This is a genomic window from Agrococcus sp. ARC_14, assembly GCF_022436485.1.
In the GTDB taxonomy this organism is placed as follows: Bacteria; Actinomycetota; Actinomycetes; order Actinomycetales; family Microbacteriaceae; genus Agrococcus.
Genome location: NZ_JAKUDO010000001.1, coordinates 2,070,359 through 2,294,614, shown reverse-complemented (window position 1 = coordinate 2,294,614; position 224,256 = coordinate 2,070,359). Strand labels below are relative to the sequence as shown.

Here is a 224,256-nt window from a genome sequence, read left to right as displayed (position 1 = left end):
GTCGCAGGTGCCGCACCGATCGTGGGTCCCGCCATCGCCGTCATCTGGGGCTGGCTGCCCGCGCTCCTGTGGGTGACGATCGGCACGGTGTTCTTCGCCGGCATGCACGACCTCGGCGCGCTGTGGGCCTCGCTGCGCAACAAGGGCAAGTCGATCGGAGCCCTCTCGGGTCGCTACATCGGCAAGCGCGGCGCGAACCTGTTCCTGGTCGTCATCTTCCTGCTGCTGCTGATGGTCATCGCCGCGTTCGCCGTCGTGATCAAGAACCTGCTCATCAGCACCCCGACGGCGGTCATCCCGACGTGGGGCGCGATCATCGTCGCCCTCCTCGTCGGCGTCGCCGTCTACCGGATGCGGTGGCCGCTGATCCCGGTGACGGTCGTCGGCGTCGTGGCGCTGTACGCGCTGATCGTCCTGGGCGACAGCATGCCCGTCGTCCTGCCCGAGTCCTTCCTCGGCATGAGCCCCGCGACGGTCTGGATCCTCGCGCTGTTCATCTACGGTGCGATCGCCTCGCTGCTGCCGGTCTGGGTGCTGCTGCAGCCTCGCGACTACATCAACGGCGTGCAGCTCTTCGTCGGGCTCATCCTGCTCTTCGGAGCGGTGCTGATCGGTGCGCTCTTCTCGGCGAACCCGCCCGACATCGTCGCCCCGATGTTCAACACCAACCTGCCAGAGGGCACACCGAGCATGATCCCGCTGCTGTTCGTGACCATCGCCTGCGGTGCCATCTCCGGCTTCCACGGCATGGTCTCCTCCGGCACGACCTCGAAGCAGATCGACAAGGAGACGGATGCTCGATTCGTCGGCTACTTCGGAGCGGTCGGCGAGGGCATGCTCTCGCTGGGCACGATCCTGGCCGTGATCGGCGGCTTCCAGTCGGTCGCCGAGTGGGAGTCGATCTACAGCGAGTTCGGCGCCGGCGGTGTCACCGCGTTCGTGCAAGGCGGCGGCGCGCTGATGGAGAACGGGCTCGGTCTGCCAGCCTCCTTGAGCGCCACGGTGCTCGCCACGATGGCGGTGCTCTTCGCCGCAACGACGATGGATACCGGCATGCGACTGCTCCGCTTCATCGTCCAGGAGATCGGGGATGCGTTCAAGGTCAAGATCACGAAGTTCCCGGCCACCGCGGTCGTCGTGATCGTCGGCCTGGGGCTGACGTTCTCGCAGGGACTCGGCGGCGAGGGAGGCCTGCGCATCTGGCCGCTGTTCGGAACGACGAACCAGCTCATGGCCTCGCTCACGCTCTCGATCATCGCGGTGATGCTGATCCGCAAGCGGCGCAACCCGCTGCCGGCGCTGATCCCGCTCGTGCTCGTGTTCGTGCTGTCCTTCTGGGCAGCGATCGAGCAGCTGTTCAGCTTCACCGCCGCCGGCAACGAGGACTGGCTGCTGTTCGCCCTCGATGTGATCATCATCATCGCGAGCGTCTGGGTCGCGGTCGAAGCGGTGATGGCGATGCGCCGCGCAGCAAAGGCCCCGCCAGAGGACGAGCACGACGATGTCGCGCTCGTCGCCACGAGAGAGAACGTCTGACGCGGTGACCGCAGGCACTCGCGCCCAGCGCCGGGAGGATCGCTCCCGGCGCTGGGCCGCGTTCCGCGACGGCCTGCACGAGTTCTACGTCGGGCCCTACCGCCAGACCCTGCTGCGGGAGCAGCGCGACGAGGACGACCTCTTCATGATCGTCGTGCTGGGCGAGGCGCTCGGCGTGCCCGACCCGGCGGCCTACTACTCTGCGGGGCTGCTGCCTGCCGTCTGGGCGGATTTCCACTCCTGGCACAAGCGGATCGGGATCCCGGCCTCACCCTTGGATCACATCGCATGCTGCTAGCGCTTGCGTGCTCGCGCCGCCTCCTCTTCGTCGGAGGCAAGGGCGGTGTCGGCAAGACCTCGATCTCGGCGGCGCTCGCCGTCGCTCGTGCTCGGGCCGGCGGGCGCGTGCTGCTGGTCTCGACCGACCCGGCGCACAATCTCGGGCACGTCTGGGATCGCTCGCTCTCCGATGAGCCTGCACGTGTCCTCACGAGCGGCGAGGGGTTCGTGGATGCCGTCGAGATCGACCCGACGTCGACGATCGATCGCCACTTCGCGACGGTCGCGGCGACCATGACGCGGCTGCTGCCCGATCGGCTCCACGCGTCGGCGCTGCAGCACCTCGATCAGGCTCGGACGGCGCCGGGCAGCCACGAGGCAGCGGTGCTCGAGCGCATCGCAGAGCTGATCGAGAGCAGTCGCGACACGCACGACCTGGTGATCTTCGACACGGCGCCGTCCGGTCACACGCTGCGCCTGCTCGCGCTCCCCGAGCAGCTCACGGGCTGGACCGAGACGCTGCTCGCCAGTCGGGATCGATCGGATCGGTTCGCCGCGGCCGCCCGCAGCGTCGTCGGCTCGAAGGATGCGGAGCCGACGGCAGACGCCGAGCTGCGGCGCACGCTGATCTCCCGCCGAGATCGCTTCGCGCAGATGCGAGGCAGCATCACCGATCCCGATGCAACCTCGTTCATCGTCGTCAGCATCGCGGAGCGCCTCCCCGTCGCCGAGTCGATCGATGTCGTGCGGCAGCTGGCCGGCCTCGGCATCGACCCGGCGGCGATCGTCGTCAATCGCCGATCCCCGGCGGATGCCGGTGCCCTCCTCGCGCAGCGGCGCGAGCAGGAGGAGCAGCACCTCGCAACGCTGCGCAGTGCCGTCGGCGACATCCCGATCTCGCAGATCCCGCTGCTTCCCGGCGACCTGGCTGGCAGCGAGGCGCTGAGCGTGCTCGCGGATCACCTCGTGGCGACGTCGACCGCCTGAGCCGCGCGGAGTCGCGCTAGCGGCGCCGTGCGGTGGCAGCGACGCGGGCAGTGCGCACCGTCGCCGCGATGGCGCGCCAGCCGACGAGCAGCAGCAGCGTCAGCGTCGCCACGACGATGAACGGCACCGCCGTGCCCTGACCGCTCACCGCGCGCAGCAGCATCCCGCCCACCACCGTCACGAGCCAGAGCGGCACACCGGTGCGCAGCGGCGCCGTCGGCGCGCGCCAGCCCCGGCTCGTCAGCCAGCCGGCCGCGAGCGCTGCCAGGAACGGCCACGCCGTCGTCGCGAGCCCGAGGCCCGACTCGCCCAGCACGCCGTCGTGGTGGGTCGCGCGCCCGATGGCCGCGAATGCGACGACCAGCACGACGTCGATGGCGACCGCGCTCCAGAGCGTAGCGGCGGATGTGGGGTGCCGGCCCGCTGCGTGCGGTCGCGTGGATGCCATGGCTCGACCGTATCGATCCGGGCGGGCCGGGCTGTGCCGTGCGCCCCGAGCGACACTTCGCGATATTGTTGTACTCGGCGCAACAATTGATGGGTGCGCGCGAGAGGGGCAGCAGTGCAGGACAACGACCCCGTCGTCGTGCTCGAGCACGTCTCGGTGCAGTACGGCGACGTCGCAGCGCTCGACGACGTCACTCTCGAGATCCAGCAGGGCGAGATCATCGGCATCGTGGGGGAGTCCGGTGCCGGCAAGTCGACGCTCCTGAACCTGCTGGACGCCGCGACGCATCCGACCGGCGGCCGCGTGACGCTCCACGGCACCGACCCGACGCAGCTCAGCGGCCGCGAGATCCGTCTCCTGCGCCGCCGCATCGGCATGATCTTCCAGGGCTTCAACCTGCTCGCCAACCGCACCGCCCGGCAGAACGTGGCGCTGCCGCTCAGGCTGCAGCGCACGCAGGATCCCGCGCTCGTCGCCGAGCTGCTCGACTACGTCGGCCTGGCAGATCGCGCCGACCACTACCCCGCGCAGCTCTCCGGCGGTCAGAAGCAGCGCGTCGCCATCGCCCGCGCGCTCGTCACCCGACCCGGCCTGCTGCTCGCCGATGAGCCGACGAGCTCGCTCGACACCAGGGCCACCGAGGATGTGCTTGAGCTGCTCGCGAGCACGCGCCGCGACTTCGACGCCACCATCGTGCTCGTCACGCACGAGCTCGAGTCGGTCGCCGCGATCGCCGACCGTGCCGCCGTGCTCGAGCGCGGCGCGCTGCGCAGCGTCTTCCCCGTCGTGCGCTCCGCCGTCCACGAGCGACGCGACAGCTATCTCGCGCACGCGCAGCGGGTGCTCGGCGCGTGAACGACTTCCTCGCGTCCCTCGCCGCGAACGCCGACCAGATCGGCATCGCGATGGCCGAGACCGGCTACATGCTGGCCTTCTCGCTCGCTGCCGCAGTCATCTTCGGCCTGCCGCTCGGCGTGCTCATCTTCCTCACCCGCCCGGGCGGCGTGCAGGAGCGTCGGCCGCTCTGGATGGTCGGCAACCTCTACGTCACGGTCGTGCGCTCGTTCCCGTTCCTGCTGTTCGTGGTCTTCCTCATCCCGCTCACGCGGCTGCTCTACGGCACCACCTTCGGCACTGCCGCGGCGACCTTCCCGCTCTGCTTCGTCGGCGTCGCCATCTACGCGCGGCTGGTCGAGCAGATCCTGCTCGAGGTGCCGTCGGGCGTGCTGCACGCCGCGCGCTCGATGGGGGCGGATGTGTTCCAGACGGTCGTGCACTTCCTGCTGGTCGAGGGGCGCTCGGGCCTCGTCTACGCACTCACCTCCGCCTCGATCAGCCTCATCTCCTACTCCACCGTGCTCGGCATCGTCGGCGGCGGCGGTCTGGGCGACTTCGCCCTGCGCTTCGGCTACCAGGAGTACGACTACCCCCTCATGTACACGACGATCGCCATCGTGATCGTCTGCGTGCTGCTGCTGCAGACCGCGGGCGAGAAGGTGTCGGCAGTGCTCGACAAGCGCTGATCGACAAGCGCTGATGATCACGCCCGCCCGCACCACCACCAGCTCCGAAAGGCACCCATGACCGCCCGATCCCGCCACGCCCTGCTCGCGCTCACCGCAGCGGGCCTCGCCCTCTCGCTCGCCGCATGCGCCGCACCCGCCGATGACGCCGCATCCGACACCGTCACCATCCGGGTCGCTGCGACGGTCACCCCGATGACGGATGCGGTCGAGGCCGCCGCCGAGGTGATCGAGGAGGGCTACGAGGTCGAGCTCGTGCCGGTGAACGACTACGTGCAGCCGAACGTGCTGCTGCAGCACAGCGAGATCGACGCGAACGTGGTGCAGTTCGAGGGCTTCATGGAGGACTTCAACGCGGCCAACGACGCCGACCTGGTGGTGGTGCAGCCGGTCTATGCCACGGTCGTCGCGTTCTACTCGCAGTCGCTCACCGACCTGCAGGAGCTGCCGCAGGGCGGCTCGATCGCCATTCCCAACGACCGCTCGAACGCCGGCCGCGCGCTGCAGCTGCTCGCCGAGGAGGGCATCATCGAGCTCGACCCCGCCGTGGAGCCCTTCCAGGCAGGCGTCGCCGACATCACCGCCAACCCGCGCGAGCTCGAGATCACGCAGATCGACCTGCTGCAGCTCAACACGGCGTACGACGAGATGGATGCGGTGTTCAACCTGCCGTCGTTCGCGCGCCAGCTGGGGCTGACGCCCGCGGAGGACGGCCTGGCCGTCGAGCAGGACCCCGCCTTCGAGGTGTCGCTCGTGACGCGCGCCGACAACGCCGATGCGCCCGAGATCGCCGCGCTCACGCGCGCCCTGACGAGCGACCACGTGCGCGAGGTGCTCGAGGAATTGGGCGTGCCGGCGGCGTTCTAGACGCAGCCCGCGGGCCGCAGCCCACGGTCATCGAGCCCAGCCGCATCGAGGCGGGTTGTTGCAGTGCTGGGGCGCGCATTCTGCAACGACCCGCCTCGATCTCGGCGGGCAATAGGCCAGCCGGGTAGGGACGGTCAGACCGTGCGCAGCACGATGGCGGCGTTGTGACCGCCGAAGCCGAACGAGTTCGAGAGCACCGTGCGCAGTCGAGCCGGGCGCGCCTCGTGCGCGACGACGTCGAGCTGCGGGAACTCGGGATCGTCGAGGTTGATCGTCGGCGGGATGACCTGCTCGCGCAGCGCCATGAGCGACAAGGCGGCCTCGAGCGTGCCCGCGGCGCCCAGCAGATGGCCGGTGGTCGACTTCGTCGAGGTCACGGGCGCACCCGGCAGCGCCGCGCCGAAGACGGTGGCGAGCGCCTGCGCCTCCATCGCGTCGTTGAGCGGCGTGCCCGTGCCGTGCGCGTTCACGTGGTCGACGTCGGCGGGGGAGAGCCGTGCGTCATCGAGCGCTGCCTGCATCGCGGCGGCCGCGCCGCTGCCATCGGGGCGGGGCGCGGTCGCGTGGAAGGCGTCGGAGGTGACGCCGTAGCCGGCGAGCTCGCCGAGCACAGCAGCCCCGCGCTGCCGGGCGTGCTCCTCCGACTCGACGAGCACCGCGACGGCGCCCGCCGACATGACGAAGCCGCTCCGTGCGCGATCGAAGGGCCGGGATGCGCGCCACGGCTCGTCGGCGAAGCCTGCGGCGAGCGAGCCGAGCGTCGCATTCACGCCCAGGTTGACGCGGTTGAGGCAGTCGTCCCCGCCCACGACCAGCACCGCATCCGCATACCCGTGCCGGATCGCGCGGAGGGCATCGCCGAGGCCGACGGTGCCGCTCGCGCAGGTCGCCGAGACGCCTGCGCTCGGCCCGCGCGCGCCGTGGCGTTGGCTGAGGTAGGCCGCTGCGCCATCGGGCCCGCCGTAGATCACGACGCCCGGTGGCACGCGGCGCGGACCGTGCGCGTCGAGCGCGCGCACGGCGTCATGCGTGAGCGAGACCGCGCCAGAGCCGGTCGCGACGGTGATGCCGAAGCGCGAGGGGTCGGCGGCGGCGAAGCCCTCCAGCGCCTCAGCGGCGGCGGCCACCGCGTAGAGCGCGTGACGGTCGAGCCGGCGGGCATCCGTCTTCGACACGTGCGCGAGCGGGTCGAAGCCCCGCACCTCGCCGCCGACCTTGACCGTGATGTCGGAGACGTCGACGCTCTCGAGCGTGCGGATGCCGCTGCGGCCGGCGAGCACGGAGGCCCAGGTGGTTGCCAGGTCGAGCCCGTTCGGCGTGACGGCCCCGAGGCCGGTGATGACGGCGCGCGCTCCGGCGCTCAAGGCGGTGGTGCTCGTGGTGCTCACAGCCGCTCCGCTCCGCCGCTCTCGACGAGCTCCACGACCGCCACGCGGCGGATCTTGCCGCCCGCCGTGCGCGGCAGCTCGTCGGCGCGGTAGTAGCGTCGTGGCACGAACTGCTCGGCGAGCAGCCGGTGCAACGCCGCCTGCATGACCGCCTTGGGCGGCACGTCGGCGCCCTCGACGACCACCGCGACGATCGAGCCGAGCGTCGCATCCGGCAGGGCGATCGCGCAGCAGTGCTCGCAGCCGGGCACGGTTGCGAGCGCGCGCTCCACCTGCGGCAGCGACACCTTGTGCCCGCCGCTCACCGCCATGTCGCCCGCGCGGCCCGCGAGCACGATCTCGCCGTCGACGACCGCGGCCAGATCGTCGACGCTCGAGAACCCGTCCGCCGCCGTGATCAGCTCGTCGCTCGTCGACGAGAGGTAGCGCTCGACGGCGGAGGCGACGCGGATGTGCAGCGTGCCGATCTCGCCGTCGGCCACGGGGGATCCGGCATCGTCGCGCACCGCCATCTCTAGGCCGCTGAATGGCGTGAGGCGCGTGCCGTCGCCGGCGTCGCTGTAGCCGATGAAGCCGATCTCGCTGGCGCCGTAGTAGCTGCGCAGGTGCGCCTGTGGTGCGGCGGCGAGGAAGCGGTCGCGGATGCGCTGGCTCTGGTTGGCGCCGCCGGTGATCACCCAGCGCAGCGAGCCGAGCGCTCCGCCGCCGCGCGCCGCCGCGGCGAGCGCCAGCAGCATCGACGGCACGCCCACGAAGCGCTCGATGCCCTCACCCTCGATCGTGCGCACCGCATCCCGCGCATCGAAGCGCGACTGCAGGTGCAGCGAGCCGCCGGTCGCGAGCACCTCGACGAGCGCGTAGAGCGTGAGGCTGTAGGAGACGGGCCCCGGCGCGAGCGTCTGGATGCCCTCGCCGGCGAAGAGCGGGCCGCGGCTGACCTGCACGTTGTAGTCCCAGCTGCCGCGCGTGCGCAGGAAGCCCTTCGGCAGGTCGGTCGTGCCGGAGGTGAACAGCAGCAGGTAGGGCTCGTCGCGTGGGCGCACCTCTGGCCCGGCCGAGGCCGGTGCTGCGGCGGCGAGCGCGTCGAACCGCGCGAGCGAGACGGCGCTCCCGTGCCAGGGCTGCGCGTCGGAGGACCCCGCCTCGAGGCCGGCGAGCGCCTGCTCGAGCTCGGTGTCGTCGGTGATGACGAGCGCAGGGTCGACGCGGCGGATGGTCTCGAGCCGGTGCGACAGCGGCCACAGGGGGTCGAGCACCGCGACGATGGCGCGGAACGAGGCGATCCCGGCGATGAAGCGGCCCACGTCGATGGCGCGAGCGAGCGAGACCGCGACGATCGGCACGCCGCCGGTCTCGTCATCGGATGTGCTCGCGATGCGACCCTCCAGCAGCTGCTCGATGCCGGAGCGGATGCGCGTGCTGGTCTCGCGCAGGTCGCCGTACGTCAGGCGCTCTCCGTCTCCGGCGAGCGCGAGCCTGCCGGGATCGCTCGCGGCGAGCTCGATCATCGTGCGGGTGAACGTCACCCCTCGATCCTACGGAGCGCCGGTAGCGTGGGATGTGACGGGGAGGCCTGAGCATGGACGAGCACGCGATGACGAGCACACGTGTGCAGACGGATGCGTTCGCGCGCGACTGGCAGGCATGGCACGCACGGCGCTGGAACGATGTCGCAGCCCCGCACGGCATCGCGGCGCTCGCGGCCACGCACTGGCTCTCGGCAGTGCCGCGGCAGCTCGAAGGCGTGCCCGGCAGCTGGCACGCCGAGGGCGCGGCGACGGTGGGCACGGGCCTGGCGGACTCCGGCTTGGCGCGGCTCGACGGCAGGCCGGTCGAGGATGCGGTGCTGCTGATCGAGGGCGACGAGCTGCGCGACGGTGAGACGGTGCTGCGCGCGTTCGCACGCGAGGGCGTGCCGGCGCTGCGCGTGATCGACCCGGCCGCCGAGCGCCGCAGGAACCTCGAGGGCATCCTCGCCTTCGACCCCGACCCGGCATGGGTGGTGCCGGCGCGATGGACGGCGGGTGGGCCGCCCCTCGACGTCGAGCAGGTCGACGGCCACCGCACGCGGCGCAGCGACGTCGGCTCGCTCGCGTTCGAGCTCGACGGGCGGCAGCTGCGCCTGACCACCACCGGTGGTGTGGACGCCGATGGCGACCCGGCGCTCGCGGTCGTCTTCGGCGACACGACGAACGGCGACACCACCTACCGCTTCCGCTTCCTGCGCCTGCCGCTGCCGGATGCATCCGGCACGACGACGATCGACTTCAACCGCGCGTTCCTGCCGCCGTGCGCGTTCAGCGACCACTACGTCTGCCCGATGCCGTCACCCGCGAACCGGCTCGATCTCGCCGTTCCGGTCGGCGAGCGCCGTCCGGTCTCTGGCGAGCCGCACGGCTCGGCTCGCGTCGGCTGATCGCGGCTCGGCTCTGCCGCGCTCGTGGCCGTCACCGCTGACATCCAGCGGCTGGCGTGCCACCCGGCGCCGACCGCGCCCTTGTGGGCGCTCGTCCGCAGCCGTACCGTTCGTCGCGGGAGGCGACGCATGAGCGAACGCGAGCGGTCGGGCCCGGCGGAATCGACGCAGCCGGCCATGGTGATGGCCTTCCGCCGCCTGCACGAGGCCGGCACCTTCGTGATGCCGAACCCGTGGGACGTCGGCAGCGCGGTCGTGCTGGCGCAGCTCGGCTTCCCCGCCCTGGCGTCGACGAGCGCGGGAGCGGCATGGACGGCGGGCAGGCCCGACAACGGCAGCACGCTGGCCGCGACGCTCTCGCACCTGCGAGCGCTGGCGCATGCGGTCGCGGTGCCCGTCAACGCCGACTTCGAGGGCGGCTTCGCCGTCGAGCCCGAGCTCCTGCGCGCCACGGTGCTCGCGGCGACCGGCACGGGCATCGCAGGCCTCTCCATCGAGGACTCCACCGGCGACATCGACCGGCCGATGCACCCGTTCGCGCTGGCCGTCGACCGCATCGCCGCGGCGCGGGCCGCCATCGACGACAGCGGCACGGGCGTGCTGCTGACCGCCAGGAGCGAGGGCTACGTCGTCGGACGCCCCGATCTCGACGAGACGATTCGGCGGCTGGTGGCGTTCGCCGAAGCAGGCGCCGACTGCCTGTACGCGCCGCGCATCACCACCGTCGCCGAGATCACCGCCATCGTCGCGGCGGTCGCCCCCAAGCCGGTCAACCTGCTCATCAACGCGCCCTTCATCACCGTCGCCGAGGCCGCAGACCTCGGGGTCCGCAGGATCAGCGTCGGCGGCACGCTCGCCCGCGCGGCATGGGGCGGATGGCTCGAGGCAGCCAGAGAGATCGCCGCAGCGGGGACGTTCGGCGGCTTCCGGGGTCTGCCGGACGTCGACGGGATGCTGCGCGAGCCGGCCCCGATCGAGTGAGGCCCGTTGCCACAGCCGTGCTGGTCGAGGGCGAGAGCGACCGGATCGCCCTGGGCACGCTGGCGGCTCGACTCGGCCGAGGACGAGCTCATCCGCGCGCTCGGCGCCGACGGCGTCGAAGCGGTGATCGCCGTCGCGGGGGAGTCGCGCTCGCTCGCAGATGCCCGCGCAGCGCGACCGGACGCGCGAGGCGGTGCTGCTGCGCTTCTTCAGCTCGCAATCTGGCCGGAAGGCGAGGTACGCCCGACTTCTCGTCGAGGCACTCGATCTCGGCAGCGCCCCGCGACCGCTCATGGCGCTGCTCGCGCACCTGCAACCCGCCGCGTAGCGTCGCACGTGCACGACTACCCGAGTGGAGGGCAAGCACATGACCGAACCGACCATCCCCACCACGACTGCTCACGGCGGCCTCACCCTGCCGGTGCTCGGCTTCGGCACCTACAAGCTGAAAGGGCAGGCGGGCACAGCGGCCATCGAGGGCGCCATCAGGAATGGCTACACGCTGCTCGACTCGGCCTTCAACTATGAGAACGAGGGCACGGTCGGTGCTGCGGTGCGCGCATCCGCTCGCCACCATGCCGCGCGCGACGAGCTCATCGTCACGTCGAAGCTGCCGGGTCGCCACCACCAGCACGACGCTGCGAGCGCGACGATCGAGGAGAGCGTCGCGCGCACCGGGCTCGAGTGCATCGATCTCTATCTGATCCATTGGCCGAACCCGAACGTCGGGAAGTACGTCGAGGCCTGGCGCGCGCTCATCGAGGCGAAGGAGCGCGGCCTCGTCAGCGCGATCGGCGTCTGCAACTTCCTGCCTGAGCACCTCGACCGGCTGCAGACGGAGACGGGCGTGCTGCCGGAGGTCAACCAGATCGAGCTCCACCCGCACTTCCCGCAGGAGGAGCAGCTCGCCTACGACCGCGAGCACGGCATCATCACGCAGGCGTGGAGCCCGCTCGGGCGCGGCGGCGACGTGCTCGCCGAGCCCGAGGTGCTGAAGGTGGCGGCGACGCACGGCGCGACGCCGGGCCAGGTGATCCTCGCCTGGGGCATCGCCCGCGGGGTCGTGCCAGTGCCGAAGGCATCCTCCGAGGCTCGCCAGCGCGAGAACCTCGGCGCGCTCGACCTGCGGTTGCGCGACGACGAGGTGGCTGCGATCACCGCGCTCGGCCGCCCCGACGGCCGGCTCAGTGATCAGGATCCGGCGATCTACGAGGAGTTCTAGCCGCCCCGGCAGCGGTTCCGGTACCGATGTGCTGTCCAGCACGACGGAAGGCCACACATCCGTACCGGAGATCGGATGGCTGCGGTCACGGCGCGAAGGTCAGGATGCGGTCGCCGCCCTCCGCAGGTGAGCCGCGGCCGTCCGTCGTGTTCGTGAGCGCCCAGAGCGCGCCATCCGGCCCGACCGTCACATCGCGCATCCGCCCGAATCGGCCCTGCCAGTGGACGACCGACTCGCTCGGGTCGTCGAGCGCGACCTGGCGCAGCGACTCGCCGCGCAGGTTGGCGATCCAGAGGCTGCCCCCTGCTGCCGCCATGCCGCTCGGGCTCGCCTCGCCCGGCTGCCACTGCTGCAGCGGGTCGACGAAGGCCGGCACGCCAGCGATGCCCTCGACCGCAGGCCAGCCGTAGTTCGCTCCCGCCTCGATGCGGTTGAGCTCATCCCAGGTGTCCTGCCCGAACTCGGTCGCGTACATCGTGCCGTCCTCGGCCCACGCGATGCCCTGCGGGTTGCGGTGGCCGAGCGAGTAGACGGGGGAGCCGGGGAACGGATTGTCGGCGGGGATCGAGCCGTCGGGCTCGAGGCGCAGGATCTTGCCTGCCAGGCTCTCGGGATCCTGCGCGATGCCGGGCGCGCCCGCATCGCCGGTCGTCACGTAGAGCATCCCGTCGGGCCCGAATGCGATGCGTCCGCCATTGTGGTTGCCGGAGACGGGGATGCCCGTGATGACCTCCTCCGGCTGACCGAGCTCGAGGCTGCCGGGTTCGCCGCTGAGCGGGGCGCGCATCACCCGGTTGTCGTCGGGCGTCGAGCCGTAGGCATAGAGGTGCCCGTCGCCGATCGCGAGCCCGAGCAGCCCGCCCTCGCCGGCGGGCGAGAGGCCGGCGATCTGGCCGATCTCGCGCGTCTCGCCGCTCGTCGACACCTCGAGGATGCGGGCGCTGTCTCGCTCGCTCACCAGCGCTGTCTGCTCGTCGACGACCGCGATCGACCACGGCGCCTGCAGCCCGGTGGCGAGCACCGCTGGCTCCTCGAGCGTGCCCGGCTCGATGCCCTGCACGGTCGGAGGGGCGGATGCGTCCGTCGCAGGCGGGCCGGTCACTGCGAGGCTCGGCGAGGGGTTCGGCTCTGTGGTGCCGCAGCCGGCGAGCAGCAGTGCACCCACTGCGATGGCGGCGATCGCCGCTCTGGGACAGCGGTGACGGGGCTGCAGCATGGGGCACCTCGCGATGGTCGGTGACGCGGTCGGTCGACGGTGGCCACAGGGTACGCGGGCCGACTGGACGCGCACCTGAGCCGCCGGCCGAGAGCGGGGGATAGCCCCCTGTGCCACGCGCGACCGCGAGCCTACGATCGCAGCAACAGACGAGAAGTGGACCCAGCCATGAGCGAGACCGTCAGCACGCCGCCCAGCGTGCCACCCCGGTGGTTCATCCGCACCGCATGGGTCGTCCACCGCGGGCTGTACGCGATCACCGGTGGCCGCTTCGGCCTCGCCCGCCCTCGCCCCGGGAAGTACGGGATGTTGCGGCTGCACACCGTCGGGCGCACGACAGCGGCGCCCCGCGTCGCGATCCTCGCGTACTACGAGGACGGTCAGGACCTCGTGCTGATGGCGATGAACGGCTGGGCCGATGCGCACCCCGCCTGGTGGCTGAACCTGCGGGCGCACCCTGACGCATCCGTCGATCTGCCGGACGGCTCGATGCGCGTGCGCGCTCGCGAGGCGCAGGGCCTCGAGCGCGAGCGGCTCCTGGCTGGCTGGGAGCCTTACAGCGACGGCCCTTCGATCACCGAGTACGAGCAGCTGCGCACGCGCCGCGTGCCGATGATCGTGCTGGAGCCGACCGCGGGCTGAGGCCGCACGGCAGCGCCCGACCGCACTGCTGTGCAGAACGGGTGCGGATGCGTACGGTGTGACCCGTGAGCACTGCTGCCGACGGCGCACTGCCGTACGCGGACCGCGACGGCGGCCCGCGGTCCGCGCTGCCACTCTGGGCTTGGGCGGTCGCGGCGGCCGCCATCTTCGCCACCGCGATCTTCGGCGTGCTCTTCGCCCCGCTTGGCACGACCGTCGCCGTCTGGTGGCCCGCGGCGGGCATCTCGGTGCTCTTCGCGCTGCTGCAGCCGAGCTCGCGCATCGTGGCCGCGCTCGCGCTCGTGCTGCTCGTCACCGCAGCCGCGAACGCGGTCGCGGGCAGGCCGCTGCTCGTCGCCCTCGCGTTCGGCGTCGCCAACGCGGTCGAGGTGGCCGTGGTCATGGGCGTGCTCGGCGCGCAGAGCCGCAGGTTCGAGCTCTCCTCGTTGCGTGCCGGCGTGCGCTTCGCGCTCGCGGTCGTGCTGGGATCCCTCGCCGCGGGCGTCCTCGCCGCGGCGGCGGTGGCGCTCAGCGAAGGTGCCGACTTCTGGCCGACCGTGGGCTTCGTCGCCGCCTCGCACGCCGCGGCGGTCGTCATGATCGCGCCGCTGGGCGCACTGCCGCGGCCGGTGCCGGTGCCGGCCGGCCGCATCGAGATGGTGGTGCAGGCCGTGCTGCTGGCCGCCGTGATCGCGATCGTGTTCCACCCCTCGTCGTCGCTCTCGCTCGCCTTCGCACCGTTCCCGCTGCTGGCATGGGCCGCGCTGCGGTTCCCGATCAGGATCGTCATGGGCCAGACGATCGTGGCGGCGATCGCGATGCTGGTGCTGACGCTCGACGGCGGCGGGCCGTTTCGCCGCGAGGGCCTCGACCTGCTGGTCGGCGCGGCGATCTTCGAGGCCATGCTCGTGACCTTCGGCGGCTTCGCCGTGGTGCTCTCGGCTGCGCAGCACGAGCTGCGGTCGCTCGCGCGCCAGGTCGACGCCACCAACCGGCTGCTGAGCGGCAGCGTCATCGACGCGCGCATCGGGCTCGTGGTGGCAGAGCGTGGCGCAGAGGCGACTCGGATCACCTGGTCGAACCGCGCCGCCCGCCGTCTGCTCGCGGCCGAGCTCGAGGGCGACGCATGGTCGGGGCCGCTCAGGACGGCGGCGGGGGCAGCGCTCCGCTCGGGCGAGCAGATCACGCTGAACACCGACGAGGGCCGCACCATCACGGTCGCGGCCAATCCGATCGGCGGCGCAGACCACCGCATCGCGGTGCAGCTGCTCGACGTCACCGCGATCCTGCTCGCGAGGCGCGCGCAGGTGGAGGCGGAGTTCGAGCTCGACGCCGCCAGGACCATCCGCGCAGAGCTCGAGCGGCAGCGCGACGACTTCCTCGTCACCACGAGCCACGAGCTGCGCACGCCCATCACGAGCATCGTCGGCTACGCAGAGCTGCTGGCCGACGGCAGCGCCCTCGGCGCCTCGGAGCGCGGCTGGGTCGGCGTCATCGCGCGCAACGCCCAGCGGCTCTCAGAGCTCGTGGAGGATCTGCTGACCCTCGGCCGTGGCTCGGATGTCCCCGAGGCGCAGCTGCGTCAGGAACGAGTGCGCTGCGACGAGCTGTTCGACGAGGTCGCGGGCAACCTGCGCCCGGTGAGCGAGCGCAAGGGGCTCGTGATCGAGCTGCAGCCCGGCGCGCACGTGCTCTTCGTCGCCCGCCACGACGCCAGCAGGATGCTCTCCAACCTGCTCACGAACGCATGCAAGTTCACACCGGCAGGCGGACGCATCCGCCTCAGTGCGCACGCAGCGGGCGACGCCGTGCTGATCCTCGTCGCCGACACCGGTCCCGGCATGTCGCAAGACGAGATCGGGCACGCCTTCGAGCGGTTCTACCGCACGCCCAGCGCAGAGCGCGAGAACGTCGAGGGCACGGGCCTCGGGCTGGCGATCGTCGCAGAGCTCGCTCGGCGCAACGACGGCGAGGTGCTGCTGCGGCGCGCCGAGCACGGCGGCCTCGAGGCCGAGCTGCGGCTGCCGGCGGCGCGCGCGCCGCAGCCCCTCGCGCCCTAGGCGCGCCGGGCGATCGCCCGGATGCCCCAGGCGATCAGCCCGCTGACCGCCCCGACCAGCAGTCCCGTCACCAGGCTCGATGCAGCGGCGAAGGTGCGCACGATCGCCGACTCCAGCCCAGAGTCCAGGTCTGCCAGCGCGCCACCGAGCTGGGGAGGAGCACCGTCGAAGGCGACGTCCCAGAGCAGTTGGTGGCCGATCGCGAGCAGGACGCCGTACCAGGCACCCACCACGAGTAGCGTCAGCAGCGGCTTGGGCACGCGAGCGAGCAGCGCGACCGCGATCCAGATCGCTGCGGGCGCGATCACGAGCAGCAGGTTGGCGAGGCTGCCCTCGCTGATCAGGTGCAGGTCATGCAGGATCGCCCGCGACACCGCGAGCAGCGCGAGGCCGATGATCGCGAGCTGCGAGAGGCCGAGCACGGGATACCGGGGCTGGGGTGGCTGCGGTCGCTGGGGGATGGGCGCGGCGGACATCGAGGGCTCCTCCTGATCGGGCGACGGGCGCGGCTCGCCCGCAGTCCCAGCCTCCCGGGCGCGATCGATGCAGACCATGCGGATGCCCTCCGAAGGTCCCGGGGGGAGTCCCGACCGTGCGCCCTGGCGCGGCGCCTCAGGCGGCGGCGATCGCCTGCTCGAGGTCGGCGATGAGGTCGGCCGGATCCTCCAGCCCGATCGAGATGCGCAGCACGCTCGCGTGCGGCCTGGCCTCCGCCGCGACGGGTCGGTGCGTGAGGGAGGCCGGGTGCTGGATGAGCGAGTCGACGCTGCCGAGGGAGACAGCGTGCGTGAGCAGCCGCACCCCCTCAGCGATCGCCGCGGCGCGCGCGGCGGTGCCGACGTCGATCGCGATCATGGAGCCAGGGCCCGCCATCTGTCGGCCTGCCCCGACGAGGCCTGCGGGGTCGCACTCCGCGAGGCCCGGGTAGCGCACCGAGCGCACCCCCTCCATGGCGGCGAGCGCCGCGACCACCTGCTGTGCGCCGGCCTGCTGGGCACGCACGCGCAAGGGCAGCGTCTGCAGGCCGCGATGCATGAGGTAGGCGCTGAAGGGATGCGCGATGGCACCCGTGATCGCGCGCACGGGGCGGAGCGCCTGCGCCCACGACTCGTCGCACGCGACGACGCCGCCGAGCACGTCGCCGTGCCCACCGATGTACTTCGTCGCCGAGTGCAGCGACAGCGCGACGCCGTGGTCGAGCGGCCGCTGCAGCACGGGCGTCGCGAAGGTGTTGTCGACGAGCACGGGAGCGTCGCCCGCCGCGGTGACGAGCGCCGCGAGGTCGACGAGCTCGAGCGTGGGATTGCCGGGTGTCTCTGCGATGACCAGCCCGGTGTCGGGTCGCACGGCGCGCTCGACGTGCTCCTGCCGATCCACGAACGTCGTCTCGGTGCCGAGCAGCCCTGTCGCCAGCAGATGATCGGTGCCGCCGTAGAGGGGCCGCAGGGCGACGACGTGGCTGCCGCGGCGCTGCCGGGCCGCCATCATCACAGCCGTGACGGTGGCCATCCCGGAGGCGAAGGCGACGGCGGCCTCGGCGCCTTCGAGGGCTGCGAACGCCTGCTCGAAGCGTGCGACGGTCGGGTTCCAGAGCCGTTGGTAGACCGCGGAGCCATCGCCGATGTCACCGCCGGTCGCCATGCGTTCGTAGGCGTCACCGCCGGCATCCACGCCCGGCAGCGGATTGGTGGAGGAGAGGTCGATAGGGCTCGCGTGCACACCGAGCGACGGGAAGTCCTCGCGGCCGGCATGCACCGCGAGCGAGTCGAGTCGGAGGCGAGCGTCATTGCTCGTCGTCATGCCCTCGATCATGCCGCATACCTCGCCTGATGGGGCGACGCGCGGCCAGGGAACGCCGAAGCGGTCAGACCAGTGAGAGCTCCTGGAGCTTTGCCTCGACCTCGGCGTTCGACGGCTCGACCTGGTGGGTGCCGTCGGGGAAGACGACGACCGGGATGCTCATGCGGCCGGAGATGCGCTTGGCATCCTCGGCAGCCGCCTCGTCCTGCTCGACGTCGATGTACTCGTAGTCGACCGCGAGGCCGTCGAGCTGCGCCTTCGTGCGGCGGCAGTCGCGGCACCAGTCGGCGCCATACATCTGGATGGTGGTTGCGCTCATCAGACGATCCTACGGCGAGCACCTGCGCGCGAGGGGGCCGTTCGCGCGTGGCGTGACGGACCGCCGCGGGTCATGGACCGGTGCCCTCGCCGATTTGCGATGGCGGCGGCGACGGGCCGACCGGCGGCACGAGGGCGGCGTCGGATTCCTCGGGCAGGGGAGGCTCCACGGGCTCGTGGCTCGGGTCGGGGCCCGGCGGCGGATCCGAGGGGGCTGGGTCGGGGGTCGGGGCCGGCGTGGTCGGCGACGGGGTCGTCGGCGGCGGCGTCGGTGCGGTGGGCCGCGGCGTCGACGGCCCTGGAGTCGACGGCACGGGCGCCGGCGACTCCTCGCGCGGCGGCACCGTGGGCGTCGGCCGCGTCGTGCCCTGGTCCGTCACCGGTCGAGGAGCGGCGTTCGCGATCGCGTCGCGCGTCTGCTGGGCCGCGGCGGCTCTGGCCGCGGCGGCATCCTGATCGCCAAGGGCCTCCAGCTGCCACGCCTCGGCCATCCAGACGGAGGCGACATGCAGCGTGATGCCCTCGACGAGGTCGAGCACATCGGATGCGGTGTGGTCGCCTCCGAGCACGCCGAGCACAGCCGCGAGGTGCGCATCCGACTGCTGCAGGCTCGCGAGCGCCCCCTCGGGTGCGAGCTCGAGTTCCGCGCGCAGGTCGTCGAAGCCGGTGCGGCCCGCTGCGAGCTCTGCGGCGGATGCCTTGAGGTGGGCGACGGCCGCTTCGAGCCGGTCGATGCGCGCGTCGTCGAAGTCACGCGGGTCGCCGAGGGCTCGCAGCTCGCGCGCCAGGGCGTCGGCGCGCTCGGCGGTGACGCCCTCGATGGGCTCGCGCTCCGCGGCCGCCGCGGTGAGGCACTCCTGCAGCACGTCGTACGAGACGGGGTCTGCCGAGGCGGCGGCGCGCGACTCCCACGAATCGGCGAGCTCGCGATCCTCGTCGGTGACGAAGCCGCCGTCGGCGATCGTGCGGAGGATGGCGTCGCGGTCCTGTGCGAAGGCGGTGCGGCCGTGCTCGGGCAGCACCCAGTCGGCGCCGCCGACGTGCGATGCGGCGTCGAGCACATCCTGCGCGCGCCGTTCGAGCCCGACGGCGCTCACGACGCGCACGGCCAGCTCGCAGCTGGCGAGGTCGTGCTCCTCGTGCCAAGCCTCGATCTGCCCGGCGAGGTCGCCGGCGCGCGCCTGCGAGCTCCATGCGATGACGGATCCGGATGCGATCAGCGCCGTGGCAGCGACGCTCGAGAGCCCGACGGTCCAGCGACGGCGGCTGCGGCGTCGCCGCAGCTCGGCGAGCACCACCTTGCGGCGGCGCGCCTCAGCGTCCGCGGAGCTGGTCGGCTCGCGCTCCGGCTGCTCGTTCACTGGGGATGTCCTCGCAATCGTGCGTGAAGTGCATGTTCATGGTAAGGGACATCCCGGCCTCCGCCTAGACCGACGGGCCGAGATCCCCCGCACGAGGGCGAGCGACGTCCTGCCAGGATCGTCGTGTGAGCCTCCTCGCCCAGCCGCTGCGCATCGGCACCTTCGAGTCGCCCAACCGCATCATGCAGGCAGCGCACTCCAAGCAGTACTCGGATCGCGTCGAGTCCGACCGCGAGACCGCCTACTTCGTGCGCAGGGCGCGGGGCTCCGGTGTCCGGGGTGCGGAGCCTGCTGGCGGCTGCGGGCTCTTCGTGGCAGGCAACCACCTCGTGCATCCGAGCGCCTCGACTCGCGGCTTCGAGGATGCCTGGCGCCCCGAGGCCGTGGATGCCAACCGCCGCATGACCGACGCGATCCACGAAGCCGGCTCCCGCGTGCTCGTGCAGCTCAACCATCACGGTGCGCAGGCCTCGCCGGAGGGGCCAGACGGACCGCGCCCCGTCTTCGCGCCCAGCCGCATCCTCTCGCCCTCCACCGGCGTCGCGACCCGCGAGGCGAGCGAGCGCGACATCGCGGGCTTCGTCGAGGCGTGGGCCGACGCGGCCGAGCGCTCGAGGCTCGGCGGCTTCGACGGCGTCGAGATCCACATGGCGCACGGCTACCTGCTGCACCAGTTCCTCAGCCCGCTCTACAACCGGCGGGCGGATGCCTACGGTGGCGACCTCGAGGGCAGGACGCGGTTTCCGCGCGAGGTGCTGCGCGCCGTGCGCGAGCGGGTCGGCGACGACTTCACCGTCGGCATCCGCATCGTGGTGAACGAGCACAACGATGCGGGTCTCGACGCGGCGGCCTGTCGCGAGATCGTGGCGGCGCTGCGCGAGGAGGCCCGTGTCGACTTCCTCGACACGGCGGCGGGCGGCTATCACGACGTGCACTGGGTGTTCCCATCGTCGGCGATGCCGGTCGCGTGGCTGCGCGAGGACGTCGCAGCGCTCAAGAGCGCGCATCCCGACATCCCGGTGTTCGGCGTCGGTGCCGCGACGAGCGTCGAGGCGGCCGAGGAGGTGCTCACGAGCGGCATCGCCGACATGGTGGCGCTGACGCGCGGGCAGCTCGCGGACCCCGACCTGGCCGCCAAGCTCCTGACCGGCGCGACCGACGGCATCCGGCACTGCATCCGTCTGAACCAGGGCTGCCTCGGGCGCGGCAGCCAGGGGCTCGCCGTCTCCTGCACGGTGAACCCGGAGGCTGGTCGCGAGCTCGAGCCCGCCCCGCGGCGCGCAGCGCTGCCAGGGCGATGGACGGTGGTGGGCGGGGGACCGGCGGGCCTGCGCGCGGCGCTCGACCTCGCGCTGCTCGGGCACGCGGTGACGCTCCTCGAGCGCGAGGAGCGGCTCGGCGGGCAGCTGCTGCGTGCCGCGTCGGTGCCGGGGCGCGACTCGGTCGCGCTGCTGCTCGCCGACCTCGAGCGCGATGCGCGTGCTGCGGGGGTCGAGCTCCGGCTCGGCGAACCGGCCACGCTCGCGGCGATCAGGGCGACCGAGCCAGACGGCGTCGTGCTGGCCACGGGGGCCATCGCGCCGGGGGCGACCGGGCTGGCGATCGACGGCGCGTTCGACGGCGAGCGGCCGACGATGGTCGACGCCTGGACGGCCATGGACGACCCCACGAGCCTGGGCCCACGCATCCTGGTGGTCGACGATGATGGCACCGCCTACGCTTCCGGCGTGCTGCTGCGCCTCGCCGCTGCCGGAGTGCGCCTGCGGGTCGTGACGCCCTTCGAGCAGCTGCTGCCGCACGTCGGCACCGGCTACGAGCGCCAGCTGGTGCTGCGCACGCTCGCGCGCGGCGACTTCTCCCGCATCACGAGCGCGCGCCTGCGGGTGCGCGGCGACGCGGTCGTGGCGGTCGATGCGCTGACGGGGGAGGAGGCCCTGCTCGAGACGCCCTCGGCGATCGTCGCGCTCACGCCCAGAGAGTCGGTGCGGCTCGAGGGGCGCACCGCCGAGGCGCTCGAGGGCGTGCTGGGCATCCCCGTCACTGCCATCGGCGATGCGCTCTCACCCAGGGGCATCGATGCGGCGATCGCCGAGGCCTGGCAGCTCGCACGCAGCACAGCGGAGTGATCGCCGGGTGCCCTCTGGCGAGCGCGCCGCCGCTGCGCCATGCTGGCCCCGAGCGGTCGGGCGGCCGCCGAGAGGAGCCGACCATGGCAACGGTGCTGAACCCCTACCTGGCCTTCGAGCGCGAGGCGCGCGAGGCGATGAACTTCTACCACGGCGTCTTCGGCGGCGATCTCGTGCTCAGCACCTTCAGCGAGGGCGGCATGCAACACGAGCCGGGCGACGCCGACCTCGTCATGCACGCGCAGCTGACGACGGCCGACGGCCACACCCTCATGGCGAGCGACACCCCGCCATCGATGGATGCCCCGAAGCGCGGCCAGCAGGTCTCGGTCTCCGGCGACGACGCGCAGCTGCTGACGCGCTATTGGGAGGGCCTCGGCGACGGCGCGCAGATCATCGAGCCGCTCGCGCGGGCGCCGTGGGGCGATGAGTTCGGCATGCTCGTCGACCGCTGGGGCGTCACCTGGATGGTGAGCATCTCGGCGCAGACCGGTCCGGCGGCGTCGTAGCACCGAGCGCGCCCCGCGTCGATCGACGCGGGGCGCGGGGGCTCAGCACCTGACGGGCTCAGCGACCGTCGTCGGGAGGATCGGCGGGGCCGCCGGAGGCAGTGTCCTCCTCGGTCTCCGGATCGTGCATCGACGACGCCTTCGACGGCATCTCCGTGGCCTCGGGCTGCTCGTGGTCCTGCTCGCGCTCATCCATCGGACATCTCCTCACTCTCTGGGCTTCCGTTGTACCCCGATCGCGCTCGAAGCGCGACCCGCGGCATCGCGGTCAGCGCACCGCAGCGATGTCGAGCGAGGTGAGGAGCCCGCGGATGCGCTGCTCGATGTCGTCACGGATCGGCCGCACGGCGTCGATGCCCTGACCGGCAGGATCCTCGAGCTCCCAATCCTCATAGCGCTTGCCGGGGAAGACCGGGCAGGCATCCCCGCAGCCCATCGTGATGACGACGTCGGACTCCCGCACCGCATCCGTCGTCAGCACCTTCGGCACCTCTGCCGTGATGTCGATGCCGACCTCGCGCATGGCCTCGACGGCGGTGGGGTTGATCTGCTCGGCAGGCATCGAGCCCGCGGAGCGCACCTCGACGGCGCCGCCGGAGAGCTCGCGCAGGAAGCCCGCGGCCATCTGCGATCGGCCCGCGTTGTGCACGCACACGAACAGGGCGCTGGGGGTCTGGGTGTCGGTCATGGTCGTCCTCACTGTCGGGGCGGATGCGGTCAGGCTGTGGGGGAGAGCTCGGCGAGCAGGTGCTCCACCCGTCGCGCGAGGTCGTCGCGGATCGCGCGCACGCCTGCGGGGGAGGCGAGCGCGGGATCGCCGACCTGCCAATCCTCGTAGCGGACGCCGGGGATGATCGGGCAGACGTCGCCGCAGCCCATCGTGATCACGACGTCGGCGGCGCGCACGGCGTCGTCGGTGAGCGGCTTGGGGAAGGGGTCGCCGTCGACACCGAGCTCGTCGATGAGCGCCCGCACCTCGGGGTGGACGTCGGCGGCGGGCATCGAGCCGGCGGAGCGGGCGACCACGCGACCACCGGAGCGCTGCTCGACGAGCGCGGCGGCGAGCTGCGAGCGGCCGGCATTCTGCACGCACACGAAGAGCACGTGCGGCACGCCTGCGGTGCGATCGTGCAGCACGTCTGCGATGCGCTGCTGCGCGAAGCGCTCGGCGAGGACGAGCAGGTGCGAGTGCACGGTCGAGGCTCTGGCGAGGCCGGCGTGCGACTCCCGCACGATCCGCAGCACGGCGTCGCCGGAGAGGTCGGGGGTCGCCTCGGCGAGGCGCGCGGCGAGGCGCGAGAGCTTGGCGTCGACCTCGACTGGCTGGCGGTCGCCCTGCCCCGGATGCCAGGACGGCCGCTCGTCGGCGTGCAGCGCTGCCCGGAGCCCATCGACGAGCGCGGTCGCGACGGGGCGCATGGCCGGCTCGAGTCGGTAGTACACCCAGGTGCCGCGGCGCTCGGAGGTGAGCACGCCCGCGTCGCGCAGCACCTTGAGGTGGTGCGAGACGGTCGGCTGCGAGACGTCGGCGAGCGCGGCGAGGTCGCACGCGCAGGCCTCGCCTGCTGCCGAGCTCGCGATGAGCGAGAGCATGCGCAGTCGCAGCGGGTCGGCGAGCGCCTTGACCGCGACGGCCATCGACTCGGCGGACGCCTGGTCGATCGCGCTCGCGGCGTCGACGCGGTCGCAAGGTGTGCTGGTCTGGGTGATCGTCATGGGTGTCTCGCCTTTGTATCGATTGCTCACTATATTGATGGATCTCGATGCAACATGCAAGTGATGTCGCTGCGCGAGGCACGGCAGGAGTGCACTGCCTGTTCTCCACAGGTGGCGGCAGCGAGCGACGGCGTGTTGGCGCCTTCCCCTACGCTGTCGAACACACATTCGATCGAACGTGGGTGGGCTCACCTGGCTTGGTCGAAGCCGAGGGAGTCGACGGTGACGAGGATCGAGCAGGCAGCAGCAGCGGTGCTGGCCGCGCGCGCCATGTTCGCCGACGCCGACGCGCTCGCTCGTGCTCCGCGCGATGAGATCGTCGAGCTGCTGGCGCGCACGGCCGAGCTGGCTCGCATCGTGGATGCGCAGCGGGTGCGGCTGGCTGGTGCGATCGCCGAGCGATCATCGGGGCCGGCCGAAGAGGCGCTGTGCCGGCGGCTCGGGCAGCGCAGCGCGAAGGAGACGGTCGCGAGCGCCTTCGGCCTCCGTGCTGGCGAGGCGCAGGCGCTGCTGGCGCTTGCCGCTGCCACGAGCGCGGCGATCGGTCTCACGGGCGGTGACATCGCCGTGAAGTATCCGCGGGTCGCCGCGGCGCTCGATGACGGCGACATCTCGCTCGGGCAGGCCCGCGCGATCGTGCAGCACCTCGAGCCGGCGGCGCCGCGCGCCGATCTCGACCAGCTCGGCTGGGCCGAAGACCAGCTGGTGACCGCGGCGACCGACCCTGACTGGCCGCTCGGGCCCGAGCTGTTGATCACGCAGGCACGCGCCTACGTGGCTGTGCTGGATCCCGATGGGGTGCTGCCGAACGCCGAGCGGCAGCGGGCGATGCGGTCGCTGCGACTGCGGCGGCGTGCAGACGGGATGTGGCTGCTCGAGATGCTCTGCACGCCCGAATCGGGCTCCGCGATCAAGACCCTGCTGGATGCGTACACCTCGCCGCGCGTGACGGTCGCGTTCCGCGACGACGGCGTCGATGACACCGGTGGCGATGCCGGTGACGGCCGCCACCCGGATGCGAACGGCCAGCCTGAGGCCGAGGATCTCGGCATCGTCGACGACCGCACACCCGAGCAGAAGCGGCACGACGTGCTCCTCGCCCTCGTGCAGGCGCACGCCGCCTCCGGCGAGGCACCCGTCGCAGGCGGCGAGCCGCCCACGCTCCTGTTCACCGGCACGATCGAGGCGTACGACGCCTACCTGCACGGCCTCGAGCATCCCGACCGGTCCCTCACCGTCCAGCACACCGGCAGCCTGGTGCCGGTCGAGACGATCGACCGACTGCTGTGCCACGCGTTCGTGCAGAAGGTGGTGCTCGACGAGCACGGCCACCCGCTGCAGCTGGGCCGTGCCGAACGGCTCTTCAGCCGTGCTCAGAAGCGCGCCCTCGCCGCCCGCGACGGCGGCTGTGCCACGCCCGACTGCGGCATGCCGGTCGCCTGGACCGAGGCGCACCACGTGCAGCCGTGGGAGCACGGCGGCCGCACCGACGTCGACAACGGCATCCTGCTCTGCAGCCACTGCCACCACGAGGTCCACGCCGGACGCCTGCGCATCCTCCACGCCAGCGACAGGCCCGGCCACTGGCGCGTGGTGCCAGAGCTGCGACCCGCCGACCGCTACGCGAGGGCAGGCCGCACCGGTCCGAGTCTCGCGTCCGCCACGGTGTCGTCCAGGGTCGGCGGGCCGACCGGCACCCTCGCCGCGGCCGCGGGCACGACGCTCGCCGTCACGCTGCCCGATCGGCATCCCTCGCTGCCCGATCCGTACCACAGGCTGTCCGATCCGCACCACAGGCTGTCCGATCCGCGTCCCACACCGGCAGTGCGGCCACCGCGCCGACGCGCTCGCGGCGTCGAAGCGCGGCTGCAGCACCGGGTTCGCGCACGACGCGAGCCCGCACGACGGATGGCGTCCATCGACCTGCTGCCGATGCCGCGCATCGTGCTGCGCAGATGATCGGCAGCGGCATGCATCGAGCGTCGGGCCACCGCGTCGCGCTCGGCTGCGCGAGTACCCTGGTGGCTGACCTCAACTGCGAAGGAGCAGCACCATGCCCGAGACGATCATCGCCGGCTACGCCCGCACGCCGTTCGCCAAGTTCCTCGGCCAGCTGGCGCAGACGCCCTCGACCGAGCTCGGCGCGCACGCCGCGAAGCACGCGCTCGAGAAGGCCGGGGTCGCGCCAGCAGAGGTCGACGCCGTGGTCGTCGGCCAGGTGCTGCAGGCCACGGTCGGCCAGAACCCGCCGCGACAGACCGCGGTCGGCGCAGGCATCCCGATGACGGTGCCGGCGCTGGGCGTCAACGCCGTCTGCCTCTCCGGCACCGAGGCGATCGTCGCCGGCCACCGCATGATCCAGCTCGGCGAGGCCGACGTGGTCGTGGCGGTCGGCCAGGAGTCCATGACGCTCGCGCCGCACGCCGCGCCCATGCGCGCCGGCAGCAAGTTCGGCGACCTGGGACTGACCGACACGATGCAGTTCGACGGGCTGACGGATGCGTTCGACCGTGTCGCGATGGGCGAGTCGACCGACGGCTACAACGCGACGTACGAGGTGACGCGCGAGCAGCAGGACCAGCTCGCCGCCGCGTCGCACGCGCGCCTCGTGCGCGCCCAGGGTGACGGCACCCTCGACGGCGAGATCGTGCCGATCGAGGCCAAGGCCGGCCGCAAGACCGTGACGGTCGCGGCCGACGACGGCGTGCGCGCCGAGACGACGGCGGAGTCGCTCGCGGGCCTCCGCCCCGCGTTCACGAAGGACGGCACGGTCACCGCAGGCAACGCATCCCAGATTACCGACGGCGCCGCCGCTGTCGTGCTCGTCTCGGACGCCTATGCCGCCGAGCACGGCATCGTCGGCCTCGCGAAGATCCTGGCGACCGGCTTCGTCGCGGGCGAGGACGTCTCGTTGCACTCGCAGCCGGCGGACGCCATCGAGCAGGCGCTCGAGCGCGCAGGCCTCGCGACGAGCGAGCTGCAGGCTGTCGAGATCAACGAGGCCTTCGCCGCCGTCGGCGTGGCCTCGACGCGCCAGCTGGGCGTCGACCCCGAGATCGTGAACGCGAACGGCGGCGCGATCGCCATGGGCCACCCGATCGGTGCCTCCGGCCTGCGCATCGTCGGCCACCTCGCGCGCCGCCTGCAGCAGCTGGGGTCCGGCTCGATCGGCGCCAGCGGCATCTGCGGCGGCGGTGGCCAGGGCTCGGCGATCGTGCTCGAGGCGATCTGACCCATTCGCAGCGGGGCATTTCGCCGAAAGCGGACCGCCCGGCGACACGCACCCGCCCGGCCTAGGCTGGACGGGTGCGTCTCTCTGTGCTGGATCTTGCCCCTATCAATCCCGGAGAGACGGCGGGCCAGAGCCTCGCGGGCTCCGTCGACCTGGCGCAGGCCGCAGAGCGGCTCGGCTTCGCTCGCGTCTGGTACGCCGAGCATCACAACATGGCGACCATCGCCTCCAGCGCCACGAGCGTGCTCATCGCACACGTCGCCGCGCACACGAAGACCATTCGGCTCGGTGCCGGCGGCGTCATGCTGCCCAACCACTCGCCGCTCGTGATCGCCGAGCAGTTCGGCACGCTCGCCGAGCTGCACCCGGGCCGCATCGATCTCGGGCTCGGCCGCGCCCCCGGCACCGACCAGCGCACCTGGGCGGCCCTGCGCCGCGACATCCGCGCCTCGGAGCAGTTCCCGCAGGACGTGGTGGAGCTGCGCGGCTACCTGGCCGGCGAGTCGGTCGTGCCGGGCATCAAGGCGGTGCCGGGGCACGGCACGAAGGTGCCGCTGACGATCCTGGGCTCCTCGCTCTTCGGCGCGCAGCTCGCCGCCGCGCTCGGCCTGCCCTACGCCTTCGCCTCGCACTTCGCGCCCGACGCCCTGCATCAGGCGGTCGCGGTCTACCGCGAGCGGTTCGAGCCGAGCGAGCAGCTCGCAGAGCCCTTCGTGATCGCAGGCATCAACGCCGTCGTCGCCGAGACCCGCGAGCAGGCGATGACGATGCAGCGCGCCGTCATCCGCTCCCGAGTGCGCGGCATCCTGCTGCGCGACAGCCCGATCGCGCAGAACGTCGGCGACGACGAGCTCGACGCGCTCGCCAACAGCCCGCAGGCCGCACCCGTCATGAAGATGGTGCAGAACACGGCGCTCGGCACCGGCGAGGAGGCCGTTGCGACGCTGCGCCGCTTCCAGATCGAGGCCGATGCCGACGAGCTCATCATGGCCGTGCACGGCGAGACGGCCGAGCGCGTGCGCGCGCTCGAGCTGCTCGAGGGTGCTGGCGCGCTGGCCGTCAGCGCGTGAGGCCGTAGCGCTCGGCGAACCGGGCGAGGACGGTCTGCGGATGCGTGACGTGCGCCGCGCGTCCGGCTGCCACGAGGTCGTCGACCTCCTCGGGCGAGAAGTAGCCGTGATCGCGGTAGACGCGGATGCGCTGCTCGAGGCCGTCGGCGTCGAGCTCCGGATGGAACTGGGTGCCGACGACGTGCTCGCCGACGCGCATCATGTGCACGCAGGTGGCCGAGACGGCGAGCGTCGTCGCACCCTCCGGAGCCTCGGCGATGCCCTCCTTGTGGCCGCCGAACGCGGTGAATGCGCGGGGGAGTCCGTCGGTGAGCCAGTCGTGGCCGACCAGGCTGAGCTCGACGGGCGCGACCGACTCGGCGATCCCGCGCACCATGCGGCCGCCGAGCGCGTGCACGAGCGCACCGAGCCCCAGGCACGCACCCAGATAGGGCACGTCGTCACGGATGACGTCGCGCGCCAGCGCGGTGAGCCAGGCGACGGTCGCGGCGTGCGTCGGCGGGCGGCCATGCTCGTCGCTGAAGTTCGCGGGACCGCCACCCACGAGGATGCCGTCGACGTCGCGCAGGTCGACGGAGGGCTGCTCGCGGTCGAGGCGCACGCGGCGGATGCGGGCGGCATCGAGGGCGCCGAAGCGCAGCATCGCCTCGAGCTCGGCGTCGGCGACCTCGTCCTCAGGCCGTGACTGCACGATCAGGATCTGCCTCGTCATCCGCTCACTCCTCCTGCATCGGCCACCCTGCTGCCGTCGGCAGCCCACACGCCGCTCGAGCCGCGACGATGCGAGCCCAGCAGGTGCGTGTCGACGATGCCGACCGCCTCCATGAGCGCGAACATCGTCGTCGGCCCGACGTGCGCGAAGCCGCGGCGCTTCAGCTCCTTCGAGAGCGCGATCGACTCCCGCGACTGCGTCGGCACGTCGGCATGGCTCGCAGGCAGCGGCGTGACATCGGGCTGGAACGACCAGATGAGCGCCGGCAGTCCCTCTGCCTCACGCAGCGCGACGGTGGCGCGGGCGTTCTGGATGGTGGCGTCGATCTTGCGCCGGTTGCGCACGATGCCCGCGTCGGCCATCAGCCTGGCCTTGTCGTCCTCGTCGAGGCGAGCCACCGCATCCGCCTCGAACCCCGCGAAGGCCTCGCGGAACGCCGGGCGCTTGCGCAGGATCGTGGCCCACGACAGCCCCGACTGGAATGCCTCGAGCGAGAGCCGCTCGAACAGCCCCGTCTCGTCCCGCACGGGCATGCCCCACTCGCGGTCGTAGTAGTCGCGCAGCATCGGGTCGCTCGCGGCCCATGCGGGGCGTGCGAGGCCGTCGTCGCCGACTGAGAGCTGCATGCGCTCCAGGCTAGCCGCGTGGGCGCCGCCGCCGGGCCGCGCATAGTCTGGATCGGTGCAGAGGGATGCGGTGGGTCGCGCCTGGCGGGAGGGCATCTCCGTCGCCGTGGCGACGAGCGCGTACGGGCTCTCCTTCGGCGCGCTCTCGATCGCGAGCGGCCTCGACCTCTGGCAGACGATGGTGCTGAGCGCGCTGATGTTCTCCGGCGGCTCGCAGTTCGCGTTCATCGGGGTCATCGCCTCCGGCGGCGGCTTCGCCGGCGTCGCGAGCGCTGCGATGCTCGGCCTGCGCAACGGCCTCTACGGCATGAGCATGCGCCGCGTGCTGCAGCCCAGGCTCGCGATGGTGCCGCTCACCGCGCACGTGACGATCGACGAGTCGACAGCGGTCGCGCTCGCGCAGACGGAGCCCAGGGCGCAGCGCGTCGGCTTCTGGGTCACGGGCGTCGGCATCTACCTGGGCTGGAACCTCGCGACCTTCGCCGGTGCGATGCTCGGCGACCTGCTGGGGGATCCGAAGCAGTGGGGGCTGGATGCGGCTGCCGCGGCAGCGTTCGTCGGCCTGCTGTGGCCGCGGCTCAAGGCCCGCCAGGCGATCGCCGTCGCGGCGGCGAGCGCGGTGCTCGCCGCCGCGCTGCTGCCGGTGCTGGCCGCGGGCATGCCCGTCATCGTCGCCGCGGTCGTCGGCATCGTCGTGGGCCTCACCAACTGGTTCGGCCCGCGCCATGAGTCGCGCCTGCCTGACCCCGGCGGCCCCGCTCACCGGGAAGGACAGCACTCGTGACCCTCTGGCACCTCGTCCTGCTGGCATCCATCGCGGTGCTCGCCATCAAGCTCGTCGGCTACGCCGTGCCGCAGCGGCTGTTCGAGCGCCCGCGCCCGCGGCGCGTGCTCGAGCTGCTCACCGTCTCGCTGCTCGCGGGGCTCGTCGCCGTGCAGACGCTCGGGGGCGGCGAGGGGCTCCTGCTCGACGCGCGCATCCCTGCGGTGCTCGTCGCAGCCGGCCTGTTCGCGGTCCGCGCTCCCTTCATCGTGGCGGTGATCGCGGCCGCTGCGGTGGCCGCGCTGCTGCGTCAGTTCGCCGGCTTCGCGTGAACGTCGCACGGGGCTCGCGCATTCGCTAGGGTGGGCGTCTCAGGCGGCGTCAGCCTGCCGCTCGGTCCAGGCTCGAGCACAGGCTCCGTCGCTATGCTGATCGTTCTGCCGGCACCTGCCGGCACCATTCGCGTGGAGGATGCGCATGACCGAGCACGACGCCGTCGGCGACAGCACGCAGTCGTGGGGTGACGACTACCGCGCGCAGCTCGCCGCGATGATCGAGGGCACCTCGGCCGAAGACCGCGATGCGGTCGCCTCGCTGCCGTCGGGCTCTGCCATCCTCGTCGTCCGGCGCGGTCCGAACGTGGGCGCGCGCTTCCTGCTCGACCAGGACTCCACGATCGCCGGCCGCCACCCCGACGCCGACATCTTCCTCGATGACGTCACCGTCTCCCGCCGGCACGCGGAGTTCGCGCGCAGCGGCACCGCGTTCGAGCTGCGCGACCTCGGCTCGCTCAACGGCACGTACCACAACGGTGAGCGCGTGGACTCGGTTGCGCTGCGCGACGGCGCAGAGGTGCAGGTGGGCAAGTTCCGCCTCACCTTCTACCGCTCCCGTCTCGACCTCGAGCCCCGGGCGTGAGCGCGCAAGCCGCGAGGAAGCCGGCAGGGCTCCTCTCGATCGGCCAGGTGCTGGCGAAGCTCGGACCAGAGTTCCCGGACCTGTCGCCGTCGAAGCTGCGCTTCCTCGAGGATCAGGGCCTCATCTCACCGCAGCGCACCGCGAGCGGCTACCGCAAGTTCGACACCGCTGACCTTGAGCGGCTCCGCTACATCCTCACGCTGCAGCGTGACCACTACCTGCCGCTCAAGGTCATCCTCGGCCATCTCGACGACATCGACGCGGGCCGCACGCCGCAGATCCCCGGCGCCAACGTGCGCGTCGAGGCGCCGTCGATCCTCGGCGCAGAGCGCAGGCTCTCGCGCGCAGAGCTGCAGGCCGAGACCGGCGCCTCCAAGCAGCTGCTCGCCGATGCGATCTCCGCGCAGCTCGTGCCCGGCAGCGAGCCGTTCGGCGAGTCGGCCGTGCAGTCGCTCAAGGCGCTTGTAGAGCTGCAGCGCTTCGGCATCGAGCCGCGTCACCTGCGCGGCATGCGCCAGTCCGCGCAGCGTGAGGCGGCGCTCATCGAGTCGGCGCTCAAGCCCATGCGCGGCCGCCGTGAGACCGGGAGCCAGGCGAAGGCGGCAGAGGCCGCACGCGATCTCGCGAGCCAGATCCAGTCGGTTCGCGAGCTGCTCACGCGCGACGCGCTCGGCGCCTGAGGCCTGGCGCGTCCCTGTCCCTCGTCGGCGGCAGGGCGTAGACTCACCTCGACACGCCGCGCCGATCGCGAGATGCGCGGAGTCAGGGCTTCGGGTCGCTACGGTGGGGCCAACACTCAACCCGAACTTGAAGGTTGAGCGCAGCACAGCGGAAGGGACGGCCATGCGCGACGGCACTGGAGAACTGGGCGGCACGAGCGGCCGCGATTCCGGTCTCCTGTTCACCGACGGCCTCCCGCAGGAGGACGACTCGGTCGGCTACAAGGGCGCCATCGCCGCCGACGCCGCAGGCATCACCTACCGCCAGCTCGACTACTGGGCGCGCACCGGGCTCGTCGAGCCGACGGTCCGCCCCGCGAAGGGCTCCGGCAGCCAGCGCCTCTACTCGTTCCGAGACATCCTCGTGCTGAAGCTCGTCAAGCGCCTGCTCGACACCGGCATCTCGCTGCAGCAGATCCGCATCGCGATCGTGCAGCTGCACGAGGCCGGCATCCGCGATCTCACCCAGACCACGCTGATGTCCGACGGCGCCAGCGTCTACCTCTGCACCTCGAACGACGAGGTCATCGACCTGCTCGGCCGCGGCCAGGGCGTGTTCGGCATCGCGGTCGGCAAGGTGCTGCGCGAGGTCGAGACCCAGCTGATCGAGCTCGAGGTCACGCCCGTCGACCAGCAGCCCGTCGACGAGCTCGCCGCTCGCCGTGCGCGCAGGAGCCGCACCGCCTGAGTGGTCGTGCGACCGCTGCGGCTCTCGCTCCCGTTCACCGGTGCGTGGCGCACCGAGCTGAGCCCGGCGAGCCGCGTGCCGAGCCACGGCACGCACACGTTCGGCCTCACGTACGCCGTCGACTTCGTCGGCATCGACGCTCGCGGCCGCTCTGCGCCCCGCACCCTGCGCTCGTTCGTCGCCGTCGAGCCGCCGGAGCGCTTCCAGGGCTTCGGCAGACCCATCCTCGCTCCGGTCTCCGGCGTCGTCGTCGAGGTGCATGATGGCGAAGCGGATGTGGGCGGTCGCCGCTCGCCGGTGACGCTCGTGCCGTTCGCGCTCACGCAGGCGAGCAGGCTGCGGCGAGGCATCGACGCAGTCGCCGGCAATCGCGTCGTGATCGCGATGGAGGCGTCCGGCCCGGCGTCCGGCCCGTTCGTGTCGCTGCTGCACCTGCGGCGCGGATCGCTGCGCGTCCGGTCGGGCGACCGAGTCGAGGTGGGGGAGCAGCTCGCTGAGTGCGGTGGCTCCGGCAACTCCACGGAGCCGCACCTGCACCTGCATGCCACCGACTCGCTCGACTGGCCGAACGCATCCGGTCTGCCGATCGAGCTCAGCGGCTACCGGCAGCTCGCCGACGGCGCCCTCGTGGATCGCGGCATGCCGCGCTCGGGCGAGCGCATCGCCTCGCTCTGACCGCCCGACTGCTCACGCGATCTCCGATCGAGTGGCGCTTCCCGTGATCGAGTGGCGCCTCCCGCGATCGAGCCGTCCGCGCGATCCCTTGGAGCACGACGTGCCATTCGTTGCTGGGGCCCGCCACTCGTTGCTGGGGGCCGCCACCGGATGCTGGGAGGCGCCACTCGATGCTGGGAGGCGCCACTCGCGCGTGAGAGCCACGGTGCGAATGTCGCGGCGCGAGCGGCGCGAATGCCGCGACGCCATCGCGACTAGGACTTGCTGGAGTCGCCCTCGTCGCCCGCCTCAGCCTCGGCCTCGGCGGCTGCGGCCTCCTCGAGCTCAGCGGCGGCCGTCGCGTCGACCGCTGCGGTCGGCGCAGGCACCTTGCGGCCGGATGCGGCCTCGTCGCCGGCGCGTCCTGCAGAGGTCAGCACGGTCTGCAGCAGCTCGTCGAACTGCAGCGCCATCTCCTGCGCGCCCTCGCCGGGCCACACGTGCAGCGGCCGGGCAGCGCCCTGCGCCTGCTGCATCGAGGTGCGCTCCGGCAGCACCGTGTCGAGCACGAGCGGGCCGAACATGTCCTTGAGCTCCTGGATGCGGTACTGGTGCTCGAGCGACTGCGGCCGGGCCCGGTTCACCACGATGCCGAGCGGCTGCAGGCGGGGGCTGAGTCCGCGGCGGATCTCCTCGATCGCGCGCAGCGCGCGGTCGGCGGCCGCGACCGAGAACAGCCCCGGCTCCGTCACGACCATCACGCGGTCGGATGCCGCCCACGCCGTGCGCGTCAGCGCGTTGAGCGAGGGCGCGCAGTCGACCAGCACCAGGTCGTAGTCGTTCTCGACGGTCGTGAGCGCCGTCTCGAGCTTCCAGATGTCCTTGATGGTCGGATGCGGACCGTCGAAGTTGATCGCGGAGGGGCTGCCGATGAGCACGTCGATCGTGCCGCCGTGGCCCTGCGTCCAACCGGACGGGGAGATCGCCTGCTGGACGATCTTGTCCTTCGGGTTCGCGAGCACATCGGCGATGTTGAGCCGGCCCTCGATCTCGATGTCCATGCCGGTGGAGGCGTCGGACTGCGGGTCGAGGTCGACGACGAGGGTACGGAGGCCCTTCGCGAACGCGGCGGAGGCCAGACCGAGCGTCACTGTGGTCTTGCCGACGCCGCCCTTGAGTGAGCTGATCGAGAGTACGTGCACGGCGGCCAAGCCTAGCGGCACTAGATTGGATCGGAAGCGCCGCCACACCTCGGAGGGTTCCTGCATGTTCAAGAAGCTGCTCGTAGCCAACCGCGGCGAGATCGCGATCCGCGCATTCAGAGCCGCCAACGAGCTGGGTGTGAAGACGGTCGCCGTCTATGCCCACGAGGATCGCAACTCGCTGCACTGCCAGAAGGCGGATGAGGCCTACCAGATCGGCGAACCAGGCCGTCCCGTGCGCGCCTACCTGACGGTGAGCGAGATCATCCGGGTCGCGAAGGACGCGGGCGCCGACGCGATCTACCCCGGCTACGGCTTCCTGAGCGAGAACCCAGAGCTCTCGACCGCTGCAGCCGCCGCGGGCATCACCTTCGTCGGCCCAGGGCCCTCCGTGCTGGCCATGGCAGGCAACAAGGTGACCGCCAAGGAGCACGCGATCGCCGCGGGCGTGCCGGTGCTGGCATCGACCCCCGCCACCACCGATCTCGAGGTGCTCATCGCCGGCGCCGACGAGATCGGCTTCCCGGTCTTCTGCAAGGCCGTCGCGGGTGGTGGCGGTCGGGGGATGCGCCTGGTCGCGAAGCGCGAGGACCTGCGGGATGCGCTCGAGGCCGCCATGCGCGAGGCCGACAGCGCCTTCGGCGACGCCACCATGTTCATCGAGCAGGCCGTCGTGCGCCCGCGCCACATCGAGGTGCAGATCCTCGCCGACGCCACCGGTGAGACCGTGCACCTGTTCGAGCGCGACTGCTCGGTGCAGCGGCGCCACCAGAAGGTCGTCGAGATCGCGCCGGCTCCGAACCTGAGCGATGAGAAGCGCGCAGAGCTCTATCGCGATGCGATCGCCTTCGCGAAGTCGATCGGCTACGTCAACGCCGGCACGGTCGAGTTCCTGCTCGACACCGCCGGCGAGCGCGCCGGGGAGCACGTGTTCATCGAGATGAACCCGCGCATCCAGGTGGAGCACACCGTGACGGAGGAGATCACCGACGTCGACCTCGTCGGCAGCCAGATCCGCATCGCCGCGGGGGAGACGCTCGCAGAGATGGGGCTGCTGCAGGAGAACATCGAGATGCACGGCGCCGCGCTGCAGTGCCGCGTGACGACCGAGAACCCGGCAGACGGCTTCCGCCCCGACACGGGCCGCATCACCGCCTACCGCTCGCCCGGCGGCGCAGGCGTGCGCCTCGACGGCGGCACGATCAACCCCGGCACCGAGGTGAGCCCGCACTTCGACTCGATGCTGGCGAAGGTCACCTGCCGCGGCCGCGATCTCGACACCGCCATCCGCCGCGCTCACCGCGCGGTGAGCGAGTTCCGCATCCGCGGTGTCGCCTCGAACATCCCGTTCCTGCTCAACCTGCTCGAGAACCAGGAGTTCCGCGACGGCGACGTCTCGACGCACTTCATCGAGGAGCATCCAGAGCTCACACGCATCAACCCTCCGAAGGACCGCGCATCGAAGGTGCTCGCGTGGCTCGCCGACGTCACCGTCAACAAGCCGCACGGCTCGGCCGACGGCGCCATCAACCCGGCGATCAAGCTGCCGCAGCTCGACCTCGACGCGCCGGCACCCGACGGCGAGCGTCAGCGGCTGCTGGAGCTCGGCCCCGTCGGCTGGGCGACGGCCCTGCGCGAGCGCACCTCGCTCGCGGTCACCGAGACGACGTTCCGCGACGCCCACCAGTCGCTCCTCGCCACCCGCGTGCGCACGGCCGACCTCGTCGCCGTCGCCCCGCACGTCGCGCGCATGACGCCGCAGCTGCTCTCGATGGAGGCCTGGGGCGGCGCCACCTACGACGTCGCGCTGCGCTTCCTCGGCGAGGACCCGTGGGAGCGGCTCGCTCGCCTGCGCGAGGCCATGCCGAACATCCCGCTGCAGATGCTGCTGCGCGGCCGCAACACGGTCGGCTACACGCCCTACCCCACAGAGGTCACGACGGCCTTCGTGCACGAGGCCGCAGAGACCGGCATCGATGTGTTCCGCATCTTCGACGCGCTCAACGACGTCGACCAGATGCGCCCGGCTATCGATGCGGTGCTCGAGACCGGCTCGACGGTCGCCGAGGTGGCGCTGTGCTACTCGGGCGACCTGCTCGACCCGGCTGAGGACCTCTACACCCTCGACTACTACCTGCGCCTGGCGGAGCGCATCGTCGACGCGGGCGCGCACGTGCTGGCGATCAAGGACATGGCGGGCCTGCTGCGCGCCGGCGCCGCCTCGACGCTCGTGGCCGCGCTGCGCGAGCGCTTCGACCTGCCGGTGCACCTGCACACGCACGACACCGCCGGCGGCCAGCTCGCGACGCTGCTCGCAGCCTCCGGCGCGGGCGTCGACGCAGTCGACGTGGCGAGCGCGGCGATGGCGGGCACCACCAGCCAGCCCTCGTTCTCGGCGCTCGTCGCCGCCGTGGCCCACACCGAGCGCGACACCGGCATCTCGCTCGCCTCGGTGAGCGACCTCGAGCCCTACTGGGAGGCCGTGCGCCGCCTCTACAAGCCGTTCGAGTCCGGACTGCCGGGTCCGACCGGCCGCGTGTACCACCACGAGATCCCGGGCGGCCAGCTCTCCAACCTGCGCCAGCAGGCGATCGCGCTGGGCCTCGCCGATGACTTCGAGAAGATCGAGGACTGGTACGCGGCGGCTTCCCGCATCCTCGGCCGCCCGACGAAGGTCACACCCTCGTCGAAGGTGGTCGGAGACCTCGCGCTGCAGCTCGTCGCCCAGGGTGTCGACCCGGACGACTTCGAGCGCGATCCGCGCAAGTACGACATCCCCGACTCCGTCATCGGCTTCATGGCCGGCGAGCTCGGCGACCTGCCGGGCGGCTGGCCGGAGCCCTTCCGCTCGAAGGTGCTCGCGGGCCGCGACGTCGACATCTCGGTCACACCGCTCGCGCCCGAGCAGGCGGAGCGCCTGGCGACGTCCGGCGCTGACCGGCAGCACGCGCTCAACGAGCTGCTGTTCGCGGGGCCCACGAAGGCCTTCGACGAGAGCCGCAGGCTCTACGGCGACCTCTCGGTGGTCGACACGATCGACTACCTCTACGGCATGCAGGAGGGCGAGGAGCACCAGGTCGGCATCGGCCGCGGCGTGACCCTCAACGTCGAGCTCGAGGCGGTTGGCAAGCCCGACGACGACGGGATCGTCACCGTCATGACCGTGCTCAACGGCCAGCTGCGCCCCGTCTACGTGCGCGATCGATCCGTCACGGTCGACAAGCCGCAGGTGGAGAAGGCGGATGCGTCGGTGCCCGGCCAGGTTGCGGCTCCCTTCGCCGGAGCGGTCACCGTCAAGGTCGCGGAGGGCGACAGCCTCGCTGCCGGCGACGCGGTTGCGACGATCGAGGCCATGAAGATGGAGGCGTCGATCACGACACCCGTCGCAGGCACGGTGCAGCGCCTCGCGCTCTCGGGCACGATGCCCGTTGAGTCCGGCGACCTGATCGTGGTGGTCCAGCCGGCATGAGCGTGCGCGAGATCCGTGTCTTCGGCGACCCGGTGCTGCGAGAGCGGGCGACGCCCGTCGACGCGACGTCGCCGACGACGGCCGCGCTCGTGCAGGACCTGCTCGACACCGTGCGGCTGCCCGGCAGGGCCGGCGTCGCCGCCTGCCAGATCGGCGTCGCGAAGGCGGCGTTCTCCTACAACGTCGACGGCGAGATCGGCTATGTGCTCAACCCGCGCATCGACGAGGTGCGCGGCGAGCCGGAGCTCGTCGACGAGGGCTGCCTCTCGGTGCCGGAGCTCGGCTTCCCGACACCGCGCCACCCGTTCTGCCGCGTGATCGGCGTGGACACCGCTGGCGAGGAGCTGGTGCTCGAGGGCGAGGGCCTCATGGCGCAGATGCTGCAGCACGAGATGGCGCATCTCGACGGCAGGCTCTACCTGCAGGCGCTCGACAAGGAGATGCGCTCGATCGCGATGGCAGAGGTGCGCAAGGCCGCCTGGTACTGACGCCCAGACGGCGACCGAGCCCCGCGCCAGCGGAGGCGCGTCGTGCGGTGCGAACACGGATCGAAGAGCACAACGACGCCGATGGTCGACACCGATCGATATAAGCCGCGCTACAGCGCATCAGTGTTACTGATTATGACGCCGGAGATTGGCCCGCCCTAGGCACCCTGCCACGCTGAATCTGGTTGCCGGCACACCGGTGTCGGCGGAGGCCACGCGAAGCACCTCTTCGCCTCTGGTCGCGAGGCCGAGTTGCGAGGCCCTTCCGCCGGATTCGAACGACGAGGTACATGGCTGTGAGCACCACCGAGGAACTTGCCGCCACGCAGACGCCCGGCCGGAGGCACGCGGATCGACAGGCGAGAGCACGGCGAGAGAGCTCGGCCCCTGGCAAGCGGCCCCGACGTTCCCGCAGGCTTCGATCACAGATCATCCCGTGGCTGATTCCCGTGATTGCCCTGCTGGTCTGGCAGCTGTCGCCGGGTGAGTTCCTCCCGAGCCCCGTCGAGGTGATTGACGCGGCCGTCAGGCTGACCGCAAACGGTGAGCTGCAGGAGCACGTGTGGATCAGCACGCGGCGGGCGCTCATCGGGTTTGCGATCGGCGGCATCATCGGGTTCGCCCTCGGGCTCCTCAACGGGGTCTCGAAGAGACTGTCGGAGTTGCTCGATACGTCGATTCAGATGATCCGCACCGTTCCCCATCTGGCTCTCATCCCGCTGGTCATCGTGTGGTTCGGACTCGGCGAGGACGGCAAGATCTTCTTGGTTGCCCTCGGCGTCGCGTTCCCGATCTACCTCAATGCCTACAACGGGATCCGAAACATCGACCCTCGTCTGATCGAGATGGCACGCGTCTATCGGCTCAGCAAGACCGCTCTGTTCAAGGAAGTCATCATTCCCGGTGCCATGCCGAGCATCCTCGTCGGGGTCCGCTATGCCCTGGGCATCATGTGGATGTCGCTGATCGTTGCTGAGACCATCGGCTCCAATGGCGGTATCGGCCACCTTGCCACGCAGGCCCGACAGTTCGTGCAGATGGACGTCGTCGTACTCACGATCGTCATCTACGCACTACTCGGCAAGTTCTCCGACGTGATCGCCGCCTTCTTGGAACGTCGCTGGCTGCGATGGAACCCAGCCTTCAACGCGAATCCCACCGGCGCCTAGTCGGCGGGCGGAGAGACGATCGTGAGCATGCAGATCACAGTGGACCACTACTCCAAGAGCTTCGGCGAGCACAGCGTTCTTCGGGATTTGCATCTCGATATCCCCGCTGGGCAGTTCGTCGCTCTCGTCGGCAAGAGCGGCTGCGGCAAGAGCACCCTCCTTCGCTCCGTAGCCGGCCTGGAGGAGGCCAGTGGAGGCCAGATCCTCCTTGACGGTGAGCAGGTCACGCGACCGCACGAGCACCTGCGCATCATGTTTCAGGACGATCGGCTCCTGCCCTGGAGGTCGGTCGTGCAGAACGTCACGATCACCGCGACCGATCAGGAATCAGCCGTGGAGAGCCTCGCCGCGGTCGGCCTCTCTGGAAAGCTCGACCAATGGCCCGCCAGCCTCTCCGGCGGTCAGCGTCAACGTGTGGCGCTCGCTCGGGCTCTTGCAACGTCGCCCGACGTCATCCTCTTCGACGAGCCGCTCGGAGCGCTGGATGCCCTCACCCGCATGGAGATGCAGAACCTCATCGAGGACCTGTGGCAGCAGCGCGGGTTCACCTCGCTGCTGGTGACTCACGACGTGGGCGAGGCCGTCTCGTTCGCTGACCGTGTCATCGTCCTGGCAGATGGCGGGATCACGCTCGACCTTGCGATCGACCTTCCGCGGCCCCGGCGACGCGACACCGGCTTCCTGAGGTACGAGAACACGCTGCTGAACGCCATCTTGAACGAACCCGAAAGGACCCACCCATGAATCGCTTCAGGAAGACCTTCGCGGCGGCCGCTGCCGCAGCAGTCCTCACGCTTGCCGGCTGCGGCGCCCCGGGCGAGGCAGCGGAAGGCGATGCCGAAGGCGGCGAGGTCGTCATCGGTTACCAGCCTGGAAACACTGTCGCGCTGCTCATGGCACAGGGGACCCTCGATGAACGTCTCGAAGCCGAAGGGTACGACGTGGTCTGGGAGGAGCTGGCGATCGGCACCCTCGTGCTCGAAGCGCTGAACACGGGAAACATCGATTTCGGACACTCCTCGGATGCCAACGCAATCTTCTCAGCGGCGAACGGCAGGCCGATCGAGTACGCCGCTTCTGAAAACCCCTATCCGAACGGTGTGGCACTTGTCTCGCAGGTTGACTCAGGAATCGAAGAGGTCACGGACCTCGAAGGCACGACGGTGGGCGTCGTCGAAGGCGGCAACATGCATTACTTGTTGCTCCGTGCGCTTGAGCAGGCTGGGCTGAGCGCCGCTGACCTCGAGATCGTCTACTACGCGAACGCAGCCGACGGCATGGCAGCGTTCCAGCAGGGAGAGTTCGACGTCTTCGGAACCTGGGACCCCTTCCTTGCGATCATTCAGGAGCAGATGGAGACGACGACCGTGCTCGACGCGGAGGGTCTGACTGACAATCGCACCTTCTACTTCGCGACCGAAGCATTCATGGAGACGAAGCCGGAGGTGCTGTCGATCATCTTGGAGGAGCTGCAGGAGTCCAACCAATGGGCCAATGAGAACCCCGACGAGGCGGCTGCGATCCTCGCCGACGCGTTGGGGCTTGATCCTGCTCCGCTCGAGACCGCCAACGCGCGTCGCGAATATGGCGTGCTGGCCATGGACGATGCTGCCGTTCAGGCGCAGCAAGACCTTGCCGACACGTTCTTCGATGCTGGTCTCATCCAGAACGAGATCACCATCGCTGACTACGTCAACCCCGACCCCACCTGGATCCCCGAGAACGTTCATTGACCCCCTGCAGCGGAGAGAGGACGACCATGGCACGACTGCCCTACATCAGCTACGACGAGGCGACCGATGAGGTTCGCGCGATCTACGACGAGTTCCACGAAGCGGGCCTTGACAAGTTCATCCACCAGGCCGAGACACTCGCACACCACCCGCCCCTGCTGCGGGCCGTGACAGATCTGCTGCTGGCCTACTACCACCACAGCGTGGTGCCGAAGCGGTATCTCGAGCTTGCGGTGCTCACGGTCAGTTCACGCAACGCCTGCGAGTACTGCGTCGTGCACCACACGCCTCAGGCCGTGGACTCAGGCCTCACGATCGAACAGGTCGATGCCGTCAGCGACGGAACGTGGCGCGAGCTCGGCACCTTCGACGAGATCGACCGCACCGTGATCGCCTACTCCGAGCAGGTGACGCGCGATGCAAATCGAGTCGATGACGAGCTGTTCGCCCAACTGGGCGCGCAGTTCGACCACAAGCAGGTGCTCGAGCTCACCATGCGCATCACCACCTGCACGTTCTTCAACAAGTTCAACGACGTGCTGCGCCTCGATGTGGAGCCGATCGCTGCCAGCCTGTTCGAGACAGCGACACGGTAGCGGCATGCACGAGCGCGGCAACGTGGGTCATAGTCGACCCAGGGTAATCATCATCCACGACAATCCGGAGTGGATTCCGCCGCTTGCCGCCGCGTTCGAGGCGGAGGGTGTGGAGTTCGAGGAGTGGCTGCTTCCCGATCGAGTTCTCGACCTCTCGGCCGCCCCTCCAGAAGGCATCTTCTGGTCGCGGCTCTCAGCCTCGTCGCACACGCGCACCGATCCTCATGTCAAAGAGTACGGGCGCGCGGTGCTCGTGTGGCTGGAGTCTGCCGGACGCACGGTCGTCAACGGCTCAGCCGTCTATGAGGTGGAGGTCTCGAAGGTTCGCCAGCATCGCGAGCTGGAGCGCCGCGGCTTTGACGTACCGCGCACGGTCGCGGTCTTCGGCGGTCGCGCGCTCGTCGATGCGGCCTCGGATTTCTCGCCGCCGTTCATCACGAAGCACAACCAGGGCGGCAAAGGTCTGGGAGTGCGTCGCTTCGACTCGCACGCTGCCTTCGAAGCGGCGGCAGCGGAGTTCGCACCGGGCGGCGTCAATGAGCCGATCGACGGCATCACCCTGATTCAGGAGCACGTACAGCCAGCGGAGCCATGGATCACGCGAGCGGAGTTCATCGGAGGCGTGTTCCACTACGCGGTGAAGGTCGATGTCTCCGATGGCTCCTTCGAGCTCTGCCCTGCCCAGGGCTGTGCAGTGCTTCCCCGTGGCATCGCGGCGGCAGTCTGCGACGTGCCCGGCGATGACGATGCCGAGCTGCGGGGCGCTTCGCCGCAGTTCCAGCGTCGGGAAGACATCACCGCGGAGTCCCCAATCGTGGTCGAACTGGCTGCACTCCTCTCCGCTCTTGGCGTGCCGCTTGCCGGAATCGAGTTCATAGAGTCTGTGGATGGCCGCCAGGTCGTCTACGACATCAACACGAACACCAACTACAACGCGGATGTCGAGCACTTGGAGCAGGCTGCTGGCCGACTCCCTGCCGCCCGACGGATCGCCCAGTACCTGGGATCGCTGTCAACTGACGGTCTCGACGCGAAGGAGTCGCCTTCGGTTCCGGCCCACTCCTCCACAGCAGCGGCAGGCCGCTCGTGACGTGCTAGCGGGTCACTCGCCGACGTCGTGGGCCGTCGAGTTCGAGGCGTAGATGTCCTCGATCTGCGACGCGAAGTCGTGCAGGATGTTGTGGCGCTTGATCGACATCTTGGGCGTCAGGTGACCGTTCGCCTCGATGAACTCCAGCGGCAGGATCGCGAACTTGCGCACCGACTCGGCGCGCGAGACCTGCTTGTTGGCGCGCTGGATGGCCGAGCGCACCTCGTCGATCACCGGCGGGTATGCCGCGGCCTGCTCGAGCGACATCGAGGCGTCGTGCCCGTTGTTCTTCAGCCAGGTCGCGAGCATCTCGGCATCGAGCGTGATGAGCGCGGCGATGAACTTGCGCTGGTCGCCGACCACCACCGGCTGACCGATGATGGTGTTGGAACGGATGGGGTCCTCGAGCGTGTTGGGCGCGACGTTCTTGCCGCCGGCGGTGACGATGAGCTCCTTCTTGCGGCCGGTGATGGTCAGGTAGCCGTCCGCGTCGAGCTGGCCGATGTCGCCGGTGCGGAACCAGCCGTCCTCGGTGAACGCCTCCTTGGTGGCCTGCTCGTTGTTCCAGTAGCCGGCGAACACGGCGACGCCCTTGCCGAGCACCTCGCCGTCCTCAGCGATCTTCACGCCGTTGCCAGGCATCGCGGGCCCGACCGTGCCGATCTTGAACTTGTCGGGCAACCCCACCGTCAGCGGTGCCGTCGTCTCGGTGAGGCCGTAGCCCTCCAGGATGCGGATGCCGAGCGAGCGGTAGAAGTGCGCCAGGAACGTCGAGAGCGGGGCCGAGCCCGAGACGGCGTACGCGACGTTGCCGCCGAGCGCCACGCGCAGCTTCTTCAGCACCAGCGCGTCGAGAGCAGCGAAGCGCAGCTTCAGGCCCAGCGGCACGTGCCCGGCGTCGAGCGCCTTCGAGTGCGCGACAGCCGCCTGTGCGGCCATGCGGAAGATCTTGCCCTTGCCGCCGGCCTCTGCCTTCTGCTCGCTGGCGTTGTAGACCTTCTCGAACACCCGCGGCACGGCGAGGAAGAAGGTGGGCTTGAACGAGCCCATCGACGGCAGCAGCTGCTTCGTGTCGGACTGGTGGCCGACACGCACGGCGGCCGCGACGGCGAGCACCGAGATGAAGCGGGCGAACACGTGCGCCTGCGTGACGAACAGCAGGGTCGAGGCGCCCGGCGCCACGACCTCGGCCATCGCGACCTTGGCGTTGCGGCACAGCTCGACGAAGTTCGAGTGCGTCAGCATCGTCCCCTTGGGGCGGCCGGTCGAGCCTGAGGTGTAGATGAGGGTGGCCAGGTCCTTGCCCTGTGCCAGCGAACGACGGCGCGCGATCTCCTCGTCCTGCACGTCGGTGCCCTGCTCGACGAGCTTCTGGAGGTCGCCGCGGTCGATGCGCCACACGTCGGTGATCGCGGGCAGGTCGCCGTGGGCCTCGTCGAAGCGGGAGACCAGGTCGGCATCTTCGAGGATCACGCGGGTGGCACCGCCGTCGGAGAGGATCCACTGGATCTGCGATGGAGCGGAGGTCTCGTAGACCGGCACCATGTGCGCGCCCGCGTAGAAGAGCGCGAAGTCGACGAGCGAGAACTCGTAGCGCACCTTGCACAGGAAGCCGACGCTGTCGCCGGGCTGCACGCCCGCGGCGACGAAGCCCTTCGCGAGGGCGATCACCTGACGCCGGAACTCGGTGGCAGAGATGTCGCGCCAGCCATCGCCCTCCGGCACGGAGAACAGCGCGATGTCAGGGTGCTCGCGCACGGTGTCCTCGAGGAGGTCCGTGATGTTCGCCTCTGGGTCAGGCGCGACGACGGGTGGGGTGACACCCTCTGGGGCGGTGAGCTCAGGCACTGGGACTCCTTCGGCTTTCGTGCGTTGCGCTCATTCTATGGGCGCGGGGAGCGAGGATCCCTCAGCGCCGCGCATGTCTGTAGGGAGCATCCGACTGCCCTAGGCTCGTGGCCAGAGGAGGTGGCGATGATCTACTGGCTGATGCGACATTGGGTCGTCGGCCCTTACATGACGCGGGTGTTCCGCCCATGGGTCGCCGGTCTCGACAACCTCCCGGAGCACGGGGGCGCGATCATCGCGGGCAACCACCTCTCGGTCATCGACTCCTTCCTCATGCCGCTCGTGATCGACCGGCGGGTCTACTTCCTCGCGAAGTCCGACTACTTCAACGGCACCGGCATCAAGGGCAGGCTCATGCGCTGGTTCTTCCTGGCGGTCGGCCAGCTGCCGATGGATCGCTCTGGCGGCGAGAAGAGCTCGCAGAGCCTCGACGCCGCGCTCCAGAAGCTGCAGGACGGCGGCCTCATCGGCATCTACCCGGAGGGCACCCGCAGCCCCGACGGCAAGCTCTACCGGGGCAGGACCGGCGTCGCCCGCATGGTGCTCGACGCCCGCGTGCCCGTCATCCCGTGCGTCATGGTCGACACCGAGAAGGTCATGCCGATCGGGCGCCGGATGCCGAAGGTCGGCCGCATCGGCATCATCTTCGGCGAGCCGCTCGACTTCTCCCGCTACTACAACCTCGATGGCGACCGCTTCGTGCTCCGCTCGATCACCGACGAGATCATGGTCACCCTGAACCGCATCTCCGATCAGGAGTACGTCGACGTCTACGCCTCGAGCGTGAAGGCGCGCGTCGAGGCGGAGCGCAAGGCGCTCGCTCCTCGTCGCTGAGCCCGGCGACCCCGGTAGGCTGGACTGCGGCGCACACGGCGCCGCTCGAGCATTGAGGCAGGCATGACGGATACGATCGCGATTCCCGAGTTCATGGAGCGCAGCTCCATCGAGCAGGGCCTCGACGCGTATCGATCGCTGCCCGTCAAGCAGCAGCCGGCCTGGCAGGACGAGGCCGCGATCGAGCAGGTGCGCCGCGAGCTGCGCAGCGCCCCTCCGCTGGTCTTCGCCGGCGAGGTCGATCAGCTGCGCGACCGGCTTGCGGCCGCAGCGCGCGGCGAGGCCTTCCTGCTCCAGGGTGGCGACTGCGCAGAGACCTTCGCGGGCGCGACTGCCGACAACATCAAGGGCCGCGTCAAGACGATCCTGCAGATGGCGGTCGTGCTCACCTACGGCGCCGCGATGCCCGTCATCAAGATGGGCCGCATGGCGGGGCAGTTCGCCAAGCCGCGCTCGAGCGACACCGAGACGCGCGGTGACCTGACGCTGCCCGCCTACCGCGGCGACATCGTGAACGGCTACGACTTCACGCCCGAGTCGCGCGCGGCAGACCCGCAGCGCATCCTGCGCGGCTACCACATGGCCGCGTCGACCCTGAATCTCGTGCGCGCGTTCACGCAGGGTGGCTTCGCCGACCTGCGCCAGGTGCACTCCTGGAACAAGGGCTTCGGGCAGAACCCGTCGTTCGCCCGCTACGAGGCGCTCGCCGGTGAGATCGACCGTGCCGTGCGCTTCATGGAGGCGGCCGGCGCGAACTTCGACGAGCTCAAGGGCGTCGAGTTCTTCACCGGCCACGAGGGCCTGCTGCTGGACTACGAGCGGCCCATGACCCGCATCGACTCCCGCACCGGCCTCGCCTACAACACCTCCAGCCACTTCCAGTGGATCGGCGAGCGCACGCGTGAGCTCGAGGGCGCGCACGTCGACTTCTTCTCGCGGGTGCGCAACCCGATCGGCGTGAAGCTCGGCCCTTCGACGACGCCCGCCGACATGGAGGCGCTGATCGACAAGCTCGACCCCGAGCGCGAGCCGGGCAGGCTGACCTTCATCACCCGCATGGGCGCAGGCCGCATCCGCGACGTGCTGCCGGGCCTGCTCGAGGCGTCCAAGTCGCTCGAGTCGACGCCGCTGTGGGTGACCGACCCCATGCACGGCAACGGCATCACGACGAAGAACGGCTACAAGTCGCGTCGCTTCGACGACGTGGTCGACGAGGTGCGCGGCTTCTTCGAGGCGCACCGTGCGGTCGGCACCTTCGCGGGCGGCATCCACGTCGAGCTCACCGGCGACGACGTGACGGAGTGCCTCGGCGGCTCGGAGGAGATCGACGAGGTCGCCCTCGAGACCCGCTACGAGTCGCTCTGCGATCCGCGCCTGAACCACATGCAGTCGCTCGAGCTCGCCTTCCTCGTCGCCGAGGAGCTGCGCGCCGCGCCTCGCCCGTAGGCAGGACGTGGGGCGGATCGGCTCCGGCCCTTGCCGCTAGAAGGTCGCGTCGATCACGACGGACGTGCCCTCTTCGACGGAGGTGCCGGCCTCGACGCTCTGCGACAGGATGTTCGCGATGCCCGAGCCCCACAGCGCCTCGGGGATGTTCGTCTGCAGGTCGGGCTCGAGCCCGGCCTCGCGCAGCGTCGCCAGCGCCTCGTCGATCGGGCGGCCGACGACATCCGGCACATCGACCATGACGGGGCCCATCGAGACGATCCCGGTCACGGTGTCGCCAGGCCGCAGGTAGCGGTCGGTGGGATAGGTGAGTGAGATGAGCCTGCCCTGCTCGACCTCTGCCGAGTGCTCCTCGACGGAGAAGTCGACCTCGAGATCGGCCTGCTCGAGGGCGGCGCGCGCCTCGTCGGCCACCTGGCCCGCTTCCGCGGGCACCGGGCCGAGCGAGACCCGCAGCGCGATGGGGGAGCGCTCCTCGAGCGTCTCGAGCTCGCTGATGCGGGTGCCGTCCTCAAGGAGGCCGGCGATCACGCTGTCAGCAGGCCGGTCGGCGTCGAACACTCGGTCGGGCTCGCTCTCGGAGACCGTGAACCCCGCGTCCTCGATCGCCGCCCGCGCCTCATCCGCCGTGCGGCCCTCGAGCTCGGGCAGCGGCAGATCCAGGCGGCCGGAGGAGAGCACCAGCTGCACGGCATCGCCGTTGCCGAGCTCGGTGCCCGCGGGCGGGTCGGTGCGCAGCGCCTGCCCCATCGGGGTGTCATAGTTCGACTCGGTGACCGTGCCGGAGATCTCGAGGCCGTGGTCTGCCAGCAGCGCGACGGCCGCCGCCTCCTCCTGGCCTGCAACGTCGGGCACGCTCGCGCGGCCGCCGGGCCCGAGGTTGAACCACCAGCCGACGCCCACCGCGAGCAGCGCGCCGAGGAGCACGAGCGCGAGCCAGAGGATGCCGCGCCTGCGCCGCACCGTGACACGGCGCGAGAGCGCGGTGGTCGCGGCACCGTCGCCGGTGTCCTGCACGACCTCTGGCTCGGAGACGATCGGGCGGCGCTGCTTCTTGGGCCGCTCGATGACCGTGGTGGAGCGGTCGTCCTCGGTGAGGAACGGCAGCACGGTCGTCGGTGCATCGATGCCGCGCTCCCGGACGGCGTGCAGCTCGGTGAGCATCTCGCCGGCATCCGTCGGCCGCAGGTTGGGGTCGCGCTGCGTCGCCCAGTGCACGAGCGAGTCGAGCGCGTCCGGGATGCCGGATGCCGTGCTCGAGGGCAGCGGAACGTCGTCGTTCGCGTGCTGGAACGCGATCTGCATCGGTTCGTCGCCCGTGAAGGGCTGCGTGCCGGTGAGCATCTCGAAGAGCATGATGCCGACGGCGTAGATGTCGCTGCGGGCATCGGCGACGCCGCGTGTGACGAGCTCGGGGGAGAGGTAGGCGATCGTGCCCAGCAGCGCCTTGCCGGTCGCGGTGTTCGCCGTCGCGGCGCGCGCGAGCCCGAAGTCGCCGATCTTGATGCGGCCGTCGTGCGCCAGCAGGATGTTCTCGGGCTTGAGGTCGCGGTGCACGATGCCGGCGCGATGCGCTGCCGCGAGCCCGGCGAGCACCGCCTCGAGCACGTCGAGCGACTGCTCCGGCGTGATGCGGCCGCGATCGGTCAGCAGGTCGCGCAGGGTGATGGAGGGCACGAGCTCCATCACGAGCCAGGCGAGATCGCCGTCCTCGCCCTGGTCGTAGGTGTTGACGACGTTCGGGTGCGCGAGGCGGGCGGCGGCCTTCGCCTCCTGGATGAAGCGCTCGCGGAACTCGGGGTCGTCGCCCAGGTGCGGGTGCATGACCTTGACGGCGACCTTGCGGTCGAGCCGCAGGTCGATGCCTTCGTAGACGCTCGCCATCCCGCCGCGCGCGATGCGCTCGCCGACCTCGTATCGACGGTCGATGGTCCGTCCGATGACGGGATCGCGGGAGTCGACAGGCACGGAGCGAGAATAGGCGCTGCGCGGGGGATTCGCGGTGCTCCACGCCGCCCGGTGGAGCACTTGGGTGCCGGTCCTGGGGTCGTCAGCGCGAGAGTCGGGCATGATGGATGCGTGACGCATGATCCCCTGCAGCCAGAGTCCGCGCAGCACGACGCAGCGACCGAGAGCCCCGCGTGGCTCACCGTGCCCGACCTGGTCGACCTCCTCGGGGAGCCCGTCGGACGCATCCACCGGCTGATCCAGGATCACCACCTGCCTGCGACCCGCAGGAATGGGCCCGTGCAGGTGCCCGCCGTCTGCGTGCGCGACGGCCAGCCGATGTCGGAGGTGCGCGGCACGCTCATGGTGCTGCTCGACCTGGGCCTCACCGAGGACGAGGCGATCGACTGGCTGATCAACGAGGACGACGCGCTCGGCACCACCCCCATGGAGGCGCTGCGCCAGAACCGCAAGGCCGAGGTGCGCCGAGTCGCCCAGACGCAGGGCTGAGCCTCGGTCTCGTGACGGCAGCGGGCTTCGCCCGCGACCTCCTCGACCTACAGCAGGTGGTCAGCGATCCCGCTTCGCCACCGTGTCCGCCAGCCGCTCGAGCTCCAGCACCGCAGAGCGCGACAGCTCGCCGTCGTGCAGCGACTCGAGCGCCTCGCCGACCGCGCGGTCGATGAGCGCCTCGAGGCGCTGCGGCGCCTCCGAGCGCTGGATGGCGTCCTGCAGGATGGCGATCTGCCTCTCGTCGAGCTCGCGGTCGCCCAGCAGCTCGTCGAGCATGGTGCGCACCCCGGAGGAGAGTCGTTGGCGCGCGATCTCGATCAGCACGGTGCGCTTGCCCTCCCGGAGGTCGTCGCCCGCCGGCTTGCCCGTCACCTCCGGGTCGCCGAAGACGCCCAGCAGGTCGTCGCGCATCTGGAAGGCGATGCCCACCGGCAGGCCGTAGCCGGCAAGCGCGTCGAGCTGCGACTCCGAGCCGCCTGCGAGCAGCGCCCCGAGCGTCAGCGGCGCCTCGACCGAGTACTTCGCCGACTTGTAGATCGCGACCGTGTGCGCTCGATCGAGCAGCACTGCCGGCTCCTGCCTGATCCAGGCGGCCTCCTCGAGCACGTCGAGGTACTGCCCGAAGGTGACCTCCTCGCGCATGCGGCGGTAGGCATCGTGCACGGCATCACCGTGCGCCGCCCCGCGGCAAGCGCGCAGCATCCGGTCGTCAGCCCAGTTGAGCAGCAGGTCGCCGACCAGCACGGCGGCGTGCTCGCCCCACTGGCCCGCCAGGCCGACCCATTCGCCGTCCCGATGCATGGCCTCGAGTGCCCGGTGCATCGACGGCTGACCCCTGCGGGTGTCGGACTGATCGATGATGTCGTCGTGCACGAGCGCCGCGGCGTGGAAGAGCTCCATCGCCGTCGCGACGCCGACGACGTCGGCCCACGCGGGGTCCTCCTCGGTGCCTGCGGTGCGGGATGCGTCGGGTCCGGCGGCCGTCACCGCGTGCCAGCCCCAGAGCACGAAGGCGCTGCGCACGCGCTTGCCGCCGGAGACCATCCGACGCACGAGCTGCAGCAGGCCGGTCGCGTCCTCGGCGATCTCGACCAGCGACTGCTCTCGCTCGTCGAGATACTCCTGGATCGAGGCCTCGACGGCCCGGGCGAAACGCTGCTGTGCTGACACAAGACACATGCTATTGACAGCCGGAGCACGTAGACTGTCGTTCCGCACCGGTTGAGCGAAAGGGGTGCGACATGGGCCTCTCAGAGAACGAGCAGCGACTGCTCGACGAGATGGAGCGCAATCTCTACAAGCACGAGGCTGACATCGTCAACACGTCGGCCGGCCCGCGCACGGTCAACTACACCAAGGTTGCCGTCGGGCTGCTCGGCGTCGTCATCGGCCTGGTGCTCATCGTGGTCGCGGTGAGCCTCAAGATCGCCGTCATCGGGGTCGTGGGATTCGCGGTCGCCGTGGTCGGCGCGCTATGGGCGCTCTCTGCCTCGCGCCCAGCCACGGGCGACGAGGCTGCCGCCAAGCGCGAGGCCGGCGCCGGCCCCGCGACGGCGAAGCAGGGTCCGAGCCTCATGGACCGCCTCTCGCAGGAGTGGGACGACCGCAACCAGCGTTGAGCCCGGAGTGCTCACCCACCGGGTGATCGCGCAGGGCTCAAGGTCGAGGAGTGCGCGGCCGCAGGCCGCACACGTCACGAGACCTCGCCGCACCGAGCGTCAGCTCCGCCTGCACGCGTAGCGACACCTCGCCATCCACCTTCGCCACCCACCCCCTCCACCCGCCTCCACCCTCCGCACACCCAGGGCCGACTCCTCCGAGTCGGCCCTTTCTCATGCCCTGACGCATCCCGCAGCGGCAATCCCGCGCCTTCACGAGCCCTGGCTCCCGCATACTCGCTCCAAATCCCTCCACCGTGATTGCGTTAGGAAACATTGGGGACACGCCGCAATGCTTGGCCGATTCTCAGTGTCTGTGGCTGGAAGTGGAGTACTGTGGAGGAAATCGGCAGACGTCGGTGGATCTCGCAGGCCGGACGAGAGGGGGCGACGTGTTCCTCGGCACCCATACGCCCAAGCTCGACGACAAGGGCCGCGTCATCCTTCCCGCCCGCTTTCGGCAGGAGCTCGAGGGCGGCCTCGTCCTCACCCGTGGCCAGGAGCGCTGCATCTACGTCTTCTCGGTGCGCGAGTTCGAGCAGGTGCACGAGCAGATCCGGCAGGCGCCGCTGACCTCGGCCGGCGCGCGCGACTTCCTGCGGCTCTTCCTCTCCGGCGCCTCGAGCGAGCAGCCCGACAGCCAGCACCGGGTCACCATCCCCGCGAACCTGCGCGACTACGCGGGGCTTGGTCGCGAGCTCACCGTCATCGGCGCCGGCACCCGCGCCGAGATCTGGGACACCGAGGCCTGGAACGAGTACTACGCGGCCAAGGAGGCCGACTTCGCGAGCACGACGGAGGAGGTGATCCCCGGCATCTTCTGACTCGGCTCGTGACCCTCAGCTGGGCGCCGCGACACACCTTCCCCGGTGTCGCGTCGCGCGGATGGGGATCAGGAGCCGAGACGGACACGGGAACCCTATGGACGCATCCGCTCTGCACACCCCGGTCATGCTCGACCGCACCCTCGAGCTGCTCGCCCCCGCGATCGAGGCGGCTGCTGCCGCCGGCCGCACGCCGCTCGTCGTCGACGGCACGCTCGGCATGGGCGGCCACACCGAGGCCATGCTCGCCGCGCACCCGACGCTCGTGGTCGCGGGCATCGACCGCGACCCCGACGCGATCCGGATCGCGGGGGAGCGACTCGCCCCCTTCGGCGAGCGCTTCCTCCCCGTGCAGACGACCTACGACCGCATCGATCTCGCCGTCGAGGCGGCCGGCGTCGATGCCGCCGACGGCATCCTGCTCGACCTCGGCGTCTCGAGCCTGCAGCTCGACGCGGCCGACCGCGGCTTCGCCTACGCGAAGGACGCCCCGCTGGACATGCGCATGGGCCAGGCGGGCGACGTGACCGCAGCCACGATCCTCGCCGAGCGCAGCGACCGCGAGCTCGCACGGCTGTTCCGCGTGTACGGCGACGAGAAGCTCGCCGACCGCTACGCCCGCGCGATCGTCGCCGCGCGTGCCGAGGCACCCATCGCGACCTCCGCGCAGCTCGTCGACATCCTGCAGCTCGCAACGCCTCGCGCCCTCGCCAACCAGGGGCACCCGGCCAAGCGCGTGTTCCAGGCGCTGCGCATCGAGGTCAACCAGGAGCTCGCGATCCTCGAGCGCACGATGCCCGCCGCGATCGACGCGCTCGCACTCGGCGGTCGCATCGTCGTGCTCGCCTACCAGTCGCTCGAGGACCGCATCGTCAAGCGTGCCCTGCAGGCGGCCGCCAGCTCGACGACCCCGCGCGACCTGCCTGTCGAGCTGCCTGAGCACGCGCCGCACCTGCGGCTGCTCGTGCGCGGCGCCGAGCGCGCCGACGAGGCGGAGCGCGCCGTCAACCCGCGCTCCACGCCCGTGCGTCTGCGCGCGGCCGAGCGCATCCGACCCGTCGTCTACAGCAGTGCCCGATCGATCCGTGCCACGCAGTCCAGTGGGGAGCAGTCATGACCGACGCCGCCGTCGCCCGCATGCACATGGAGTCCGTGGAGCGCGCTCCGCAGCGCGACCACGCACCCAGCCGTGATCGGCATCTCAGAGCGCTGCCCGCGCCCAGCGTGCGCCGCGCGCCGCGCCTGGTGCACGGCGTGCTGGCGCTCGCCGGCCTCGCCGGCATCGTGGTGGCGCAGCTCGGCCTCTCGGTCGTGATCAGCGAGGGCGCCTACACGCTCAGCGCGCTGCAGGGCGAGTCGAGCGCGCTCGCGCGCAGCGAGCAGGCGCTCGCCGAGGATGTCGCGGTGCTCTCGTCGCCGCAGCACGTCTCGATCGCCGCCGACGAGCTGGGCATGCTCGCCGGGCAGCCCTCGCAGTTCCTCACCCTCTCCGGCGAGGCGACCGCTGGCGGGCCCGACGCACTGCACATGCAGGTGCCGGCGCTCGACCAGTTCGGCATGTACGTGCCGAACGCGCTGCTCAACACGCAGCCGCAGACGGCCGCCGTGGTGCACGACGTGGCAGAGGCCGCGGTCCAGCCCTACCCCGGCATGCTGCTGGCAGCGGGCGAGACGGCGCCCCAGGTGGGCTCGGGAGCTGACGCGGCCGACGCCGAGGCGGCCGATGCTGCAGCGGCCGCCGCCGCGGCTGCCGGCGTCGCCCCGACGACCGACGAGACCGCGCCCGGCACGCTGCTGCCGGCGACTGCGGCCGAGTGAGGGCGTGGCGACGCAGCTGAGCGCTGGGCCGCCGCTACCGTGCATGCGACCGCTCCGGCGGTGAAGGTCCGACACGAGAAGGCTCGCGATCGCGCGAGAGGGAGGCGGAGGTGACCGTGGCAGTCAAGCGGAGGCGGTCCCGCACCGCAGTGCGCACGACGATCGTTGCGATCCTGACCTTCGCCCTGCTGGCGACCTTCGTGGTGCGGCTCGCCGACATCCAGGTGGTGCGGGCCGAGGCCCTCAACGCAGAGGCGGATGGGCGCCGTGGCGTCTCGCAGACGCTCTTCGGCACGCGCGGCCAGATCACCGACTCGACCGGCACGGTGCTCGCCGAGAGCGTCGACCGCTGGGATCTCACGATCTCGCCCCAGTACACGCGCGACCCCGGCGTCGAGGCCGAGGACGATGCGCTCAGCGTTCGTGACGCGCTCGTGCAGATCAGCGCGATCACCGGCGACGATCCGCACGACCTGCAGGCGCGCATCTACGCAGAGCTCGAGCGCAACGCCGAGTCCGACTACATGATGCTCTCGCCCGGTCTCGACGCCCGGCAGTATGAGGCGGTGCGCGATCTCGGCATCCCGTGGGTCTACCTGCGGCTCAACCCGCAGCGGGTCTACCCCTCCGGTTCGGTCGCCGGCAACCTTGTCGGCTTCATGGGCCAGTCCGAGGCCTTGGCCGGCATCGAGCGGAGCCAGGAGGAGTGTCTGGCGGCCGAGTCCGGCGAGACGACCTTCGACCGATCCGCCGACGGCACGCCCATCCCCGGCTCCGTCGTCACTGACCCGGCAGTCGACGGCGGCACCGTCGGGCTCACGATCGACGCCGACGTGCAGTACCAGGTGCAGCAGCTCACCGCGCAGTACACCGCGCAGCTGCGGGCGCGCAGCGGCACGAGCATCATCATGCGCACCGACGGCACCGTCGTGGCCATCGCAGAATCGCCCACCGTCGACCCCAACGACCCCACGGCATCCGACAGCCAGGATCGCGGCTCGCGCGCCTTCACGGCGGCCTACGAGCCCGGCTCGATCTTCAAGACCTTCTCCTGGGCGGCGATGCTCGACCTCGGGCTCATCGAGCCCACACAGGAGCTGAGCGTTCCCTGGGTGTACGAGCAGGGCGGTGCGCGAGTCCGCGACGCCCACTCGCATCCGGTCGAGCAGTGGACCGCCTCCGGCATCCTCGTGAACTCCTCCAACTCGGGCATGTCGAGCCTGGCGGAGGGGATGGATCGCGTCGACTACTACGACTACCTCGATCGGTTCGGCTTCGGCGAGCAGAGCGCCGTCGGGTTCGCAGGCGAGCAGGCGGGCGTGCTCCACGACCCGACGAACCTCGATCCGCAGACGAGTCTCACGAGCCTGTTCGGGCAGGGTCTCTCCGCCACGCCGATGCAGCTCGCGTCCGCCTACCAGGCGATGGCGAACGGCGGCGTGCACGAGCCGGTGCAGCTGATCTCCGGATGCACCTCCGCCGACGGCGAGGTGACCTCGCCCGAGCTGCCGGAGGGGCAGCGCGTCGTCAGCGAGCAGACGGCGAACCGGACGCTCGAGACGCTCGAGCACGTGGTCACCGACTACGGCTACGAGACGTTCCCGATCGAGGGCTACCGCATCGCGGCGAAGACCGGCACGGCCCAGATGGCCTACGCCGACGGGAGCGGCTACGACCCGAATCGCATGATGATCTCGGTCGCCGGCGTCTTCCCCGTCGACGACCCGCAGTTCGTGGTGCTGACCCTGTTCGACAGCCCGCAGACGAACCGGACCAGCGGTGGGGCCATCCCGGCCTTCCACGATATGGTGAACCTTCTGATCCGCCACTACGACATCCCTCCGAGCACGACGCCAGCGTCAGACGTTCCGCTGGAGTGGACGGCGGACGGGCCCTGAGGCTTCGCCGGCTGCGACACCGCGCCGGCTGACACATTGACGAGAGGATGTCCGTGGCGGGCGTGACCCCGAGGATCCTGCGACCGGAGCACCCCGCACCGCGGCCCCTCGCCGGACTGATCGACGAGTTCGAGCTCGACGTCGACGCCGAGCTCGACGGCGTCGAGGTCTCCGGCATCACCAACGACTCCTCCGACGTGCAGCCAGGCGATCTGTTCGCCGCACTGCCGGGTGCCAAGCGCCACGGTGCGGAGTTCGCCGTCGGCGCCGTCGAGCGCGGCGCGGTGGCGGTCGTGACGGACGCGGCGGGCGCGGCGCTGCTGCAGACCGACGCCCCGGTGATCGTGATCGACGACCCGCGCGCGGCGCTCGGCGAGATCGCCGCGTGGGTCTATCGCACCGGCGAGCAGCCGCCGAAGCTGTTCGGCATCACCGGCACCAACGGCAAGACCTCCACGTCGTTCATGCTCGAGGGGCTGCTCGCCGACCTCGGCTTCGTCACCGGGCTGTCCACGACGGCGGAGCGACACGTGGGCGACACGGTCGTCACCTCCAAGCTCACGACGCCGGAGGCGAGCGAGCTCCACGCGCTGCTGGCGCGCATGAAGGAGGCGGGCGTGCGGGCCGCCGTGCTCGAGGTGAGCGCGCAGGCGCTCGAGCGCCACCGCATCGACGGCGTGCTCTTCGATGTCGTCGCCTTCACGAACCTCAGTCACGACCACCTCGACGACTACGGCTCGATGGAGGCGTACTTCGAGGTCAAGCTCGAGCTGTTCACGCCCGACCGCGCCGTGCGCGGTGTGGTGTGCGTCGACACCGAGTGGGGCGTCAAGGTCGCCGAGCGCAGCCGCATCCCCGTCACCACCGTCTCGAGCGACCCGCAGCGGCAGGCCGACTGGCACGTCGACATCTGGGAGGAGACACCCGTCTCCACCTCGTTCACGCTCACCGGCATGGACGGCGGCGCCGTCGAGGTGCAGGTGCCGTTCATCGGCCGCCACATGGCCGTCGATGCCGCCATCGCCATCCTCATGCTCGTCGAGGACGGGTTCGAGATCGAGGCGATCGCCGAGTCCATCGACCGCGGCATGCGCCCGACGCTGCCGGGCCGGATCGAGCGCGTCTCGGGCGAGACGGGGCCTGCGGTCTTCGTCGACTACGGCCACAGCCCCGACGCCTTCGAGCAGACGCTCATCGCCCTGCGGCGCGTCACCGAGGGCAGGCTGCTCATGCTGTTCGGCGCCGACGGTGACCGCGACGCGACGAAGCGGGCCGACATGGGCCGCATCGCAGCAGAGCTCGCCGACATCGTGATCGTCACCGACTTCAACCCGCGCAGCGAGGATGCCGCGAGCATCCGCGCGCAGGTGCTCGAGGGCGCGCGCGCCGTCGCCGGTGGCAAGCCGGTGCTCGAGTCGTGGCCGGAGGAGGCAGCCATCCGGCTCGCGCTCGAGCACGCGGCACCCGGCGACACCGTGCTGTGGGCGGGACCGGGCGACGCCGACTACCGGGACGTCGCGGGCGAGCGAGAGCCCTTCGTGGCGCGCGACGAGGCAAGGCTCGCGCTCCACGAGGCAGGCTGGCCGGTCGATGCCGACACGCGCCGCGATGGCGACAAGCGACGCGACGGCGACAGGCGCCGCGACGGAGACAAGCGCTGATGCTGCGGATGCGAGCGAGCGAGATCGCCGAGGCCGTGGCAGGCACGCTGCACGGCGGCGACGTCGAGGTGACGGGATCGGTCGAGACGGATTCACGCCTCGTCGAGCCCGGCGGCGTCTTCTTCGCGATGCCCGGCGAGGCCACCGACGGCCACCGCTTCATCGACGCCGCGATCGCCGCGGGAGCCGCGCTCATCGTGGCGGAGCGCCCCGTGGAGGTCAGCGGGGATCGGCATGTGCCACACGTGCTGGTCGCGAAGGGCGTCGTCGCGCTCGGCGCGCTCGCCACGGAGGTCATCCGCCGCGTGCGTGAGACGGGGGAGCTGACCGTCGTCGGCGTCACCGGCTCGAACGGCAAGACCACCACGAAGAACATGCTGCAGGCGATCCTCGAGCAGCACGGCCCCACCGTCACGCCGGTGAAGTCGTTCAACAACGAGGTCGGCGCGCCGATGACGATGCTCCGCATCGATGCGGCGACCCGGTACCTCGTGCTCGAGATGGGCGCGAGCGTCGAGGGCGACATCGAGCGCCTGACGGCGATGTCGCACCCCGATGTCGGCGTGGTGCTCAAGGTCGGGCTCGCCCACGCCGGCGAGTTCGGCGGCATCGAGACCACGACGCGCGCGAAGACCGAGATGGTGCGCGACCTGCGTGCCGACGGCCTCGCGGTGCTCAACCGCGATGACGAGCGGGTGCGCGGCATGGCCGACGCGACCGATGCGACGGTCGCCTGGTTCGGCACCGAGCCCGGGCCCGCAGAGGCACCGACGCGGCTGTGGGCCGATGGGATCGACTCGACGCTCGATGGCACGGTCGCGACCGTGCACCGCGGCGAGGAGTCCTGGCAGCTGCGCATGCGCATCCTCGGCGAGCACCACGTCATGAACGCGCTCGCCGCGCTCACGGTCGCCGACGTGCTCGAGATCGGGCTCGCAGGAGCGATCGAGGCGCTCGCCACGATGGAGCGCGCCGAGCGAGGCCGCATGGAGCTGCTCGAGCCGGGCAGCGGCGTGACCGTGATCAACGACGCCTACAACGCCAGCCCCGACTCCACCGGCGCTGCGCTGCGCTCGCTCGCGCACATGACGCGCCAGGCCGGCCGCCGCTCGATCGCCGTGCTGGGCGAGATGACCGAGCTCGGCCCGCACGCGGTCGAGGAGCACGACCGCCTCGGTCGGCTCGCCGTGCGGGTGCGGATCGACCGGCTGATCGTCGTCGGCGCTGGCGCCAAGGCCATCCACGACGCGGCAGAGCTCGAGTCCTCGTTCGGGCAGGAGACGACCTGGGTCGCGACCGCCGACGAGGCGGAGGCGCTGCTGCGCCGCGAGCTCACCGCCGGTGACGTCGTACTCTTCAAGTCTTCCAACGCGGCGGGCCTCCAGGCCCTCGCTGAGCGGATCGGGGGCCTCTGATGCTCGTGCTGCTGGCATCCGCAGGCATCGCCCTGCTCATCTCGCTGTTCGCGACGCCGCTGTTCATCAAGGGATTCGCGCGCATCGGCTGGGGCCAGTTCATCCGCGACGACGGCCCGCAGTCGCACCACGTCAAGCGCGGCACGCCCACGATGGGCGGCCTCATCTTCATCGTCGCGACGCTGCTGGGCTACTTCGGCGGCAAGCTCCTCGGCCAGGACGCCCCGACGCTGCCCGCGCTGCTCATCCTGCTGCTCATGGTGGGCATGGGCGCTGTCGGCTTCATCGACGATTTCATGAAGATCTCGAACCAGCGCTCCTTGGGTCTGGGCGGATGGGCGAAGGTCGCAGGGCAGGTCGTCGTCTCGGTGCTCTTCGGCGTGCTCGCGATCACCGTGCCCTATGGCGACACCGGGCGCACGGTCGTCGACCCCGTGATCTCCGGCGTCCGCGACATCCCGTGGCTCGACCTCGCGCCTCTCGGTGCCATCGGCGGCATCCTGTTCGTGCTCTGGATCCTGCTGATGAACGTCTCGGCATCGAATGCCGTCAACGTCACCGACGGCCTCGACGGCCTCGCGACCGGCGCCGTCATCCTGTCGACGGTCGGCTACGCCTTCATCGCCTTCTGGCAGTTCAACCAGTCGTGCTTCGTCGACGGGCCCGGCGCCGGCTGCTACGACGTGCTGCAGCCGCTCGACGTGGCGACGCTCGGCGCCACGATCGTCGGCGCGCTCATCGGCTTCCTGTGGTGGAACACGAGCCCCGCCCAGATCTTCATGGGCGACGTCGGCTCGCTCGCGCTCGGCGGCGCGCTCGCCGGCTTCGCGATCATGACCGACACGCAGCTGCTGCTCATCCTCATCGCCGGCCTGCCCATCGTCGTCACCGGCTCGGTGATCGTGCAGCGGGCCTACTTCAAGGCGACCGGTGGCAAGCGCGTCTTCCTGATGACGCCGCTGCACCATCACTTCGAGCTCAAGGGCTGGGCAGAGGTGACGATCGTCGTGCGCTTCTGGATCGTCGCCGGGCTGTTCGTCGCCGCGGCCATCGGCCTGTTCTACTTCGAGTGGGCGCTGCAGAGCTGATGGGCCGCCTCGACACCCTCACCTCCTGGCACAGCGACTGGGCCGGGCTCCGCGTCGCTGTGCTCGGCCTCGGCGTCACGGGCTTCGCGGCCACCGACACGCTCGTCGAGCTGGGCGCATCCGTCACCGTCGTCGCCGAGCGCGTCGACGACGAGCGCAGGACGATCCTGGGCGTGCTCGCCGTGCCGATCGTCGAGGCGGGGGCCGACGAGCTGCCCGCGGCGATCACCGAGGCAGAGCTCGTCATCGCCTCGCCCGGCTTGCGCCCCGACCACCCGTGGCTCGTCGCCGCCGCCGACGGCGGCATCCCCGTCTGGGGCGACATCGAGCTCGCCTGGCGCGTGCGCGACAAGGTCGAGGCCGCCGAGTGGATCCTGGTCACCGGCACGAACGGCAAGACCACCACGACGCAGCTGGCCGCCCACATGCTGCGCGAGGCGGGCCTGCGCGTCGCGCCGGTCGGCAACATCGGCACTCCGGTGCTCGACGCGGTGCGCGATCCCGCCGGCTTCGACGTGCTCGTCGTCGAGCTCTCGAGCTTCCAGCTGCACGGGCTGCCCACAACTGGCCCCGGCGCGCTCTGGCCGCATTCCGCCGCCGTGCTCAACGTCGACGACGACCACATCGACTGGCACGGGTCGGCGGATGCCTACCGCGCGGCCAAGGCGAAGGTCTACACGAACGCTCGGGTCGCGGCCGTCTACAACGTCGAGGACCCCGTCACGATGGCGATGGTCGAGGAGGCGGAGGTCGTCGAGGGCTGCCGCGCCATCGGCTTCTCGCTCGGCATCCCCGGCCCCAGCGACCTGGGGATGGTGGAGGACGTGCTCGTCGACCGTGCGTTCCTCGACGCGCGGCACGCGCAGGCGCTGGAGCTCGCGAGCCTCGCCGACCTGGAGCCCGCAGGGCTGCGGTCGCCGCACATGACGCGCAACGTGCTCGCGGCCGCGGCGCTCGCGCGCGCCTTCGGTGCCGAGCCCGCCGACGTGCGGGACGCCATCCGCTCGTTCCGCCTCGACCGCCACCGCACCGAGCTCGTGGCAGAGCTCGAAGGGGTGCGCTTCGTCGACGACTCCAAGGCGACCAACCCGCATGCGGCGGAGGGCAGCCTCAGCGCCTTCGACCGGGTGGTCTGGATCGTGGGCGGGCTGTTCAAGGGCGCCGACGTCGCGCCGCTCGTCGAGCGGCACGCGCAGCGCATCGTCGCTGCGGTCGCGATCGGCGTGGAGCGCGCCCCCGTGCGGGAGGCGTTCGCGCGACACGCGCCGGGCATCCCGCTCGTGGAGGTCGACACGGCGGACACTGGTGCGGTGATGCGACTGGCCGTCGAGGCAGCCGTTGAGCACGCCGCGCCCGGCGTGACGGTCCTGCTGGCGCCGGCGGCGGCATCCATGGACCAGTTCAAGGACTACGCAGAGCGCGGCGACCGATTCGCCGAGGCAGTGCGGGAGAGGGGGGCCCATGGTGACGACGACGGCTCCCGCGACCGCCCGCGCGACTGACGCCAGGCTCAGCCGCGCAGAGCGTGTCGGCAAGCGCGCACTCGTGCGCGTGCGGTCGATCTTCGGCGCGCCCACGCTCAACGCGGCGCTGCTCATGGGCACGACGCTCTTCCTGGTGGTCTTCGGCCTGATCATGGTGCTCTCGTCCTCCTCGGTCGAGAGCTACGTCGCGAACGCCTCGTTCTTCACCGACTTCGTCAAGCAGGCGGCCTTCGCCTCGATCGGCGTCGTCTGCATGCTGGTCGCCGCGCGCCTGCCGGCCGGCACCTGGCCGCGGATCGCCTGGGTCGGCATCCTGCTCGGCATCGCGCTGCAGGTGCTCGTGTTCACGCCCATCGGCTTCGGCGCCGGCGGCAACCGCAACTGGATCGGCATCGGCGGGTTCTCGCTGCAGCCCTCGGAGTTCGTCAAGGTCGCGCTCTGCGTCTGGCTCGCGATGATCATGACGCGCAAGCAGAAGCGGATCGACAGCTTCTGGCAGGCGTGGATCCCCGCCGCGCCCGTCGCGGGCCTCTCGATCGGCCTCGTGCTGCTCGGCAGCGACCTCGGCACCGTCGTCATCATGGTCGCGCTCTCCTTCGGGGCGCTGTGGTTCGCGGGCGTCAGGTGGTGGCACCTGCTGCTCCCCGTCGTGGCGCTCGCCGTGCTCGCAGTGCCGGTGGTGCTCTCGAGCCCCTCGCGAGTGACCCGCATCACGTCGTTCCTGCAGGGCTGCACCGACGCCGACTACTACGACGGCTGCTGGCAGCAGCTGCACGGCACCTGGGCGCTCTCGGCGGGTGGGTTCTTCGGCGTCGGGCTCGGCAACTCCCGCGCCAAGTGGTCGTGGCTGCCGGAGGCCGACAACGACTACATCTTCGCGATCATCGGCGAGGAGCTCGGTCTGCTCGGCGCCGTCGTCGTGCTGGGGCTGTTCGCCCTGCTCGCCTGGACGATGCTGCGCATCGTGCAGCAGGCGAAGCAGCAGATGACGCGCGTGGTCACCGGCGCGGCCATGGTGTGGCTCGTCGGCCAGGCGCTCGTCAACATCGGCGTCGTGCTCGGCCTGCTGCCGGTGCTCGGGGTGCCGCTGCCATTCATCTCCTCCGGCGGCTCGCAGCTCATCGCCGCGCTGCTGATCGTCGGCATCGTGCTCTCGCTCGAGCGCGTCGACAATCCCAGAGCGCGCGGCGAAGAGCGCGACGGCGTGCAGCCTCGAGCCGCAGCAGTGAGGGGCTGAGGCATGCGCGTGCTGCTCGCCGGCGGTGGCACCGCCGGCCACGTGAACCCCCTGCTCGCGACCGCACGGCGGCTGCGGGAGCGCATGCCAGAAGCCGAGCTCACGGTGCTCGGCACCGCGGAGGGCCTCGAGCGCGAGCTCGTGCCGCGCGCGGGCCTCGAGCTCGTCACGATCGAGAAGCTGCCCTTCCCGCGCAGGCCGGACGCTGCAGCCCTGCGGTTCCCCGGCCGCTGGCGGCGGGCGGTGCGCGAGGTGCGCGCCCTGATCCGCGACCGCGGCATCGACGTCGTCGTCGGCTTCGGCGGCTACGCATCCGCCCCCGCCTACCGTGCTGCGCACCTCGAGCGGGTGCCGATCGTCATCCACGAGTCGAACGCCAAGCCCGGCATGGCGAATGTGCTGGGCGCGCGCTGGACCGAGTTCGTCGGCCTGTCCTACCGGGCGACGACGCTCAAGGGCGAGGTCGTGGGCATGCCGCTGCGGCCCGAGATCACCGGTCTCGATCGCGCCGGCCTGCGGGCGGAGGCGGTCGCAGCGCTCGGCCTCGACCCCGAGCGCCCCACGCTGCTGGTCACCGGCGGCTCGCAGGGTGCGCGCTCGATCAATCGCACGATCGTGGCGAGCGCCGACGCGATCGTCGCCGCCGGCTGGCAGATCCTGCACCTGAGCGGCGGCAGGCAGACGGACTTCGAGCCCGCGAGCAGCGCGCACTACGTCGCGATCGAGTACCTCGACCGCATGCACCTGGCGCTCGCCGCCGCCGACCTCGTCGTGTGCCGCGCAGGCAGCCTCACGGTGTCGGAGCTCATGGCCGTCGGCCTGCCCGCCGTGTACGTGCCGCTGCCGTACGGCAATGGCGAGCAGGGCATGAACGCCGCCGACCAGGTTTCCGCTGGTGGCGCACTGCTCGTCGCCGACGGCGAATTCACGGCAGAATGGGTGCGCACGCGACTCGTGCCGCTGCTGCGGGACGCCGATCGGCTCGCCGAGATGGCCAGCGCCAGCGCTGGGGCGGGAGCGAGCGACGGCAGCGACCGCATGTGCGCACTCATCGAGCGGGCCGCGGCCACGAGGAGGCAGTCGTGATCGAACCAGACTTCAGCCAGCCGATCCCCGCGAGGATCGAGCGCGTCCACTTCATCGGCATCGGCGGCTCCGGCATGTCCGGCATCGCCCACATGATGCTCGACGCAGGGCTCGCGGTCTCCGGCTCCGACCGCTCGGGCTCCGCGACGGTCGATCGACTCGTCGAGCGCGGCGCGAGCGTCGGCATCGGGCACGACGCCGCGCACCTTCCCGTCGATGGCGAGCAGCGCGTCGACGCCGTGGTCGTCACGAGCGCGCTCTGGCCCGACAACCCCGAGCTGCTCGCCGCCCGCGAGCACGGCATCCCGGTGCTGCACCGCTCGCAGGCGCTGCACGTGCTCGCGCGCGGGAAGCGCGTCGTCGCGGTCGGCGGCGCCCACGGCAAGACGACGAGCACCGGCATGCTCGTCGTGGGTCTGCACGGCCTCGGCGTCGACGCCGGCTTCGTCAACGGCGGGGTGATCGCCGGGCTCGACGCCTCGAGCGGCCACGGCACCTCCGACATGTTCGTGCTCGAGGCGGATGAGTCGGACGGCTCGTTCCTGCTCTACGACGTCGCGGTCGCGCTGATCACGAACATCGACACCGACCACCTCGACCACTACGGCACCCCGGCGGCGTTCGATCAGGCATTCGCCGAGTTCGCCGACCGCGCGAGCGAGGCCGTCGTGATCTCCGCCGACGACGCCGGCGCGCAGCGCGTGCGGAGCCTCATCACCCACGAGCGCGTCATCACCTTCGGCGAGGCCGAGGATGCGGACGTGCGCATCGTGGAGATCCGCACGGGCGTCACCGCATCCTGCACCGTCGAGATCGCCGGTGAGCGCATCGAGCTCGACGTGGGCGTGCCCGGCCGCCACAACGCCGTCAACGCCGCCGGTGCGCTGGCGACGCTCGTCGCGCTCGGCTACGCGCCGGCGGACATCGCGCACGCCCTCGCTGGCTTCCGCGGCACCGGGCGCCGATTCGAGCTGCACGGCGAGCGCCGCGGCGTGCGCGTGTTCGACGACTACGCCCACCACCCCGCAGAGGTCGACGCCGCACTCACCGCGGCGCGCACCATCATCGGCGATGGCCGCATCATCGCGATCCACCAGCCGCACCTCTACACCCGCACGCGCGACATGGCGGGGGAGTTCGCTGCCGTGTACGAGCGCGTCGCCGATCACACGGTGGTGCTCGACGTCTACGGTGCCCGCGAGGATCCGATCCCCGGCGTCACGGGGGCGCTCGTCGCCGAGCGCTTCGAGGACGCCGCCGAGGTCGACTTCCTGCCCGACTGGCAGGCTGCGGCCGAGCGGGCCGCCGCGCTCGCCGAGGAGGGCGACATCATCGTCACCCTCTCCTGCGGCGACGTGTACCGCATCATCCCGCAGGTGCTGTCGGCGCTCGAGGACGGCGACGACGCGTGAGGCGACCCGACGGATTCGACCACCGCGTCGAGAGGCCGGCGGACGCGGAGCAGTCGACGGACGAGCCGAGCCGCTCGGTCGCGGCGGAGGTGCGCGAGGTCATCCGCCTCGATGCGCTGCGCCGCCGCCGCGAGCAGGCGGCCGCCAGGGCGAGCGGAGAGCTCGCGCCCGATGCGCCGGAGCCACGCCGCTGGGCGCTGAGCGCCTACGCGGGCATCGACGACGACGAGCCGGAGGCAGCAGCCGAGGCTGAGCCGGATGCGCCCGATCATGCCGACGATCTGGCTCCGACGACCGAGGGCGGCTCGCACGCGCAGCGGGTCGACCGCGCGTGGCGCGAGTCGCAGCGAGCGCAGCGCAGGCTCGATCGCGAGGAGCTCAAGGAGACCAAGCGAGAGGCGAAGGCCGCCAAGCGGGCGCGCAAGAAGCAGGAGCGGGCCGAGGTCCGCAGGTTCACGGCCACCCGTCGCCGGCAGCTGCGCGTCGCGCTGCTCTCGACGGGCGGCCTGGTGCTCGCGCTCGCGCTGCTCGTCGGGCTCGTCTGGTCGCCGCTCATGTCGGTGCGCGAGGTGCAGGTCGAGGGCGCAGAGCGCATCGACGCGGCGCTCGTGGAGGACGCGCTCGCCGATCAGCTGGGGCAGCCGATCGCGACGGTCACCGAGCAGGGCGTCGCGGAGCGGCTGCAGGTGATCCCGCAGATCGAGTCGTTCCGGCTCGACGTCGTGCCGCCGTCCACCGTGATCGTGCGGCTCGTCGAGCGCATGCCCGTCGCGATCATCGAGACGGATGGGGGAGCATCGGTCATCGACGCCGCTGGCGTGGTGCTCGGTCAGGTCGATGAGAGCACGGCGGAGCTGCCGACCCTCGAGGGAGTCGAGATCGGCACCGAGCAGTTCGAGGCCGTCGCGACCGTGCTGGTGTCGGTGCCGAGCGAGGTGCTGGTCGAGACCGAGCGCATCGAGGCGCCGACGCCGTCGGACATCCGCCTCACCCTGGTGAGCGGCCAGACCGTGCAGTGGGGCGGGCCGGAGCAGAGCCCGCTGAAGGCCGATGTCGTGGCGGCGCTGATGGAGACGCAGGATCCTGCCGCGGCCGCGGTGCTCGACGTGCGGGCACCGGAGCATCCTGTCGTGCGCGGCGCCGACCCCGAGGCCGACTGACACGGTCGCGCAGCGCGAACCTGACGAATCTTTTTCTTGTCGGATCCGGCCGCGACACGCCCCGTCGCTCCCGCGCTCGTGCCACACGCGCCCGTACCGTCGGAGATGTCAGCATGAAATGAGGAATTCTCTAAACTTCAAGTAGAGGTTGAGAGTTCGATCGAGGGGCCGGAACGTGACTTCCAACAACAACTACCTCGCCGTCATCAAGGTGGTCGGCGTGGGCGGTGGCGGTGTGAATGCCGTGAACCGCATGATCGATCTCGGCCTGCGAGGCGTCGAGTTCATCGCCATCAACACGGACGCGCAGGCGCTGCTGCTCAGCGACGCCGACGTCAAGCTCGACGTGGGCCGCGAGCTCACCAAGGGGCTCGGCGCGGGCGCGGACCCCGAGGTCGGCAGGCGCGCGGCCGAGGACCACGCGGAGGAGATCGAGGAGGCGCTCTCGGGGGCCGACATGGTCTTCGTCACCGCGGGTGAGGGCGGCGGCACCGGCACGGGCGGTGCCCCGGTCGTCGCGCGCATCGCCAAGAGCCTCGGTGCGCTCACGGTGGGCGTCGTGACGAAGCCGTTCTCCTTCGAGGGCCGTCGCCGCCAGGCGCAGGCCGAGACCGGCGTCGCGGCGCTGAAGAACGAGGTCGACACGCTCATCGTCGTGCCGAACGATCGCCTGCTCGAGATCAGCGACATGGGCATCTCGATGGTCGAGGCATTCGAGACCGCCGACCAGGTGCTGCTCGCGGGTGTGCAGGGCATCACCGACCTCATCACCACCCCGGGACTCATCAACGTCGACTTCGCCGACGTGAAGTCGGTCATGCAGGGCGCAGGCAGCGCGCTGATGGGCATCGGCTCGTCGCGCGGCGCCGACCGCGCCATCAAGGCGGCAGAGCTCGCGGTTGCCAGCCCGCTGCTCGAGGCCAAGATCGACGGCGCGCACGGCGTGCTGCTCTCGATCCAGGCCGGCAGCAATCTGGGCATCCACGAGACGTACGACGCGGCGAAGCTCGTGCAGGAGGCCGTGCACCCGGAGGCCAACATCATCTTCGGCACGGTGATCGACGACACGCTCGGCGACGAGGTGCGCGTCACCGTCATCGCCGCGGGCTTCGACAGCGCCGGGCCAGTGGCCAAGGAGGACGACTCCGTCATCCGCACGGCGGCTCGCGAGGAGATGGGCCTGCGCGGCTCGTCGCCGAGCGCGCCCGCGTCGCAGAGCACGCCCGCAGCGCAGGGCGAGGCGCCGGTGGAGCGCCGCGCAGTGCCGGCCCCGCCGGTCGCCGACCACCTCACCGGCCCCGTCCAGCCACTGACGCAGGTGGACGAGGAGGAGGACGAGTTCCTCCCCGACTTCCTGCGCTGACACCCGCATGACCGACGCCCCCGCGCGCCTGGCCGCCTTCCTCGAGCAGCTCGAGGAGGCGCGCCGGGCGCGCGATGTCACGGTGGTCGTCGTCACCAAGTTCCACCCGGTCGAGCTCGTGCGCGAGCTCGCCGCAACCGGCCATCGAGACTTCGGCGAGAACCGGCACCCTGAGGCACGCGACAAGGCGGAGGCCCTCGCCGAGCTCGACCTCACCTGGCACTTCGTCGGCCAGCTGCAGCGCAAGAAGGCGCGACAGGTCGCGCGATACGCCGACGTGCTCCACTCGATCGACTCGGTCGAGCTCGTCGATGCGCTCGACGGCGGTGAGCCTGGCGACGACCGCCCGGTGCGCGACGCGCTGGTGCAGATCAACCTGACCGAGGACCCCGCCCGCGGCGGCATCGAGGCGACAGGGCTCGACGCGCTCGCCGAGCGCGTCGCCGCCTCCGACTCGCTGCGCCTGCGCGGCGTGATGGCCGTCGCGCCGCTCGGCGAGGAGCCCGCGAGCGCGTTCGAGCGGCTCGCGGCGCACGCCGAGCGAGTGCGCACGATCGACCCAGCGGCCGAGTGGATCTCGGCCGGCATGAGCGGCGACTGGCGCGAAGCGCTCCAGCACGGCGCGACACACCTGCGAATCGGCACGGCAATCACGGGAAACCGGCCTGTCGGCGGATAGCGTGAACGCACGCCACGAGGAGGATCCATGAGCAACGCACTGAAGAAGGCGGCGATCTACTTCGGCTTCGCCGAGGAGGATGAGCTGACCCAGGAGGTCCGCCCCGTCGAGCGGGCCGAGGAGCACGAGCGTGCACCACAGCAGCCCCAGCAGCAGCGGGAGCGCGCCGAGGAGCCGCGCCGCGCGCCGGTCACCAAGCTCCGAGCGAGCCAGAAGGTGAACGACATGAGCGAGATCCTCACGGTGCACCCGCGCCAGTACAAGGACGCGAAGGCGATCGCCGAGGCGTTCCGAGACGGCACGCCGGTGATCATCAACCTGTCGCAGATGACGGATGGCGACGCGCGTCGCCTGATCGACTTCTCGGCCGGTCTGACGCAGGGCCTCGAGGGTCGCATCGAGCGGGTCACGACCAAGGTCTACCTGCTCACGCCGGAGCACATCGCGGTCTCGGGCGGTCGGGGCGCCGAGGAGGACGCGGACTCCGCCGTCTTCGCGCACTGACGCGGTGACGATCGTCTCGATCCTCGCCTGGGTCGTCCACACGGCACTGCTGGTCGCGTTCTACGCCCTCTGGGCGCGGATCATCCTCGACTTCGTCCGGCAGATCCGGCATGACTGGCGGCCGAAGGGCTTCTGGCTCTTCGTCTCCGTGTGGCTCCTCCGGCTGACTGATCCACCCCTGCGATTCGTGCGTCGCTTCGTGAAGCCGCTGCGTATCGGCGGCGCGATGCTCGACATCGCGATGCTGGTGCTGCTGCTCGCGCTGCTGCTGCTCATGACCATCATCGGGCCGCTCCGCTTCGCCTGACGGCCGCTCGGCGCTACGATCTGCGGAGCGCAATCGCGCCGGGTACAGTGAACCTGCGCTGCCTGTCCTATCGGCAGGCAGCTGACCAAGAAAGGCACGCCATGGCTCTGACTCCTGACGACGTCGTCCACAAGCGCTTCGAGACGACGCGCTTCCGGGACGGCTACGACCAGGATGAGGTCGATGACTTCCTCGACGAAGTGGTCACGGAGCTTCGTCGTCTGGTCGAGGAGAACGACACGCTCCGCGCCGAGAACGAGCAGCTCAAGCAGGGTGGCGCCGCTGCCCCCGAGGCATCCGCCGACACCGAGGCTGTCGTCGCACCGGTCGAGCAGCCCGACACCGCAGAGCTCGAGAGCCTGCGTGCCGAGAACGAGCGCCTGACCAAGGAGATCGCCGACCGCGACGCCGCCGCCGAGGCCGCCGCTGCTGAGGCAGCCGCAGCGCCCGCCGTCGAGGCCGAGGCTCCCGCAGAGGCCGAGGCTCCCGCAGAGGCCGAGGCAGAGCCCGTCGCCCTCGTCGAGTCCGCGCCCGCCGCGGCTGCGCCGAGCGCGCCTGCGTCGCCGTCCGTCACGCAGTCCGACAGCCTCATCCAGCTCGCGCAGCGCGTCCACGATGAGCACATCGCCGCCGGCGAGCGGCAGCGCGACGAGCTCATCGCCGCCGCCGAGGCCTCCGCGAAGGAGATCGAGGATGCGGCCGAGCAGCGCAAGGTCGTGCTGCAGGAGCAGTTCGACGGCCAGAAGGCGAAGCTCGACGAGCAGAAGGCCGGCCTCGAGGCGAAGATCGACGAGCTCAAGAGCTTCGAGCGCGACTACCGCCTGAAGCTGCGCGGATACATCGAGAGCCAGCTTCGCGACCTCGACCGCTCCTCCTCGCTCGCCTTCGGCGGGCAGGGCGGCAACTGAGCCGATCGGTGACTGACGACAGCGCGACTACCCACAGCGAAGCGGCGGTCCCGCGCTCGACGACCTGGCGGATGCTGGGCCTCGTGCTCGGGACCGCCGTCGTCGCGTGGGTGGTCGACTTCCTCTCCAAGGAGTGGGTCCTCGCCTCGATGGCGGAGGGCGAGCAGCGGCAGGTGCTCGGCGAGGTGCTGCAGTGGCACTTCGTCCGCAACCCCGGCGCCGCGTTCTCGCTCGCGGAGGGCTCCACCTGGATCTTCACGATCCTCGCCTCGGCCGTGGTCATCTTCATCGTCACGCAGCTGCGACGCATCCGCTCGCTGCGGTGGGCGGCGGCGATCGGCGGTCTGCTGGGCGGCGTGCTCGGCAACCTCACCGACCGGCTGACGCGCGAGCCCGGCTTCTTCGTGGGCCACGTGATCGACTTCATCCAGGTCTGGGGCTTCCCGGCGATCTTCAACGTCGCCGACATCTTCGTCGTCGGCTCCATGATCGGCGTGGTGCTGCTCGTGCTCGCCAACGTCGGTCTTGACGGCATCCGCCGCACCGACGAGCCGAAGGCCGCGGCCTCGAAGGATGCCGACCCGGATGCGACGCAGACGCTCGACCGGGACGACCGACCCGGCGGCCGCACCTGATGGAGTCGCGCTACCTGCAGGTGCCGCCGGGCCTCGACGGCACGCGCGCGGATGCGGGGATCGCCAGGCTGCTCGGCCTCTCGCGCACCGCGGTCGTCACGATGCTGGAGACCGGCGGCGCGGTGCAGGACGGCACCGTGCTCGGCAAGTCCGACCGGCTGCACGGCGACGCGTGGCTCGACCTGTCGTGGCAGCCGCGGGAGGAGCCCACGATCGTGCCCACGCCGGTGCCGGATCTCGGCATCGTGCACGACGACGCGCACATCGTGGTGGTCGACAAGCCCGCGGGTGTCGCGGCGCATCCCTCGATGGGCTGGCACGGCCCCACGGTGGTCGGCGCGCTCGCCGCCGCCGGCTTCCAGATCGCGACCTCCGGTGCCGCGGAGCGACAGGGCGTGGTGCACCGCCTGGACGCCGGCACGAGCGGGCTCATGGTGGTCGCGAAGAGCGAGCTCGCCTACACGCGGCTCAAGGCCGCCTTCCACGACCGCGAGGTCACGAAGATCTACCACGCTGCCGTGCAGGGCCACCCCGATCCGCTCACGGGCACGATCGACGCGCCGATCGGCAGGCACCCGAGCCACGAGTGGCGCTTCGCGATCGTCTCGAGCGGCAAGCACGCCGTCACGCACTACGAGACCCACGAGGCCTTCCGCGGCGGGAGCCTGCTCGAGATCGAGCTGGAGACGGGCCGCACCCACCAGATCCGTGTGCACATGGCGGCCAGGCGGCATCCGTGCCTCGGCGACGCGATGTACGGCGCCGACCCGACGGTCAGCGAGCGCCTGGGGCTGACGCGGCAGTGGCTGCACGCGATGCGGCTGGGCTTCCGCCACCCGGGGACGGGCGAGCCGGTGCTCTTCCAGTCGAGCTACCCGGCCGACCTCTCACGCGCGCTCGAGATGCTGCGGGAGGACTGAGCGCTGGAGCCGAGGGTGGAGACCCTTCCGGGTCTCCGCCGCGACGCCAGCTCGTCGGCCCGTCTCGGGCCGACGGCATGGCGAGTGGGCACCCCGAAGTAGGATCGAGGGGCCATGGCAGACTCCTTCGCGCACCTCCACGTCCACACCGAATACTCGATGCTCGACGGCGCCGCGCGCATCAAGGATCTGATGCAGGCCGTGCGCGACGAGGAGATGCCCGCTGTCGCGATGACCGATCACGGCAACGTCTTCGGCGCCTTCGAGTTCTGGAAGGCCGCGAAGGCGCAGGGCATCAAGCCCATCATCGGCACTGAGGCCTACATCACGCCGGGCACCCACCGCTCAGAGCGCACGCGCGTGAAGTGGGGCGACCAGGGCACGGCGTCCGGCGACGACGTCTCCGGCGGTGGCGCCTACACGCACATGACGCTGCTGGCCGAGAACAACGAGGGGATGCACAACCTCTTCCGGCTCTCGTCCTACGCCTCGATGGAGGGCTACTACTTCAAGCCCCGCATGGATCGCGAGCTGCTCGAGCAGTACTCGGGCGGCCTGATCGCCACCACCGGCTGCCCCTCCGGCGAGGTGCAGACGCGCCTGCGCCTCGGGCAGTTCGACGAGGCGCTCGCAGCCGCGGCCTCCTACCGCGACCTGTTCGGCGGCGAGAACTACTTCCTCGAGCTCATGGATCACGGGCTCGAGATCGAGCGCCGCGTGCGCGACGGGCTGCTCGACATCGGCAAGCAGCTCGGGCTGCCGCTGCTGGCGACGAACGACCTGCACTACACGCGGGCGGCCGACGCCAAGAGCCACGACGCCCTGCTGTGCGTGCAGTCGGGTTCGACGATGGACGATCCGAAGCGCTTCCGGCTCGACGGGGGCGGCTACTACGTGAAGTCGGCCGCCGAGATGCGGCACCTGTTCCGCGACATGCCGGAGGCGTGCGACAACACGCTGCTCATCGCCGAGCGCTGCGACGTCGAGTTCGACACCAGCGCGAACTACATGCCGCGCTATCCAGTGCCGGAGGCGCACGACGAGCACTCGTGGTTCCGCCACGAGGTGCAGGTCGGGCTCGAGCGCAGGTATCCGAACGGGATTCCGGATGCCGTGCAGACGCGGGCGGAGTACGAGATCGGCGTGATCTCGAGCATGGGCTTCCCTGGCTACTTCCTCGTGGTCGCCGACTTCATCAACTGGGCGAAGGACAACGGCATCCGGGTCGGGCCCGGTCGTGGCTCGGGCGCAGGCTCGATGGCCGCCTACGCGATGCGCATCACCGACCTCGACCCGCTCGAGCACGGGCTGATCTTCGAGCGCTTCCTGAACCCGGACCGCGTCTCGATGCCCGACTTCGACATCGACTTCGACGATCGGCGTCGTGGCGAAGTGATCCGCTACGTCACCGAGAAGTACGGCACCGAGCGCGTCGCGCAGATCGTCACCTACGGCACCATCAAGCAGAAGCAGGCGCTGAAGGATGCCAGCCGGGTGCTCGGCTTCCCCTTCGGCATGGGGGACAAGCTCACGAAGGCGATGCCGCCGGCCATCATGGCGAAGGACATCCCGCTCGGCGGCATCACCGACCCGACGCACGAGCGCTACAAGGAAGCGAGCGACTTCCGCGCGCTGCTCGACACCGACCCGGATGCGAAGACCGTCTACGACACGGCACTGGGCCTCGAGAACCTGAAGCGCCAGTGGGGCGTGCACGCGGCGGGCGTCATCATGTCGTCCGACCCGCTGATCGACATCATCCCGGTCATGAAGCGGGAGCAGGACGGCGCGATCATCACGCAGTTCGACTACCCGGCATGCGAATCGCTCGGCCTCATCAAGATGGACTTCCTGGGGCTCCGCAACCTCACGATCGTCTCGGATGCCCTCGACAACGTCCGTGCGAACCGCAGCGAGGAGATCGACCTCGAGACGCTGCCGCTCGACGACCGCGGCGCCTACGAGCTGCTGCAGCGCGGCGACACGCTCGGGGTGTTCCAGCTCGATGGCGGGCCGCTGCGCTCGCTGCTGCGGCTGATGAAGCCCGACAGCTTCGGCGACATCTCGGCCGTCATCGCGCTCTACCGTCCTGGCCCCATGGGTGCCGACTCGCACACGAACTATGCGCTGCGCAAGAACGGAGCGCAGCCCATCACGCCCATCCACCCGGAGCTCGAGGAGCCGCTCGCCGAGATCCTCGGCGAATCGTACGGCCTGATCATCTACCAGGAGCAGGTGATGGCCGTCGCGCAGAAGGTGGCCGGCTACACGCTCGGCCAGGCCGACATCCTGCGGCGCGCGATGGGCAAGAAGAAGAAGGAGGAGCTCGACAAGCAGTTCGAAGCCTTCTCCGGCGGCATGCTCGAGCGCGGCTACTCCGCGGCGGCGGTCAAGGCGCTCTGGGACGTCCTGCTGCCGTTCTCGGACTACGCCTTCAACAAGGCGCACTCCGCCGCCTACGGCGTCATCTCCTACTGGACGGCCTACCTCAAGGCCCACTACCCGGCCGAGTACATGGCTGCGCTGCTGACGAGCGTCGGCGACTCCAAGGACAAGATGGCCGTCTACCTCTCGGAGTGCCGACGGATGGGCATCACGGTGCTGCCGCCGGACGTCAACGAGTCGACGCTGTACTTCAACGCCGTGGGCGACGACATCCGCTTCGGCCTCGGGGCCGTGCGCAACGTGGGTGAGGGCGTCGTCGAGGGGATCGTCGGGGCGCGCACGCGCGAGGGCGCGTTCGGCTCCTTCCACGACTTCCTGAAGAAGGTGCCGCTGGGCGTCGCCAGCAAGCGCACCGTCGAGTCGCTCATCAAGTCGGGCGGCTTCGACACCATGGGCGTCACGCGGCGCGCGATGCTCGAGATCCATGAGGATGCGGTGGACGGCGCGGTCTCGCTCAAGCGCAACGAGGCGAACGGTCAGGTCGACCTCTTCGGCGACATCTTCGACGACCTCGACACGGTCTCCGACCGGGTGCCGGACCGGCCCGAGTGGGGCAAGCAGGACAAGCTCGCCTTCGAGCGCGAGATGCTCGGCCTCTACGTCTCCGACCATCCGCTCTCCGGCCTCGAGCTCGAGCTCGCGAAGCACGCGACGCACCAGATCCAGGAGCTGAACGAATCGGTCGAGGATGGCGACCACGTGAGCCTCGCTGGCTTGATCACGAGCGTGCAGCATCGCGTGGCCCGCAACTCCGGCAACCCGTACGGGATCATCGCGGTGGAGGACTTCAGCGGCGAGCTGGAGATCATGGTGCTCGGCAAGACCTACACGGAGTACCGCGCTGCGCTCGTCGCCGACCAGGTGGTCGTGGTGCGCGGCCGCGCGCAGACCCGCGACGACAGCATCACGGTGCGCGCGAACCAGATCGAGACGCCTGACGTGCAGCCGATCGACGAGACGCGGCCCCTCGAGCTGCGGATCCCGGAGCGCCGCGCCTCGATGACGGCCATGCGAGAGCTCCGCGGGTTGCTCGAGCGGCATGCGGGACCGACGGATGTGCGCATCGCGCTGCAGCGCCCGGAGGTCGAACGGGTCTTCGCGCTGCCGCAGCGGGTGCGCGTCTCGTCCGACCTCTTCGGTGAGCTCAAGTCGCTGCTGGGGCCGGCCTCGATCGCCTGAGCTGCCGCGCTCGTGACGGGTGCGGCTTCGCCGCGCCCTCCTCGACCTGCGGCCGTCACGAGACCTGCGAAGATGGACGACGTGCTGCGACGAATCGATCTGACGACCCTGCCCGCCGAGCAGGAGCTGCGCGACGTGCTGCCTCGGCCCGCGATCGACGTCGAGGCTTCGCTCCCGGTCGCGGCAGCGCTCATCGCCGCCGTGCGCGAGCGCGGGGCTGAGGCGCTCGCTGAGCAGGCGGAGCGCTTCGATGGCGTGCGCCCCACGGCCATCGAGGTCGATGCCGATGCGCTGGCAGCCGCACTGGCTGGGCTCGACCCGCAGGTGCGGGCCGCGCTCGAGACGCTCGTCGAGCGCGTGCGCATCGGCTCCAGGGCGCAGGTGCCGCCGCCGATGGTGGCGCACATCGCCGAGGGCGCCGAGATCGAGCTTCGCTGGCAGCCTGTCGATCGCGTCGGCCTCTACGTGCCGGGCGGCAAGGCCGTCTACCCGTCGAGCGTCGTCATGAACGTCGTCGCCGCGCAGTCCGCCGGGGTGCGCTCCATCGCCGTCGCGAGCCCCGCGCAGGCCGATCACGGCGGGCTGCCGCACCCGAGCGTCCTCGCCGCGTGCGCCCTGCTGGGCGTCGAGGAGGTGTACGCCATGGGCGGCGCGGGCGCGATCGGCGCCCTCGCGCACGGGGTGCCGGCCATCGGCCTCGCCCCCGTCGACGTCGTCACCGGTCCCGGCAACGTCTTCGTCGCCGCTGCCAAGCGCGTCGTCGCAGGCACCGTCCGCGTCGATGCGGAGGCGGGCCCGACCGAGATCCTCGTGATCGCCGACGGGACGGCCGACGCCGAGCTGATCGCCGCCGACCTCGTGAGCCAGGCGGAGCACGACGAGCTCGCTGCCGCCGTGCTCGTGACCGACTCGGCCGACCTCGCCGACCTGGTGGACGCATCCGTCACCCGACGGGCAGCCGCGACGCCGGCCGCCGAGCGCGTCGCCGCATCGCTCACGGGCGCGCAGTCGGCCATCGTGCTGGTGAGCGATCTGCCGTCGGCCGCCAGGGTGAGCGACGCCTACGCGCCCGAGCACCTCGAGATCGTCACGCGCGACGACGACTCGGTGCTGGCGCTGGTGCGCCACGCGGGCGCCATCTTCCTCGGGCCGCACACGCCGGTGAGCCTGGGCGACTACGCCGCCGGCTCCAATCACGTGCTGCCGACCGGCGGGCAGGCGCGGCGCGTCGCCGGCCTCGGCGCCGCGACGTTCCTCCGCGCCCAGCAGGTCGTGCGCTACGACCGCGGTGCGCTCGCCGAGGTGCGCGCAGAGGTGACGGCGCTCGCCGCCGCGGAGGGGCTGCCGGCGCACGGCGAGGCGATCGAGGCGCGCTTCGAGGGAGAGGCTCGCTGATGCACTGCCCGTTCTGTCGCAACCCCGACTCCCGCGTCGTGGACTCGCGCACGAGCGATGACGGCCTGTCGATCCGCCGTCGGCGCCAGTGCACCGAGTGCGGCCGCAGGTTCACCACCACCGAGACGGCGAGCCTGTCGGTCGTGAAGCGCTCTGGCGTGCTCGAGCCGTTCCGCCGCGAGAAGGTCATCGAGGGCGTGCGCAAGGCGGTGCGCGGCCGGCCTGTCACCGACGCAGACCTCGCGGGCGTCGCGCAGTCGGTCGAGGAGACCATCCGCGCGACCGGCGCGAGCCAGATCGACGCGAACGAGATCGGGCTCGCCGTGCTGCCGCCGCTGCGCGAGCTCGACGAGGTGGCCTACCTGCGGTTCGCGAGCGTCTACAACAACTTCGACTCGCTCGACGACTTCGAGGCGGCCATCCGCACGCTGCGCGAGGGCACGCATCCGGCCGACACCACACCCGAGATCTCCGTGGAGCGCGGCGAATGACCGCCTACGACCTGCTGTTCCGCCACGGCTTCGCGCACCTCGAGCCCGAACCTGCCCATCACCTGGCAGCGACGGCGATCAAGGCGCTCGGCGCCGCGCGACCCGGCGTGCGCACCGACCCGCAGCTGCGCACGCACGCGCTCGGCCGCGCGTTCGCCACGCCCTTCGGCGTCGCAGCGGGCTTCGACAAGGACGCCACGATGATCGCCGGCCTCGGAGCGCTCGGCTTCGGCCACGTCGAGGTCGGCACGCTCACGGCGCAGCCGCAGCCCGGCAATCCGCGGCCGCGCCTGTTCCGCCTCACGGCGGATCGCGCGCTCGTCAACCGGATGGGCTTCAACAACGGGGGAGCGGCCGCCGCAGCCGACCGCATCGCGGCCGCGAGGCAGGCGCGCTCTCGCCCCGTGATCGGCGTCAACATCGGCAAGAGTCGCGTCGTCGACGCCGAGGACGTCGCCGCCGTCGAGCGCGACTACCTGCAGTCGACGCGGCTGCTCGCGCCGGTCGCCGACTATCTCGCGGTCAACGTCTCCTCGCCCAACACGCCCGGCCTGCGCGGTCTGCAGGATGCCGCGCTGCTCGAGCCGCTGCTCGCCGCGATCCGCGGGGCCGCGGGTGCGACGCCCGTGCTGGTGAAGATCGCCCCAGACCTCGACGACGAGCAGGTCGAAGGCATCGCGGCGCTCGCCGCGCGCCTCGAGCTGGCCGGCGTCATCGCCACGAACACCACGATCAGCCGCGATGGGCTGCGCACGAGCCCGGATGCGGTGGCGCACGCGGGAGCTGGCGGGCTGTCAGGCCCGCCGGTCGCCGCGCGATCGCTCGCGGTGCTGCGCCTGCTGCGCCAGGCGCTGCCGACGTCGGTGGACGTGATCTCGGTGGGTGGCGTCGAGACGGTCGACGACGTGCGAGCGCGTCTCGCCGCCGGCGCGGCGCTCGTGCAGGGCTACACGGCGTTCATCTACCGCGGCCCTGGCTGGGCGCGCGAGATCAACCGCGGGCTGGTGTCTGCCTCGTAGGCCGAGGAGCGCGCGCTGCAGGCGCTCGCGTCACGAGGCCGGGGGAGCGGCTCGCGCCGTGCAGCAGGTCTCGCGACGCGTGCCGGCTGCGCCGGCGCGCTCCTCGACCTAGAGCCCTCCGCGCTCAACGCCTTCGGCACTGAGCGCTCCGGGCTCTACTCCGGGTACTTGAAGAGCTTGGTCTGCGGCTTCGGCATGCGCATGAACGGCAGCTGCACCGACCGCATGGTCGCGTACCAGCCGTTGCCCTTGGCATCCTTGTCGCCGAACTTCGCGCGCAGCGCCCGGCGCAGCTGCCAGGCCATCAGGAGCGAGTCGAGCACCACGATGGCGACGTAGGCCCACAGCACGAGGTTGGCGATCATGCGCCACTGCGGGTCGTTGATGAAGGTCAGCACCAGCACCACGATCATGACCGGCATCGCGAGCGTGCCGATCGAGAGCCGGGCGTCGACGAAGTCGCGCACGTAGCGGCGCACCGGGCCCTTGTCACGCGGCGGCAGGTACTTGTCCTCGCCGCGCTCGAAGCCCAGGCGGGCCTTCTGCCGCTCGGCGCGCATCTTGTCCTGCACCTGGCGGCGGGCTTCCTTGCGGTCCTCAGGCACCAGCGGGCGGCGGTTGCGCGCAACCTGCTCGGACTGCTTGGGCGTCTTCCTGCCCTCTGGCAGCGGCTGCGGCTGAGCCTTGTCGTTGGCAGAACGGCTGAACAGCGCCACAGGGAGGTCCTTCGAGAGACGAGCGGGTGATCTCCGTCCATCGTACCGCCGCAGCGGCGCAGGCTCGCCGCCTAGGATCGAGCGCATGACTGCACCCTCCGCTGACTCCAGCCCGCTCTCGGCGCGCGTCCTCTCCGATCAGGACAGCGCCGTCCTCGCCGCCGTCGACGCCGGCTTCGACCGAGCGCTCGAGGATCTGAAGTCGCTCGTGCGCATCCCGTCGGTCGCGTGGGATGCCTACGACCCGGCGCAGGTGCAGGCCAGCGCGGAGGCCGTCGCCGCCCTCGCCGAAGGCACCGGCGTGTTCGAGCGCGTCTCGATCGAGCGCGCGCCGATCGGCGACACCGAGGTGCTCGGCCAGCCCGCCGTGCTCGCCGTGCGCGCCGCCCGAGGCGGCAAGCCGTCGATCCTGCTCTATGCGCACCACGACGTGCAGCCATGGGGCGACGAGGCGCTCTGGCGCACGAAGCCCTTCGAGCCCACCGAGATCGATGGCCGGCTCTACGGCCGCGGCGCCTCCGACGACAAGGCGGGCGTGATCACGCACATCGCGGCGATCCGCGCGCTCGCTGAGACCGTCGACCCCGAGCTCGGCATCGCGCTGTTCATCGAGGGGGAGGAGGAGCACGGCTCGCGCTCCTTCTCGCGCTTCCTCGAGCAGCACGCCGACGTGCTGAGCGCCGACCTCATCGTGGTCGCCGACAGCGACAACTGGTCGACCGAGGTTCCGTCGCTCACCGTCGCGCTCCGCGGCAACGCCGCCTTCAACGTCACGCTCACGACGCTGGAGCACGCCAGCCACTCCGGCATGTTCGGTGGTGCGGTGCCCGACGCGATGATGACCTTCGCGAAGCTCGCGGCCAGCTTCTGGGCCGAGGACGGCTCCGTCGCCGTCGACGGCCTCACCGAGGCCGACCTGGACGTGCCGGAGCAGACCGAGGAGCACATCCGCACCGAGGCCGGTGTGCTCGAGGGCGTCGACCTGATCGGCAGCGGCCCGGTGCTCTCGCGGCTGTGGGCGAAGCCGGCCATCACGATCACCGGCGTGGACGCGCCCAGCGTGCCCGACGCATCCAACACGATCCTGCCGACCGTGCGGTTCCGTGTCTCTGCCCGCATCGCGCCGGGGCAGACGGCAGCCGACGCCTTCGCAGCGCTCGAGCGCCACATCGCGGAGCACACCCCCTTCGGTGCGACCGTCGCGTACGACGGCGTCGACCTGGGCGACCCCTTCCTGGTCGACACGAGCGGCTGGGGCGCGACCGCCACCAAGCAGGCCATGGCGGATGCGTGGAGTGCGGAGCCCGTGGAGACCGGCATCGGCGGGTCGATCCCGTTCATCGCCGACCTGGTGCGGCAGTTCCCCGCGGCGCAGATCCTGGTGACGGGCGTCGAGGACCCGGGCACGATGGCGCACAGCCCCAACGAGTCGCAGCACCTGGGCGTGCTCAAGAAGGCGATCGCCGCCGAGGCGCTGCTGCTCTCGCGCGCCTCCGACCACCAGGAGTAGCATCGAGGGTGAGGGAAGCGCGCTGCGGCGTCGCGCCCTCGAGGCTTTCGAGAGGAGCTGCAGATGACGGATCTCATGACGCACGGCGTCAACCTCACCGACACGGCCGCCGACAAGGTGCGCCGACTGCTCGACCAGGAGGGGCGCGACGACCTGCGCCTGCGCGTCGCGGTGCAGCCAGGCGGCTGCTCCGGACTGATCTACCAGCTCTACTTCGACGAGCGGCAGCTCGACGGCGACGTGATCCGCGACTACGACGGCGTCGAGGTGATCGTCGACCGCATGAGCGTGCCCTACCTCGACGGTTCGACGATCGACTTCGAGGACACGATCCAGAAGCAGGGCTTCACGATGGACAACCCCAACGCAGGGGGATCCTGCGCCTGCGGAGACTCCTTCCACTGATCTCGCAGCACCACGCAAGGCGACGCGCCGTCGATCCCAGGATCGGCGGCGTCTCGCGTTTCACGGCGCGCTAGGCGGAGCGTGGCAGGAGCCTGAGGGCCGTCTGTGGGTACTAGGATCGGTGGGGACGTTCACAAGAGTCGGAGGAAGACATTGCGCACTCGTCGATCTCGATGGATCGCGGCCCCGCTTGCCGTGGTCGTCGCTCTGGCGCTGGCCGGATGCACCCAGGCACAGCTGCAGGGGTACATGCCGTCGACGCCGGGCCTGACGAACCACGTCGACCGCATCATGGGCCTGTGGACGACCTCCTGGATCGTGCTGCTGGGCGTCGGCCTCATCACCTGGGGCCTCATGATCTGGGCCGGCATCGCCTACCGCCGCCGCAAGGGCCAGACCGGCCTTCCGGTGCAGCTGCGCTACCACATGCCGCTCGAGATCTTCTTCACGATCGTGCCGCTCATCCTCGTCGCCGGCTTCTTCGCGTTCACCGCACGCGACCAGGCGGTCATCGAGGAGCCCATTGAGGATCCCGACTACTCGCTGACCGTCTACGGCAAGCGCTGGGCGTGGGACTTCGTCTACGACCGCGAGGGCCAGGACCCGGTGTACTACCAGGGCCTGCAGGCGATGAACGATCCCGAGTCGAACCTCATCGACCCCGAGTCGCTGCCGACGCTCTACCTGCCGACGAACTCGAGCATCGAGATCACCCTCGAGTCGCGCGACGTCGCCCACTCGTTCTGGGTCGTGGAGTTCCTCTACAAGAAGGACATGCTCCCCGGCGTCACGAACCACATGTACTTCGAGACCGGCTCCGAGGAGGGCGTCCTGCGCGGCAAGTGCGCAGAGCTCTGCGGCGAGTATCACTCGCTCATGCTCTTCAACGTCGAGCTGGTCAGCCCGGCGGAGTACGACGCATACCTGGAGAGCCTCGAGGCCGCAGGCAACGTCGGCCCCATCGACGCATCCATCAACCCTGACCCGGTGCCCGGCACCGAGCCTGGTTCGAGCGAGGAAGGCGGGGACCACTGATGACTGCAACGGCAGAGCGCGGCACCGCGCGCGCCGCGATCAGCCCCAGCGCCCAGCGCAAGGGCAACGTCGTCGTCAGCTGGATCACCACCACTGACCACAAGACGATCGGCTACCTGTACCTGATCACGTCGGTGCTGTTCTTCCTGATCGGCGGCGTCATGGCGCTGCTGATCCGTGCGCAGCTGTTCGCGCCGGGGCTGGAGATCGTGCCGACCGAGGAGCAGTACAACCAGCTCTTCACGATGCACGGCACGATCATGCTGCTGATGTTCGCGACGCCGCTGTTCGCCGGCTTCGCCAACGTGATGATGCCGCTGCACATCGGTGCGCCCGACGTCGCGTTCCCGCGCCTGAACGCGCTGGCCTACTGGATGTTCACCTTCGGCTCGCTCATCGCGCTCGCCGGCTTCCTGACGCCGCAGGGCGCAGCCTCGTTCGGCTGGTTCGCCTACACGCCGCTGAGCACCTCGGCCTTCTCGCCCGGCATGGGCGGCAACCTCTGGGTGCTGGGCCTGGGCCTGTCGGGCTTCGGCACGATCATGGGTGGCGTCAACTTCATCACCACGATCATCACGATGCGCGCACCGGGCATGACGATGTTCCGGATGTCGATCTTCTCCTGGAACATCCTCATCACCTCGGTGCTCGTGATCATCGCGTTCCCGGTGCTCGCCGCGGCCATGTTCGGCCTCGCGATGGACCGCATCTTCGGCGGGCACATCTACGATCCCGCCAACGGCGGAGCCGTGCTGTGGCAACACCTCTTCTGGTTCTTCGGCCACCCAGAGGTGTACATCATCGCCCTGCCGTTCTTCGGCATCATCTCCGAGGTCATCCCGGTCTTCAGCCGCAAGCCGATCTTCGGCTACAACACGCTCGTGGGCGCGACGATCGCGATCGCTGCCCTGTCGGTCACCGTCTGGGCGCACCACATGTACGTCACGGGCACCGTGCTGCTGCCGTGGTTCTCGCTCATGACGATGCTCATCGCGGTGCCGACGGGTGTGAAGATCTTCAACTGGATCGGCACGATGTGGCGAGGGTCCATCACGTGGGAGTCGCCCATGCTGTGGGCGTTCGGCTTCCTCGTGACGTTCACCTTCGGCGGTCTGACGGGCGTGATCCTGGCATCGCCGCCGCTCGACTTCGCCGTCTCCGACACCTACTTCGTGGTGGCGCACTTCCACTACGTGGTGTTCGGCACGGTCGTGTTCGCGATGTTCTCCGGCTTCTACTTCTGGTGGCCGAAGTGGACGGGCAAGATGCTCAACGACCGGTTGGGCCACGTGCACTTCTGGATGCTGTTCATCGGCTTCCACGTGACGTTCCTCGTGCAGCACTGGCTGGGCGTCATCGGCATGCCCCGCCGCTACTACACCTACCTCGCCGAGGACGGGTTCACCTGGATGAACCAGCTCTCGACGATCGGCGCCATGCTGCTGGGCCTGTCGATGATCCCGTTCTTCTGGAACGTCTGGATCACGGCTCGCACGGCGCCCAAGGTCGAGGTCGATGACCCCTGGGGCACCGGCCGCTCGCTCGAGTGGGCGACGAGCTGCCCGCCGCCGCGTCACAACTTCAACTCGATCCCGCGCATCCGCTCGGAGTCCCCGGCCTTCGACCTGCACCACCCCAACGCGGGGCTGCAGGTGGGCGTCGGTCCGCTGAAGGATGCACCGGATCGCCCAGTGCTCGATCTCTCGAGGGACGAGGTCCGCTGACATGCGCGCGAACATCCTGCTGCTGTCGATCATCGCCGTCTTCTTCTACCTGTGCGCCGCGGTCTACACCGTGTGGCACATGGGCACCTACGCGGGCACGGTCGAGTGGGCCGGCACGCTGGGCATGGGCCTGACGGGCGTCATGGCGACGCTCATCGCCTTCTACCTGGTGCTCGTGCACCGCGGGCAGAGCGGCGAGATGGCCATGGACCGCCTCGACGGCGAGCTCGACGAGGACGACCCCGAGATGGGTCACTTCGCGCCTTGGAGCTGGTGGCCGATCGGCCTCGGTGGCGCCCTCGCGATCCTGTTCCTGTCGATCGCCGGCCCCACGTTCCTCATCCCGATCGGTGTCGGGCTGCTGCTCATCATGCTGGTGGGCTGGGTGTACGAGCACTACCGCGGCAACTTCAGCCGCTGAGACCTCGCAGCGCTCCGTCCCTCGTCGGACGGGGCGCTGCGCTGTGCTCAGGCTGCGCGACCCGCCCGCAGCCCGGTGTGGAGGCATCCGCCCAGGAACGTGCCCTCGAGCGCCCGGTAGCCGTGCACGCCGCCGCCGCCGAAGCCCGCGGCCTCGCCGACTGCGAAGAGCCCCGGCACGGGCTCGCCGTCGGCGCCCAGTGCACGGGAGTCGAGGTCGGTCTGGATGCCGCCGAGGGTCTTGCGCGTCAGGGTGCGCAGGCGCACGGCGATGAGCGGCCAGTGCGCCTCGTCGAGGATCCGGTGGGGCGCCGCCGTGCGCAGGAGGCGGTCGCCGACGTACTCGCGCGCCCGGCGGATCTCGACCGCCTGCGGGTCGGTGGATGCTGGGTCGACCACTGCGGCATCGCGCTCCTCGATGGCGGCGACGACCGCGGCGCGATCGATGGTCGAGCCGTCGGCGCTCCGCCCCAGCTGCTCCATGCCGTCGAGCAGCTCGGTGAGCGAATGGGCGACGATGAAGTCCTCGCCGTGGTCGAGGAACGCCTGCACCGGCGCGGGAGCTCCTGGCAGCACGCGCTTCGCGAGCGTGCGCAGGCTCTTGCCGGTGAGGTCGGGGTTCTGCTCAGAGCCCGAGAGTGTGAACTCCTTCTCGACGATCGACTGCGTGAGCACGAACCAGGAGTGATCCGCCTTGACCGAGCGCAGGTGGGCGAGCGTCGAGAGGGTGTCGAAGCCCGGGTAGTTGGGGGAGGGCAGCCGGCGCCCCAGGTGGTCGAGCCAGAGGCTCGATGGTCCCGGCAGGATGCGGATGCCGTGGTCGGGCCAGATCGGATCCCAGTTCTTGATGCCCTCGGTGTAGTGCCACATGCGGTCGGCGTTGACGAGCCGCGCGCCGGCGTCGTTCGCGAGCTCGAGCCCGGATCCGTCGACGTGCATCGGCACGCCGCGCACGGCCTCGGTCGGCGGTGCGCCGAGCGAGGCGGGCCAGAGCTCGCGCACGCGATCGAGCTCGCCGCCGATGCCGCCGGTCGCCACCACGACGCTCTCGGCGCGCAGCTCGAACGCGCCGACGACCTCTCGGCTGGAGGGCTCGCCGCGCACCGTGAGGTCGGGCGCGAGCCGCTCGCCTGCGACGCCCACGACGCGGTCGCCCTCGGTGCGCAGCGCTGTCACCCGGTGTCGGAACGCGAGCGTCGCGCTGCCGTCGTGCACCGCATCCCGAAGCCTCCTCGTGAAGGGGGCGACGATCCCGGGGCCCGTGCCCCAGACGATGTGGAAGCGGGGGACGGTGTTGCCGTGACCGCCCTCGGTGTGTGCCCCGCGCTCTGCGTGCCCGACGACGGGGAAGAGGCGGATGCCGAGCTCGCGCAGCCAGGGCCGCAGGTCGCGGTGGGCGAAGTCGAGGTACGCGTCGGCCCAGCGGCGCGCCCAGAGGTCCTCGCCGCTGCCGTCCTCGTCGCGGTCGAAGCCCGCGGTGTGCTCCCAGTCGTGCCAGGCGAGCTCGAGCGAGTCCTCGATGCCGAGCCTGCGCTGCTCTGGAGAGTCCACCAGGAAGAGGCCGCCGAACGACCAGAAGGCCTGGCCGCCGATCGACTGCGGCCCCTCCTGCTCGACGATGGTGACGGTGCGGCCGCGATCGAGCGCCGTGCACGCGGCGACGAGGCCCGACAGGCCGCTCCCGATCACGATGACGTCAGTGTCGTGCGCGGCCATGGTGCCTCCAGGGCGGTCGTGGGGTCAGCGGATGAGCGGGTTGTGGTTGACCATCGCCGTCGCGGCGCGATCGAAGTAGTCCTCGAGCTCCGCGCGGTGCAGCGGTGCGGGGTCGAGCGCGTCGAGCGCGCCCGTCATGCTGGCGACCCAGCGATTGCGCGCGTCGTGGTCGATGGGGAACGGCATGTGGCGCATGCGCAGCCGCGGGTGACCGCGCTGCTCGCTGTAGGTGCCGGGGCCGCCCCAGTACTGCATGAGGAACATGCTGAAGCGATCCTCGGCGCCGGCGCGGTCGTCCTGCGGGTACATGGCGCGCAGCACGTCGTCTGCCCACACCCGCTCGTAGAAGGCGTGCACGAGATCGCGGAAGAAGGCCTCGCCGCCGACGGCGTCGAAGAAGGTCTGCTGCTCGGGCGTCGGCATCAGGCGCTGTCCTCGATGCCCTTGACGACGATCTTCTGCAGCGAGGGCAGCGTGACGCCCAGGTCGTCGAGGCCGTCCTTGACGCGGCGGCGCAGCTCGCGGGCGACGTCGTACTTCGCGCTCGCGCGTGTCTTGACGACCAGCCGCACCACGACGGCCTCTGCCGAGACCGACTCGATGCCCCAGACGGCGGGCTTGTCGATGATGCGACCGAGCCACGCGACGTCTTCGCTCAGGTCGGTCGCGACATCGATCAGGCGCTGCGTGACGGCGTCGATGTCCGACTCATAGGGCACGGCCTGGTCGATGACGACCCGAGCCCAGCCCTGCGACTCGTTGCCGACTCGGATGATCTCGCCGTTGCGGACGTACCAGAGCGTGCCGTTGACGTCGCGCACCTGGGTGACACGGATGCCGACCGACTCGACGATCCCGGATGCCTCGCCGAGGTCGACCGTGTCGCCGATGCCCAGCTGATCCTCGAACACCATGAACAGGCCGTTCAGGAAGTCCTTGATGACGCCCTGCGCGCCGATGCCCGCCGCAGCGCCGAGGAAGCCTGCCATGGCGACCAGCGAGGCCGGATCGACGCCCAGGATGCTGAGGATCAGGATGAGTCCGAACGCTCCGATCAGCCAGGCGGCAAGCGTGTTGAGCACGCTGCCGATCGCGCGGGTGCGCTGCACGACGCGCACCTGCGCGAGCGGCGAGTTGACGAGCGCCTCGGTGTCGGCGGCGTCGGCCTTGCGCTTGACGCCCGTGACGACCTCGTGCACGACGCGGCCGACGATCGCCTTGACGATCGCGTACGCGATGAATGCGCCGACGATGACCAGCAGCACGCCGATCGGTGCGCCCCAGCGCTCCCACCACGCTCCGACGGCGGCCCAGTCGATGCCGGCGTCGTCAGCCTGCCCGCTCTCGAACACGTGCGCTCCGATCAGGCGTCCCGCTGCTGCGCAGCGAGGGCGCGCTCCACGCCGGCGAGGTGCTCGATGACGATGCGCCGCAGCGCCGGCACCGGCTCGTTCGACGAGAGCCAGGCGCGCGTCGCAGCCGCAAGCTCCTCGCTGGCCACCACTGCGGGGTAGAGGCCGCCCAGCAGCCCCTCCGCCACCTGGTAGGTGCGGGAGTCCCAGATCTGCTGGATGGCGTCGTGGTAGCGCGTCACGATGTCGGCCAGCGAGGCCGGGTCGTTGACGTGCTGCAGGCCGAGGCCCGTGTAGCGCACGATCATGTTCGAGGCGCCGGACGCATCGGCGACCGAGGCGAACGCCGCCTCCTTCGCCTCCTTCGTGGGGATGGTGGCGCGAGCGCGGGCGGCGAACTGACGGCCGGTCGCCGTGTCGTCGCTCGCGAGCTCCGCAGCGATCTGCTCCTCGCCGGCCGCGCCGTTCAGCACCAGGCCGTCGAGCAGCTGCCAGCGCAGGTCGCTGTCGACCGTCAGCCCGTCGAGCGTGCGCGTGCCGTCGAGCAGGGCCTGCAGCTGCTCGGCGTGCTTCGGCGTGGAGGCCACGCTGGCGAACGCGCCGACGAACTGGAACTGCGCGTCGGAGCCGGCCTCGGCCTTCGAGGCGAGCTTCCAGAGGCGGTCGCCCACCTTCTGGAGGGTCTCGGCGCGGCGCGAGGGGTGCACGTAGGTGCGCGCTGCCTGTGCCACCTGGCCGAGAGAGAGGCGGATCGTGGTCGACTCGGTCTCCGCGTCGATGTTGTCGAGCACGAGGTCGACGTAGTCGCTCGCGGGCGTCTCGGCATCGCGCGTCGCATCCCACGCCGCGCCCCAGACGAGCGCGCGAGCGAGTGGGTCCTCGATGGTGCGCAGGCTCGACAGCGCGGTCTGCATCGACTGCTCGTCGAGGCGGATCTTGGCGTAGGCGAGGTCGTCGTCGTTGATGAGGATGAGCGCCGGGCGCACGTGACCGACGAGCTGCGGCACCTGGGTGAGCGGGCCGTCCACGTCGATCTCCACGCGCTCGGTGCGGCGCAGCGCGCCACCGGCCAGCTCGTAGAAGCCGATGGCGAGGCGGTGCGGGCGGAGCGTCGGGTGGTCGGCGACGGCGGTCTGCTCGACGGCGAATGCCGTGATGATGCCGTCATCGGTGGTCGTGATGCTCGGGCGCAGCGTGTTGACGCCGGCGGTCTCGAGCCACAGCTTGCTCCACTCGCCCAGATCACGGCCGCTGGCGGCCTCGAGCTCGACCAGCAGATCCGCGAGCTCCGTGTTGCCCCATGCGTGCTTGCGGAAGTAGGCGCCGACGCCCTGCATGAAGGCCGGCAGGCCCACCCAGGCCACGAGCTGCTTGAGCACCGAGCCGCCCTTGGCGTAGGTGATGCCGTCGAAGTTGACCTGCACGTCGTCGAGGTCGCGGATCTCGGCGACGATCGGGTGCGTGGAGGGCAGCTGGTCCTGGCGGTACGCCCAGGTCTTCTCCATCGCCTGGAAGGTCGTCCATGCGCCGGTCCACTCGGTGGCCTCGGCGGTGGCGAGCGTCGACGCCCACTCGGCGAACGACTCGTTGAGCCACAGGTCGTTCCACCACTTCATGGTGACGAGGTCGCCGAACCACATGTGCGCGAGCTCGTGCAGCACCGTGACGACACGGCGCTCACGGATGGCGTCGGTCACCTGCGCGCGGAACACGTACGACTCGGTGAACGTCACGCATCCGGCGTTCTCCATCGCACCGGCGTTGAACTCCGGCACGAACAGCTGGTCGTACTTGTCGAACGGGTAGGGGACGCCGAACTGCTCCTCGTAGAACACGAAGCCCTTGCGGGTGGTCTCGAAAATGTAGTCGGCGTCCATGTGCTCGGCGAGCGAGGCGCGGCAGAAGATGCCCAGCGGGATGGTGCGGCCGCTGCTGGAGGTGAGCTCGGAGCGCGTCACCGTGTACGGGCCGGCGACGAGCGCCGTGATGTAGCTCGAGATGCGCGGCGTGGGCTCGAACGCCCAGGTGCCGGTATCGCCATCGACGACGGGCTCGGGCGTCGGCTGGTTCGAGACGACCTGCCATGCGGCGGGGGCCGTGATCGTGAAGCGGAAGCTCGCCTTGAGGTCGGGCTGCTCGAAGACCGCGAAGACGCGGCGCGAGTCGGGCACCTCGAACTGCGAGTAGAGGTACACCTCGCCGTCGACGGGGTCGACGAAGCGGTGCAGGCCCTCGCCCGTGTTGACGTAGGCGGCATCGGAGACGACCGTCAGCACGTTCTCGGCCGAGAGCCCGTCGAGCTGGATGCGCACGCCATCGTTCACGGCGGATGCGTCGAGCTCCGTGCCGTTGAGGGTCACGGCGTGCACGGCGCGGGAGATGTGGTCGATGAAGGTCGACGAGCCCTCGGTGGCGGTGAACGTCACCGTGGTCGTCGAGCGGAACACCTCGTCGCCGGTGGTGAGATCGAGGGCGATGTCGTAGCTCTCGACCTGGACGAGCGCGGCGCGCTCCTGGGCTTCGGCGCGAGTGAGGTTCTCTCCGGGCACGCTGGACTCCTTCGGCAGTCGTGTTGCAGACAGTGGGTGTGCTGGTGCGATCCAGCGTAGTGCGCACCCGCTGGTCGAGGAGCGCGCGGGCCGCAGGCCTGCACGCGTCTCGAGACCACCGCCCCTCGATAGCATCGAGCCATGACTGAACAGGCTGTGCAGCAGGGTCCGCAGCGCGTGCGGATGTGGTTCGATCCGACGTGCCCGTGGGCGTGGATGACGTCCCGCTGGCTGGGCGAGGTCGCCCAGACCCGCGACTTCGAGGTCGACTGGCAGGTGATGAGCCTGGCGGTGCTCAACGAGGGGCGTGACCTGCCCGAGGAGTATGCCGCGCGCATGCCGCGCTCGATGCGCCTCACCCGCCTGGTGACGGCTGCTCGTGCTGCGGGCGGTGACGCGGTCGTGAAGCCGCTCTACGACGCGCTCGGCGAGCGCATCCATCACCAGCGTCGCAAGGACGACGACTCGATCATCGCGGAGTCGCTCGCTGCAGTCGGTCTCGACGCCGCGCTCGTCGAGGAGAGCGACGCGCACGACACGACGCTGCGGGCGACGCACCAGACCGCGATCGACCTGGTCGGCGACGACGTCGGCACGCCCGTCGTGGCGGTCGACGACGTGGCGTTCTTCGGCCCGGTCGTCAGCCCGGCGCCCAAGGGTGCGGATGCGCTGCGGCTGTTCGACGGCATCGTCGCGGCCGCGTCGATCGAGGGCTTCTTCGAGCTCAAGCGCACGCGCACGCGCGGGCCGCAGTTCGACATCACGGCCGATCCCGAGGGCGAGGCCGCCTGATGCGCATCCACGTCGCCACCGATCACGCGGGCTTCGAGATGTCGAAGCGGCTCGTCGAGCACCTGGCAGCCAATGGTCACGAGGTGGAGGACCACGGACCGACCGGCTACGACGCCGAGGACGACTACCCCTCGTTCTGCATCAACGCGGCACGTGCGGTCGTGCGCGACCAGCGTGCGGGCGTCGAGGCGCTCGGCGTCGTGTTCGGCGGCTCGGGCAACGGCGAGCAGATGGCGGCCAACAAGGTCGAGGGCGTGCGCGCCGCGCTCGCCTGGAGCCTCGCGACGGCTGAGCTCGCCCGCGAGCACAACGACGCGAACGTCGTCGCCGTCGGTGCTCGGCAGCACAGCGAGGAGGAGATGCTCGAGCTCATCGACGCCTTCATCGCGACGCCGTTCTCGGGTGTGGATCGCCACGCGCGCCGCATCGCGCAGCTGGGGGAGTACGAGACGACGGGCGCCATCGCCGGCCACGAGATCGTCTGATGCCGCAGTCGCCGCGGCCAGGGGCATCGCATGCCTGAGGGCCACTCCGTCCATCGCATCGCGCGGCAGTTCGCCACGAACTTCGTCGGTCGCACGGCCACGGTCTCCAGCCCCCAGGGACGCTTCGAGGTCGGCGCCGCCGAGCTCGACGGCCACGAGATCACGTCGTCAGAGGCGATCGGCAAGCACCTGCTGCTGGGCTTCGGCGGCACGGCGGCGGCGCCGGAGCGCGTGCTGCACGTGCACCTCGGCATCTATGGCGCCTGGGACTTCGCGGGCGCCATCTCGGTCGACCCCACCATCCTCGCCGCCAGAGCGGCGGTGGGCGCCGCCCGTATGGGGCAGACGGGCATGCGCGGCACGCAGCCGGCCGCGGCAGGCGTCGACGGCGAGCACGAGGATTCCATCGCATCGATCGGCGCTCCGAGGCTCGCCCGGCTGCGTGCCGGCGAGCACGAGACGGCGAGCGAGGCCGCGACCTTCCCGCCGGACCCGGTCGGTCAGGTGCGCGTGCGCATCCTCACCGACTCATCGGTCGCCGATCTGCGCGGGCCAACGGTCTGCGAGGTGCTCGACGAGGCTCAGGTGCGCGCGCTGGCAGAGCGGCTCGGGCCCGACCCGGAGGCGCCCACCGAGTCGCGCAAGCACGCCGAGGAGCGCTTCGTAGCGCGAGCGGCGCGATCCGGGCAGGCCATCGGGCAGCTGCTCATGGATCAGACGGTCGTCGCCGGCATCGGCAACGTCTACCGCGCCGAGCTGCTGTTCCGTGCGCGCATCGACCCGCACCGCCCCGGCAGTCAGCTCACGAGCGACGAGCTGCGGGGCCTGTGGCGCGACTGGGTGAAGCTGCTGCGCATCGGCGTCGAGACGGGTCAGATGCTCACGATCGACGGGCTGCGGGGCGCGAAGCGCGAGGCCGCGCTCGCCAATCGGGCCGATCGCCACTGGGTCTACAAGCGCGAGGGGATGCCGTGCCGGCGCTGCGGCACGGCCGTCGCGCTCGAGACGATGCAGGGCCGCAAGCTCTACTGGTGCCCCGGCTGCCAGCTGTAGGGAGCAGGTCACCCGCTGTCCGAGAAGCGCTCGGCGGAGCCGCGCGCGTCACGAGGCCGGCGATCAGCGCCAGCGGTAGAGCCGCGAGGCGTCCTGCGTGCTCTGCGTGGGGCTGATGACCCACGAGCCCGTCGAGGCGGCGTCCTCGCGGATCGACACGATCACCTGCGTCACGTGGCTGTCGCCGGGCGCGAACTCCCAGATGTAGCCGAGGTCGTTCGGCGCGGCGGCGACGGATGCGGAGTTCTGGTCCGACATCGGGCCGCCGTCGGGCTGGTAGCCGAAGGTCATGTCATGCATCGGATGCGTCGTGATGACGCCGACGTTGGTGATCTCGAGGTTGAGCACGACGAAGCGCTCGCCGGCGCGCGGCGCGGAGCCGGTCTGCGCTGCGAGGCTGTCGGCAGGGTCGACCGAGTCGATCGCGGTGATCTCCCAGGTGGAGCCGCGATCGGTGTGGATCGTGACAGTGTCGCCGTAGGCGAACTCGCCCGGGTCGGTCGTCGGCACGGGCGGCTCTGTGGGGCCGTTGGTGGTCGGCGCGGGCGCCAGGTCGGTGAACACCGGTGCAGGGGTCGTCGGGATCGACGGATCCTGCGGACTGGTCGGCGGCATGGCGACGCAGGCAGCGAGCGAGAGCGCCACTGCGCTGACGAGGACGGCGCCGAGCCGGTTGGAGCCGCGGCCGCGCTGACGAGTGACGATCCTGGGCACGACATGCACGCTATCGGCAGTCGCTGTGAGGAACGATGAGCGCACGGCGCCGAGCTCGGTCAGAACGGGGTGTCGGTGAAGATCGGGCCGACCGGCTCTGGCGCGTTCTCGATGACCTGCCCGATGGGCGATGTCCAGCGCAGCACCCCAGCGGGCAGCTGTTCGACCTGCCACCGACTGCCGTGCTTGATGCGGTGGTGGTCGGATCTGCAGAGGTGGCCGAGGTTGTCGAGGCTCGTGGCGCCGCCGCCGGCGTAGTCCTTCGTGTGGTCGACCTCCGATCGCAGCACCGGCTGATCGCAGCCTGGGCCGCGACATCGGCCGTCCCGTGCCTGCAACCATCTGCGCTGCGCGGCGGTGGGTCGGCGGTAGTCGACCGTGACGGCCACGCCGGTGACGGGGTCGGTGAAGAGCCGCTCCCAGGTCGCGGTGTCGGAGGCGATGCGGCGGGCGGTGTCACGGTCGACCAGCACCCGGCCGTCGAGCGCCGCGGGGAACGTCAGCGACCGCATGGCCTGGTCTTGCTCTTCGCGGTCGTGGAGCAGCGCGGTCGCGGGGATCATGATCGAGACGTGCGCCCGGATCGGGGAGACGCCATGCAGATCTTCGGGAACGACACCCGAGAGCAGCAGCTCCAGCAGCGCGTCGGTGCGGAACTGGTCGAAGGTGCGCGGGTCGTCCTTCGGCTTCTTCCGGGCTGCTTGCGTGAGCCGGTCGTAGGCCGCGGTGAGCTCGAGGACGGGCCCGCGCACGACGAGGTCGCCCATGCCGTCACCGGCGTCGAACAGCTCGACCTTCCGCCGCTGCCTGGCGGTGTCATGCCGCAGCTGCAGGGGCTCGGTCAGGGCGTCGTTGACGATCTTCTTCGCCTTCGACTGCAGCTGACTCGTCGAGTGCCGCTCGGCGACCTCGACCAATGCGTCGACCACCGCCACCCGCTGCTGGGCGTCGACCGCGGCGTCGATGCGCAGCGCCCGGGTCTGCTGCTCGATGATCCGCAGGTGCGCGGTCGTGATCCTGCCGTCTGCGGCCGCCTCGTGCGCGGCGGGCAGCTCGGTGACGATCGTCCACGCATCGGTCATGCGGCGCACCATGCCGCCGGTCGTGAAGCCGAGCTCGACCGCCACCATCGAAGCGAGCTCCTGCAGGTTCGCGCCCGCGTCGCCGGCGGCGTCGATGGCGCGCTGCATGTGCTCGGCGAGCAAGGCCCGGCGTGTCCCTTCGATGCGGCTCGACTGCGCCTCCATCGCCCGCACGTGGCCGACGAACTCCTCATCGAGGCGAAGCCGCGTCTGGGCCGCGGTCTCGGACGGCTTCGGCAGCGGGGGCGGCTGGATGCCGGCGGCGACCTGCTCGGCCGTCATCGCCGCGATGCGCGCGGCCCACTCGGCATCGAACTCGTCCAGCTGCTCCTGCAGCGCATCCGCCGAGTGCCCGTACGGGTCGAGCGCGCCGGCACGGACCGCAGCGATGTACTCCTCGCCGTCGACCTCGCGTCCGTCCATGCGTGCATCACATCATGAGCCACTGACATGCCGACGGCGATGGATGGGGAGCGGGCGACGGGAATCGAACCCGCGTAATCAGTTTGGAAGACTGAGGCTCTACCATTGAGCTACGCCCGCGCGCCCCGCCTTGACGCAATCGGCGGGACTGCACGAATCTACCGCATCCGCGCCGCCGACTCGCACCCGACGCGGCGCGGGCTACGCTCGTGACGTGCAGCGAAGCATCCCCACAGACCTCATCCTCGGCGGCGCGACCGCCGCCTACCAGATCGAGGGCGCAGCGGCCGAGGACGGCCGTCGCCCCAGCATCTGGGACACCTTCTCGCGGGTGCCGGGCGCCGTGATCGACGCCCACAACGGCGATGTCGCATGCGATCACTACCACCGCATGCCGCAGGACGTCGCGCTGATGCGCGAGCTCGGCCTGCAGACCTATCGCTTCTCGACCAGCTGGGCGCGCGTCTCCCCGGACGGCGGCGCGCCGAACGCGAAGGGGCTCGACTTCTACTCGCGGCTCGTCGACGAGCTGCAGGCGGCAGACATCCTGCCGTGGCTGACGCTCTACCACTGGGATCTGCCGCAGGCGCTCGAGGATGCCGGTGGCTGGACCAACCGCGACACCGCGAGCCGCTTCGTCGACTACGCGCTCGCGGTGCACGAGAAGCTCGGCGACCGTGTCACCAACTGGACGACCATGAACGAGCCGTGGTGCTCGTCGTTCCTCTCGTACACAGCGGGCGCCCATGCGCCAGGCAGGCAGAGCGTCGAGGCCGGCCTGCAGGCGGCGCACCACCTGCTGCTCGCGCACGGCATGGCGGTGACGGCGCTGCGCGACGCCGGCGCCGAGCGCATCGGCATCACCCTCAACTTCCAGCCGGCCGAACCGCTCGACCCGACGAGCGCATCCGATCGAGATGCCGCCCGCCGCCTCGACGACCAGTACAACCGTTTCTTCATCGAGCCGATCACGCTCGGCGCCTACCCCGAGTCGCTGCTCGCCGACGTCGGCCACCTTGGCCTCGACGCCGTGGTGCAGCCGGGCGACCTCGCGATCATCTCCGCGCCCATCGACGTGCTCGGCGTGAACTACTACCACGACGACATCGTCTCGTTCTCGGTGCCAGAGGCGCCCGTTCTCAACGACGCGCCCACCGACCGGCCGATCGCGAGCCCGTACCCGGCCGCCGAGGGCGTCCACGTGCATCCGCGCGAGGTGCCGACGACCTCGATGGGCTGGGAGGTCAACCCTGCCGGCCTCTCGGCGCTGCTGCGGCGCCTGCACGAGCAGTACACGCGGTCGCAGGGCATCGAGCTCTGGGTGACCGAGAACGGCGCGGCCTACGACGACGACGAGGTGACGGATGCGTCCACAGGGGAGGCACGGATCCACGATGCCGAGCGCGTCGAGTTCCTGCGCGGACACGTCGGAGCCGTGCTCGACGCCATCGACGCGGGCGTGCCGGTCAAGGGCTACATGTACTGGTCGCTGCTCGACAACTACGAGTGGGCGTGGGGCTATCACAAGCGATTCGGCATCGTGCGGGTCGACTACGACACGCAGGAGCGCACGGTCAAGGACTCTGGGCGGGAGCTGTCGCGGATGATCCGCGAGCGGACGCTCTAGAGGTTCCCGCTGCCGCGCGTGCGCGAGGCAGTGTCATGCGCCACCGCCCGAGCGATCACCGCAGTCGTGGCGCCGAGGATGACCGTTGACGGCGCCAGCGCCCATCCGGCGACGATGCCCTGCGCGAGCAGCGCCGTGATGCCACCACCGATCGCCCCGAGGGCGGCAAATACGAGCAGATGGATTGCCTCGCTGTTCACGCGACGAAGTGCGCTCGCTGCCGCGATGGCGACCGGTACGCCGTAGAGCGTGAGCATCGGCAGGCCCAGGAGCACGCCGCCAAAGACGCCCATGAGCGCCGCGGACCCCCACATGATGACGCCGATCACGAGCGAGCCTGCGAGCACGACGCTGGCCCCGACCAGCCAGCCGAACTTGATGTCGCCTGCCGTCCACTCGTGCTTCGCAGGGTCGTGCCGGCCGTGGCGCTCGCGCGGCGAATGCGACTGCCCGGCCGATTGCGGCGGCAGAGGGGATCGATCACGCATCGTCATCGGAGAGCTCCCTCACCGCGACCGCGAGGGCAAGCAGGTCGCGCACCTGCGAGCGCAGCAGCGGCACGGCGGTGATCCGGATCGCGCGATCGAGCATCGGCACGGCTTGGGCGACCAGTGCTCTCGTGCGGCGCTGCTCGCGGCTGCGGTCGTTCGTCCAGGCGAGCATCCCCGCCATGAGCAGTCCCCACAGCAGCTCTGGCAGCGCCTGCCGCAACTGGCGGTCGGCAATGAGGTCGGATCCATCCACGACCGCGGCGAACAGCCCGAGCATTCGCTCACGCGACGCTCGCGATGTCTCGCCAAAGGGGCTGACGGGGGAGTCGGCGGTGATCGCCTGACCGATGGCCTCGGTCGCGACGCGGTGGAACGGCGCGATCTCATCCAGTGCGATCTCGAGCGCGGAGCCGAGTCGGTCGGCGAACGGGCGAACGTCGCCGATCGCCTCGGTGGCTCGCGCCTCGATGCGCGCCACCGTGTCGTCGTAGAGCGCCAGCAGCAGATGCTCCTTGGAGGGCATCGAGAGATAGATCGTGCCCGGCGAGACGCCAGCCCGATCGGCGATGCCGCGCATGGTGGTCGCGCGCCAGCCGTCCGCTCGCAGCGCCTCGAAGGCGATCTCGCGCACTCGAGCGGCGGTGCGAGCGCCCTTGGTGGATCCGTCATCCGGAGTCATGCGCTCAGAATAACTGAACGCGTTCAGTTCCGCATCGGTCGACACGACGAAGCGGGCCGGCTCCGAAGGACCGGCCCGCTGCTGGATGTGTCGATCAGCCCATCGACGGCGGCATCAGCACCGTGTCGATCAGGTAGACCGTTGCGTTGGCGGTCTGCACGCCGCCGCAGATGACGGTCGCGCCGTTGACCATCAGCTCGTCGCCGGACCCGGTGACCTCGAGGTCCTCGCTCTGCACCGTGGTGTGCTCGCCGACGATCGCGTCAGGAGCGATCTGGCCGGGGACCACGTGGTAGGTGAGCACCGTGCTGAGCGTCTCGGCGCCTTCCGGCGTGCCGAGCAGCTCGACGGTCTCGGCGGGCAGCGCCGCGAAGGCGTCGTCGACCGGAGCGAAGACGGTGAACTCGTCACCGTTCAGTGTGTCGACCAGGTCGACATCGGGGTTCAGCTGGCCCGACACTGCCGCGACGAGCGTCGTGAGGATCGGGTTGTTGGAAGCCGCGACAGCGACCGGGTCCTGCGACATGCCGACGATCGAGCCCGCGCCATCCGGCACCTGCTCGTCGTACATCGCGCAGCCTGCGCCGACGAGGTTGTCGTACGCCGGGTCCATGGCGGCGTCGGTCTCCATCGGCTCCTGCGACATGCCGGTGGGCTCTTCGGCCGGCGACTCAGCAGGCGCGGTGCCCATCGAGCAGCCGACGAGAGCGAGCGAGGCCACTCCGACAAGCACGAGCCCTGCCATCGTGTGGTTCTTCTTGGTGAGCATCGCTGCTCTCCTTCCCTGGTTGTTCCCGACCCTGCGAGTCGGTGTTGCAGGTCGTTCGGAGCCCACATCACTGCGGATTGCAGACGTTCTGCCGACTCGGAAGAACCATCCGGCGCGGCCTCGGCGACGAACCATGAGCAACCTGCCTAGGAGGCGCCATGCTCGCGCTCATCGGATTGCTCGGTGGATTCATCACCGGCATCTCGCCATGCATCATCCCGGTGCTTCCGGTCATCCTCTTCTCCGGGGGCATGCAGTCAGCTCGCGGAGAGAAGCCGGCGGATGCGTCGGCCGAGGCCGAGGAGGGCGGGGCCGGCGGCGTGGCCACCGCCACCAGGACGCAGGCGCCGCCCGTGCGGACCATCTCGCGCTGGCGCCCCTATCTCGTGATCGCCGGCATCGTCGTCAGCTTCACGCTCATGACCCTCGCCGGCAGCCTGGTGCTGAGCCTGCTCGGCCTCCCGCAGGATGTGCTGCGGTGGGCGGGCATCATCGTGCTGACGCTCATCGGCATCGGCCTCATCGTGCCCAGGATCCAGCACCTGCTGGAGAAGCCGTTCGAGCGCCTGCCGTTCCTGCAGAACGCGAGCCAGAAGTCGGGCAAGCTGCAGGGCTTCCCGCTCGGCCTGGCCCTCGGCGCCGTCTACGTGCCGTGCGCCGGCCCCGTGCTCGCCGCGATCACGGTCGCCGGCTCCACCGGCCAGATCGGCCCCGACACCGTCGTGCTCACCGTCTCCTTCGCGATCGGCGCGGCCCTGCCGCTGCTGTTCTTCGCGCTCGCCGGCCGCGGTCTCGCAGAGCGCATCGCCGCCTTCCGCAAGCGCCAGGGCGTGATCCGCATCGTCTCCGGCGCGCTCATGATCCTGCTCGCGCTCGGCCTGGTCTTCGACCTGCCGGCGCGACTGCAGCGCCTCGTGCCCGACTACACATCCGCCATCCAGGGCGCCATCGCAGGCAACGAGGAGGTGCAGGAAGCCATCTCGATCGGTGGCCTCGAGAACGAGGAGAACGCAGATCTCGACCTGTGCGACCCGGGCGCGACCGAGCTGCAGGAGTGCGGCACCGCGCCCAGCATCCGCGGCATCGAGTCGTGGTTCAACACCCCCGGCAACGAGCCCATCGACCTCGAGAGCCTGCGCGGCCAGGTCGTGCTGATCGACTTCTGGGCCTACTCGTGCATCAACTGCCAGCGCTCGACCCCGCACATGAACGCCTGGCACGACGCGTACGCGGATGCGGGGCTGCAGGTGATCGGCGTGCACAGCCCCGAGTACGCGTTCGAGAAGGAGCCCCAGAACGTCGTCGATGGGGCAGCGGCGCTCGGCATCGAGTACCCGGTCGCGATCGACAATTCGCTCTCCACCTGGACGAACTACCGCAACGCCTACTGGCCCGCCCGCTACCTGATCGACGCGGAGGGCACCGTGCGCAACGTGCACTTCGGCGAGGGGCAGTACGCAGAGGGCGAGCAGATGCTCCGCGAGCTGCTCGAGCAGGCGAACCCCGGCGTCGAGCTGCCAGCGGTCACCGAGACGGCCGACGACACCCCGGTGAACGCCGACATCACGCCCGAGTCGTACCTCGGCACGACGAAGGTGCAGAACTTCGGCGGCGAGGAGCGCTACTCGACGCAGACCGAGGCGTTCTCGTACCCCGCGGAGCAGCCGCAGGATTCGTTCGCGCTCGACGGCGCCTGGCAGCTCGAGACGCAGTTCGTGACGCCCCGCGAGGATGCGGCGAGCATCCGTCTGGAGTACCGAGGGCAAGAGGTGCGGATGGTGCTGGCGGGCTCAGGCACGGTGGTCGCCGATGTCGACGGGGAGCGGGTCGAGCTCGAGGTGAGCGGCACGCCGAGGTCGTACCGGCTGCTGCTGGCCGACGCGTCGCAGCAGGGCACGATCGAGGTGACGGTGCCTGCGGGCGTCGAGGCGTACTCGTTCACCTTCGGGTGAGCGGGACGGCTCGCGCGCGGACCCTGGCGGCTCGATTCGCGCCCCGCTGCCTCGCCGACCCTTTCCACCGAACCGGACCCGGTGTACCAGGTCCCGTTCGGTGGAACGGGTCCGCGGCAGCTGTTGGCCGCGACCGGGGTTGCGCTGAAGGTCCCGCTCGCGCCGGTAGACTTGCGAGCTGTACGGGAGCGATCCCTACGGGGCGTAGCTCAGCTTGGCTAGAGTGCCCGCTTTGGGGGCGGGAAGTCGCAGGTTCGAATCCTGTCGCCCCGACCAACCGCTACTCCGCGACCGGGTCCGCCACGCGTTCGCCCTCGAGCTCGGGCGCAGGCCGCGGAGCCCGCCGCGCCGTCGTGATCACGATCGAGAGCACCGCGGCGATCATGCACAGCGCCGCCCCGCCCCACCAGGCGAAGGTGTAGGTGCCGAAGGCATCGCGCACGACGCCGGCGATGAACGCCGCGATCGCCGCGCCGATCTGGTGCGAGGCGAACACCCAGCCGAACACGATGGTGCCGCGCTCGCCGAAGTGCTCGCGGCAGAGCGCCACCGTCGGCGGCACCGTCGCGACCCAGTCGAGCCCGTAGACGACGACGAACAGGATCATGCTCGGCTCCACGGTGTCCGAGAGCAGCCACGGCAGCATCAGCAGCCCGACGCCGCGGAAGCCGTAGTAGATCACGAGCAGCTTGCGCGGGTCGAACCGGTCGGTGAGCCAGCCGGAGAAGATCGTGCCGGCGATGTCGAAGATGCCGACGGCTGCCAGCAGCCCGGCCGCCGCCGTCGCCGGCATGCCGTGGTCGTGCGCCGAGGGGATGAAGTGGACGCCGACGAGGCCGTTGGTCGTCGCACCGCAGATCGCGAACGCGATCGCCAGCGCCCAGAAGGTGCGGTGCTTCGCGGCGAACACCAGCCCCTCGATCGCGCGACGGAACGCGCCACCCACGTGCCGCTCGGGAGCGACGTGCGTCGCCGCATCCGCCCCGAACGGCAGCACACCGCGCTCCTCGGGGTAGTCGCGCAGCACGAGCCACACGAACGGCACGACGACGAGCGCGGCGCCGGCGATCACAAGCGAGGCGGGCCGCCAGCCGATCGTCTCGGCCATCGCCGCCACCGGCGGCAGGATGATGAGCTGCCCGGTCGCGGCGCCCGCGGTCAGCACGCCCATCACCAGGCCCCGCCGCTCGACGAACCAGCGGTTGGCGATGGTGGCGGCGAACACGAGCGCCATCGCGCCCGTTCCCGTGCCGATCAGCAGCCCCCAGAAGACCAGCAGGTGCCACGACTCGGTCATGAGCGTGCTCGCGCCCGCGCCGAGCGCGACCAGCAGCAGCGCGGCCGAGACGACCTGACGCATCCCGAGCCTGTCCATGAGCGCGGCGGCGAACGGCGCCACCAGCCCGTAGAGCACCAGATTGATGCTCACGGCGAGCGACATGATGCTCATCGACCAGCCGAACTCGTCGTGCAGCGGCACCATGAGCGCGCCGGGTGCTCCGCGGAATCCGGCAGCGCCGAGCAGCGCCAGGAACGCCACGGCGGCGACCCACCACGCGGGGTGGATGCGTCGGCGAGACACAGGGGCGGATGCGGACGTCGCGGGCGGCACGGATCCGACTCTATTGCGGGCTACGCCTCAGGGGTCGCGCCCGCAGGGTCCACCCGCAGCGTGGTCGCCCGCGCCACGGCGCTCGTGATCGCCTGCGAGGACGAGCCGCGCCCGTACTTCTCGAAGTAGGCGGCGTCGATCGCGTCGTCGCGGGAGTCGTCGTGCATGAAGGCGACGTCGCGCGTCTGCCCGTTCCAGCTGATCGCGCCGCGCAGCTGGCGCAGCACGCCGCGGTACCACTGGCCCTCGTCGCCGTGCACGCTGCGTGTGTAGAGCACGCCGTCGACGACGACGTGCCAGACGATCGTCAGGGTGCGCAGCGAGCCGTCCTTGCGGCTGCCTGCCACCCGGATCTCGCCCACGCGGTGCAGCTCGTCAAGCTCTGCCTTGGTCCATTCGGCCTCGGTCTGCTCAGGCATGGTTCCTCCTCAGGTCGTCCCCAGACTGCCACCGCGGTGGGCGCTGAGACAGGCACTCCGAGTACCGGGCAGCCCAGGCACTGCCGCGCACCTCGTTCGAGGGGTTGCATGGCAGATGTGCCGCTGCAGACCGCTCCGGCGCACCACTCCACTCGAAGGAATCATGCGAGCCACACTCATGTACGGCGCGGGCGACGTCCGCGTCGAGACTGTCCCCGATCCCAAGATCATCGAGCCCACCGACGCCATCGTGCGCGCGACCCGCGCCTGCATCTGCGGCTCTGATCTGCACCCATACCACTCGATGCCCGGCAGCGAGCATGGCACCCCGATGGGGCACGAGCTCATCGGCGTCGTCGAGGAGATCGGCTCGGCGGTCGCGACCGTCAAGCCTGGCGACTTCGTCATCGTGCCCTTCGCGTTCAGCGACAACACGTGCGCCTTCTGCCGCGAGGGCTTCCAGACCGCGTGCACGCACGGCGGCTTCTACGGCTCGCTCGAGGTCCCCGGCCTGCAGGCCGAGCTCGCGCGCATCCCGCAGGCCGACGGCTCGCTCGTGGCCGTGCCCGGCATCGACGAGCGCAGCGAGCTGCTGCCGTCGCTGCTCGCGCTCTCCGACGTCTACCTCACGGGCCACCACGCCGCGTTCATGGCCAAGGTCGCGCCCGGCAAGACCGTCACGGTCGTCGGCGACGGCGCTGTGGGCCTCTCCGCCGTGCTCGCCTCGCGCCAGCTGGGCGCTGAGCGCATCATCCTGATGGGCCGCCACACCGCGCGCACCGACCTCGGTCGCGAGTGGGGCGCCACCGACGTCGTCGCAGAGCGCGGTGAGGAGGGCATCGCGAAGGTGCTCGAGCTCACGGGCGGCGAGGGCAGCCACGTCGTGCTCGAGGCGGTCGGTCACATGCCGGCCTATGAGCAGTCGTTCGGCGTCGCGCGCGTCGGCGGCGTCATCTCGCGCGTCGGCGTGCCGCAGTACGAGGAGGCCCCCATCGGCTTCGGCTCGCTGTTCGGCAAGAACATCACGCTCACCGGTGGTCCCGCACCCGTGCGCGCCTACCTGGAGACCGCCGTGCAGCAGGTGCTCGCGGGCTCCATCGACCCGGGTCGCGTCTTCGACCGCACGCTCGGCATCGAGCAGGCGCCAGAGGGATATGCGGCGATGGATGCGCGTGACGCGCTCAAGGTGATGCTCGCGTTCTGAGCACGACCACCACGACGAGGAGCACGTCTGCGACGTTCGCGGGCGGCACCAGAGAGGGGCTCGCATGAGCACACGACGACTGCCCAAGGCGCCGACGGTCAAGGGGCCGCCGGAGCTCTTCACCGGCGATGTCTGGTTCAACGCCCACTATGCAGGCGAAGCGCCGTCGCGCGCCCGGCTCAACCTCGTGCGGTTCTCCCCGGGAGCCCGCACCGCCTGGCACACGCACGCGGTCGGTCAGACGCTGCATGTGACCGAGGGGGTCGGATGGGTGCAGTCGCGCGGAGAGGAGCTCGTCGAGCTGCATCCCGGCGACACGGTGCACACGCCCGCAGGGGAGTGGCACTGGCACGGCGCCGCGGCCGACCAGTTCATGTGCCACCTCGCCCTGTGGGAGGCGCCGGCGGACAGCGACGAGCCCGAGACCAGCTGGGGCGAGCACCTCGCACCGGGCGAGTACCCGAGCGCCTGAGCGTGCAGGCGGACACAGAGCGGGGCCGGCATCGCGCCGGCCCCGCTCTGTCGTGCCTGCCCCGTTGCGGGGGTCGGCTCAGTCCGCGACGACCGCGGCCTCCGCCTGCTCGAACTCCTGCGTCGCAGCCCAGCTCGAGAGCAGCCGCAGGCCGTCGGCGGCGGGGGAGTCGGCAGGTGCCGTGTAGACGTTGAGCACCAGGCCGGGCTCGCTCGGCAGCTCCATCGACTCGTAGTGCAGCTCGAGCGCGCCGACCACCGGGTGGTGGATGCGCTTGATGCCGCTGCGGTGCAGCACGACGTCGTGCGAGGCCCAGCGCTGTCGGAAGAGCTCGCTCTGGGTCGAGAGCTCGCCGACCAGCTGGATGAGGTCGGGGTCGTGCGGGCGCAGGCCCGCCTCCATCCGCAGCATCGCAGCGCCGTCGCTCGCGATGCGGTCGAAGTCGATCCAGAACTCGCGCGCTGCCGGATTCAGGTAGGCGAAGCGCGTGGTGTTCACGGGTCGTCGCGGGTCGTCGAAGACGGGGGAGTAGAGCGCTCTGCCCATGCGGTTCGACGCGACGATGTCGTGGAGGCCGTTGCGCACCCAGGCGGGCGACTCGATGGCGTCGAGCACCTGCTGCACCGCGGGTCGCACGGCCTTCGCGGGCGAGCGGCGGCGCTTGGGCTCGCCGCTGGTGCGCGCGAGGTCGAACAGGTGGATGCGCTCGGCCTCGTCGAGCTGCAGGGTCCTGGCGAGCGCGTCGAGCACGCTCTCGGAGGCGCCGGCGAGGTTGCCTCGCTCGAGCCGCACGTAGTAGTCGACGGAGACGCCCGCGAGCATCGCGACCTCTTCGCGGCGGAGGCCCGCCACACGCCGGTTGCCGCCGTAGGCCGGCAGCCCCGCCTGCTGAGGAGTGATGCGGGCGCGGCGCGAGCTGAGGAACTCGCGGATCTCGCTGCGGACGTCGGTCATGCATCAACGGTACGCCCGAGGCCTCGCGCCTGGGAGGCACTGCCGGTGCCCCGTCAGGCGTCGTCTGCGATCGCCTCGGGATCGTGCGGCGGCGTGCGATCGCCCTTCCTGCGCTGGGCGATGAGCACGATCGCGACGCCCAGAGCGGCGACCACCATGCCGAGCAGGCCCAGCACCGACACCGGCACCCCGAAGAACAGCCAGACCCACAGCATCGTGGTCGGCGGCGTCAGGTAGAGCATCGTGCTCACGAAGGTCGCGCCGTGCGATCGCGTCACCGTCACGTAGAGCAGGTAGCCGCCGAGGCTCGCGAAGAACACGAGCCAGAGGATGGCGCCCCAGATCTCGAGCGAGGTCGGGATCGCGGCCTGCCCGCGCACGAGCGCGACGAGCATGAAGGCCGCGGCCGCGACGATCGACTGGATCGTGAGCGTCTGCAGCAGGTCGTCGTGCATGTGCCAGCGCCGCTGCAGCACCGTGCCGGTGCCGAGGCACAGCACGCCGATGAGCGGCAGCAGGTGCGCCCACAGCGGCGCACCGGTCTCGCCGATCTGGCCAGAGACCACGAGCCCGACGCCCGCGAGCCCCACGACCATGCCGGCCCACATCCATCCGTTCGCACGCTCGCCGAGGAAGCGACCGGCCACTGTGGCGACGAGCATCGGCTGCAGCGCCGCGATCAGTGCGACCGTGCCGCCGTCGACGCCGAGCCGCACGCCCTCGAACACCATCAGCAGGTACCCGGCTTGGCTCAGCAGCGCGATCGCGCCCTGCCGCAGCCAGCTGCGCCAGCGCGGCCAGCGGCGTCGCGCCACGAGCATCGCTGCGGTGAGGATCGCCGCGAGCACGGTGAAGCGCCAGGCGAGCACCGTGACGGGCTCACCATCGGCCCTCGCCGCGAACTCTGCCCCGACGAAGCCAGAGCTCCACATGACGACGAGCGCGACCGAGGCGACGATGATCGCCGTCGGTCCCAGCCGCGTGGAGGGCGCACCGCCCGAGGAATCTGACACCGCTCGATCTTGGCAGGTTGCGGCTCCCCGGTGCGGTGCCTCTGATCGCGGCTTGCCAGGCTCCGGTGTCGATGTCTCCCTCAGCTAGGTTGAGCAGCATGATCGAGCTCGCTGACTTCCTCCCTCATGCGCCGGTTCCCGCGGAGATCATCGACGAGTATCGGGGGCGCGTTCCGGATGAGCTCGTCGAGATCTGGGAGCAGTACGGGTACGGGACGTTCGGCGAGGGCTTCCTGCGGATCATCGATCCGAAGCTCTACGAGGCCGAGGTCGGTGCGTGCATCGGCAAGACGCAGGGTGATCGCATCGCGATCCCGATCATGGCCACCGGTCTCGGCGACCTCATCACCTGGGAGCCCAGCCTTGGTGTCGTGGCCATCCTCTACCGAGACGTTCGCATCCGTGGACTCGGCGAGCTGAGCACCTTCTGCAACCTGGTTCGCAGAGGCGGTGCACGTCATCTGTCGCGAGCGCTCAGCTGGGATCTCTTCCCCCAGGCTGTGGAGCAGCACGGGGAGCTCCCGTACGACCAGTCGTTCATCTTCGTGCAACTGCTGTCGCTGGGTGGAGCGGCGAAGGTCGAGAACCTGCACAAGCGCGCGACGATCGCCTCGATCCAGGTGGCGGTGGATGTCCAAGGCGTCATCGGGCACTGAGGAGGTCGAACGATCAGGTCGCGCGGCCTCGGTCGGGCGGATGCGTCAGGTCTGGACGACGAGGAACGGCTCGGTCGTGGGCGCCTCGGAGCCGCCCTCGGGCTCGACCGTCACGCCGACGGCGACCCCGGCATCCATCTGACCCTCGAGCAGCACGGCTGTGCTGCCGCCGCCGGTCTGGAAGATTCCGGCGCTGTGCGGGCCTGCCTCGTCGATGTACCAGGCCTGGTAGTCGTGCCCGTGCGGCGCGGCCTCGAGCCCGTCGAAGAGCAGCACCGACTGCGCGCGCTCGGCCGACCAGATGACGGTGGCCGTGGCGCCGCCCTCGAGCTCGACCTCGCTGCGCTGCGCGTCGCCAGCGGCGACGACGGCGCCGAGCGCCTCCTGCTGCGAGGCGCCGCCGAGCTGCGTGCCGATGGCGATGCCGCCGGCGAGCAGCGCAGCGCTCGCGGCCACGGCGGTGACGATGCGCAGCGGGCGCCACCGGGCGCGGGCGCGTCGCTCTGCCGGACCGGGGCCGCGGCGCTGGGCGAGGGCGGGTGCCTGCTCGGATGCGGTGACCCCGACCGGTGCGGAGGTCACGGGCAGCGGCGACGCCTGCACGCCCGACTCGTTCGCAGCGGCGACCGGCCCGGCCGACTCCTGCGGCTCCGCGCGGATGGCGTCGAGGATGCTCGCGCGCATGCGGGTCGGCGGCGCGACCTCGTCGAAGGACAGGTGCGTCGCCGTCTCGGCGAACCGGAAGGCCTCGAGGTGCGCGTCAGGCGAGGCCTCGGCCTCGAAGCGAGCACGCTCGTCGGGCGCGAGCGCATCCAGTGCGTAGGCAGCCGCCAGTTCGTCGATGGGCTGCAGCTCGTCATGCATGTCGTCACCCCCGTTCATGTCGTCACCCCCAGCAGATCGCGCATCCGGCGCAAGCCGTCGCGCATCCGGGTCTTCACCGTGCCGAGCGGCGCGCCGATGCGCTCTGCGATCTCAGATTGCGTGAGCCCGCCGAAGTAGGCGAGCTCGATGGCCTCTCGCTGCGGATCGCTCAGCGCGGCCAACGCCCGCTTCGCCCTCGCCGACTCGAGCGTGACCTCGACCCGCTCGGCGACATCGTCGATCGGCACATCCATGTCTCGGACGCCGATGCGCGCGTCGCGATCGCGCTGCGCCTGGGAGGCTCGCACGCGGTCGACGGCCCTTGCGTGCGCGATCTGCAGCAGCCAGCTGATGGCCGCTCCGCGCTCCGGGTCGAAGCGCTGCGCGCGGCGCCATGCCTCGAGGAAGACCTCCTGCGCGACCTCCTCGGCCTGCGCCCGGTCGACCAGGATGCGCAGCACCAAGCCGAACACGCGTGGTGCCGTGGCGTCATAGAGCTCTGCGAACGCCCGCTGGTCGCCACCGGCGGCGCGGACGATGCACTGCTCCAGGTCGATAGACACGTGCCTGAGTATCGCAGGCCGACGAGGTCGGCTCGGTGCGACAAGCAGGAGGGCGGTCATAGCGGTGGTTCGTCACCCCTGCCCGAGCGGATTGCAGCGGAGCGTTGTGCGCCCGGTAGACTCGGGCGGCGGTCCGCCCTCTCGCGGCCGATCTGGCGCGCTTTCGCGTCGCACGCCGGCACTCAGCCGGCACAGCAGGCACAACCCGAAACCTCAGGAGACCACCTCGTGAAGACCACGGTCGAGAAGATCGAGAACACGCGCGCCAAGCTCACCATCGCGGTCGAGCCCGAGGAGCTGCGTCCCGCGATCGACCAGGCGTACCAGAGCGTCGCCGAGCAGATCAGCGTGCCCGGCTTCCGCAAGGGCAAGGTGCCCTCGGCGATCATCGACCAGCGCGTCGGCCGAGAGGACATCCTCAACCAGGCCGTCTCCGGCTCGATCGACGAGTTCTACCGCCAGGGCGTCGCCGAGGCGGGCGTCCGCCCGATGGGCCGCCCGCAGGCCGACGTCACCACCTGGCCAGAGATCAAGGACTTCTCGGGCGACCTCGTCCTCGAGATCGAGGTCGACGTCCGCCCCGACTTCGACCTGCCCACGGTCGAGGGCCGCACGATCACGGTCGACGCGATCGAGGTCGGCGACGACGCCGTGCAGAAGGAGCTCGACGAGCTGCGCACGCGCTTCGGCACGCTCGTCACCGTCGAGCGCCCGGCCGCGAACGGCGACTTCGTGCAGCTGGATCTGCTCGCGACGATCGACGGCGAGACCGTCGACGAGGCGAGCGGCATCTCCTACGAGGTGGGCTCCGGCGAGCTCATCGACGGCGTCGACGAGGCCGTCGAGTCGCTCACCGCCGGCGAGGAGACCACCTTCACCTCGACCCTGGTCGGCGGCGACCACGCCGGCAAGGACGCAGAGGTCAGCGTGACCGTGCAGGCCGTCAAGGAGCGCGAGCTGCCCGAGGCCGACGACGACTTCGCCCAGATGGCGAGCCAGTTCGACACCATCGACGAGCTCAAGGCCGACCTCGCAGAGCAGGCGGGCCGCTCCGGCCGCCTCGGCCAGGCGGAGCAGGCTCGCCAGCGCCTCCAGGACGAGCTGATCGAGGCCGTCGAGATCGAGGTCCCGACCGCCGTCGTCGAGGACGAGGTCGTCCGTCACCTCGAGGCCGAGAACCGTGCGGAGGATGCCGAGCACGGCGAGGAGGTGCGCCAGGAGACCCGCAAGCTGCTCAAGCAGCAGATGCTCTTCGACCGCTTCGCCGAGGAGGAGAACCTCCAGGTCTCGCAGCAGGAGCTGACGCAGATCATCGTGCAGCAGGCAGCGCAGTACGGCATGGGCCCGCAGGAGCTCGTGCAGTCGCTCGAGCAGAACGGCCAGCTGCCCGTGCTGCTGGGCGACATCCTGCGCGGCAAGACGCTCTCGACGCTGCTCGGCCGCGTCACGGTCGTCGACGACAAGGGCGAGACGGTCGATCTGACCGACTTCCTGCCGCCGGTCGAGTCGGATGAGGTCGGCGAGGACGACGTCGAGGCCGCGATCCGCGAGACCGAGGCGAAGCTCGCAGCGGAGAACGCCAAGGACTGATCCACGAGCGAAGGGCCGGGCGCTGCGCCCGGCCCTTTTCGCTACCCTCCGCCCGCGGCGAACACGGCCCGGATCCGGCCCTTCGCTCGCCTAGGGTTGAGAGCAATCGAGAGAAGGAGTCACCTGTGGCTGAACCCGTCTTCGCGCAGTCGGTCTTCGACCGTCTGCTGCGCGATCGCATCATCTGGCTGGGCGAGGAGGTGCGCGACGACAATGCGAACGAGATCTGCGCAAAGATCCTGCTGCTCGCCGCTGAGGACCAGAACAAGGACATCTACCTCTACATCAACTCGCCTGGCGGCTCCATCACTGCCGGCATGGCGATCTACGACACGATGCAGTTCGTTCCCAACGACATCGTCACGGTCGGCATCGGCATGGCGGCCTCCATGGGCCAGCTGCTGCTGACCGCCGGCACCGCAGGCAAGCGCTACATCACGCCGAACGCGCGCGTGCTGCTGCACCAGCCGCACGGTGGCTTCGGCGGCACCTCGAGCGACATCCAGACGCAGGCGCAGCTGATCCTCGACATGAAGAAGCGCCTCGCCGAGATCACGGCGGAGCGCACCGGCAAGTCGGTCGAGCAGGTCAACGAGGATGGCGACCGCGACCGCTGGTTCACGGCGCAGCAGGCGCTCGAGTACGGCTTCGTCGACCACGTCCGCGAGTCGGCCACCGACGTCACGGGCGGCGGCGGCACGGATCAGGACGACAGCGCCGACCAGGAAGGTGGCAAGTGATGGAGACTCCCACGTTCCAGGCGGGCGGCAACGCCCTCCAGATGCCGGACTCGCGGTATATCCTGCCGAGCTTCGAGGAGCGCACGGCATACGGCTACAAGCGCCAGGACCCGTACGCGAAGCTGTTCGAGGACCGCATCATCTTCCTCGGCGTCCAGGTCGACGACGCATCCGCCGACGACGTCATGGCGCAGCTGCTCGTGCTCGAGTCGCAGGATCCCGACCGCGACATCGTGATGTACATCAACTCGCCCGGCGGCTCGTTCACGGCCATGACGGCGATCTACGACACGATGCAGTACATCCGGCCGGCGGTGCAGACCGTCTGCCTCGGCCAGGCCGCCTCCGCAGCGGCCGTGCTGCTCGCGGCGGGTGAGCCCGGCAAGCGCCTGGCGCTGCCGAACGCGCGCATCCTCATCCACCAGCCCTCGACCTCGGATGCCGGCCGCGGCCAGGCCTCCGACATCGAGATCCAGGCGCGCGAGGTGCTCCGCATGCGCGGCTGGCTGGAGGAGACGCTCTCGAGGCACTCGAAGCACGACGTGCCGAAGGTGTCCAAGGACATCGAGCGCGACACCTTCCTGTCGGCCGAGGAGGCGCTGGAGTACGGCCTCATCGACCAGGTGCTCACGAGCCGCAAGACGGACCCGCAGGCGCAGCTCGGCAGCTAGCTGCTCCGCCAGCACGCAGGAGGGCCGGTACCCGCTCGGGTACCGGCCCTCCTGCGTTGACTGGGGGCGCTCAGGCCTCGTCGTCGGGGTCGCGATCCTTGACGTCGTTGCGCAGCCGGTTCGCCCGGTAGGCGATGACCGCGAGCACCGCGAGCAGCGCGAGCACGCCGATCGCGATGAACGGGAAGGAGCCCGCCGCATCCTCGCCCTCCGTCGGAGCGGCCGCGTCGCCCTCCTGGCCCTGGTCGGCGGATGCCGTGGCCGGCACGCTCTCGTCGGTCGTCCCGGGTGCGGCCGCGCCACATACCGGGGCCGCGGCGACGCCGGGCTGACCTGCCTCGCCCGCCGCCGGGTCGAACGAGAAGTCGATGGTGTCAGAGACCGGATGGCCGTCGGCGGAGACCACCTGGAAGGTGAGCGAGTAGTCGCCCGCCTCGCCCAGCTCGGCCTCGAGCGACGCGGAGTCGCCGTCGACGGTCAGGCAGCCAGTCCCGTAGAACAGCCCAGCCGCATCCGTGATCTGCATCGCGTTGGCGCTGTCGGCGCCGTCGACCGAGAGGATCTCCTCGTTCATGACCACGCTGAAGGTGCCGGGCTGCTCGGTGAGCACGTCGCCGTCGGCGGGCGTCGACCCGATCAGGGATGCGTGGGCGGGCAACAGGACGACGGCCGTCAGCACGGCGAGGGTGGAGAGCATGGCTCCAGCGTAGCGAGCGCGTTCGATGCAGACCGGCGTGGTCGCCACTGGTGTCAGCGGCCCGGACTAGGCTCATGGGACGGGCGCAGACCTGCGTTCGACGGCGATCGGGAGATGCGAGATGGCGCGACTGGGAGAGAGCGGCGACCTGCTGAAGTGCTCCTTCTGCGGCAAGAGCCAGAAGCAGGTGCAGCAGCTGATCGCGGGTCCCGCGGTGTACATCTGCGACGAGTGCGTCGAGCTGTGCAACGAGATCATCGAGGAGCGCATGGCCGAAGCCGGCGAGACGCCCTCGAACGAGGGCTTCACGCTGCCGAAGCCGCGCGAGATCTTCGACTTCCTCGAGGAGTACGTCGTCGGGCAGGAGAGCGCCAAGCGCTCGCTCGCCGTCGCTGTCTACAACCACTACAAGCGTGTCGCCGCCGCCCAGCAGCTCGAGTCGGCCGACAGCGTCGGTGACGCCGTCGAGATCCAGAAGTCGAACATCCTGATGGTCGGCCCCACGGGCTGCGGCAAGTCCTACCTGGCCTCGACGCTCGCGAAGCAGCTGAACGTGCCGTTCGCGGTGGCCGACGCCACGGCGCTCACCGAGGCCGGCTACGTCGGCGAGGATGTCGAGAACATCCTGCTCAAGCTCATCCAGGCCGCCGACTTCGACGTCAAGCGCGCCGAGACCGGCATCATCTTCATCGACGAGATCGACAAGGTGGCGCGCAAGGCCGAGAACCCCTCCATCACGCGCGACGTCTCCGGTGAGGGCGTGCAGCAGGCGCTGCTGAAGATCATCGAGGGCACGGTCGCATCGGTGCCGCCGCAGGGCGGCCGCAAGCACCCGAACTCCGAGTTCATCCAGATCGACACGTCGAACGTGCTCTTCATCGTGGCCGGCGCCTTCGCGGGCCTCGAGGACATCATCGCCAACCGCTCCGGCAAGCGCGGCATCGGCTTCGGCGCGCCGGTCGCCTCGCTCAAGCCCGACCTCGACGTCTTCCAGGACGTGCTGCCGGAGGATCTCCACAAGTTCGGCCTCATCCCTGAGTTCATCGGCCGCCTGCCGGTCATCGCGACGGTCTCGCCGCTCGACCAGTCGGCCCTCGTCGAGATCCTGTCGGCGCCGAAGAACGCGCTCGTCAAGCAGTACCAGCGCATCTTCGAGATCGACGGCGTCAAGCTCGACTTCGAGCCCGAGGCGCTCGAGGCCATCGCCGACCTCGCGGTCGAGCGCAAGACCGGCGCGCGTGGTCTCCGCTCGATCCTCGAGAACGTGCTCGCTCCGGTGATGTTCGAGGTGCCATCGCGAGAGGGCGTCGAGCGCGTCATCGTGACCAAGGAGTCGGTGACCGGCGGCGAGACGCCCGTGGTGCTGACGGCCGACGACATCCAGGAGCTCTCCGCCTAGCAGCGAATTGCGCTTCCGGCTGAGGTAAGGCTAGCCTTACCTCGTGACCAACGGACTCCATGCGCTGCGCGCGACCGACGTCTCGCTCGCGTACGGCCGGGAGCGGATCGTCCATGAGGCATCCATCGCCCTCGTGCCCGGCACGGTCACCGCGCTGGTGGGCCCGAACGGCAGCGGCAAGTCGACGCTGCTGCGCGGCCTGACCGCCCTGCACCGCCCGACGGGCGGCACGGTCGTGTTCGCAGACGGCGCCGACGCCTCGGCGCTGGGGGAGCGCGATCTGGCACGCCGCATCGCCCTGCTCGCGCAGTCGCACCCCGATCCCTCGGGCGTGAGCGTGCGCGAGGTCGTCGCCTACGGTCGCTTTGCGCACCGCGGCCGCTTCCGCACCGGCGACCCCGACGGCGCCGACGTGATCGACAGGGCGATGGCCGCGACCGGCATCGCAGCGTTCGGCGACCACCCGGTCGCGCAGCTCTCCGGCGGGCAGCGCCAGCGCGTGTGGCTCGCCACCTGCCTCGCCCAGCAGACCGGCATCGTGCTGCTCGACGAGCCCACCACCTTCCTCGACGTGCGCTACCAGCGCGAGATCCTCGAGATCGTGCGCGACCTCGCCGACGAGGGCGTCGCGGTCGGCATCGTGCTGCACGACCTCGAGCAGGCCGCAGAGGTCGCCGACGAGGTCGTGCTGCTCGTGCACGGCCGGATCCTTGCCACCGGCACGCCCGAGGAGGTGCTGACGGCCGATCGCCTCAGCGCCGCCTACGAGGTGCCGATCGACGTCGAGCCCGTCGCAGACGGTCTCCGCATCCGGCCGCAGCGGCTCCGCCGCCGGCTGGCAGCGTCCCGCGCCGCGTGACGCGCTCCACCACCAGGCTCGAAGGCTGCGCGCCTCGAGCCGAGGAAGGCTGACCATGCCCCAGCGAATGTCGCTCCCGAGGCCCCTGCTTGCCGGCGCCGCCGTGCTCACTGCGCTCGCGCTCGCCGCGTGCGGCACCACCGAGGCGCCTGCCGAGACCCCGGCTCCCGGTGCCGCCGGCGAGGCCGTCACGGTGACGGATGCCCGTGGCGTCGAGGTCGAGATCCCCGCAGGGGTCGAGGATGTCGTCGCGCTCGAGTGGTCCGCCGTCGAGCACCTGCAGACGGTCGGGATCGCGCCGATCGGTGTCGCGGATGTCGCCGGCTACGAGGACTGGGCGGGCTTCGGGGCACCGCTCGAGGGCGAGCCGACCGACGTCGGCACGCGCATCGAGCCGTCGGTCGACGCGATCGCCGGGCTCGCGCCCGACCTGATCGTGGCGGTCGCGGGCCGCGATGAGGGCGCCTATGCCGACCTCGAGGCGATCGCGCCCGTGCTGGTGCTGCAGGGCGCCGACGCCGCGGATCCGCTCGAGACGATGTACGCAGACCTGCGCCTCGTCGGCGAGGCGGTCGGAGGTGGGGATGCCGCCGAGGCGGCGATCACCGCATTCCAGACGCACGTCGAGGAGCTGACGGCGACGGTGGACGACGCGGGCCTCACGGGCACGTCGCTCGCGCAGATGGACGGGTACGACACCGGCGGCCAGATCTCCATCCGCCCCTATGCCGATGGAGCGCTGCTGCCCGCGGCGTTTGAAGCCATCGGCTTCGAGAACGGCTGGGCGGAAGCAGGCGATGCGCAGTACGGGCTCGGTGCGACCGACGTCGAGGGCCTCACCGCGCTCGCCGACGACACCCACATCCTCTACATGGCCGTCGGCGACGACGACGTGTTCCAGAACCAGCTCGCCGACAACGCGATCTGGACGGGGTTGCCGACCGTGCAGGCCGGCAACGTCCACCGGCTGCCTGACGGCATCTGGCTCTTCGGCGGCGTCGACTCGCTGACGGCCTACCTCGACTCGCTCGTCGCGGCACTCGCCCCGACGCCGTGAGGCGGACCCGACCGGGAGGGCTCGCGCTCGGCGCGGCCCTCCTCGTCGCCCTCTGCGCGCTCGCCGCGTGGCACGTCACCCAGGGCACCACCGCGATCGGCCTGCCCGAGCTGCTGGGATGGCTCGGCGGGGCCGATGGCGACGCCGCGGTGATCGTCGAGAGCCGGCTGCCGCGCATCGCGGCGGCGATCGTCGTCGGGCTCGCGCTCGGCGCCGCCGGCTACGTGATGCAGACGCTCACCGGCAATCCGCTCGCCTCGCCGGACACGCTCGCCGTGAACGGCGGCGCGAGCGCTGCCATCGCGCTCGCCGCCGTGTTCGGCATCAGCCTGCCGGGGCTGGGCGGTGCGGGTCTCGCGTTCGCCGGCGGTCTGATCGCAGCGCTGGCGGTCGTCGCGCTCGGCCGTGGCAGGGGATCGACGACGCAGATGGTGCTCGTCGGCACCGCGCTCGCGCTCGCGCTGCAGTCGGTCACGACCGTCACGATCATCCTCGCCGAGCAGGAGACGTCCGGCCTCTACGCCTGGGGCGTCGGCCAGCTCTCGCAGAACGGCATGGCGACCGTCGCGCAGCTGCTGCCGGTGGTGGTGCTCGGCATCGCCGTGCTGCTGCTGCTCGCGCGCAGGCTCGACGTGCTCGCGCTCGGCGAGGAGGCGGCGACGACCATCGGCGTCGGCGTCGGCAGCCTTCGGCTCAGCGCGCTCGTCGCCTCGGTCGCCCTTGCCGCAGCCGCCGTGGCGATCGCCGGCCCGATCGGGTTCGTCGGCCTCGCCGCGCCGATCGTCATCCGCATGCTCGCGAGCCGCATCCACGGCGCCGCGCGTCATCTCGTCGCCATCCCGCTCGCGGCGCTCGCAGGCGCCGTGCTGGTGGTCGGTGCGGATGTGCTGCTGCGCGCCGTGCTGTCCGGCCAAGCCGCGCTCGACGTGCCCACAGGCGTGGTCACGAGCCTGATCGGCGCGGTCTGCATCATCGTGCTCGCACGCAGCATGGCGGGCGCCTCCGAGACCGAGTCGATGACGGTGCTCGGCGCTCGCACGATCGCGCGGAGCGCCTGGCTGCCGATCGTGCTCGCGGCCATCGTGCTCGCGGTGATGACGGTGGCCGCCGTGCTGCTGGGCGATCGGATGCTGCTGCTCGGCGACGTCGTCAACTGGCTCGCGGGCCGTGCGGGGGATGCGGTGCGGCTGACGCTCGATGCGCGCGCGCCGAGGATCGTCGCCGCGGTGCTCGCCGGCGTCGCGCTGGCGCTCTCCGGTGCGCTCGTGCAGGCGGTGGCGCGCAACGCGCTCGCCGAGCCCTATCTGCTGGGCGTCGCGGGTGGCGCAGGCCTGGGCGCCGTCGGCATCATCACGCTCGTGCCGGTCGCGACCGGCTGGGCCATCGCGGGCAGCGCGCTCGGTGGCGGCGCACTGGCAGGGGTGGTGGTGCTGCTGCTGGTCGGCTGGCGACGGCTCGGCTCGCTGCGGCTCGTGCTCACGGGGCTCGCGATGTCTGCGGCCACCGCGGCGCTCACGAGCCTGCTCATCGTCACGACCGATCCCTTCAACCAGGGCAAGGCCATCGTCTGGCTCGCGGGCTCGACCTATGGGCGCGGCTTCGAGGATGCGGTGCCGGTCGCGGTCGTGATCGTGCTGGCCGGCATCGGCCTGCTGTGGATGCACCGCGATCTCGATCTCGCCCAGCTCGACGAGTCGACCCCGAGGCTGCTCGGGGTGCGACTGACGGCCGTGCAGGTGATCGCGCTCGGGATGGCCGTCGCGCTTGCCTCGACGGCGGTCGCTGCGATCGGGGTCGTGGCCTTCGTCGGCCTGGTCGCACCGCACGCGGCACGCGCGCTGGTCGGTGCGCGGCACCGGGTGCTGCTGCCGCTGGCTGCCCTGCTGGGCGGCTCGCTGACGCTGCTGGCCGACACGCTCGGCCGCACGCTGATCGCCCCCGCGCAGCTGCCCGCCGGCGTCATGACGGCGCTGGTCGGCATCCCCTACTTCATCTGGCTGGTGCTGCAGGCGGGCCGCGCGCGCTGAGCCGCTCCGTCCGGAGATCGAGGAGCGCGCCGGCGCAGCCGGCCCGCGTCACGCGATCGCAGGAGGGAGCAGTCGCCGCCTCCGGTTTCGTGGCGGCAGCGGGCTGCGCCCGCGGCCTCCTCAACCTGCGGCGCCTAGCCCGTCAGGCCGCGCCGCTCCAGCAGCGGCGCGATGTCGGCGTCGCGGCCGAGGAAGTCGCGGAAGGCCGCCAGCGGATCCTTCGAGCCGCCGACGCCCAGCAGCCGCTCACGGAAGCGCTGCCCGGCCTCGCGGATCGAGGGCTGCTGCTTGAACCACTCGACGGTGTCGGCGTCCATGACCTCCGACCAGATGTAGGAGTAGTAGCCGGCCGAGTAGCCGCCGGAGAACACGTGCTGGAAGTAGCCGGTCGAGTAGCGCGTCGGCACGGTGTCGCTCAGCAGGCCGACACGCTCCAGCGCCGCGCGCTCGAAGGCAGCGACATCCGTCACATCGTCGCCCGCGGTGCGCGCATGCCACGCCTGGTCGAGCAGCGACGCCGCGAGGTACTCGCTCGTGTCGTGTCCCTGGTTGAACGACTCCGAGGCCTGCAGTCGCTCGATCACGTCGGCGGGCAGCGGCTCGCCCGTCTCGATGTGCTTGGCGTAGTTGTCGACGATGCCGGGCCACAGCATCCACATCTCGTTCACCTGGCTCGGGAACTCGACGAAGTCGCGGAACACGTTCGTGCCGCCGAACGAGGGATAGGTGACCTGTGCGAACAGCCCGTGCAGCGCGTGGCCGAACTCGTGGAAGAGCGTCGTCGTCTCGTCGAAGGTGAGCAGCGTCGGGGTGCCGGCCGGGGGCTTGGGCACGTTGAGGTTGTTCATCACGACGGTCGGGTGGCCGAGCAGCGTGTTCTGCTGGATGAGCGGGTTCATCCAGGCGCCCCCGCGCTTCGCGTCGCGCGTGTAGAGGTCGAGCAGGTAGAGCCCGACCTCGCTGCCATCCTCGTTGCGCACCTCGAAGACACGCACATCCGGGTGGTAGCCGACAAGGTCCTCCCGCTCCGCGAAGGTGACGCCGTAGACCTGCGTCGCCGCGTGGAAGACGCCGTCCCACAGCACGCGCTCCGACTCGAAGTAGGGGCGCAGGGCAGCGGTGTCGACGTCGAAGCGTGCCGTGCGCTCCTTCTCGGTCCAGTAGTCCCAATCCCAGGCGGCGAGCTGGTAGCCCTCGCCGGCCGCGTCGATCTGCGCCTGCAGCGCGGCGGCCTCCGCCTTCGCGTTCGCAGCGGCGGGCGGGGCGAGCTTCGTGAGCATCGCCATGACGTTGTCGGGGCTGCCGGCGGTCTCGTCCGCGGTGATCGCATGGGCGTGCGTCGCGAAGCCGAGCAGCTGCGCGCGCTCGGCGCGCGCCGCGGTGAGCTCGAGCACCGTCTCGCGGTTGTCGTGGTCGTTGCCGCGCGTGCCGCGGGCGAGGGATGCCTCCAGCACGCGGCTGCGGACGTCGCGGTTCGTGAGCGAGGCGAGCCACGGGTGGCCGGTGAACAGCGGCAGGGTGATGAGCCATGCGCCCTCGAGGCCGCGCTCGGCGGCGGCCGAGGCTGCCGCCTGGATCTCGCCGTCGGAGAGCCCGTCGAGCTCGGCCGCCGACTCGATCACGACCGCGAGGTCGTTCGTGTCGGCCTGGAGGTGCTTGTCGAAGCGCGTCGTGAGGGTGGCGATCTGCTGGTTGAGCTGCTTGAGGCGCTCGCGCGACGCATCGTCGAGGCCTGCGCCGGCGACCGTCATCTCGGTGAACTTGCGCTCCACCAGATAGCGCTGCTCGTCGGTCCACTCGGGCCGCGGCTCATCGTGGAGGGTGCGGATGCGCGCGTAGAGGAACGGGTCGAGGGTGATCGAGTCGACGTGCGCGGCGAAGCGCGGCGCGAAGCGCTCCTCGAGCTCCTCGAAGAAGGGGGAGGAGTCGGTCGAGGTCATGCTGAAGAAGACGTGCGCGACCCGCGAGAGGATGGCGCCGGAGCGCTCGAGCGGCTCGATGGTGTTCTCGAACGTCGGCATCGATCGCACGACGGTGATGGCGCGCACCTCCTGTGCCTGCTCGGCGAACCCGGCCTCGAAGGCCTCCTCGTAGTGCTCGTCGCGGATGTCGGCGAAGGGCGGCAGCTGGTACGGGAGCGTGCTCGGCGTGAGGAAGGGATTGGTCATGCGATCCACCCTAGGCGGCGCCGCTCTGCACGGGCTGCGTCATAGAGTCAGGACATGTCCGCTGCAACCTACTCGCATGGCCACCACGCCTCCGTCGTGGGCGCGCACGCCGCTCGCACCGTCGCGAACTCGGCCGCCTATCTCTCGCCGCTGCTGGAGCCCGGCACGCGCATCCTCGACGTCGGCTGCGGCCCCGGCTCGATCACGATCGACCTCGCGCGGCGGGTGGGCGAGACGGGCCACGTCGTCGGGATCGATGCGAGCGCCGAGGTCGTCGAGACGGCGCGGGCTGCTGCCGCCCAGGCGCGCGTCGCGAACGTCGAGTTCCGCGTCGGCGACGCCTACGACCCGACGCCGGGGGAGCAGTGGGATGTCGTGCACGCGCATCAGGTGCTGCAGCACCTCGGGGATCCGGTCGCGGCGCTGGGCGCGTGGCGTGCGATCGGCGACCTGGTCGCGGCGCGCGAGGTGGTCTACTCGGCGACCACGATCCATCCGCTCACCCCGGAGCTTGCCCGCTGGCGCGAGCTGATGGTGCAGCTGCAGGGTGCCAATGGCGGCGACGGCGACGCGGGTGCGAAGCTCAAGTCCTGGGCCCGGTCCGCCGGCTTCACGAGCGTCGAGACCGACGTCGAGACCTGGTGCTTCGAGTCAGCGGCCGGCCGCGCGTTCTGGGGCGGCCAGTGGGTCGAGCGGGCGCTGCACTCGGCCTTCGCCGACGGCACCGAGCGGCACGGGCTCGCGGATGCGACGCAGCGGCAGGCGATCTCTGATGCGTGGGGCGCGTGGTCGCGCGACGAGGACGGCTGGATGGCGATGCTGCACGGGTGGATCCTGGCGCGCTGACAATCCTCGCTCGCTAAGCGTGTCGAGGCGCTGGTAGGCGGCCTTCGACACGCTCAGGCACCTGCGGTGCCGGAGCGGCTCAGGCAGCAGGGGCGACGGAGGTCACTGCTCGCGGGTGACCAGCACGTCGTCGCCATCGAGGCGGATGGTCGTGCCGTCGTCGAGCTCGACGACCGGCAGCCCCTCGAGGAAGGTCAGCGTCCAGCGCCAACTCGAGGTGTCGGCGCCCAGCTCGACGAGCGTGCGCTCCTCGTCGTCGATGGCCGCCCGCATCGCGGTCGGCACCGCCCGCGGCTGCTCGCCGCCGACCGCCCAGCGGGTGCCGATCTGCATCAGGCCTCCTCGAGCACGATCTCGCCCACCGCGAGCTCGTCCGCCTCCACGAGCGAGAGCTCGCTGATGCGGCCCACCGCCTTGAGGTCGCTCGCTGCCGCCTCCAGGTGCTCGCGCAGCGCTGCGGGGACGGCGATGATCGCGGAGGCGACCGGCGTCTTCTGGCTCGCCTTCGCATCCGTCTTCGCCCTGCGGATGCCGATGAGCGCCTGGCCGACGGTCGCGAGCATGCCGGTGGCGCCGTTGCCGAGCGCGTCGACGCCGCAGCCGAGCTCCTCGTCCGTCGGCCACGAGGCCAGGTGGATCGAGTCCTCGTGCGACCAGGACCAGACCTCCTCGGTCGCGAACGGCAGGAACGGCGCCAGCAGGCGCAGCTGCACGTCGATGGCGAGGCGCAGCGCTGCGATGGCCGAGCCGCGGCCCTCCTCGTCACCCGCGTAGGCGCGCTCCTTCACGAGCTCGAGGTAGTCGTCGCAGAAGGTCCAGAAGAACGCCTCGGTGACTTCGAGCGCCTTCGCGTGGTCGTAGCCATCGAAGGCGCGCGTCGCCGCGCGCACGACCGTGGCCAGCTCGGCGAGCATCTCGCGGTCGAGCCGCTCGGTGACCTCGCCAGGTGCGCCCTCCATCGCGAGCACGAACTTGGCGGCGTTGAGCACCTTCATCGCCAGGCGGCGCCCGATCTTGATCATCTTCGGGTTCTGCGGGTCGAGCGTGGCGTCGACCCCCAGGCGCGACGAGGCCGCCCAGTAGCGCACGCCGTCGGAGCCGTGGTCCTCGAGCATGCCGAGCGGCGTGACGACGTTGCCCTTCGACTTCGACATCTTCTTGCGGTCGGGGTCGAGGATCCAGCCCGAGAGCGCTGCGTGCTTCCAGGGCGCGCGGCCATCCTCGAACATCGAGCGCAGCAGGGTCGAGAAGAGCCAGGTGCGGATGATGTCCTGACCCTGTGGCCGCAGGTCGAACGGCGCGATCTGCTGCCAGAGCGCATCGCCGCCATCGGCGCTGTCGGCCCATCCGCCCGCGAGCTGGGGCGTGAGCGACGAGGTCGCCCAGGTGTCCATGATGTCGATCTCGCCGACGAAGCCGCCAGGGGCGCCGCGCTGCGATTCGTCGAAGCCCTCCGGCACATCGGACGTGGGGTCGAGCGGCAGCTGGTCGAGCTTCGGCAGCAGCACGCCGCCGTCGATGCGCTCGCCCTGCTCGTCGAGCCGGTACCAGACGGGGATCGGCACGCCGAAGAAGCGCTGGCGCGAGATGAGCCAGTCGCCGTTGAGGCCGTGCACCCAGTTCTCGTAGCGCGTGCGCATGTGCTCCGGGTGCCAGGCGACTTCGCGACCCAGCGCGATGAGGCGCTGCTGCAAGTCCTCGTCGCGGCCGCCGTTCTTGATGTACCACTGCAGGGTCGACACGATCTCGAGCGGCTTGTCGCCCTTCTCGAAGAACTTCACCGGGTGCGTGATCGTGCGCGGCTCGCCGACCGTGCGGCCGGCGGCCGCCAGCAGCTCGAGCATCGTCTTCTTGGCGCTGAAGACCGTCTTGCCCGCCAGCTCTGCATAGGCCGCCTTCGCGTCCTCCGACACCAGCGCCTCGGGGGCATCGGCCACGAAGCGGCCGTCGAAGCCCATCACGGAGCGGCTCGGCAGCTGCAGCTCACGCCACCAGATCACATCCGTCAGGTCGCCGAAGGTGCAGATCATGGCGACGCCGGTGCCCTTGTCGACCTGGGCGAGCTCGTGCTTGACGAACGGCACCTCGACGCCGAACACCGGGGTGGTCACGGTGGTGCCGAACAGATGCTGGTAGCGCTCGTCGTCCGGATGCGCGACCACGGCCACGCACGACGCCAGCAGCTCGGGGCGCGTGGTGTCGATGCGCAGATCGCCGTCCTCGCTTCCGAAGAGCAGCGTGTGATAGCTGCCGGGCTGCTCGCGGTCCTCGAGCTCTGCCTGGGCCACGGCGGTGCGGAACGTCACATCCCACAGCGTCGGCGCATCCGCCTGGTACGCCTCGCCGCGCTCGAGGTTGCGCAGGAAGGCGAGCTGGGAGGTGCGACGCGCGTCGTCCGAGATGGTGCGGTATGACTGCTGCCAGTCGACCGAGAGGCCGAGCGTGCGCCACAGGTGCTCGAAGCGCTCCTCATCCTCTTCGGTGAGGCGCTCGCACAGCTCGATGAAGTTGCGCCGCGAGACGGGCAGCTGGTCGCCGGGCTTCGAGCTCTTGCCCTCGCCGCCCTCCTGCGGGGGCGTGAAGTCGGCGTCGTAGGGGAGCGTCGGGTCGACCCGGACGCCGTAGTAGTTCTGCACGCGGCGCTCGGTCGGCAGGCCGTTGTCATCCCAGCCCATCGGGTAGAAGACGTGCTTGCCGCGCATGCGCTGGAAGCGTGCGACGACATCGGTGTGCGTGTACGAGAACACGTGGCCGACGTGGAGCGAGCCGGATGCGGTGGGCGGCGGCGTGTCGATCGAGAAGATCGCGTCACGGTCCAGCGGGGTGCCGTCGTGCCCGGCGCCATCGAAGCGATAGGTGCCTGCAGCCTCCCAGCGCTTGCCCCACTTCTCCTCGAGTCCTTCGAGGGCGGGGCGGTCGGGGATCGCGGCGTTGGCGGGCATGGCGCTCATGGCGTCTCGCTTTCGATGTGCGCGGCATCGCGTCTGCGCCGGTGGCTCCGGCTTGATGCCTGGTTGTGCTGGGAAGAGTCTACGGCGGATGCGTCAGGGGCTCGGTCAGCGCGTGACGACGGGCGCGGGTCGCTCAGGAGTCGCGACGGCGCAGCCGCCACTGCACGACCGCGGTGACCGCGAGCACCGCGGCGGCGATCCCGAACATCACGGTCGAGAAGGTGTCGGTCTGCAGCACTGCGGCCAGCGCGAAGCACGCGGCGGCGACGATAGGGATCCACAGCGGCGTGGGCTTGGGGGAGCGGGCCATGTCATCACGGTATCCGGCCTGCGGCCGACGACGCCCCCGGCGGCCGCTCGATCATCAGACCGCCACGTGCCTCGTGGGCGACGCCGAGCTGGGCGAGCAGCGCTCGCGCCGCGCGCAGGTGAGCGTCGTCGACCGTGAAGCGCAGGGCGGCGTCGCCGTTGTCGCCAGTGCCGCTGCCGGCTTGGCTGTAGTCGACCACCGGCTGGTGACCGGCGGTGCGCAGCGCGTGCTCGATGCGGGGCGCGTCGGCCATCGCCAGCCTGCCCCGCAGCTCGCTTGCGGGCACGCGCTCGAGCCTGCCAGCCGCATCCAGCGCCTGTGCGGCGATGCCGCCGTACGCACGCACGAGCCCGCCGGTGCCGAGCTTGACGCCGCCGAACCAGCGCACGACCAGCACCGCGACATCCGTGAGGTCACGGCCCGCGATGGCCGACAGGATCGGTGCGCCGGCGGTGCCGCCAGGCTCGCCGTCGTCGTTCGACCGGCTCGCCTCGCCGTTGCCGCCCGCGACGCCGGCGCTGCAGACGTGGCGGGCGTCCGGATGCGCGCGGCGCGCCGTGCGCACGAGCTCGGCGAGCTCGTCGAGCGAGTCGATGCGGTGCGCAGTCGCCACGAAGCGCGAGCGCGATATCTCCATCTCGGCGCTCGCGTGCCGCGCGATCGTCGACTTGGCCATGCGCCCATCCTCCACCTGGCGACAGAGATGTGGCGATGTGCTCGTTCATCGGGCGATCGGGAGCACATCGCCACATCTCTGCGTGGAGGGGCGGAGGGTGGAGGGGCGGCGCGCTCAGACCGGCTCGGGCACGAGCTCCCGGGTGACCGCCTGCGCGGCGTCGATGTCCTCGTCGCCGAAGCGACGCATCCGCTGCGCCATCACGGCGCCGACGAGCGTCAGTGCCGACAGCACGGCGAGCACGACGCCGGGGTGCCACCAGGCGCCGCCCGTCAGCACGCCGAGCTCGGCCGTCAGGTAGGGGATGAAGCCCGAGAGCACCGCGGCGAGCGCATAGGCGACCGAGAGCGCCGAGTAGGCGTGACGGCCGCGGAAGAGCTCCTGCATCGTGCCGCCCAGTGCGGCCCACGACGCGGTGGGCAGGATGCCGCCCACGATCATGAGCGTGACGAGCACGCCGAAGGTGGCGTCGCCGAGCAGCCAGTAGACCGGGAACGCGATCAGCAGCGTGCCGATGGCGCCCAGCCCCACGACGCGGGCAGAGCCGACGCGGGTCGCGAGCCAGCCGAAGAAGGGCACCGTGACGAACTGCAGCAGCCCGCCGATGGTCGCGGCGGTGAGCAGCTGCATCTCGTCGAAGCCGAGCGCCGTGACCCCGTAGCCCATCGTGTAGGTGTTCATGAGCGAGTAGGAGCCGATGCCCAGCAGCGCGACCAGGATCGCGACGCCGAAGGCGGCGGGCTGGGTGCGGATGGCTGCCCAGACGGGGTTCTTCTCGCGCTGGCCGGATGCGGCGAGCTCCTTGAACACCGGCGTCTCGTCGATCGACCAGCGCAGGTAGAGCGAGATCGCGATGAGCGGGATGGCGAGCAGGAACGGGATGCGCCAGCCCCACGCCGCCATCGCCTCGGGGCCGAGGCCGAAGAACATCGCGAGCATGAGCCCGCCGGCGGCGACCGAGCCGATGGGGGAGCCGAGCTGCGGCAGGGAGGCGAAGAAGGGTCGTCTGCGGGCATCGGAGTGCTCGGTCGCGAGCAGCACCGCGCCACCCCACTCGCCGCCGAGCGAGAGGCCCTGCACGATGCGCAGCAGCACGAGCGCGACGGCCCCGAACATGGCCCAGCCCTCGCCGGTGGGCAGCAGGCCGACGAGCCCGGTCGCGACGCCCATGAGCGTGATCGTGATGAGGAGCGTCGAGCGGCGCCCCATGCGGTCGCCGAGGTGGCCGAAGAGCACGGCGCCGATCGGGCGCACGACGAACGCGATGCCGATGGTCGCGAACGAGGCGAGCAGCGCTCCCGTGGTGCCGAGCGACGAGAAGAAGAAGGGGCCGGCGAAGAACGCGGCGAAGTAGGAGTAGGTGTAGAAGTCGTAGGACTCGAGCGCGGTGCCGACGGTCGCGGCGGCGGCGACCCGGCGGGTCGCGGTGTGCGGCCGCTCTGGGACGGGCGCAGTATGGGTGGTCACGGGTGCTCCTCAGCGGGTGCCGGTGTCGGCGCAGATATCAATACCGAGTGCAACAATAGTCCGCAGGAGGGATTCCCATGGCATCGAGAGGACCGGGTCGGCCGCGCGCGTCGAGCGCCGCGACGATCCACGAGGCTGCGCTCGAGCTCTTCCTCGAGCACGGCTTCGAGGCGGTGAGCGTCGACGACATCGCTCGTCGCGCCGGCGTCTCGCGCGGCACCGTCTTCTCCTACTGCGACTCGAAGGCCGACGCCCTCTGGGTGGGGCTCGACGCGGCGATCGCGCTGGCCGGCGACGCTGTCGCCACCGGGGAGGGGGATGCGCTGCGCCGGCTCGTCGACGCCATCGCATGCGCGGTCGAGCCCTGGGGCACGACGCCGCCGGCCGCGCTGCGCGACGCGCAGGCGATGGGAGCGGTGGAGGCGCTGCGCGACGGCGCGCCCGCGCGCCTGCAGCCGCTCATCGACCGAGCTGCGCTCGCGCTGGCGCTGGAGCGCGATGCGCTGCCGGAGTCGACGGATGCGGCGGTGGCGCCGGTCGCGATCGTCGCCGCGGCATGCGCTGCGCTGGTCGCCTGGACGCGCACCCCCGCGCGCGCCGCAGCGGCGACGGCCGTGCGCGCCGCGATCGAGCCGCTCGCCGCAGCATCACGAATGGGCAACGATCCGGCGCTCTGATCGCCGCGCCTCACTCGAACGACGCCCCGGCGGGCGGATCATGGGGCCATGAGGCGCGGACCTCGGATGGTCACGGTCGCCGCGGCAGCAGTGACGGTCGCGACGATGGTCGGCTGCGGCCTCGTGTCGGGCCCGCCGGAGACACCGCCGGCGTCCCCGCCCCCTTCGCCGGATCCGCAGGTCGCGGTCGTCGCCCCGCCGCCCGGTGTGGTGCTGCAGCCGCTGTCGCCGCCGATCGAGGTGCCCGAGCCGGCGGTGCCGACCGTGCAGGGGCCGTACGTGCCGCCGTCCGTCACCACCGCATCCGAGCATCCGAGCCCGACGCCAGCGCCGAGCCCCGTGTCGAGCCCGCCGACGCCCACGACCTCGCCCCCTCCGACGCTGCCGGCGAGCCTCATCGCGCTGCTGCCCGCCGCCGCCGAGCTGCCGTCCCTGACGTGGCGCGGCGACGACGGCGAGCAGCGCGCCGAGTGGTCGGAGTTCGCCCCACCCCTGCGCGTCGACCCGGCGCTGGCCATCGCGCACGTGGCGGCCGCGCGGCAGTCGGATCCCGCGTGCGGCGATCCCGACGCTGTCGACGGCGCGGCGATCGACGCCGCAGCCATGACGTTCACCGCCGATCCCGCACCGGGCGGCCCCTTCGAGCTCGTGGTGCTGCGCTATCCCTCGGCGCTGGCCGCGACCGACGCGCTCGAGGCGCTGCAGGCGCTCGGCGCGGCCTGCGAGGGCGTGAGGACCGATGCCGGGGTGCTGGGCGCGGGCGATGATGGTGCCGTTGTGCTGCGCTCGGCTGCAGCGGTGCTCGTGGTCGAAGCGGCCGCGCTCGACGCGCTGCTCGTCGCCGTGCTGCACCGGGGCGCGCCCGCGCAGGCCGTCGCGACGCTGCTCGCCTCGACGCGGTAGCCGCTCAGACGTCGAGCAGCCGACGCACGGTCTCGTCGAGCGGAGAGCTCGGCAGCGGCTGCCCGTCGACGCTCGTGACGCGTGCCAGCAGCCGGCCCGAGGAGAGCAGCCACGCGCCGTCGCTCGACCGCAGGTCGTCGGGCGTGAGGGATGCGAACGACACGACGATGCCGGCCGCCGGCGCCTCCCGCATGAGGTGCTCGAGGGTGATCGAGGCGAGGATGCCGTCCTGTCGCGGCGTCTGCAGCTGCCCGCCGCGATCGACGACGAGCGTCGAGGTGGGGCCCTCGAGCAGCGCTCCTGCGGGAGAGACGAAGACCACGTCGTCGAAGCCGTGCGCGACCGCATGCCGCTTCGCCGCCATGTTGATCGAGTACGAGAGGCTCTTCGCGCCCGGCAGCAGCCACGGCATGGCAGCCACCTCGTCGCCGTCGTGCCCGCGGCCGAGCAGCGTGACGGAGACGCCCTGCTCGCGCTCGCGGGCTGCGGATGCGCCCAGCGGCGCCATGAGGGCGAAGGCCGTCGGGGTGCCGCCCGACTCGGGCCCGCGGGTCAGCACCAGCCGGATCAGGGCCTCCGGTGCCGCCGAGAAGTCCCAGGTCGCGACGAGCGCGTCGATCGCGCGCTCGTAGCCGGCGCGATCGGGCGCCGGCAGCTGCAGGATCGCGGCAGATCGCTCGAGTCGGTCGAGGTGCGCCCGACGGTCGCGCACGTGCGCTGTGCCATCCGCGTCCCGACGCACGAGGGTCGCGTCGAACACGCCGTCGCCACGCACGACGCCGAGGTCGTCGGCGCGCACGATCGGGTGCGCCACATCGACGATCGAGCCGTCCAGCAGCGCGAGCAGGGGCGTGCTCATGCTGTGCCCGCGCAGAACTCCTGGAGCGATGCGACCTGCTCGCCCAGCGCGGTGAGCGAGGTCATCGCGCGCTCGATGCCGCTCGTGTCGCCGGAGGCGATCGCGCTCTGCGCATCCTCGTAGATCGCGTTCCAGCCGCTCTGGATCTCGCCGATGCGCTCGAGCAGCGCAGGGTCGGTGATGCGCGTCTGCAGGTTGCCGACCCGCTCGGTGATCTGGCCGAGCAGCCCGACGGCGCCGAGCAGGTCGGTGGTGATCAGCTCGCCAAGCCGGCCGACGTCGGTCGCGATGCCCTGCACATCCGTCGTGACCTGCGCGCACTGCTCGGCCTGCGAACCCTCGCCCGCGGGGCCGCTGGGCGAGGGAGCGGGCTCGGCTGTCGCCGAGGGCGTCGGGGAGGGCGTCGGCAGCAGGCCGCAGCCGCTGACGAGCAGGCCCGCGGCAAGCACGAGGGCGACACCTGCGGAGCGAAGGCCGGGGGCGGTCGAGCGCTGGGAAGTCATGCGCCGAGAGTACTGCCGGCGGCTATGACGCAGCCGCCCGCGCTGGGGGGAAACCCCCGGAAGGCTTCCGGAGATCCGCCGGGCGCGCGACACCCGCGCGGCCTAGCGTTGGAGCATGCACCGCCCATGGTCTCTCGGCCCCCTCCTCGCCACCGTCGCGCACCTCGCGCTGCTCGGCAGCATCGGCATCCCCATCCTCATCACGATCGTGACGATCGTGGCGGTCGGGATCGGCACGCTGCTGCTGCTGGTCGGCTTCCTGCTCGTCGCGTTCGCGCTGCTGGCGATGCTCGGCGTCGCCTGGTTCGAGCGGGAGCGCATCGCCGGCCTCTACGGCGCGGATGTGCCGAAGGCAGTCTGGCGGCACTCGCACCGCACCGACTGGCTGCGCGTGCCGCACCGGCTGCTGCGCATCGCGGCAGACGGGCAGCACTGGCGGGCGATCCTGAGCTTCTTCCTCGCGAGCCTGTTCGGCGCCTTCACGCTGCCGCTGCTGACGCTCGTCGGCATCGGCATCCCGCTGGCGCTCGCAGGGCTCGGCGAGAGCGAGCGCGTCACCGTGCCGCTGACCGACATCCCCGTGCCCGTCGAGTGGGCGCCGCTCGTCGGCCTGCTCGCCTTCGTCGCCGGCCTCGCGGGCACCATCGGCCTCGCGCTCGCGCACCGCAACATCACGATCGGGCTGCTCGTGCCCGACGACCGCGCCCGGCTGGAGCAGGAGGCGCAGGATGAGCGCGACCGTCGCCACGGCGCGGTGCGTGCCGCGGACTTCGACCGCACCCGCATCGAGCGCGACCTCCACGACGGGGTGCAGCCGCGACTGGTCTCCATCGCGATGCAGCTCGGGATGGCCCGCGACAAGATCCAGAGCGATCCCCTTGCCGCGCAGCAGCTGATCGAGGAGGCGCACGCCTCGTCGAAGTCGGCGGTCACCGAGCTCCGCCAGCTCGCCCGCGGCATCCACGTCGCCGTGCTCGACGACCGCGGCCTCGACGCCGCCGTCTCGGCGCTCGCGGCGCGCAGCGTGATCCCGGTCGAGGTCGACGCCCGCATCGAGGGCCGCTGCAGCCGGGACGCCGAGACCGCCGTGTACTTCGCGATCGCCGAGGCCATCACGAACGCCCAGAAGCACGCTCGTGCCAGCCGCATCCGCGTCGCCATCCGCACTCGCCGGCTGGAGGGCGGCAGCTCCTCCCTCTGGGCGCGCGTCGAGGATGACGGGGTCGGGGGTGCTGAGCGCCAGCCCGGCGGCGGCATCGACGGCCTCGCCCACCGCGTCGCCGGCGTCGGCGGCACCCTGACCCTGACCAGCCCCGCTGGGGGCCCGACTGCGATCGAGGTGGATGTCCCGTGCGCATCCTGATCTGCGAGGACAGCGTCCTCCTCCGCGAGGGCATCGTGCGCCTCCTGACCGACGCAGGCCACGACGTGGTCGCGCAGCTGCCGGACGCCACCGCGCTCGAGGCTGCGATCGCGGAGCACGACCCGGAGCTCGCGGTGCTCGACGTGCGCATGCCGCCGACCCGCACGAACGAGGGCATCCTCGCCGCGATCGGCATCCGATCGCGGGGCGAGCGGCCGCGCGTGCTGGTGCTCTCGCAGTACGTCGAGGAGCGCTACGCCGCCGACCTCATCGCCAGCGGCACTGCCGGCTTCGGCTACCTGCTCAAGGATCGCGTCGCCGACGTCAGCGACTTCCTCGCCGCGGTCGAGCAGGTCGCCGCAGGCGGCACCGTGCTCGACCCTGAGGTCGTCAGCCAGCTGCTCGCACGCCGCCGCCGCGACAGCCGCATGGAGCGGCTCACCCCGCGCGAGCGCCAGGTGCTCGCGCTCATGGCGGAGGGCTCGTCCAACCAGACGATCGCCGACCGCCTCTACATCTCCGCCGGCAGTGTCGAGAAGCACATCTCGGCGGTCTTCCAGAAGCTCGAGCTCGAGCCAGAGGACGGCAACCGCCGTGTGCTCGCGGTGCTCGCCCATCTCGACGCACCCGCGTCTTCCGACCAGCCCAGCGCGCCCGACGCCACCGGCGGCACCCGATGACCATCCCAACGCCCACCGCGACCAACCGGCCCGGCCGCTGGATCAGCATCCTCGTGATCGTGCTCGGCGCGATCGGCATCGTCTACGGCGTCGGCAGCGGCGTCGTGCGCGGCTTCTCCTCGCACGCCGCCACGAGCAACGGCTACACCGCCGATGCCGCCGGCGTGGAGGAGCTGCGAATCGACAGCTCCGCCGCAGCCTTCGAGATCCGCTTCGACGACGTCGACCAGGCACGGCTCGACGTCACGAGCGACGGCGGGCCGACCCAGGAGTGGCGGCTGAGCCGCGAGGGTTCGACCCTCGAGGTGGACACCGACTGGCGCTGGCACTGGTTCGGCTTCGGGGTGATCCTCGGCGACCGTGTCGGCGAGGAGCGCGCGGTGCTGACGCTGCCAGCCGCGCTCGAGCGGCAGGAGCTCGGCCTGGACGTGCAGGTCGCCTCCGGCAGCTTCGAGACGGCCGGCGACTGGGGCACGACCGCGATCGATCTCAGCGCAGGCGACGTCGACCTCACCGGCACCGCCGAATCGCTCTCGATCGAGGTCGCCGCGGGCGAGGCACGAATCGACGTCGCCACCACCGGTGCCGTCGACCTCGACGTCAGTGCCGGCCGCGTCGTCGGCGCGCTCACCGGCGAGCAGCCTGCCTCGATCGACGCCCGCGTCAGCGCCGGCAGCATCGAGCTGACGATCCCCGATGGCGAGTATGCCGTCACCGAGCAGGTCTCCGCCGGTGACTCCGAGGTGCGCGTCGTCGACGACCCGAGCGCCGCATCCACGATCGACGTCGAGGTCAGCGCCGGCCACGTGTCGCTCCGCGGCGACGCGCAGTAGCGACCGCCCGCCCGATCCGGCGGGCCCGTCCGACCGCACCATCCGCCCGCATCAGGCAGACGAGGAGCCGAGCAGCCCATGACCACCGCGCCCGCGAAGCCCAAGGGCATCCTCCGCACCGTCGTGCTGGCGCTGCTCGCCCTCGTCGCCATCGCCCTCGTCGTCTGGTTCGGCACTCGTCTCCTGCGCGTCGTCGTCGCCGACCCGAGCGCCGCATCCGTCACCCGGGTCGACGCGGCCGCCGCGCACGTGACGGCGCTCGGCGACTCGCGGTAGGATCGATGCACACGCACGGATCCGGCCATCACCGGGGAGCGGTCGGGAGAACCGCGGCCACGCACTGAGAGGTGCAGGGCCGCCCAGTAGATCCGAACGGGGCAGGCCCGTCACAGCCGCAGCACCTGGAGCATGAGCAGGCACAGAGCGGCGACCCGAGTCAGAGCGAGCGAGTCGCAAGTGGGGTGGTACCGCGCGAGAGCGTCCCCGCATCCGTCAGACCCGAGGATGCAGGAGACCCACGCGTGACCGAGCAGCAGCGCTACCCGCTTTCGAGCGACGAGCCCGTCGTCGCCAGCCCCGACCTGCCGTCGATCGAGCAGGGCATCCTCGCATTCTGGAAGGGCGACGGCACCTTCCAGGCGTCGATCGATCAGCGCTCCGGCTGCCAGGAGTGGGTCTTCTACGACGGCCCGCCCTTCGCCAACGGCCTGCCGCACTACGGGCATCTGCTCACCGGCTACGCCAAGGACGTCTTCCCGCGCTTCCAGACCATGCGCGGCAAGCAGGTGCCCCGCGTCTTCGGCTGGGACACCCACGGCCTGCCCGCCGAGCTCGAGGCCATGAAGCAGCTCGGCATCACCGAGAAGGCCGAGATCGAGGCGATGGGCGTCGACGTCTTCAATGAGAAGGCCCGCGCCTCCGTGCTCAAGTACGTCGACGACTGGGAGGCCTACGTCACCCGCCAGGCCCGCTGGGTCGACTTCGAGGGCGGCTACAAGACGCTCGACATCACCTACATGGAGAGCGTCATCTGGGCGTTCAAGACCCTCCACGACAAGGGCCTCGCCTACGAGGGCTACCGGGTGCTGCCGTACTGCTGGCGCGACGAGACGCCGCTGTCGAACCACGAGCTGCGCATGGACGACGACGTCTACCAGGATCGCCAGGACACCACCCTCACGGTCACCTTCCCGTTCACGGGGGAGCAGGCGGATGCCCTGGGTCTCCAGGGCGTGCGGGCACTGGCGTGGACGACGACCCCGTGGACGCTGCCGACGAACCTGGCGCTCGCGGTCGGCCCCGCGATCGACTACGCCGTCGTGCCGACAGGGCCCAATGGCACCTCCGCCGCGGAGGCAGGCGCCGGCTTCCTGCTCGCCGCCGACACGGTCGTGGGCTACTTCAAGGATCTCGGCTACGACTCCCCGGAGGAGGCCGTCGCTGCCGTCGCGCGAACGCTGACGGGTGCAGAGCTCGCGGGCGTGACCTACGAGCCGCTGTTCGACTTCTTCGCCGACGCCGAGATCTGGGGCACGCAGCACGCCTTCCAGATCCTGGTCGACGACTACGTCGCCACCGGCGAGGGCACCGGCATCGTGCACCAGGCGCCCGCCTACGGCGAGGACGACCAGCGGGTCGCGACCGCCGCGGGCATCCCGACGATCCTCTCGGTCGACGACGGTGGCCGCCTCCTCGACGTGGTCGCGCCGGTCGCCGGTCAGCAGGTCTTCGACGCCAACAAGCCGCTGTCGAAGCTGCTCAAGGACGCCGGTCGGGTGCTGCGCCAGGCCTCCTACGTGCACTCCTATCCGCACTGCTGGCGCTGCCGCAACCCGCTCATCTACAAGGCCGTCTCGAGCTGGTTCGTGCGGGTCACCGACATCAAGGCCGATCTGCTCGCCGCCAACGAGCAGATCACCTGGGTGCCTGAGAACGTCAAGCACGGCCAGTTCGGCAAGTGGCTCGAGGGTGCGCGCGACTGGTCCATCAGCCGCAACCGCTACTGGGGCAGCCCGATCCCGGTGTGGAAGAGCGACGACCCCAACTACCCGCGCATCGACGTCTACGGCTCGCTCGACGAGCTCGAGCGCGACTTCGGCGTGCGGCCGACCGACCTGCACCGCCCGGCGATCGACGCGCTCACGCGCCCCAACCCCGACGACCCGACGGGCGCGAGCACGATGCGCCGCATCCCCGACGTCCTCGACGTCTGGTTCGACTCCGGCTCGATGCCCTTCGCGCAGTTCCACTACCCGTTCGAGAACGAGGAGTGGTTCGAGGAGCACAGCCCCGCCGACTACATCGTCGAGTACATCGGTCAGACGCGCGGGTGGTTCTACCTCATGCACGTGCTGTCGGTGGCGCTGTTCGGCCGACCGGCGTTCAAGAACGTCATCAGCCACGGCATCATCCTCGGCGACGACGGCTTCAAGGCCTCGAAGTCGCGGCGCAACTACCCCGACGTGAACGAGTCGTTCGACACCTACGGCTCGGATGCGGTGCGCTGGAACCTGATGCAGGGCTCGATCCTGCGGGGTGGCAACTTCATCGTCTCGGAGGAGGGCATCCGCGAGGCGCTGCGGCAGTTCCACCTGCCGCTGTGGTCGACCTGGTACTTCTTCTCGACCTACGCCAACCGCGCCGCCGACGGCGCGCCCCATCTCGCCCAGCGCAGCACCGCATCCGCCGACGTGCTCGACCGCTACATCCTCGCGAAGCTGCGCGAGACGGTGGAGACGGTGACGGATGCGCTCGAGCGGCTGGATGCGACCGGCGCGACGTGGGCGGTGCGCGAGTTCCTCGACGTGCTCACCAACTGGTACGTGCGCCGCTCGCGCGACCGCTTCTGGGCGGGCGTGGCGGCTGATGGCAGCGGCACCGAGGCATTCGACACCTTGTACACGGTGCTCGAGACGCTCACCCGCATCGCGGCACCGCTCTCACCGCTCGTCGCCGAGGAGGTCTGGAAGGGCCTCACCGGTGGCCGCTCGGTGCACCTGACCGACTGGCCCGCGGTGGAGCAGGGCGCCGACGCGCTGCCTGCAGACCCCGAGCTGGTCGCACAGATGGATGCCGTGCGCGCCATCGCGAGCGTCGGCAACGCGCTGCGCAAGCAGGCCCGCAAGCGGGTGCGGCTGCCGCTGCCGACGCTCACGGTCGTCGGCGCCGTCGACGTGAGCGCCTTCACCGGCGTGCTGCGCGACGAGCTCAACGTGCGCGAGATCGTGCTCGAGGCGGCGGCCGAGGATGCGCTCGAGCGCTACGGCATCTCGCGTCGGCTGCAGGTCAACGCGCGCGCAGCAGGGCCGCGACTCGGCAAGGACGTGCAGCGGGCGATCCAGGCGGCTCGTGCTGGCGATTGGGCTGTCGTTCCCGGTCAGGGTGGGAGCGGCGACACGGTGACGGCAGGCGGCATCGCGCTCGCCGATGGCGAGTACGAGCTCGCGCTCGAGGTCGCCGACGAGACGGCGGCCGTCGGCTTCCTGCCCGACGGCGGCTTCGTCGTGCTCGACACCGCCACGACGCCGGAGCTCGAGGCGGAGGGGCTCGCGCGCGACGTCATCCGCGCCGTGCAGTCGGCACGCAAGGATGCCGGCCTCGACGTGAGCGACCGCATCCGCCTCACCCTCGGCTCCGACGAGCACGGGGTGACGGCGCTGGAGGCCAACGCCGAGCTGGTCGCTGGCGAGACGCTCGCCGTCGAGCTGGCGCTCGAGCGCGTCGACGACACCATGGGCGAGCTGGCCGACGGCCGCACGGCCCACCGGGTGGGCGACGGCTCACCGCTGGCTATCACGATCGAGAAGGCAGACGCATGAGCGACGAGCTGGAGCAGGGCACCGAGCAGGGCACGCCCGACATCGACGACCGCATCCTCGCCTCGCTCGAGCACGCAGAGGCGGCGGAGGCCGCCTATCAGGCGCTGCTCGAGCGGGCGGGCGAGCAGGCGGTCGAGCCGCGCATCGAGGCGACCCGCAGAGCCGTCGAGCTGCTGGGCGACCCGCAGCGATCGTTCCGCATCATCCACATCACCGGCACGAACGGCAAGGGCTCGACCGCCCGCATCGCCGATGCGCTGCTGCGCGCCCACGGGCTGCGCACGGGCATGCTCACCAGCCCGCACCTCGAGCGGGTCAACGAGCGCATCACGATCGACGGCGAGCCCGTCTCCGACGAGGCCTTCGCGCGCAACTACGAGGACATCGCGCCGTTCCTCGACCTGGTCGACGCCGAGCTCGCCGAGCAGGGCGAGCGCCGCCTCACCTTCTTCGAGGCGTTCACGGTGCTCGCCTTCGCGGTGATGGCGGATGCGCCGGTCGACGTCGCGGTGCTCGAGGTCGGGATGGGCGGCACGTGGGATTCCACGAACGTCGCGGACGGCGACGTGGCCGTCATCACGCCCATCGCGCTCGACCACACGAACCGGCTCGGCTCCACCGTGGAGGCGATCGCGCGCGAGAAGGCCGGCATCATCAAGCCCGACGCGATCGTGGTCTCGGCGCAGCAGCAGCCGGAGGCGCTCGCCGTGCTCGAGGCGAAGGCCTCGGAGGTCGGGGCGCGACTGCTGCTCGACGGCCGCGACTTCTCGCTGGTCGCGCAGTCGGTCGCCGTCGGCGGCCAGCTCGTCACCGTCAAGGGGCTCGCTGCCGAGTACATCGATCAGCTGGTGCCGCTCATGGGCGCGCACCAGGGCAGGAACGCCGAGCTCGCGCTCGTCGCCGTCGAGGCCTTCCTGGGCGGCGGCACGCAGCCGATGACCGCAGAGGTGCTCGCCGACGGATTCGCCGCGTCGACCTCGCCGGGCAGGCTCGACGTGATCGGCGCCGATCCGCTCGTGATCGCCGACGCAGCGCACAACCCGCACGGCGCGGCCGCGCTGCGCGTGGCGCTGGGGGAGTACTTCGGGCTCGAGCGCATCACGCTCGTGCTCGGCGTGCTCGCGGGCAAGGATGTCGCCGGCGTCCTCGCCGAGCTCGAGCCGGTGATCGACGAGCTGGTGGTGACGCAGTCGACCTCCGAGCGCGCGCTCGACGCCGACGCGCTGGCCGCGCAGGCCGTCGCCGTGCTGGGCGCCGACCGGGTGCTCGTCGAGCCCGACCTCTCGATGGCCGTCGAGGCGGCGCGCGAGGCCGCGGCCGACCGCTCCGGCGCCGTCGTGGTGACGGGCTCGATCACGCTGCTCGGCGACGTGATCGGCCACGCCCGCGAGACCGGCTGGCTGCTGCGGCCCGACGCCCGGCGGCAGGCCGCGACGGTGCAGCTCGACGCGCCCGACCTGGAGGCCGCCGTGCTGGAAGCCGCGGAGCTCGAGGCCGACGGCGACGCCGACATCGAGGGAGCGCAGCGATGAGCGACGAGCAGCGCGAGCCAGCGTCGGCGGCGCAGCCGGCGGCCGCCGCGCGCAAGCCTCGCCCGCAGCGCGGCGCGATGGAGTCGCTGCTGCGCATCATCCACGGCCTCGAGGTCGCCGGCATCGCCTTCGGCGCGCTGGCGGCCTGGGGCGTCTCGCGCGACTGGCCGCAGCCGCTCGCCTTCGGCGTGGTCGGCGTGCTGCTGGTGGCGACGATGTCGCCCCAGCGCCACGCCTGGGGCTGGATCGTCAGCCTCGTGATGCAGCTCGCCGTCGCTGCGCTCGCGTTCGTCGAGCCCGTCTGGGGCATCGTCGCGCTGGTGTTCATCATCCTGTGGATCTACTGCTTCGTGAAGGCGCGCGGCATCGAGCGCCGGCGCCGCGCCGCAGGCCTCGACCCGCGCGGCGCCCCCGGCGCTCCGTAGCCGCACGACAGAGATGTGACGATCGGCGCGATACGACCCGTTCATCGCGCCGATCGTCACATCTCTGCGTGCCGCGGAGGGGAGAAGCGGGGGTCGGTGATCGGTAGGGTTGCAGGCATGCAGACCACCCTCGTCCTCATCAAGCCCGACGGCGTCCAGCGTCAGCTGACCGGCGCCATCCTCGCCCGCATCGAGGCCAAGGGATACGTCATCACCGACCTGCGCCTCGTGCAGCCCGACAGGGCTCGCCTCGAGGAGCACTACGCCGAGCACCAGGGCAAGCCCTTCTTCGAGCCGCTCGTCGAGTTCATGCTCTCCGGCCCCTCCGTGGCGATCCGCCTCGAGGGCGACCGCGTCATCGAAGGCTTCCGCTCGCTCGCCGGCACGACCGACCCGACGACGGCCGCGCCCGGCACGATCCGCGGCGACCTCGGTCGCGACTGGGGCCTCAAGGTGCAGCAGAACCTGGTGCACGGCTCCGACTCCGAGGAGTCGGCCGCGCGCGAGCTCACACTCTGGTTCGGCTGACGCGACCGGCTGTCGCGACGGCCTCGCAGCTCAGAAGCCGCCGAGCAGGAAGCGGGGGATGCCCGGCAGCGCGATCATGATCGTCACGACCACGGTCACGGCGAGCACGAGCGAGGCCACCCATCCCCATGACGTGAGCTTCGCGAGCCCGCTCCGCATGCCGGCGGGCGACGGCAGTGCGCCGGAGCCGAAGCCCCAGGCCCACAGCGGGAACGACATGGCGTACATGGTCATCCAGACCAGGAAGCACCAGGGGCAGACGAAGCCGAGCACGAAGATCGACTGCTGCGCCAGGAACAGCACGAGCGCCATGCCGCCGAGCACGCCGATCGAGAAGACCGTCCACACCCAGCGGGGCATGGCGACACGACCCAGTGTGAGCGCCCCCATGATGATCGAGGCAGGGAACGCCATGAGGCCGATGAACGGGTTCGGGAACCCGAACAGCTCGCCCTGCTCCGACTCGATCGCGCTGGAGCAGTTCAGGAACGGATTGAGGTCGCAGCCGAGCGCCTCGTTCGGGTTCACCAGCAGCTCGATGCGCTCCACGGAGAGCGCGAAGGAGGCGAGCAGCCCCGTCAGCCCCGTGATGATCAGCAGCACGCCGAGCCAGACGGGCGCGGTGAAGCGGGTGGGACGAGTGTCGGTCATGAGGCCTCCTGGGTCTCATCCAACCATTGCAGGAGGGTGCCGATGAGCCTCGACGCCGCGACTCTTGCCGCATTCACAGCCGGCGTGGTCGTGATCGTGCTGCTGCCAGGGGCCAACAGCCTCTACGTCGTCGCCACCTCGCTGCGCGCCGGCCGCGGCGCTGGCTTCCGCGCGATGCTCGGCGTCTTCCTCGGCGACGCGATCCTGATGGTGCTCGCGGTGCTGTCGGCGCAGGCGCTCTCCGCCAACCCGATCATCTTCCGCATCCTCACCTGGGCGGGCGCGGCCTATCTCTGCTGGCTCGCGCTCGGGCTGGTGCGCAGCGCCTTGGCCCGCATCCGTGCCAAGCGCCAGCACCGGGCCGAGCCCGCGCCGACGGAGAACCCCACGCATCCGCCCACGGCGCCGAACCCGATCATCGCCCGGCCGCGGATCGCGCCGTTCCGCACCGCGCTCATCACGAGCCTGCTGAACCCGAAGGCGATCCTGTTCTTCGCCTCGTTCTTCGTGCAGTTCATCGACCCCGACTCGCCGACGCCGCTGGGCGACATCGCGGTGCTCATGGTCATCGCCGAGGCGATGTCGGCGCTCTACCTCGCGGCGCTCGTGCTGGTGGCCGCGCGCGTCGGCCGCAGCGTCGAGCCGCACGGCTGGCTGGCCATCGTCGGCACGTTCGTGGCGGCGGCCGCCTTCGTCGCGCTCGCCGTGCGCGTGGTGCTGCCATAGCCTCGGCGAGCTTGTGGGGTAGACTTCCCCGCAGCGCGCCCGACGGGCGCACGCACAAGTTTTTCCGGGCAGCCTGACTGGCCGGGCCACTCCCGCAAGGGGGTGAGAGGAAGGATTCGCGCCGGGGCGCGCCCCGGATCGCGACGAGATGTCGACCGGCGGTGTCGGTCGCGACAGGAGTGCGCCAGCGATGGCTGAGAACATCACAGGACTCCCCGAAGAGGGCGACCAGCTGCAGGAGCCGTCGGAGACGACGGCAGCCGCAGCCGACCAGACCGAGACCGACCAGGCAGCGACGGAGCCGGCTGCTGCCGAGAAGCCGAAGCGCAAGCGGGTCGCGGCTCGCAAGAAGGCGACTGCAGCCGAGCCGGAGCAAGCATCGGATGCGTCGGCCGAGCAGGCGGCGGATGCGTCGGCCGAGCAGGCCGCGGATGCGTCGGCCGAGCAGGCGGCGGATGCGTCGGCCGAGCAGGCGGCGGATGCGTCGGCCGAGCAGGCCACGCGGGGCGAGGCTGAGCAGCCCGAGGCTGAGCAGCCCGAGGCTGAGCAGCCCGCGACGCCCGTCGAGCAGAGTGCGGCCGACACGGTGTCCGTCGACGCCGCGATCGTCCAGGCACCGACCGAGCAGGAGCCCGGCCACGAGCCCGGCTTCGTGAGCCCCGCGACGCCGGCCTCCGACGCCGCTGCGGCCGACGCATCCGCACCGGAGGCCGAGAGCGACCCGCTCGCCGCGGCCACCGTGCTGCCCGCGCTGCCTGCCGGCCCGTTCGGCCTGCTGTTCCACGCTCCAGACCTCGAGGCGCTGCCCGTGCTGTCGGCGGTCGAGGCCGAGGACGACGAGGACGACGACGAGGACTTCGACGACGACTCGCAGCGAGGCCGCCGCACGTCGCGCCGCAACCGCCGCTCGCGCCGACGCGAGCCCGAGGAGGACAAGCCGCTCATCACCGAGCCCCAGAAGGTCAAGGGTTCGACGCGGCTCGAGGCCAAGCGCCAGCGCCGCCGCGAGGGCCGCGATGCCGGCCGCCGCCGCACCGTGGTGACCGAGACTGAGTTCCTCGCCCGCCGCGAGTCCGTCGAGCGCCAGATGATCGTGCGCTCGAAGCACGACCGCGTGCAGCTCGCCGTGCTCGAGGACGGCGTCCTCGTCGAGCACTACGTCGCGAAGGCATCCGAGTCGAGCCTGATCGGCAACGTCTACCTCGGCCGCGTGCAGAACGTGCTGCCGAGCATGGAGGCGGCCTTCGTCGACATCGGCCGCGGCCGCAACGCCGTGCTGTACTCCGGCGAGGTCGACTGGGATGCCGCGGAGCTCGAGGGCCAGCCGCGCAAGATCGAGCTGGCGCTCAAGCCGGGCGACACGGTGCTCGTGCAGGTCACGAAGGATCCGATCGGCCACAAGGGCGCTCGCCTGACCAGCCAGATCTCGCTGCCCGGCCGCTACCTCGTGTCGGTGCCCGGCGGCTCGATGAACGGCATCTCCCGCAAGCTGCCCGACACCGAGCGGGCGCGCCTGAAGAAGATCCTGAAGCAGGTGCTGCCCGAGGGCGTCGGTGTCATCGTGCGCACCGCGGCCGAGGGTGCGACCGAGGAGCAGCTGACGAACGATGTCGAGCGCCTCACCCGCCAGTGGGAGCGCATCCAGCAGCAGCGGAAGTCGGGCAGTGCGCCGCTCCGTCTGCACGCGGAGCCCGACCTGCTCGTCAAGATCGTGCGCGACGTCTTCAACGAGGACTTCGGCAAGCTCGTCATCCAGGGCTCGGAGGCGCTCGAGACGATCCGCGAGTACCTCGAGGCCATCGCGCCCGACCTGATCGATCGCGTCGAGGCCTACGAGGGCAGCGACGACCCGTTCTCGCACTTCCGCATCTCCGAGCAGATCGACAAGGCGCTCGACCGCAAGGTGTTCCTGCCCTCCGGGGGATCGCTCGTCATCGACCGCACCGAGGCGATGACGGTCGTCGACGTCAACACCGGCCGCTTCGTCGGCGCCGGCGGCAACCTCGAGGAGACCGTCACCAAGAACAACCTCGAGGCGGCCGAGGAGGTCGTTCGCCAGCTGCGGCTGCGCGACATCGGCGGCATCATCGTGATCGACTTCATCGACATGGTGCTCGAGTCGAACCGCGACCTCGTGCAGCGCCGCCTCATCGAGTGCCTCTCGCGCGACCGCACGAAGCACCAGGTGGCGGAGGTCACGAGCCTCGGCCTCGTGCAGATGACGCGCAAGAAGCTGGGCCTCGGCCTGCTCGAGTCGTACTCGGAGCCCTGCGAGGTGTGCGCCGGTCGAGGCGTCATCGTGCACCACGAGCCGGTCTCGAAGTCGCAGCGCCAGCCCGACAACGGCGGGGGCGGCAACGGCTCCGGCCGGCGACGCGGCCGCAGCGGCAAGCAGAACGACCAGCAGCAGGACCAGCACCAGCACCAGCAGGGCGGCGGCACGCACGCGATCACCGACGACATGCGCAAGGGCCTCTCGCAGGTCGCGCTGGCGGCAAAGGGCAAGCACCCGGATGGCGAGCACGAGCAGGGCGCGCAGGATCACGTGGAGCAGGGTCACGCGGAGAAGCCCGCGGCCGAGCAGGGTCACGTGGAGCAGCCAGCGGCCGAGCAGGGTCACGTGGAGCAGCGCGAGCAGTCGGGCAGGCAGTCGCGTCGCGAGTCGAACCGCGACCGCTCGCAGCGGAACCAGGCGAAGCGCGACCAGTCGAACGGCGACCGGTCGAACGGCGACCAGAGCCGCGACGAGTCGTCCCGCGACCAGAGCCGCGAGCAGTCGAACCGTGACCGCTCGCAGCGCGACGGTGGCCAGCGCGGTCAGCGCGACGAGCGCGAGCCTCGCTCCGGCATCGTCCAGCCCTCGAAGCAGGCGGTCGAGGCCGTCGCGGCAGAGCCCGTCGTGACGATCCTCGACATCCCCGTCGAGCCCACGCACGAGCAGCCCGCGCGCACGTCGAACCAGAACGACCTCGACGGCCTGCTCGGCAGCGCCCTCGACGCCCTGGCAGCACCGGCACCCGGCACGGGCAAGGCTGCGCGCCGCTCGCGCCGCGCCTCCTCTGGCGTCATCACCGCGAAGCCCGACGAGCAGTAGCCGCGCTCGAGTGGCGCCTCCCGCGATCGAGTGGCGCCTCCTGTGATCGAGTGGCGCGAGTAGGCGCCACTCGATGCTGGGAGGCGCCACTCGATGCTGGGGGCCGCCACTCGATGCTGGGGGGCCGCCACTCGATGCTGGGAGGCGCCACTCGGTCAGTCGCGTCGGTCGCGCTCCTTGACGCGCAGGCCGCTCGCGATGAGCCTGCGCACGAGCTCCTTCGGGGGCACGCGCGTCGCGCCCATCGCCACCAGCTCGTCGATCCGCTCGGCGGGCACGTCGTAGTGGTCGTGGTCGAAGCCGCGCTGCGGCAACCCGGCTCGGCGGGCGAACGCGTGCAGCTCGTCGAGGCTCTCGTCGCTCACGAGGTGCGCCCACATGCGGTCGTGGGCAGGCCAGAGCGGGTCGTCGACGAGGATCGCCATCCGGCAAACCTACTGCGCCGACCGCGAGCGGATCCGACCGCGACGCGCGGGGCCGACGTGTTGCCCGCAGCCCCGATTGCCTGTATCGTTGTGCGCTGGCGCAAGTCGCACTATCGCGCGCGCTGCAAGCTTCGTCCCGGCCATGCCGGGAGTCGTTCCAACAGTGAGGATCCAACGTGGTGTACGCAATCGTGCGCGCCGGCGGCCGGCAGGAGAAGGTCGAGGTCGGGACCGTTCTCGTCGTCGACCGCATCGCCGGTGACGACAACGGCAACGTCGAGCTGGCCCCCGTGCTGCTCGTCGACGGCGACAAGGTGACGGCAGACGTTGCTGCGCTCGCCAAGGTCAAGGTGACGGCCGAGGTCGTGACCGACCTGCGCGGCCCCAAGATCCGCATCCAGCACTACCGCAACAAGACCGGCTACAAGCGCCGCATGGGCCACCGCTCAGAGCTCACGCGCCTGAAGATCACCGGCATCAAGTAAGGGACTGGCAGAGATGGCACATAAGAAGGGCGCATCGTCCACCCGCAACGGCCGTGACTCGAACGCGCAGTACCTCGGCGTCAAGCGCTTCGGCGGCCAGGTCGTCAAGGCCGGCGAGATCCTCGTCCGCCAGCGCGGCACGCACTTCCACCCCGGCGCAGGCGTCGGCCGCGGTGGCGACGACACGCTGTTCGCCCTCGAGGCCGGCTCGGTCGAGTTCGGTGCCAAGGGCGGCCGCAAGGTCGTCAACATCGTCGCTGCAGCCGAATAGGCCCACGCGCGAGACTGACGTTCTGATGGACGGGGCGGGCTTCGGCTCGCCCCGTTCTCGCATCTAGAGGAGACACACCATGGCGACCTTCGTCGATCAGGTCACGCTGCATCTGCGCGCCGGCCACGGCGGTCACGGCTGTGTCTCCGTGCGCCGCGAGAAGTTCAAGCCGCTCGGCGGCCCGGACGGGGGGAACGGCGGCGACGGCGGCGACATCGTGCTCGTCGCAGACCCGCAGATCACGACGCTGCTCGGCTATCACCGGTCGCCGCACCGCGCGAGCGAGCACGGCCAGCCCGGCATGGGCGACCTCCGCGCGGGCACGACCGGCGCCGACCTGGAGCTGCCCGTGCCGATCGGCACGGTGGTGCGGGATGCGACGGGCGAGCAGATCGCGGACCTCACGCAGGCGGGCATGCGCATCCTGGTCGCCGAGGGCGGCCAGGGCGGCCTCGGCAACGCAGCGCTGGCGAACAACAAGCGCAAGGCACCCGGCTTCGCGCTGCTCGGCACGCTCGGCCGCGAGGGCGACGTCACGCTCGAGCTGAAGACCGTCGCCGACGTCGCGCTGGTGGGCTTCCCGAGCGCGGGCAAGTCGAGCCTGGTCGCGGCGATGTCGGCCGCGCGGCCGAAGATCGCCGACTACCCGTTCACGACCCTGCACCCCAACCTGGGCGTCGTCGAGTCGGGGCAGACGCGCTACACGATCGCGGATGTGCCGGGCCTCATCGAGGGCGCGAGCGAGGGCAAGGGCCTCGGCCTGGAGTTCCTGCGCCACGTCGAGCGCTGCTCGGCGCTGCTGCACGTGATCGACTGCGCGACGCTCGACCCCGGCCGCGACCCGATCAGCGACCTGCAGGTCATCCTGCGAGAGCTCGAGGCCTACCCGGTGCCGGAAGGCCAGCTGCCGCTCCTCGAGCGTCAGCAGCTCGTCGCGCTCAACAAGATCGACGTGCCTGAGGCGGCTGAGCTCGCCGCGTTCGTGCGGGAGGAGATCGAGGCGATGGGCTTCCGCGTCTTCGAGATCTCGACGGTCGCGCACAAGGGGCTGCGCGAGCTCTCGTTCGCGCTCGCCGAGCTCGTCGAGGCCGACCGCGCGGCGAAGGCCGCCGAGCCCGTGGCGGAGCGCATCGTGCTGCGACCCCGCGCGATCGACAAGGCTGACTTCACGGTCAAGGTGGAGGGCTCGCACGCGGGTCCCGTCTACCGCATCCTGGGTGCCAAGCCCGAGCGCTGGGTGGAGCAGACCGACTTCCGCAACGACGAGGCCGTCGGCTACCTCGCCGACCGGCTCGCGAAGCTCGGCACCGAGGCTGCGCTGCTCAAGGCTGGCGCGCTCTCGGGTGCGACCGTCGTGATCGGCCCGGGCGCAGGCATCGTCTTCGACTGGGAGCCGACCATCGCATCCGCGGCGGAGCTGGTCGGCAACCGCGGCACCGACCCGCGCCTCGACCAGGTCGACCGCCGCACGACGCAGGAGCGGCGCGAGGAGTACCACCGCCGCATGGACGCCAAGCAGGTTGCCCGCGACGGGCTCGCCGAGGAGCGCGAGGCGGGCATCTGGAACGACGACGAGGGGTTCGAGGTGCAGCGCTGGGACGACGAGGCATGACGAGCCTCGACCGCAGCGCGGCCGAGCTGATCGTCGTCAAGGTCGGATCGTCGTCGATCTCGGGCGAGCGCCGCGCACAGATCGAGCCGCTCGTCGACGGGCTCGCGAGCCTGCATCGTCACAGCAGGGTCGTGCTGGTGTCCTCGGGCGCCATCTCGACCGGCATGCCCTTCCTCGGCCTCGACGAGCGCCCCGTCGACCTGCCCATGCAGCAGGCCGCGGCCGCCGTCGGCCAGAACGTGCTCATGAACCGCTACCAGCGCAGCCTCTCCCGCCACGAGGTGACGGCCGCGCAGATCCTCCTCACCGCATCCGACATGGACATGGACTCGCACCGGGTCAATGCGCGCAATGCGCTGCGGCGGCTGCTCGAGCTGCGGATGCTGCCGATCATCAACGAGAACGACACCGTCGCGACCCACGAGATCCGGTTCGGCGACAACGACCGGCTCGCGGCGCTCGTCGCACGGCTCATGGGCGCCGACAGGCTGATCCTGCTCTCGGACATCGCTGCGCTGCGCACGGCGCCGCCCGACGAGGCCGGCTCCGAGCCCATCAGCACGGTGCCATACGGCGACCCTCTGGAGGGCGTGCGGCTGGGCGCGAGCGGCTCGCACATCGGCTCCGGCGGCGCGATGACGAAGGTGGATGCGGCGCGGCTCGCCGCCGACGCGGGCGTGCGCGTGACGGTCACGGCGACGCCGCTGCTCGAGCGGCTGGTGGCGGGGGAGCGCCTCGGCACCGAGTTCGAGCCGAACCCGCAGCCCGTGCGCGAGCCAGACGAGGGTTGAGCCCATGACGCCGGTCGAAGCGCTGGGCCACGGCGACGCGGGAGCGGCGATCGCGCTGTGGCACGCGACGGGGCTCACGCGGCCCTGGAACGTGCCGGAGACCGACTTCGCGCGCGCCGTCGACGGCGCGACATCGGCGGTGCTCGGCATCCGCGACGGCGACGCGCTCGTCGCCACCGCCATGGTCGGCCACGACGGCCACCGCGGCTGGGTCTACTACCTGGCCGTCGATCCCGCGCGGCAGCGGCAGGGTCTCGGGGCTGCGCTCATGCGGGCGGCAGAGGCCTGGATCGTCGCAGCCGGCGGCGTGAAGCTGCAGCTGATGGTGCGGGCCGGCAACGACGGCGTGCTCGACTTCTACCGTGCCCTGGGCTACGACGACCAGGGCGTGACCGTGCTCGGACGGCGGCTCGACCCACCCCTCGGCCCTGGGGGCGGACAGGCGTGACCGCGGCATCCGTCGCCTCCTAGGATCGAGGCATGGCTGCTGATGGCACGACCGACGACTTCGAGGCGCTCCTGAGCGCATCCCAGCGCGCCTCGCGCGCGCTCGGCGTCGCGCCGGCCGAGCAGCGGCATGCCGCGATCACCGCCATCGCCGAGTCGATCGAGGCGGCGAGCGCGTCGATCCTCGCGGCCAACGCCGAGGACCTCGCACGTGGTCGCGAGAGCGGCCTGGACGCCGGTCTGCTCGACCGCCTGCTGCTCGACGACACCCGCATCGCCGGCCTCGCCGACGCCGCCCGCCAGCTGGCCTCGCTGCCCGACCCGATCGGTGAGGTGCTGCGCCAGCGCACGCTGCCGAACGGCATCGACCTCACCCAGGTGCGCGTGCCCTTCGGCGTCATCGGCGTGATCTACGAGGCACGGCCCAACGTCACGGTCGACCTCGCCTGCATCGCGCTCGGCTCCGGCAACGCCGTCGTGCTGCGCGGCGGCTCGGCGGCCGAGCGCACGAACGCGGTGCTCGTCGCCACCATGCAGGGCGCCATCGAGGCGCAGGGGCTGCCGCGCGAGTCGGTGCAGACCATCGACCGCTTCGGTCGCGACGGCGCAGGCCGGCTCATGCAGGCGCGCGGCCTCGTCGACCTGCTGGTGCCGCGGGGGAGCGCAGCGCTCATCGAGCGGGTCGTCACCGAGTCGACGGTGCCCGTGATCGAGACGGGCGCCGGCATCGTGCACGCCTTCGTCGACCGCGCCGCCGATCTGCCGATGGCCCTCGAGATCGTGCTCAACGCCAAGACCCAGCGCACCAGCGTCTGCAATGCGCTCGAGACGGTGCTCGTGCACCGCGACATCGCCGCGACCGCCGTGCCCGTGCTCGCGGGCGCGCTGCAGGAGGCGGGCGTCACGATCCACGCGGACGGCGCGCTGCCCGGCGTCGACGGCGTGCAGCCACTGGGGGAGGGCGGCTGGGCAACCGAGCACCTCTCGATGGATGTCGCGATCGGCGTCGTCGACGACCTCGACGCGGCGATCGAGCACGTCAACCGCTTCGGCACGCATCACACCGACACGATCCTGACGAGCGACGCGGATGCGGCGGCCAGGTTCCTGGCGGAGGTCGACTCCGCCGTGGTCATGCACAACGCATCCACCCGGTTCACCGACGGCGGCGAGTTCGGCTTCGGCGCGGAGGTCGGGATCTCGACGCAGAAGGCGCACGCGCGCGGGCCCATGGGCCTGCCGGAGCTGACGAGCACGAAGTGGCTCGTGCGCGGCACCGGTCAGGTGCGGCCCTGAACGGAGATCGGCACTTGCCGCGCTAGGCTTGCTCTGATCGGAGGCACCCATGAACCTGCTTGTGCTCGCGACCGCCGCTGAGGCCGAATCGGCCGGCGCCGAAGTCGCACCCTTCATCGCTGCGGGCATCACCGCCGCGGTCTTCCTCATCTCCGCCATCGTGCTGCGCTCCTTCCGCGACGTCGCCAACCGCCGCGCAGACGCGCAGGCACCCGCTGCCGATCGCCACTGACACCAGCGCCGTGCCCGAGCGCCGGCGCCGCCTCGGCATCATGGGCGGCACCTTCGACCCGATCCACCACGGGCACCTCGTGGCAGCGAGCGAGGTCGCGCAGCACTTCGAGCTCGACGAGGTCGTCTTCGTGCCGACGGGCGAGCCGTATCAGAAGCGCGACGTCTCGCTGAGCGAGGACCGCTACCTGATGACGGTGGTCGCGACGGCGTCGAACCCCCGCTTCAAGGTCAGCCGCGTCGACGTCGACCGCGACGGCCCGACCTACACGATCGACACCCTGCGCGACCTGCGGGCGCTGCATCCGGACGCCGACCTCTTCTTCATCACGGGTGCGGATGCGTTCGCCTCGATCGTGGAGTGGAAGGACCTGGAGGAGCTCTGGCAGCTCGCCCACTTCGTCGCTGTCACTCGCCCGGGGCACCAGCTCGAGATGTCGGGTTATCCGAAAGAGCGCGTCTCGCTCCTGGAGATCCCCGCGCTTGCGATATCCTCGACCGATTGCCGTGCGCGTGTCCGCGCCGGATATCCCGTCTGGTACCTGGTGCCCGACGGGGTGGTTCAATACATCAGCAAGCACGACCTCTACCGGAGACAGACAGCATGACCGACGCGAACGAAGAGCGCCCGCTCACGCGGCGCGAGCTTCGCGCGCGCGAACGCGCCGAGGAGCTGGCCACCACGGGCGGCGTGCCGCCCGTCCCGGGCGATGACGAGCAGCGCGCATCCGTCGAGGAGCCTGCGCACCTCGGCCGTCACTCGACGCCCAGCGTTCCCGCAGCGGCGCACGAGGCTGAGTCCGAGCAGCAGGCCGAGCCTGTCGACGCCGAGCCTGTCGACGCCGAGCCCGTCAAGCCGCTCGGCCGATTCTTCGGCCGCAAGAAGGGCAAGGGCGCACAGGAGAAGGAGCCGGAGGCGCAGGATGCTGCCCCGGCCACCGCCGAGCCGGCCGAGACGGTCGCCATCCAGCAGGTCGACCCCGGCGCCGCCGAGGGCGTCGACGCGCTCGAGGCAGAGCTCGCCGAGCCCGAGGCTCCCAGCGCTCCCGCGCCCGCAGACGCATCCGTTCCCGCACCCTCGTCTGCCCGCCGCTCGAGCGCGCAGATCGACGACGTGCAGGGCCTCGACACCGTCAGCGACGCCGAGGTCGACGATCTCGAGATCGACGAGGTCGTCGTCCAGCAGCCTCGGGTCTCCTCGCGTCGCATCGCAGAGGTGACGCCCGCAGAGCTCGAGGATCGCCGCCAGGCACTGGAGGACGCCGACGACACGGTCGTCGCCGGCCCGAGCCGCGGCCAGTCGCAGCGTCTGCCCGTCATCGTCAACGTCGTGCCCGACACCTCGGAGCACCACATCGCCGACCTGCGAGAGCAGGGCGTCGCCGGCAGCGGCGGCACCTCGACCTCGTCGATCACGGCGAACGCGCTCGTGCTGCCCGCAGGCAGCGAGAGCCCCGACTTCACGCTCGAGGGCGATGACGGCCTGCTCGTCACCGGCTCGATCGACGTGCCGGAGGGCTTCGCCTCGTCCGGCCGCGGCCGTGCCGCCATCGACGGCAACGACGTCGACTCCGATGTCGCCGAGGGCGAGGTGACGAGCCCGGAGACGGCGCCCGTGCGCGCCTCGAAGGCGGTCTCGTCGTATGCAAATGCTCGCGTGCAGATCGCGCCGAAGAAGCAGCGCCCCAACGTCTGGCCCGTGGCCATCGGCGTCGGTGCGGGTGGTTTCGCGGTGGCGGTTGCAGGCTTCCTGGCTCTCGCACTCTCGCAGGGCTGGCTCTGATCTCTGGGGGTGCGCGATGAGCGCGGACGACAAGGCGATCGCGCTCGCGCGCGCTGCAGCACGTGCTGCCGACAAGGCGCTGGCGGTGGATCTGGTGGGGCTCGACGTCTCTGGCCAGCTGCCGCTGACCGACGTGTTCCTGATCGCGACGGGGCGCAACGAGCGCCAGGTGAGCGCCATCGCGCGCGAGGTCGAGGATGCGCTGCTGCCCGCGGGTGCGAAGCCCGTGCGTCGCGAGGGCCGCGCCGACGGCCGCTGGGTGCTGCTCGACTTCTCCGACATCGTGGTGCACGTCTTCCACGAGGAGGAGCGCACCTACTACCAGCTCGAGCGGCTGTGGCGCGATGCGCCGGTCATCGACCTGCAGGTGCCGGAGGCCCCGGCGGCCGACGCGGAGTAGGCCCGCGCGCAGCAGCGCATCATCGACTTCTGCATGGACGGAGCACGTTGCGCAGTAGATCTCGGATCGGCTTGATGTCGGCGCTCGCCGTCGGAACGGTGACGACGATCACGGGCTGTGGCGCGATCGCTGCGCCGATCGGCGACGCCCTCTACCGCGACGGCGAGCAGCGCTACGTCTCCTCAGCGACGACCATGCACTCGGTGATCATGGCGATCCACGAGGGCGACTGGATCGTCGATCAGGGGTCGTACGGGGCATCCCCGATCCCCTGTCGGATCGACGGCGCGCTCTCCGGGTATGCGTTCTCTTGGGCTCGTGTGCTCGAGCCGGAGGTGCTCGATGTCGAGGGAGCCGTCGCCGCCGCGACCGCCGCGTTCGAGGATGCAGGCATGACCGCGCAGACCGCGACCTATGGCGAGGGCGACCGGCAGGAGGTCAACGTCATCGGCGAGGGCGGCGACGTCGGCCGTGGCGTGGTGACCATCCGTCCGGCAGGGCACAGCATCCGGGCGTCGGCAGCCACCGCATGCTTCCCCGGCGACGCGTCGGCGCTCTCAGACATGGTCTTCGGCGGTGAGGTCTACGAGGGCGCGTCGTTGCGACTTCCCGCAGTGGAAGGAGTCGACTGGCAGCCCCGGTTCTACTTCCCTGAGGACACCAGCCCGGTGTACTTCACAGAGGATGGCACGCCGATCGATCCACCGCCGAGCGTGACCGAGCTTCCCGTCGCGCCGTACGCAGACTGAGCGCTCCGACGGAGGGCTGCGTACGGCGCGCTCTCGGCTACGCCGTCGGCAGCAGCGTGATGCGGTTCGCCCAGGGGTCGTCGAATCGGATGCCGCGACCGTCATCGGCGACCTCGACCCCGCGCGCCATGAGCCGCTCGCGTGCCGCGCCCAGCGCATCCGCGTCCGGAACCCTGATCTCGATGCGGCCGAGGCCGAGCGTGTCGGCCCGGCGGCTCGCGCCGCGCGAGTTCCAGACGTTCATCGCCATGTGGTGGTGGTAGCCGCCGGCGCTGACGAACAGCGCAGTGTCGCCCAGCGCCGCGGTCTCGGCGAAGCCCAGCGCGTCGACGTAGAAGGCTCGGGCGCTCGGCACGTCGCCCACCTGCAGGTGCACGTGGCCGACCTTCGCGCCGGCAGGGGCGAGCGAGGCGGGGCCGCCGAAGGCACCGCGGTCGAGGTGCTCGTTCACGAAGCGGTTCGGGTCGATGAACTCGGTGGTCATGTGGATGCGCCCGCCCACCCAGCTCCACTGGTCGCGCGGCCGGTCGACGTAGAGCTCGACGCCGTTGCCGTCGGGGTCGGCGAAGTAGAACGCCTCGGAGACGTGGTGGTCGCCGGTGCCGGCGAACTGGATGTTCGGGATCTGCGTCATGCGCACGACCGCGGCGGCGAGCGCTGCGTGGGTCGGGTAGAGGATCGCGGTGTGGAACAGGCCGGCATCTGCCGGGTTCGGTCCGCGGAGGTCTGGCGCCTCCTCGAGCACGAGGATGACGCGGCCTCCGACGCCGAGCTCGACGACGCCCGGGCGCTCGGCGATGTGCTCGAGGCCCACGCCGGCGGTGTACCAGTGATCCAGTCGCGCGAGCTTCGCGGTCTTGAGCAGCACCGGGCCCATGTCGGTCGCGTCGGGCAGCAGGTCGATCGTCGTGTTCATGGTGTCCTCCGCTGAATGGAACGCACGGATGTTCTTTTGATTCCGAACTATTTGCGCCCGAGATCGCGCTCGAGCACCGGCGCGAGCCGGAAGGGGATGAGCTCGCCCATCGACAGCCACGTCTCGGTGCGCTCGACCCCCTCGCAGGCGAGCACGAGCTTGTTGACGCGATAGAGATCCTCGGCGTCGCGGCAGACGATCCGCACCAGCACGTCGGCCTGGCCGGAGAGCCCGAACGCCTGCACGACCTCCGGGATCTGCCGCAGCTGCTCGACCACCGAGTCGATCTTCGGCTGATCGACGTGCGTCGCCATGAAGACCGTCAGCGGGTAGCCCAGCGCCGCGGCGTGGAACCTGCGGTCGAAGCCCTGCAGCGCATCCGAGGCCTCGAGCGCCGCGACGCGGCTCTGCACCGTGTTGCGGGCGAGGCCGAGCTGCTCGGCGATCGCGGCGTTGGTGATGCGGGGATGCTTCGTGAGCTCGAGCAGGATCCTGCGGTCTGTGTCATCGACGGTGCGCATGATGCGCAATCTAGCGCAGGGTCGACCTCGACGGAATGCGCGCCCCGCGCAGCAACCGTGTCGCTGATTGCGCGAAGTGCGTTCCGGGGATAGCGTCGGAGGACAGATCTGCGGACAACCAGTCCATCGGATCCGACCGGCACCCACAAGGTGCTTCGAACGAGGAGGTTCGATCGTGTCGATCACCGTGCCAGCCCCCGATCCCGCGCTCGCCGTCGGCCTGGATGTCCCGCTGACCGTGCTCGACCTCGACGGCACCCGGCTGCCGAACGAGCTCCTCGATCCGCACCTGACCGACATCGACGAGTCGGCGCTCACGAACCTCTACGTCGACATGGTGCGCGTGCGCCGCCTCGACACCGAGGCCTTCGCCCTGACCCGCCAGGGGCACCTGGTGCTGTGGCCGCCGCTGCTGGGCCAGGAGGCCGCGCAGGTCGGCCCCGCCCGCGCCCTCGGCGAGCAGGACTGGGTCTTCGGCTCCTACCGCGAGCACGGCTTCGCCCTGCTGCGAGGCGCCGACATGAGCGAGTTCGCCCGCATCTGGAAGGCCTACGCCCACAGCGGCTGGGACCCGCAGGAGATCCGCATGGCGCCATCGCAGATCATCATCGGCGCGCAGACGCTGCACGGCGTCGGCTACGCCATGGCCGCCAAGATGGATGGCTCCGACGATGTGGCGCTGACCACCTTCGGCGACGGCGCCACGAGCGAGGGCGACGTGAGCGAGGCGCTGGTGTGGGCATCCACCTTCCAGGCGCCCGTCGTCTTCCTCTGCCAGAACAACCAGTACGCCATCTCCGAGCCCGTGGCCCTGCAGTCGGGCGTGCCGCTCGCGCTGCGCCCGACCGGCTTCGGCATCCCCTCGATGCGCGTCGACGGCAACGACGTGCTCGCCATGCACGCGGCCGCCCGCATCGCCTTCGACCGCGCGCGCAGCGGCGGCGGCCCCACGTTCATCGAGGCCGTCACCTACCGGCGCGGCCCGCACACCACCACCGACGACCCCAAGCGCTACCGCGACCGGGCAGAGGAGGAGGCGTGGATCGCGAAGGACCCGCTCGACCGCGTCGAGCGGGCGCTCGAGCGCATGGGCGCCAACATGGAGGCCGTGCGCGCCGAGGCGAAGATCCGCGCCGACCAGCTCGCCAAGGAGTTCCGTGCTGCGTGCGAGCACGCAGAGCCGCCCCTCGCCGACGCGATCTTCGACCAGGTCTACGCACAGCCCACCAGGCGTCTGGAGCGCCAGCGCCTCGAGCACCAGGCGTTCGTGAACAGCATCGAGGCCACGGCATGACCGAGACGCTCACCCTGGCGAAGGCCATCAACGCAGCGCTCGCCGACTCGCTCTCCGGCGACGACCGCGTGCTCCTGATGGGCGAGGACATCGGCAAGCTCGGCGGCGTCTTCCGCGTCACCGACGGCCTGCAGGACACCTTCGGCCCGCAGCGCGTGATCGATGCGCCGCTGGCGGAGTCGGCGATCATCGGCACGGCGATCGGCATGAGCTACCGCGGCTTCCGCGTGGTGGCCGAGATCCAGTTCGACGGCTTCATCTACCCCGCGTTCGACCAGATCGTCGCGCAGGTGGCGAAGCTGCGCTACCGCTCGCAGGGCCGCGTGACGATGCCGCTGACCATCCGCGTGCCGTTCGGCGGCGCGATCGGCTCGGTCGAGCACCACTCCGAGTCGCCCGAGTCGTACTTCGCGCACACGGCGGGTCTGCGTGTCGTCACCGCGTCGACGCCGCAGGAGGCGTACTCCACGCTGCGCGCAGCGATCCAGAGCGACGACCCGGTGCTGTTCTTCGAGCCGAAGAGCAAGTACTACACGAAGGGGGAGGTCGACCGCACGATCGTGCGCGACCTCGAGACCGCCAACATCGTCGCGAGCGGCCGCGACGTGACGATCGCCGCCTACGGCCCGACGGTCGAGACCGCGCTGCGCGCCGCGATCGCAGCGGCCGACGAGGGCATCGAGATCGAGGTCATCGACCTGCGCTCCATCTCGCCGCTCGACGTCGACACCGTGGTCGAGTCGGTGCGTCGCACCGGCCGCCTGATCGTCGCGCACGAGGCACCGAACGAGTCGTCGGTCTCCAGCGAGCTCGTCGCCTCGGTCGCCGAGCGCGCCTTCCAGCACCTCGAGGCAGCGCCCGAGCGCGTCACCGGCTACGACACGCCCTACCCGCCCTCGGCCGTCGAGCACGACTATCTGCCGAGCATCGACCGGCTGCTCGACGCCGTCGACCGCACCCTCGGCCGACGCAACTCGCGCACCGGCCTCGACTACTCGTCCGTCACGACCGTGGGAGCCGCACGATGAAGACCTTCCTGCTGCCCGACCTGGGCGAGGGCCTCACCGACAGCGAGATCGTCGCCTGGCGCGTCGCCGAGGGCGACACGGTCGAGCTCAACCAGCCGCTCGCCGACATCGAGACGGCGAAGGCCATCGTCGAGCTGCCGAGCCCTACGAGGGCACGATCGCCAAGCTGTACGCCGGCGAGGGCGAGACCGTCGACGTCGGCGCGCCGCTCATCGACTTCGACCTGGGCGATGGCGAGGCTGCACCGGCACAGGATGCCGCCGGTCCGGTCGCCCATGAGGCTCCGGATGCTGCCGGTCCGGTCGGCGACGAGCCCGGCATCGTGAGCGCTCCCGTCTCCGCACCCGAGACGAACCTCACCGCACAGGCGGAGGCGGCAGCGGCTGCCGACGACAAGCCGGAGAAGGTCTCGGTGCTCGTCGGCCACATCACCGTGCACGGCGGCAAGCCGACGCGCGCGAAGCGCAGCTGGGATGCCGAGCCCTTCGAGCGCGTCGAGCTGCGCGGCCCGAATCGCGCCATGCCTCCCGTGCGCAAGCTCGCCAAGGAGCGCGGCATCGACCTGCAGTCGGTGCGCCCGAGCGGCGCCGACGGCCTCGTCACGCGCGCCGACCTCGAGACGGCCGGCACCCCATCCGCAGCCCCGCAGGCAGCACCGGCGTCGACGCGCGAGAAGGTGACCGGGCTGCGCAAGCACACGGCCGCCGCGATGTCGCAGTCGGCGCTCACCGTGCCGCACGCGGCGACGTTCCATCAGGTCGACGTGACCGAGACGCTCGCGCTCGCCAAGAGCAGCGACGCCTCGTTCCTGGCGCTCGCCAGCCGGGCGATCCTGCTCGCGGCGAAGCGCTGGCCAGACGTGACCTCCTCCTTCCACGCCGACACCAACGAGCTCGAGCGCTTCGCGCACGTCAACCTCGGCATCGCCGTCTCGACCGATCGCGGCCTGGTGGTCGCCTCGGTCGACGAGGCGGAGGGCATGGGAGCCGTCGAGCTCACCGAGCAGATCAAGGATCGCGCCGTGCGCGCCCGCGAGAGCACGCTGTCGATGGCAGAGCTCACCTCGTCGAACATCACGATCTCGAACGTCGGCGTCTTCGGCGTCGACGGCGGCATCCCGATCCTCAACCCGGGGGAGTCGGCGATCATCGCGCTCGGCGCGATCCGGAAGCTGCCGTGGAATCATCGGGGCGAGATCGTGCTGCGCGACGTCTGCACCGTGACGATCTCGTTCGACCACCGCGTGCTCGACGGGCGCGAGGCTGCCGGCTTCCTGGCCGACATCGCCGCCGTGCTCGAGCGGCCTGCCCTGGCGCTGGCGCGCTAGGGATCTGGCACGGTAGGAGCATGCACGCCCTGACGACCCACGTCGACCCTGCCTCGGATGCGGCGACAGCCAATCGCACCGCCATGGAGGCGCTCGTCGGCCAGCTGCGCGAGCGGCTCGACCGCGTGGCGCTCGGCGGCCCCGAGAAGAGCCGCGAGCGGCACGTCGCGCGCGGCAAGCTGCTGGCGCGCGACCGCATCGACGCGCTGCTCGATGCCGGCAGCCCGTTCCTGGAGATCGCGCCGCTGGCAGCCTGGGGCGTCTACGGCACGCCGCAGGATGGCGATGCGGGGGATGCGCCCTCCGCGGGCGTCGTCGCCGGCATCGGGCTGGTGCACGGCCGGTTCGTGATGGTGATCGCCAACGATGCGACGGTCAAGGGCGGCACCTACTATCCGCTGACCGTCAAGAAGCACCTGCGCGCGCAGCAGATCGCGCGCGAGAACCGGCTGCCGTGCATCGCGCTGGTCGACTCGGGTGGCGCCTTCCTGCCGATGCAGGATGAGGTCTTCCCCGACCGCGAGCACTTCGGCCGCATCTTCTTCAACCAGGCGCAGCTCTCGGCGCTCGGCATCCCGCAGCTCGCCGCCGTGATGGGCTCGTCGACCGCCGGAGGCGCCTACGTGCCGGCGATGAGCGACGAGACGGTGATCGTGCGCGACCAGGGCACGATCTTCCTCGGCGGCCCGCCGCTCGTGAAGGCCGCCACCGGCGAGATCATCGACGCGGAGTCGCTCGGCGGCGGCGTGCTGCACGCCGAGGTCTCGGGCGTCGTCGACCACCTCGCCGACGACGACGCGCACGCGCTCGAGATCGTGCGCGACATGGTGGCGTCGCTGCCCGAGGATCGCGCGATGCCCGCCGGCACACGGCCGACCGCCGCAGCCACCTTCGGCTGGTCGGGCCATGGCCCGAGTCGCGCGCCCGCCGTCGACCCCGCCACGCTCTACGGGGCGATCCCGCCCGATCTGCAGACGCCCTACGACGCGCACGAGATCATCGCCCGCATCGTCGACCGCAGCGAGTTCCACGAGTTCAAGGCCGGCTACGGCGAGACGCTCGTCACCGGCTTCGCCGAGCTGCACGGCCACACCGTCGGCATCATCGCCAACAACGGCGTGCTCTTCAGCGAGTCGGCCATGAAGGGCGCGCACTTCATCGAGCTGTGCGACCAGCGCGGCGTGCCGCTCATCTTCCTGCAGAACATCACCGGCTTCATGGTCGGCTCGGAGGCCGAGCGCGGCGGCATCGCCAAGCACGGCGCCAAGATGGTCACCGCCGTCGCCACCACGCGCGTGCCGAAGCTCACCGTCGTCGTCGGCGGCTCGTTCGGCGCCGGCACCTACTCCATGTGCGGCCGCGCCTACGACCCCCGCTTCCTGTGGCTGTGGCCCAACGCGCGCGTGAGCGTGATGGGCGGGCCCCAGGCCGCATCCGTGCTCTCCACCGTCAAGCGCGAGCAGCTCGAGGCGGCCGGCGAGGAGTGGTCGGCGGATGCGCAGGACGAGTTCGAGCGCCCGGTGCGCGAGCAGTACGAGCGGCAGGGCAACCCGTACTACGCCTCGGCCAGGCTGTGGGACGACGGCGTCATCGACCCGGCAGACACCCGCCGCGTGCTCGGCATGGCGCTCGACGTCGTGACCGCCGTGCCGCTGCCAGAGCCGCGCTTCGGCGTCTTCAGGATGTGATCGGGATGCCCGAGAAGTTCACGAAGGTCATGGTCGCCAACCGCGGCGAGATCGCCATCCGCATCGCGCGCACCCTGCGCGAGCAGGGCATCCGCTCGGTGGCGGTGCGCGCCGAGGACGACCCCTCGCCGCACCCGGGCCATTTCGACGAGGTGGTCTCGCTCGGCGCTGGCCCGCTGCGCGACACCTACCTCTCGATCGAGCGGATCATCGCCGCGGCGGTCGACACGGGCGCGCAGGCGATCCACCCGGGCTACGGCTTCCTGTCGGAGAACGCGGCGTTCGCGCAGGCGTGCGCGGATGCGGGGGTCGTCTTCATCGGACCGCCCGCCTCGGCGATCGAGACGATGGGCGACAAGATCCGGGCGCGGCACGCCGTCGAGTCGCGCGGCGTCGCGACGGTGCCGGGCATCGCGGAGCCGGGGCTGGACGACGCGGCGCTCATCGCGGGCGCCGAGCGGGTGGGGTTCCCCGTGCTCATCAAGCCCGCGGCCGGCGGCGGTGGCAAGGGCATGTACCGGGTCGACGAGGCTGCCGGGCTGCCGCACGCGCTCGCCGCCGCCCGCCGCGAGGCCGCCTCGTCGTTCGGCGACGACACGCTCTTCATCGAGCGCTTCGTCACCCGCCCCCGCCACATCGAGGTGCAGGTGCTGGCCGACACGCACGGGAACGTCATCCACCTGGGCGAGCGCGAGTGCTCGCTGCAGCGCCGCCACCAGAAGGTCATCGAGGAGGCGCCCAGCGCGCTGCTCACCGAGGCGCAGCGCGCCGCGATCGGTGCGGCCGCAGTGGAGACGGCCCGCTCGGTCGGCTACGTGGGCGCGGGCACGGTGGAGTTCATCGTCGACGCCGGCAGGCCCGACGAGCCCTTCTTCATGGAGATGAACACCCGCCTGCAGGTCGAGCACCCGGTGACCGAGATGGTCACGGGCATCGACCTCGTCGAGCAGCAGTTGCGCATCGCGGCGGGGGAGCCGCTCACCATCGCGCAGGACGACGTGACGCTCACCGGCCACGCGATCGAGGCGCGCATCTATGCAGAGGATCCGGCGGCGGGCTTCCTGCCCACCGGCGGCACGGTGCTCGACCTGCAGTGGGCCTGGGACGGCACGCGCATCGACGCCGGCGTCGAGCACGGCACGGTCGTGGGCTCGAGCTACGACCCCATGATCGCGAAGGTGATCGTGCACGAGCCGACCCGCGGCGAGGCGATCGAGCGGCTGCGGCAGGCGCTCGCCGAGTCGTCGATCTTCGGCGTCATCACGAACCGCGGCTTCCTGCGGGCGCTGCTCGACGAGCCGAGCGTGCGCGCGGGCGACCTCGACACCGGCTTCATCGATCGTGAGGGCGAGCGCATCGCCGACGCGCGCGTGCCGAGCGAGGTGTTCGCGGCAGCTGCGGTGTCGGCGCAGCCGGTCCCGATGCACATCGGGGCCTGGGACCCCGACGGCTGGCGCATCGGCGGCGCGGTCGGCCGGCGCACCGCGCTGCGCGACGGCGAGGGCATCGCGAGCGTGCAGATCCTCGGCGGGCGCGCGACCGTGACGCGCGCCGACGGCACCGTCGACGAGCTCGACACGCCCAGCGCTCCGTGGGACAGACAGATGGGAGACGGCGCTCTGCAGGCCCAGCAGTCAGCGGAGGGCACCTGGGTGCGCACCCCCGATGGTGACTTCCTCGTCGAGGCGCCGCCGCGCATCCGTCGTGGTCGTGGCCCCGTGCAGCCGACCCTGGCATCCCCGATGCCCGGCACCGTCGTGGCGACGCACGTCGCCGACGGCGACACGGTCGCGGAGGGGCAGGCGGTCATCAGCGTCGAAGCCATGAAGATGGAGCATGTGCTGCGCGCACCCGTCGCCGGCACCGTGCACCTGGCAGCCGCGAGCGGCGAGCAGGTCACGCGCGGGCAGGAGCTTGCGACCGTCACGCCACAGGAGGAGCAGGGATGACCGAGGACAACCAGGTGGCAGACAGCACCGAGGACGGAACCGTGGACACCACCGTGCGCCGCATCACCCAGCGCGGCCTCTACTTCGACGAGCTCGAGGAGGGCGTGGTCTACGAGCACCGGCCCGGCCGCACGATGACCGAGACCGACAACGTGCTGTTCACGACGCTGACGATGAACACGCAGCCGCTGCACCTCGATCACCACTGGAGCGCGTCGAGCGAGTTCGGCGAGCCGCTCATCAACTCGATGCATACGCTCGCGACCATGGTCGGCCTGTCGGTCGGGCAGCTGACGCAGGGCACGATCGTCGCGAACCTCGGCTTCAGCGAGGTCGCCTTCCCCGCGCCCGTGCGGCACGGCGACACGATCTACTGCGAGACGCGCGTGACCGGCAGGCGCGCATCGAAGTCGCGCCCCGGCCAGGGCATCGCGACCTTCGAGCATCTCGCCCGCAACCAGCACGGCGAGGTCGTCGCGAAGGCCGTGCGCCAGGTGCTGCTGCAGCAGAGCCCGGAGTCGGCGGCATGAGCCGTCGCTTCACGATGGGCCCGGCGCTGCTGTTCTGCCCGGGCGATCGGCCCGACCGGTTCCAGAAGGCGGCCGACCGGGCGGATGCGGTGATCCTCGATCTGGAGGACGCCGTCGGGGCCGACTCCAAGGATGCGGCGCGCGCGGCGGTCGTGGCCGCTGCGCTCGACCCGCGGCGCACCATCGTGCGGGTGCAGGCGCGCGGAGCCGCTGGCTTCCGCGATGACCTGGAGGCGGTCGCGGCGAGCCCGTTCCGCACCGTGATGCTGGCGAAGGCGGAGTCGCCGGATGAGGTCGACGCGGTCGCCGAGGCCGTGCAGGGTGTGCGCGTGGTGGCGCTGATCGAGACGGCGCGAGGGGTGCTCGCCGCCGAGGCGATCGCCGACCACAGCGCCGTCGTCGGGCTCATGTGGGGCGCAGAGGATCTGGTGGCGTCGATGGGCGGCACCTCGAGCCGCACGGACGCGGGCGAGTATCGCGACGTCGCCCGGCATGCGCGCAGTCGTGTGCTGCTGGCCGCGAGCGCCTTCGGCAAGACGGCGATCGACGCGATCCGCACCGACATTGCCGACCTCGACGGCGCCCATGCGGAGGCGCTCGACGCGGCCGCGAGCGGCTTCGGAGCGAAGGCGGCCATCCACCCGAGTCACGTCGAGCCCTACCGCCGCGCCTTCGCGCCGACGGCCGAGCAGGTCGATGAGGCCCAGCGCATCCTCGCCGCCGCCGAGGTGACGCCGGGTGTCTTCTCCTTCGAGGGGCGGATGGTCGACGAGCCGATCCTGCGGCACGCGCGGAGCGTCGTGGCGAGGTCGCAGGCGGCGGAGTAGCGCTGCGCGGCCGCCCGTCGGCCGTCGAGGTCTGCCGGGCCGGAGCCCCGCTGCCCGGCGCGCCCGCGCGACGACCCTGACTGGACACCGTGCGTTGATAGCCTGCAGGCGCACGAGCCGGGGGAGAGGTGCTGTGGGGCGACATCGTTCTGGCGTGGATGGCGCCCGGCACCAGCGGCGCGAGGAGCGGCGTCGCGCCCGTGACGGGTTCGGGCTGGATGAGGAGCTCGGCTCCGGCGTGATCGCGCCGACGCTCGCGCGCGACAGCCGGAGCGCGAGCGGCCACAGCCACGGCCACGGCGAGGGGCTCGTCGTCGGCGTCCGCCCGCGACTCGTCCTCTGGCTGGTGCTCGCTCCGATGCTGCTCGCCACCCTCATCGGGCTCGTCGCGCTCTGGCCGAGCTCCGCAGACCTGCCGGATCGCATGCCCTACTTCGGGGCCGGTGCGGGCTCGACGCAGGCCACCGCATCCGCCGTCCCCGACGCCGAGACGACGCTCGTCGCCGCGCGGCTCGATGACGGAACCGCGATCGAGGTGGTCGTGCCGCCCGAGGCGATGGGTGAGATCGGCCCCGGCGACCGGCTGCGGGTGTTCGACGTGCCGGAGGCCGCGGGCTACGGCAGCAGCTACATCTTCATCGACTTCGCCCGCGAGGTGCCGCTGGCGCTGCTGGCGCTCGTCTTCGTGGGCGTGGTGGTCGCGGTGGCGCGGTGGCGCGGCCTCGCCGCGATCGTCGGGCTCGCGGGCGCCTTCGTGGCGATCGGCGGCTTCACGCTGCCAGCGCTGCTGAGCGGCCAGCCCGCCCTCCCCGTCGCGCTCGTGAGCGCATCCGTCGTCATGTGCATCGTGCTCTACGTGGCGCACGGCTTCAGCACGCGCACCACCACCGCGCTGCTGGGCACGCTCATCGGGCTGGTGCTGACGGGCGCGATCGCGTGGGTCGCGACCTCGACGACGCGCATCATGGGCACGAGCTCTGAGGAGTCGCTCATCCTCTTCCAGCAGGTCGGGCTCGATCTGTCGGATGTGTTCCTGTGCGGTCTCGTGCTGGCCGGCATGGGCGTGCTCAACGACGTCACCATCACGCAGGCATCAGCCGTCTGGGAGCTGCGCGAGGCGGCGCCCGGCGCGACCCGTCGCGACCTCTTCGGCCGCGCCATGCGCATCGGCCGCGACCACATCGCCTCGACCGTCTACACGATCGCGTTCGCCTACGTGGGCGCTGCGCTGCCGATGCTGATGGTGCTGTGGATGATGGACGGCCCGACGGATGTGCTGCTCACGACCGGCGAGGTCGTCGAGGAGATCGTGCGCACGCTGGTCGGCTCGATCGGGCTGGTGCTGGCGATCCCGCTGACGACGGCGATCGCGGCGCTGATCGTGCCAGGGCCCGCGCGTGCGCCGGAGACTGAGGACCGGGTGGCGCAGGCGGCCTGAGCGGGCGGCTCGACGAGATCCTCGCAGCCAGTCTCAGTCGCGCTGCCGCTGCTTCGCCGTCTTCGCGGCGAACGCCTCGACCTTGGCGGTCGGCCCGTGCACGAGCAGCGTGTCGCCCGCCTCGAACCTGGTCTCGGGGTTCGCGAGCAGCCAGGCGCCCTCGCGCTGCACGGCGCCGATGCCGATGCCGTGCTTGAGCTGCAGCTCCAGCTCGCGCAGCGGCAGCGCCAGCAGATCCTGCGGTGCCTCGAGGCGCACCGCTGCGTAGCCGGGGCCGATCTCGATGAAGTCCTGCAGGGCTCCACGCACCATGCGTGCGACGCGGCGGCCCATGTCGGCTTCCGGCCGCACGACGTGCCGCACGCCGAGCTGCTGCAGGATCAGCGCGTGGCGCTCATCGACCGCCTTCGCCCAGACCTCGGCGACGCCGACGCGCAGCAGCTGGCTGGTGACGAGGATGCTCGCGGTGACGTCGGTGCCGATCGCCACGACCACGCGGTCGAACTCCGCGAGCCCGAGCTGCTCGATGAGGTCTGGCTTCGTCGCATCGCCGACCACGACGCCCGTGAGCTGCCCGTTGAGCTCCTGCACCACATCCTCGTGACTGTCGATGCCCAGCACCTCGGTGCCGTGCGCCATGAGCTCGAGCGCGAGCGAGCTGCCGAAGCGGCCAAGACCGATGACGGCGATCGAGGTGGCGGAGCCGATGCCTGCCGGGTTGAAGGGGGAGCGGAGCCTAGCCAATGATGGGCCTTTCCTTGGGCAGCTCGTATTGGAGCCTGCGGGGTCGGAGCGCCAGCGTCGTGGCCACTGTGATGGGGCCGACGCGGCCGATGAACATGAGCAGCACCAGGATGAGCTGACTCGGGGTGCCGACGGATGCGGTGATGCCGGTCGAGAGCCCGACCGTGCCGAACGCGGAGACGACCTCGAAGAGCACGCGGTCGTGGTCGATCTCGGTGAGCAGCATGATGGCGAGCGTCGCGGCGAAGCACAGGCCGACCGAGAGCAGCACGACCGTGATCGCCTCGCGGTGCACGGCGCGCGAGAGGCGCTTGCCGAAGAAGGTGACGGTCGGGTCGCCGCGCACCTCGGCGAGGATGATCGCCGCCAGCACCCCGAAGGTGGTGATCTTGATGCCGCCGGCGGTGCCGGCCGGGCCGCCGCCGATGAACATCAGCACATCCATCACCAGCAGCGTCTCGGGCTGGAACTGCCCGATGTCGAGTGCGTTGAAGCCGGCGGTGCGCGTCTGCACCGAGTGGAAGAAGGCGTCGAGGATGCGCGTGCCGGTCGGGTGGGCGCCGAGCGAGCCCGGATTGTCCCACTCGAGCAGCGCGATGGCGAGGGTGCCGATCACGAGCAGCGCGGCGGTGCCGACGAGCACGAGCCAGGTGTGCATGGAGAATCGGCGCGGATGCGGGGCGTGCTTCAGGAGCTGCATGATGACGGGGAAGCCGAGGCCGCCGACGATGGTCGCGAAGGCGAGCGGCAGCAGGATCCAGGGGTCGTCGACGAAGCCCATCAGGTTGTCGCTGAAGAGCGCGAAGCCGGCGTTGTTGTAGCTGGAGACGGCGTGGAAGACGCCCAGCCAGAGGGCGTACAGGGGATCCTCGCCTCGGCCGAGCCAGAAGCGCAGCCAGAGCACGATCGCCACGCTGCCCTCGACGAGCAAGGCGATGCGGGCGATGCTCAGCACCAGCTTGCGCAGGTCGCCGATGCCGCCCGCGTGGGCCTCCTGAGCAGTCGTGAACCGGGTGCCGAGGGTGAGCCTGCGCAGCACGACGATGCCGATCAGGCTCGCGAACACCATCACCCCGAGGCCGCCGAGCTGGATGAGCAGCAGGATGACGACCTGGCCGAACGGGGTCCAGAACAGCGCGGTGTCGACCACCGTGAGCCCCGTCACGCAGGCGGCGGAGACCGCGGTGAAGAGCGCTTCGATCCAGCTCGCGCCGCCCTCGCCCTGCTTCGACATCGGCAGCATCAGCAGCAGCCATCCGACGACGTTGAGGAGCACGAACCCGCCGAAGATGCGACGGGCCGGATGCTGTCTGTCCCAGAGCTGGGTGAGTCCCTGCTGGGGACCGCGCGCGTGCTGCACGAGCGCTGAGCATACGCCTGTGGAGTGGGCGCTGGTGCACGGGCTCGATGTGACAACGCGCGAGCGGATGATGTACAGTAATGGGGTTGTCCCGGGAGACCGGAGGCAGCGTTTGGGTCTGTGGCGCAGCTGGTAGCGCACCTGCATGGCATGCAGGGGGTCGGGAGTTCGAGTCTCCCCAGATCCACCAAGAACCCCCGGGCGACCGGGGGTTTTCCGCTTCTCATCGACCTCCGAAATTGCGCGGGGGTACGGAGTAACAGCCAACTTGCTCCGCGACACGCCGCACCAGCCGACGGGGCCTACACCGCCCTTGCACCCGTTTGCACCACGTTGCATTGCGTTGCACCGGTTCGCACCGGCTCGCACTGGCCGCTCCCAACCTTGCGCCGCGGCGCAGTCTGCCGCGCAGGGACGCAGGCAGCTGCGCGGCATGGTCATCAGGCTGGAATGAGTTCTGTTCAAGGATCATTGGCTGCAGCAAGTCTTGCTATCGTCGCGAGCACGCCATCGTCAAGTCAGGGGACTCGCGGTTCGAGCGGTGTTGGCTCTTCGTTCGTCTGGAAGGTGTCCTGACTCAGATGCGAAACTGGAATCGCAGTCGAAGGTTGCGGGAGAATCTTGCCGCGGGGTTGTTCTTGGTATCGTGCTTCTATTGCTTTGCGATCGTGATTTTGGGAGTGGTTAGTCCCTTCGTGATCGTGGCGCACCCAGAGTTGCTGTACTTCTATATTCCCGCGCTCCCGGCATTGGTCTACGGTGCTTACGTCTATCCCAGACTTGTCCGCAGATGGCGAAACAACGAACAGGGCGGCAATGGCGATGGCAATTGACTTTGCGCAAGGGCTCCAGGCTGGGCGTCTCTTCACCCGCTCCCGCACCATCACCGGATCCGAGCGCCAGCACTGTTCAGGCGCTCTCCACCGGTAGCCGCAGCTCGCTCGTCGCCGTCGGATCGGTCACGGTCGCCTCGATGGCGTGAGCGGCGTCGCTCAAAACCGGGCGCGACGCACGCGAGCATCCTTCCGCGGTATTGGGGGATCACCGATGCATTGGGCGGGCCTCGTCACAGGCTGCCTGGCGGCGCATAGATGAGGCGAATCAGGACCCGCGGGCCGTCGACCGTTGGGTCGGCGGCATCCCATCCGTCATAGTCCCGCTCGAAGGACGCCAGGACGCTCGGCTCGGAGTCGATGGGCTCAACGCTCGCCATCATCGTCTGCGCGCCGTGCTGGCCCTCGATCGCGAAGGTCGATCGGGCATCGCGGCGCGCATCGGCAACTTTGTGACTCGCTGCAGCCGTTGCTACCCACACCTCGGCGCCACTCTCGACGAACCACACGCGCGACGTCCGGGGGCTTCCGTCTCGCCGCAGCGTTGTGATCCATCCGTGGCGCATGCGGGGGGTGGTCGTACCCATCAGCTCACCAGGAGCAGGACGAGGGATCCGAGCGCGAACGCGAAGAAGAGCGCCGGGAACGCGATGCTGTGGAAGACCCGCGCGCGAACATGCGCGATCAGCGCACTGAGGTAAAACAGCGTGAGTCCGGAGGCGGCCAGGATCCCGACCAGTGGAACACCGGCGATACCGATGACCAGCCCGGCCGCGCCAGCTCCTTTGAGAAGAGCGAGGGCCGGCAACCACTCGTCGGCGACTCCGACCTCTCGTGAGTTCGCGACCACGAACTCGGCTCGCACGATGTCCCCGATCACGATCGCGAGGTTCATGACGACCGTGATGCTGATCACGATCGCGGTGACGGCTGGCATCTGTGCTCCTCTGAGCGGCTGGTGCGCAGCGGCTCTCGCCGCTACCCGAGGGACGACGCTGCCTCGACCGACTCGAGCGATGTGGACACTGCACACATGGAGATGTCTACACTGTAGACATCGATGACACGGGAGGCAAGCGTGATGAGCGAGAGCCATCCTTACCACCACGGCGATCTGCCCGCGGCGCTGATCACGGCAGGGTTGGAGCTGGCCCGCGGCGGGGGACCGGATGCGGTCAGTCTCCGTGAGGTCACGCGCAGAGCGGGCGTGACAGCCAATGCCGCGTACAGACATTTCGCCGACCGGCGTGCCTTCGTGCGCGCGGTCGCCGAGCGAAGTCAAGAGGATCTCGCTCTGCTCATCGAGCGGGAGATGGATGCGGCGGGGTCGGAGGCCGATCCCGCGCGGCGAGCGCTCGATCGGCTTCGTGCCCTTGGAATGGCGTACGTCGACTTCGCCGTCAATGAACCCGGCTGGTTCCAACTCGCTTTCGCCGGCTTCGTCACTGCCGCGCCTCCCTCCACGGCAAGGCACACGGACAACCCCAACTTCCGTCTGCTCGTCGCAGCGCTCGACGAACTCGTTGCTGCAGGCATGTTGTCGAGACCGCGTCGACGCAACGCGGAGTGGGCCTGCTGGTCTGCTGTGCATGGTTTCGCCCAGCTCGTGACCGCGGGACCGCTCCAAGGTCAACAGCCCGCTGCTCTCCGCGAGCTCGGCGCCCACGTCGTGGAGGTCGCCATCCAAGGCGTCATCTCCGTGCCGGCGCCCCGCAGCGCCGACCGCGGAATCGCTGCGTTGAGCAGCGATAGCTGAAAGGGAACACATGCTTGTCGTCGCTGCCGCTCTGGTCGCGCTGCTCGGCATCGCCCACTCGATCCTCGGGGAGGTCGCGATCATTCGGCCGATGGAGCGGCAGACCCAGCTCCCGAAACTGCGTGGCGCGGACTTCCCGCTCAACACGATCCGCTTCGCGTGGCACGTGACCTCGCTGCTGGCGCTCGGCTTCGCGGTCGTGCTGCTGCAGCTGGCGAGCGGGATTCCGCCGCACGCGGTCGTCGCTGCGATCGGTTGGACGCTGCTCGCATGCAGCGTGCTGCCGCTGGTCTGGAGCCGTGGACGACATCCGTCGTGGATCATCTTCATCATCGCGGGAGCCCTCTGCCTGCTGTCTGCGGCCGGTATCGCCTGGCAGTGAAGGCCTCTATAGGGGCACAGATCCGTGCCGGACGCGATGGTCATGGATGAGATCGTGCGGCGGGCTGTGTTCTGGACCAGCGCCCTCCCGAGGCATTGACTCGATACGCCCGCATCACGATCGTCATGATTGCCAGACCAGCGGCGATAGCCGTGCAATGCTCGATCACCGCGACGCCGGGCGATCTCATCTGCTCGACACCGGTGATGGGGAGCAGCAGCCAGAGCGCTCGCCATGCGTTCCAGGCGACCAGAGAGCCTGAGGCAACGAAGCCTGCCGCCATCGGCAGCCAGGTCGGTAGCCTCGCTCTGCTCCGACCCGAAAGCGCCCAGGCGCTCAAGGCACCGATCACGGCCCACACTGCGCTCGTCCCGACGAGCAGGCGCGCGTCAAGGTTCCACAGCTCGAGCGCGTCGGCGTTGAGTCCGAGCGTTCCGCCCCCCGCCCAGTAGGCCCAGAGCGCCGCTGGGATGGTCGCTGCGGCCAGCGTGCACGCGATCAACCTTGCGGAGGCGACTGCTGGGCCGCCACTGCCCGACCTGCCCGTGAATGCGCTGGGCCAGCGTTCGCGCATATACACAGGGACGGCGACGAGCAGGCCGACTGCCATGCCGACGAAGCCGATCGCGATCAACGCCGACTCCCATCGAGGAAACGGATCAGGCACACTGCCCGCTTCGGCGGTGGCAGCACCCAGCAATGCCGACAGCACCGAATGCGGCAACAGCGAGACGAGGAGGCCGCTTGCGATCCAGCTCGACAGGATCACCAGCCAACCCGGAAGGTGCTTGCCCCATGGCTGCGCCAGGGCCAGGCCGAGCGAGATGCCGACCGCGGCCATCCCCACGGTGATCACGTTGAGGGCGATCCATCCGGGTGCGTCAGCGGTGAACGCGCCCGGCACTGCGCCGAGCAGCCCGCCGACCACCCACGTGACCTTGACGGCCAGGTACAAGGCCATCGTGCCTGCCGCGCCGTAGCCCGCGATCCGGCGAGCACGGAGCCAGCCCGATGGCACCGCCCCAGGGCCGGCCGGTCGTGCGTCATGTCGGTTCTTCATGTGGTTGAGCCTTTCGGGGTGGTTCCGGAGACTGCCTCACTCGTCAGGGTGAGGGGGCGTCACCCGTGGGGGGATGCTCCGGCGCGCTGGGTCTGCGGCGTGCGCTGGCGATGTCGCTCGCACAGGTCGTGCGGTACAACAAGTGCTACTTGTCCTACATGTTGCACGCATGGTACCGTCGCGCATGGACAATCGAGAGCCGTCAGAAGGTCGTTGGATCAGCACGGTCAGGCTCGGGCCGAAATCTCAGATCGTCATCCCCAAAGAGGTGCGCGAGATCTTCGGACTGAAGCCCGGAGACTCACTCCTGCTCCTCGCCGATCGGGAGAAGGGCATCGCGCTGGTCGATCCGGTCGCGTACGGCGACGTCGTCGACAAGGTCATCGGCGCGACTGGTGCACCGATTCCGAGGGGCGAGCCGTGAGCTTGCCAACCATTGTCGCGATCAACCTAGGCATGGGGTTGATGGGCGTGTTGGGCAGCTTTGGCGTGCGCGCCGCGTTCGCCTTCTACGCGACGAAGGACTACTTCATCAAGCATGTGCGGGCTGCAGAGGCTCTCGGCTTCGCGGAGAGGCAGATCATCGTTCGCGACGACACTGCACTCAATGTGGCCGAAAAGGCCGGAGACGGGATCCCTCTGCTCTTGATCCCAGGACAGGGAAGCGTCTGGCAGGAGTATTGCAAGGCTCTTCCGAGTCTGGTCGACACGTTCCACGTGCTGGCAGTCGACGTGCACGGTCACGGCGGGAGCTCGTGGAATTCAGACGATTACGCCGCCGACCAGATCGCAGAAGACCTGGTCGTTCTCGTGGACCGCGTGTTCGCTGAGCCGGTGGTCATCGCCGGGCATTCCTCGGGGGGCCTGATCGCGGCACTCATGGCAGCTCGTTTTCCGGATCACGTGCGCGCAGTGCTCTTTGAAGACTCCCCGTTCTTCTCGACCGAGCCCGAACGAGTTCCGCATACCTACGTCGGAATCGACCAGTACCCGCGCGTCACGTCGTTCCTCGCCCAGGATGTCGAGCACGACTGGGTGTCTTGGTATATGCATCACAGCTACTGGAGACGGTTGTTCGGCCCGCTGTGGCAGGTCTTCGCCCGCGTGGTGATGCGGCAGAGGCGGGAGGATTCTCGCCGGCTGCCGGTGGTCCGCTGGGTTTCGGTGAGCATCAACCGAATATGGGAATCGCTCAGTCATCCGTACGATCTGAGGTTCTCCGCGGCGTTCATCAACAACTCGTGGTTTCGCAATTTCGAGCAGCAGCAGACGCTTGGCGCGATTCGATGTCCCACCGCCTTCCTCAAGGCCACAACGCGTCACGATCGACAGGGCAATCTGCTGGCAGCGCTGGATGATCATGATCTTGCCCGAGTAGAGAGTCTGCTGCCGGACAACAGAACGATACGGGTGCGCAGCTCTCATGACATCCACTTCGCCCGCACGAACCGTTATGTCACAGCGCTCAAGCAACTCGGGGCCAGAGTCTCGTGACGCAGCGGGCCGTGCGCGCATGCGATGAGCCGAACTCCTCTGCGCGTCCTGCGGCTTGCGGAGGTGCCATGCCTCGGCAGTCATGTCGTGTCGGCCTACTTCGCGATCCAAACCTGTTCACTGCACTGAGAAAGGTCATGATGCCTGCACGTATGCCGAACATCTACAAGCTCGCCGCCGACGCTCACCGGGGATTCAGCGCTGTCGAGGTCTATGTATCCAGCAGCGGGATTCCCGCAGGCCTCCTCGAGCTCGTGCGGATCAGAGCCAGCCAGATCAATGGGTGTGCAGTGTGCACCGACATGCACTCCCATAGGGCGCGGAGGCTGGGCGAGAGCGATGAACGCCTCTGGTCGGTCGCTGCATGGCGCGACACGCCGTTCTTCACGGACGCTGAGCGCGCGGCGCTGGCGCTGACCGAGGCGATGACCCGAATCGCCGACAACTCCGCCGGAGTTCCCGACGATGCCTGGCATGACGTCGCCGCCCACTTCCCAGACGAGGAAGCGGCGGCGCTGGTGACCGCAATCGCGTCGGTCAACGCATGGAATCGCATCAACGTTGCTACACGACTGACCGCCGGTGGCTTCCGCTGATCTTCCGGTCAGCGGGCATATCGGATGCTCGGGCGCACGGAACTGCGGCGTGAGCCGAGGCGCTGTCAGCCCCAGCCGCGGGCGGTGTCAAGAGCTCGATCTCCGCTGCTCCTGGCCTTGGCCCATGGACTGCGCGAGATCGTAGGCACGCGAGAGCTTCTGCGGCACGACCATGCGCCACGCCTCCACGACGAGCTCACGCGCCTCGGTCGGCTCGAGCGCCGCGAGGGTCGAGCGCACCCAGTGGAAGCGCATGTCTGACGGCGATGGCAGCGAGAACTTCTCGGGCTCTGCGGCGATCAGCCCGTCGCGCTCGAGCTTGGGGTAGGCGAACTCCATCTCCCGCTCGTCGATCGAGAACGCCACATAGACGAGCTGCCCGACGCGAAACTTCACCCGCTCGCGCACCATGACCGGATGCGAGCGCTCCAGGCTGGACCCGAGCGGCAGCACGTCGTCGAGAGTGGCCATCTCATCGCCTCTCGTCTCACGAGCTCGCTGATCCGATCAGCGTACGCTTCCGCATCCGCTCACATCGATGTCTGATCACGCTCGGTTCACCTGAAGCACCCCTGCGAGTCGCCCGCGAGACAGATGCGGTTCAACCGGCTCGGCGAGTCTCGGCGGGTGCCCGCCCCGTCCCCGCATCGCCGACAGCAGCGACGCCGTGACGCCCTCGTGTTCCTCGCCTTCGCGGGGCCGAACCTGCTGCTGATCTCGGCGTTCATCTACTTCCCGTTGCTGAGCAACCTGTACTACTCAACGCTCAACTGGCGCATGGGTTCGACGACGGCGACGAGCACCGGCATCGACAACTACGTTCGGCTGTTCACCTCGCCGCAGGGTGCAGAGATGTGGCGCGTGACGATCACGTTCACCGTCGTCACTGTCGTCGCATCGATGGTGCTCGGGCTGCTCGTGGCGCTCGCCCTCAACCACAAGATCCCCGGCGTCACCGCGGGCCGCACCGCGATCTTCGCGCCCTACGTGCTCTCGGGCGTCGGCGTGGGCATGGTGTGGAACTTCATCTTCGACCCGCAGCTGGGCCTGCTCGGGCACCTGCTGCGGGCGCTGGGCGCCAGCTCGCCCGAGTGGTACCTCGACGCCGACCTCGCGCTCGTGATGGTGATGATCGTCTACATCTGGAAGAACCTCGGCTTCTGCGCCGTCGTGTTCCTCGCCGGACTGCAGTCGATCCCGAAGGACCTCATCGAAGCCGCCAGGATCGATCGCGCCGGCCCGTTCGCCCGCTTCTTCAAGCTCACGCTGCCGCTGCTCTCGCCCACGGTCTTCTTCCTCACCGTGACGACCATCCTCAGCTCGATGCAGGCCTTCGACATCCTCAAGATCATGACGCCGTCGGGCAACGGCACGAACACCATCGTGTTCGAGCTCTTCCTGCAGGGCTTCGGGCCCTACCAGAACGCGGGTTACGCGGCGGCGATCTCCGTCGTGCTGTTCGTCGTGCTGTTCGCGATCACCGCGTTCCAGATGCGGTTCATCGAGAAGCGGGTGCACTACGCATGAGCTCCACCAGACGCTCCGAATGGCGGCAGGCGTTCTCGCGCCGCAATCTCGTCGCCACGCTGATCGGCGGCTACCTGCCGATCCTCATCGCGATGGCGATCATCGTGCTGCCGCTCGTGTGGATGGCCATCGCTTCGTTCAAGCCGTCGCCCGAGATCATCACGATGCAGCCGACGCTCTGGCCGCAGGACCCCACGCTCGACAACTACAGCCACGTCGCCGACACCGTGCCGCTGCTCACCGTGCTGCGCAACAGCCTGATCGTCACGATCGTCGGCTCCGCCATCAAGGTGGTGCTCGCGATCACCACGGCCTACGCGCTCGTGTTCATCGACTTCCGGTTCAAGAACGTCGTCTTCCTCGCGGTGCTGGTCGCCCTCATGGTGCCGCCCGAGGCTGCGCTGCTGCCGAACTACCTGACCATCTCGGCACTGGGCGGGCGCAACACGCTCTGGGGCATCATCCTGCCCGGACTCGGCACCGCGTTCGGCACCTTCCTGCTGCGGCAGCACTTCAAGACGCTGCCGAAGGATCTGCTCGAGGCGGCCAAGCTCGACGGCGCGGGGCACGCCAAGCGGCTCTGGCGCATCGTCGCGCCCATCTCGGCGCCGACGATCGCCACCGTCGCGCTCGTCACCATCGTCGGCGAGTGGAACAACTTCATGTGGCCGCTCATCATCACCGACTCCGTCGAGAACATGACCCTGCCCGTCGGCCTCAACCTCCTCCAGTCGATCGAGGGGCAGACCGGCAGCTACGGCTACCTCATGGCCGGTGCCGTGCTCGTCATCCTGCCCGTGCTCATCGTGTTCGCCGCCCTGCAGCGCTTCATCGTCAGCGGCCTCACGCAGGGCGCGGTGAAGTAGGCCCTCCTTCCTTCCGACCCACCAGATCCCACCCCTCACCAAGGAGCACCATGTCCCACCGCATCCCCGCGACGCGCGCGCAGCGCGTCACCACCTCGGTCGCCGTGCTCGGCATCGCGGCGCTCGGGCTCACCGCCTGCGGCCCCGCCGTCGGCGCCTCCGACTCCGCCGACGAGGCCGCCGCGACCGACTGGGCCTCGATCCAGCCGGCCGACTCGATCAGCTTCTGGACGAACCACCCGGGCGGCTCGCAGGCGATCGAGCAGGAGCTCATCGACGGCTTCACCGAGGAGACCGGCATCGAGGTCGAGATCGTCACCGCCGGCGCGAACTACGAGGAGGTCTCGCAGCGCTTCCAGACCGCGCAGACCTCCGGCGACGTGGGCGACCTCGTCGTCATGTCGGACGCCACCTGGTTCACGAACTACGTCAACGACTCGCTGCTCGCCGTCGACGACGTCTTCGCCGCGGCCGACGCCGACACCTCGACCTACAACGGCACGCTGTTCGACGACTACCTCTACGAGGGCGCGCACTACGCCGTGCCCTACGCCCGCTCGACCACGATCTACTACTACAACCAGGATCACTACGCGGCGGCAGGCCTCACCGAGGCGCCCACCACGTGGGACGAGGTGCAGGCGAACTCGCAGGCGCTCATCGAGGCAGGGGTCACCGACACCGCCTTCAGCTTCCCGCCGGCCGAGGACTACCCGGCCTGGATGATGAACAACCTCGTCTGGGGCTACGGCGGCGGATGGTCGGACGAGTGGGATGCGAGCGCCATCACGAGCGAGGGCACGACGCAGGCCGTGCAGTTCGCGCAGGACGCGGTGCAGGACGGCTGGGCAAACGTGTCGAGCGGCTCGCCCGCCGATGACTTCGCGGCCGGTGCGACGAGCCAGTTCATCGGCTCGACCGGTTCGCTCGGCAGCGTCACGGAGACTGCCGGCTTCGAGGTCGGTGTCGCGTTCCTCCCCGGCGGCCCCGTCGAGCAGGAGCTCGTCGTGCCCACCGGCGGCGCCGGCATCGCGCTCTCGGCTGCCTCGACGCCCGAGGAGCAGCTCGCCGCAGCGATGCTCGCCGACCACCTGACGAGCGCAGAGAACACCGTGGCGTTCTCGGCCCAGACCGGCTACATGCCGGTGCGCGCCGACGCCGACGCCTCGTCGCTCTACGCCGAGAACCCGAACTTCGAGGTCGCGGTCAACCAGCTCGAGACCCGCACGCGCACGCAGGACTTCATGCGCGTGTTCCTGCCCGGCGGCGACCTCACGCTCGCGACCGCGCTGCAGAGCATCCTCACCACCGATGCCGATGTGGCGGAGGCGCTCGCCGCCGTCCAGACCGAGCTGGAGGGCCTGTACGAGAACGACCTCAGGCCCCAGCTCGAAGGCTGATCACCCAACACCGAAGAAGGCACTCCACACCATGGTCAACGTCTCGCTGCACGACGTCACGCTCACCTATCCCGGCGCGTCTCGGCCGTCGATCGATGCGATCGATCTCGAGATCGAGCACGGTGAGTTCCTCGTGCTCGTCGGCCCCTCGGGGTGCGGCAAGTCGACGACGCTGCGTGCGCTCGCCGGACTCGAGTTCCCCGACTCGGGGAGCATCGCGTTCGGCGAGCGCGACGTGACCGGCATCGACGGCAGCCAGCGCGACGTCGCCATGGTGTTCCAGAGCTATGCGCTCTACCCGCACATGACGGTGGCCGGCAACATGGAGTTCTCGCTGAAGAACACCAAGGTGCCGGCCGCCGAGCGGCAGCGGCTGGTCGCTGACGCGGCCGAGCTGCTCGAGCTGGGCGAGCTGCTCGATCGCAAGCCGCGCGAGCTCTCCGGTGGGCAGCGACAGCGCGTCGCGATGGGACGCGCGATCGTGCGCCGCCCATCCGTGTTCCTCATGGATGAGCCGCTCTCGAACCTCGACGCGAAGCTGCGCGTGCAGACCCGCGGCCAGATCGCCGCGCTGCAGCGCAAGCTCGACGTCACCACCGTCTACGTCACGCACGACCAGACCGAGGCGATGACGATGGGCGACCGCGTGGTCGTCATGAACCAGGGCCGCATCGAGCAGGTCGGCACGCCCCGCGAGCTCTACGACCAGCCCGAGACGCTCTTCGTCGCGAGCTTCATCGGCTCTCCGCAGATGAACCTGGTCGAGGGGTCGTGGTCGGATGCGTCGGGCGCGCAGGTGGGGGATCTCACCCTGCCGTTCCATGCGGCCACCGGACACTCGACGACCACGCTGACCTACGGCATCCGCCCCGAGGACCTCGCGTTCGTCGCGGAGCCGGCGCCAGGTGCAGCGGTCGTGCGCATCACCGTCGAGCTCGTGGAGGAGCTCGGCTCCGACACCTACGTCTACGGCACGGGGCACGGCGCGCGCTGGACCGCCCGGCTGCCGAAGGGCTCGCAGCCCGCGCGCGGCGACGAGCTGGCGTTCGCGGTGCGCGAGTCGAGCGTCATCGCCTTCGACCCGACCACGGGGCACCGAATCCACGCTGCAGCCTGAGCCGCCAGGGCCGTCTGCACGGCGACGCTCCGCGTCCGCGCCGGAGGATGGCATCGACGCAGCGGCGGACATGATCGTCATGGACGGAACGGCCCCAAGCGGGCATGTATCAGTGAGACGTTCCCCAGGAGGATCTGATGACTGATGCATTCGAAGCACGGCTGCAGCGAGCGGGCCGGGTCGCGCTGGACGACGCGGCGATCGGGACTGCGGTGGCGCAGGTCGTCGAGCAGACGAGCGTTGAGCGGCCGTCGCGCCGCCCGCGTCGCATCGTGCCGGCCATCGCGCTGGGCGCGATCCTCGCGCTGGGGATGCCGGTGGCGGTCGCCGCCGCCGTGCAGTGGGGCCCGTGGAGGTTCGTGACCGAGCCCGACCTCGTCGTCGCGCGGGAGTGGGTCGATGCTGAGGGGACGCCGCTCGGATCGTGCGAGGGCCGGATCGCGACCGAGGGGCTCTCCGCGGACGCGCGCGCAGATGCCATCGCCTACTTCGCCGGGTTGGACCTTGGAGCGATCGAGCCTGACCCGGAGAGGGTCGCGGGGGCGCTGAACGCAACAGGACGACTCGACGAGATCGGGCGCCTCATCGAAGGGGCAGAGCCGGACGACTTCGACGTGCGGCACGAGGGCGAGCTCCTGAGCGCCGACGTCTTCACGGACGCCCGGATCCTGCAGGAAGCGCTGATGAGCACGGTCACGATGGACATGACGAACGCGATCACTCCCGAGCATCCGGAGCTCCAGGAGGCGGGCATCGCCACGTTGGGCGAGATTCAGTGCGTCGCACCCGAAGCGGCGCAACCATGACGGCCCTTCCGCGTGTCGATCGAGCCCTCGAGGCGGCTGCTCCGGCGTTGCTCGGCTACTTCCTGCGCCGCACCGATGATCCCCACGACGCCGCCGCTCTCCTGAACGAGACGCTCTTCACCGCGTGGCGCGCGGCAGGGCGGATGCCGAAGGACGAGGAACGTGCGCGGATGTGGCTGTTCGGGATCGCGCGCAACACGCTCCGGCATCACGAGCGCGGGCAGCGGCGGAGGACCGCCGCCGTGCTCGAGCTCAGCAAGGTCATCGCGGCGGCACCCCGCCTGCTCGCCGACGACGACGCGGTCGGCGTGCGGGATGCCGTCGCATCGCTGCCGACGGAGCTGGCGGAGCTGATCCGGCTCGTGCACTGGGACGGATTCTCGGTCGAGCAGGCTGCCGCCCTGCTGCGCATCCCGGCGTCGACGGCTCGCAGCCGGCACGCACGCGCGAAGGCGCTGCTGCGCGCTGCGCTCGCGGACGAGCCGGACTGGGCTGCGCCGAAGGCTGCGCTCATGGACGGGGTGCGCCCATGACCGCGCACCTGCCAGGCGCCGACGACGAGCTGGCTCGTCGCGACCGCGCTCAGGGCTCGGGGCGATCTGGGAGGCCGCTCGCCGGCACAGCCAGGGAACGATCGGCGAGCAGCTCGTCGTAGCCGGATCGATAGGTGGGGTGCGTGAGCGCGCCGAGCGTCTCGGTCAGCGGCGTGCCGCGCAGCACGGTGCCGCCGCCGACGGCGGGCTCGATCGCCGGGGGCGGCGCGATGCCGAGGCGTGCGGCGATGTGGGTCACGACGTCGCCGAGCGGCGCAGGCGCCTGATCCACGGCGTGCAGGATGCGCGGAGGCGCTTCGAGGTGCAGCATCGCGTGCAGCGCGCGCGTGAGATCGGTCGAGTGGATGCGGTTGGTGCGCCGGGTGTGCTGCATCGGGGTCCCGGCGACCACGCGACGGATGAGCGACTCACGACCCGGGCCGTAGATGCCGGCCGGTCGGATGATGTGGGCGTCGAGCAGATCCTGCGCGAGGAGCTCCGCCTCGCGCAGCGCGTTCGCTCGCTCTGAGGCCGGCACCGGCGCGTCGCGCTCGTCGATCGGTCGCTCGCCGGGTGCGCCGTCGAAGACGCGCGTCGACGACACGAACAGCACGCGACGCGGCACCACGGGCAGCGCATGGGCGAGGCTGCGCAGCGATGCGCGGAAGCTCGCCGCCGGATCGGCCGTCGCCGCTGTGTCGGGCGGCAGCGTGATCACCATCGCGTCGACCTCGGGCAGAGGTCGCTCGAGCGGTCGTCGCAGGTCTGCCGCGATGCGCTCGAAGCTGCTGGGCAGGTGTGACGCGTCGCGACGGAGGGCCGCCACCCGAACGCCCTCGTCGACCAAGCGCGAGCCAAGGTCGGTGCCGAGCTGCCCGCATCCGATGAGCAGCACGCTGTGCGGCCGCGCCTGTGCATCCATGATCCGTCTGCCTACGGGGTGAGCTCGGCCAGGATGTCGACGACGGCGCCGGCGCGAGCCTCGCGCCAGCCCTCGCCGGCCCACAGGTGCACGGCGGAGGCGTCGCCGGCGGCCGCCGCAGCCGCTCGGAGCGGCCGTGTCATGTGGTGCACCGCGGGATAGCCAGACGGCGCGTCTCGGTGTGCCTCGACGAACCGGTTCACCAGGGCACGCGCCGGACGGCCCGTGAACGCTCGGGTGAGCTCGGTGCGCTCGAAGCGCGGGTCGGCGAGCGCGGCGCGGTGGACGGCGGAGGTGCCGGCCTCGTCGGCGCGCAGCACCGCAGTGCCGACGGCGACGGCGCCAGCGCCGGCGGCCAGCAGCTCCTCGACCTGGGCCCGGCGCACGACGCCGCCCGCGGCGACGATCGGCAGGCCGATGGCAGCGCGCACGCGCTGCACCAGCGCGGTGAGGGTGAGCTCCTCCGGCAGCGCGTGCGGCGCCCAGACTCCGGAGTGGCCGCCGGCTGCGGCGCCCTGCACCACGAGCACGTCGGCGCCGGCTCGCTCAGCCTGCTGCGCCTCCGCCGCCGACGTGACGGTCTGCATCGACGTGATGCCCGCAGCTCGCAGCCGCTCGAACACCCCGGCTTCCGGCAGTCCGAAGGTGAAGCTGACCACCGGCACACGTTCGGCGAGCAGGAGCTCGAGCTTGCGTCCCCACTCGTCGTCGTCCTCGCGGAGCGCAGGCCGCTCGACGCCTGCGGTGTGGGGCGCGCCATCGGCGAGGAGCGCATCCCAGTACCGCTCGTAGGCGGAGGGGTCGATCGCGTGCGTGTTGGGCACGAAGAGGTTCACGCCGAACGCGCCGACGCCGCGCGATCGCACCTCGTCGATCTGAGCGCGCAGGGCGTCGGTCGACAGGTAGCCGCCGGCGAGCTGTGCGAAATGGCCTGCGCCGGTGGCAGCGGCCACCAGTGCGGGCGAGCTCGGCCCGCCGGCCATCGGGGCGACGACGACCGGCTTCGATCGATCGAGCGGCGCGGGCAGCGTGGCTGTCGGTGCTCCATGGTGCATCGCGCCATTCTTTCGCATGCCGCGTCCTGCTGTCGCGGCGCGGGGCGCGGGAGGCTGGGCAGCACGATCGTGCACTGCACCGATGTGGAGCAGTGCCGCCGATGGGGAGCGCAGCACCGGCACCTGCCAGGATCGCCTCATGCGCGCTCTCGTGATCGACGCCGTCCGCGGCCTGCCTGCGGTGCGCGACGTGCCGCATCCGTCGCCACCAGATGGCGGCGTCGTCGTGCAGGTGCTCGCGACCGGGCTCTGCCGCAGCGACTGGCACGCGTGGGCGGGGCACGACGAGATCGCGCTCCCGCACGTGCCGGGGCACGAGCTCGCCGGGGTGATCTCGGCGGTCGGGCCGGGCGTGCGGCGATGGCAGGTCGGCGACCGCGTGACCGTGCCGTTCGTGTGCGGATGCGGCCGGTGCGAGTGGTGCCTCGCCGGCGATGCGCAGGTGTGCCCCGAGCAGCAGCAGCCCGGCTTCACGCACTGGGGATCGTTCGCCGAGCACGTCGCCCTGCACGCGGCCGACGCCAATCTGGTCGCGATCCCCGACGGCATCGACGTCGCGACCGCAGCGAGCCTCGGGTGCCGATTCGCGACCGCCTATCGGGCGCTGGTGGGCCGAGCGCGGGTCGCGCCGGGGGAGTGGGTGACGGTCATCGGAGCCGGCGGTGTCGGCCTCAGCGCCGTCATGATCGCCCACGCGCTCGGCGCACGCGTGGTCGCGGTCGACCGCAACCCATCCGCCCTCCAGCTCGCGGCGGAGCTGGGCGCCGCCCACACGGTGCTCGCCGACGGCCGCGACGTGTCGGCCGCCGTCGCGGCGCTCACCGATGGAGGCAGCCACGTCTCGGTCGACGCCGTCGGCAGCGAGCAGACGGCATCGGATGCGGTGCTCAGCCTGCGCAGGCGCGGCCGACACGTGCAGGTCGGCCTCCTCCCGCCGGTCGACGGGCATCCGCGGGTGCCGCTGTCGCGCGTGATCGCGTGGGAGCTCGACCTGCTCGGCAGCCACGGCATGGCCGCGGGCGACTACCCGGGCATGCTCGCGCTCATCGAGCAGGGTGTGCTCGAGCCGCAGCGCCTGGTCGAGCGCACCGTCGGGCTCGAGGAGGCGGGGCGGCTGCTGCCCGCGTTCGATCGTTCGACGGCGACAGGCATCACGATGATCGACCCGCGGCGCTGAGGTCGTCCCGCTCGGCATCTTCCTCGTGGGGCGCCGACATCAGCGCAGCTCCAGGGTCGCGAGCGTGTCGAGCAGGCGAGCGCGTGCTGACGCGTCGAGCCCGCGGATGGGCAGGGGCAGGCTGTTCGCGGGCGCGAGGCCGAGCTCCTCGGCGATCGCCGCGACCACGCGATTGCTGCCGCCGTGCTCGGCGAACAGATCCCACAGCGGTTGCAGTCGTGCTGACTCGGCTGCGGCGCCAGCCGCGTCACCGGTGAGCGCCGCGCGGGTGATCCGCAGCGCCGGTTCGGGAAGGGTGCCGGCGATGACGGAGTACCAGGCGTCGCAGCCGCCGTTCAGCGCGTCGGCGGCGAAGGGGTCGCCGGAGATGCCGATCGTGACGCGCTCGGGCACGACGTCGCGGATCCGCGCGACGCGCTGCTCGGCCGTCACGCCAGCGGGCAGGCCCGGGATCTTGATCGAGGCGACGCCCGGCAGCGCCGCCAGCCTCCCGTAGAGCTCGTCGGTGAAGGTGAAGTGGGTGGTGCCGGGGTTGTCGTAGACGACCAACGGCACGGTCAGGTGACCGAGCACATCCCCGTAGAACCCGTAGACGTCCTCGACGGTGAGCGCTTGATAGGTGAGCGGTGCCAGCAGCACTGCCTGCGCGCCGGCGTCCACGGCATCGCGGGCGTAGGCGATCGCGTGGGACGTGCGGAGCGCGCCGATCCCGGCGATCACGGGCGTGTCGCCTGCGGCGGCCACGGCCGCGGCGACCACGCGCTGCCGCTCGTCGCGATCGAGGTAGGCGTAGGAACCGGTGGAGCCCAGCGCGGTGATGGAGTCGACCCCGCTGCCTGCGAGCATCGTGATGATGCGGCCGAAGGCGTCCAGATCGACCTGGTCGTCGCGCAGGGGAGTGAGGGGGAAGGCGCTCAGTCCGGTGAACATGGGGTGCTCCTGTCGTCGTCGGGGCCGGCGGCCGACATGGTGGTCGATCATCGATGTGGGTGGCATCGCAGAGCTTCGTCGGCACGGGGGAACGGATGTGGGTGGCCCCACCTAGTCTGCTCCCACCGGAAGGCGACGAAGGAGTTGCGATGGGTACGAGCGAGCAGGCGCAGGCGGCGGTCGACGCTGCGCGCTCGCTGCTGGGGGCGAGCACGTCGCTCGGCCTGGCTCCCGCCGATGACATCGTCGAGCTGCTGGCGCGCACTGCCGAGCTGACGCGCCTGGTCGAGGCGCAGCAGGTGCTGATCGCGGCCCAGGTGGCAGAGCGCTCGAAGGGCCCCGACGACGAGTCGCTGTGCCGGCGGCTCGGGCATCGCAGCGCGAAGTCGGCGCTGACGTCGGCGTTCGGCTGCCGCGGTCGCCAGGCGGGAGATCTGCTGGCGATGGCGGCCGCGACGACCGCGACCATCGGCCTCTCGGGCGTCACGATCCCGGTCCGGTATCCGCGCGTCGCTGAGGCGCTCGCCGCCGGCGAGCTCTCGTTGCCCCAGGCGCAGGCGATCGTGCAGACGCTCGAGCCCGCGGCCCCGCGCGCCGATGCCGACGACCTCGCCTGGGCGGAGTCCGCCCTGGTCGATGCGGCCGTCGAGCCAGACGCGCCGCTCGTGCCAGAGCTGCTGGTCGTGCAGGCGCGGGCCTACGCGGCCGTGCTCGATCCGGACGGCGTGCTTCCCGACGCTGAACGGCAGCGCGCCATGCGATCGCTGCGCATCGGTCGCCGCACCGACGGCATGTGGCAGATCACGATGGTCTGCCCTGCCGAGCAGGGCGCCGCGTTCAAGGCGCTGCTGGATGCGTACACGGGGCCACGCGTGCAGGTCGCGTTCCGCGAAGACGACGATGACGACGGCGCGACCCGAGCCGCGGAAGCCGCGAACTCCGCAGCCGGTGGCCCCGGACCCGAGGGCGCCGAGGTGTCGGTCGACGACCGCACACCCGAGCAGATCCGGCACGACGTGCTGGTCGGGCTGGTGCAGGCGCACGCGGCCTCCGGCGATGCGCCGACGGTCGGCGGCGAGCCGCCCGTGCTCGTCTACACCGGCACGATCGAGGCGTACGCCGCCTACCTCCGTGGTGACCCGCAGCGCGATCGGCGCCTCACGATCGAGCACACGGGCGACCTCGTGCCGATGGAGCACGCCGCGCGCCTCCTCTGCGACGCGAGGGTGCAGGTCGCCGTCCGCGATGACTGCGGCCACGTGCTGCAGCTGGGCCGTGCGCAGCGCCTCTTCAGCCCTGCGCAGCGGCGGGCGCTCGCCCTCCGCGATCGCGGGTGCCGGGCCCCCGGCTGCCAGATGCCGGCCGCCTGGTGCGAGGCCCACCACATCGTCCCCTGGCGGAGCGATGGGCCGACAGACACCGACAACGGCATCCTCCTGTGCATCTATCACCACCACGAAGTGCACGCGGGGCGCCTGCTCGTCGAGCCGGCGGGGCCGAATCCGGGCCAGTGGCGCGTCGTGTCGCAGCTGCGGTCGTTGCGGAGCAGCGGCGCGCGGGGGATGCAGAGGCTCGCGTCGCGCGCAGCACTCGTCAGTGGTGCTGCACCGTCGCTGGCTAGTGTCGCCGCGCCGTCGCTCGCCTCAGGCACCGAGTTGTCGCTCGCCTCAGGCACCGAGCCGTCGCTCGCCTCGGACGCCGCACCGACCCTCGCTGTCCGCGTGCGCGACCGTCATCGCGCCTCCCGACGCCCTGCCACCGCGCAGCCCGGCCCTGCCCGGCTCGGCCCGAACGGCGGCGCCCAGCGGACGGCCGAGCACCATCTGCGCCAGCTGCTCGCTCGAAGGGGCGGCCGGCGCCCCACGACGGCCCGCGTCGATCTCCCACCGCCGCCGCTGCTGCATCTGCGGAGATGAAGGTCCGATCCTCTCTGGCGCACTCCTCTCGAACGATATATCGTTGAGTATCGTCGACACTCGGCGACGCGAGGAGGTCATCATGCACGGTTCATTCGCAGACGCAGGCTTCGACCGCGGTTCCCACGTGTGGGAGGCGATGGATCAGCTGCGCTCCGCCTTCGACAAGCGGGGCAGCAGCACGCGCATGGGACGCGGCGACGTGCGCGCGGCGGTGCTCGCGCTGCTCGTCGAGCGCCCGATGCACGGCTACCAGATCATCCAGGAGATCGAGGAGCGCAGCGGGGGCGCGTGGAAGCCGAGCCCCGGTTCGGTGTACCCGACCCTGCAGCTGCTCGCCGATGAGGGGCTCATCAGCGCCGAGGAGTCGAACGGCCGCAAGACCTACGCGCTCAGCGAGGCCGGGCGCGCCGTCGCCGACGAGTCCGCGCAACGCTCCGCGCCCTGGGAGGCGCCCGGCCGTGGCAGCACCGGTGCCTCTGCGCTGCCGAAGGCAGGCATCGAGCTCGCCCAGGCTGCCGCCCAGGTGGGGCGCACGGGCAGCCCCGAGCAGGTGCAGCAAGCGGTCACCGTGCTCGAAGAGGCGCGCCGTAGGCTCTACTCGATCCTCGCTCAGGACTGAGCCGAGCGCCGCCGGTGCATCGGGGTCTAGGAGAGTCGATGCCCGACGTCGCAAGTCCGCGCGCCCGTTACCGGCGCATCCTTCGCTTCGCCGCGCGCCACCTGACGACGATGTGGTGGTTCGAGATCCTGCTGCCGAGCATCGGGCTCTCACGCCTCGCCGCTCGAGGGCGCGGCGCCCGGCTGACACGGCTCGCGCGCCGCTTCCATCACCTCGCGGTCGAGCTCGGCGGGCTCATGATCAAGGTCGGGCAGTTCATGTCGTCGCGGCTCGACGTGCTGCCGCCCGAGATCACGAGCGGGCTCGAGGGGCTGCAGGACGAGGCGCCGCCCGTGCCGTTCGCGCCGTTGCGCGAGGCGATCGAGGAAGAGCTCGGCATGCCGATCGAGACGGCGTACGCCGCGATCGACCCGCAGCCGCTCGCCGCTGCATCCCTCGGCCAGGCGCACAGAGCCACGCTCACGCCCTTCGACGCAGCCCAGCTCGGCACCGCGGCGGCGGTCGTGAAGGTGCAGCGGCCCGGCATCCAGGCGATCGTCGACGCCGATCTCGCGGCGCTCCGCGTCGTCGGCCGCTGGCTGAGCCGCGTGCGCCTGGTGCGGGACCGCGTCGACATGCCGGCCCTGGTCGAGGAGTTCGCGCAGACCAGCCTCGACGAGGTCGACTACCTGCACGAGGCCGCGAGCGCGGAGCGATTCGCGGCCGACTTCGCCGATGACCCGCGGGTCGCCGTGCCGCAGGTCGTGTGGGAGCGCACCACGCGCCGCGTGCTGACGCTCGCAGACGTGACCGCCATCAAGCTCACCGACGGTGACGCGCTGCGCGCAGCGGGCATCGATCCCTCCGAGGTCGCGCAGGCCTTCGCTGCCGTGATGTTCGACCAGCTGTTCGTGCACGGCTTCTTCCACGCCGATCCGCATCCTGGCAACCTCTTCGTCACGCCCGGCGACGGCAGCGACGGGAGTGCGCCGTGGACGCTGACCTTCATCGACTTCGGGATGATGGGCGAGGTGCCCGGCAGCACCCGCCGCGGGCTGCGGAGCCTGCTGATCGCAGCCGCCGCGCGCGATGGCCGCGGCATGGTGGAGGCGATCCAGGATCTGGGAGCGCTGCTGCCCTCTGCCGACACCGCCGAGCTCGAGCGCGCGATGACGCGCGCATTCGCACGCTTCGGCGGGATGGGGTTCGCCGAGCTGCGCGAGGTCGACCCGCGAGAGTTCCGAGACTTCGCGCTCGAGTTCCAGGACCTCATGCGCACGCTGCCGTTCCAGCTGCCGGAGCACTTCCTGCTCGTCATCCGCGCGATGTCGCTCACCTCCGGCGTCTGCAGCACGCTCGATCCGCAGTTCAACCTGTGGGATGCCGTCGAGCCCTACGCGGGCAGGCTCGTGCGGGAGGAGCGCGGCAACGTGGCTCGTGCCGCCGTCGAGGAGGGCATCGCGATCGCCAAGACCGCTGTCGGCCTGCCACGACGCCTCGACGCGCTCGTCACGCGGGTGGAGGAGGGCAGGCTGGCGATCGAGACGCCCCGGCTCGAGCGCCGCATCGCGCGCCTCGAGCGCGCCGCAGCGCGCGTCGTCTCCGCCATGCTCTTCGCGGGCCTGCTGGTGGCAGGCGCACTGGTGCGGGGCGATGACGAGACGCTGAGCACCGTGCTCATGATCGTGGCCGCGGTGCCGCTGCTGCACGCGGTGCTCGCCGGCCTCGTGCAGCGGTCGCGCGAGTGACCTCGCAGCCGTCACCGGCGCCCGGCGAGGGCGGGCTGGCCAACGATGGGCTCCCCGCGAGCGGCCCACGTGCGGGCGAGTGGTCCGAACGCGGGCTCCCCGCGCACGCACTGCCCGAGGGTCTGCTCGTGCGCGAGGTGCGCGCGCCCGGCCGTGCTGCGGGTCACGACCTGCTGCGCGCCGTCGTCGCCGAGCTCGCCGGCGTCGACCGCGCCTCCGTCTCGATCGTGCAGCGCTGCCCCGACTGCGGCGGGCCGCACGGGCGCCCGGTGGTGATGGAGCCGTCCGCGGCGCGCGGCATCGGCGTCTCGCTGGCACACGCGGGCGAGCATCACGTGGTCGCGGCGATGACCGGCGCTCGCGTCGGCGTGGATGCGGAGCCTCGCGAGACGTCGCCGGTGCGGCTCGAAGCGCTGCGCGCGCTGCTGCGGCACGACACGCCCGACCCGCTGCTGCACTGGACCCGCGTCGAGGCCGTGCTGAAGGCGGATGGGCGCGGCCTGCGGGTCGAGCCGGCCGACGTCCTGCTGGAGCCGACCGCCGACGGCCTCACCGCATCCGTGCCCGGCTCCTCGCGGCGATTCGCCGTGCACGAGATCGCGCTCGATGACGCGCTCGTCGTGAGCGTCGCGATCGCTCGGTAGGGCTGCTGCGAGCCCGTGGCCTTGGCCCCTGCCGACGCAACTGTTATGGTGTATGCGAACAGGAGGTCGACATGCGCGTTGTGGTCTCGACGAGCTCGAGCACACCGATCTATGAGCAGATCAAGGCTCAGGTGCGCACGGCGATCCTCTCGGGTGAGGTGCAGGCGGGGCAGTCGCTGCCGTCGCTGCGACAGTTCGCGGCGGATCTGCGGGTGAGCATCGTCACCGTCACCCGCGCCTACAACGACCTCATCGCCGAAGGGCTGGTGCAGAGCGCACACGGGCGCGGCTTCGTGGTGCTCGAGATCGATCCGGGCACCGCGAGCACGGCGCTGCACGAACGCGTCGACGAGCTGCTGCGGGAGACCATCCTCGCCGCTCGCGACGCCCGCCTCGGCAGGGCAGACATCCATGACCGGCTTGACGAGATCTGGAGGAAGCATGACTGACAACCTGGCGAGGATCGAAGATCTGCGCGTCCAGCGACCGAGCTTCGAGCTCGACGGCATCTCGTTCGCGGTGCCGCGCGGCACGGTCGTCGGGCTGGTGGGCCCCAACGGGGCGGGCAAGACCACCGCGATCCGAGCGATGCTCGGGCTCATCGCCCCCGATGGCGGTCGCGCCGAGACCTTCGGTCTCCCGGCTGGTTCGCCGCACGCACTCGCGCGCACAGGCATCGTGCTCGACCAGCCCACCGCCGCAGAGGAGTGGAAGGTGCCGACGCTCGGCCGTCGCATCGCGCCGTTCTACCCGCAGTGGGATGAGCAGCGGTTCGTCGACCTGCTCGCCAGGCTGTCGGTGCCGCAGTCACGCCGCGTCGGTGAGCTCTCGCGCGGCGAGGGCATCAAGCTCTCGCTCGCGACGGCGCTCGCGCAGACGCCGGAGCTGCTGATCCTCGACGAGCCCTCCAGTGGGCTCGACCCTGCCTCCCGCCGCGAGATCGCCGCCATCATCCGCGAGTTCATGGTCGACCCCGACCATGCCGTGCTGGTCTCGACGCACATCACCGCAGAGCTCGAGGGCCTCGCCGACGACCTCGTCGTGCTCGTGGGCGGGCGCATCGCCCACCACGGGCCGCTGCACGAGGTGGTCGAGCAGTTCGCGATGGCGCGCGGCGCGGGCGCGGTGCCCGACGGCCCCGTCGTCGGTGTGCAGCGCTCCGGTGAGCAGTGGTCGGGACTCATCCGCATGGAGGACTCGGCGGGCTTCGGCGCTGAGGTGGTGATCGATGCCGCGAGCATCGACGACATCGTCGTGCACCTCGGTGCTGAGCGAGCGGAGGTCGCCGCATGATCGCCGCATTCGCACGCTTCGACCTGCTCTCGTGGTTCGCCCGGAAGCAGACGCTCCTCACGCTGCTGTTCGTCGTCGTGGTCGGCGTCGTGCTGCCCGTGCCGGGGATGGCGATCCTGGCTGCAGCGCTCGTCACCTCGCTCATGGTCTCGGCGCCGTTCCTGGGCGACGAGAAGGGCCGCCTCGACACGCTCTACGGGCTGCTGCCGATTGCGCGCAGCACGGTGGTCATCGGTCGCGTCATCGCGCTGGTGACCTATTACCTCTCCGCCGCCGCGCTCGCCACTGCCGTGACGCTCGTGATGGCCGCCGTGCGCGGCGATCAGGTGGCGCCGGGGATCCTGCTGATCGCGCACGCTGCGGCCGCGGCGATCGTCGGCCTGTCGTTGGCGCTGCAGCTGCCCGTGTTCTTCCGCATCGGCTACTCCCGCGGGCGCCTCATGGCCTACGCCCCGGCGTTCGTGGTGGCGGGTGGGGCCTGGCTCGGACAGGCCACCGGCATGCTCGCTCCGCTGCAGCAGGCGCTGGCCAGCACGCCCGTCGAGGTCATGGTGCTCGTCGGCATCCTGATCGGCATCGTCGGGATCGTCATCGCGACGGCCCTGGCAGCGCGGATGTATCGCGGCCGAGCGCTCTGACGCGATGAGTCTCGGCGAGTGCCGAGCACCTCGACGACCGCTGAGCGGCCGCCGTCCCGGGTGGTCGCTCAGCGCCGGTGGCGGGCCTTCGCACTGCCGGTCCGCACCTGCGAGACGGGCAGCGGCGGCAGCGCCGTCTCGACCAGCCACGCATCGAAGAGCGCGTCGAGCGGCGCATCCGAGGCCTTGTTCGCCAGCCGCCGGAAATCCTCGGTGGTCGCGGTCGACTGCGCGTGCAGCGCCGTCCAGTCGTGCAGCAGGCCGAAGAGGCGCACATCGCCGAGCGTCAGCCGCAGCGCGTGCACGAGCAGGGCGCCGCGCTTGTAGATGCGGTCGTCGAACATGAGCGCGGCACCCGGGTCGCCGAGCACGATGTCCTGCGGCAGCCGCTGCAGCAGCCGGTGGTGCTCGCGCGCGAGCTCGTCGGTCGACTGCCTGCCGGCCGCTTCCGACCACAGCCACTCCGCGTAGCACGCGAGCCCCTCGTTGAGCCAGATGTGCTGCCAGCCGGCCACCCCGACGCTGTTGCCGAACCACTGATGCGCGAGCTCGTGCGCGACGAGGCGCTCCTCGCCGCCGTGCCCGTCGATGAGGTTGGCGCCGAACACCGCACCCGCCTGCGACTCCAGCGGTATCTCCAGGTCGTCGGCCGTGACGACCACGGTGTAGTCATCGAAGGGGTAGGGCCCGAAGCGCTCGACGAAGCACGTGAGCATGCGCGGCAGCGGTGCGAGATCCGCGAGCACCCGCCGCTCGAGCGCCGGTGGGTAGTACGCCACGACCGGCACCTCGTCCTGTGAGGTCGCGCGGCGCACATACCGACCGATCTGCACGGTGGTGAGGTAGGTGGCGACCGGCACGCGGCTCTCGAAGGTGCGGGTCGTGCGCCCTGAGCTCGTGCGCTCATCGACGAGCGCGCCCGTCGCGATGACCCGGTAGCTCTGCTCGGTGGTGATGCGGATGCGGTGGGTCGCCTTGTTCGAGGGGCGGTCGTTGCACGGGTACCAGGTGGGGGCGCCGGTGGGCTGCGAGGCGACGATCACGCCGTCCTCGAGCTCCTCCCAGCCGACCGTCCCCCAGGGGCTTCTGCGTGGCGCGGGGGATCCGGAGTAGGCGATCTCGAGCTCGAACGTCGCACCCGCGGCGATCGGCGCCGCCGGCGTGACGGTGAGCCTGCCCGGCCGCTGTGCGTGCTGCGTGCGGCGCTCGCCGTCGACCACGACCTTGCCGACGCGCAGGCCGACGAGGTCGAGCCCGATCGCCGTCAGCTCGCGCTCGGCGCGCCCGGTGATGCGCGCGACAGCGTCGAGCCGATTCGTGGCCATGCGGTACTGCAGCTCGAGGTCGTAGTGCAGCGCGCTCCAGCCGAGGCTGCCGGATGCGGGGGCGTAGGGCTCGCCGCCGACGGGCTGCGTGGCGGGCGCTGGGCTCTGGCTGCTGCGGCTCATGTGCTCACCGCATGGTAGTCGGCGACCTTCACCTCGCGCCACGGCCCGATCGGGTTGCCGCTCCAGCGGCTGCGATCGGGCACGAGCTCGCCGCGCATGACGAGCGAGGCGGGGCCGACGGTGGCGTGCTCGCCGATGCGGGCGGCGGGCAGGATGACGCTGTGCGGACCGAGCGTCGCGCCGTGATCGAGCGTGACGGCGTCGATCGACATGATCCGGTCGTGGAAGAGGTGGGTCTGGACCACGCAGCCGCGGTTGACGGTGGATGCATCCCCGAGCGTCACGAGGTCGGCCTCCGGCAGCCAGTAGCTCTCGCACCAGACGCCGTGCCCGATCGTCGCGCCGAGGCTGCGCAGCCACCAGACGAGCGCTGGGGTGCCGGCCGCAGACTGTGCGAACCAGGGCGCAGCCACCATCTCGACGAAGGTGTCTGCGACCTCGCTGCGCCACACGAACGACGACCACAGCGGCGTCTCGGCCGCCGGGATCCGACCGACGAGCGCCCACTTCGCGGCCGTGCTGACACCGGCCGCGACGGCGCCGGCGGCGAGCATCACGACGCCGCTCAGCAGCACCGCCGCGAGCCCGCCCCACGCATCCGCCACCCACAGCAGGGTGAGCATGACGCCGATGCCGATCGCGATCGTGACGAACACCGGAACGATGCGGCACAGCTCCCACAGCGTGCGGGCGACGCGCAGCCGCAGCGGCGGCTCGTAGGTGCGGGCGATGTCGGTCTCGACCGGCGTGCGCCGCAGCCGCACGGGCGGGGAGCCGAGCCACGACGAGCCCTTCTTCGACTTGCGGGGCGCTGCCGAGAGCACCGCGACGAGGGCGTCGTTCGGGATGCGGTTGCCGGCGCTCGCCATGCCGGAGTTGCCGAGGAAGGCCCGCTCTCCGATCTCGGCATGCGCGATGCGCACCCAGCCGCCGCCCAGCTCGTAGGAGGCGACGAGCGTGTCGTCGGCGAGGAAGGCTCCGGAGTGCACGGTCGTCATGGTGGGGATGAGCAGCACCGTCGAGATCTCGGCATCGCGGCCGATGCGGGCGCCGAGCATGCGCAGCCAGACGGGCGTGAAGAGGGATGCGTAGAGCGGGAAGAGGATCGTGCGCGCAGCATCGAGCAGCCGCTCCGTCGCCCAGACCTTCCAGCCGTTGGCGCTGTGCACGGGGAAGACGCCGGCCGTGAGGCCGATCGCGAGCAGCCGCACCACCAGCACGATGAGTCCGGCGAGCACGAGCCCGGCGACGAGCGCTGCGGGCACCAGCCAGGCGAGCGCGAGCAGCGCGACCTCGCCGAGGCCGTCGGCACCGCGGATGCCGAGCGCGAGCACGACGCCGCCGGCGAGGAATGCCAGCAGCGGGATGAGCGAGAGGCCGATCGCCGAGAGGCCATAGGCCCACGCCCAGCCCTTCGTGTGCGGCGGGCGCTCCGCCGGCCACCACGACTTCGCCGAGCCGACGCGGCGGGCGGGGGAGCCAGACCAGCGCTCGCCGGATCGCACGCGGCCGAAGACGGCGGAGCCGGGCTCGACGACAGCGTCCTTGCCGATGCGGGTGCCGGGGGCGAGGGTCGAGCGCGCGCCCACCGAGCTGCGCGCGCCGATGCGGATCGCGCCGATGCGCACGAGGTCGCCGTCGATCCAGTAGCCGGTGAGGTCGACCTCCGGCTCGATGGATGCGCCGTTGCCGATGCGCAGCATGCCCGTGACGGGCGGCACCGAATGCAGGTCTGCATCTCTGCCGATCCTGGCGCCGAGGGCCCGCGCGTACAGCGTCACCCACGGTGCGCCGGCGAGGCTCACGGCGCCCGCCTGCTGCGCGATCTGCTCGGCGAGCCACAGTCGCAGGTGCACGCTGCCGCCGCGCGGGTAGTCGCCGGCCTGCAGGCCGCGCAGCAGCAGCCTGGCCGCCACCACCGCGATGCCCATGCGCCCGAAGGGGGTCGCGAAGATCGCCAGCCCGACGACCAGCAGCCACGGGTTCGCCGTCGGCAGTGCCTCGAAGCCCGTCCACGCCTGCAGCAGCGTCGAGATCGTGAGGGCGGCCAGCAGCCAGCGCGTGCCGCTGAGGATGAACAGCGGCACGCCCAGCAGCGTCTGGATCCACTGGGTGTCCTTGGGCGTGCGCGCGATCTCGTGCGTCGAGGCGGGCTCCTGCGCGCCGGTGGAGACGCGTGCGGCGAGCTCTGCCGCCATCGCGCCCAGGCGCGGGTAGGCGTAGATGTCGGCGACCGTGAACTCGGGGTCGCGCTGCCGGATGCGGGTGACGAGCTGCGCAGCCGCGAGGGAGCCGCCGCCGAGCGCGAAGAAGTCGTCGTCCTCGCCGGTCGCCGGCAGGCCGAGCACCGCTTGCCAGTCGGCGGCGAGCGCCGCGAGCCCCGGCGCGCTGCCGGACGCCTCGAAGGCGCTCTCCTCGAGCGGCCAGGGGAGCGCTCGCTTGTCGACCTTGCCGGAGACCCGCACGGGCAGCTCCGGCAGCAGGGCGAGCACCGGCACGATCGCCGCCGGCAGCGCCTCGCGCAGCCGCTCGTTGGCCGCTTGGCGGTCGAAGGTCTCCACGTCGCAGCCGAGGTAGCCCACCAGCACCTGGTTGCCCGCATCCGTCTGCTGCACCGCCACGGCTGCGGCGCTCACGCCGGGCAGCGCGCTGAGCGCCGCCTCGATCTCGCCGAGCTCGATGCGGCGGCCGCCGACCTTCACCTGGTCGTCGGCGCGGCCGGCGAAGAAGAGCCCGTCGCGGTCGAAGCGCACCATGTCGCCGGATCGATAGGCGCGCTGCCACCCGAGCGAGGGGAGCGGCGCGTACTTCTCCGCATCCTTCGCGGGGTCGAGGTAGTGCGCGAGGCCGACGCCGCCGATGATGAGCTCGCCGGTGCCGCCCTCGGCGACCGGCTGCCCGGCCTCGTCGACGACCGCGAGATCCCACCCGTCGAGCGGCAGGCCGATGCGCACGGGCTCGCCGGGGGAGAGCTGCGCCGCGCAGGCGACGACGGTCGCCTCGGTCGGCCCGTAGGTGTTCCAGACCTCGCGGCCCTCGGTCGCCAGCCGGTCGACCAGCTCTTGCGGGCAGGCCTCGCCGCCGAAGATGAGCAGCCGCACGTTCTCGAGCGACGATGCGGGCCACAGCGACGCGAGCGTCGGCACGGTCGAGACGATCGTGATGCCGCGCAGCGTGAGCCACGGGCCCAGGTCCATGCCGCTGCGCACGAGCGAGCGGGGCGCCGGCACGAGGCAGGCGCCGTGGCCCCACGCGAGCCACATCTCCTCGCAGCTGGCGTCGAACGCGACGGAGAGCCCCGCCAGCACGCGATCGCCGGGCCCGATCGGCTCCTCCTGCAGGAAGATGCGCGACTCGGCGTCGACGAAGGCGGCAGCCGAGCGGTGGCTGACGGCGACGCCCTTCGGCGTGCCCGTCGAGCCGGAGGTGAAGATGATCCACGCGTCGTCGTCGGGTGTCGGCAGCGTCGGGATCGGCAGCCCTGCCGTGCTCGGATGCGCGGGGTCGCCTTCGAAGAGCGCAGTCGCGGTGACGGTCGTGGCTGGGCGGGCGGTGTCGACGGCGCTGCCAGACCGGTCCGCGGCCGTGTACTGCCCGCTGCCGGTGATGACTCCGGCGACGCCGGCCTCGCCGAAGACGAGCTGCGCGCGCTCCTCCGGGTCGTCGGCGTCGACGGGCACGTAGGCGGCGCCCGCGGCCATGATGCCCAGGATCGCGATGTACAGCGCTCGCGTGCCGGAGGGCATTCGCACCCCGACCCGATCGCCGCGGCCGACGCCCTCGAGGGAGAGGCGGGCAGCGGTGCGGATGACGGCCGCCATGAGCTCGCGATAGGAGAGCGCGCCCTGCGCATCCTCGAGCGCGGAGCCGTCGGGGTTCGAGAGCACGCTCTCGCGCAGCACGTCGAGCAGGGTGCGGGGCGACGGTGCCAGGTGTCCGCTCGCCAGGACTCCTGCTGTCGTCTCGCTCATCTCGCCTCCGGGCACGCCGCAGCACGCACCCAGGCGCCGCGACCACTCAGGCTATCGCGGCGCCCGTGTCCGGTCGGCGAACGGCGGGCGACGAACAGGTGTCCGCGACCGCCGTCGCCGGCTCGGTCAGGGCAGCGCGTTGCGGTCGGCCGCGGCCGCTGCGCTCGGGTGGTCGGCGACCGTCGCCCCCTTGCCGAGAGCGACGATCGTGCCGGTGCGCGTGAACTCCTCGTCGACCTCCGGGTTGTGCTTGGGGGCTGCCAGGCTGACGACCACGGCGACGAGCAGGTTGAGGAAGAAGCCCGGCACGATCTCGTAGAGCGTGAAGAACTCGAAGCCGGTCGCGACCGTGCCGTCGACGGTGTTCGCCTTCTCGATGGCATCCCAGATGAACACGGTCGCAGCGCCCACGATCATGCCGGCGAGCGCTCCCCAGTTTGTGAGCTTGCGCCAGTAGAGGCTCAGCACCACGATCGGGCCGAACGCGGCACCGAAGCCCGCCCAGGCGAAGCCGACGAGGCCGAGGATGGTGTCGCTCGGCGTGATGGCGAGCAGCATGGCGATGACCGCGACGGCGAGCACGCAAGCGCGGCCGAGGATGACGAGCACCTTCTGCGATGGCTGCCGCTTGGCGAACACCTGGAAGAGATCCTCGACGAGCGCCGACGAGCAGACGATCAGCTGGCTGGAGAGCGTCGACATGATCGCGGCGAGCACGGCGGCCAGCACGAGGCCGGCCAGGAACGGGTGCAGCAGCGCCTGCGACATCAGCAGCACCACCGTCTCCGGGTTGGAGAGCTCGATGCCCTGCTGCTCCACATAGGCGATGCCGACGAAGCCGGCGACGACCGCGCCGATGAGCGAGATCGCCATCCAGCTGATGCCGATGTTGCGACCGGCCTTCGCGTCGTGCACGGTCTTGAGGGCCATGAAGCGCACGATGATGTGCGGCTGGCCGACGTAGCCGAGACCCCAGGCGAGGGCAGAGATGATGCCGAGCCAGACCATGCCGTCCATCTCGGCAGGGAAGAGGCCGGTCAGCCGGGCTCCGGAGTCTGCGATGCCCTGCTGCACGCCCTGCAGGCCGCCGACGGTGAAGAAGGCGATGACCGGCACGATGATGAGGGCGAAGAACATCATCAGGCCCTGCACGACATCCGTGAGCGATGCGCCGAGGAAGCCGCCGAAGAGCGTGTAGAGCAGCGTGACGCCGCTGACGAGCAGCATGCCCCAGATGTACTCGACGCCGTACGTCGACTCGAAGAAGACGCCGCCGGCGACCATGCCGGAGGAGACGTAGAAGGTGAAGAAGACGAGGATGATGACGCCCGAGACGACGCGGAGCAGCCGCGTGCGGTCGCGGAGGCGGTTCTCGAAGAAGCTCGGGATCGTGATCGAGTTGTTCGAGACCTCGGTGTAGGCCCGCAGCCTGGGGGCGACGAACTGCCAGTTGAGGAAGGCGCCGATCGTCAGGCCGATCGCGATCCAGGCCTCGATGAGCCCGGCGGCGTAGATGGCGCCCGGCAGACCCATCATGAGCCAGCCCGACATGTCGGATGCGCCGGCCGAGAGCGCCGCGGTGAACGGGTTGAGGTCGCGGCCCGCGAGCATGTAGTCCTCGTGGCTCTTGGTCTTGCGAGCCGCGTAGAGGCCGATCGCGATCATCGCCGCGAAGTAGATCCCGATCGCCAGCAGCTGGAATGTGATGTCGGACATCGTCATCTCCCCGTCTCAGTTGCGTAACAGCGTACTCAGATGCGAATCACAGGGAAGCATTCGGATGCGCGGGTCCGTTGATTGCGGGACGGCAGCGGCGCACAGGCGCTCCGCGGGGTCGACCGAGGCATGCACCCGCGTCGGCCCCGCGCTCCTGTGCGCCGCTGCCGGCGAGGCTCAGTCGGCCGAGCCGTCGACCACGGGGCCCGCGTCGTCGAGCACGAACGTGAGCTCCATCGTGACCTGCCACGAGGTGATGGTGCCGTCCTTGATGTTGACGACGTGGTCCTTGACCCACGCGCCCTCGATGCCGCGCAGCGTCTCGTTCGCGCGCGCGATGCCCTGGCTGATCGCGTCCTCGAAGCTCTGCTCCGAGCGGGCGCTGATGGTGGTGATCCGTGCGACAGATGCCATTGCCGTCCTCCTTGACTGCAGCGCGAGAGATCTCCTCGCACTGCCAGCAAAGCGCGGCGGGGCCGGGAAGGGAAGAGCAGAGCTGTCAGCGGATGACCACCGTGCCGCCCTCGACCGCCACCTCGAGCTCGATCCCGTCGCCATCCGCCTCGGCGATCTGCAGCGCATCCGGCCCGTCGCCGACCTCGATGCCGAGCGCGGCGAAGCGTGCGCGCTCCGCGTCGGGCTCGCGCGTCAGGCGTCGCAGCGCGACGAGCTCGAGCACCGGCAGATCGTCGAGCGCGGGATGCGGGGTCGCGCCCCAGTCGATGAGGAACGGCGGCTCGGTCTCGTCGCTCGGCAGCCCGAGGCGCCAGGCGAGCTCGCGCCCGTCCGGCGTCGTGCGGGAGAGCGGCTCGATGTCGCCGTATGCCAGCCCCGCGTCGCGTGCGGCGGCGACAGCCGCGTCGAGATCGTCCGGCGCGATCGCGAAGCTCGCGACCCTCGGTGCCGAGAGCCCGGCGATGCCGAACCGCGGCACATCGGCCGCCGCCCAGCCGGCCTCGGCGTCGGGGCCGATGAGCTCGAGGTACTGCCGCACCCGCTCGCCGCCGCGCGAGAAGGCGATCAGCGCGTTCGCGGTGCCGCTCGGGTGCCGGCCGCCGGGAGCCGCCCGCACGCCGGTGGTGCGCTCGAAGCCGTCGACGAGCGCAGCGAGGTCGGGCCCTGCCAGCACGATGTGGTCGAGCACGCGGGGCACGCCCATCAGACGACCTCCGGCTCGCCGAGCGACAGCATCAGCCGGTTCGCCCAGTTGAAGAAGGCCGCGCCGCTGAGCTGGTCGACGATGCCCGCATCGTCGATGCCGGCCGCGCGGAGGCGATCGACGTGCCCGGCGTCGAAGGCCGAGGGCGTCGCCGTCAAGGCTGCCGACGCATCCACGATCGCGTCCCAGCGCTCGTCGACGCCCGATCCTCGACCATCTGCGTCGACGCCCTCGTCGAGCAGCCGCTGCACATCCTCAGCGCGACCGGAGAGGCGCGACGCCGCCCGCGCATGCACCGAGGCGCAGAAGACGCAGCCGTTCACGCGCGATGCGGCGGCGGCCGAGAGCTCGCGCTCCCAGCGCGGGATGCCGCCGTCCTCGTTGTGGAAGATGTCGAGATCGGTGAGCGTGCGCGCCCGCAGCGCCTCGGGGTCGCGCGCCAGCAGCCGGAAGTACGGGCTCTTCGCGCGCCCAGGCTCCACGAGCCCCTCGCGCTGCGCCTCGGTGAGCTCGGCCTCCGGCACCGGCGGCGCCCAGGGCACCCAGCCGAGGCCGTCCTGCGTGAACGCCTCGGGCCGGCGCAGGGTCGGGTAGTCGGTGATCGCGGTCATGCGCGGGCCTCCTCGAGCTCGGTGGCGGATGCGGGTGTGGCGGATGCGGGTGTGGCGGTTGCCGGTGCGGCGGGTGCCGGCGTGGCGGGTGCGGGGGTCGCGGCGAGCACGCGGAGGCCGTGCACGAGCCGCAGCTGGAAGGCGAGGAAGGCGATGAGCTGGCTCAGCGAGACGATCGCGTCGGCACCCCAGCCCGCCGCCGTGAGGGCGCGCAGCGACTCGGGACGCGCATCGCGCGGGTGCAGCACCAGCAGGTGCGCGTGCTCGAGCGCGGCCGCCAGGCGCTCGCCGAGCACACCGCGCTCGATCGTCGCGACCGGGCCTGCGACCGCCTCGGCGCGCAGCTGCGGCTCGCGGTAGTCGCCGTAGGGCCCGGATGCGCGACCCGCGACCGCGGCGTCGCGCACGGCGTCGAGGATGGCCGGCTCCGCGGCGTCGGCGAGCAGCTCGAGGTAGAACGACGACGAGCGCGAGCGGGTGTCGTCGGCATCCGCAGCCTCGGCCGCCTCTGCGTCGTGCAGCAGCGCGACGTACGCGGCGACGGCGTAGCGATCCTCGAGCGCGAGCGCACCAGGCTCGGCGGGCTCGAGCAGCGCGAGGAAGCTCTGCTGCGCGTGCTCGCGCGCATCGGGGCGCGCCCTCCGGATCTCGTCGAGTCGCGATCCTGCGGGGATCTCGGCGAGGTGGTCGATGACGTCACGCGACATGGCGCTCCTCCTGGGTCTCTGGTGCTGCGCGCCAGCCGAGCGCCGGCGCGACCTCTCGTGCGAACAGCTCGAGCGAGCGGGCGGTGATGGATGCATCGGGGTCGACCGAGTGCACCTGGATCGACACCTCGGTCGCCTCGGCGGCGACCGAATCGGCCGCGAGCGACTCGGCGACCTCCGCGGCGGTGCCGAGGTGGGTCTCGCTGCGCACGAGCAGCTCGTCGAGCGAGAGCGAGCCCGGCGCGACCCCGTGCAGCTGCGCGACCTGCCTGCCGATGCCGGTCTCCGCGAGCGCCCGCACCGTCCGGCGGTCTGCCTGATCGACGACCACGACGCTGCGCGAGGCGAGGATGCGCGGGGCGACGCCGACGGGCAGCGCCTCGCGGTAGGCATCGACGAGCAGCCGCTGCACCTCCCAGACGCGCGGCGGCTCGGCGCCGGTGTGGTCGGCGGGAACGGGCTGCACGCGCGAGAGCATGAGCCCGTCGCCCTGCGCGCCGATGGCGCGGGCGCCCTCGACCGAGAACGTCGCCTGCCAGATGCGGCCCTCGAGGCCGGTGGACTGCTGCGGATAGATCGCCACGTCGCCGCTGCCGTCGAGCAGCGAGCGCAGCCGCACGAGCTTCGCGTCGTAGATCGCGCGGCGGAGCGCGGGGTCCTCGCCGAAGGCGCTCAGCGTGCGCGGGCTGCCGCCGGTGCCGAGCCCCAGCTCTGCGCGTCCGCCGGAGAGCGCGTCGAGCACGGCGGCGTCCTCCGCGGCTCGCGCCGGGTGCTCGTGCGCGAGGGTGAGGATGGCGGTGCCGAGGCGGATGCGCGTGGTGCGCGCCGCTGCCGCCGCGAGCAGCACGAAGGGCGAGGGCAGTCCGCCCTCCGCGCCGTCGAGGTGATGCTGCGCGACCCACGCCGTCTCGAAGCCCAGCTGCTCGGCGAGCTCGATGTGCTCGAGCGCGATGCGGTAGCGCTCCGCCGCCGCCGCGTCGTCGAGCACGCGGGTGAAGAATCCGATCGTCGGCGCCATCACGCCACCTCCAGCTGCCCGGTCGATGATGAGCGCTGATCGCGGCGGGCGTCCCGCAGCCAGTCGGGTGCGGGCACTGCCTCGAGCAGCGCCTGCGTGTACTCGTGCTGCGGGCTCGTCAGCACCTGCTGTGCCGTGCCCGTCTCGACCGCGCGCCCGCGCCGCAGCACCGTGACGGTGTCGGCGATGCGGCGCACGACCGCGAGGTCGTGGGTGATGAACAGGTAGGTGAGGCCGAGCTCGCGCTGCAGTCGCTCGAGCAGCTCGAGGATCTGCGATTGCACGGTGACGTCGAGCGCCGAGACCGCCTCGTCGAGCACGACCAGCGCCGGCTCGATGATGAGCGCACGCGCGATCGCGACGCGCTGCCGCTGCCCGCCGGAGAGCTCGCGGGGGAGCCGTGCTGCGGTCTCTGCGGGCAGGGCGACCTGTTCGAGGGCGGCGGCGACGCGCTCGGCGAGCCGTCGCCGGTCTCGCACGCCGCCCTCGGCGATCGGGAGGTTCTGCAGCGGCTCGCCGATCGTCTGCCCGATCGTGCGGCGCGGATCGAGCGAGGCGAAGGGGTTCTGCGAGACGAGCTGCACCGCGCGGCGCAGCCTGCGACTGCCGCGCTCGGCGAGCACGTCGAGCTCGCCGATGCGGATCGTGCCAGAGGTGGGGCGGTGGAAGCCGGCGAGCGCGCGGCCGATGGTGGTCTTGCCCGAGCCGGACTCGCCGACGAGCGCGTGCGTCGTGCCCGGCGCGATCTGCAGGCCGACGCCGTCGACGGCACGGAACGCATCCGCCCCTGTGCCGGATCCTCGACGGCCGTAGTCGTGCACGAGCATGTCGATCGTGACGAGCGGCTCCGCCGCGAGACGCGGCAACCGGGGTGAGGCGTCCGAGAGCGCCGGCGCGTCGGCCAGCAGCGCTGCGGTGTAGTCGCTCTCGGGATCGCGCAGCACCCGGCGGACATCGCCGTGCTCCTCGAGCCTGCCCGCCTGCAGCACCGCGATGCTGTCTGCGCGCTCGGCGGCGACCGCGAGGTCGTGGGTGATGAGCAGCACGCTCGAGCCGAGCTCCGCGCGCAGATCGTCGAGCAGGTCGAGGATGCGGCGCTGCACGGTGACGTCGAGGGCGCTGGTGGGCTCGTCGGCGATGATCAGGTCGGGCTCGAGCGCGATCGCGGCCGCGATGAGCGCGCGCTGCCGCATGCCGCCGGAGAGCTCGTGCGGGTACTGCCTCGCGCGTCGCTCCGGGTCATCGAGGCCGACCCGCTCGAGCAGGTCGGTCACGCGGCGCCGGATCGCCTCCTTCGTGCCCCAGCGATGGATGCGCATGGGCGCGGCGACCGAGGCGCCGATCGTCTGCACTGGGTTGAGCGAGGTGCCGGGATCCTGCGGCACGAGCGCGATGCGGGCCCCGCGGATCTCCTGCAGCGCGCGCTGGGAGAGCCGGGTGAGGTCGACGGGGCCGCCCGCGAGCTGCAGGTGGACACCACCGCGCTCGATGCGGCCGCCCTCTGGCAGCAGGCCGATGATCGACTGCCCGATGGTGGTCTTGCCGGAGCCAGACTCGCCGACCAGGGCGAGCACCTCGCCGCGCTGCACCTCGAGGCTGACGCCGTGGACGACCGTGCGGCGCTCCCTGCGGGCGCGGTAGGAGATGGCCAGGTCGTCGATCGTGAGCAGTGCGCTCATCTCGTTCCTCCTCTGACTGCTGCCGCGATCCGGTTGGCCGACAGCACGACGGCCGCGACGACGAGCCCCGGCAGCGTGGTGAGCCACCAGGCGGTGGCGACGTAGTCGCGGCTCTCCGCGATGAGCAGGCCCCACTCGGGAGTGGGAGGCGGCGCGCCGTAGCCCAGGAAGCCGAGGGTGGAGATCTGCAGGATGGCGCTGCCGAACTGCAGCGCCGCGAGCGCCAGCACGGCGCCGAGCGAGTTGGGCAGCACATGGCGCCACAGCACGGCGAGGAACGAGCCGCCGGAGCCGAACGCCGCCTCGACGTAGTCGCTGCGGCGCACGCGCACGACCTGCGAGCGCGCGAGCCGCGCGAACACGGCGATCGAGGTGATGCCCACCGCGATGGCGGCGTTCGTGACGCCGAAGCCGAGCAGCACGATCACGCTGAGCGAGAGCAGCAGTCCGGGGATGGCCAGCAGCACGTCGACGACGCGCATGAGCGCCTCCTCGACGACGCCGCCGGTCGAGCCGGCGAGCACGCCGATCGCGGTGCCGACCACGAGGCCGACGAGCACGGCGATGGCGGCGCCGGCGAGCGAGTTGCCGGCGCCGAAGATGACGCGGGCGAGCAGATCGCGGCCGGTGGCGTCGGTGCCGAACGGATGCGCGGCGCTGGGCGCCTGCAGGGCATCGAGCGCGACACCGGCGATCGGGTCCTGCGCGGTGAACAGCCACGGCACGACGGCCCACGCGAGGGCGAGCGCGAGCACCGCGATGGCGAGGACGAGGGTGGCGCGCGGACGCGGGCGAGCCGCGCGCTCCGTGCGCCTGGGCAGCAGGCTCGAGGCGATGGCGCTCATGCGTGCACCGCCTTCCGCAGCCGCGGGTCGATCGCCGGGGCGACGAGGTCGACGAGCAGGTTGATCGCCACGAAGCCGACCGCCGAGATGACGACGATCGCCTGCAGCACCGGGATGTCGCGCGTCGCGACCGCCTCCTGCGTCAGGCGGCCGAGGCCGGTGCGGGCGAAGACGGTCTCGGTCACGACGGCACCGGCGATCAGCTCGCCGAACAGCACGCCCGCGATCGTGAGCGTCGGCAGCAGCGAGTTGCGCGCGACCTCCTTCGACAGCAGCCAGCGGGGGCTCGCACCGCGCGAGGCCGCCACGGCGATGAAGGGCTCGGCGACGGTGTCGTCGATGCTGCGGATGAGCACCTGCGCGAGCGGTGCGGCGATCGGCACCGCGAGCGTGATGACGGGCAGGATGAGCGCCTCCACGGGATTCGCGTTGATGACGGGCACGAGGCCGAGTCGGAACGAGACCACCTGCAGCAGCACGATGCCGAGCCAGAAGACCGGGATCGAGACGAACAGCGGCGGCAGCGAGCGGAACGCGCGGCGCAGCCACTCCGCCCCCGAGAAGGTCGCGGCGACCGCGATGCCGACGGCCAGCAGCACCGCGACGACGAAGCCGAGCGATGCGAGCGCGAGCGTCGACGGCAGCGCCGTGGCGATGAGGGCCTCGACGTCGGCGCCGTTCTGCAGCGAGGTGCCGAGGTCTCCCGTCAGGAAGCCGACCGCCGACTGCCACAGCTGCACCCAGATCGGCTGGTCGACGCCGTAGACCTCGCGCAGCTCCTGCAGCTGCGCGGTGCTCAGGCCGAGCTCCGGGCTCGCGTACCGGGCGACGATGGCATCGCCCGGCAGCGCGTGCAGCAGCAGGAAGGCCAGCACGAAGGTCGCGACCACGACCAGGACCGCCTGGCCCGTGCGCCGGAGTGCGTAGGGCATCCGCGCCTCAGCCCTCGAGCCAGACGCCCGCGAAGCTGGGGCGGCCGACCGACTCGGTCTCGAAGCCGTGCACGACCGGCTGCAGGCCGTAGACCTGCGGCTCCTCGAAGAAGGGCAGCACGTAGGCCTGCTCGGTGAGGTGGGCCTGGACGGCGGCGGAAGCGGCGGCGCGGGCCTCGGTGTCGGGCTCGGAGGCGACCTGCTGCAGCAGCGCCTCGAGCTCGGCGTCGATGGGGGCGCCCGACTCGTCGGCGTTGAGCAGCGTGCTGCGGTTCTCGATCGAGTACTGGCTCTTGATGACGTCGAAGTCGGCCCGGCCGACCATCGAGTGGTAGATCTGGATCTGGTCGATGTCGGTCGCTGCGGCGGTCTGCGCGGCCTGATCGCCCTGGAAGAGCTCGAGCTCCACGCCGATCTCGCGCAGCTGCTGCGAGACGAGCGTGATGACATCCCGCGAGCGGGGCTGGGGGAGCGCCTCGTTCACGACCAGGTGCAGGCGCTGGCCGTCGCGGACACGGATGCCGTCGGAGCCGAGCTCCCAGCCGGCCTCGTCGAGCAGCGCGTTCGCGCGCTCCTGATCGAACTCGTAGGCGCCCGACTGCTCCTCGTACCCGAGGGCCGTCTGGCTGAGCGACGAGGTCGCCAGCGGGTAGCCCTCGGAGAAGATCGACGAGACGACCTCCTGTCGGTCGATGCCCGCGATGAGCGCCTGGCGCACGCGGATGTCCTGCAACAGCGGGTGGTCGAAGCGGAAGCTGAGGCCGTTGTTCACGCCGTTCGTCTGCGCGGCGACGATCTCGAGGCCGGCGGCGGCCACCTGCTCCTCGTGCTGCGGCTCCACCTGGCGCGCGATGTGCGCCTGGCCGGAGGTGAGGGATCCGATGCGCACGCTGTCCTCTGGCGCGATCACGATGTCGACGGTGTCGAGGTGCGCCCGTGCCTGGTTCGAGGCTCTCGGCGGCGCCCAGGCGTAGTCGTCGCGAGCGGCGAGCCGGATGCTCGCGCCGAGCTCCTCCGACTCCACGACGAAGGGGCCAGCGCCGATCACCTGCGTGGCGTTGCCGGGGCCGAATCCCTCGGAGTCGAGCTCGAGCGAGGCATCCGCCAGCAGACCGGAGTTGATGGTGGAGACGGCCTGCCCGAAGCCGGGCGAGGGGGCGCTGAAGTGGAAGCGCACCGTGTCCTCGTCGACGACCTCGCCGCGCTCGTAGTTGTTGATCGCCTCGCTCACGATGAGCGCGCGATCCTGGTCGCCCAGGCCGAAGAGGTCGATGTTGGCGACCACGTTCTCGGCGGTGAGCGGCGTGCCGTCGGAGTACGTCACGTCGGTGCGGAGGTCGAAGGTGTACTCGGTGGCGTCCGCCGAGACCTCCGGCAGCGCCGTCGCGATCCACGGCTCGAGCTCGAGCGTCTCCGGGTCCTGGTGCAGCAGCCGCGCGGTCAGGTTGTTGACGAGCGCGCCGTTGGGGTAGAAGCCGGCCGACGGCGGGTAGAGCGAGGTGTAGGCCTGGTGCTCGAGGTAGGTGAGCGTGCCGCCGGCGACCGGGCCGTCGCCTCCCGCCTGCGGTGAGGTCGCTTCGCTGGCCGAGCAGGCCGTGAGCGCGAGGGCGACGATGGCGGCGCCGGCGATGGCTGTGCGACGGGGATGCGGGGAGCGGTTCACGATGACCTCCATAAGCGGTGCTTGGTGCTGACCCAAGCAAAGCCGATTGCCAGGCGCGCCGCACGCCGCGGCGCAACACGGCGTCACAGAAGGCTGAAGGTCGTCACCGCCCGATGGGCGTGGGCGTCATGCGCTCCGCACGGGGTATCGCGGCTTGATGTGCTGGTTCACGAACCGGCCCTTCGAGGCGGCGGCCAGCAGCTCGTCGAACACCGCGCGCGGCACCATGCCGTAGATGTAGCTGGCGCCGCCGACGAACCGCACGGTCAGCTCGTTGCGCGTCGGCTCGAAGCCCACGGCCTCGATGCTCGACGACTCCACCGGCTGCATCCGCGGCATGCGGCCACGCTAGTCCTGCCAGCGGCGGGACGAGGAGGTCATCGTCGACCGCATGCGTCCGCTGGTGCCCAGGCGTCGCTGCGGGCAGCGAGCCGTTCAGGTGCTGACGGTGGACTCGGCTGCGTCAAGGAGCCGTTGAGCGTGCAGGACGTGGCGCGACGCATCCGCGTGGGTGGGCAGGCGGTCACCGTGGGACTGGGTGGATTTGGCTGCCAGCAGCGTGTCGAGATGCTTGGCGGTGGCGGCGCTGGAGGCTTCTCGCAGCGCTGCGACTGCGTCGCGATGGGACTCGGATGCAACCTTGTAGCCGAGCACGTGCCCGCAGATCGCGTCGCTTGCCGCGATGCCGGCACTGACGGCGATCTCAGCGGCATGCTTCCACTCGTGCTGGCTGTCTCCGCCGAGCTGCAGCTCTGCGGAGACCAGACGCGTCCGGGCATCGTTGAGGCGGATGCGCACAGCGGCGGCATCCATCGGCTGCCGTCGAGGACTGATTCGAGGGCTCATGCGATGGCGCGCCGTGCGGCTCGCGGGAGTGCCGGCCCGGCGACGAGCATGCCGTCGGTCAGCACATTGCTGACCAGCGGATCGTGGTCGGCGATCCGCTGGTCGAGCTCCGCGCGTTCGATGGAGTAGACCTGTGCCTCGTTGCCCGTGATGCGCTCGACGTGCTGCGCGATCCGGTAGTTGAGCTCCGACCTTGCGTCCTCGTCCATGCCGTCGGGGTAGACGACGAACAGATCCAGATCCGACTCGCGCGTCGATTCGCGACGGGCGACCGAGCCGTAGACGAGGACGGTGAGCCCGAGGTCGGCGGGCAGATCCTCCTCGCAGAAGCGTCGGATGCTGTCGAATGCCCGTGATCTCGCGCCGATCGCCAGTTCGACGACGGGCCACAGCACGTGTTCGCGATTGGCGCGGTAGATGATCGCGGGCGGTCGCGCCTCAGGGCTCACCAGGCCGACCTCCACATAGCCCGCCAGCGCCCGGTGCACGCTGGAGGTCGAGCCGATGCCTGCCAGCGCATGCACCTGGCGTCCGGAGAGTCCCGAATCCGTGCGCGCGAGCACACGCAGCACAGCAGACCCCACCGCGGTCGTCAGACCGTCAAGCGGCTCGCTGAGATTCATGTGACGATACTGGCACGTTTGTCACGAATATGGAACGGATGTGATGGATCTGGAACAATCGCCGCGCGCTCGCGCTCAGGTCACACCTTCACCGCGCGAGCGCGCTGCGCTGCTTCGACGAGACCTCGCAGGCTCGCGACGGTCTCGTCGTAGCCGCGGGTCTTCAGCCCGCAGTCGGGGTTGACCCACAGCAGGCCTTCGGGGATGCCGGCGGTCGCGGTGCCGAGCAGTCGGTCGAGCTCGTCGGCTGTCGGCACTCGGGGTGAGTGGATGTCATAGACACCCGGGCCGATGCCGCGCCCGAAGCCATGCTCGGTGAGCGCGCCGACGACCTCCATGCCAGACCGTGCGGCCTCGATGCTCGTCACGTCGGCGTCGAGACCGTCGATCGCCCCCACCACGGTGTTGAACTCGGAGTAGCAGAGGTGGGTGTGGATCTGGGTGGCAGGAGCAGCCGCGGCGGTCGCGAGGCGGAAGGCGCCCACCGACCAGTCGAGGTAGGCGGGCCGCGCCTCGCGCCGCAGCGGCAGCAGCTCGCGCAGGGCGGGCTCGTCGACCTGCACGATGCGGATGCCCGCTGCCTCGAGGTCGGCGATCTCGTCGGCGAGCGCGAGCGCGATCTGATCGGCCGTCTCGCCCAACGGCTGGTCGTCGCGCACGAACGACCACGCGAGGATCGTCACGGGACCGGTGAGCATGCCCTTGACGACGCGCTCGGTGAGCGACTGCGCGTAGGCGATCCACTCGACGGTGAAGGGGCCGCTCCGGGAGACATCGCCCCACAGGATCGACGGCCGCGTCGCCCGCGAGCCGTAGGACTGCACCCAGCCGTGCTGCGTGGCGGCGAAGCCATCGAAGTGCTCGGCGAAGTACTGCACCATGTCGTTGCGCTCGGGCTCGCCGTGCACGAGCACGTCGAGCCCCAGCTCCTCCTGCAGCTCGATGACGCGGCGCACCTCGGCGCGCAGCACCTCCGTGTAGCCCGCGTCGTCGAGCTCGCCGCGGGCGTGACGGGCGCGCGCGGTGCGGATCTCGCCGGTCTGCGGGAACGAGCCGATGGTGGTGGTCGGCAGCGGCGGCAGCTCGAGCACCTGCTGCTGCACTGCGGCGCGGTCGGCGTAGGGCGCGCGGTCGCGTGCATCGGCGGGCAGCGCGGCGAGCCGCGCGCGCACCGCGCCGTCGCGCACGCCCGGGGCTGCAGCGCGGTCGGCGACGGCGGCGCGGGCAGCGGCGAACGCAGCCTCGTCGACCGCACCGTGAGCGGCGGCGGCGAGCGCCACCACCTCCGCCACCTTCTGGTCGGCGAAGGCCAGCCACGACCGCAGTCGCTGCGGCAGCGCCTCCTCGATCGTCAGATCGTGCGGCACGTGCAGCAGGCTCGTGCTGGTGCCGACGGCGACCGGACCGCGCGCCGCGAGCGCTCGCACGCGCTCCAGGGCGCCGTCGAGGTCGGTGCGCCAGACATTGCGGCCGTGCACGACGCCGGCCACCAGCGGCGTGGCGCCGGTCTCGGGCGCCGTGCCGCGCACGAGGTCGATCGCGATGGCGTCGACCGCGTCGGCCAGCGGCTCGACGCGACCCGCGGCATCCCCGTGTCCGACGTGCAGCAGCACCCGCAGGCCAGCGGCCCGGAGCGCGAGCGCTCCGGCGCGCGCCACTGACTGCAGCTCGTCGAGGCTCACCTGCTCGAGGTCGGCGACCAGGGCGGGCTCGTCGAGCTGCACCCAGGTGGCACCGGCCGCCGCGAGGGCCTCGCCGAGGGCGCCGTAGGCGGGCACCAGGCGCTCTGCGAGCTCGATGGGGCGGATGCCCTCGGCCTTCGCGAGCGCGAGGTAGGTCGCGGGCCCGACCACCACGGGGCGGCCGTGCACGCCGGCGCGCGCTGCCTCGATGAACCTGTCGACGATGCGGGTGTCGGCGAGCGAGAAGGTGGTCTCGGCGTCGAGCTCCGGCACCAGGTAGTGGTAGTTCGAGTCGAGCCACTTGGTCATCTCGAGCGGCGCGTCGTCGCCGTCGCCGCGGGCCAGCAGCCACTCGCCGGCGAGCCCCACGGGGAGCCGCCCGCGCAGCCGCGGCGGCACGGCGCCGAAGGTCAGGGTGGCGTCGAGCACGTGGTCGTAGTGCGCTGCCTCGATCGGGATCGATGCGTCTGCGGCGCGCAGCCCCAGCGACTGCAGGCGATCGAGGTCGGCGAGCCGATTGGCGCTCGCCGCCGCGTGGAAGGCCGCGTCGTCGATGGCGCCGCGCCAGTGCGCCTCGAGGGCGCGCTTGAGCTCGCGGCGCCGGCCGATGCGCGGGTAGCCGAGGATCGTGCCGCCGGCGAAGAACGAGGTGGTCATGGTGCTCCCGTGGTGGTGAGTGGCAGTGCACCGACGCCCCGGAGGACGTCGATCGCGGGCTGGTGGTCGTTGAAGGTGTAGAGGTGCACGGCCGGCGGGTCGTGCTCTGCGAGCGCGCCGATCAGGGCGACGGCTGCGTCGACGCCGATGCGCACGGCATCCGCTGCGCTCGCCAGCTCGAGCCGATCGGCGAGCACGCGTGGCAGGCCCTCGCCCGCGAGCTCCGCGGAGCGCACCAGCCGGCGCAGCGAAGTCGGAATGGCGACGCCCGGCACGATCGGGATCGTGACGCCCCTGCCGCGAGCGAGCTCGACGAAGCGCGCGTAGTCGTAGGGGTCGAAGAACAGCTGCGTGATCGCCATGGTGGCGCCAGCAGCCTGCTTCGCCAGCAGCGCGTCGATGTCGGAGCGGTGCACGCCGGCGCCCGGGTGGCCGTTCGGGAAGGCGGCGACGGCCACGTCGACGGCCGCCCGCCGCTCCGACAGCGAGGAGGCGCGCAGGCCCGGCAGCCGCAGCTCCGCGTAGGGCACGCGCTCCGACTCGACGCGCTGGATCAGCTGCACGAGCTCCGACGCCGACTGCAGCGAGGTCGTCGGCAGCCGCACGCCCGCCTGCGGCGGGTCGCCGCGCAGGGCGAGGAAGCGGGTGATCCCGGCGTCGAGGAACTGTCGCACGAGCCGTGCGGTCTCGTCGACGCCGAGCCCCGTGCAGGTCAGGTGCGCCATCGGGTTCGCGCCGCCGTCGAGCAGCCGCTGCAGCACCGTCAGCGAGTGGCGCGAGGTGGAGCCGCCCGCGCCGAAGGTGACCGAGACGAACTCCGGCTCGAGGGCGATGAAGGCGTCGACCGCGGCGTCGACGCGGCGCGAGGCCGCCTCGTCGCGCGGCGGGAAGAGCTCGAAGGAGTAGCGCAGGCTCATGGGCTCACCCCATCGAGCGCCCGCAGCAGGTCGGCGACGATGTCGTCGGCCTGCTCGAGTCCGACGGAGATGCGCACGAGGCCCGGCGTGATGCCGAGGTCCAGGCGCTCCTGCTCGTCGAGCTTCCCGTGGATGGTGCTGCCGGTGTGGATCGCGAGCGTGCGCACGTCGCCGATGTGCGTCATCTGGCTGATCAGCCGCAGCCGGTCGAGGAAGGTGCGTGCTGCATCGCGCCCGCCGGCGAGGTCGATCGAGACGATCGAGCCAGCGCCGTCGGGCAGCAGCCGCGCGACGATCGCCTCCTGTCCGTCGCCTGCGCCGGGGTAGTGCACGCGGGAGATGGCGGGATGCGCTCGGAGCGCGTCGGCGACGGCGAGCGCGTTCGCGACGTGGCGCTCCATGCGCAGCGACAGCGTCTCGATGCCGTGCAGCAGCAGGAAGGCGCTCGTCGGCGGGAAGCTCGGGCCGTGCTCGAGCACCACCACCGCGCGCAGGTAGGCGGCGTAGGCCGCCGGGCCGCACCGCTCGACGAACGAGGCCACGCCGCCGGGCCGTCGCTCGTGCAGGTGCGGGAAGCGCGCGGCGGCCGCACCCCAGTCGAACGTGCCGCCATCGACGATGGCGCCGCCGATGACCGAGCCGTGGCCGCTCAGCCACTTGGACGTCGAATGGATGACGATGGCCGCGCCGTGCTCGAACGGGCGACACAGGTAGGGCGTCGCGACGGTGTTGTCGACCACGAGCGGCACGCCGGTGCGCGCCGAGACCCGGCCGAGCAGCGCGAGGTCGGCGACCTCGCCGAGCGGGTTCGCGATCGACTCCGCGTAGATCGCGCGGGTCTGGGGCCGCACGGCGGCGACCCAGGCATCCTCATCCGTCTCGATCGGCAGCGCCTCGAACTCGAGCCCCTGGCGGCGCAGCGCACCGCGCAGCATCTCGCGCGTGCCCTCATAGAGCCGGTCGGTGGTGAGGATGTGGTCGCCCGCCTGCGCGAGCGCCGCGAGCGCCATGGCGATCGCGGCCTGACCGCTCGCGACCAGCACGCCGTCGACGCCGCCCTCGAGATCGGCGATGCGGCTGCCCGCGACCACGTTCGTGGGGTTGTCGTTGCGCGAGTACGCGCGGCGGCGGCTGCGGCCGGCGAAGCGCTCGACGCCGTCGTCGAAGCTGTCGAAGACGTAGCCGGCGCTCTGGTAGATCGGGGTGACGCGCGCGCCGGCCTCGGCGTCGACGATCGCGCCGGCGTGGATCTGCCTGGTCGCGAACCCCAGCCCGGCGGTCATCGGGCGCCGCCGGCGCTCACCGGCTGCAGCGCAGCGGCGATCCGGTCGACCGCCTCCGCAAGCACGGGCGCGGGGGTGGCGAACACGAGCCGCACGTGCTGTTCGGAGCCGACGCCGCAGAGCGAGCCGTCGGTGAGGGTGACGCCGGCCCGCTCGCGCAGCAGCGTCGCGGGGGAGTCGGTGCCGAGCGCGAGCCCGCCGAGGTCGAGCCAGGCGAGGTACGTGGCCTCCGGCGCGTGCCAGCGCACGCCCGGCAGGCGCTCGGCGAGCAGCGCGCCCAGCAGGTCGCGATTGCGCTGCAGGTAGTCGACGGTGCCGTCGAGCCACGCGGCGCCCTCGCGGTAGGCGGCGGTCGAGGCGATCACGCCGAGCGTCGACGCCCCGTGCACGACGGCGAAGCCGAAGCGCCGATAGGCCGCCTCATCCGCCTCGTTCGACGTGATGAGCTGCGCGGTCTTCAGGCCAGGGATGTTCCAGGCCTTCGACGCGCTCGTGCCGGTGATCGTGTGGGCGGCGGTGGCGGCGGAGATGGATGCGTAGGGCACGTGCGTGCGTCCGTCGAAGCGGATCGACGCGTGGATCTCGTCGGCGAACACGCGGCCGCCGCGGCGCTCGACGACCGCCGCGATGCGCTCGAGCTCCTCGCGCGGCAGCACCGTGCCGGTGGGATTGTGCGGATTGCAGAGCACGAGCGTGCCTGCGCCTGCGGCGAACGCGCGGTCGATGCCCTCCAGGTCGTGCTGCCACCGCCCCTCCACCACGACGCCCGGCACCTGCACGACCTGGCGCCCGAGCGTCTCGAGGAAGGTGAGGAAGGGCATGTAGGCCGGGGTCGGCACGATCACCGCGGAGCCTGCCGGCGAGAACTCCTCGACGGCGACGCCGAGCGCCGCCATCACGTCGGAGACGGCGTGCACGCGCTCGGGATCGATCCGCCAGCCGTGCTCGCGCGCCTGCCACTCGGCGGTCGCGGCGGCGAGATCTGCAGCGGTCGCGGGGGAGAGGTAGCCGAGCACGTCGTCGTCGACGGCCCGTCGCAGCGCCTCGCGCACGGCGGGCGCGGTGCCGAAGTCCATCTCTGCCACCCAGGCGCCGATCGTGCCGGGGTGCAGGCTCCACTTGCGGCTCGACGGGCGCTCCAGGTCGACCCTGGTCAAGCCGTCCCACGCGTGCTCGTCGCGACAGTGCGCCCTCATCGCAGCCCTCCATCTGTGCCGGTGCGGTCAGCCTGGCAGGGGGCTGGAGCGCTCGGCCAGGGCACCGGTAACGCGGCGCAACAGAGTGCGCGGTGCTGCGGATGGGTCGGGTGCGGCCGAGCGTGCGGCTCAGGCCTCGCGGTCGGGCGCGTGACGGTGCGCCGACCAGGCGAGCGCCCAGAGCGTGACCACGACGGCGACCGTCAGGCCGGCCGCCCACAGACCCGCGGCCTGCGAGACCACGACCTCGAAGATGAACGAGGTGACGCCGACCACGAGCGCGGAGACCACCACGAGCGTCGCGATCAGCAGGCGATTGCCGAGCTGCACGACGTCGGCCTTCATGCGCTTGGCGAAGTGCAGCCGGTGCACGACCACGGGCGTCATGCCCAGCAGCGTCGCGAGCCCGGCGATGGCGACCAGCACGAGGTAGTGCACGATCTCGTCGCCGTCGAGATCCCGGAACCCGGTCTGGAACGCGACCGCCAGCAGGAAGCCCGAGATCAGCTGGGTGCCCGTGAGCACCACGCGCAGCTCCTGCAGGATGTCGGCGAAGTTGCGATCTGCGCGCTCCTCCGGCGTCTCATCGCGCCCCTGCTGCTGCTCCACAGCGGCATCCTCTCACCGACCGGCGCCCCGCGGTGCGGCGCGCTCGCGGGGCGCCGTCGTGTCAGTGGTTGCGCAGCTGCTCGATGAGCTCGTCCTTCTTCAGGCCGGAGTAGCCCTCGATCCCGAGCTCCTTCGCCCGGTGACGCAGCTCGTCGACGGTGCGATCGTCGTAGTCCTCGGCCTCGCCGCCGCGCTCGCCGACCTCGTCGCGGCCGTCGCGGGCTGCGGCGTTGGCGATGCGCGCCGACTTCTCCTTCGAGTTGCCCTCGTCGCGGAGCTTCTCGTACAGCTCCTCGTCCTTGATGTGCGGATCTGGCATCAGAATCCCCTTCCTCCGGTGACGGGCACGATCGCACCCGAGACATACGACGCCTCCTCGCTCGCGAGGTAGACGTAGGCGCCCGCGAGCTCAGCGGGCTGGCCCGCGCGGCCCAGCGGCGTGTTCTTGCCGAACTCCTCGACCTTCTCGTCGGGGAAGTCGGTCGCCGGGATGAGCGGCGTCCAGATCGGGCCCGGCGCCACTCCGTTGACGCGGATGCCGCGCTCGCCGAGCTCGACGGCGAGGGCCTCGACGTAGGCGACGAGCGCCGCCTTGGTCATCGCGTAGTCGAGCAGGCCGGGGGATGGCTCCTCCGCCTGGATCGAGGTGGTGGCGATGATGGATGCGCCGGGGCGCAGATGCGGGACGGCCTCGCGGGCGAGCACGAGCGCGGCGACGAGATTCGTGCGGAACACGCGCTCGACCTCTGCCACCTCGAGCTGCTCGATGCCGTTCCGCTGCCGCTGGTAGGCCGCATTGCTGATCAGCACGTCGAGGCCGCCGAGCTGCTCGACGGCACCCGCGACCGCGTCGATGCAGCCCTGCTCCTCGCCGAGGTCGAGGGCCATCGCGTGGAAGCGCCGACCTTCGGCCTCGACGAGCCTGCCCGTCTCTGCGGCATCCTCCGCCTCTTCCTGCAGGTGCACGATCGCGACGTCGGCGCCCTCGCGCGCATAGGCGATGGCGACGGCACGGCCGATGCCGCTGTCGCCGCCGGTGATGAGCGCGCGCAGACCGGTGAGCCTGCCGCTGCCGACCCAGCTCGACTCGCCGTGGTCGGGCTCGGGGGCCGTCTGCTCGGTGTGCCCGGGCTGCGCGTCCTGCTGCTGCGCCGGGAAGTCAGCGCTGCGGTGCTTCGTCCGTGGGTCGTCCTGCGTCATGCTCGGCTCCTTCGGGTTCGCTGTACCCCGACGCTACTCCGAGCGCTGTGCCCGTCAACCGGCGCGTCCCGCGGCGCGGTGCGGTGAGCAGCGCGATCCCGAGCGCCACCACCGCGAGACCGATCCAGCCGATGATCGCAGGCCGCTCGCCGACCACGAGCACGGCGAGCACGGTCGCGACGATGGGCTCCGCGAGCGCGATCGTCGTCGCCGTCGAGGAGGCGAGCATGCGCAGGCCGTAGCCGAACAGCAGGTAGCTCAGCGCCATGGGCACGAGCGCCAGGTAGCCGACCGTGAGGAGCCCGGCGGGGGAGGCGAGGGAGCCGAGACCGATGATGGCCAGCCAGCTGAGGCAGACGAGGCCGCCGACCAGGAACAGGGCGCCCATCGCCCCCGTGGAGGGTGCGCCACGGCCGATGAGCCTCGCCCCCGCGAAGGCATACAGCGCGTAGCCCAGCCCCGCCACGAGCGCCAACGCCACGCCCGCGGGCGCGGCCGACGCATCCGCGGCACCGGCCGCTCCGTGGCCGCCTCCGCCGAGGGTGAGCAGCACGATGCCGACCACGGCGACGCCGGTCGCGACCGCCCAGCGAAGGTCGGGCCGCCGCCGGTCGACCGCCCACTCGAGCAGCGCGGCGAAGATGGGGCCGGAGCCGAGCGCGACCACGTTGCCGACGGCGACGCCGGCGAGCGACATCGAGGGGTAGTAGGCGGCGGGGTAGAGCACGACGCCGACCGCGCCGGCGAGCACCCAGCCGAGGTGCGCGCGCTGCCGCAGCACCGCCAGCACGCGCTTCGCAGACACGGCGGCGAGCACGACGCCGCCGATGCCGAACGTGGCGAGGCCGATCGCGAGCGCGGAGGCGCCGTCCGGGGCGAAGTGGGCGACCGTGCCCGTCGTGCCCCACAGCACTGCCGCGAGCAGGACGGCGATGGCGTGCGTCGGCCGCGTCGAGGCGGTGGGGGTCTGCACGACTCGATCCTACGGATCGCGCTCCACGCGGATGCCACCGCCCGCACGCCCGGGCGCACCCCAGGCTCGCATGCCAGCATGGCCGTATGCGGCATCGGATCTCAGAGCTCTTCGCGGGCGCCGGCCTGTTCCTGCGCGGCTTCGGCACCTGGGCGAAGAGCCCCGGCCTCATGGCGATGGGCGCGGTGCCCGCACTCATCGTCGGCACGCTCATGCTCGCGCTCGTCATCATCCTGAGCTTCCAGGTGGGCGGATGGGCGGCCGCGCTCACGCCGTTCGCGAACGGCTGGGATCCCGTGTGGGCAGACCTGCTGCGCGTGGCGCTGAGCCTCGGCCTCCTCGTCGGCGTGATCGTGCTGTGCGTGCTCACCTTCGCCGCCGTGACGCTCGCCGTCGGCGACCCGTTCTACGAGCGGATCTCCCGCTCGGTGGATCAGCGGCTCGGCGGCGACCACGAGGCGCCGGAGCTCGGATTCTGGGGCTCGGTGCGCAAGGGGCTGCGCGATGCGGTCGTGCTGATCGGCATGGCCATCGGCACGGGACTCGTGGTGTTCGTCGTCGGCCTCATCCCGCTCGTCGGCACCGCGCTCGGCCTCACGCTCGGCGCGATCCTGGGCGGCAGGGCGCTCGCGCGCGAGCTGACCGGCTACGCGGGCGATGCCCGCGGGCTCTCGCTCGCCGATCGTCGCGTGCTGCTGCGCACGCGCTCGTGGCGCACCATGGGCTTCGGCATCGTCGCCTACCTGCTGCTGCTGATCCCCGGGGTCGCCGTGATCGCGACGCCCGTCGCGATCGTGGGCGCGACCCTGCTGGTGCGCGACCTGCGCGGGGAGCCCACGACTGCGCCGACCGCCGCGCCGACGAGCGCCCCACCGGCGGCACCGCCGGCTGCCCCTGGCACCCCGTAGCGCGCCGCACGCGCAAACCTAGACTGCAGGCATGCCCACGTACTTGAGCGCGGCGCTTGCCCAGCGCATCGTCGAGCAGCTCGAGTCGACGCTCGAGACCAACCTCAACCTGATGGATGCGGCCGGGCTGATCATCGCCTCCGGCGACGCGAGTCGGGTTGGCCAGCACCACCCCGGGGCGCGCGAGGCGGCCGAGCGCGGCGCGCCTGTCGAGGTGCGTGCCGAGACCGCACGGCCCGGTGAGCGCCCCGGGGTCAACCTGCCGCTGCTCCACCGCGGCCGCATCATCGGCGTCGTCGGCGTGACGGGCGATCCCGTGACCGTGCGACCCATCGCCGCTGTGCTCGTCCTGACCATCGCGCTGCTGCTCGACCGCGAGCTCGAGCTCGGTCAGGAGGCGCGCCGCGATGCGCAGGACCGCGAGCTGCTCGCACGACTCGTCTTCGGCACGACGCCGAGGCTCGCGCTGGCCTCGCTGCAGCGCCGCCGCGCCGACATCCCAGCTCCGTGGGTGCTGCACGCGGTGCTGTCCACCACCCAGCAGGATGCAGCGTTCGATCCGCGCACGGTGGCGCAGCTGCGGGTCCGCGCGGGCGAGGCGCCGGCGATCGTCGCCGTGCTGCGCGGGACGATGTGGATCCTCAGGTCAGCCGCGGCGGGCGCTGCCGCACCCAGGCGCGTCCGCGTCTCACCGCTGCTGCTCGAGCAGCTGGGCACGGAGGTACGGGTCGTCAGCTCGCTGCGCTGCGAGTCGGCGGAGGCGCTCAGGCTCGAGGCCGCCCAGCTCGCGCTGCTCGCGGCGCGGCCCGAGCTGCTGCCGGACGCCTCAGCGCCGCTCGACACGGCGTCGCTGGGCGTGGAGGCCGCAGCGGCGATGCTGCCGGCCGACACCGCGGAGGCGTTCCGCAGACACCTTGCCGGGCTGCGCGTCGTCGATCTCGACACGCTCCGCCACTTCCTCGACACCGGCAGCGTCGCGGCCGCCGCGCTGCGTGGCTACACGCACAGGAACACGGTCATGCAGCGGCTCGCGCGGGTGACCAGGATCTCGGGGCTCGATCCTCGTGCTGCGGGCGACGCGGCCACGCTCCGCCTCGCGCTCGTGCTGCAGCGAGCTGTGCGGCCGATCGAGCCGGAGCCGTCACCCGCGTCCGAGCCCGAGCTCGGCGGCGAGCCGGGTGTGCAGCATGCACACCTTGCGACGGTCGATCCGTCCGAGACGTAGCCACCTCGCCCATTCCATCGGGCGAGGGCCGAATCTAGGCTCGATCCCATGCCTGGCCGCCGACGCCCACTCATCGTGGCAGCTCCCGACTCGTTCAAGGGAAGCTGCTCGGCCGCGATCGCTGCGCAGGCGATGCTGGAGGGCGCTCGGAGCGTCTTCGGCGACGACGCGGACTACCTCGCGCTCCCGCTCGCCGATGGCGGCGAGGGCACGCTCGATGCGATGCTCGCGGCCTGGGGTCAGGAACCGCGCCAGGTGCAGACGACGGATGCCCTGGGGCGGCCGCGGAGGGCCCGGTACGGCCTGAGCCGCGATCGCGGCACGGCCATCATCGAGGCGGCAGAGGCCAACGGGCTGCCATGGGTTGCCGACCAGCCGCTGCAGCCGCTCGACGCCGACACCGCAGGCGTCGGCACGATCGCGCTCGCCGCGCTCGCCGACGGCGCCGACGCGCTGCTGCTGTGCATCGGCGGATCGGCGACGAGTGACGGCGGCGTCGGCCTGCTGACCGCACTGGGGGCCCGGTTCCTCGACGCGCAGGGCGCGCAGGTGCGGCCCGGCGCGCGCGGCCTGGCCGACGTCGTCCGGATCGACGTCGACGGGCTCGACGCGCGGGCACGCGACGCCGGCTGGCGCATCGCGGTCGACGTCGACAACCCGCTCTGCGGGCCCAGGGGCGCTGCTGCGGTGTTCGGCCCGCAGAAGGGCGCCGACGCCGCCGCCATCGCCGTCATCGACGCCGGGCTCCTGCATCTCGCCGAGGTGCTCGCGCAGACCGTGGGGATCGATCCCGGCGCGCTGCTGCGCCGCCCCGGCCTCGGGGGCGCCGGTGGCATGGCCCTCGCCGCTGTCGCGCTGCTCGGGGCCGAGACGGTCGCCGGCTCCGACCTCGTCGGCGAGGCCATCGGCGTGCGCTCGGCGATGCTCGGCGCATCGCTGGTGCTCACGGGGGAGGGCCAGCTCGACTCGCAGTCGCTCGGCGGCAAGGTCGTCGACCTCGTGCGTCGCGAAGCGCCCACGGGCACCCCCATCGTCGTCATCGCAGGAACGGTGCGACTCAGCGCCGCGGAATGCCGCGAGGCAGGCATCACCGCGGCCTTCTCCATCGCGGATGGGCCGGCGACGCTCGACGAGCTCGTGGCCGACGCCCCCCGGCGCATCGCCGAGACCGCAGCGCACGGATGCGCGCTGCTCACGGCGGCGCTGCGCGAGCGATGACACTGCTCGCCGCCACGGCGCCACGCGCCGGCGGCATCCACCGACCGGGACGTCACCGGAGACCTCCCCGAAAGAGAGAGACCGCACCATGCTGGATCTGCTGACACTCCTGCTGCTCGTGATCGGGATCGTGGTCGTCACGGCCCGCTTCAAGATCTCGCCGTTCCTCGCGCTGCTCGCCGCCGCATTCATCGGCGCCTTCGCCTTCCGGCTGCCGGCTGAGGAGATCATCCCGACGATCACGACCTCGTTCGGCAACACGATGGGCGGCATCGGGCTCGTGATCCTGTTCGGCACGATGATCGGCGTGCTGCTCGAGCGCTCCGGCGGCGCGATCGCCATGGCCGACGGCATCATCAAGCTGATGGGGACGCGGTTCCCGACCCTCACCATGAGCATCATCGGCTACATCGTCTCGATCCCGGTGTTCTGCGACTCCGGCTTCGTGATCCTCAACTCGCTGAAGAAGGCGATCGCGGCCCGCACCGGCACGTCGCTCGTCGCGATGTCGATCGCGCTCATGACCGGCCTGTACGCCACGCACACGCTCGTGCCGCCGACGCCGGGACCCCTCGCGGCCGCCTCGAACCTCGAGGTCGCCGACAGCCTCGGCCTGCTCATCGGCCTCGGTCTCATCGTCGCCGCCGTCTCTGCGGGCGTCGCGCTGCTGTACGCGAACCGCTTCCTCAAGCGCGAGGTCGAGCTGCTGCCGGTCGGCGAGGGCGAGGTCGAGCAGAGCTACGACGAGCTCCGCGCGTCGTACGGCAGGCTGCCCAACGGGATGCTGGCCTTCCTGCCGATCCTGCTGCCGATCATCCTCATCTGCCTCTCGTCGATCGCGAAGCTGCCGATGCAGCCGTTCGGCGATGGCTGGTTCACGCAGACCGTCACCTTCACCGGCACGCCGGTCGTGGCGCTCGGGCTCGGGCTCATCGTCGCGATCTTCCTGCTGCGCGGCCACGGCAAGCTCGAGCGCTTCAACACGCAGATCGTCGACTCGATCACGATCGCAGCGCCGATCCTCATGATCACGGCGGCAGGCGCGGCCTTCGGTGGCGTGCTCGGCGCGAGCAGCATCACCGACTTCCTCTCCGAGCACCTCGCGACACTCGGCCTCGGCATCGCGGTGCCGTTCATCATCTCGGCGGCGCTGAAGACGGCGCAGGGCTCCTCGACCGTCGCGATGGTCACGACGTCGGTCATGCTGCTGCCGATCCTGCCGTCGCTCGGCCTCGACTCGCCCACCGGCGCGGTGCTCTCGGTGCTCGCGATCGGGGCGGGCGCCATGGTCGTCTCGCACGCCAACGACTCCTACTTCTGGGTGGTGTCGCAGTTCAGCCGCATCCCGACGGCGACCGCCTACCGCACGCTCACGCCCGCGACCGGCCTGCAGGGCGTCGCGGCCTTCGCCACCGTCTGGGTGATGAGCCTGATCCTGCTGTAGGAGCGGCGAGCCGACGACGGCCCCGCGGGGCGCGTCGTAGGCTGGTGGGGCCCGCCACACCGAGAGGTTCCATGCCCATCGCAGCTTCCGTCCGCCGCGCCTCCTCCGACGAGATCGTCGAGTGGGATGCGCTCATCGAGACGAACCCCGACGGCGGCCACATGGTCCAGTCGCTCGCGTTCGCCCAGACGAAGCGGTTCGACGGTCTCGAGCCCGTCTTCCTCGTGATCGACGCGCCGGTGCCCGACGGCGCGACCGAGCGCATCCACGCCCTCGCCCTCGAGGGGAAGGTCTCGCTGGGCCGCTACTGGTACCTGCCGATGGGGCCGACCGCGACCGACATGGCGCCCGTCGTCGCGGCGCTGCGCTCGTTCGCGGCCGAGGAGCCCGGGCTGCTGGTCGTGAAGATCGAGCCGCACCTCGAGCGCTCGCCGGAGCGCATCAACGAGCTCGTCGCCCTCGGCCTCGAGCAGAGTCGCGACATGCAGGTCATGACGCACACGGTCGTGCTCGATCTCACGATGGGTGAAGAGGAGCTCTTCGCCTCCTTCTCGCAGATGATCCGGCGTCAGGTGCGCGGTGCGACCAAGAAGGGCTACCGCGTCGAGCGGCCAGAGCCGAGCCCTGCCACCTTCGACCGCATGTACGCGATGATGCTCACCGTCGCGGGCGGCAAGGGCATGGCGGGCATGCGCGAGCGCGCCTACTACGACGAGTTCTGGGGCGCGTTCACCGCCAACGGCACCGGCCGCTTCTACTTCGGCTACGACGACGACTCCGGCGAGCCGCAGTCGGGCATCTTCGTGACGACCGCAGGCCGCACCGTGGTCTACAAGGACGGCGGCTCGCGCCCCGACCGCAAGATCAACGGCGGCTCTGCGCTGCTGCTGTGGACGGCGATGCAGGACGCGATCGCCGACGGCAAGCTGGCCTTCGACCTGGCGGGCACGCCGCCGCCGGAGCGCGCCGACGACCCCACGCATCCGTTCCACGGCCTGGCGCAGTTCAAGCTGCGCTTCGGCCAGATCTCGAGCTTCCTGCCGTCGTTCGACCTGGTGCTGCAGCCGATGCGCCACCGGCTGTGGGAGCGCGTCGTCCGCCGCATCGAGTGGCGCATCAAGAAGGGCCCGGACACCCTGCGATGACCGGCGCGCAGACCACGACCGCGCGAGCAACCACCGTCCGCTTCGCGACGGATGACGAGATCGCGCGCTGGGACGCCCTGATCGAGCTGAACCCCGACGGCGGCATCATGACGAGCGCTCGCGCGATGGGCGAGATCAAGCGCTACGACCGCCTGCAGCCGCGCTTCCTCGTCGTCGAGGGCGCGCAGACCGTCTACGCGCTCGCGCATGAGGGCACGGTCTGGCTCGGTCGCTACTGGTACATCCCGCTCGGACCCACCTGCGACGACCTCGAGGGCATGGTGGCGGCGCTGCGCGCGTTCGGCATGCAGCAGCAGGGTCTCCTCGCCATCAAGGTCGAGCCGCACCTCCTGCGCAGCCCCGAATTGATCGCCCGCATGGAGGCCGCAGGCACGGTGCGCAGCCGCGACATGCAGCTGCTCACGCACACGGTCGTGCTCGACCTCACGCTCGGCGACGAGCTCATCATGGAGTTCCAGAAGAAGCTGCGCTCCTCGATCCGCGGTGCTGAGACCAAGGGCTACCGGATCGAGCGGATCGAGGCGCAGGATGCCACCGAGGCCGACTTCGAGCGCTTCTACGAGCTGCTCAAGACGATCAACGGCGGCAAGGGCGTCGCCGCGATGCGGGAGTACGCCTACTACCGGCTGTTCTGGGGCGAGTTCGCGAAGTCCCGCAACGGCCGCTTCTACTTCGGCTACGACGGCGAGGGCGACGAGGCGCAGGCTGCGATCTTCGTGACGCTCGCCGGCCGCACCGCCGTCTACAAGGACGGCGGCTCTCGCCCCTCGCGGGCCATCGCCGGGGGAGCCGCGCTGCTGCTGTGGCGCGCGATGCAGGATGCCGCCGCCGACGGCAAGACGGCCTTCGACCTGTGCGGCACCCCGCGGCCGGAGCAGATGGACGACGAGACGCACTGGTACTACGGCGTCGGCCAGTTCAAGAAGAAGTTCGGGCCGGTCGTGAGCTACCTGCCGTCGTTCGACATCGTGCTGCGCCGCGCGCGCCACCTGCTCTGGGAGCGGGCCGTGCGTCGCATCGAGTGGCGCATCAAGCCCGGCACCGACGCACTGCGATAGGAGCCAGCATGACCACCGCATGGACCATCCGCCGCGCGCGGCAGGACGAGCTGACCGACTGGGATGCCCGCGTCGAGGCGAACCCCGACGGCGGCCAGTGGACCCAGGGCCTCGCCTACGCGCGCCTGAAGTCCACCGAGCGCCTCCATCCCGTCTTCCTGGTGCTCGAGGGCCCGGCCACCGTGCATGTGCTCGCGCTCGAGCACCGCAGCCTCGCCGGCCGCTTCTGGTACCTGCCGCTCGGGCCGGGTGCGGCCTTCGAGGATCTGCCGGGCATCGCGGATGCGCTGCGCGCTGCCCGCGGGGATGTCACGGAGGGCGTGTACGCGGTCAAGGTGGAGCCCTACGAGATCGACACGCCCGAGCGGCGCGCGGCGCTCGAGGCCGCGGGCTTCCGCCGCACGAACACCATCCAGCAGAACATCCACACGGTGCTCGTCGACCTGCAGCCCTCGGTGGACGACATCTTCGCTGGCTTCAACAAGAAGCTGCGCAACCACATCCGCAACGCCGTCAAGCACGGCTACCGGGTGGAGAAGATGGAGCCGGGGGAGTCGACCTACCGGCAGATGTACGAGCTCATGCAGACCGTCGCGGGCGGCAAGGGCGTCGCGTCGATGAAGCCCTACGACTACTACCGCACGCTCTGGGCTGAGCTGTGCGAGCGCGGCCAGGGCCACTTCTGGTTCGGCTACGACGGCGCGCACGACGGCCCCCAGGCATCCGCGTTCATGATCGGCTTCGGGCGCTACGCGCTCGCCAAGGACGGCGGCTCCGTGCCGGACCGCGCGATCCGCGGTGGCGCGCACCTGATGCGCTGGACGGCCATGCAGTGGTTCAAGGAGCAGGGCCGCGAGGTCTACGACACCTACGCGACGCCGCCGTCGTGGCTCGCCGACGACGAGTCGCACCGCATGCACGGGCCCGGCATCTTCAAGCGCCTGTTCGGCCCCATCGTCGACCACCTGCCGAGCCACGACCTCGTGCTCGACGAGCGGCGCTACCGACTGTTCCTGCGGCTGCTGCTGCCGATCGAGCGCCGGGTGCGCAGGCGCCCGTGGGGCATCTGGTAGGGCTGCGGCTCAGCTGACCTCGCGCCCGCAGATCGCGTCGAGCGTCGTGCCGAGCAGCTCGGCAGCGCGGCGGTACTGCGCCAGCATCCGCGCGCGCGTCGCGGCATCGGGCATGGCGTCGAGCCGCCACGCCTGCGCGTTGTCGCGCAGGTCGGCGTGCTTGACGGCCGTGGCGAGCGCATCCGCCCGGATGCGCGCCACCGAGTGCTCCAGCGGCTCGTCGGGCCGGATGGTGAGGGCGTCGACGGCGTCGACGATCGGCCGCGGGAAGTGCTCGCCGAGAAACTCCCGCGTCGTGATGGTGCCCCACTCGATGACGTCGTGGAGGATCGCCACCGCGCGTGCGTCGTCGCCCGCGACGTCGAGCATGACGCGGATCGCGTGAGCCACGTAGGGCTCGCCCTGACGGTCGGTGCGGCCCTGATATGCGCGCGCCGCGACGAGGATCGCGTGCTGCAGACCGCCGACCTCCATGACGTGAAGCGTAGCGGCGGTTATCCTGAAGCCATGTCACGCGTCGCAGACCCCGCCGAGCTCGCTCGGCTGCTCCGCGGCACCTGGGCGATCCGCGCGACGACCTTCCCGTACTGGACGAACGCGCAGCGCAAGAACACCCGCGTCACCTACGAGCTTGTGCGCAACTCGCCGCTGCAGCTGCGCGAGGTCTACGAGTACCACCGCCCCGACAAGGGCGACCGCGAGGTCATCGCCGAGGCCGCGTGGGCCGGCAGGCACTTCTCGTGGCGCATGCTCGGCCGCTCGCGGCTGCTGGCGAGCGCCTACGTGGTCTCCGACACGCCCGCGACGCCCGACATCATCGCCATCCACTACGGCAGGTCGACGCTGCTGCGCCAGCCCGCCGTCACGATCCTCGCCCGCCCCCACCTCGATCCCGACCAGGTGCGCAGATCGGTCTCGATCGACACCCATTCGTTCGAGCTGAGCGCCGAGGAGTTCTGGCGGCTGCAGTGGCTGGTTCCCTACACGCCCTCGGCGTCGGCCGCCAGCGACTCCCTGGCCTGACGCACGTCCTCCAGCAGGGCGCCGATGAGCACCCAGTGCTCGGGATGGGGCCGTGGCACCTCGATCGGCTTCGTCAGCAGCGGGCCGTCGATCGCAGGCATCGACGTCGTCCTGCCGTCGTCGCGCGCCTGCCGGTCGACGAGCATGCGCACCTCGTGCGCGATCCTGCGCGACTCGGAGGCGATGCGCCGCACGGTGGGATCCCCGGCGATGGATGCGTCGGCACCGAATGCGTCGGCGCGATCGGCGATGGAGCGCGACATGCCGATGACGCGGTTCGCCAGCACCGTGAGGGTGAGCAGCAGCTGCTCGTCGCGCTCGAGCCTGCCGCGCAGGCCCTTCGCACGCGGGTTGAGGCGCGTGGACTCCTCGAGTGCGTCCATCGCCCCTCTGGTCGACTGGATCCCGCTGCGCAGCGCCCTGGCGTCCTCGAGCAGTTGCTGGGGCGGTGCCGCTGACGTGAGCGAGCGGTCGACGCGCTCGTAGGCGTCGGCGATGGCATGCGCGAGCTCGCGCATGACTCGCTCTGCCGGCTCGTGATGCACGGGCGGCACGACCACGAGGTTGATGATCAGCGCGATGACCGCGCCGATGAGGGTCTCCACGACGCGCTCGAAGCCGAACAGCGGCCCGCTGCCAGCGCCGAGCGCCAGCAGGATCATGGCGCTGATCGGCACCTGGTTGGCCGCCATCGGGGCCAGCCGCAGCAGCCGCGCGACGATCACCGCGAGCACGGTGACGGCGAGCACCATCATCGGGCCCGGCGGCAGCACGAGGCTCGCGAGCCAGGCGAGCACGACGCCGCCCAGCACGCCGATCGAGCGCTCGATGCCCTTGCCGAGCGACTGGTTGACGCTGGGCGCGACGACCAGCAGCGCCGCGATCGCGGCGAAGACCGGCAGCTCGATGCCCAGCAGCAGCTGGCTCGCGAACCACGACAGCGCGATCGCGACGACGACCTTCAGCACCTGCAGCCATGACTCCTGCTGCTCGGTCATGAGACGTCCCAGCCAACGCATGGCTCAACGATACGCGTGCCGTGGCAGGAACTCGGGCGCCTGGGTGTTGGATGGGGCCCATGCTCGACAACGCCGCCGCCGTGCTCATGCGGCTCCTCGCCGAGAGCGGCCGCGAGCTCGTCGACTTCGCGCAGAAGGATGTCGAGCCTGTCAACGAGGGCTTCATCGTGGGCTTCTCCTGCGGGGTCCGCACGCCGCAGGACACCATCGAGCGGGTGACGATCTACGTCAACACCTCGCCGACCGCTCCGACCGACGAGCACACGGTCGAGCTCGCCGACGCATCCGGTCGCAGGCTGACCGCCTGGGTGTACCCGCAGGATCCGTCACTGCCATCGCTGCCCGCTGTCTCCTACCCCGAGGCCGCGGGCGTCGTGCTGGCGAAGTTCGGCATCGCCGCGGAGGGCGCGAGCCTGCGCATGGAGGCGTACCGCCCCGGCAAGCGCGCGGTGCTGCGCGTCGACACCGCCACCGACAGCTGGTTCGCGAAGGTCGTGCACCCCTCGCTCGCCGCCACGATCCACGACCTGCACGAGCGCTTCCGTGGCGCCGGCATCCCCGTGCCGCGCTCGCTGGGCTTCTCGGAGGCGGGCCTGGTGCTGCTCGGTGAGCTGCCCGGCGTTCCCGCGATCGACGTCTTCGAGCGGATCGACCGGCCGCGCTTCGCCCGCGGGCTCGACGAGCTCACCCGCCACATCGCGAGCGTGCCCGTGACGATCGGCGCCAGGGAGTCGCTGGCCCGCCGCGTCGACTGGTACGCGGATCGCATGGAGGAGACGGCGCCGGTCTTCGCGCGGCAGACGGCCAAGCTGGCCGCCGCCGTGCGGGAGCGCTACGCGGCGACGCCGGTGCCGCGACCCGTCACGATCCACGGCGACCTGCACCTCGGCCAGATCTTCGTCGACGAGCAGGACCCGTCGGCGATCACCGGCATCCTCGACATCGACACGGCAGGCCTCGGCGACCCGGCCGACGACCGCGGTGCACTGTTCGGGCACGTGGTGGTCTCTGCCATCGAGCGCGCGCCGTCGGCGGAGTCGGCGCACGCGCTCGCCGCGTTCGCCGACGAGCTGCAGGCCGGCTGGGAGGGCGACGCCCGCGTCACGGCGATCGCGGTGACGCACCTGCTCGGTCACGCGCTCGCCAACGCCGGCCGCGGCGACGACCGCGGCGCATCCTCGGCGCAGCGGCTGCTGGAGCGCGCCGAGGCCGTGCTCGCCTAGTCGCGCCGACCCATCCGCTCTCCGGCAGAGATTGGTCATCGGCCGCCAAGGCGGGCGCATACCGGCCGATGGTCACATCTCTGCAGGCGATGCAGGCGATGCAGGCGCCCCGAGCAGCTGCCGCACGCGCGGGATGACCTCCGTGCCGAACAGCTCGAGCGAGCGCAGGTTGTCGGCGTGGCTGGTGCCCGAGTCGTACTTCAGGTCGAAGCGCTCGACACCGAGCGTCTGTGCCGCCCAGGCGATCTTCTGCGCCACCGTCTCGGGGCTGCCTGCGAACATCGCGCCGTGCTCGCTGACCTGTTCGTCGAACTCGCGCTCGGTCGCATCGCCCCAGCCGCGCTCCCGCCCGATGCGGTTGCGGAAGACCATCCACTGCGGCATGAGGATGCGCTTGGCCTCGGCATCCGACTCGGCGACGAGGCCGGGGGAGTGCATGCCGACGCGGCCGAGCGGTGTGCCATCGGCAGCGGTGTGCCCGAACTGCTCCATCGCCTTCCGGTAGAGCCCGGCGAAGGGCGCGAACTGCGCGGGGCTGCCGCCGATGATCGCGAGCATCATGTCGAAGCCGTGCTTCGCCGTGCGGATGACCGACTCCGGTGAGCCGCCGACGCCGACCCAGACCGGCATCCGCCCGCCCTGCTCCGCAGCGTGCGAGCGCGGGAAGACCGACTGCTCCGACAGCGACGTGCGCAGGCGGCCGCTCCACGTGACCGGCTCCTCGCGCACGAGGGCGGCGAGCAGCTCCAGGCGCTCCTC

The 224,256-nt window shown here is 71.1% G+C and carries 218 protein-coding genes and 3 tRNA genes (2 of these 221 only partly in view); 139 read left to right on the top strand and 82 right to left on the bottom strand.

Translation table 11 applies throughout. From position 1 onward, the window contains the following. The 3 genes in view from MKD51_RS11365 to MKD51_RS11355 are tightly spaced (at most 4 nt apart) and all read left to right on the top strand, a layout consistent with a single transcriptional unit that may run on beyond the window. Positions 1-1,536, top strand: the 3' portion of a protein-coding gene (locus tag MKD51_RS11365) for a carbon starvation protein A (protein WP_240240417.1). The gene continues 192 nt to the left of window position 1, outside the view; the window shows 1,536 of its 1,728 coding nt (coding positions 193-1,728); its start codon lies beyond the left edge, outside the window; it ends in the stop codon at positions 1,534-1,536. 4 nt (positions 1,537-1,540) lie between these two features. Beyond that, positions 1,541-1,834, top strand: a complete 294-nt coding sequence (locus MKD51_RS11360) for a cory-CC-star protein (RefSeq protein WP_240240416.1) — start codon at positions 1,541-1,543, stop codon at positions 1,832-1,834. Beyond that, positions 1,825-2,802: an ArsA family ATPase gene (locus MKD51_RS11355; protein ID WP_240240415.1), complete on the top strand. Its 978-nt coding sequence runs from the start codon at positions 1,825-1,827 to the stop codon at positions 2,800-2,802. Before MKD51_RS11360 ends, MKD51_RS11355 begins: the two co-directional genes overlap by 10 nt. Before the next feature lie 16 nt (positions 2,803-2,818). Here MKD51_RS11355 and MKD51_RS11350 read toward each other — a convergent pair whose 3' ends face one another. Continuing rightward, positions 2,819-3,250 carry a DUF3054 domain-containing protein gene (locus MKD51_RS11350; RefSeq protein ID WP_240240414.1) on the bottom strand — a complete coding sequence of 144 codons (432 nt, stop codon included), beginning with the start codon at positions 3,248-3,250 and terminating at the stop codon, positions 2,819-2,821. A 114-nt stretch (positions 3,251-3,364) separates the two neighbouring features. Between MKD51_RS11350 and MKD51_RS11345 the strand changes: the two genes are divergently transcribed. From MKD51_RS11345 to MKD51_RS11335, 3 genes are read left to right on the top strand one after another with little or no spacing between them, the layout of a single operon-like run. After that, on the top strand, positions 3,365-4,105 hold the full coding sequence (locus MKD51_RS11345) for an ATP-binding cassette domain-containing protein (RefSeq protein WP_240240413.1): 741 nt from the start codon (positions 3,365-3,367) through the stop codon (positions 4,103-4,105). Further along, a complete protein-coding gene (locus MKD51_RS11340; protein ID WP_240240412.1) occupies positions 4,102-4,773 on the top strand; it encodes an ABC transporter permease subunit in 672 nt (223 codons plus the stop codon). The genes MKD51_RS11345 and MKD51_RS11340 overlap by 4 nt, the downstream gene beginning before the upstream one ends. A 57-nt stretch (positions 4,774-4,830) precedes the next feature. After that, positions 4,831-5,640: a MetQ/NlpA family ABC transporter substrate-binding protein gene (locus MKD51_RS11335; protein ID WP_240240411.1), complete on the top strand. Its 810-nt coding sequence runs from the start codon at positions 4,831-4,833 to the stop codon at positions 5,638-5,640. A gap of 134 nt (positions 5,641-5,774) precedes the next feature. Here the strand turns inward: MKD51_RS11335 and MKD51_RS11330 are convergent, their stop codons facing one another. Beyond that, the gene (locus tag MKD51_RS11330; RefSeq protein WP_240240410.1) at positions 5,775-7,028 is read right to left on the bottom strand and encodes a beta-ketoacyl-[acyl-carrier-protein] synthase family protein; all 1,254 of its coding nucleotides are present in this window, start codon (positions 7,026-7,028) and stop codon (positions 5,775-5,777) included. Next, positions 7,025-8,554, bottom strand: coding sequence for a class I adenylate-forming enzyme family protein (locus tag MKD51_RS11325; RefSeq protein ID WP_240240409.1), 1,530 nt, complete (start codon positions 8,552-8,554; stop codon positions 7,025-7,027). The genes MKD51_RS11330 and MKD51_RS11325 overlap by 4 nt, the downstream gene beginning before the upstream one ends. Positions 8,555-8,622: 68 nt before the next feature. On the opposite strand from MKD51_RS11325, the gene MKD51_RS11320 reads away from it, so the two are divergent. From MKD51_RS11320 to MKD51_RS11310, 3 genes are all read left to right on the top strand, one after another. Next, positions 8,623-9,444 (top strand): DUF1684 domain-containing protein, encoded by an 822-nt coding sequence (locus tag MKD51_RS11320; RefSeq protein ID WP_240240408.1) that lies wholly within the window; start codon positions 8,623-8,625, stop codon positions 9,442-9,444. Between the two features lie 129 nt (positions 9,445-9,573). Continuing rightward, entirely contained in the window at positions 9,574-10,425 is an 852-nt protein-coding gene (locus MKD51_RS11315) for an isocitrate lyase/phosphoenolpyruvate mutase family protein (RefSeq protein WP_240240407.1), read from the top strand. A 367-nt stretch (positions 10,426-10,792) separates the two neighbouring features. After that, complete coding sequence (locus tag MKD51_RS11310; RefSeq protein ID WP_240240406.1) at positions 10,793-11,647, top strand: aldo/keto reductase; 855 nt, start codon at positions 10,793-10,795, stop codon at positions 11,645-11,647. A gap of 85 nt (positions 11,648-11,732) precedes the next feature. On the opposite strand, the gene MKD51_RS11305 is transcribed toward MKD51_RS11310, so the two are convergent. Next, positions 11,733-12,863: a PQQ-dependent sugar dehydrogenase gene (locus MKD51_RS11305; protein ID WP_240240405.1), complete on the bottom strand. Its 1,131-nt coding sequence runs from the start codon at positions 12,861-12,863 to the stop codon at positions 11,733-11,735. 168 nt (positions 12,864-13,031) lie between these two features. Here MKD51_RS11305 and MKD51_RS11300 point away from each other — a divergent pair, with 168 nt between their 5' ends. Then, the gene (locus tag MKD51_RS11300; RefSeq protein WP_240240404.1) at positions 13,032-13,505 is read left to right on the top strand and encodes a nitroreductase/quinone reductase family protein; all 474 of its coding nucleotides are present in this window, start codon (positions 13,032-13,034) and stop codon (positions 13,503-13,505) included. Positions 13,506-13,570: 65 nt separating this feature from the next. Next, the gene (locus MKD51_RS16375) at positions 13,571-15,565 is read left to right on the top strand and encodes a HAMP domain-containing sensor histidine kinase (RefSeq protein ID WP_240240403.1); all 1,995 of its coding nucleotides are present in this window, start codon (positions 13,571-13,573) and stop codon (positions 15,563-15,565) included. Here the strand turns inward: MKD51_RS16375 and MKD51_RS11290 are convergent. The 4 genes from MKD51_RS11290 to MKD51_RS11275 all read right to left on the bottom strand — a co-directional run bounded on the left by MKD51_RS11290 (position 15,562) and on the right by MKD51_RS11275 (position 19,044). Further along, entirely contained in the window at positions 15,562-16,041 is a 480-nt protein-coding gene (locus MKD51_RS11290; RefSeq protein WP_240240402.1) for a hypothetical protein, read from the bottom strand. The two genes, MKD51_RS16375 and MKD51_RS11290, sit on opposite strands and share 4 nt — an antisense overlap. A 136-nt stretch (positions 16,042-16,177) precedes the next feature. Then, positions 16,178-17,365 (bottom strand): PLP-dependent aspartate aminotransferase family protein, encoded by a 1,188-nt coding sequence (locus tag MKD51_RS11285; protein ID WP_240240401.1) that lies wholly within the window; start codon positions 17,363-17,365, stop codon positions 16,178-16,180. Between the two features lie 64 nt (positions 17,366-17,429). After that, on the bottom strand, positions 17,430-17,684 hold the full coding sequence (locus tag MKD51_RS11280; protein ID WP_240240400.1) for a mycoredoxin: 255 nt from the start codon (positions 17,682-17,684) through the stop codon (positions 17,430-17,432). Between the two features lie 70 nt (positions 17,685-17,754). Next, positions 17,755-19,044: a hypothetical protein gene (locus tag MKD51_RS11275; protein ID WP_240240399.1), complete on the bottom strand. Its 1,290-nt coding sequence runs from the start codon at positions 19,042-19,044 to the stop codon at positions 17,755-17,757. A gap of 125 nt (positions 19,045-19,169) precedes the next feature. Here MKD51_RS11275 and MKD51_RS11270 point away from each other — a divergent pair, with 125 nt between their 5' ends. After that, positions 19,170-21,170: an NAD(P)-binding protein gene (locus tag MKD51_RS11270; protein ID WP_240240398.1), complete on the top strand. Its 2,001-nt coding sequence runs from the start codon at positions 19,170-19,172 to the stop codon at positions 21,168-21,170. A gap of 83 nt (positions 21,171-21,253) precedes the next feature. Then, positions 21,254-21,679 carry a VOC family protein gene (locus MKD51_RS11265; protein ID WP_240240397.1) on the top strand — a complete coding sequence of 142 codons (426 nt, stop codon included), beginning with the start codon at positions 21,254-21,256 and terminating at the stop codon, positions 21,677-21,679. 58 nt (positions 21,680-21,737) lie between these two features. On the opposite strand, the gene MKD51_RS11260 is transcribed toward MKD51_RS11265, so the two are convergent. From MKD51_RS11260 to MKD51_RS11250, 3 genes are all read right to left on the bottom strand, one after another. Then, complete coding sequence (locus tag MKD51_RS11260; protein ID WP_240240396.1) at positions 21,738-21,875, bottom strand: hypothetical protein; 138 nt, start codon at positions 21,873-21,875, stop codon at positions 21,738-21,740. Between the two features lie 72 nt (positions 21,876-21,947). Next, positions 21,948-22,367, bottom strand: coding sequence for an arsenate reductase ArsC (locus tag MKD51_RS11255; protein WP_240240395.1), 420 nt, complete (start codon positions 22,365-22,367; stop codon positions 21,948-21,950). A 29-nt stretch (positions 22,368-22,396) separates the two neighbouring features. Next, positions 22,397-23,395 carry a metalloregulator ArsR/SmtB family transcription factor gene (locus tag MKD51_RS11250; protein WP_240240394.1) on the bottom strand — a complete coding sequence of 333 codons (999 nt, stop codon included), beginning with the start codon at positions 23,393-23,395 and terminating at the stop codon, positions 22,397-22,399. A 222-nt stretch (positions 23,396-23,617) separates the two neighbouring features. Between MKD51_RS11250 and MKD51_RS11245 the strand changes: the two genes are divergently transcribed. The 3 genes from MKD51_RS11245 to MKD51_RS11235 all read left to right on the top strand — a co-directional run bounded on the left by MKD51_RS11245 (position 23,618) and on the right by MKD51_RS11235 (position 27,697). Beyond that, positions 23,618-25,354 (top strand): HNH endonuclease signature motif containing protein, encoded by a 1,737-nt coding sequence (locus tag MKD51_RS11245; protein ID WP_240240393.1) that lies wholly within the window; start codon positions 23,618-23,620, stop codon positions 25,352-25,354. A 94-nt stretch (positions 25,355-25,448) separates the two neighbouring features. Continuing rightward, positions 25,449-26,627, top strand: coding sequence for an acetyl-CoA C-acyltransferase (locus MKD51_RS11240; RefSeq protein WP_240240392.1), 1,179 nt, complete (start codon positions 25,449-25,451; stop codon positions 26,625-26,627). 74 nt (positions 26,628-26,701) lie between these two features. Further along, entirely contained in the window at positions 26,702-27,697 is a 996-nt protein-coding gene (locus MKD51_RS11235; RefSeq protein ID WP_240240391.1) for an LLM class flavin-dependent oxidoreductase, read from the top strand. Here the strand turns inward: MKD51_RS11235 and MKD51_RS11230 are convergent. Then, positions 27,687-28,409 carry a gamma-glutamyl-gamma-aminobutyrate hydrolase family protein gene (locus tag MKD51_RS11230; RefSeq protein ID WP_240240390.1) on the bottom strand — a complete coding sequence of 241 codons (723 nt, stop codon included), beginning with the start codon at positions 28,407-28,409 and terminating at the stop codon, positions 27,687-27,689. The two genes, MKD51_RS11235 and MKD51_RS11230, sit on opposite strands and share 11 nt — an antisense overlap. Further along, entirely contained in the window at positions 28,406-29,035 is a 630-nt protein-coding gene (locus MKD51_RS11225) for a DNA-3-methyladenine glycosylase I (protein WP_277603939.1), read from the bottom strand. Before MKD51_RS11225 ends, MKD51_RS11230 begins: the two co-directional genes overlap by 4 nt. 55 nt (positions 29,036-29,090) lie before the next feature. Between MKD51_RS11225 and MKD51_RS11220 the strand changes: the two genes are divergently transcribed. The 6 genes from MKD51_RS11220 (at position 29,091) to MKD51_RS11195 (ending at position 32,798) form a co-directional block, all read left to right on the top strand. After that, the gene (locus MKD51_RS11220) at positions 29,091-29,819 is read left to right on the top strand and encodes an AzlC family ABC transporter permease (protein ID WP_240240389.1); all 729 of its coding nucleotides are present in this window, start codon (positions 29,091-29,093) and stop codon (positions 29,817-29,819) included. Next, the gene (locus tag MKD51_RS11215; protein ID WP_240240388.1) at positions 29,816-30,130 is read left to right on the top strand and encodes an AzlD domain-containing protein; all 315 of its coding nucleotides are present in this window, start codon (positions 29,816-29,818) and stop codon (positions 30,128-30,130) included. Before MKD51_RS11220 ends, MKD51_RS11215 begins: the two co-directional genes overlap by 4 nt. 145 nt (positions 30,131-30,275) lie before the next feature. Beyond that, complete coding sequence (locus MKD51_RS11210) at positions 30,276-30,716, top strand: FHA domain-containing protein (protein ID WP_277603938.1); 441 nt, start codon at positions 30,276-30,278, stop codon at positions 30,714-30,716. Continuing rightward, the gene (locus MKD51_RS11205; protein WP_240240387.1) at positions 30,713-31,396 is read left to right on the top strand and encodes a MerR family transcriptional regulator; all 684 of its coding nucleotides are present in this window, start codon (positions 30,713-30,715) and stop codon (positions 31,394-31,396) included. The genes MKD51_RS11210 and MKD51_RS11205 overlap by 4 nt, the downstream gene beginning before the upstream one ends. Before the next feature lie 163 nt (positions 31,397-31,559). Further along, positions 31,560-32,123: a MerR family transcriptional regulator gene (locus tag MKD51_RS11200; RefSeq protein WP_240240386.1), complete on the top strand. Its 564-nt coding sequence runs from the start codon at positions 31,560-31,562 to the stop codon at positions 32,121-32,123. Then, positions 32,124-32,798: a M23 family metallopeptidase gene (locus MKD51_RS11195; RefSeq protein ID WP_240240385.1), complete on the top strand. Its 675-nt coding sequence runs from the start codon at positions 32,124-32,126 to the stop codon at positions 32,796-32,798. It begins immediately after the preceding gene. A 254-nt stretch (positions 32,799-33,052) separates the two neighbouring features. Here the strand turns inward: MKD51_RS11195 and MKD51_RS11190 are convergent, their stop codons facing one another. Next, positions 33,053-33,979 carry a ParA family protein gene (locus MKD51_RS11190; RefSeq protein ID WP_240240384.1) on the bottom strand — a complete coding sequence of 309 codons (927 nt, stop codon included), beginning with the start codon at positions 33,977-33,979 and terminating at the stop codon, positions 33,053-33,055. Between the two features lie 64 nt (positions 33,980-34,043). Here MKD51_RS11190 and MKD51_RS11185 point away from each other — a divergent pair, with 64 nt between their 5' ends. The 7 genes from MKD51_RS11185 (at position 34,044) to MKD51_RS11155 (ending at position 42,524) form a co-directional block, all read left to right on the top strand. Next, positions 34,044-37,448 (top strand): pyruvate carboxylase, encoded by a 3,405-nt coding sequence (locus MKD51_RS11185; RefSeq protein WP_240240383.1) that lies wholly within the window; start codon positions 34,044-34,046, stop codon positions 37,446-37,448. Next, positions 37,445-37,936 (top strand): peptide deformylase, encoded by a 492-nt coding sequence (locus MKD51_RS11180; RefSeq protein WP_240240382.1) that lies wholly within the window; start codon positions 37,445-37,447, stop codon positions 37,934-37,936. Before MKD51_RS11185 ends, MKD51_RS11180 begins: the two co-directional genes overlap by 4 nt. Positions 37,937-38,232: 296 nt before the next feature. After that, the gene (locus MKD51_RS11175) at positions 38,233-39,105 is read left to right on the top strand and encodes an ABC transporter permease subunit (RefSeq protein ID WP_240240381.1); all 873 of its coding nucleotides are present in this window, start codon (positions 38,233-38,235) and stop codon (positions 39,103-39,105) included. A 27-nt stretch (positions 39,106-39,132) separates the two neighbouring features. Further along, the gene (locus MKD51_RS11170; protein ID WP_240240380.1) at positions 39,133-39,849 is read left to right on the top strand and encodes an ABC transporter ATP-binding protein; all 717 of its coding nucleotides are present in this window, start codon (positions 39,133-39,135) and stop codon (positions 39,847-39,849) included. Continuing rightward, positions 39,846-40,838: an aliphatic sulfonate ABC transporter substrate-binding protein gene (locus tag MKD51_RS11165; protein WP_240240379.1), complete on the top strand. Its 993-nt coding sequence runs from the start codon at positions 39,846-39,848 to the stop codon at positions 40,836-40,838. The genes MKD51_RS11170 and MKD51_RS11165 overlap by 4 nt, the downstream gene beginning before the upstream one ends. A gap of 26 nt (positions 40,839-40,864) precedes the next feature. Further along, the gene (locus tag MKD51_RS11160; protein ID WP_240240378.1) at positions 40,865-41,434 is read left to right on the top strand and encodes a carboxymuconolactone decarboxylase family protein; all 570 of its coding nucleotides are present in this window, start codon (positions 40,865-40,867) and stop codon (positions 41,432-41,434) included. A 4-nt stretch (positions 41,435-41,438) separates the two neighbouring features. Further along, positions 41,439-42,524, top strand: a complete 1,086-nt coding sequence (locus MKD51_RS11155; protein ID WP_240240377.1) for an alpha-L-glutamate ligase — start codon at positions 41,439-41,441, stop codon at positions 42,522-42,524. A gap of 12 nt (positions 42,525-42,536) precedes the next feature. Here MKD51_RS11155 and MKD51_RS11150 read toward each other — a convergent pair whose 3' ends face one another. Next, positions 42,537-44,372: an AMP-dependent synthetase/ligase gene (locus MKD51_RS11150; RefSeq protein WP_240240376.1), complete on the bottom strand. Its 1,836-nt coding sequence runs from the start codon at positions 44,370-44,372 to the stop codon at positions 42,537-42,539. 126 nt (positions 44,373-44,498) lie between these two features. On the opposite strand from MKD51_RS11150, the gene MKD51_RS11145 reads away from it, so the two are divergent. Further along, positions 44,499-45,206, top strand: coding sequence for a lysophospholipid acyltransferase family protein (locus tag MKD51_RS11145; RefSeq protein ID WP_240240375.1), 708 nt, complete (start codon positions 44,499-44,501; stop codon positions 45,204-45,206). A 63-nt stretch (positions 45,207-45,269) separates the two neighbouring features. Then, positions 45,270-46,652 carry a 3-deoxy-7-phosphoheptulonate synthase class II gene (locus tag MKD51_RS11140; protein WP_240240374.1) on the top strand — a complete coding sequence of 461 codons (1,383 nt, stop codon included), beginning with the start codon at positions 45,270-45,272 and terminating at the stop codon, positions 46,650-46,652. A gap of 36 nt (positions 46,653-46,688) precedes the next feature. Here the strand turns inward: MKD51_RS11140 and pknB are convergent, their stop codons facing one another. After that, positions 46,689-48,620: a Stk1 family PASTA domain-containing Ser/Thr kinase gene (gene pknB / locus MKD51_RS11135; RefSeq protein WP_240240373.1), complete on the bottom strand. Its 1,932-nt coding sequence runs from the start codon at positions 48,618-48,620 to the stop codon at positions 46,689-46,691. 126 nt (positions 48,621-48,746) lie between these two features. Between pknB and MKD51_RS11130 the strand changes: the two genes are divergently transcribed. After that, positions 48,747-49,109 carry an Rv2175c family DNA-binding protein gene (locus MKD51_RS11130; protein WP_240240934.1) on the top strand — a complete coding sequence of 121 codons (363 nt, stop codon included), beginning with the start codon at positions 48,747-48,749 and terminating at the stop codon, positions 49,107-49,109. Between the two features lie 60 nt (positions 49,110-49,169). Here MKD51_RS11130 and MKD51_RS11125 read toward each other — a convergent pair whose 3' ends face one another. Then, entirely contained in the window at positions 49,170-50,282 is a 1,113-nt protein-coding gene (locus tag MKD51_RS11125) for a polyprenyl synthetase family protein (protein ID WP_240240372.1), read from the bottom strand. A gap of 71 nt (positions 50,283-50,353) precedes the next feature. On the opposite strand from MKD51_RS11125, the gene MKD51_RS11120 reads away from it, so the two are divergent. From MKD51_RS11120 to MKD51_RS11005, 24 genes are all read left to right on the top strand, one after another. Beyond that, positions 50,354-50,731, top strand: a complete 378-nt coding sequence (locus tag MKD51_RS11120; protein WP_240240371.1) for a DUF3040 domain-containing protein — start codon at positions 50,354-50,356, stop codon at positions 50,729-50,731. Positions 50,732-51,162: 431 nt separating this feature from the next. After that, positions 51,163-51,594, top strand: coding sequence for a division/cell wall cluster transcriptional repressor MraZ (gene mraZ, locus MKD51_RS11115; RefSeq protein ID WP_240240370.1), 432 nt, complete (start codon positions 51,163-51,165; stop codon positions 51,592-51,594). 97 nt (positions 51,595-51,691) lie between these two features. Next, on the top strand, positions 51,692-52,711 hold the full coding sequence (rsmH, locus tag MKD51_RS11110; RefSeq protein ID WP_240240369.1) for a 16S rRNA (cytosine(1402)-N(4))-methyltransferase RsmH: 1,020 nt from the start codon (positions 51,692-51,694) through the stop codon (positions 52,709-52,711). Beyond that, positions 52,708-53,412, top strand: a complete 705-nt coding sequence (locus MKD51_RS11105) for a hypothetical protein (protein WP_240240368.1) — start codon at positions 52,708-52,710, stop codon at positions 53,410-53,412. The genes rsmH and MKD51_RS11105 overlap by 4 nt, the downstream gene beginning before the upstream one ends. 110 nt (positions 53,413-53,522) lie before the next feature. Next, positions 53,523-55,310 (top strand): penicillin-binding protein 2, encoded by a 1,788-nt coding sequence (locus tag MKD51_RS11100; protein ID WP_240240367.1) that lies wholly within the window; start codon positions 53,523-53,525, stop codon positions 55,308-55,310. A gap of 53 nt (positions 55,311-55,363) precedes the next feature. Further along, positions 55,364-56,971 carry a UDP-N-acetylmuramoyl-L-alanyl-D-glutamate--2,6-diaminopimelate ligase gene (locus tag MKD51_RS11095; protein WP_240240366.1) on the top strand — a complete coding sequence of 536 codons (1,608 nt, stop codon included), beginning with the start codon at positions 55,364-55,366 and terminating at the stop codon, positions 56,969-56,971. Continuing rightward, entirely contained in the window at positions 56,971-58,386 is a 1,416-nt protein-coding gene (gene murF / locus MKD51_RS11090) for a UDP-N-acetylmuramoyl-tripeptide--D-alanyl-D-alanine ligase (protein ID WP_240240365.1), read from the top strand. The genes MKD51_RS11095 and murF overlap by 1 nt, the downstream gene beginning before the upstream one ends. Continuing rightward, positions 58,386-59,474 (top strand): phospho-N-acetylmuramoyl-pentapeptide-transferase, encoded by a 1,089-nt coding sequence (mraY, locus tag MKD51_RS11085; protein WP_240240364.1) that lies wholly within the window; start codon positions 58,386-58,388, stop codon positions 59,472-59,474. The genes murF and mraY overlap by 1 nt, the downstream gene beginning before the upstream one ends. Further along, positions 59,474-60,976 carry a UDP-N-acetylmuramoyl-L-alanine--D-glutamate ligase gene (gene murD, locus MKD51_RS11080; protein WP_240240363.1) on the top strand — a complete coding sequence of 501 codons (1,503 nt, stop codon included), beginning with the start codon at positions 59,474-59,476 and terminating at the stop codon, positions 60,974-60,976. The genes mraY and murD overlap by 1 nt, the downstream gene beginning before the upstream one ends. Then, positions 60,936-62,195, top strand: coding sequence for a putative lipid II flippase FtsW (ftsW, locus tag MKD51_RS11075; protein WP_240240362.1), 1,260 nt, complete (start codon positions 60,936-60,938; stop codon positions 62,193-62,195). Before murD ends, ftsW begins: the two co-directional genes overlap by 41 nt. 3 nt (positions 62,196-62,198) lie before the next feature. Continuing rightward, on the top strand, positions 62,199-63,281 hold the full coding sequence (locus tag MKD51_RS11070; RefSeq protein WP_240240361.1) for a UDP-N-acetylglucosamine--N-acetylmuramyl-(pentapeptide) pyrophosphoryl-undecaprenol N-acetylglucosamine transferase: 1,083 nt from the start codon (positions 62,199-62,201) through the stop codon (positions 63,279-63,281). After that, on the top strand, positions 63,278-64,693 hold the full coding sequence (gene murC / locus MKD51_RS11065; protein WP_240240360.1) for a UDP-N-acetylmuramate--L-alanine ligase: 1,416 nt from the start codon (positions 63,278-63,280) through the stop codon (positions 64,691-64,693). The genes MKD51_RS11070 and murC overlap by 4 nt, the downstream gene beginning before the upstream one ends. Continuing rightward, complete coding sequence (locus MKD51_RS16370; protein ID WP_240240359.1) at positions 64,690-65,853, top strand: FtsQ-type POTRA domain-containing protein; 1,164 nt, start codon at positions 64,690-64,692, stop codon at positions 65,851-65,853. Before murC ends, MKD51_RS16370 begins: the two co-directional genes overlap by 4 nt. A gap of 175 nt (positions 65,854-66,028) precedes the next feature. Next, the gene (gene ftsZ / locus MKD51_RS11055; protein WP_240240358.1) at positions 66,029-67,216 is read left to right on the top strand and encodes a cell division protein FtsZ; all 1,188 of its coding nucleotides are present in this window, start codon (positions 66,029-66,031) and stop codon (positions 67,214-67,216) included. A gap of 7 nt (positions 67,217-67,223) precedes the next feature. Beyond that, complete coding sequence (locus MKD51_RS11050; protein ID WP_240240357.1) at positions 67,224-67,895, top strand: YggS family pyridoxal phosphate-dependent enzyme; 672 nt, start codon at positions 67,224-67,226, stop codon at positions 67,893-67,895. A gap of 27 nt (positions 67,896-67,922) precedes the next feature. Then, positions 67,923-68,399, top strand: coding sequence for a cell division protein SepF (sepF, locus tag MKD51_RS11045; RefSeq protein WP_240240356.1), 477 nt, complete (start codon positions 67,923-67,925; stop codon positions 68,397-68,399). 4 nt (positions 68,400-68,403) lie between these two features. Then, positions 68,404-68,706 carry a YggT family protein gene (locus MKD51_RS11040; RefSeq protein WP_240240355.1) on the top strand — a complete coding sequence of 101 codons (303 nt, stop codon included), beginning with the start codon at positions 68,404-68,406 and terminating at the stop codon, positions 68,704-68,706. A gap of 101 nt (positions 68,707-68,807) precedes the next feature. Next, positions 68,808-69,614, top strand: a complete 807-nt coding sequence (locus MKD51_RS11035; RefSeq protein ID WP_240240354.1) for a DivIVA domain-containing protein — start codon at positions 68,808-68,810, stop codon at positions 69,612-69,614. Between the two features lie 8 nt (positions 69,615-69,622). Further along, the gene (lspA, locus tag MKD51_RS11030) at positions 69,623-70,249 is read left to right on the top strand and encodes a signal peptidase II (protein WP_240240353.1); all 627 of its coding nucleotides are present in this window, start codon (positions 69,623-69,625) and stop codon (positions 70,247-70,249) included. Beyond that, the gene (locus MKD51_RS11025) at positions 70,249-71,169 is read left to right on the top strand and encodes an RluA family pseudouridine synthase (protein WP_240240352.1); all 921 of its coding nucleotides are present in this window, start codon (positions 70,249-70,251) and stop codon (positions 71,167-71,169) included. The genes lspA and MKD51_RS11025 overlap by 1 nt, the downstream gene beginning before the upstream one ends. Before the next feature lie 114 nt (positions 71,170-71,283). Beyond that, complete coding sequence (dnaE, locus tag MKD51_RS11020) at positions 71,284-74,793, top strand: DNA polymerase III subunit alpha (RefSeq protein ID WP_240240351.1); 3,510 nt, start codon at positions 71,284-71,286, stop codon at positions 74,791-74,793. A gap of 81 nt (positions 74,794-74,874) precedes the next feature. Next, positions 74,875-76,188 carry a histidinol dehydrogenase gene (gene hisD, locus MKD51_RS11015; protein ID WP_240240350.1) on the top strand — a complete coding sequence of 438 codons (1,314 nt, stop codon included), beginning with the start codon at positions 74,875-74,877 and terminating at the stop codon, positions 76,186-76,188. Further along, positions 76,188-76,679: a transcriptional regulator NrdR gene (nrdR, locus tag MKD51_RS11010; RefSeq protein ID WP_240240349.1), complete on the top strand. Its 492-nt coding sequence runs from the start codon at positions 76,188-76,190 to the stop codon at positions 76,677-76,679. Before hisD ends, nrdR begins: the two co-directional genes overlap by 1 nt. Beyond that, positions 76,676-77,698 carry a quinone-dependent dihydroorotate dehydrogenase gene (locus MKD51_RS11005; RefSeq protein ID WP_240240348.1) on the top strand — a complete coding sequence of 341 codons (1,023 nt, stop codon included), beginning with the start codon at positions 76,676-76,678 and terminating at the stop codon, positions 77,696-77,698. Before nrdR ends, MKD51_RS11005 begins: the two co-directional genes overlap by 4 nt. A gap of 155 nt (positions 77,699-77,853) precedes the next feature. Here the strand turns inward: MKD51_RS11005 and MKD51_RS11000 are convergent, their stop codons facing one another. Beyond that, entirely contained in the window at positions 77,854-78,414 is a 561-nt protein-coding gene (locus tag MKD51_RS11000; protein ID WP_240240347.1) for a DUF3043 domain-containing protein, read from the bottom strand. 85 nt (positions 78,415-78,499) lie between these two features. On the opposite strand from MKD51_RS11000, the gene MKD51_RS10995 reads away from it, so the two are divergent. From MKD51_RS10995 to MKD51_RS10975, 5 genes are all read left to right on the top strand, one after another. Then, entirely contained in the window at positions 78,500-79,924 is a 1,425-nt protein-coding gene (locus MKD51_RS10995; RefSeq protein ID WP_240240346.1) for a M20/M25/M40 family metallo-hydrolase, read from the top strand. A gap of 63 nt (positions 79,925-79,987) precedes the next feature. Then, entirely contained in the window at positions 79,988-80,329 is a 342-nt protein-coding gene (locus MKD51_RS10990) for an iron-sulfur cluster assembly accessory protein (protein WP_240240345.1), read from the top strand. A gap of 195 nt (positions 80,330-80,524) precedes the next feature. Then, entirely contained in the window at positions 80,525-81,364 is an 840-nt protein-coding gene (gene coxB / locus MKD51_RS10985; RefSeq protein WP_240240344.1) for a cytochrome c oxidase subunit II, read from the top strand. Beyond that, complete coding sequence (gene ctaD / locus MKD51_RS10980; protein ID WP_240240343.1) at positions 81,364-83,088, top strand: cytochrome c oxidase subunit I; 1,725 nt, start codon at positions 81,364-81,366, stop codon at positions 83,086-83,088. Before coxB ends, ctaD begins: the two co-directional genes overlap by 1 nt. Position 83,089: 1 nt before the next feature. Continuing rightward, a complete protein-coding gene (locus MKD51_RS10975) occupies positions 83,090-83,509 on the top strand; it encodes a cytochrome c oxidase subunit 4 (protein ID WP_240240342.1) in 420 nt (139 codons plus the stop codon). Between the two features lie 47 nt (positions 83,510-83,556). Here MKD51_RS10975 and MKD51_RS10970 read toward each other — a convergent pair whose 3' ends face one another. From MKD51_RS10970 to pepN, 4 genes are read right to left on the bottom strand one after another with little or no spacing between them, the layout of a single operon-like run. Beyond that, positions 83,557-85,224: an FAD-binding dehydrogenase gene (locus MKD51_RS10970; protein ID WP_240240341.1), complete on the bottom strand. Its 1,668-nt coding sequence runs from the start codon at positions 85,222-85,224 to the stop codon at positions 83,557-83,559. Between the two features lie 24 nt (positions 85,225-85,248). Next, on the bottom strand, positions 85,249-85,647 hold the full coding sequence (locus MKD51_RS10965) for a globin (RefSeq protein ID WP_240240340.1): 399 nt from the start codon (positions 85,645-85,647) through the stop codon (positions 85,249-85,251). After that, the gene (locus MKD51_RS16070; RefSeq protein WP_240240339.1) at positions 85,647-86,576 is read right to left on the bottom strand and encodes a mechanosensitive ion channel domain-containing protein; all 930 of its coding nucleotides are present in this window, start codon (positions 86,574-86,576) and stop codon (positions 85,647-85,649) included. The genes MKD51_RS10965 and MKD51_RS16070 overlap by 1 nt, the downstream gene beginning before the upstream one ends. 11 nt (positions 86,577-86,587) lie before the next feature. Continuing rightward, complete coding sequence (gene pepN / locus MKD51_RS10955; RefSeq protein ID WP_240240338.1) at positions 86,588-89,125, bottom strand: aminopeptidase N; 2,538 nt, start codon at positions 89,123-89,125, stop codon at positions 86,588-86,590. 141 nt (positions 89,126-89,266) lie between these two features. Here pepN and MKD51_RS10950 point away from each other — a divergent pair, with 141 nt between their 5' ends. Genes MKD51_RS10950 through MKD51_RS10940 form a run of 3 tightly spaced genes read left to right on the top strand, consistent with a single transcriptional unit; the run spans position 89,267 to position 91,455 of the window. After that, complete coding sequence (locus MKD51_RS10950) at positions 89,267-89,917, top strand: DsbA family protein (protein ID WP_240240337.1); 651 nt, start codon at positions 89,267-89,269, stop codon at positions 89,915-89,917. After that, entirely contained in the window at positions 89,917-90,402 is a 486-nt protein-coding gene (locus MKD51_RS10945; RefSeq protein ID WP_240240336.1) for a ribose-5-phosphate isomerase, read from the top strand. The genes MKD51_RS10950 and MKD51_RS10945 overlap by 1 nt, the downstream gene beginning before the upstream one ends. 30 nt (positions 90,403-90,432) lie before the next feature. Beyond that, complete coding sequence (locus MKD51_RS10940) at positions 90,433-91,455, top strand: DNA-formamidopyrimidine glycosylase family protein (protein ID WP_240240335.1); 1,023 nt, start codon at positions 90,433-90,435, stop codon at positions 91,453-91,455. 63 nt (positions 91,456-91,518) lie between these two features. Here the strand turns inward: MKD51_RS10940 and MKD51_RS10935 are convergent, their stop codons facing one another. From MKD51_RS10935 to MKD51_RS10925, 3 genes are all read right to left on the bottom strand, one after another. Beyond that, positions 91,519-92,169 (bottom strand): hypothetical protein, encoded by a 651-nt coding sequence (locus MKD51_RS10935; RefSeq protein ID WP_240240334.1) that lies wholly within the window; start codon positions 92,167-92,169, stop codon positions 91,519-91,521. 59 nt (positions 92,170-92,228) lie between these two features. Next, positions 92,229-93,674, bottom strand: a complete 1,446-nt coding sequence (locus tag MKD51_RS10930; RefSeq protein ID WP_240240333.1) for an HNH endonuclease signature motif containing protein — start codon at positions 93,672-93,674, stop codon at positions 92,229-92,231. 49 nt (positions 93,675-93,723) lie between these two features. After that, positions 93,724-93,794: transfer RNA gene (locus tag MKD51_RS10925), tRNA-Gly, on the bottom strand. A 94-nt stretch (positions 93,795-93,888) separates the two neighbouring features. On the opposite strand from MKD51_RS10925, the gene MKD51_RS10920 reads away from it, so the two are divergent. Continuing rightward, on the top strand, positions 93,889-95,301 hold the full coding sequence (locus MKD51_RS10920; protein WP_240240332.1) for a GH1 family beta-glucosidase: 1,413 nt from the start codon (positions 93,889-93,891) through the stop codon (positions 95,299-95,301). Here MKD51_RS10920 and MKD51_RS10915 read toward each other — a convergent pair. The 3 genes from MKD51_RS10915 to MKD51_RS10905 all read right to left on the bottom strand — a co-directional run bounded on the left by MKD51_RS10915 (position 95,298) and on the right by MKD51_RS10905 (position 97,240). After that, the gene (locus tag MKD51_RS10915) at positions 95,298-95,795 is read right to left on the bottom strand and encodes a hypothetical protein (protein WP_240240331.1); all 498 of its coding nucleotides are present in this window, start codon (positions 95,793-95,795) and stop codon (positions 95,298-95,300) included. The genes MKD51_RS10920 and MKD51_RS10915 overlap by 4 nt on opposite strands. Next, entirely contained in the window at positions 95,782-96,471 is a 690-nt protein-coding gene (locus tag MKD51_RS10910; protein ID WP_240240330.1) for a TetR family transcriptional regulator, read from the bottom strand. Before MKD51_RS10910 ends, MKD51_RS10915 begins: the two co-directional genes overlap by 14 nt. 94 nt (positions 96,472-96,565) lie before the next feature. Then, complete coding sequence (locus MKD51_RS10905) at positions 96,566-97,240, bottom strand: fasciclin domain-containing protein (RefSeq protein ID WP_240240329.1); 675 nt, start codon at positions 97,238-97,240, stop codon at positions 96,566-96,568. 158 nt (positions 97,241-97,398) lie between these two features. Between MKD51_RS10905 and MKD51_RS10900 the strand changes: the two genes are divergently transcribed. Both MKD51_RS10900 and MKD51_RS10895 read left to right on the top strand, forming a co-directional pair. Then, positions 97,399-99,192 (top strand): cytochrome c biogenesis protein DipZ, encoded by a 1,794-nt coding sequence (locus MKD51_RS10900; protein ID WP_240240328.1) that lies wholly within the window; start codon positions 97,399-97,401, stop codon positions 99,190-99,192. 198 nt (positions 99,193-99,390) lie between these two features. Continuing rightward, positions 99,391-99,468 (top strand) — tRNA-Pro (locus MKD51_RS10895). A 4-nt stretch (positions 99,469-99,472) separates the two neighbouring features. Here MKD51_RS10895 and MKD51_RS10890 read toward each other — a convergent pair. Next, positions 99,473-100,804, bottom strand: coding sequence for an MFS transporter (locus MKD51_RS10890; RefSeq protein ID WP_240240327.1), 1,332 nt, complete (start codon positions 100,802-100,804; stop codon positions 99,473-99,475). A 20-nt stretch (positions 100,805-100,824) separates the two neighbouring features. Next, positions 100,825-101,223 carry a DUF2255 family protein gene (locus MKD51_RS10885; RefSeq protein WP_240240326.1) on the bottom strand — a complete coding sequence of 133 codons (399 nt, stop codon included), beginning with the start codon at positions 101,221-101,223 and terminating at the stop codon, positions 100,825-100,827. Between the two features lie 163 nt (positions 101,224-101,386). Between MKD51_RS10885 and MKD51_RS10880 the strand changes: the two genes are divergently transcribed. Both MKD51_RS10880 and MKD51_RS10875 read left to right on the top strand, forming a co-directional pair. Beyond that, positions 101,387-102,427: an alcohol dehydrogenase catalytic domain-containing protein gene (locus MKD51_RS10880; protein ID WP_240240325.1), complete on the top strand. Its 1,041-nt coding sequence runs from the start codon at positions 101,387-101,389 to the stop codon at positions 102,425-102,427. A gap of 64 nt (positions 102,428-102,491) precedes the next feature. Next, positions 102,492-102,899 (top strand): cupin domain-containing protein, encoded by a 408-nt coding sequence (locus MKD51_RS10875; RefSeq protein ID WP_240240324.1) that lies wholly within the window; start codon positions 102,492-102,494, stop codon positions 102,897-102,899. 78 nt (positions 102,900-102,977) lie between these two features. Here the strand turns inward: MKD51_RS10875 and MKD51_RS10870 are convergent, their stop codons facing one another. Both MKD51_RS10870 and MKD51_RS10865 read right to left on the bottom strand, forming a co-directional pair. Next, on the bottom strand, positions 102,978-103,853 hold the full coding sequence (locus tag MKD51_RS10870) for a helix-turn-helix transcriptional regulator (RefSeq protein ID WP_240240323.1): 876 nt from the start codon (positions 103,851-103,853) through the stop codon (positions 102,978-102,980). 53 nt (positions 103,854-103,906) lie between these two features. Next, positions 103,907-104,866: a DMT family transporter gene (locus MKD51_RS10865; protein WP_240240322.1), complete on the bottom strand. Its 960-nt coding sequence runs from the start codon at positions 104,864-104,866 to the stop codon at positions 103,907-103,909. A 98-nt stretch (positions 104,867-104,964) separates the two neighbouring features. Between MKD51_RS10865 and MKD51_RS10860 the strand changes: the two genes are divergently transcribed. After that, the gene (locus tag MKD51_RS10860; protein ID WP_240240321.1) at positions 104,965-105,522 is read left to right on the top strand and encodes a GAD-like domain-containing protein; all 558 of its coding nucleotides are present in this window, start codon (positions 104,965-104,967) and stop codon (positions 105,520-105,522) included. 45 nt (positions 105,523-105,567) lie between these two features. Here MKD51_RS10860 and MKD51_RS10855 read toward each other — a convergent pair whose 3' ends face one another. Then, on the bottom strand, positions 105,568-106,404 hold the full coding sequence (locus MKD51_RS10855) for an anti-sigma factor (RefSeq protein ID WP_240240320.1): 837 nt from the start codon (positions 106,402-106,404) through the stop codon (positions 105,568-105,570). Next, positions 106,401-106,949 carry an ECF RNA polymerase sigma factor SigK gene (gene sigK, locus MKD51_RS10850; protein WP_240240319.1) on the bottom strand — a complete coding sequence of 183 codons (549 nt, stop codon included), beginning with the start codon at positions 106,947-106,949 and terminating at the stop codon, positions 106,401-106,403. Before sigK ends, MKD51_RS10855 begins: the two co-directional genes overlap by 4 nt. Before the next feature lie 228 nt (positions 106,950-107,177). Here sigK and tig point away from each other — a divergent pair, with 228 nt between their 5' ends. The 3 genes from tig (at position 107,178) to MKD51_RS10835 (ending at position 109,950) form a co-directional block, all read left to right on the top strand. Beyond that, positions 107,178-108,539: a trigger factor gene (tig, locus tag MKD51_RS10845; protein WP_240240318.1), complete on the top strand. Its 1,362-nt coding sequence runs from the start codon at positions 107,178-107,180 to the stop codon at positions 108,537-108,539. A gap of 125 nt (positions 108,540-108,664) precedes the next feature. Then, positions 108,665-109,279, top strand: a complete 615-nt coding sequence (locus MKD51_RS10840) for an ATP-dependent Clp protease proteolytic subunit (protein WP_240240317.1) — start codon at positions 108,665-108,667, stop codon at positions 109,277-109,279. Next, on the top strand, positions 109,279-109,950 hold the full coding sequence (locus MKD51_RS10835) for an ATP-dependent Clp protease proteolytic subunit (RefSeq protein WP_240240316.1): 672 nt from the start codon (positions 109,279-109,281) through the stop codon (positions 109,948-109,950). Before MKD51_RS10840 ends, MKD51_RS10835 begins: the two co-directional genes overlap by 1 nt. A 70-nt stretch (positions 109,951-110,020) precedes the next feature. Here MKD51_RS10835 and MKD51_RS10830 read toward each other — a convergent pair whose 3' ends face one another. After that, entirely contained in the window at positions 110,021-110,647 is a 627-nt protein-coding gene (locus tag MKD51_RS10830) for a copper resistance CopC family protein (RefSeq protein ID WP_240240315.1), read from the bottom strand. Positions 110,648-110,768: 121 nt separating this feature from the next. Here MKD51_RS10830 and clpX point away from each other — a divergent pair, with 121 nt between their 5' ends. The 4 genes from clpX to MKD51_RS10810 are packed head-to-tail and all read left to right on the top strand — an operon-like array spanning position 110,769 to position 115,989. Continuing rightward, positions 110,769-112,046, top strand: a complete 1,278-nt coding sequence (gene clpX / locus MKD51_RS10825; RefSeq protein WP_240240314.1) for an ATP-dependent Clp protease ATP-binding subunit ClpX — start codon at positions 110,769-110,771, stop codon at positions 112,044-112,046. Between the two features lie 43 nt (positions 112,047-112,089). Continuing rightward, complete coding sequence (locus MKD51_RS10820) at positions 112,090-112,905, top strand: ABC transporter ATP-binding protein (RefSeq protein ID WP_240240313.1); 816 nt, start codon at positions 112,090-112,092, stop codon at positions 112,903-112,905. A gap of 55 nt (positions 112,906-112,960) precedes the next feature. Continuing rightward, on the top strand, positions 112,961-113,962 hold the full coding sequence (locus tag MKD51_RS10815; RefSeq protein WP_240240312.1) for an iron-siderophore ABC transporter substrate-binding protein: 1,002 nt from the start codon (positions 112,961-112,963) through the stop codon (positions 113,960-113,962). Continuing rightward, positions 113,959-115,989, top strand: a complete 2,031-nt coding sequence (locus MKD51_RS10810; protein ID WP_240240311.1) for an iron ABC transporter permease — start codon at positions 113,959-113,961, stop codon at positions 115,987-115,989. The genes MKD51_RS10815 and MKD51_RS10810 overlap by 4 nt, the downstream gene beginning before the upstream one ends. Positions 115,990-116,123: 134 nt before the next feature. Here the strand turns inward: MKD51_RS10810 and MKD51_RS10805 are convergent, their stop codons facing one another. Further along, positions 116,124-118,157, bottom strand: a complete 2,034-nt coding sequence (locus MKD51_RS10805; RefSeq protein WP_240240310.1) for a M3 family metallopeptidase — start codon at positions 118,155-118,157, stop codon at positions 116,124-116,126. A gap of 54 nt (positions 118,158-118,211) precedes the next feature. On the opposite strand from MKD51_RS10805, the gene MKD51_RS10800 reads away from it, so the two are divergent. Next, the gene (locus MKD51_RS10800) at positions 118,212-119,003 is read left to right on the top strand and encodes a methyltransferase domain-containing protein (protein ID WP_240240309.1); all 792 of its coding nucleotides are present in this window, start codon (positions 118,212-118,214) and stop codon (positions 119,001-119,003) included. 102 nt (positions 119,004-119,105) lie between these two features. Here MKD51_RS10800 and MKD51_RS10795 read toward each other — a convergent pair whose 3' ends face one another. The 5 genes from MKD51_RS10795 to MKD51_RS10775 all read right to left on the bottom strand — a co-directional run bounded on the left by MKD51_RS10795 (position 119,106) and on the right by MKD51_RS10775 (position 124,407). Continuing rightward, positions 119,106-119,336 carry a hypothetical protein gene (locus MKD51_RS10795; RefSeq protein ID WP_240240308.1) on the bottom strand — a complete coding sequence of 77 codons (231 nt, stop codon included), beginning with the start codon at positions 119,334-119,336 and terminating at the stop codon, positions 119,106-119,108. Then, positions 119,336-121,954, bottom strand: coding sequence for a valine--tRNA ligase (gene valS, locus MKD51_RS10790; protein WP_240240307.1), 2,619 nt, complete (start codon positions 121,952-121,954; stop codon positions 119,336-119,338). The genes MKD51_RS10795 and valS overlap by 1 nt, the downstream gene beginning before the upstream one ends. Before the next feature lie 133 nt (positions 121,955-122,087). Further along, on the bottom strand, positions 122,088-122,264 hold the full coding sequence (locus MKD51_RS10785; protein ID WP_240240306.1) for a hypothetical protein: 177 nt from the start codon (positions 122,262-122,264) through the stop codon (positions 122,088-122,090). 4 nt (positions 122,265-122,268) lie between these two features. After that, a complete protein-coding gene (locus MKD51_RS10780) occupies positions 122,269-122,940 on the bottom strand; it encodes a YigZ family protein (RefSeq protein WP_240240305.1) in 672 nt (223 codons plus the stop codon). A 114-nt stretch (positions 122,941-123,054) separates the two neighbouring features. After that, positions 123,055-124,407: an MFS transporter gene (locus MKD51_RS10775; protein ID WP_240240304.1), complete on the bottom strand. Its 1,353-nt coding sequence runs from the start codon at positions 124,405-124,407 to the stop codon at positions 123,055-123,057. 77 nt (positions 124,408-124,484) lie between these two features. Here MKD51_RS10775 and MKD51_RS10770 point away from each other — a divergent pair, with 77 nt between their 5' ends. Further along, positions 124,485-125,084 (top strand): TetR/AcrR family transcriptional regulator, encoded by a 600-nt coding sequence (locus tag MKD51_RS10770; protein ID WP_240240303.1) that lies wholly within the window; start codon positions 124,485-124,487, stop codon positions 125,082-125,084. Positions 125,085-125,132: 48 nt separating this feature from the next. Continuing rightward, positions 125,133-125,987 (top strand): hypothetical protein, encoded by an 855-nt coding sequence (locus tag MKD51_RS10765; protein ID WP_240240302.1) that lies wholly within the window; start codon positions 125,133-125,135, stop codon positions 125,985-125,987. Between the two features lie 4 nt (positions 125,988-125,991). On the opposite strand, the gene MKD51_RS10760 is transcribed toward MKD51_RS10765, so the two are convergent. Further along, positions 125,992-126,846: an aminotransferase class IV gene (locus MKD51_RS10760; RefSeq protein WP_240240301.1), complete on the bottom strand. Its 855-nt coding sequence runs from the start codon at positions 126,844-126,846 to the stop codon at positions 125,992-125,994. After that, on the bottom strand, positions 126,843-127,349 hold the full coding sequence (locus MKD51_RS10755; RefSeq protein ID WP_240240300.1) for a hypothetical protein: 507 nt from the start codon (positions 127,347-127,349) through the stop codon (positions 126,843-126,845). The genes MKD51_RS10760 and MKD51_RS10755 overlap by 4 nt, the downstream gene beginning before the upstream one ends. A gap of 115 nt (positions 127,350-127,464) precedes the next feature. Here MKD51_RS10755 and MKD51_RS10750 point away from each other — a divergent pair, with 115 nt between their 5' ends. From MKD51_RS10750 to ndk, 8 genes are all read left to right on the top strand, one after another. Continuing rightward, on the top strand, positions 127,465-128,712 hold the full coding sequence (locus tag MKD51_RS10750; protein ID WP_240240299.1) for a histidine kinase: 1,248 nt from the start codon (positions 127,465-127,467) through the stop codon (positions 128,710-128,712). Then, on the top strand, positions 128,700-129,392 hold the full coding sequence (locus tag MKD51_RS10745; RefSeq protein WP_240240298.1) for a response regulator transcription factor: 693 nt from the start codon (positions 128,700-128,702) through the stop codon (positions 129,390-129,392). The genes MKD51_RS10750 and MKD51_RS10745 overlap by 13 nt, the downstream gene beginning before the upstream one ends. Continuing rightward, the gene (locus tag MKD51_RS10740) at positions 129,389-130,225 is read left to right on the top strand and encodes a DUF4097 family beta strand repeat-containing protein (RefSeq protein ID WP_240240297.1); all 837 of its coding nucleotides are present in this window, start codon (positions 129,389-129,391) and stop codon (positions 130,223-130,225) included. Before MKD51_RS10745 ends, MKD51_RS10740 begins: the two co-directional genes overlap by 4 nt. Positions 130,226-130,303: 78 nt before the next feature. Next, positions 130,304-130,501 carry a hypothetical protein gene (locus MKD51_RS10735; RefSeq protein WP_240240296.1) on the top strand — a complete coding sequence of 66 codons (198 nt, stop codon included), beginning with the start codon at positions 130,304-130,306 and terminating at the stop codon, positions 130,499-130,501. A gap of 245 nt (positions 130,502-130,746) precedes the next feature. Next, positions 130,747-134,043 (top strand): isoleucine--tRNA ligase, encoded by a 3,297-nt coding sequence (gene ileS / locus MKD51_RS10730; RefSeq protein ID WP_240240295.1) that lies wholly within the window; start codon positions 130,747-130,749, stop codon positions 134,041-134,043. After that, the gene (locus MKD51_RS10725; RefSeq protein WP_240240294.1) at positions 134,040-135,575 is read left to right on the top strand and encodes a folylpolyglutamate synthase/dihydrofolate synthase family protein; all 1,536 of its coding nucleotides are present in this window, start codon (positions 134,040-134,042) and stop codon (positions 135,573-135,575) included. Before ileS ends, MKD51_RS10725 begins: the two co-directional genes overlap by 4 nt. Further along, on the top strand, positions 135,572-136,000 hold the full coding sequence (locus MKD51_RS10720; RefSeq protein ID WP_240240293.1) for a DUF4233 domain-containing protein: 429 nt from the start codon (positions 135,572-135,574) through the stop codon (positions 135,998-136,000). The genes MKD51_RS10725 and MKD51_RS10720 overlap by 4 nt, the downstream gene beginning before the upstream one ends. Positions 136,001-136,117: 117 nt before the next feature. Next, positions 136,118-136,528: a nucleoside-diphosphate kinase gene (gene ndk, locus MKD51_RS10715; protein WP_240240292.1), complete on the top strand. Its 411-nt coding sequence runs from the start codon at positions 136,118-136,120 to the stop codon at positions 136,526-136,528. 30 nt (positions 136,529-136,558) lie between these two features. Here ndk and MKD51_RS10710 read toward each other — a convergent pair whose 3' ends face one another. Continuing rightward, the gene (locus MKD51_RS10710) at positions 136,559-137,179 is read right to left on the bottom strand and encodes a vitamin K epoxide reductase family protein (RefSeq protein ID WP_240240291.1); all 621 of its coding nucleotides are present in this window, start codon (positions 137,177-137,179) and stop codon (positions 136,559-136,561) included. Positions 137,180-137,221: 42 nt separating this feature from the next. On the opposite strand from MKD51_RS10710, the gene leuE reads away from it, so the two are divergent. After that, entirely contained in the window at positions 137,222-137,905 is a 684-nt protein-coding gene (gene leuE, locus MKD51_RS10705; protein WP_240240290.1) for a leucine efflux protein LeuE, read from the top strand. A 190-nt stretch (positions 137,906-138,095) separates the two neighbouring features. Continuing rightward, positions 138,096-140,999 carry an Rne/Rng family ribonuclease gene (locus MKD51_RS10700; protein WP_240240289.1) on the top strand — a complete coding sequence of 968 codons (2,904 nt, stop codon included), beginning with the start codon at positions 138,096-138,098 and terminating at the stop codon, positions 140,997-140,999. 155 nt (positions 141,000-141,154) lie between these two features. Here MKD51_RS10700 and MKD51_RS10695 read toward each other — a convergent pair whose 3' ends face one another. Further along, on the bottom strand, positions 141,155-141,424 hold the full coding sequence (locus tag MKD51_RS10695) for a DUF4031 domain-containing protein (protein WP_240240288.1): 270 nt from the start codon (positions 141,422-141,424) through the stop codon (positions 141,155-141,157). 176 nt (positions 141,425-141,600) lie between these two features. On the opposite strand from MKD51_RS10695, the gene rplU reads away from it, so the two are divergent. The 11 genes from rplU to MKD51_RS10640 all read left to right on the top strand — a co-directional run bounded on the left by rplU (position 141,601) and on the right by MKD51_RS10640 (position 149,489). Continuing rightward, the gene (rplU, locus tag MKD51_RS10690) at positions 141,601-141,909 is read left to right on the top strand and encodes a 50S ribosomal protein L21 (RefSeq protein ID WP_240240287.1); all 309 of its coding nucleotides are present in this window, start codon (positions 141,601-141,603) and stop codon (positions 141,907-141,909) included. 13 nt (positions 141,910-141,922) lie between these two features. Continuing rightward, on the top strand, positions 141,923-142,180 hold the full coding sequence (rpmA, locus tag MKD51_RS10685; protein ID WP_240240286.1) for a 50S ribosomal protein L27: 258 nt from the start codon (positions 141,923-141,925) through the stop codon (positions 142,178-142,180). A 79-nt stretch (positions 142,181-142,259) separates the two neighbouring features. Then, positions 142,260-143,792 (top strand): GTPase ObgE, encoded by a 1,533-nt coding sequence (gene obgE, locus MKD51_RS10680; protein WP_240240285.1) that lies wholly within the window; start codon positions 142,260-142,262, stop codon positions 143,790-143,792. After that, positions 143,789-144,583, top strand: a complete 795-nt coding sequence (proB, locus tag MKD51_RS10675) for a glutamate 5-kinase (protein ID WP_240240284.1) — start codon at positions 143,789-143,791, stop codon at positions 144,581-144,583. The genes obgE and proB overlap by 4 nt, the downstream gene beginning before the upstream one ends. A gap of 4 nt (positions 144,584-144,587) precedes the next feature. Continuing rightward, positions 144,588-145,031 (top strand): GNAT family acetyltransferase, encoded by a 444-nt coding sequence (locus MKD51_RS10670; RefSeq protein WP_240240283.1) that lies wholly within the window; start codon positions 144,588-144,590, stop codon positions 145,029-145,031. A gap of 32 nt (positions 145,032-145,063) precedes the next feature. Continuing rightward, positions 145,064-146,326, top strand: coding sequence for a glutamate-5-semialdehyde dehydrogenase (locus tag MKD51_RS10665; RefSeq protein ID WP_240240282.1), 1,263 nt, complete (start codon positions 145,064-145,066; stop codon positions 146,324-146,326). 49 nt (positions 146,327-146,375) lie between these two features. Then, positions 146,376-146,558: a hypothetical protein gene (locus tag MKD51_RS10660; protein ID WP_240240281.1), complete on the top strand. Its 183-nt coding sequence runs from the start codon at positions 146,376-146,378 to the stop codon at positions 146,556-146,558. A 10-nt stretch (positions 146,559-146,568) separates the two neighbouring features. After that, positions 146,569-147,165, top strand: a complete 597-nt coding sequence (gene nadD, locus MKD51_RS10655) for a nicotinate-nucleotide adenylyltransferase (protein ID WP_346986710.1) — start codon at positions 146,569-146,571, stop codon at positions 147,163-147,165. Further along, positions 147,162-148,340: a hypothetical protein gene (locus tag MKD51_RS10650; RefSeq protein WP_240240280.1), complete on the top strand. Its 1,179-nt coding sequence runs from the start codon at positions 147,162-147,164 to the stop codon at positions 148,338-148,340. Before nadD ends, MKD51_RS10650 begins: the two co-directional genes overlap by 4 nt. Positions 148,341-148,356: 16 nt before the next feature. Then, the gene (gene rsfS / locus MKD51_RS10645; protein WP_240240279.1) at positions 148,357-148,740 is read left to right on the top strand and encodes a ribosome silencing factor; all 384 of its coding nucleotides are present in this window, start codon (positions 148,357-148,359) and stop codon (positions 148,738-148,740) included. 74 nt (positions 148,741-148,814) lie between these two features. Beyond that, on the top strand, positions 148,815-149,489 hold the full coding sequence (locus MKD51_RS10640) for a hypothetical protein (protein ID WP_240240278.1): 675 nt from the start codon (positions 148,815-148,817) through the stop codon (positions 149,487-149,489). A 37-nt stretch (positions 149,490-149,526) separates the two neighbouring features. Here MKD51_RS10640 and MKD51_RS10635 read toward each other — a convergent pair whose 3' ends face one another. Beyond that, positions 149,527-150,405, bottom strand: a complete 879-nt coding sequence (locus tag MKD51_RS10635) for a VOC family protein (RefSeq protein ID WP_240240277.1) — start codon at positions 150,403-150,405, stop codon at positions 149,527-149,529. A gap of 47 nt (positions 150,406-150,452) precedes the next feature. Next, entirely contained in the window at positions 150,453-150,926 is a 474-nt protein-coding gene (locus tag MKD51_RS10630; RefSeq protein ID WP_240240276.1) for an Lrp/AsnC family transcriptional regulator, read from the bottom strand. Between the two features lie 175 nt (positions 150,927-151,101). Here MKD51_RS10630 and MKD51_RS10625 point away from each other — a divergent pair, with 175 nt between their 5' ends. From MKD51_RS10625 to MKD51_RS10585, 9 genes are all read left to right on the top strand, one after another. After that, positions 151,102-152,220, top strand: a complete 1,119-nt coding sequence (locus MKD51_RS10625) for a thiamine pyrophosphate-dependent dehydrogenase E1 component subunit alpha (protein WP_240240275.1) — start codon at positions 151,102-151,104, stop codon at positions 152,218-152,220. Then, the gene (locus tag MKD51_RS10620) at positions 152,217-153,248 is read left to right on the top strand and encodes an alpha-ketoacid dehydrogenase subunit beta (protein WP_240240274.1); all 1,032 of its coding nucleotides are present in this window, start codon (positions 152,217-152,219) and stop codon (positions 153,246-153,248) included. The genes MKD51_RS10625 and MKD51_RS10620 overlap by 4 nt, the downstream gene beginning before the upstream one ends. Beyond that, positions 153,245-153,574 (top strand): biotin/lipoyl-containing protein, encoded by a 330-nt coding sequence (locus MKD51_RS10615; protein ID WP_240240273.1) that lies wholly within the window; start codon positions 153,245-153,247, stop codon positions 153,572-153,574. The genes MKD51_RS10620 and MKD51_RS10615 overlap by 4 nt, the downstream gene beginning before the upstream one ends. Continuing rightward, the gene (locus tag MKD51_RS16365; protein WP_240240272.1) at positions 153,571-154,575 is read left to right on the top strand and encodes a dihydrolipoamide acetyltransferase family protein; all 1,005 of its coding nucleotides are present in this window, start codon (positions 153,571-153,573) and stop codon (positions 154,573-154,575) included. The genes MKD51_RS10615 and MKD51_RS16365 overlap by 4 nt, the downstream gene beginning before the upstream one ends. A 20-nt stretch (positions 154,576-154,595) precedes the next feature. Then, entirely contained in the window at positions 154,596-156,263 is a 1,668-nt protein-coding gene (locus MKD51_RS10605) for a carboxyl transferase domain-containing protein (RefSeq protein WP_240240271.1), read from the top strand. Between the two features lie 5 nt (positions 156,264-156,268). Further along, entirely contained in the window at positions 156,269-158,212 is a 1,944-nt protein-coding gene (locus MKD51_RS10600) for a biotin carboxylase N-terminal domain-containing protein (protein ID WP_240240270.1), read from the top strand. Then, positions 158,209-158,742 (top strand): MaoC family dehydratase, encoded by a 534-nt coding sequence (locus tag MKD51_RS10595; protein ID WP_240240269.1) that lies wholly within the window; start codon positions 158,209-158,211, stop codon positions 158,740-158,742. Before MKD51_RS10600 ends, MKD51_RS10595 begins: the two co-directional genes overlap by 4 nt. Continuing rightward, complete coding sequence (locus MKD51_RS10590; RefSeq protein WP_240240268.1) at positions 158,739-159,569, top strand: CoA ester lyase; 831 nt, start codon at positions 158,739-158,741, stop codon at positions 159,567-159,569. Before MKD51_RS10595 ends, MKD51_RS10590 begins: the two co-directional genes overlap by 4 nt. Positions 159,570-159,723: 154 nt before the next feature. After that, positions 159,724-161,007 carry a YibE/F family protein gene (locus tag MKD51_RS10585; protein WP_240240267.1) on the top strand — a complete coding sequence of 428 codons (1,284 nt, stop codon included), beginning with the start codon at positions 159,724-159,726 and terminating at the stop codon, positions 161,005-161,007. 33 nt (positions 161,008-161,040) lie between these two features. Here MKD51_RS10585 and MKD51_RS10580 read toward each other — a convergent pair whose 3' ends face one another. Together MKD51_RS10580 and MKD51_RS10575 are read right to left on the bottom strand one after the other, a co-directional pair. Further along, on the bottom strand, positions 161,041-161,751 hold the full coding sequence (locus tag MKD51_RS10580; RefSeq protein ID WP_240240266.1) for a TrkA family potassium uptake protein: 711 nt from the start codon (positions 161,749-161,751) through the stop codon (positions 161,041-161,043). After that, entirely contained in the window at positions 161,744-163,111 is a 1,368-nt protein-coding gene (locus tag MKD51_RS10575; RefSeq protein ID WP_240240265.1) for a potassium transporter TrkG, read from the bottom strand. The genes MKD51_RS10580 and MKD51_RS10575 overlap by 8 nt, the downstream gene beginning before the upstream one ends. Before the next feature lie 114 nt (positions 163,112-163,225). Between MKD51_RS10575 and MKD51_RS10570 the strand changes: the two genes are divergently transcribed. Next, positions 163,226-163,301: transfer RNA gene (locus tag MKD51_RS10570), tRNA-Ala, on the top strand. Positions 163,302-164,177: 876 nt separating this feature from the next. Here the strand turns inward: MKD51_RS10570 and MKD51_RS10565 are convergent. Together MKD51_RS10565 and MKD51_RS10560 are read right to left on the bottom strand one after the other, a co-directional pair. Next, a complete protein-coding gene (locus tag MKD51_RS10565; protein ID WP_241429215.1) occupies positions 164,178-164,510 on the bottom strand; it encodes a pyridoxamine 5'-phosphate oxidase family protein in 333 nt (110 codons plus the stop codon). 20 nt (positions 164,511-164,530) lie between these two features. Further along, positions 164,531-164,881 carry a DoxX family protein gene (locus tag MKD51_RS10560; protein ID WP_240240263.1) on the bottom strand — a complete coding sequence of 117 codons (351 nt, stop codon included), beginning with the start codon at positions 164,879-164,881 and terminating at the stop codon, positions 164,531-164,533. A 144-nt stretch (positions 164,882-165,025) separates the two neighbouring features. On the opposite strand from MKD51_RS10560, the gene MKD51_RS10555 reads away from it, so the two are divergent. Next, positions 165,026-165,700: a TetR/AcrR family transcriptional regulator gene (locus MKD51_RS10555; RefSeq protein ID WP_240240262.1), complete on the top strand. Its 675-nt coding sequence runs from the start codon at positions 165,026-165,028 to the stop codon at positions 165,698-165,700. A 10-nt stretch (positions 165,701-165,710) separates the two neighbouring features. Beyond that, complete coding sequence (locus MKD51_RS10550) at positions 165,711-166,082, top strand: hypothetical protein (RefSeq protein WP_240240261.1); 372 nt, start codon at positions 165,711-165,713, stop codon at positions 166,080-166,082. A 40-nt stretch (positions 166,083-166,122) separates the two neighbouring features. On the opposite strand, the gene MKD51_RS10545 is transcribed toward MKD51_RS10550, so the two are convergent. Continuing rightward, positions 166,123-167,142: a hypothetical protein gene (locus MKD51_RS10545; protein ID WP_240240260.1), complete on the bottom strand. Its 1,020-nt coding sequence runs from the start codon at positions 167,140-167,142 to the stop codon at positions 166,123-166,125. 169 nt (positions 167,143-167,311) lie between these two features. On the opposite strand from MKD51_RS10545, the gene MKD51_RS10540 reads away from it, so the two are divergent. From MKD51_RS10540 to MKD51_RS10530, 3 genes are all read left to right on the top strand, one after another. Then, positions 167,312-167,566, top strand: coding sequence for an AbrB/MazE/SpoVT family DNA-binding domain-containing protein (locus MKD51_RS10540; RefSeq protein WP_240240259.1), 255 nt, complete (start codon positions 167,312-167,314; stop codon positions 167,564-167,566). Next, positions 167,563-168,636, top strand: a complete 1,074-nt coding sequence (locus MKD51_RS10535) for an alpha/beta hydrolase (protein ID WP_240240258.1) — start codon at positions 167,563-167,565, stop codon at positions 168,634-168,636. Before MKD51_RS10540 ends, MKD51_RS10535 begins: the two co-directional genes overlap by 4 nt. A 152-nt stretch (positions 168,637-168,788) precedes the next feature. Then, entirely contained in the window at positions 168,789-169,232 is a 444-nt protein-coding gene (locus MKD51_RS10530) for a carboxymuconolactone decarboxylase family protein (RefSeq protein ID WP_240240257.1), read from the top strand. Positions 169,233-169,319: 87 nt separating this feature from the next. Here the strand turns inward: MKD51_RS10530 and MKD51_RS10525 are convergent, their stop codons facing one another. Beyond that, positions 169,320-169,703, bottom strand: a complete 384-nt coding sequence (locus MKD51_RS10525) for a hypothetical protein (RefSeq protein ID WP_240240256.1) — start codon at positions 169,701-169,703, stop codon at positions 169,320-169,322. A 156-nt stretch (positions 169,704-169,859) separates the two neighbouring features. Here MKD51_RS10525 and MKD51_RS10520 point away from each other — a divergent pair, with 156 nt between their 5' ends. The 6 genes from MKD51_RS10520 (at position 169,860) to MKD51_RS10495 (ending at position 175,481) form a co-directional block, all read left to right on the top strand. Next, positions 169,860-170,759 carry a sugar ABC transporter permease gene (locus tag MKD51_RS10520; protein ID WP_240240255.1) on the top strand — a complete coding sequence of 300 codons (900 nt, stop codon included), beginning with the start codon at positions 169,860-169,862 and terminating at the stop codon, positions 170,757-170,759. Further along, positions 170,756-171,625: a carbohydrate ABC transporter permease gene (locus MKD51_RS10515; protein ID WP_240240254.1), complete on the top strand. Its 870-nt coding sequence runs from the start codon at positions 170,756-170,758 to the stop codon at positions 171,623-171,625. Before MKD51_RS10520 ends, MKD51_RS10515 begins: the two co-directional genes overlap by 4 nt. A 50-nt stretch (positions 171,626-171,675) precedes the next feature. After that, complete coding sequence (locus MKD51_RS10510) at positions 171,676-173,025, top strand: extracellular solute-binding protein (protein ID WP_240240253.1); 1,350 nt, start codon at positions 171,676-171,678, stop codon at positions 173,023-173,025. Positions 173,026-173,056: 31 nt separating this feature from the next. Beyond that, complete coding sequence (gene ugpC, locus MKD51_RS10505) at positions 173,057-174,142, top strand: sn-glycerol-3-phosphate ABC transporter ATP-binding protein UgpC (protein WP_240240252.1); 1,086 nt, start codon at positions 173,057-173,059, stop codon at positions 174,140-174,142. 137 nt (positions 174,143-174,279) lie between these two features. Further along, positions 174,280-174,948, top strand: a complete 669-nt coding sequence (locus MKD51_RS10500; protein ID WP_240240251.1) for a hypothetical protein — start codon at positions 174,280-174,282, stop codon at positions 174,946-174,948. Continuing rightward, positions 174,945-175,481, top strand: a complete 537-nt coding sequence (locus tag MKD51_RS10495) for an RNA polymerase sigma factor (protein ID WP_240240250.1) — start codon at positions 174,945-174,947, stop codon at positions 175,479-175,481. Before MKD51_RS10500 ends, MKD51_RS10495 begins: the two co-directional genes overlap by 4 nt. Before the next feature lie 49 nt (positions 175,482-175,530). Here MKD51_RS10495 and MKD51_RS10490 read toward each other — a convergent pair whose 3' ends face one another. Then, complete coding sequence (locus MKD51_RS10490; protein WP_240240249.1) at positions 175,531-176,403, bottom strand: sugar nucleotide-binding protein; 873 nt, start codon at positions 176,401-176,403, stop codon at positions 175,531-175,533. An 11-nt stretch (positions 176,404-176,414) separates the two neighbouring features. Next, positions 176,415-177,458, bottom strand: a complete 1,044-nt coding sequence (locus MKD51_RS10485) for a nitronate monooxygenase (RefSeq protein ID WP_240240248.1) — start codon at positions 177,456-177,458, stop codon at positions 176,415-176,417. 139 nt (positions 177,459-177,597) lie between these two features. Here MKD51_RS10485 and MKD51_RS10480 point away from each other — a divergent pair, with 139 nt between their 5' ends. Further along, entirely contained in the window at positions 177,598-178,635 is a 1,038-nt protein-coding gene (locus MKD51_RS10480; RefSeq protein ID WP_240240247.1) for a zinc-dependent alcohol dehydrogenase family protein, read from the top strand. 39 nt (positions 178,636-178,674) lie between these two features. On the opposite strand, the gene MKD51_RS10475 is transcribed toward MKD51_RS10480, so the two are convergent. Beyond that, positions 178,675-179,565, bottom strand: coding sequence for a dihydrodipicolinate synthase family protein (locus tag MKD51_RS10475; protein WP_240240246.1), 891 nt, complete (start codon positions 179,563-179,565; stop codon positions 178,675-178,677). A gap of 149 nt (positions 179,566-179,714) precedes the next feature. On the opposite strand from MKD51_RS10475, the gene MKD51_RS10470 reads away from it, so the two are divergent. The 7 genes from MKD51_RS10470 (at position 179,715) to MKD51_RS10440 (ending at position 186,405) form a co-directional block, all read left to right on the top strand. Beyond that, positions 179,715-181,481 carry an HNH endonuclease signature motif containing protein gene (locus MKD51_RS10470; protein ID WP_240240245.1) on the top strand — a complete coding sequence of 589 codons (1,767 nt, stop codon included), beginning with the start codon at positions 179,715-179,717 and terminating at the stop codon, positions 181,479-181,481. Positions 181,482-181,563: 82 nt separating this feature from the next. Beyond that, positions 181,564-182,103 (top strand): PadR family transcriptional regulator, encoded by a 540-nt coding sequence (locus MKD51_RS10465; RefSeq protein WP_240240244.1) that lies wholly within the window; start codon positions 181,564-181,566, stop codon positions 182,101-182,103. Positions 182,104-182,141: 38 nt separating this feature from the next. Continuing rightward, on the top strand, positions 182,142-183,830 hold the full coding sequence (locus MKD51_RS10460) for an AarF/UbiB family protein (RefSeq protein WP_240240243.1): 1,689 nt from the start codon (positions 182,142-182,144) through the stop codon (positions 183,828-183,830). A 128-nt stretch (positions 183,831-183,958) separates the two neighbouring features. After that, positions 183,959-184,474, top strand: a complete 516-nt coding sequence (locus MKD51_RS10455; RefSeq protein ID WP_240240242.1) for a 4-phosphopantetheinyl transferase — start codon at positions 183,959-183,961, stop codon at positions 184,472-184,474. 71 nt (positions 184,475-184,545) lie between these two features. After that, complete coding sequence (locus MKD51_RS10450) at positions 184,546-184,923, top strand: GntR family transcriptional regulator (protein ID WP_240240241.1); 378 nt, start codon at positions 184,546-184,548, stop codon at positions 184,921-184,923. Further along, a complete protein-coding gene (locus tag MKD51_RS10445) occupies positions 184,916-185,767 on the top strand; it encodes an ABC transporter ATP-binding protein (RefSeq protein WP_240240240.1) in 852 nt (283 codons plus the stop codon). Before MKD51_RS10450 ends, MKD51_RS10445 begins: the two co-directional genes overlap by 8 nt. After that, a complete protein-coding gene (locus MKD51_RS10440) occupies positions 185,764-186,405 on the top strand; it encodes an ABC-2 transporter permease (protein WP_240240239.1) in 642 nt (213 codons plus the stop codon). Before MKD51_RS10445 ends, MKD51_RS10440 begins: the two co-directional genes overlap by 4 nt. Before the next feature lie 68 nt (positions 186,406-186,473). Here MKD51_RS10440 and MKD51_RS10435 read toward each other — a convergent pair whose 3' ends face one another. The 23 genes from MKD51_RS10435 to MKD51_RS10325 all read right to left on the bottom strand — a co-directional run bounded on the left by MKD51_RS10435 (position 186,474) and on the right by MKD51_RS10325 (position 212,140). Beyond that, entirely contained in the window at positions 186,474-187,853 is a 1,380-nt protein-coding gene (locus MKD51_RS10435; protein ID WP_240240238.1) for a M1 family metallopeptidase, read from the bottom strand. Continuing rightward, positions 187,850-191,824, bottom strand: a complete 3,975-nt coding sequence (locus MKD51_RS10430; RefSeq protein WP_240240237.1) for a Pls/PosA family non-ribosomal peptide synthetase — start codon at positions 191,822-191,824, stop codon at positions 187,850-187,852. The genes MKD51_RS10435 and MKD51_RS10430 overlap by 4 nt, the downstream gene beginning before the upstream one ends. A 126-nt stretch (positions 191,825-191,950) precedes the next feature. After that, entirely contained in the window at positions 191,951-193,540 is a 1,590-nt protein-coding gene (gene putP, locus MKD51_RS10425) for a sodium/proline symporter PutP (protein ID WP_240240236.1), read from the bottom strand. 177 nt (positions 193,541-193,717) lie between these two features. Then, a complete protein-coding gene (locus MKD51_RS10420; protein ID WP_240240235.1) occupies positions 193,718-193,954 on the bottom strand; it encodes a dodecin family protein in 237 nt (78 codons plus the stop codon). Between the two features lie 85 nt (positions 193,955-194,039). After that, a complete protein-coding gene (locus MKD51_RS10415; RefSeq protein ID WP_240240234.1) occupies positions 194,040-194,699 on the bottom strand; it encodes a VOC family protein in 660 nt (219 codons plus the stop codon). Next, positions 194,699-195,310: an alkylhydroperoxidase domain protein gene (locus MKD51_RS10410; protein ID WP_240240233.1), complete on the bottom strand. Its 612-nt coding sequence runs from the start codon at positions 195,308-195,310 to the stop codon at positions 194,699-194,701. Before MKD51_RS10410 ends, MKD51_RS10415 begins: the two co-directional genes overlap by 1 nt. Further along, a complete protein-coding gene (locus MKD51_RS10405; protein ID WP_240240232.1) occupies positions 195,307-196,017 on the bottom strand; it encodes a CMD domain protein in 711 nt (236 codons plus the stop codon). The genes MKD51_RS10410 and MKD51_RS10405 overlap by 4 nt, the downstream gene beginning before the upstream one ends. Continuing rightward, positions 196,007-197,035 carry an LLM class flavin-dependent oxidoreductase gene (locus MKD51_RS10400; protein ID WP_240240231.1) on the bottom strand — a complete coding sequence of 343 codons (1,029 nt, stop codon included), beginning with the start codon at positions 197,033-197,035 and terminating at the stop codon, positions 196,007-196,009. Before MKD51_RS10400 ends, MKD51_RS10405 begins: the two co-directional genes overlap by 11 nt. Beyond that, positions 197,035-198,714: an ABC transporter ATP-binding protein gene (locus MKD51_RS10395; RefSeq protein WP_240240230.1), complete on the bottom strand. Its 1,680-nt coding sequence runs from the start codon at positions 198,712-198,714 to the stop codon at positions 197,035-197,037. The genes MKD51_RS10400 and MKD51_RS10395 overlap by 1 nt, the downstream gene beginning before the upstream one ends. Further along, the gene (locus MKD51_RS10390) at positions 198,711-199,559 is read right to left on the bottom strand and encodes an ABC transporter permease (protein ID WP_240240229.1); all 849 of its coding nucleotides are present in this window, start codon (positions 199,557-199,559) and stop codon (positions 198,711-198,713) included. The genes MKD51_RS10395 and MKD51_RS10390 overlap by 4 nt, the downstream gene beginning before the upstream one ends. After that, entirely contained in the window at positions 199,556-200,491 is a 936-nt protein-coding gene (locus MKD51_RS10385; RefSeq protein ID WP_240240228.1) for an ABC transporter permease, read from the bottom strand. The genes MKD51_RS10390 and MKD51_RS10385 overlap by 4 nt, the downstream gene beginning before the upstream one ends. Positions 200,492-200,498: 7 nt before the next feature. Then, a complete protein-coding gene (locus MKD51_RS10380) occupies positions 200,499-202,154 on the bottom strand; it encodes a TIGR04028 family ABC transporter substrate-binding protein (protein WP_240240227.1) in 1,656 nt (551 codons plus the stop codon). A 126-nt stretch (positions 202,155-202,280) separates the two neighbouring features. Beyond that, positions 202,281-202,493, bottom strand: coding sequence for a KTSC domain-containing protein (locus MKD51_RS10375; protein ID WP_240240226.1), 213 nt, complete (start codon positions 202,491-202,493; stop codon positions 202,281-202,283). Between the two features lie 96 nt (positions 202,494-202,589). Further along, positions 202,590-202,967, bottom strand: coding sequence for a hypothetical protein (locus tag MKD51_RS10370; RefSeq protein WP_240240225.1), 378 nt, complete (start codon positions 202,965-202,967; stop codon positions 202,590-202,592). 29 nt (positions 202,968-202,996) lie between these two features. After that, complete coding sequence (locus tag MKD51_RS10365; RefSeq protein WP_240240224.1) at positions 202,997-203,623, bottom strand: nucleotidyltransferase domain-containing protein; 627 nt, start codon at positions 203,621-203,623, stop codon at positions 202,997-202,999. Positions 203,624-203,703: 80 nt separating this feature from the next. Further along, a complete protein-coding gene (gene metE / locus MKD51_RS10360; protein ID WP_240240223.1) occupies positions 203,704-205,962 on the bottom strand; it encodes a 5-methyltetrahydropteroyltriglutamate--homocysteine S-methyltransferase in 2,259 nt (752 codons plus the stop codon). Then, the gene (locus MKD51_RS10355) at positions 205,959-206,879 is read right to left on the bottom strand and encodes a methylenetetrahydrofolate reductase (protein WP_240240222.1); all 921 of its coding nucleotides are present in this window, start codon (positions 206,877-206,879) and stop codon (positions 205,959-205,961) included. The genes metE and MKD51_RS10355 overlap by 4 nt, the downstream gene beginning before the upstream one ends. Further along, the gene (locus MKD51_RS10350; RefSeq protein WP_240240221.1) at positions 206,876-208,162 is read right to left on the bottom strand and encodes an aminotransferase class I/II-fold pyridoxal phosphate-dependent enzyme; all 1,287 of its coding nucleotides are present in this window, start codon (positions 208,160-208,162) and stop codon (positions 206,876-206,878) included. Before MKD51_RS10350 ends, MKD51_RS10355 begins: the two co-directional genes overlap by 4 nt. Beyond that, a complete protein-coding gene (locus MKD51_RS10345; protein ID WP_240240220.1) occupies positions 208,159-209,358 on the bottom strand; it encodes an aminotransferase class I/II-fold pyridoxal phosphate-dependent enzyme in 1,200 nt (399 codons plus the stop codon). The genes MKD51_RS10350 and MKD51_RS10345 overlap by 4 nt, the downstream gene beginning before the upstream one ends. A gap of 129 nt (positions 209,359-209,487) precedes the next feature. Next, positions 209,488-209,967 (bottom strand): DUF6328 family protein, encoded by a 480-nt coding sequence (locus MKD51_RS10340; RefSeq protein WP_240240219.1) that lies wholly within the window; start codon positions 209,965-209,967, stop codon positions 209,488-209,490. 61 nt (positions 209,968-210,028) lie between these two features. Continuing rightward, positions 210,029-210,286 carry a Rho termination factor N-terminal domain-containing protein gene (locus tag MKD51_RS10335; protein WP_240240218.1) on the bottom strand — a complete coding sequence of 86 codons (258 nt, stop codon included), beginning with the start codon at positions 210,284-210,286 and terminating at the stop codon, positions 210,029-210,031. Next, positions 210,286-211,167, bottom strand: a complete 882-nt coding sequence (locus MKD51_RS10330) for an SDR family oxidoreductase (protein ID WP_240240217.1) — start codon at positions 211,165-211,167, stop codon at positions 210,286-210,288. The genes MKD51_RS10335 and MKD51_RS10330 overlap by 1 nt, the downstream gene beginning before the upstream one ends. Beyond that, positions 211,127-212,140, bottom strand: coding sequence for an EamA family transporter (locus MKD51_RS10325; RefSeq protein ID WP_240240216.1), 1,014 nt, complete (start codon positions 212,138-212,140; stop codon positions 211,127-211,129). The genes MKD51_RS10330 and MKD51_RS10325 overlap by 41 nt, the downstream gene beginning before the upstream one ends. Before the next feature lie 86 nt (positions 212,141-212,226). Between MKD51_RS10325 and MKD51_RS10320 the strand changes: the two genes are divergently transcribed. The 7 genes from MKD51_RS10320 to MKD51_RS10290 all read left to right on the top strand — a co-directional run bounded on the left by MKD51_RS10320 (position 212,227) and on the right by MKD51_RS10290 (position 220,232). Then, positions 212,227-213,048, top strand: a complete 822-nt coding sequence (locus tag MKD51_RS10320; RefSeq protein WP_240240215.1) for an EI24 domain-containing protein — start codon at positions 212,227-212,229, stop codon at positions 213,046-213,048. A gap of 31 nt (positions 213,049-213,079) precedes the next feature. Continuing rightward, positions 213,080-214,273 (top strand): sugar diacid recognition domain-containing protein, encoded by a 1,194-nt coding sequence (locus tag MKD51_RS10315; protein ID WP_240240214.1) that lies wholly within the window; start codon positions 213,080-213,082, stop codon positions 214,271-214,273. 48 nt (positions 214,274-214,321) lie between these two features. Then, positions 214,322-215,491 (top strand): glycerate kinase, encoded by a 1,170-nt coding sequence (locus MKD51_RS10310; RefSeq protein ID WP_240240213.1) that lies wholly within the window; start codon positions 214,322-214,324, stop codon positions 215,489-215,491. A gap of 88 nt (positions 215,492-215,579) precedes the next feature. Next, positions 215,580-216,935 carry a GntP family permease gene (locus MKD51_RS10305; RefSeq protein ID WP_240240212.1) on the top strand — a complete coding sequence of 452 codons (1,356 nt, stop codon included), beginning with the start codon at positions 215,580-215,582 and terminating at the stop codon, positions 216,933-216,935. Positions 216,936-217,006: 71 nt separating this feature from the next. Then, positions 217,007-218,080: a GNAT family N-acetyltransferase gene (locus MKD51_RS10300; RefSeq protein ID WP_240240211.1), complete on the top strand. Its 1,074-nt coding sequence runs from the start codon at positions 217,007-217,009 to the stop codon at positions 218,078-218,080. Further along, entirely contained in the window at positions 218,077-219,159 is a 1,083-nt protein-coding gene (locus MKD51_RS10295) for a GNAT family N-acetyltransferase (RefSeq protein WP_240240210.1), read from the top strand. Before MKD51_RS10300 ends, MKD51_RS10295 begins: the two co-directional genes overlap by 4 nt. A gap of 8 nt (positions 219,160-219,167) precedes the next feature. Continuing rightward, entirely contained in the window at positions 219,168-220,232 is a 1,065-nt protein-coding gene (locus tag MKD51_RS10290) for a GNAT family N-acetyltransferase (RefSeq protein WP_240240209.1), read from the top strand. 9 nt (positions 220,233-220,241) lie between these two features. Here the strand turns inward: MKD51_RS10290 and MKD51_RS10285 are convergent, their stop codons facing one another. Beyond that, positions 220,242-220,706, bottom strand: a complete 465-nt coding sequence (locus tag MKD51_RS10285) for a phosphohydrolase (protein ID WP_240240208.1) — start codon at positions 220,704-220,706, stop codon at positions 220,242-220,244. Positions 220,707-220,739: 33 nt separating this feature from the next. On the opposite strand from MKD51_RS10285, the gene MKD51_RS10280 reads away from it, so the two are divergent. Continuing rightward, on the top strand, positions 220,740-221,255 hold the full coding sequence (locus MKD51_RS10280; protein ID WP_240240207.1) for a hypothetical protein: 516 nt from the start codon (positions 220,740-220,742) through the stop codon (positions 221,253-221,255). On the opposite strand, the gene MKD51_RS10275 is transcribed toward MKD51_RS10280, so the two are convergent. Continuing rightward, positions 221,213-222,274: an FUSC family protein gene (locus tag MKD51_RS10275; protein WP_240240206.1), complete on the bottom strand. Its 1,062-nt coding sequence runs from the start codon at positions 222,272-222,274 to the stop codon at positions 221,213-221,215. The genes MKD51_RS10280 and MKD51_RS10275 overlap by 43 nt on opposite strands. A gap of 59 nt (positions 222,275-222,333) precedes the next feature. On the opposite strand from MKD51_RS10275, the gene MKD51_RS10270 reads away from it, so the two are divergent. Next, positions 222,334-223,497, top strand: coding sequence for a phosphotransferase (locus tag MKD51_RS10270; protein WP_240240204.1), 1,164 nt, complete (start codon positions 222,334-222,336; stop codon positions 223,495-223,497). A gap of 72 nt (positions 223,498-223,569) precedes the next feature. On the opposite strand, the gene MKD51_RS10265 is transcribed toward MKD51_RS10270, so the two are convergent. Next, positions 223,570-224,256, bottom strand: partial view of an LLM class flavin-dependent oxidoreductase gene (locus MKD51_RS10265; RefSeq protein ID WP_240240202.1) — the 3' portion only. It continues 399 nt past the right edge of the window; only the last 687 of its 1,086 coding nucleotides appear in the window; its start codon lies off the right edge, out of view; it ends in the stop codon at positions 223,570-223,572.

What these genes read in the sequence shown, in the direction of transcription:
- rsmH (WP_240240369.1), top strand. Translation starts at nt 51,692, where the DNA reads ATGGACGCATCCGCTCTGCACACCCCGGTCATGCTCGACCGCACCCTC.
- MKD51_RS10600 (WP_240240270.1), top strand. Translation starts at nt 156,269, where the DNA reads ATGCCCGAGAAGTTCACGAAGGTCATGGTCGCCAACCGCGGCGAGATC.
- MKD51_RS11255 (WP_240240395.1), bottom strand. Translation starts at nt 22,367, where the DNA reads ATGACCGACACCCAGACCCCCAGCGCCCTGTTCGTGTGCGTGCACAAC.
- MKD51_RS10855 (WP_240240320.1), bottom strand. Translation starts at nt 106,404, where the DNA reads ATGAACGGGGGTGACGACATGCATGACGAGCTGCAGCCCATCGACGAA.
- MKD51_RS11310 (WP_240240406.1), top strand. Translation starts at nt 10,793, where the DNA reads ATGACCGAACCGACCATCCCCACCACGACTGCTCACGGCGGCCTCACC.
- MKD51_RS11170 (WP_240240380.1), top strand. Translation starts at nt 39,133, where the DNA reads ATGCAGATCACAGTGGACCACTACTCCAAGAGCTTCGGCGAGCACAGC.
- MKD51_RS11155 (WP_240240377.1), top strand. Translation starts at nt 41,439, where the DNA reads ATGCACGAGCGCGGCAACGTGGGTCATAGTCGACCCAGGGTAATCATC.
- MKD51_RS10620 (WP_240240274.1), top strand. Translation starts at nt 152,217, where the DNA reads ATGACCGAGACGCTCACCCTGGCGAAGGCCATCAACGCAGCGCTCGCC.
- MKD51_RS11305 (WP_240240405.1), bottom strand. Translation starts at nt 12,863, where the DNA reads ATGCTGCAGCCCCGTCACCGCTGTCCCAGAGCGGCGATCGCCGCCATC.
- MKD51_RS10405 (WP_240240232.1), bottom strand. Translation starts at nt 196,017, where the DNA reads ATGTCGCGTGACGTCATCGACCACCTCGCCGAGATCCCCGCAGGATCG.
- MKD51_RS11280 (WP_240240400.1), bottom strand. Translation starts at nt 17,684, where the DNA reads ATGAGCGCAACCACCATCCAGATGTATGGCGCCGACTGGTGCCGCGAC.
- MKD51_RS10670 (WP_240240283.1), top strand. Translation starts at nt 144,588, where the DNA reads ATGACGCCGGTCGAAGCGCTGGGCCACGGCGACGCGGGAGCGGCGATC.
- MKD51_RS10270 (WP_240240204.1), top strand. Translation starts at nt 222,334, where the DNA reads ATGCTCGACAACGCCGCCGCCGTGCTCATGCGGCTCCTCGCCGAGAGC.
- MKD51_RS10830 (WP_240240315.1), bottom strand. Translation starts at nt 110,647, where the DNA reads ATGCTCTCCACCCTCGCCGTGCTGACGGCCGTCGTCCTGTTGCCCGCC.
- MKD51_RS10770 (WP_240240303.1), top strand. Translation starts at nt 124,485, where the DNA reads ATGGCATCGAGAGGACCGGGTCGGCCGCGCGCGTCGAGCGCCGCGACG.
- MKD51_RS10375 (WP_240240226.1), bottom strand. Translation starts at nt 202,493, where the DNA reads ATGCCGCGGATGCAGCCGGTGGAGTCGTCGAGCATCGAGGCCGTGGGC.
- MKD51_RS11285 (WP_240240401.1), bottom strand. Translation starts at nt 17,365, where the DNA reads ATGACGACGAGCAATGACGCTCGCCTCCGACTCGACTCGCTCGCGGTG.
- MKD51_RS10355 (WP_240240222.1), bottom strand. Translation starts at nt 206,879, where the DNA reads ATGAGCCTGCGCTACTCCTTCGAGCTCTTCCCGCCGCGCGACGAGGCG.
- MKD51_RS10915 (WP_240240331.1), bottom strand. Translation starts at nt 95,795, where the DNA reads ATGACGATGCGTGATCGATCCCCTCTGCCGCCGCAATCGGCCGGGCAG.
- MKD51_RS11335 (WP_240240411.1), top strand. Translation starts at nt 4,831, where the DNA reads ATGACCGCCCGATCCCGCCACGCCCTGCTCGCGCTCACCGCAGCGGGC.
- MKD51_RS10420 (WP_240240235.1), bottom strand. Translation starts at nt 193,954, where the DNA reads ATGGCATCTGTCGCACGGATCACCACCATCAGCGCCCGCTCGGAGCAG.
- obgE (WP_240240285.1), top strand. Translation starts at nt 142,260, where the DNA reads ATGGCGACCTTCGTCGATCAGGTCACGCTGCATCTGCGCGCCGGCCAC.
- MKD51_RS10275 (WP_240240206.1), bottom strand. Translation starts at nt 222,274, where the DNA reads ATGCGTTGGCTGGGACGTCTCATGACCGAGCAGCAGGAGTCATGGCTG.
- MKD51_RS10635 (WP_240240277.1), bottom strand. Translation starts at nt 150,405, where the DNA reads ATGAACACGACGATCGACCTGCTGCCCGACGCGACCGACATGGGCCCG.
- MKD51_RS10385 (WP_240240228.1), bottom strand. Translation starts at nt 200,491, where the DNA reads ATGCCCTACGCACTCCGGCGCACGGGCCAGGCGGTCCTGGTCGTGGTC.
- ugpC (WP_240240252.1), top strand. Translation starts at nt 173,057, where the DNA reads ATGGTCAACGTCTCGCTGCACGACGTCACGCTCACCTATCCCGGCGCG.
- MKD51_RS10815 (WP_240240312.1), top strand. Translation starts at nt 112,961, where the DNA reads ATGCCCCAGCGAATGTCGCTCCCGAGGCCCCTGCTTGCCGGCGCCGCC.
- MKD51_RS10910 (WP_240240330.1), bottom strand. Translation starts at nt 96,471, where the DNA reads ATGACTCCGGATGACGGATCCACCAAGGGCGCTCGCACCGCCGCTCGA.
- leuE (WP_240240290.1), top strand. Translation starts at nt 137,222, where the DNA reads ATGAGCCTCGACGCCGCGACTCTTGCCGCATTCACAGCCGGCGTGGTC.
- MKD51_RS10905 (WP_240240329.1), bottom strand. Translation starts at nt 97,240, where the DNA reads ATGCTCACCAAGAAGAACCACACGATGGCAGGGCTCGTGCTTGTCGGA.
- MKD51_RS10410 (WP_240240233.1), bottom strand. Translation starts at nt 195,310, where the DNA reads ATGACCGCGATCACCGACTACCCGACCCTGCGCCGGCCCGAGGCGTTC.
- MKD51_RS10760 (WP_240240301.1), bottom strand. Translation starts at nt 126,846, where the DNA reads ATGAGCACGCCCCTGCTCGCGCTGCTGGACGGCTCGATCGTCGATGTG.
- MKD51_RS11165 (WP_240240379.1), top strand. Translation starts at nt 39,846, where the DNA reads ATGAATCGCTTCAGGAAGACCTTCGCGGCGGCCGCTGCCGCAGCAGTC.
- MKD51_RS10525 (WP_240240256.1), bottom strand. Translation starts at nt 169,703, where the DNA reads ATGGCCACTCTCGACGACGTGCTGCCGCTCGGGTCCAGCCTGGAGCGC.
- MKD51_RS10485 (WP_240240248.1), bottom strand. Translation starts at nt 177,458, where the DNA reads ATGCACCATGGAGCACCGACAGCCACGCTGCCCGCGCCGCTCGATCGA.
- MKD51_RS10345 (WP_240240220.1), bottom strand. Translation starts at nt 209,358, where the DNA reads ATGAGGGCGCACTGTCGCGACGAGCACGCGTGGGACGGCTTGACCAGG.
- MKD51_RS10560 (WP_240240263.1), bottom strand. Translation starts at nt 164,881, where the DNA reads ATGCCAGCCGTCACCGCGATCGTGATCAGCATCACGGTCGTCATGAAC.
- MKD51_RS11225 (WP_277603939.1), bottom strand. Translation starts at nt 29,035, where the DNA reads ATGCAGCTCTCAGTCGGCGACGACGGCCTCGCACGCCCCGCATGGGCC.
- MKD51_RS10940 (WP_240240335.1), top strand. Translation starts at nt 90,433, where the DNA reads ATGCCTGAGGGCCACTCCGTCCATCGCATCGCGCGGCAGTTCGCCACG.
- clpX (WP_240240314.1), top strand. Translation starts at nt 110,769, where the DNA reads ATGGCGCGACTGGGAGAGAGCGGCGACCTGCTGAAGTGCTCCTTCTGC.
- putP (WP_240240236.1), bottom strand. Translation starts at nt 193,540, where the DNA reads ATGTCCGACATCACATTCCAGCTGCTGGCGATCGGGATCTACTTCGCG.
- MKD51_RS10750 (WP_240240299.1), top strand. Translation starts at nt 127,465, where the DNA reads ATGCACCGCCCATGGTCTCTCGGCCCCCTCCTCGCCACCGTCGCGCAC.
- sepF (WP_240240356.1), top strand. Translation starts at nt 67,923, where the DNA reads ATGAGCAACGCACTGAAGAAGGCGGCGATCTACTTCGGCTTCGCCGAG.
- MKD51_RS10430 (WP_240240237.1), bottom strand. Translation starts at nt 191,824, where the DNA reads ATGAGCGAGACGACAGCAGGAGTCCTGGCGAGCGGACACCTGGCACCG.
- MKD51_RS10805 (WP_240240310.1), bottom strand. Translation starts at nt 118,157, where the DNA reads ATGACCAATCCCTTCCTCACGCCGAGCACGCTCCCGTACCAGCTGCCG.
- MKD51_RS10545 (WP_240240260.1), bottom strand. Translation starts at nt 167,142, where the DNA reads ATGAAGAACCGACATGACGCACGACCGGCCGGCCCTGGGGCGGTGCCA.
- MKD51_RS11315 (WP_240240407.1), top strand. Translation starts at nt 9,574, where the DNA reads ATGAGCGAACGCGAGCGGTCGGGCCCGGCGGAATCGACGCAGCCGGCC.
- MKD51_RS10490 (WP_240240249.1), bottom strand. Translation starts at nt 176,403, where the DNA reads ATGGATGCACAGGCGCGGCCGCACAGCGTGCTGCTCATCGGATGCGGG.
- MKD51_RS10950 (WP_240240337.1), top strand. Translation starts at nt 89,267, where the DNA reads ATGACTGAACAGGCTGTGCAGCAGGGTCCGCAGCGCGTGCGGATGTGG.
- MKD51_RS11070 (WP_240240361.1), top strand. Translation starts at nt 62,199, where the DNA reads ATGCGCGTGCTGCTCGCCGGCGGTGGCACCGCCGGCCACGTGAACCCC.
- MKD51_RS10595 (WP_240240269.1), top strand. Translation starts at nt 158,209, where the DNA reads ATGACCGAGGACAACCAGGTGGCAGACAGCACCGAGGACGGAACCGTG.
- MKD51_RS10465 (WP_240240244.1), top strand. Translation starts at nt 181,564, where the DNA reads ATGCACGGTTCATTCGCAGACGCAGGCTTCGACCGCGGTTCCCACGTG.
- MKD51_RS10640 (WP_240240278.1), top strand. Translation starts at nt 148,815, where the DNA reads ATGTCGGCGCTCGCCGTCGGAACGGTGACGACGATCACGGGCTGTGGC.
- MKD51_RS10475 (WP_240240246.1), bottom strand. Translation starts at nt 179,565, where the DNA reads ATGTTCACCGGACTGAGCGCCTTCCCCCTCACTCCCCTGCGCGACGAC.
- MKD51_RS10415 (WP_240240234.1), bottom strand. Translation starts at nt 194,699, where the DNA reads ATGGGCGTGCCCCGCGTGCTCGACCACATCGTGCTGGCAGGGCCCGAC.
- MKD51_RS10880 (WP_240240325.1), top strand. Translation starts at nt 101,387, where the DNA reads ATGCGAGCCACACTCATGTACGGCGCGGGCGACGTCCGCGTCGAGACT.
- MKD51_RS11210 (WP_277603938.1), top strand. Translation starts at nt 30,276, where the DNA reads ATGACCGAGCACGACGCCGTCGGCGACAGCACGCAGTCGTGGGGTGAC.
- MKD51_RS11250 (WP_240240394.1), bottom strand. Translation starts at nt 23,395, where the DNA reads ATGACGATCACCCAGACCAGCACACCTTGCGACCGCGTCGACGCCGCG.
- MKD51_RS10315 (WP_240240214.1), top strand. Translation starts at nt 213,080, where the DNA reads ATGCCCACGTACTTGAGCGCGGCGCTTGCCCAGCGCATCGTCGAGCAG.
- MKD51_RS10320 (WP_240240215.1), top strand. Translation starts at nt 212,227, where the DNA reads ATGCGGCATCGGATCTCAGAGCTCTTCGCGGGCGCCGGCCTGTTCCTG.
- MKD51_RS11320 (WP_240240408.1), top strand. Translation starts at nt 8,623, where the DNA reads ATGACGAGCACACGTGTGCAGACGGATGCGTTCGCGCGCGACTGGCAG.
- MKD51_RS11240 (WP_240240392.1), top strand. Translation starts at nt 25,449, where the DNA reads ATGCCCGAGACGATCATCGCCGGCTACGCCCGCACGCCGTTCGCCAAG.
- MKD51_RS10700 (WP_240240289.1), top strand. Translation starts at nt 138,096, where the DNA reads ATGGCTGAGAACATCACAGGACTCCCCGAAGAGGGCGACCAGCTGCAG.
- MKD51_RS11300 (WP_240240404.1), top strand. Translation starts at nt 13,032, where the DNA reads ATGAGCGAGACCGTCAGCACGCCGCCCAGCGTGCCACCCCGGTGGTTC.
- MKD51_RS10885 (WP_240240326.1), bottom strand. Translation starts at nt 101,223, where the DNA reads ATGCCTGAGCAGACCGAGGCCGAATGGACCAAGGCAGAGCTTGACGAG.
- MKD51_RS10365 (WP_240240224.1), bottom strand. Translation starts at nt 203,623, where the DNA reads ATGAATCTCAGCGAGCCGCTTGACGGTCTGACGACCGCGGTGGGGTCT.
- MKD51_RS10500 (WP_240240251.1), top strand. Translation starts at nt 174,280, where the DNA reads ATGACTGATGCATTCGAAGCACGGCTGCAGCGAGCGGGCCGGGTCGCG.
- MKD51_RS10280 (WP_240240207.1), top strand. Translation starts at nt 220,740, where the DNA reads ATGTCACGCGTCGCAGACCCCGCCGAGCTCGCTCGGCTGCTCCGCGGC.
- MKD51_RS10965 (WP_240240340.1), bottom strand. Translation starts at nt 85,647, where the DNA reads ATGCCGACGCCCGAGCAGCAGACCTTCTTCGACGCCGTCGGCGGCGAG.
- murF (WP_240240365.1), top strand. Translation starts at nt 56,971, where the DNA reads ATGCTGCGGATGCGAGCGAGCGAGATCGCCGAGGCCGTGGCAGGCACG.
- MKD51_RS10300 (WP_240240211.1), top strand. Translation starts at nt 217,007, where the DNA reads ATGCCCATCGCAGCTTCCGTCCGCCGCGCCTCCTCCGACGAGATCGTC.
- MKD51_RS11260 (WP_240240396.1), bottom strand. Translation starts at nt 21,875, where the DNA reads ATGGATGAGCGCGAGCAGGACCACGAGCAGCCCGAGGCCACGGAGATG.
- MKD51_RS10720 (WP_240240293.1), top strand. Translation starts at nt 135,572, where the DNA reads ATGAGCGACGAGCAGCGCGAGCCAGCGTCGGCGGCGCAGCCGGCGGCC.
- proB (WP_240240284.1), top strand. Translation starts at nt 143,789, where the DNA reads ATGACGAGCCTCGACCGCAGCGCGGCCGAGCTGATCGTCGTCAAGGTC.
- MKD51_RS10740 (WP_240240297.1), top strand. Translation starts at nt 129,389, where the DNA reads ATGACCATCCCAACGCCCACCGCGACCAACCGGCCCGGCCGCTGGATC.
- MKD51_RS10350 (WP_240240221.1), bottom strand. Translation starts at nt 208,162, where the DNA reads ATGACCGCCGGGCTGGGGTTCGCGACCAGGCAGATCCACGCCGGCGCG.
- rsfS (WP_240240279.1), top strand. Translation starts at nt 148,357, where the DNA reads ATGAGCGCGGACGACAAGGCGATCGCGCTCGCGCGCGCTGCAGCACGT.
- MKD51_RS10735 (WP_240240296.1), top strand. Translation starts at nt 130,304, where the DNA reads ATGACCACCGCGCCCGCGAAGCCCAAGGGCATCCTCCGCACCGTCGTG.
- rpmA (WP_240240286.1), top strand. Translation starts at nt 141,923, where the DNA reads ATGGCACATAAGAAGGGCGCATCGTCCACCCGCAACGGCCGTGACTCG.
- MKD51_RS11265 (WP_240240397.1), top strand. Translation starts at nt 21,254, where the DNA reads ATGGCAACGGTGCTGAACCCCTACCTGGCCTTCGAGCGCGAGGCGCGC.
- MKD51_RS10835 (WP_240240316.1), top strand. Translation starts at nt 109,279, where the DNA reads ATGGAGACTCCCACGTTCCAGGCGGGCGGCAACGCCCTCCAGATGCCG.
- MKD51_RS10755 (WP_240240300.1), bottom strand. Translation starts at nt 127,349, where the DNA reads ATGACTTCCCAGCGCTCGACCGCCCCCGGCCTTCGCTCCGCAGGTGTC.
- MKD51_RS10335 (WP_240240218.1), bottom strand. Translation starts at nt 210,286, where the DNA reads ATGCCAGATCCGCACATCAAGGACGAGGAGCTGTACGAGAAGCTCCGC.
- MKD51_RS10975 (WP_240240342.1), top strand. Translation starts at nt 83,090, where the DNA reads ATGCGCGCGAACATCCTGCTGCTGTCGATCATCGCCGTCTTCTTCTAC.
- MKD51_RS11230 (WP_240240390.1), bottom strand. Translation starts at nt 28,409, where the DNA reads ATGACGAGGCAGATCCTGATCGTGCAGTCACGGCCTGAGGACGAGGTC.
- MKD51_RS11355 (WP_240240415.1), top strand. Translation starts at nt 1,825, where the DNA reads ATGCTGCTAGCGCTTGCGTGCTCGCGCCGCCTCCTCTTCGTCGGAGGC.
- MKD51_RS10470 (WP_240240245.1), top strand. Translation starts at nt 179,715, where the DNA reads ATGGGTACGAGCGAGCAGGCGCAGGCGGCGGTCGACGCTGCGCGCTCG.
- MKD51_RS10945 (WP_240240336.1), top strand. Translation starts at nt 89,917, where the DNA reads ATGCGCATCCACGTCGCCACCGATCACGCGGGCTTCGAGATGTCGAAG.
- MKD51_RS10780 (WP_240240305.1), bottom strand. Translation starts at nt 122,940, where the DNA reads ATGGCCAAGTCGACGATCGCGCGGCACGCGAGCGCCGAGATGGAGATA.
- MKD51_RS11290 (WP_240240402.1), bottom strand. Translation starts at nt 16,041, where the DNA reads ATGTCCGCCGCGCCCATCCCCCAGCGACCGCAGCCACCCCAGCCCCGG.
- MKD51_RS10710 (WP_240240291.1), bottom strand. Translation starts at nt 137,179, where the DNA reads ATGACCGACACTCGTCCCACCCGCTTCACCGCGCCCGTCTGGCTCGGC.
- MKD51_RS10285 (WP_240240208.1), bottom strand. Translation starts at nt 220,706, where the DNA reads ATGGAGGTCGGCGGTCTGCAGCACGCGATCCTCGTCGCGGCGCGCGCA.
- MKD51_RS10900 (WP_240240328.1), top strand. Translation starts at nt 97,399, where the DNA reads ATGCTCGCGCTCATCGGATTGCTCGGTGGATTCATCACCGGCATCTCG.
- MKD51_RS10400 (WP_240240231.1), bottom strand. Translation starts at nt 197,035, where the DNA reads ATGGCGCCGACGATCGGATTCTTCACCCGCGTGCTCGACGACGCGGCG.
- MKD51_RS10590 (WP_240240268.1), top strand. Translation starts at nt 158,739, where the DNA reads ATGAGCCGTCGCTTCACGATGGGCCCGGCGCTGCTGTTCTGCCCGGGC.
- MKD51_RS11200 (WP_240240386.1), top strand. Translation starts at nt 31,560, where the DNA reads ATGCGCGACGGCACTGGAGAACTGGGCGGCACGAGCGGCCGCGATTCC.
- MKD51_RS10515 (WP_240240254.1), top strand. Translation starts at nt 170,756, where the DNA reads ATGAGCTCCACCAGACGCTCCGAATGGCGGCAGGCGTTCTCGCGCCGC.
- MKD51_RS10565 (WP_241429215.1), bottom strand. Translation starts at nt 164,510, where the DNA reads ATGCGCCACGGATGGATCACAACGCTGCGGCGAGACGGAAGCCCCCGG.
- MKD51_RS10440 (WP_240240239.1), top strand. Translation starts at nt 185,764, where the DNA reads ATGATCGCCGCATTCGCACGCTTCGACCTGCTCTCGTGGTTCGCCCGG.
- MKD51_RS11140 (WP_240240374.1), top strand. Translation starts at nt 45,270, where the DNA reads ATGACGGATACGATCGCGATTCCCGAGTTCATGGAGCGCAGCTCCATC.
- MKD51_RS10445 (WP_240240240.1), top strand. Translation starts at nt 184,916, where the DNA reads ATGACTGACAACCTGGCGAGGATCGAAGATCTGCGCGTCCAGCGACCG.
- MKD51_RS10860 (WP_240240321.1), top strand. Translation starts at nt 104,965, where the DNA reads ATGATCGAGCTCGCTGACTTCCTCCCTCATGCGCCGGTTCCCGCGGAG.
- MKD51_RS11160 (WP_240240378.1), top strand. Translation starts at nt 40,865, where the DNA reads ATGGCACGACTGCCCTACATCAGCTACGACGAGGCGACCGATGAGGTT.
- murD (WP_240240363.1), top strand. Translation starts at nt 59,474, where the DNA reads ATGGGCCGCCTCGACACCCTCACCTCCTGGCACAGCGACTGGGCCGGG.
- MKD51_RS10310 (WP_240240213.1), top strand. Translation starts at nt 214,322, where the DNA reads ATGCCTGGCCGCCGACGCCCACTCATCGTGGCAGCTCCCGACTCGTTC.
- MKD51_RS11050 (WP_240240357.1), top strand. Translation starts at nt 67,224, where the DNA reads ATGACCGACGCCCCCGCGCGCCTGGCCGCCTTCCTCGAGCAGCTCGAG.
- MKD51_RS10650 (WP_240240280.1), top strand. Translation starts at nt 147,162, where the DNA reads ATGACCGACGCGAACGAAGAGCGCCCGCTCACGCGGCGCGAGCTTCGC.
- MKD51_RS11105 (WP_240240368.1), top strand. Translation starts at nt 52,708, where the DNA reads ATGACCGACGCCGCCGTCGCCCGCATGCACATGGAGTCCGTGGAGCGC.
- MKD51_RS10460 (WP_240240243.1), top strand. Translation starts at nt 182,142, where the DNA reads ATGCCCGACGTCGCAAGTCCGCGCGCCCGTTACCGGCGCATCCTTCGC.
- MKD51_RS10785 (WP_240240306.1), bottom strand. Translation starts at nt 122,264, where the DNA reads ATGGCCCGCTCCCCCAAGCCCACGCCGCTGTGGATCCCTATCGTCGCC.
- MKD51_RS10725 (WP_240240294.1), top strand. Translation starts at nt 134,040, where the DNA reads ATGAGCGACGAGCTGGAGCAGGGCACCGAGCAGGGCACGCCCGACATC.
- MKD51_RS11180 (WP_240240382.1), top strand. Translation starts at nt 37,445, where the DNA reads ATGAGCGTGCGCGAGATCCGTGTCTTCGGCGACCCGGTGCTGCGAGAG.
- MKD51_RS10330 (WP_240240217.1), bottom strand. Translation starts at nt 211,167, where the DNA reads ATGACGCAGGACGACCCACGGACGAAGCACCGCAGCGCTGACTTCCCG.
- ndk (WP_240240292.1), top strand. Translation starts at nt 136,118, where the DNA reads ATGCAGACCACCCTCGTCCTCATCAAGCCCGACGGCGTCCAGCGTCAG.
- MKD51_RS10930 (WP_240240333.1), bottom strand. Translation starts at nt 93,674, where the DNA reads ATGGACGGACGCGAGGTCGACGGCGAGGAGTACATCGCTGCGGTCCGT.
- MKD51_RS11350 (WP_240240414.1), bottom strand. Translation starts at nt 3,250, where the DNA reads ATGGCATCCACGCGACCGCACGCAGCGGGCCGGCACCCCACATCCGCC.
- MKD51_RS10290 (WP_240240209.1), top strand. Translation starts at nt 219,168, where the DNA reads ATGACCACCGCATGGACCATCCGCCGCGCGCGGCAGGACGAGCTGACC.
- MKD51_RS10630 (WP_240240276.1), bottom strand. Translation starts at nt 150,926, where the DNA reads ATGCGCACCGTCGATGACACAGACCGCAGGATCCTGCTCGAGCTCACG.
- MKD51_RS11185 (WP_240240383.1), top strand. Translation starts at nt 34,044, where the DNA reads ATGTTCAAGAAGCTGCTCGTAGCCAACCGCGGCGAGATCGCGATCCGC.
- MKD51_RS10695 (WP_240240288.1), bottom strand. Translation starts at nt 141,424, where the DNA reads ATGGCGATCCTCGTCGACGACCCGCTCTGGCCTGCCCACGACCGCATG.
- MKD51_RS10990 (WP_240240345.1), top strand. Translation starts at nt 79,988, where the DNA reads ATGACGGATCTCATGACGCACGGCGTCAACCTCACCGACACGGCCGCC.
- nrdR (WP_240240349.1), top strand. Translation starts at nt 76,188, where the DNA reads ATGCACTGCCCGTTCTGTCGCAACCCCGACTCCCGCGTCGTGGACTCG.
- MKD51_RS10435 (WP_240240238.1), bottom strand. Translation starts at nt 187,853, where the DNA reads ATGAGCCGCAGCAGCCAGAGCCCAGCGCCCGCCACGCAGCCCGTCGGC.
- MKD51_RS10875 (WP_240240324.1), top strand. Translation starts at nt 102,492, where the DNA reads ATGAGCACACGACGACTGCCCAAGGCGCCGACGGTCAAGGGGCCGCCG.
- MKD51_RS11120 (WP_240240371.1), top strand. Translation starts at nt 50,354, where the DNA reads ATGGGCCTCTCAGAGAACGAGCAGCGACTGCTCGACGAGATGGAGCGC.
- ftsW (WP_240240362.1), top strand. Translation starts at nt 60,936, where the DNA reads ATGGTGACGACGACGGCTCCCGCGACCGCCCGCGCGACTGACGCCAGG.
- MKD51_RS10615 (WP_240240273.1), top strand. Translation starts at nt 153,245, where the DNA reads ATGAAGACCTTCCTGCTGCCCGACCTGGGCGAGGGCCTCACCGACAGC.
- dnaE (WP_240240351.1), top strand. Translation starts at nt 71,284, where the DNA reads ATGGCAGACTCCTTCGCGCACCTCCACGTCCACACCGAATACTCGATG.
- MKD51_RS10510 (WP_240240253.1), top strand. Translation starts at nt 171,676, where the DNA reads ATGTCCCACCGCATCCCCGCGACGCGCGCGCAGCGCGTCACCACCTCG.
- MKD51_RS11145 (WP_240240375.1), top strand. Translation starts at nt 44,499, where the DNA reads ATGATCTACTGGCTGATGCGACATTGGGTCGTCGGCCCTTACATGACG.
- mraY (WP_240240364.1), top strand. Translation starts at nt 58,386, where the DNA reads ATGCTCGTGCTGCTGGCATCCGCAGGCATCGCCCTGCTCATCTCGCTG.
- MKD51_RS10550 (WP_240240261.1), top strand. Translation starts at nt 165,711, where the DNA reads ATGCTTGTCGTCGCTGCCGCTCTGGTCGCGCTGCTCGGCATCGCCCAC.
- MKD51_RS10765 (WP_240240302.1), top strand. Translation starts at nt 125,133, where the DNA reads ATGAGGCGCGGACCTCGGATGGTCACGGTCGCCGCGGCAGCAGTGACG.
- MKD51_RS11035 (WP_240240354.1), top strand. Translation starts at nt 68,808, where the DNA reads ATGGCTCTGACTCCTGACGACGTCGTCCACAAGCGCTTCGAGACGACG.
- MKD51_RS10970 (WP_240240341.1), bottom strand. Translation starts at nt 85,224, where the DNA reads ATGGCCGCGCACGACACTGACGTCATCGTGATCGGGAGCGGCCTGTCG.
- MKD51_RS10395 (WP_240240230.1), bottom strand. Translation starts at nt 198,714, where the DNA reads ATGAGCGCACTGCTCACGATCGACGACCTGGCCATCTCCTACCGCGCC.
- MKD51_RS10370 (WP_240240225.1), bottom strand. Translation starts at nt 202,967, where the DNA reads ATGGATGCCGCCGCTGTGCGCATCCGCCTCAACGATGCCCGGACGCGT.
- metE (WP_240240223.1), bottom strand. Translation starts at nt 205,962, where the DNA reads ATGACCACCTCGTTCTTCGCCGGCGGCACGATCCTCGGCTACCCGCGC.
- MKD51_RS10665 (WP_240240282.1), top strand. Translation starts at nt 145,064, where the DNA reads ATGGCTGCTGATGGCACGACCGACGACTTCGAGGCGCTCCTGAGCGCA.
- MKD51_RS10530 (WP_240240257.1), top strand. Translation starts at nt 168,789, where the DNA reads ATGCCGAACATCTACAAGCTCGCCGCCGACGCTCACCGGGGATTCAGC.
- MKD51_RS10305 (WP_240240212.1), top strand. Translation starts at nt 215,580, where the DNA reads ATGCTGGATCTGCTGACACTCCTGCTGCTCGTGATCGGGATCGTGGTC.
- MKD51_RS10800 (WP_240240309.1), top strand. Translation starts at nt 118,212, where the DNA reads ATGTCCGCTGCAACCTACTCGCATGGCCACCACGCCTCCGTCGTGGGC.
- MKD51_RS11005 (WP_240240348.1), top strand. Translation starts at nt 76,676, where the DNA reads ATGACCGCCTACGACCTGCTGTTCCGCCACGGCTTCGCGCACCTCGAG.
- MKD51_RS10605 (WP_240240271.1), top strand. Translation starts at nt 154,596, where the DNA reads ATGCACGCCCTGACGACCCACGTCGACCCTGCCTCGGATGCGGCGACA.
- MKD51_RS10540 (WP_240240259.1), top strand. Translation starts at nt 167,312, where the DNA reads ATGGTACCGTCGCGCATGGACAATCGAGAGCCGTCAGAAGGTCGTTGG.
- ctaD (WP_240240343.1), top strand. Translation starts at nt 81,364, where the DNA reads ATGACTGCAACGGCAGAGCGCGGCACCGCGCGCGCCGCGATCAGCCCC.
- MKD51_RS11025 (WP_240240352.1), top strand. Translation starts at nt 70,249, where the DNA reads ATGGAGTCGCGCTACCTGCAGGTGCCGCCGGGCCTCGACGGCACGCGC.
- MKD51_RS10870 (WP_240240323.1), bottom strand. Translation starts at nt 103,853, where the DNA reads ATGACCGACGTCCGCAGCGAGATCCGCGAGTTCCTCAGCTCGCGCCGC.
- valS (WP_240240307.1), bottom strand. Translation starts at nt 121,954, where the DNA reads ATGAGCGCCATGCCCGCCAACGCCGCGATCCCCGACCGCCCCGCCCTC.
- MKD51_RS10295 (WP_240240210.1), top strand. Translation starts at nt 218,077, where the DNA reads ATGACCGGCGCGCAGACCACGACCGCGCGAGCAACCACCGTCCGCTTC.
- MKD51_RS10795 (WP_240240308.1), bottom strand. Translation starts at nt 119,336, where the DNA reads ATGCAGATCGGCACCCGCTGGGCGGTCGGCGGCGAGCAGCCGCGGGCG.
- MKD51_RS10480 (WP_240240247.1), top strand. Translation starts at nt 177,598, where the DNA reads ATGCGCGCTCTCGTGATCGACGCCGTCCGCGGCCTGCCTGCGGTGCGC.
- MKD51_RS10555 (WP_240240262.1), top strand. Translation starts at nt 165,026, where the DNA reads ATGAGCGAGAGCCATCCTTACCACCACGGCGATCTGCCCGCGGCGCTG.
- MKD51_RS10995 (WP_240240346.1), top strand. Translation starts at nt 78,500, where the DNA reads ATGACTGCACCCTCCGCTGACTCCAGCCCGCTCTCGGCGCGCGTCCTC.
- MKD51_RS10450 (WP_240240241.1), top strand. Translation starts at nt 184,546, where the DNA reads ATGCGCGTTGTGGTCTCGACGAGCTCGAGCACACCGATCTATGAGCAG.
- MKD51_RS10660 (WP_240240281.1), top strand. Translation starts at nt 146,376, where the DNA reads ATGAACCTGCTTGTGCTCGCGACCGCCGCTGAGGCCGAATCGGCCGGC.
- MKD51_RS10495 (WP_240240250.1), top strand. Translation starts at nt 174,945, where the DNA reads ATGACGGCCCTTCCGCGTGTCGATCGAGCCCTCGAGGCGGCTGCTCCG.
- MKD51_RS10390 (WP_240240229.1), bottom strand. Translation starts at nt 199,559, where the DNA reads ATGAGCGCCATCGCCTCGAGCCTGCTGCCCAGGCGCACGGAGCGCGCG.